We start from the raw sequence: 227,066 nt of genomic DNA on the forward strand, positions 1-227,066 counted from the left end.
GGTCGCACCCGAAAGCAACAGCAGGCCGCCCGGCGGCATCTGGATCGTGATCGCTCCGGCCGGACCCGAGACGGAGTTCGTATTGATGCTGCCGCCATCCAAAATCCGCAGGAGCCTCGGCCCGGAAATCAGGATCGAGCCGGCCGCGCCCGGCGGATCGACCGCCTGCGAGCGGATCAAACCTTGCCCCACCTGACCCGCGAACGTGTTCTCGCTGGCGATCTCGCTGCCAGCGCCGATGATGTCGAGCGTGGCCGCACGCAGCGTGATCGCGCCGGCCGGCGCGGCGCTGGCCGAGGAGGTCTGCACCTTGCCGCCGCCGACGATCGAGGCGCTGTTCGTCGTCAGGTCGATATTGCCCGACCGCCCGCCGCCAGTCCCGGCGCTGGACGAGAGCTGACCGCCCGAAGCCTGGAATGTCTGGCTGACCGCGACGATCTGGCCGGCATTGCCTGCTCCGAAGGTGCTGGTGCTGATCGATCCGCCGGCGTCGAGCGCCAGCGTCGGCGCGTCGATCTGGATGCTGCCGGCGTTGCCGGTGGAGGAAGCTTCGGAGCGGACAGCGCCACCGGATCCGACCCGCAGTTCGGCCGCCTTGACCGACACGGCGCCGCCCGCACCGCGCGTTTCGGTGGAGGTCGCGATGACGCCATTGTCGCGGACCAGCACCTTTCCCGTGGCCTGGACGCCGACATTGCCGGCATCACCAAGCGCAACGCAGCTTCCGTCGCCGCAGCGGTCCGAATTCGAGGAAATCTGGCCGCTTTTTTCGACGAGCAGCGACGCGCTTTTGGCGGTCACGTCGCCCGCTGCACCCGCACCGAACGTATCGGATGAAATCGCGCCGCCGCTCACTTCGACGCTTCCGGTCACGTCGACCAGCACGTCGCCCGCCGCGCCCGTCGATCCCGCCGCCGCCAGCGAGTTGACCGAGCCATTCGTCTCCACGCGCAGCGCGCCGCCGCGGATGGTGACGCCGCCAGCCGAGCCGCTGCCCGCCGTCGCCGAGGAAATCTGCGCACCCGTGCGGACCAGAGTCAGCGTATCGGACTGGACAAGAACCTGCCCGGCGTTGCCGGAAGAGCCGGCCTGGCTTTCGGCCGTCGCCCTCGCGCCGTCGGCAAGTGTGATGTTGGTTCCACGCAGCGTCACGTCGCCGGCACTGCCGGGACCGGCCGTCGAGGAGGTGATCGTGGCGCCGCTGGCGGTGAGCTTTGCCGCCTCGACGGTGACGCTGCCGGCTGTACCCATCGCGCCGGTGTCGGCGCGGGAGGTGATGAGGCTGCCCGACGAGAATTGCGCGTCCGAGGATGTCACCCTGACCGACCCGGCATTGCCAGAAGCCAGGGTCTGCGACGAGATCGCCGCGCCGTTCTTCAGCGCAAGAGTGTTGGCGGCGACCGTGACGTTGCCCGCCATGCCGGTCGAACCTGCCTGAGCAGCGGAAGCAATCGTGCCAGCGTCGCTGTTCAGCGTAGTCGCCGTCACATTCACTTCGCCTGCCCGGCCAGTCCCGAAGGTCGAGGAGGAAATCTGTCCGCCGCTCTTGAGGGCGATATTGGTGCCGTTGACCGTGACCTGGCCCGCATTGCCCTTGGAGCCGACTTCGGCATCGGCCGTGATCCCGCCACCGCCGCTGAGCATCAGCGTCGTCGCGCCAACGGTGACGGCGCCGGCATCATTCTGCCCGCGCGTCGACGAGGTGATCAGGGAGTTCGCGCCATTGACGGTGACCGTCCCCGCGGCCACGGTGACGCGTCCGGCCTTGCCCGTCGCCTGGCTTTCGGCGCGCGAGCTGATCTGGCCGCCGTCAGCGAGGTTGAGGTTTGCGGCGGCGACCGACACCTGACCACCCGCGCCGGTGCCGGAGGTGCTGCTGCTAATTGTCGCCGCCCCGGCCACGTCGACATTGCCAGTCACGTCGACCAGAACATCGCCGGCAGCGCCGGTCGACCCGGCCGCCGCCAGTGAGTTGACCGACCCGTTCGTGTCCACCCGCAGCGCGCCGCCTCGGACGGTCACACCGCCCGCCGATCCGCTCCCCGCTGTGGCCGAGGATATCTGCGCACCGGTACGAACCAGGGTTAGCGTGTCGGACTGGACGAGAACCTGCCCGGCGTTGCCGGAGGCACCCGACTGGCTTTCGGCAGTCGCCTTCGCGCCATCCGCCAGCGTGATGTTCGTTCCCCGAAGCGTGACGTCGCCGGCATTGCCCGGCCCCGCGGTCGACGAAGTGATCGTGGCGCCGCTTGCCGTGAGTTGCGCGGCCTCGACCGTGACACTGCCGGCCGCACCGGTCGCGCCGGTATCTGCGCGAGAGGTCACCAGACTGCCCGAGGACAGTTGTGTGTTGGAGGACGTGACGCGAACCGAACCGGCATTGCCCGAAGCGAGGGTCTGGGACGAAATCTGCGCGCCATTGGACAGCACCAGATTGTCCGCTGCCACCGTGACGTTGCCCGCCGTGCCGCTGGAACCAGTCTGCGCCGCGGAGGCGATCGTGCCGGCATCGCTGGTGAGCGTGCCGGCCGTGACGCTCACTTCGCCTGCACGGCCTGTGGCGAACGTCGAGGATGAAATCCGGCCGCCAGCGGTGAGCGCGATGGTGCCGCTATTGACCGTCACCTGACCGGCATTGCCCTTGGAGCCGCTTTCGGCGTCGGCGGTGATCCCGCCGCCGTTGCTGAGGGTGAGCGCCGTTGCGCCGACGGTAACTGCGCCCGCATCGTTTTGCCCAAGCGTGGACGATGTGATCAGCGAATTCGCGCCGTCGACCGCGATCGTGCCCGCCGCGACATCGACGCGCCCCGCTTTTCCGGTCGAGCGGTTTTCGGCACGCGAGCTGATCTGGCTACCTCCGGTCAGGCTGAGGCTGTTCGTGGCCGCGACCGATACCTGGCCGCCTACCCCGGTGCCGGACGTGCTGCTGCTGATCGACGCGCCATTGGTCAGGGTTAGGTCGGTGCTGCTCACCCGCACGTCGCCGGCGGGCGCGGTCGATCCCACCTCGGCCGACGACGAAATCACCGTGCCGTCGAGGGTGATGGTCGGCACGGTGATGTCGATGCTGCCGCCACCCAATCCGGCATTGTTGACGGTCGCCCGGATGCTCGCGCCGGATTGAACATTGAGCGCGTTTGCGGCGATCGTGATCGAGCCGGCGCGGCCCGATCCCTGGTTCGCGGCCGAACTGATCCGGCCGAAAGTGCGGAGATTGATGCCGTTGGTCGCCGTGATGTTGACCGTGCCCGCATCGCCCGAGCCGGTTTCGCCTTCAACCGACTGCGCGCCCACGAAGCCGCTGTTTTCGATCAGGAGGTCGTTGGTGTTGACGGTAACGCTGCCACCGTGACCGCGTCCGAACGTGCTCGAAGAGATGCCCGACCGGCCGCCGCTTACCCGAATCTGGTCGGCATCGATGCGCACCGAACCGGCATCGCCAGAGCCGAAGGCGGACGAGAGCACCTGGGCGTTGTCGAGAGTCAGCGTTCCCGTCGTGATCTCCACCGATCCGGCGTTGCCCGTCGAGACGAGCCGCGGAATGTCGTCGAAGATGCTCGCTTCCGAGTTGATCTTGGCGTCGTTCAACAGCGTGATCGCGTTCGCCTTGATCCGGACGGCGCCGGCATTGCCCGCGTTGAACGTGTTCGTCACCACGCGCGAATTATTGTCCATCAGCAGCGTGCCGACGTTCAGGTTGATGTCGCCTGCATTGCCGGTGCAGGTCGCACCGAAGCAGTTCACCACGATGCCGGTCGAGTTGTCGGAAATGTCGAGCGTGCCGGCAGTGACGTTGACGGAGCCACCCTGCCCTGAGCCGAAGACCTGGCTGGCAAGGACGGAGCCGCCCCGTATCTTCACCTGATCGGCGGCAAGCGTGATCGACCCAGCCGGCCCGGTTGCCGACGCCAGGGTCGAGCTTTCCATGCGCGAGCCGCCGAGAAGCTGAATCCGCGCTGCGCTGACATTCACATTGCCGCCGCGCGAAGCGTTCAGTGTCGAGGCGGTAATGCGCGAGCCGGTAAGATCGAGATTGCCGGAGAAATGCGCGTCCACGTCGCCCGCGCGTCCGGTCGAGCCGCCGAGATTGCGCGTGTCGATGAAGGAATTGCCCGTAAGCGATGCACTCGCCGCGTTGATGCTGAGCGCGCCCGCGTCGCCCGCGCCGCTCGTCTGCGCGAACAGGATCGAGAAATTCGAGAGGCTGAGCGCGCCGGACAGGTTCAGGCTGACCAGCCCCCCGCCACCAACGGCCGTGGCCTCGCTGCCCAGAGCCGACGACCCGGTGAGCGAGAGCGACTGCGCCTTGACGGACAGCGGCCCGGCGGCGAGCGTCGCCGTCCCTTTCGCGCGCACTTCCGCTCCGACGAGGTTGACGTTGCCGGCCAAGAGACGCGTCGCGCCGCCCCTGCTGACGAGGGGGGTATTCATTAGCGTCAGCGTCCCGGTGGCCGTCGAGGCCAGCGGGTCGAGGCGGTCGAGCTGGAGGTCGGATGTGCCGACGGCCGCCAGATCGACGCGTGCGATATCGGGCTGCGAGAACTGGATCAGCACGTCTCCGCCGCTGAGGTGCAACGTGCCGGTGGAGGGCATGAACGCGGAGGTGACCCGATCGACGGTGATGTTGCCGCGCGCGCCGACGAAGCCGAATTTGGCCGGTGCGTCGATCGAGAAGCTGCCGCCCTGCGGCGTCGTCATGGTGAAGGTCGGGCCGGAGGCGAACGCAAGCTCGCGCGCGGTGGAAACATAGATCGCGTTCGGCACATTCAATCGCGCGCCGAAGCCGAAGATCACGCCCGCCGGATTGAGGAAATAGACGTTGGCATTGGCGAACGACGTGGTGTCCAGCGTTCCCGAAATGGTGGAGGCCGTGCCGCCCGTCACCCGGTTGACGAGGTTCTGGACCCCGGTCGCCTGTTGCGGCGTCGCCAGCCACCGCGCGGTATCGCCGTTCGCAAGATCGAAGCGGCTGAAGCTGTGGAACAGGTTCGGGCCGCTCGCCGTGCCGCCGGTGATGTCGACGATCGTGCCGTTCTTTACCGCGACCGTACCGAGGCTGAGAGCAGGCGACACATCGGCGGCGATGTTGGTCTGCGCCTGCAGCGCCGCGATGGGCGCAAGGGCCGCAAGTGCGGAGGAGGCGAGCCAGAGACGGCGGGGCCTCACCGCCATCCTCCCAACAAGATGAAGGCCGACCAGATATTGGGATTCGCCAGCTCCGGCCCGGATTTGATCAGCGAGAGCTGCGCCTCGCGGAGCGCCTCGCCGCGCGATTTGCCGGTTCGTAGATTGTCGTAAAAGGCCTTCATCAGCCGCACGGTGCCGAGGTCGTTGACCTGCCAGAGCGAGGCGACGGCGCTTTGCGCGCCCGCCTGCACCGCTGCGCCGGCGAGTCCCATATTCGCCTGATCGTCGCCCACTGCCGTCTCGCAAGCGCCGAGGACGATCAGGAACAGCTTCTGGCCGCGGGCTTCGTTGTCGGCGACCAGATCGCGCAGCTCACTGAGCGGGATGGAGTCGCCGTCCGCGACGATGAAGGCGCGATCGGCCCGGCCGTTGAAGCTTGCGTGCGTGGACAGATGCAGCACGTCGAAATGCCGTCCGTTGAGCGCCCGCTCCAGGTCGGCCCTGCGGAAATTCTGAACCAGGATGCCGGTCGTGCCGGCGGCCGCCTCGCCCTCTTCGACCGTCCCTTCGAGCCTGGGAAAGCGGCCGGCCGGCAAGTCGACTTCCTTGGCAAGCGCGAGCGCCAGCACGGCGGGCTGCCCCCGGAGCGAACGGCCCGGATCGGCAAAGCCCAATGCCGGCGTGGCGATCACCCGCGCCCGCTCGACGAGAAAATGATTGTCTCCGTCCATCAGCGCGGCGAACGGCAAGGAACGAAGCGGCCCGTCGGGCACGACGATGATCGTGTCGACGCGCTGTGCATCGACCACCGGCTTGACGAGAATATCGTAAAGCCGGTGCGCTGGCTCTCGCCAGCCGTCGCCGCCGGTGCTGGCGGCCGAGACGAACTGGTCGACCAGCTTCGCGACATCCGCGCGGCCGACCTTGGCGGGCGAGACCAGCCGCTGGAAGCCGTTCGAACCGGCGGTCGCGTAGATCAGCTCGACCCGTTCGCCGAGCAGCACCGGATACAGCAGCAGCTCGCCGGGGATCAGGTCGGCGGGCCGCAGCGGATCGCGCGCGGGGACGCATTCGCTGCCGAACACATTCTGCAGCTCGGCCTGACGGTAGCGTTCGATGATGGCCTGGGCGCGGTCGATCGCGCCGAGATCGTTCGGGCCCGCCGAAAGCTCCTGCTCCGATGCGCGTTCGAACACTGGCCGCAGCCGAAGCTGGAACATCGATTCCTGAGTGATCGGGTCAAGCTGGGGCAGCAAAGGCCGCACGCTTTCCAGCGCGCGGTAGGCGGCCGCGATGTGCGCGGCACGATTGGCTGGGTCCGCATCCGCCATCTTCAGATACCAGGTGGACAGGCGGACCGGCTGCGGTTCCTGCGCTTCCAGAAGGATCGCTTGCGACAGCAGCCCGCGCCCTTTCAGCGGCTGCCCCTGCAGTCTCGCCAGCTCGGCGAGCATCGCCAGGCGATAGGCTTCAATTCCGGGTTGCGACGCGGTTGTCGAGCGCAGCGCCGCCAGCGCGGCAGCAATGCGCGGGTCGGCCTCGCCGGTCTCCAGCAGCGTCTCGATCGCCCGTAAAGTGACCTCACCGCGGATGCGCGGATCGGGAATCGTCACGCCGGCGTCCATCGCAGCCAGCAGACGCGTCTGGGCGTCACTGCGCAGCATCTGGGCGATCACCCGATCGCGCGACGCATAGGCGATGCTGAGGCGCGCCAGTCGCAGGTTCGCGATCGCCGCGACTTGCTTGTCGCCGGCCGCGGAAGCCGTCTCCGCTGCGCAGTCCAGCGCCGCCGCGGCGGTGAAATAATCGCCCTCGCGGTCGAGCGCATCGGCCAGGGTCGGGGCGCAGGCGCGCATCGTGTCTGCCGCCGCCTTTTCGGCGTCGTCGTTCAGGCCGCGGCTGTCCGCTCCGGTGGCAGGCGGCGCTTCGGCGACGGCCGTGAACCCGAGCTCGAGCGCAGCGCGCGCGGCGATGCCTGGCTGTTTCGCGTTTTCCGCCAGCCGGTACGCGGAGATCAGATATTTCTTGGCTTCCCGGCCCGTGCCGTTCTTCGCCACGCGCATTGCGCGGCCCGCCGAGAGGCACGCCTTCGCCTGCACATCTGTGGAAGCCGAAGCGCCCTGTCCTAGTGAGGAGACTTGCTGCAGCGTGCGCAGCGCTTCGTCGCCACGGTTTGCGGCTCCGCTCGCAAGCACTGCGTCGCTCTGGTCGACAAGCGCATCCAGCTTCGCACCGTCGATGCTGACCGCGGCGCCCTCATTCCCGCACACATCCGCGATGGTCGTGGCCGAAGCCGCGTTCCAGGGCAGCGCCAAAGTGAGAAACAGGAACAGCGCGGCAGCGATTTTGCCGAACGGCAATCGGCCCAGCCCGCGGTTCCCCGCACAGACCCACGACAGCCGCTTCATTGCCCCTGACACGAACCGGCCCCCTTTCCCGTTCATGCGATTCGACGTGGGTAACACGCGGTTAAGTAATAAGGAACCGCGATGTAATCATGCCGACGGCCGAAGTTCCTGAACCGCCATGTTGGCGCATCGTCGCCTGCGGGCTACGGGCGATCGATGCTTCGCCTGACCGACCTTATTCTGCCGCTCGACCATACGCCGGAAGCGCTCCCCGCTGCGATCTGTAAGCGGCTCGGCATTGCCCCGGGCGACCTGCTCGACCACGCCGTCGCGCGGCGGGCGCACGATGCGCGCCGCAAGACCAATATCCAGCTGGTCTATACCGTCGACGTGCGCGTGAGGGACGAAAGCGCGGTGCTCGCCCGCTTGCACGGCGACCGCAATCTGGGCCCCACGCCGGACACGAGCTACAAACCCGTCGCACAGGCGCCGGCCGGATCGAAGCGGCCCGTCGTGATCGGCACCGGGCCGTGCGGCCTGTTCGCCGGGCTGATCCTTGCGCAGATGGGCTTCCGGCCGATCATCCTCGACCGCGGCAAGGTCGTGCGTGAGCGCACCAAGGACACTTGGGGACTATGGCGGCGCAGCGTGCTGAACCCCGAGTCCAACGTGCAGTTCGGCGAAGGCGGCGCCGGCACCTTTTCCGACGGCAAGCTGTACAGCCGGATCAAGGACCCGCGCCACCTCAACCGCAAGGTGCTGACCGAGTTCGTCAAGGCCGGCGCCCCGCCCGAAATCCTGACCGAAGCGCACCCGCACATCGGCACGTTCCGTCTGGTGACGATGGTCGAGAGCCTGCGCGAGACGATCGAAGGGCTGGGCGGCGAATACCGGTTCCAGACCCGCGTCGACGGGATCGATATCGCGACCGATGCGAGCGGCGAACGGCGCGTCCGCGGCCTGCACCTCCACACCGGCGACTATCTGGAAGCAGACCGCGTGGTGATGGCGATCGGGCACAGTGCGCGCGACACCTTCGCCATGCTTCAGGCCGCGGGCGTTTATGTCGAGGCCAAGCCGTTCTCGATCGGCGTGCGGATCGAGCATCCGCAGTCGTGGATCGACCGCGCCCGGTTCGGGCCGAACGCCGGCAACCCGATCCTGGGCGCCGCCGAATATCACATCGCGCATCACTGCAGGAACGGGCGCACCGTCTACAGCTTTTGCATGTGCCCCGGCGGAACCGTGGTTGCCGCGACGTCCGAAGAGGGGCGCGTTGCGACCAACGGCATGAGCCAATATTCGCGGAACGAGCGCAACGCGAATTCCGGCTTCGTCGTCGCCATCGACCCCGCGCGCGACTATCCCGGCGATCCGCTCGCAGGCATTGCGTTCCAGCGGCACTGGGAGTCGCTTGCCTTCGTCGCCGGCGGATCGAACTACAAGGCGCCTGCGCAGCGCGTCGGCGACTTTCTGGCAGGCCGTCCGTCGGAGGCGCTCGGCAGCATCGTCCCTTCCTATCGCCCGGGCGTGACGCCGACCGACCTAGCACAGTGCCTGCCCGATTTCGCGGTCGAGGCAATGCGCGAAGCGATCCCGGTTTTCGGGCGGCAGATCGCCGGCTACGATCATCCGGATGTGGTGATGACCGGCGTCGAGACGCGTACGTCCTCGCCAGTGCGCTTCACACGCGGTGCGGACTTTCAGAGCCTGAACACGGCCGGGCTTTTCCCCGCCGGCGAAGGCGCTGGCTATGCCGGGGGCATTCTGTCGGCGGCAGTCGACGGCATCAAGGTCGCCGAGGCGGTCGCGCTGAGCCTGGCCGCGTGACGCTGGTCCTGTTCAACAAGCCTTACGATGTGCTCAGTCAGTTCACCGATCGCGGCAGCGCGGGCTCGCCGCGACGCACGCTTTCGGACTTCATCGACATGCCGGGCGTCTATCCGGCAGGCCGGCTCGACCGCGACAGCGAGGGGCTGCTGCTGCTGACCGATGACGGACGGCTGCAGGCGCGCATTGCAGATCCCAAATTCAAGATGCCCAAGACCTATCTCGTGCAGGTTGAGGGCGATGTCACTGAAACTGCCCTCGCCGCCCTGCGCAATGGCGTCCAACTGAAGGACGGCCCGACGCGTCCGGCCGAGGCCGAACGGATCGACGATCCGCAATTATGGCCGCGCGACCCGCCGATCCGTGTCCGCAAGAGCGTGCCCGATAGCTGGATCCGGCTCACGATCCGCGAAGGCCGCAACCGCCAGGTGCGCCGCATGACGGCCGCTGTCGGGCATCCGACATTGCGGCTGGTGCGCTGGCGGATCGGCGATTGGACGATCGACGGCGTGCCGTCCGGGGAATGGCGATGCGACCCCGCGTGAAGGTGTTTTTCGATGGCGGCTGCCGTCCCGATCCGATCGGGATGGAAACCGCGGTCGTTGTAAAGGGTCGCACCTATATTCAGCGGGGCCTAGGCGTCGGAACCAGCATGGACGCCGAATGGCTGGCGCTGATCCACGCGGTCAAAATCGCGCACGATATGGGATTGTCGGACCCGATATTCCTTGGCGACGCCCTGGCGGTCGTCAATCAGGCGAACGGCACGGTGAAATGCAGGGAAGCGTTCGTGCGGCATCTCGCAGAACTGGAGACGCTCAGAGTGGCTTCGGCGCCATTGAATGTCCGCTACGTCAAACGAACCCAGAACCTTGCCGGCATCGCACTGGCCAGGGACCGCAACGGCAGGCACGCTCGCGAGGCTCTGACAAAAACGCCCGGATAGCTTGGCACATCTCTGCAGGCTCCATCAACGGGTTCGGCAAAAGCCCGCGGGGGATCGACAAGCGTCGGAACGAGGCATTGCCAAGCTTCGCGCCACAGCGCATTCCTCCGCGAAAGTCTGCAGGGGAGAACTTCGTGAGACAATGGATGCTCGCTGCTTCGGCGGCGTTGTTGTGCGTGCCTGGCGCGGTGTCGGCGGCCGAGCCGAGTGCCGACGAGTTGGTTGCGAAGAATCTGGCAGCGCGAGGCGGGGCCGAGGCGCTGGCGGCGCTCAAATCGGTCAAGTTCGACGGCAAGCTGATCTTCCCGGGCGATTTCCAGCTCACCTACGAAGAGGTGCGTGCCCACGAACCGGCCGGGGACGCCGTCCGCATCGACGCCGCTATCCAGGGGCTGACTTTGGTCCAGGCCTATGACGGTTCGAACGCCTGGCGCATCAATCCCTTCCAGGGCCGCCGCGACGCGGAGAGGATGACGGGCGACGAGGCCCGCTCGCTGGCAGATTCCGCGCTGCTGAACGGTGTGCTGCTGAGCGCCAAGGCGGACAAGGCGCAGGTCTCTGCGCTCGGCCGCGAGGACTTTGACGGGACCTTGGCCTACAAGCTGAAGGTGGCGCAGCCCGACGGCGACGAGTTCGTCTATCTGCTCGATCCTGACACGTTCCTCGAAATCAAGATGACCGAGACCCGGCGCCTTCGCGGCGCGCTACAGGTCACCGAGTATGAGCTGGGCGATTACGAGAAAGTCGGGGGCGTCTATTTCCCGATGTCGATCGATAGCTGGCAGCAGGGCCAGTCGAACCAGCGCCAGCGCGTGATCATCGCGACCGCCGAGGCCAATGTCGCCGCGCCTGCGTCGCTGTTCGCGCAGCCTGCGGACAAGCCGGCGCCGGCCGCTGCCCAGCCTGGCGACGTGCAGCCGGAGAAAAAGAAGAAGGAAACACCGCCCGACGGCAAGACTCCTTCGGCTTCTCCCTCCAAGGCACGGTGATCCCCATGCGCAGCATTTTGTTTTGCACCACTGCCCTGATCCTCGGGGTTCCTGCTCTCGCCCAGACCGCGCCGGTCACTGCCGATTCCGCGGCAATCTCCGGTCTCGGCATCCGCAACATCGGCTCGGCGCAGATGTCGGGCCGCATCGCCGCAATCGCCGCCCGCCAGGAAAAGGACGGCAAGATCACGCTGTTCGTGGGCTCGGCGTCCGGCGGCGTCTGGAAGTCCGAAGACGGCGCGACGACCTTCCGCCCGGTCTTCGACAAGCAGCCGGTCCAGTCGATCGGCGCACTGGCGCTCGACCCCACCAACCCGCAAGTGGTCTGGGCCGGAACCGGCGAAAGCTGGACGCGCAACTCCGTCTCGATCGGCGGCGGCGTGTTCAAATCGACGGACGGCGGCGAGAATTGGGAGCTGATGGGGCTGCCAACGACCGAGCGGATCGTCCGCATCCTCGTCCACCCCAAGGACGGCAACACCGTTTATGTCTGCGCGCCGGGCCGGCTCTGGTCGGATTCCGCCGACCGCGGTCTCTACAAGACGACGGACGGCGGCAAGACGTGGACGCAGATCCTGAAGGCCGCGAACCTGTCCACCGGCTGCTCGTCGGTCGCGATGGACCCGTCGAACCCCGAGCGGCTGCTGGCGGGCACCTGGGACTTCCGGCGCACCGGCTGGGACTTCCGGTCCGGCGGCCACGGCCCGACCGCCGCGTCGGGCAGCAGGCTGATGGAATCGCTTGATGGCGGCCGCACCTGGCATGAGCTGAACGACGGCAATAGCGTGGGCCTGCCCAAGCAGCCCTGGGGCCGCGTCGAAGTCGCCTTCGCGCCGTCGAAGCCGAGCACTGTCTATGCGTTCGTCGAGAATGTCCGCTCGGCGCTCTATGTGTCGGAAGACGGCGGCAAGACCTGGGCGGAACGCGACCGCAGCCAGGGCATGGTCTGGCGGCCGTTCTACTTTGGAAGGCTCGTGGTCGATCCGACCAACGACAAGCGCCTGTTCAAGATGGGCTATCACATGATCGGCTCGGAAGATGGCGGGAAGAGCTTCACCGATTCCGCCCAGTCCAGCCATGCCGACTGGCACGACGTCTGGATCAATCCGAGCAATCCCAAGCAGTTGATCGGCGGCGACGATGGCGGCCTTTGGATCAGCGAGGATGGCGGCACCAAATGGCGGCACGGCCTCAACCTGCCGATCAGCCAGTTCTACCATGTCAGCGTCGACGATCGGGATCCGTACCAGGTTTATGGCGGCCTGCAGGACAACTCGTCCTGGGTCGGCGACCAGGAATATCCCGGCGGCATCACCAATCAGCGTTGGGAAAACCTGTATGGCGGCGACGGCTTCTGGGCCTTTCCGGACCCGTCCGATCCCGACTATGCCTATGCCGAATATCAGGGCGGCAGCATCTCGCGGATCAACCGCAAGACGCTGGAGCAGCGCGATATCCAGCCCAAGGGCGGCTATAAGGAAAAGCTGCGGTTCAACTGGAACACGCCGATCCATATGTCGCCCAACGAAAAGGGCACTTTGTATATCGGGTCGCAGTTCCTGTTCCGCAGCCGCGATCACGGCCAGACCTGGGACCGCATCTCGCCGGACCTGACGACCAACAATCCGCTCAAGCAGCGCCAGGAAGAATCGGGCGGCATCACGGTCGACAACTCGGCGGCCGAGATGCACACGACCATCTATTCGATCTCGGAAAGCCCGAAGGCGCCGGGCCAGATCTGGGTCGGCACCGATGACGGCAATGTCCAGCTCACCCGCGATGGCGGCAAGGGCTGGACCAATGTCACCCGGAACCTGAAGCTACCCAAGGATAGCTGGGTTAGCTGGGTCGAGGCGAGCCGCTACGATCCTGCGGTCGCCTATGTTGCGGTCGACCGGCACACGGTCGGCGACTTTGCGCCCTACATCTTCCGCACCGGCGACTACGGGCGGACCTGGAAGCCGCTGATCGGGGCGAAAACGGGCGGCGTGCGCGGCTATGCGCATGTGGTGAAGGAGGACCGGCTCAACCCGAACATCCTGTTCGTCGGCACCGAGTTCGGCCTCTATTCCTCGATCGACGGCGGCGCGCACTGGGCGCAGTTCAAGCCGAACAACTTTGCGGACGTGGCCGTTCGCGACATCGCGATCCAGGACCGCGAGGACGATCTGGTGCTGGCGACGCACGGCCGCGGCATCTGGGTGATCGACGATGTCAGCCCGCTGCGGGCGCTGACACCTGACAAGCTTGCCGCGAACGCGGTGCTGATCCCGGGCCCAGCGGTGCAGCAGCGCATCCAAGGTAATGGCGGCTGGGCCGAAGGCGATGCCGCCTATGCCGGCGAGAACCCGCCCGACGGCGCCGTCATCACTTACTACCAGAAAGCGCGGCACGTGATCGGGCGCATGAAGCTCGAAGTGCTCGACGCGAACGGCAAGGTGGTCGACGAGCTGCCGGCCTCCAAGCGCAAGGGGCTGAACCGCGTCGTTTGGTCGATGCGGACCAAGCCGCCCCAGGTGCCGCCTGCCGCCTCGATCGCCGGCCGCTCCACGCAGGGGCAGCGCGTGCTGCCGGGCCAATATACGGTGCGGCTGACCAAGGCGGGTGAAGTCTCGACGGCGCCGATGACGATCGCGCTCGACAGGCGCGCGACGTTTACGGTGGCCGACCGCGAGGCGCAGTTCGCCGCGGCCGAACGGGTCAAGGGCCTGTTCGCACGGATGAGCAAGCTGGTGGCGGAAATGAACGCCGCCCGCGCCAAGGCCGACCAGATCGCGGCCGATCCCAAAGCTTCCCCCGCTGCCAAAGCCGAGGCCAAAGCGCTCGAGGACAAGGTGCAAGCGCTGCGCACCCAGGTCGTCGCCACCAAGGAAGGCGGCGCGATCACCGGCGAGGAACGGCTGCGCGAGAATATGGACTATGCCTATGGCGCGGTCACGTCGACCGAGCAGCGGCCCACTCCCTATGCGCTCGCTCGCGTCGATGCCTTGGAGAAGGAACTGGGCGAAGTCGAAAGCGCCTGGGCTTCACTCTCCGGCGACGCGGTGAAGAAGCTCAACGTCACCGCCGAAGCGATCGGGCTCGAACCGGTCGATCTGACCGAGGTCGAGGCCGATGAGGAGGACGCGCGCGGCGGCCGGGTCGAGGCGCTCGCACGCGGGCTCGTCGGCACGCGCTTCGTCGGGAACATGGGCGCGCTGATGGAGCAGGGCGAGAAGGAATAGGCCTTCGACGATCGCCGCGGGCGAGACCGGGAAACGCGCACAATCGTCGTTCCCGGCTTCGTTCGCAGCCGATCGCTTTTACGTTTCAGGGGATTTTCGTTGTTTGTCACACTTCTCGCTCTGGCGGCGGCGCCGCAAGACGCGCGCCCGGCAGGGCCGATCATTGTCGAAGGCTTTCGCGTGGACGCGCACGAGGACAAGCCGGCCAAGCTGGATCACATCTTGCCCGAAGTGGACGGCACGCGGATCACCGTCACCAAGAAGAACAGCACGACCAAGCTGGATCAGCAGCCGCCGGTGATCGAGACGCAGGGCCGCGAGCTGTTCGCACGGACGCCCGGCCTGCTCGTCTCGGAGCAGCAGACGCCCACCCAATACAATCTCGGCTATCGCGGGCTCGGAAATCCGCAGGAAGCCGAGTTCGTGCTGGTGCTGCAGGACGGCGTGCCGATCCAGTCGGACTGGGTCGGTTTTCCGACCCTCTACTATGTGCCGCTGCCGCAGAGCCTGTCCGAAGTGCAGCTCGTCCGCGGCGGATCGAGCCTGCTCTATGGACCCGAGCCGGCGCCCGCGGTCAATTTCGTATCGAAGCGGCCCAATCCGCAAGGCCCGGCCCTCACCGGATCGACCCAGCATCTGGCCGGAAGCGACGGGCTGTATTCGACCTTCAATGTGCTGGAAGGCGCGTCGGGCGATGTCGAATATCGCGGCTCCTTCGGTTACAATCGCAGCAACGGGCAGCGCCAGAACAGCGCGTCCGAGCTGCTACAGGGCGACTTCTATCTCGGCTGGCGGCCGACCGACCGGCAGCTCTGGTATGTCCGCTTGCAGGGGCATTCGGCGGAGGCGGGCAATCCGGGCCGGATCAGCTACCCGCAATTTCTCGCCAACCAGGATTTCGCGCCGACGCCGTTCAACCGCGATTGGGTGCGCCGCGGCGCCGTAATTCTCGGCAACGAACTGGAGTTGGGCAACGGCTGGCGCTTCGAAGGCAAGGCGTGGGCTTCGAGCCTACAGCTCTACACGCGCGCCGCCGCCGCAGGTGCCGCGCCGGCGACCACGACGCTGCAGGACGAGCATTTCCGCAATCAAGGTATCGATCTGCGCGCCCGTAAGCGGTGGGGTCGAGGCAATGCCTTCACCTTCGGCGTGACCGGCACGCACAGCGCCGCCCCTTTCCTGCAATTCACCAGCACGAACATCCTCGCGGCGCGCAGCGAGCATAGCGGCACGCCTCGGCTCAATCAGGATCGCGATAGCTGGTACGGCGCGGTCTTCGCCGAGAATGTGTTCCGGCTGCCCCACCGTTTCCATGTCGTGCTCTCGGGCCGCCTCGACGTGGAAAAGCTCCGCATCCGCGAAAGCGTGCGTCCCTCGAACCTGACCCGGCCGCTCGCCGATGTGGACGTCTCCCGCACCGTGCCGCTGCTGGGCGTCGGCATCGGCAATGACTTCGGGCGCGATAACGAGACCTATTTCAGCATCACCCAAGGCTACCGCCCGCTCCGCTATTTCGACGTGGCGTCGCCTTTCTCCAACCTGCAGCCGGGCAAGGAAGCCGACGCACCAAGCTCGACGTCCTATGAGGCAGGCGTGCACGGAACGCCCCTGCCCGGCCTGTTCTACGACGTCAGCCTGTTCCTGATAAACTTCGGCGATCGCATCGAAACCCGGCGGCTGAACGGGACCGACGTGATCAACGTCAACACCGGCGACACCCGCCATCGCGGCTTCGAAGGCGAAATCTCCTACGATTTCCTCGCCGGCCAGAAGAGCGACCGGCATCTGACGGCATTCCTCAACTTGAGCCTGCTCGACGCGAAGTTCGTCGGCAGCGACAACCCGGCCCAGATCGGCAAACGCCCGGCCTTCGCGCCCAAATCGATCGTGAAAGGCGGCCTCACCTGGCGTGAGGTGGGCCGCTACAGCCTCAGCGTCACCGGCCTCGCCGTCAGCTCGCAATTCTTTCAGGACTCCAACCTGCCCGTCGGCGCAGGCGCAACGCTCGTCCCGGCCAGGATTCCCGCCTATCGCGTGTTCGACGCCGCCGGCGAATGGACGGTCCTTCCGCATATCCGATTGCAAGCCGGCGTGCAGAACCTCTTCAACGAGAAATATTATGCGCGCGTCTTCCAGACCGGCCTCGAGCCGGGCCGCAGGCGCACAATCTATGGCGGCGTGACGTTCGGCTTCTAAGACGCCGGGTCGCCTCATTTTTCTGTCATTCCGATCGGCGATCTGCTGTGCGCTTGGCGCATACAGGGTCCGAGTCTCCTCGGTGCCCTTCGGGAGGCACCATGATCGGCAAACGGCACGTCGCTCTTTTCGTCACTTGCGCGCTAGTTGCGCCGGCGCTGCACGCAAAGCCCGCGCAGGCTTTCGATCCGGCACAATGGTCCGGCCTGCATTATCGTCAGGTCGGGCCGTGGCGCGGTGGCCGGGTGACGGCGGTGACCGGCGTGCCCTCTCAGCCCGACACCTTCTACATGGGCACCGTGGGCGGCGGCGTCTGGAAGACGGTCGATGCCGGGCACAATTGGGTGAACGTCAGTGACGGCCAGATTCCGGTCGGCTCGATGGGCGCAGTCGCCGTCGCCGATTCCGATCCGAACATCGTCTACGCCGGCACCGGCTCTTCGAAAATCCGCAGCAACGTCTCGATCGGCCGCGGCGTCTACAAATCGACCGACGCGGGCAAGACCTGGACATTCGCCGGCCTGCGCGACGTCGGCCAGATCGCGACCGTGCGCATCAATCCCACCAACCCGGATGAAGTGTTCGTCGCTGCGGTCGGCAACCCATTCGCGGACTCCAAGGAGCGCGGCGTCTACCGCACGCGCGACGGCGGCAAGAGCTGGACGAAAGTACTGTATCTGTCCGAACGGCTCGGCGCCGCCGACCTGGAGATGCAGCCGGGCAGCCCGAACGTCCTCTACGCGACGATGTGGCGTGGGCAGCGCAAGCCCTGGACGATCATTTCGGGCAGCAATGACGGCGGCATCTACAAGTCAATGGACGGCGGCGATCATTGGACGAAGCTGGGCGGCGGCTTGCCGACCGGCCTGTTCGGCCGCGCGAATGTGGGCGTCTCGCCGGGAGCGCCGACCCGCGTCTATGCGCTGATCGAGGCGCAGCCGGGCGGCGGCCTCTATCGGTCGGACGATGCTGGCGCGACCTGGAAGCTGGTCAACGGCGACGGGAAGCTGATCACTCGCCCCTTCTACTACACCACGCTGGGCGTCGATCCGGTCAGTCCCGATATCGTCTATGTCGGCGACGAGGACTGGTTCAAATCGGTCGACGGCGGCAAGACGTTCACGACCGAGCGCACCCCGCATGGCGACAACCACGACGTCTGGATCAATCCTAAAAACCCGCGGATCATGATCCAGTCGAACGACGGCGGCGCGAACGTGTCGCTGGACGGCGGGGAGACCTGGAGCAGCCAGGCCAACCAGCCGACCGCCGAGATCTATCAGGTCGCGGTCGACGACCAACTCCCCTACCGGCTCTATGGCGCGCAACAGGACAACACGACGGTCATCGTCCCCTCCCTGCCCCTCGGCAACGGGCAGTATTTCCGCGAAGGGCCGGGCTGCGAGACCGGGCCAATCATCCCTAAGCTCAAGGACCCGCAAACCGTCTGGGGCGGGTGCAAGGGGCAATTCTCTCGCCTGAACCTCGGCACCAACGGCAATGAGCAGCGCTATTGGATCGGCAGCCAGTCGCTCTACGGCAATGAACCGCCAAAGCTGATCGACCGGTTCCAGCGAGTCTCACCGATGGAGATTTCGCCGGTCGATCCGAACACCGTCTATTACGGGTCGCAATATCTCAATCGCTCACGCGACGGCGGAGTGACGTGGGAACGGATCAGCCCCGACCTCACCGCCAAGCCGGAAGGGACGCAATATGCCGCTGGCGAGCCGATCACGCGCGATGCGACCGGCGAGGAAGTCTATTCGACGCTCTACGCGATCCGCGAATCCGCGGTGAAGCCGGGCGTCATCTGGACCGGTTCGAACGACGGTCTGGTCTATGTGACCGAGGATGGCGGCAATAACTGGCGGAACGTGACGCCCAAAGGACTGCCGCCGGGCGGCCGCGTGCAGAATATCGAGCCCGGCGTGCGCGACCCTGGCACGGCCTATGTCGCGATCTACCGCTACCTGCTCGGCGATTTCGCCCCCTACATTTATCGCACGGACGATTACGGGAAGAGCTGGGCCCGCCTCACCGACGGCCGCAACGGCATCGCATCCGACGAGCCGACCCGCGTGGTGCGTGAAGACCCGGAACGGCTCGGCTTGCTCTACGCGGGCACCGAGTTCGGCATCTATGTGTCGTTCGATCGCGGCGCCAAATGGCAGAAATTCCAGCTCAACCTGCCCGCCACGCCCGTCACCGACATTCGGTTAGCGCATGGCGATCTGGTCATGTCGACACAGGGCCGCGGCTTTTGGATTCTCGATAACCTCAGCGCATTGCGGCAGCTTCCGCCGGCGAGCGAGGCCCGGGCGAGCCGACTCTACAAGCCCGCAGTCGCGGTTCGGGTTCCGCCAAGCGGCGACGATGGGCCGCCGCCCTGGGCCGGGCCCGAGTTCCCGCTGATCGGCGCGCAGATCGATTACTATTTGGCGGGCGACCAGACAGGAGCGCCGCTGACGCTGACGATCCTGGACGCGCAGGGCCGCGCGATCCGCAGCTTTACCAGCAAGGCCGTCGCGGGAACCGCGCCGCGCGGGAACGAGACCGATGAGCTCGGCCGGTTCCATGTCAGCTATCCGACCACGCTCGATGCCAAGCCCGGCATGCACCGCTTTATCTGGGACCTGCGCTATTCGGGCGCTCCGGCCACGCCATCGGCGTCCGCCGAGACAAGACCCTCCGCGAGCCCCACTCCCGGCGAAACCGCCCCACCCAAACCTGCCGAGCGTCCGCGCTATCCGGCGGGACCCGTCGCCGCGCCAGGCGACTATACCGTGGTGCTGAGCGCCGGCTCGTTCACGCAACGCCAGCCGCTGCACATCATGGAAGACCCGCGGGTCACGGCTTCCGGCGTCACCGACCCCGATCTCGCAGCGCAGCTCGAGCACAATCTGGCCGTGCTCAAGCTGGTGCACGATACCAACTTCGCCGTGCTGCGCGTGAAAGCGGCGCAGGCGGAGCTGAAGGTCCATCCCGATCCGGTCAAAGCGAAGGCAATACAGGCGCTCGCCGACAAGCTGATCACGCCAGCCATCCGCTACAGCCAGCCGGCGCTGCAGACCCACGTCACCTACCTCTACAGCGAGACCAATTCGACCGACCAGAAAGTCGGCCGCGACGCGGTGGAGCGATACGCTGTGCTCCGGCGCGAGATCGATGCCGTCATTGCCGAGCTGAATACCGTCCTGGGACCGCCGAACGAGGCGGATCGTGCGCGCTATTACGGGCAGGCCGATATTGCGGGACCGCAAAATGAGGATGAGGACGAAGACGAAAGCTAGTCTGGAAGCGTAGACACCGCTGTGGTCAGAAGATGGCGCCGGCCATCGTCAGAATATTCTCGGCAAGCCGCTTCGGCAGCGACCGGTGCTTGACGCGTTCCGGATCGACCGGGTCGCTGTCCGCGAGATAGGCAAGCTGGCGGGCCCGGATTTCGGCCGCTGCGTCGGCTGAATAGAACAGCATGTTGTTCTCGAAATTCAGCTCCAGGCTGCGCCGGTCCATGTTGGATGAGCCCAGCAGGCAGAGCGATCCATCGACCACGACGGTCTTCGAATGGAGCAGCCCGGGCCGGTATTCGAACAGATCGACGCCCGCATCAACCAGCTGCGGATAGAGCGCCTTGCAGATCGCGCCGATCACCCGGCTGTCGTTCCGCCGGGGAAGAATAAGGCTCGTCTTCACGCCGCGGCGCGCGCAACCGATCAACGCGGCCAGCAACGGCGGGTCCGGCACGAAATAGGGCGTCGTGATGATCACTTCGCGCTGCGCGGCATAAAGCAGGCTGACAAACGCTCCGGACATGGCGCCGCGCGGCGATAACGGGCCGGTGCCGAACGCGACGGCGGGAAAACCGCCCGCGACCGACGCCGCCTCCTGCAGTTCGCCGGTCAGGTTCTCGCCCTTTTCGACGGCCCAGCCACTTGCGAACAGAATGTCGTTTTGCTGCGCGACCGGCCCTGCGACCCGCAGCATGATGTCGACCCACGGCGCGAACTTCGGCTTGATCCGAAATTCCGGGTCGGCGAGGTTCTGGCTGCCGACATAGGCAATGCGCGTGTCGATCACCAACAGCTTGCGGTGATTGCGCAGATCGATCCGCCGGACCGCGAGGAGGCTGAAATCGCGGCGCACGCCCAATGACGGGCAAAGCGCCACGCCCGCATCTTTCATCGCGGTCCAATGTTTCGAGGCGATCATCTGGCGCGATCCGACAGCATCGGCACAGACGCGGCAGCGGACGCCCCGCCGTGCGGCGCGAACGAGCGCATCGACCATCGCCAGGCCATTGCGGTCGATAAGCCAGATATAGGTGGAAATATGGACACGATGCTGCGCGGCGTCGATATCGGCGACCATCGCGGCAATGGCGGCGTTGCTGTCGGCGGTCAGCGTCGCTCGATTGCCGGCAACGGCACCGAACCGGCTGATATGCTCGACCGTCTCGAACGGAGCACGATAGCAAGGCGGCAAGGCAGCGAGCGTCTCGTCATCGCCGGCGTCGGACTGCAGCCGCGCAAGCGTAAGATAGGCGTCGTTCGCGCGGCGGCGGAAATTGCGGGAGACCCAAGGCTCGCCGAACAGCAGATAGGCGATCGGCGCGGCAACGGGGAACAGCAGGAGCGCCAGCACCCAGGCGGCGCGCGAATAGGGGTCGCGCCCCTCCAGCAGCAAGGCGCGAACGATCACCGCCCCGTGGGCAAAGGCGATGATGTAGGGCCAATAATCCAAGCGCACCCCCTCCCCGGCCATAACTGCCCGATGCGACGATTGTTGCTACCGGCTGTGGCGCGGCAAGGGAATGTGAACGGGTCTTTACGCGACATTAACCTTGCTGATGCAGGTTAGGCCCAAGCAAATGGGGCTTAGGCATGGACAGCGCATACGACTTCAACCGCGAGGCCTATGACGACGATCTGGTCGGCGAGAACCTTCCGCCGGTGATCGGTGGCGGCGAGCGCCGCATGCACGCCCGCGCCCATGACTATTGGGTGTCGCTACTGAACGGCCGCCCCTTCCCCAACATCCAGGAACTGGACCCGTCCAGCATCGCCGATTTCGGCCCGAACAGCGTGCTGCTCGACTTCAGCCGCTCGGTCGAGAACCCGACGATCGCCTATCTAGGCCGCGCGCTTCGCGAAGAGTGCAACATGCTCTACGGCATCCGCACTGTTTCCGACGTGCCGCCGCGCTCGCTTATCTCGCGGCTGACCGATCACTGCCTGCAGATCCTCGCCAACAAGGCGCCGATCGGGTTCGAGGCGGAGTTCGTCAACCAGCACGAACTGCCGACATTTTATCGCGGCATCCTGATGCCCTTCTCGTCCGACGATCAGACCATCGACTATGTCTATGGCGTCATCAACTGGAAGCACGGCATCCCCGATTCGATGAGCGAAACGCTGGAACGCGAGGTTGCCGATGCGATTACGGCCGCTCCGCAGGCGACGCCGACCGAAACGGTCTGGCCCGAGGCCGAAGCGGAACCCGACGTGCCGGCTCTGGAGGATTGGCTGGTCGTCGCGCGCCTGAGCGCCGAGCACGCCGTGCAGGCCGAAAGCCGCGGACATAGCGCTTTGTACGCGGCGATCGGCCGCGCCTATGATTTTGCGCTTGCCGCCGAAGAACAGCCCGAAGCCTATGCGGCGCTGCTTGAAAGCGAGGGACTGGTCGCGCAGGCGCGTGCGCCGATGACGCCGATCGTCAAGCTGATCTTCGGTGCCGATTACGACAAGACCCGCCTCACGGAATATGCGGCGGCGCTCAGCTATGCGCGCGCCGAAGGCGTCGAGCAGGGCAGGTTCGCCGCGTTTATCGAAGAGCACGAGGGCGGCCTGAAGGCGATCGTCCGCAGCCAGCGTGCCCGTCGTGCGCCGGGGTTTGCGCCGGATCGTCTGGAACTGGCCCGCGCGGCGCTCCGCACTGTGCCGGCCAAGGCCGAGGTCGAGATCGAGACGGACGGCGAGGAATTCGTCGTGCTGGTGGCGCGGCGGACGAGCGAAGGCCGTCTCGCGATTCTGGCGCCGGTCACGGATGCCGCGATCGTCGACAAGGCAGTCCGCAAGGCCGCCGCCTGACCGTTGCGGGGTTGAGATAAGCGCCTGCCCGGCGCATAGCGCCTGCAACGAGGCCCGCGATCGACGGGCCGCACACACGCAGGCGGAGTGACATGGCGACAGCCACGCGCGACCGGCAGGATACGCCGGATCAACAGCTTATCAGCGACATTACTCGTGCCCTGGTAAAGGGCGCCCTTCCCGGAGAGCTTGACGATTTCGACGACGCGGCGCGTCAGGAAGCCGCCGCCTTCCTTGCCCGCGCCGCCGCGCAGCGCAGTCCGGGCACGCCTTCGATCCATCTCGAAAGCGTCGCGCACGGCCGCCGCTTCATGCGGCTGGCGCTCGTCAACGACGACATGCCGTTCCTGGTCGATTCGGTTGCGGGCACCGTCACCGCGCATGAACTGTCGATCGACCGCGTGCTGCACCCCGTGCTTCGCGTTCGCCGCGACGAGAACGGCCAACTGACCGGGATTCTCGAAGGCGACGAAAGCGCGCGCCGCGAGTCGATGATCTATATGGAAGTCGAGCGCGCCGACGCGAAGGAGCGCCGCGCGCTGTGCGACGATCTCGAAGCGTCGCTTGCCGATGTCCGCGCCGCGGTCGAGGATTGGCCGCTGATGCAGCGTGCGATGAAGGCCGACGCCGATCGCATGCCCGACGGCGAAGGCGCCGCGCTGCTGCGCTGGTTCCTCGACTATCACTTCACCCAGCTCGGGCACGAAGTCCGCGACCGCGACAACGAAAAGTCGGAGCCGATCGGCATTTCGCGTGTCGGCCGGCGCGAATATTTCCTGGCGCCGCAATCGCTGAAGCGCGCCTTCGAATGGTTCGACGACGGCGGCGAAGCGCCCCTGCTCATCAAGTCGAACCTGATCGCGACCGTGCATCGCCGCGCGCCGCTCGACCTGATCCTTCTGCCCCGGCGCGAGGGCGGCAAGATCACTGGCCTGTCGATCCATTCCGGGCTGTGGACCAGCTCGGCACTTGCCACGCCACCGAACAAAATTCCGATCCTGCGCGCGCGGCTCGCCGCCTTGCAGGAGAAATACGGCTTCGATCCCGCGGGCCATGCCGGCAAGGCGCTGACCCACGCGCTCGCCACCCTGCCGCACGATCTGCTGATTGCGTTCACGCCGGCAGACCTCGAACGGCTCGCCCTGACCTTCATGTCGCTGTCCGATCGCCCGCGGCCGAAGCTGGTGACGGTGACGGGCGCGCTCGGCCGCCATGTCTTCGCATTCGTCTGGCTGCCGCGCGACGAGCTGACCACTGCCCGGCGCGTCACGATCGGCCGGATGCTGACCGAGGCCGCCCACGCCAAAATCCTCAATTGGAGCATGGCGCTGGAAAGCGGCGACCTCGCGCTGATCCGCTACACCCTGGATATCCGCGAAGGGCGCGTGCCCGATGCCGAGGCGCTCGACCGGCGTATCGGCGAGATGGTGCGCGGCTGGGCGCCCGGCATCGAGGCGACGCTGGCCGAACATGTCGAGCCTGGGCGCGCCACGCGTCTGCGGCTGAAATATGCCAATAATTTTCCGGCCTATTATCGCGGGCGGTACACGCCGGCCGAAGCCGCACTGGACGTTCTGCGTCTGGCCGAGCTCGAGGACCCCGGCGCGCGTGCCGTGCGACTGTATCGGTCGGAGCGCGACGGCCCGCGCCAGTTGCGCCTCAAGATCTTCAACGTCGGCGGCAGCGTGCCTTTGTCCTCGGCCGTCCCGACGCTCGAAAATTTCGGGTTCCGGGTGATCGAGGAAGTGCCTGCGACGCTCGACGACGGGCTCGGCAGCGTCCACGATTTCCTGCTGGAGCTGGGCGAAGGCGAACTGCCCGAGGCGCTGTTCGGGCGCGCCGACGTCATCGAGCCGGCGATTGCGGCCGTGCTGTCCGGCAGTGCGGAAAACGATCAGTTCAACCGGCTGGTCGTCACCAACGCGCTGGTGCCGACCGAGGTCGTGCTGTTCCGCGCCTGGTTCCGCTATCTGCGCCAGACCGGCCTGTCCTACGGCCTCCAGACCGTCGTCGATGCGCTGCGCCGGGCGCCTGCCGTTGCGCGGGGCATCATCGACCTGTTCGACGCGCGCCATAATCCGGCCAATTGCTTCGAAGGCGCCGCCGACGCCGCGCTCGCCAGCATCGAGACCGGGCTGACCGGCGTGCAGGCGGCAGACGACGACCGCATCCTGCGCATGATCCGGAGCGTGGTCGCGGCGACATTGCGTACCAACGCCTTCTCGCCTGCCGCTGCCGAAGCGCTGGCATTCAAGCTCGACAGTCACCTGGTGCCGGGACTTCCGGCGCCAGTGCCATGGCGCGAAATCTGGGTGTACAGCCCGCGCGTCGAAGGTATCCACTTGCGTGCCGGACCGGTCGCGCGCGGCGGCCTGCGCTGGTCCGACCGGCGCGACGACTTCCGCACCGAAATCCTTGGCCTGATGAAGGCCCAGCGCGTGAAGAACGCCGTAATCGTGCCGACCGGCGCCAAGGGCGGCTTCTATCCGAAGCAGCTCCCGCCTGCATCCAATCGCGACGCATGGCTGGCCGAAGGCACGGAATCCTACCGTGTCTTCATCCGCTCGCTGCTGTCGGTCACGGACAACATCGTCGGCGGCAAGGTCGTTCACCCGGACAAGGTGATCGCGCGCGACGGCGACGATCCCTATTTCGTCGTCGCCGCCGACAAGGGCACCGCGACGTTCTCGGACGTCGCCAACGCCCTGGCGCTGGAGCGCGGCTTCTGGCTGGGCGACGCCTTCGCCTCGGGCGGCTCGCAAGGGTACGACCACAAGGCGATGGGCATCACCGCCAAGGGCGCCTGGGTCTCCGTCCAGCGCCACTTCGCGGAAATGGGCGTCGACGTGCAGACCGAGTCCGTCCGCGTCGTCGGCTGCGGCGACATGTCGGGCGATGTGTTCGGCAACGGCATGCTGCTGTCGAAGGCGATCAAGCTGGTCGCGGCGTTCGATCATCGCCATATCTTCATCGACCCGAACACCGATCCGGCGAAGAGCTGGGACGAGCGTGCCCGCCTGTTCGCCCTGCCCCGCTCGAGCTGGGCCGATTATGACGAGACGCTGATCTCGAAGGGCGGCGGCGTGTTTCCACGCACCGCCAAGACGATCGCGCTTTCGGCCGAGGCCCAGGAAGCGCTCGGCATCACCGAAGCCGAGCTGGAGCCGGCCGCGCTGATCTCGGCGATCCTCAAGAGCCCGGCCGACCTGATCTGGTTCGGCGGCATCGGCACCTATTTGAAAGCGCGCTCCGAATCCAACACCGAGGTCGGCGACCCGGCCAACGATGCACTGCGCGTCAACGCCGAGGAGCTGCGTGCGCGTGTGATCGGCGAAGGTGCCAACCTCGGCGTGACCCAGGCGGGACGTATCGCCTTCGCGTCGCATGGCGGACGGATCAACACCGATTTCATCGACAATTCGGCGGGCGTCGACTGCTCTGACAACGAGGTTAACATCAAGATCGCGCTCAACCGCGAGATGAATGAAGGCCGGCTGTCATTCGACGACCGCAACGCGCTGCTGGTCCGAATGACCGACGATGTCGCCGAGCTGGTGCTCGACGACAATCGCCACCAGACGCTGGCGCTGTCGATCGCGGAAGCCGGCGCCGTCGAGGAGCTGCCGGCCTATGTCCGCCTGATCGAGACGTTCGAGGCTTCGGGCCGGCTCGACAGGGCCGTCGAAGGCATTGCCGCGAACGACGAGCTGCTGCGCCGTGCCCAGGAGCAGCGCGGCCTGACCCGTCCCGAGCTCGCCGTGCTGTTGTCGACGGCCAAGCTCGCGCTTCAGGACGCGATCGAGACGGCGCGGCTGGGCGATGATCCGAGCCTCGTTCCCGATCTGCTCGCCGCTTTCCCGCCCGAGATGCGGGAGAAATTCGAGCAGCCGATCGAGCAGCACCAACTGCGCAACGAGATCATCGCCACCAAGATTGCGAACCGGCTGGTGAACCGGCTCGGCATGATCCACCCCTATGAGCTGGCCGAGGAAGAAGGCGCGGCGCTGGGCGACATCTCTGCGATGTTCGTCGCCGCCGAGCAGCTCTACGGTCTGCGCGCGCTGTGGACCGATATCGATGCGGCGCCGATGGCCGAGACTGCCCGTATCGCACTGCTCGATGCGCTCGCCATCGGCGTTCGGGCGCAGATGGCCGACCTGCTCCGCGCGACGGATCCGGGAACGCTTCCCGGTCCGTTGGTCGAGCGACTTGGGCCGGGCATCGCACGGTTGGATGCGCAGCTTGAGAGCCTGCTGGAAGAAGAAGCGCAGGCGGCGTCCGCCACGCTCAGCCGCCGGCTCGTCGAAGCGGGCGCGCCCGTCGAGCTCGTGCGACGCGTCGCGCGGCTCTACGAGATGGACGGCGCCGTCGGCCTCGCTTCGCTCGGCGTCGAGACGAAGACGGACGAAGTCGTGCTGACGCGCGCCTTCACTGGTCTCGGCGAAGCGCTCGGTCTCGATTGGGCGCAGGCGACCGCCAGCCGGCTCAGCCCGAGCGATCCGTGGGAACGGCTGCTGGCGGCAGGCCTGGCGCGCGATTTCCAGCAGATGCGGCTCGACTTCCTGGCCCATGCCGGAGGCAAGGACCCACAGGCCTTCGCGTCGGAATGGCTGGATCGTCAGGCGGGCCGCGTCGCCCAGTTCCGCGACCTGATCCACCGCGCCCGCGCCACCGCCGCGCCGAATGCCGCGATGCTGGCACAGATCGCGGGCCAGGCGCGGGTGTTGCTGGGGCGCTAGCGCCTCAGCCCATACCCGCGCTGGTCGCGATCGCGGCCCAGACCAGGCTTCCGCCGACCAGCGCGCCGGCGAGAAGCCGGGTGCCGTGCAGCCGCGACCAGAGCAGGAAGCCGGTGAGCGCCATCGTCACCAGTGCGCCCGCGATCGTGTCGATCAGCAGCACCCAGGCGACGCCAAGGCCCACGCCCTTGTGCAGGTTCTTTATGATCGCCGGGAAGCCCATCGCCTCGCGCTTGACCTGTGCGGCCGGGGCGCCAGGGACGTAGCTGACGGTCACTTTCGCATCGGCGAGATTGAACACCCGCGCCCAGCTTACAGGCTCCGGAAGCGCGCGGCCCATGAAGCGTTTCGCCCCTTCCGGGGCTGGCGGCGGCGGCTTGCCCTCGACCGGCAGCGCCAGCGTGTGCCGCGCCCATTTGCCCAGCGCGTCTGCGTCGGCGATGCCTGCCGGCACGCGCACGTTCATCTCGCTCACCTCGACCGGCGCGGCGGTATCGATCTTCAGCAGGTTGCGGTGATTGAGCAGAAATCCGCTGCTCCCCATCATCAGGAACAGCAGCGCGCCCCACAGCCCCGTCCAGGCGTGGACGCGCTTCAGCCAGGTGAGGAACGCCACGCGCTGCCAGCGCGCCGGCACGAACAGCAGGGGTCCGGTCCGCCGGCGCGGCGCTTCGTACATCAGAGCGAGGTCCTCAAAGTGATCTGCACGCTGCGCGGCTCGCCCGGCTGCGCGCCGACAAAGGTGGGCACGACGAAATAACGCTTGTTCGTGATGTTGCTGACCGTCAACTGCGCTTCGATGCCGTGCCATTTGTAACCGATGGCGGCGCGGCCGATCGCATAGCTCGGCACTTTCAGCAGTTCGAGCGAGTCGACATAGACCGACGCCTTGTAGGTCACGCCCGCGCCCAGGCTCAGGCCTTTGAGCGGGCCGCCCAGCCATTCGTAATTGGCCCAGAGCGAACCCGATGTCCGCGGCGTCGACGACAATTCCTTGCCCAACACCGGCAGGTTCGTCGCGCCGGGCAGGCCCGAGACCGAGGCGAGCGCGCTGGAGCGGTTCACGGCGTCGACATAGGCGAAGTTGCCGATCAGGCTCAGCCCCTCGATCGGGTTGCCGAGCACGTCCAGCTCGACGCCGCGGGAGCGCTGCTTGCCGGCTTGGACCGGATCGGCGCCGGGAACCAGAGTGATGAAATAATGGTCGCGCTTGGTCTCGAACACCGCGGCGTTGGCATTCAATTTGCCGTTGAACAGGGTGGCCTTCAGCCCTGCCTCGATCTGGCTCGACTGCTCCGGGATCGGCGACAGCGAAGCCGATTCCGTGTTGATCGCGACGAACTTGCCCCGGGCGTAGCCGCCGTAGAACGAGATCGCGTCATTGGCCTTGAACACCGCGCCCGCCTGCCAGCTCAATAGCCCCGGACTTCCCGCGATGCGGCGCCGGACGTTGGCGTTGATGCCGTCATCGACCAGCTTCACCGCATCGTAGCGAACGCCCGCGCGCAGCTTGATGCGGTCGGCGATGTCCGCCTGCTCCTGCGCATAGACGGAAAGCGTGTCGGAGCTGATCGCGCGATCGAAGTTCAGCGTCGCCGTGCCGATCGCCGCCGGATTGTCGACCGCGAGCACTGTCCCGCTTTTCACTGTCAGATTGGGCAGGTTGAAGCTTTTCCGCACCGTATCGATGTCGATCGACGAATATTCGACGCCCAGCAGGATCGTGTGCTTCACGTCGCCGGTCTGCGGCGTCAGCACCGCCTCCGCCTGGCCGGTCCAGTAATCGGCGTCATCGCTTTGGGTCCGGCCATTGCGGCCGGTCATCACGCCGGCTGCGTTCACCACATTGCCGCTGGCATTGCGGACAAACGACAGCGCGCGGGTGTCGTAGATCAGCGAGCCGCGAAGCTGAAGGATCGGCGACACTTGCGCCACGTCCGCGATCGTGAAGCGGTGGATGGTCTGGTCGGCGCGATTGAACGGGCTGTAGAGCCGCGACGCCGGATCGATCGCGGCAAGCGTGCGGTTCACGGTGAACGGGATGCCGTAATTGTCCGGCGTGGTCCGGATGTCGCGATAATCGTAATCGAGCGTCAGCCGATTGTCGGTGCCGAGCTCTACCGCAAGCGTCGGCAGCACTTCGGTGGACCGACGCGCGAGCCCGCGAAACCCGTCGGTGCGCTCATAATGCCCGATCAGGCGCGAACTGACGTCCGCCGTCAGCGGCCCGCCGACATCGCCCGTCAGATACAGACTGTCGAACCGACCGTAACTCGCTTCGAAATCCGCGCCCCAGGTGTCGCGCGGCGCCTTGGTCACGATGTTGACGGTGCCCCCCGCTTCGCCGCGGCCGTAGAGCGCCGATCCCGGCCCCTTCAGCACTTCGATCGTCGACACGTCGGAAAGCGTCCGGCGATAGCCGTTGAAGGTGCTGCCGTCGGGCAGTCCGTCGCGGAGGAAGCGGACCGGCAATCCGCGCACGACGTAGTTATCGGCCAAACCGTAACCGCCGCCGAAGCTCGGCGCGACGGCGCTGGCGTTGGTCAGCGTCTCGTCGAGCGTGCGGACTGCCTGCTGCGCGATGATCTGCTCGGGCACCACGGCGATTGCCGCCGGAACGTCGCGCGGATCCACTCCGGTCTTGCTGCCCGTCCCCATCGCTTCGGCCGGACGCTCGCCGTTGACGATAATGTCGGCCGGCGCGCCGCCGCCGCTGGCGTCCAGATCGTCGGCCGCGCGCAGCGGAGCGCTCCAGGCGCAGGCAAGACCGGACGACAACAGCAACGCGCGACGAAACATTCAAAAGCTCCCTGCTCCCGGGTCTTCAGCCCGGCCTCAAGGTCGCTATTGCTAATCATTCTCATTAGTGTCAAGCCCGATCACAGAGATCGGACAGGAACCGTCGCACTGCGCCGAGTGTCGACCGCCCGCCGCTTGCGCGATTACTTTTTGGTGCTGAGCTGTCCGCCGAGCGTCTGGATCGCCATGCCGGCGCTTTGCAGGCGCTTGGCGCAGGCTGTCATGATCGGGCCCGCGGTCTGCCGCGTGATCGTCGCGGCTTGCTTCTTCATCGCGGCAGCGAGCTGCGAACCCGGCATCCGCGCATCGACCCGGCCGAGATAATAATAGGCCGAAAGCACCGCGACCCGGTTCTTCGCCGGATCCTTCTCGGCCTTGGTGAATAGGTTGCTAGCAAGCAGGCATTTGACGTCTTCGTCGGCCGACTGCGCCATTGCCGGCGCTCCCGTCAGAACCAGAGCCGCAGCCGCCGCCAATACGTTACGCATCTTCATGTTCATCACTCCCGAACCTTGCTTGCCGCCCGCATAGCCGAACGTCCGGCCGCTGTCTTGCCGTGTCGGCCCATGATGAAATGAGGGCGGCATAAAGCCGGACTTGGCTTGCAATCGCCCGCCCCTTTCCGCAATTGCGAAGCCATCATGCCGCGGAAATGGACTCCTGAAAGCTGGCGCGCCCACGAAGCTCGCCAGCTCCCGACCTACCCCGACACAGGCGCGCTCGCGTCTGCGGAGGCCGAATTGCGCAATTACCCCCCGCTCGTCTTTGCCGGCGAAGCGCGGGACCTGAAGCGCGACCTCGCCGACGTCTCGGAGGGGAAGGCTTTTCTGCTTCAGGGCGGCGATTGCGCGGAAAGCTTCGCCGAGTTCCACCCGAACAACATCCGCGACACGTTCCGCGTGCTGCTGCAGATGGCGGTGGTGCTGACCTTCGCGTCGAAGCTGCCGGTGGTGAAGGTCGGCCGCATGGCGGGCCAATTCGCCAAGCCGCGCTCGTCGGACCTGGAAGAGCAGGACGGCGTCTCTTTGCCGAGCTATCGCGGCGACAACGTCAACGACATCGCCTTCACGCCTGAATCCCGCACGCCGGACCCGCAGCGGATGGTCAAGGCGTACAGCCAGTCGGCTGCGACGCTGAACCTGCTCCGCGCCTTTGCACAGGGCGGCTATGCGAACCTGCACCAGGTCCATCGCTGGACCCACGACTTCATGGGTCGCAGCCCCTGGACCAAGAAATACACCGACCTTGCCGACCGCATCGGCGAGGCGCTGGATTTCATGGCTGCCTGCGGCATCAATCCGGAAACCGTGCCCCAGCTCAAGGGCACGACTTTCTTCACCAGCCACGAAGCCTTGCTGCTCCCCTATGAGCAGGCGCTGACGCGGCAGGATTCGCTCACCGGCGACTGGTACGACACCAGCGCGCACATGCTCTGGATCGGCGATCGCACGCGGTTCGAAGGCTCGGCGCATGTCGAGTTCATGCGCGGCATCGGCAACCCAATCGGCATGAAGTGCGGCCCGAGCCTCGAGCCCGACGCGCTCCTGCGCTTGCTCGACACGCTGAACCCGGCGCGCGAGCCCGGCCGCATCACCCTCATCACCCGCTACGGTTATGACAAGATCGAGGCGGGCCTGCCGCAGCTCGTCCGCGCCGTGATGCGCGAAGGGCATCCGGTGGTGTGGAGCTGCGACCCGATGCACGGCAATGTCGTCAAGGCCGCAAACGGCTACAAGACGCGGCCCTTCGAGCGCATCCTCGCCGAGGTGCGCGGCTTCTTCGCCGTCCACCGCGCCGAAGGCAGCTTCGGGGGCGGCATCCATTGCGAGATGACCGGCCAAAACGTGACGGAATGCACCGGCGGCGCCGTCGATGTGACCGAGCAGAGCCTTGCCGACCGCTATCACACGCACTGCGACCCGCGCCTCAATGCGGCGCAGTCGCTGGAGCTGGCATTCCTGCTCGCCGAGATGCTGAACCAGGAACTGGCGGAAAGGCGGAAGGCGGCGGCCTAGTTCTTCGCCGCCGCTCCGGCCTCGGTAAAGTCGATCCGGATCCGCACCCAGGCGCCGATCACCGGCCGCCCGTCGATCCGCGGCGGCCGCACGAGAAATTGCCACGCAGCCTCGCGCACCGCCCGCGCCAGCCCGGAGCCTGCCGGCGAATCCCCGAGCGCGCGGCAGTTGTCGACATGGAAGCGCTCGACCGTCTGGCAGGCGATCAGCGCCCAGCCGATATGGTGTCCCGCCGGCAGGTAATAGGACAGCTCGGCATCGGTCGGCTCGCGATACCATTCGGCATTGTAGAGGCGCACGCCCCCCGGCCCCTCGCCGGGGCCATAAGCGGAAGCGCTGTCCTTGCCTTTCCCATCGTCGACGGACGCCGTTTCGGTCGCCGTCGAATGGACTTGCGACAGGCTGAAATGCTCCAGGCCCGGGATCAGCGCCGGCATCGTCGGCGCGGGTTTGGGAACGGGCACCGGCGGCGGCGCGGCCGCGGCCTTTACCGGCGCCGCCCCGCTCCGCGCCTTTTGCACGGTCTTGGGCCGCGCGACCGACTTCCGCGCATCGGGGGTGAGCTGGAAAGTCAGCGGGCCATGCTCCTCGACTTTCTTCCGCCATTGGTCGGGTGGCGCGAGCTTCAGCAGCATCAGCACAAGCAGCAAGTGGACGAGGATCGTCAGCCCGATGCTCTGCGCGCGCCGCCGGATCAGCGAGCGATCGGCACCCGACAGATCAAGATAGGCCGAACGCATCGGTGGCGCGCCTAGCGGACGCCGCATGGCCCGACAACGGGCGATGCGACGTGCCGTTGAGCGCGTAACCGGCGCCCGTTCAGCCGTCCTTCATCCCCAGCCGAGCAGGCCTGCTTCATGCCGCGCTCGATCATCCTGCCGACTGTTCTGGTCGCCTTCATCGTTCTCCAGACTCCGGCAAGCGCACAGACCGCAGCCCAACCCGCCGATCTTGGCGAAGTCCGTCGCCTCACCCCTGAGGAAAAGGAACGCATCCTCGCCCAAAGCGACGAGCGGACCGCCGACGCCGCGCTCGCCAGCGCGCTTGGCGGTGGCACCGGCGGAGATCGGGCGATCCATGGCGAAGTCGGGTTCGAGATCGGCACCGGCAACACCGTCGGGGCCTTCGGCTCGGCGATGATCCCGCTGGGCGACCGCGGCGCCGCGATCCTGCAGTTCGAAGACTTCCGCACCAACGCCGGAAACTTCAGGCGCTATCGCCGCTAGCCCCTCTCCCGCCCGGCGGGAGAGGGCGACTCGCGCCAGCAGGCGCGAGCGGGGTGAGGGTGCTGGGCACGGAAGCTTCCACCGCGGATTTCCACTGTATGAAGCAAACCCTGCCCCTCACCCTGACCGCCTTCCTAGCAGCTTGCAGCGCGACACCCGACACCAAGAAGCAGACAGCCGCCCCCACGGCCACTAGAACCCCGGCGCCCTCCCCAATCCAACCGCCCGCTCCCGGCACACCCACCGGCCTCCCCGACGACCGCACGCCCGTCTCCGAAGCACCCTTCGCCAAGACGAGCGCCCAAGGTGCGGCGAACGTCGTCCAGACCTATTTTGCGCTGATCGAAGCCGCGAAATACGCTGAGGCCCGCGCGCTCTGGTCGGATGGCGGAAAGGCCAGCGGCATGACCCCCGAGGCATTAGCTGCGAGCTTGGGCCGCTACACCGAATACCACGCCCAGATCGGCTCTCCCGGCGCGATCAAAGGCGCCGCCGGTTCGCTGTATGTCGACGTGCCGGCAGTCGCCTATGGCCGCCTCAAGACCGGCGAGCCGTTCAACCTCAAAGGCCCGATCACGCTTCGCCGCTGCAACGATGTTCCCGGCTGCACGGCTGCGCAACGCGAATGGCGGATTGCGAGAAGCGAGCTGAAACCTGTGCCCAAATGAAAAGCGGGGGCCGTAGCCCTCGCCTTATTTGGTGCAGTTCAGACTGCTTGTTAACAGCTGGCCTGCGATTTCTGAGAAGTTCAAACTCGTTCAAATTGGCTGCAAAGTCAATTGCATCTGCTCCCCTTCGTTGCAAACATGCGCCGCAAGGGGGAAGTGCATGAAAAGGCTTGGGCTGGATATCGGCACCAACAGCATTGGCTGGTGCCTGACCGAAGACGATGCGCGGATCGTGGACATCGGGGTCCGCATCTTCAGCGATGGGCGCGATCCGAAGTCCGGCGCATCGCTTGCGGTCGATCGTCGTGCTGCCCGCGCGATGCGGCGGCGGCGGGATCGGTATCTCGGACGACGTTCAGCATTCCTGAAGGCGCTGAAGCGCTACGGGCTTATGCCTGCCGATGCGAGTGAGGCGAAGCTGCTTGCCGAGCGCGATCCCTATGAGCTCCGCGCCCGTGCCCTCGACGAGCGGCTGGAGCCGTACGAGATCGGCCGCGCCCTCTTCCACCTGAACCAGCGCCGCGGCTTCAAGTCGAACCGCAAGGCGGAGCGCAAATCGAAAGATGCCGAAGACGGCAAAATCGCGAGCGGCGCCAAGGCCCTTGACCAGGCGATGGCGGAAAGCGGCGCCGAAACGCTCGGCGAGTTCCTGCATGGGCGCGAGATCAAGCGCGTGCGCATGGGCAGCGACGCGCAGGGTTACGACTTCTACCCGCAGCGCCGGCATGTCGAATATGAGTTCGACACGATCTGGGCCCGGCAGCAGGCGCACCACCCTGCCCTGCTCACCGACGAAGCGCGCGACGCGCTGAAACGCATCCTGTTCTTCCAGCGTCCGCTGAAGGAACAGGAAGTCGGCGTCTGCACCTTCGTCCACAGCGAGCGCCGGCTGCCGAAAGCGCACCCACAGTTTCAGGAGCGCCGGCTATACGAAGAGGTCAACCAGCTCGAAATCACCACGCCCGGCGCGCCGGCGCGCAAGCTGACGCGGGACGAGCGCGACCGGCTGATCCTCAAGCTGCGCGGCGCGAAGGCGGCGAGTTTCGACAGTCTCGCCAGGCTCCTCAAGCTCGATCCCGGCCAGAGCTTCAACAAGGCCAGCGCCACGCGCACGCAGCTCGCCGGCGATGAAGTCTATGCGACGATGGCCGACAAGAAGCGCTTCGGCGACCGCTGGCCTCATCTTGATCGCGACCGGCAATGGGAGATCATCGAGCGGATCATCGACGAGGAAGACCCCGAAACGCTTCACGCCTACCTGACCGACGAATGCGGCTTATCGGAAGAACAGGCGCTTGCCGCCGCCCGCGCTTCGCTGCCCGAAGGCTATGGCCGGCTTGGTCCGACCGCCACCGCGCGCGTTCTCGACGAGCTGAAAAAGGACGTCATTACCTATGACGAGGCGGTGAAACGCGCCGGATGGCACCATAGCGACGACCGCACCGGCGAAATCCTGCCGCAGCTCCCCTATTATGGCGAGCTGCTGACGCGCGAAATCCCGCCGGGAACCCAAGACCCGAACGACCCGCCCGAGCAGCGCTGGGGCAAGATCACCAACCCTACCGTCCATATCGGCCTGCGCCAGCTCGAAAAGCTGGTGAACGCGATCATCAAGGTCCACGGCCGCCCCGACCATATCGTCGTCGAGCTCGCCCGCGAGCTGAAGCTGAACGAAAAGGATAAGGAAGAGCATAACCGCCGCATCCGGAAGGACACGGCCGCCGCCGACTTGCGCGGCCGCAAGCTGGAAGAGGAAGGCTTTGCCAACAGCGGCGCCAATCGCGCGCTGCTCCGCATCTGGGAGGAGCTGAACCCCGCCAATCCGCTCGACCGCCGCTGCCCCTATTGCGGCGAGCCGATCGGCATGCGCCAGCTTTTCAGCGGCGAGGCCGATATCGATCATATCATCCCTTATTCCCGCTCGCTGGACGACAGCGCGTCAAACAAGGTGGTCGCGCATCGACATTGCAATCGCATCAAGGGCAATCGAACGCCGCACGAGAAATGGGGCCATGATCCCGAGCGATGGGAGACGATCGCCAACCAGGTCGCGCGGCTGCACAAATCGAAGCAGTGGCGCTTCGGCTCCGATGCGATAGCGCGGGTCGAAAAGGACGGCGGGTTCATCGCCCGCCAGCTCACCGACACGCAATATCTCTCCCGCCTCGCCGGCCGCTATCTGGCAAGCCTCTATCCGACCAAGGAGGAAGGCAGCGTCTATGTCATCCCTGGCCGAATGACGGCCATGCTGCGACGCTTGTGGGACCTCAACAGCCTGCTCCCGGATCATAACTACGGCGTGGTCGAGAACCGCCACAGCAATGCGCCCAAGAACCGGCTCGACCATCGCCACCATGCGATCGACGCCGCCGTCACCGCCGTCACCACGCGAAGCCTGCTGATGGAGATCGCCCGCGCATCCGCTCGCGCCGAGGACAAGGACCTCGACCGGCTGTTCGAGGATCTGCCCCAGCCCTGGCCCGGTTTTCGCGAAGAACTGTTCGAAGCGCTGCAGCGGGTCACGGTCAGCCACAAGCCGGATCATGGGCGCAAAGGCCTGCCGCCCAAGGGGCACGACGTCACCGCCGGCCGGCTGCACAACGACACGGCCTATGGCTTCACCGGCGATATGGCCGCGGATGGCAAGACGCCGATCGTCGTTCATCGCGTTCCGCTCATGGGCCTGAAGCCGGCCGATATCTCCAATTCGGAGCGAATTCCCGACCCGACGCTCCGTGCCGCGCTGCATCGGGCGACAGAAGGACGCAGCGGCAAGGAGTTCGAGGCCGCCTTGGCGAAGTTCTCGAAGGATCACGGCGTGCGCCGCGTGCGCGTCCGGGAGCCACTGAACGTCATTCCGATCCGCGACAAGCAAGGCCGCGCCTACAAGGCTTACAAGGGTGACGCCAACGCGCGTTTCGATGTGTGGCGGTTGCCGAACGGGCGCTGGACATCGGATATCGTTTCCATGTTCGATGCGCACGAACGCGACAGCAAGGAACGACGTCCGCACCCGGCTGCGAAGAAGGTCCTCAGCCTGCGCCAGAACGACATGGTTGCCATCGAGCGCAACCGAAGTGCGCCCGAGATCGTGCGGGTCGTCAAATTCTCCGGAAATGGCCAGATCGCTTTGGCCGAGCACAACGAGGCAGGCGCTCTGAAGGCCCGGGACGCGACGCCGAACGATCTCGATCCGTTCAAATACATCCTGTCCTCGGCAGGCGGCCTCAAGAACCTCAAGGCCCGTCAAGTGCGGATTGATCCATTAGGGAGGATTTTCGATCCCGGCCCGCGCTGACAAAAGCCGCTGATTTCCTTAGCTTCTCCGCGAAGGGGGAAGCATGGATCGCATCGTCGATATCGCGACCGACGGCCGCCACCTCTCCCTCTTTCGCGGCTTCATGGTCGTGTCCGAGGGCGGAGAGGAAGTTGGTCGGATCGCGCTCGACGCCATCCACGCGCTGATCGTCCACGCGCATGGCACCACCTGGAGCGCGAACCTAGTCGCGGCTTTGGCCGAGCGCGGCGCGCCGATCGTGTTCTGCGGAACGAACCACACCCCGGTCGCGGTGACGCTGCCGCTGGAGGGACACCACGCCCAGGGCGCGCGCATCCAGGCGCAGTGGAACGCCTCGCGCCCGCTCGCCAAGCAGCTCTGGCGGCTGGTCGTCGTCGCCAAGATCAGGACACAGGCCGCGCTGCTCGAAGCGCGCGGCATCCGGGAGGCGGAGGCGCTGCACTTCCTCGCCCGCCGGGTCCGCTCCGGCGATCCGGACAATCTCGAGGCGCAGGCTGCGAAACGTTACTGGCCGCTGCTGATGGGGCCGGAGTTCCGGCGCGACCGCGATCAGGACGGCGCCAATGCACTCCTCAACTACGGCTATGCCGTCATGCGCGCTTCGGTCGCCCGGGCAGTGATCGCGGCCGGGTTGCACCCGACGATCGGCATCCATCATGCCAATCGCGGCAACGCCTTCGCGCTCGCCGACGACCTGGTCGAGCCCTTTCGTCCACTGGTCGACGCGCTCGTCGCCGCGCTGCTGGCGGAAGGCATCGAAGCGCTCGATCCGCCGACCAAGCGGCGGTTCGCCCGTCTGATCGCTTTCGACCTGCGGATCGAGGGCGAGGCATCCCCGGTATCCGTAGCCGCAGTCCGCCTCGCCCAATCGCTGGCGCGCAGCTTCGAGACGGGCGCTCCGGCGCTCGCGCTGTTCGAGCCGCCAAGCCCGATCGAATGGGGCAGCATCGGCCGCGCCACGCTCGACGCGGCGGCATGAGCAATGGCGGCGGGGCCAGCTATCTCAGCGGCTACCGGCTGATGTGGATTTTCGTGATGTTCGACCTGCCCGTCGGCACCAAAAAGCAGATGCGCGACGCGACGAAGTTCCGCGAATTCCTGCTCGACGAAGGCTTCGAGATGAGCCAGTTTTCGGTCTATGCCCGCTTCTGCAACGGCCAGGACAGCTTTCAGACGCACCTCAAGCGCATCGAGCGCAACTTGCCGGAAAAAGGCGACGTGCACATCCTCACCTTCACCGACCGGCAGTACGAAAATATCGTCCGATTTTCGAGCCAGCGCCGCAAGAAGCAGCGGAAAAACCCCGATCAACTGGCGATGTTTTGAGGTGGCGAAGCAAATCTGCTCGACCGGATGTGCCGTTTTGTCGGTCTACTCCAACAACTTAACAACACACCCGGCCTAGCAGCTCAGAAATCGCAGGCCAACCGCAACTAGCAACGCTCCTAAAGCTCCCGTTGAACAGGCCTAGCAGCTCAGAAATCGCAGGCCAACCGCAACTCCTTGTGCACGCTCTCGTCGCCGGTTCCGGGCCTAGCAGCTCAGAAATCGCAGGCCAACCGCAACATGGTGACGATGATCCTGCTGAAGCAACGAGGCCTAGCAGCTCAGAAATCGCAGGCCAACCGCAACTGCGCCAGATCGGCGTCACTCAGGGCTGCGGGCCTAGCAGCTCAGAAATCGCAGGCCAACCGCAACCCAACAGCGCGCGCGACCGTTGTCATCATCGGCCTAGCAGCTCAGAAATCGCAGGCCAACCGCAACACAAGTCATCCGGCCGGGCAAGATTAAACATAGGCCTAGCAGCTCAGAAATCGCAGGCCAACCGCAACCAAGCTGATCGCCGGCCATTGCGGCGATGCGGCCTAGCAGCTCAGAAATCGCAGGCCAACCGCAACGATTACCTCACGTCCCTGCTTCTCGAACCGGGCCTAGCAGCTCAGAAATCGCAGGCCAACCGCAACCCAACACCCGCGACCTAGCGAACGCTCGCGGGCCTAGCAGCTCAGAAATCGCAGGCCAACCGCAACTGTGGTCGTGATGCACTCGTAAGCGAGTGCGGCCTAGCAGCTCAGAAATCGCAGGCCAACCGCAACTGTCAGCAGCGTAGGGAAGCTCCGCAGCCGGGCCTAGCAGCTCAGAAATCGCAGGCCAACCGCAACAATGGTGAGCGGTTCGTTGGCGAGAACGTCGGCCTAGCAGCTCAGAAATCGCAGGCCAACCGCAACGAAGGACAGCTTGAACAAGGCTCCTGGCGGGGCCTAGCAGCTCAGAAATCGCAGGCCAACCGCAACTCATTCGGCGGGCTTGTGTTCGATGAGGTTGGCCTAGCAGCTCAGAAATCGCAGGCCAACCGCAACTGAAAACCCTAGATAAAATCTCCCTCGTAGGGCCTAGCAGCTCAGAAATCGCAGGCCAACCGCAACTTCAAGGTGACGATCCAGTGGACGCCGGGCGGCCTAGCAGCTCAGAAATCGCAGGCCAACCGCAACCGAGCATAGCCGGGCTTCACCTTCCGCGTGGGCCTAGCAGCTCAGAAATCGCAGGCCAACCGCAACTGCAGCGCCATTATCAGCAGTTCCTCGACGGGCCTAGCAGCTCAGAAATCGCAGGCCAACCGCAACGGGTTCTTTAGCCCGGGCAAGCCGGGATAAAGAACCCGTGCGCTGCGCGCGAGCTATCAAAGCGTTCTTCTCCATTGCCGTTCAATGAGAGCATGCCCGCGATGTTGTGAGCTCAGTGGAAATCGCGGGATTTGGGGAGGATGCGGACGTCGCGTGGGTGCCTGAATTGTTCGGCAGGCGTCGGGCTGATCGAAGACAGTTCCTCGCCAGTGCCCAGCCGGTCGAGCATCTTCGTGCGGTCCTTCACGCGCCTCGCCATCAGGTGGACGACGCCTTCGCGGCTTTTTTGCACTTCGCCTTCGACCAGCATCAGGCGGGAGCCCATCACTTCGCGGCGGAAGCGTTCGAACAGCCGCGCCCAGAGCAGCACGTTGGTGATGCCGCTTTCATCCTCCAGCGTGACGAAGATCGCGTTGCCTTTGCCCGGCCGCTGGCGGACCAGCACGATGCCGGCTGTGGAGACGATCGCGCCGTTCTTCGCGGCCGAGGTTTCGGCGCAGCTCAACACGTCTTCGCATCGAAACGCGTGGCGCAGGAACGTCATCGGATGGTCCTTCAGCGACAGACGCGTGACCTGATAATCGGTGACGACATGTTCGACGAGCGGCATCGCCGGAAGCGCCACGGCTGGTTCGGCGCCCAGCTCCCGCGCTCGTGCCGCAGCGAACAGCGGCAGTTCGTCCTGCGGCACGCGCCGCGCTTCCCAGAGCGCCTCCCGCCGGTCCAGCCCGATCGAACGGCAGGCATCGGCATCGGCAAGCAACCGCAACGCTGAGGAAGGCAGCTCTGCGCGGCGGGCAAGCTGCTCGACCGTGGCGAAAGACGTTTCGCTCCGCGCCGTCTCCAGCGCCTCGGCCCATGCCTCACGAAACCCTTCGACTTGTCGGAAGCCCAACCGCAGCGCCAGCATCCCCTCCCCGTCGCGCTCCAGGCTATTGTCCCAGCGGCTGGCGTTGACGTCGACTGGGCGCACTTCAACGCCATGTTCGCGCGCATCGCGGACGATCTGCGCCGGCGCGTAGAAGCCCATCGGCTGCGAGTTGAGCAGCGCGCAGGCGAACACGGCCGGGTGGTGGCATTTGATCCAGCTAGAGATGTAAACGAGTCGCGCGAACGACAGCGCATGGCTCTCGGGAAAACCGTAGCTGCCGAACCCTTCGATCTGCCGATAGCAGCGCTCGGCAAAGTCTCGTTCGTAACCGCGGCCGACCATGCCTTCGACCATTTTGGTCTTGAAGTTATGCATGCCGCCGACATGACGAAACGTCGCCATCGATCTGCGCAAACGATTAGCATCTGTTGAAGAGAAACCGGCAGCGACGATTGCGAGCTTCATTGCCTGTTCCTGGAACAACGGCACACCGAAGGTCTTGCCGAGCACGTCATAGAGTTCGTCGGGCGGATGTGGCGGTTTAGGAGAAGGATATTCGGGCTTCTCGATCCCGTTGCGCCGGCGAAGATACGGGTGGACCATATCCCCTTCGATCGGCCCCGGCCGCACGATCGCCACTTGGATCACCAGATCGTAGAGTGTGCGAGGCTTGAGCCGCGGCAGCATGTTGATCTGGGCGCGGCTTTCGACCTGGAACACGCCGATGCTGTCGCCCCTGCACAGCATGTCATAGACGGCGGGGTCTTCCTGCTGGATCGTGTCCAGCTCGTAATCCCCTTCGCCATGCGCGCGCAGCAGTTCGAAGCTTTTCTGGATGCAGGTCAGCATGCCGAGTGCGAGCACGTCGACTTTCATCAAGCCCAGCGCGTCGATATCGTCCTTGTCCCATTCGATGAAGGTGCGCTCCTCCATCGCGGCATTGTGGATCGGCACCAGCTCGTCCAGCCGTCCCTCGGTCAGCACGAAGCCGCCGACATGCTGCGACAGGTGGCGCGGGAATTTCAGGATCTGGTCGACCAGGGCTTTCAGGCGGGCGATGTCGGGATTGTCGATCGTGAACCCGGCCTGGGTGATCCGTTCTTCCTCCATCGTGTCGGCAAAGCTGCCCCAGACGGTGCTGACCAGCCGCGCGGTCACGTCCTCGGTGAAGCCCAGCACCTTGCCGACCTCGCGCACGGCACTGCGCGGGCGGTAGTGGATCACGGTCGCCGCGATGCCGGCCCGGTGGCGGCCGTAGCGGCGATAGACATATTGCATCACTTCCTCGCGCCGCTCGTGCTCGAAATCGACGTCGATGTCGGGCGGCTCGCCGCGCTCTTCCGAGACGAAGCGGGAAAAGAGCAGGTCGTATTTCATCGGATCGACCGAGGTGATGCCGAGCAGGAAGCACACCGCAGAGTTCGCCGCCGATCCCCTGCCCTGGCACAGGATCGGCGGGTCCTGCGCGCGAGCAAAGGCGACGAGATCGTGGACGGTCAGGAAATAATAGGCGTATTTCTGCGCGCGGATCAGGCCGAACTCCTCGTCCAGCAGCTTCACCAGCTTTGGCGGCAGCCCGTCGGGATGGCGCTTGTGCGCGGCTTCCAGCACCAGATGCTCGAGCCATTCCTGCGGCTCCCAGCCCTTGGGGACCGGCTCGTGAGGGTATTCGTATTTCAGATCGTCGAGGGTGAACTCGATCCGCGACAGAAAGGCTTGGGTCTCCGCCACCGCCTCCGGGCAGTCCCGGAACAGCCGCGTCATTTCCACCGGCGCTTTCAGGTGGCGCTCGGCATTGGCTTCAAGACGTCGGCCGGCTTCCTCGATCCGTGTCTTTTCCAGGATGCAGGTTAGCACATCGTGCAGCGGGCGCTGGTCGGGCGTGGCGTAGAGCGCGTCGTTGGTGGCGAGCAACGGTAGGCGTGTTTGCGCGGTGAGCCGCATCAGCGCAGCAAGGCGACGCCGGTCTCTGCCCTGACGCGGCATCGTCGCGCCGATCCACACCGACTTTGGACATGCCGTTTTCAATCGCCCGAGAACTGCCGCATCTTCCGGCGACGCCATGACGATCAGCAGCAGATCGCAGCAATGGTCGAGCAGATCCTCGAGCCGGAGGATGCACTCCCCTTTCTTCCCCCGCAGATTGCCGAGCGTCAGCAACCGCGTGAGCTGCCCCCAGCCCAGTCGTGTCGAAGGATAGGCGACGATGTCCGGCGTGCCGTCGCTGAACACCAGCCGCGCGCCGACGACGAGACGGAATGTGATCTCGCCAAGCCCTTTTTCGCGCGCTTCCTCCTTCGCATCCCGGAGCGCGACATAGGCCCGAACCACGCCGGCCACGGTGTTGCGGTCGGCAATGCCGATGGCGGGCATGCCGAGCGCCATCGCCTGCCCCACCATCTCATTCGGATGCGAAGCGCCGCGCAGGAACGAGTAATTGGTTGCGGCGACCAGTTCGGCGAAACCAGTCATGCGAACAGTCCGTGCATGTACCAGTCCGGATGCTTGCGCTCGCTGCCGTAGAGGCCGTGACGGAACAGCCAGAAGCGTCGCCCGCGCGCATCTTCCACCCGGTAGTAATCGCGGGTGAGGCCCGGTCCCTTAGTGCGTCTCCACCATTCGGCGGCAATGCGCTCCGGCCCTTCGTAGCGCCGAACCTCGTGCATCTGCCGGCGCCAGCGAAAGCGGTGCGGCGGCCCGTCGGGCACTTCGGCCATCACCTCGATCGGCTGCGGCGGATCGAACAGGCAAAGGGGCCGAAGCGGCGGCTCGCCCGAGGCAGGCTGCGGCCAGGCCACCGGCGCGGCCGCTTCGATGGCCGGCAAGGCGAGCATTTGCTGCTCGGGAATATACGTGTCGCGCGGCACGAAGCGACGGATGCGGCCGCGGCCCAGGCGAACGCTCAACCGATCGACCAGGGCGGCGAACGCTTCTTCGTCGGCGGCACGGTCGTGCAACCCCAATTGCAGCGGCGCCAGCGGGTCGGCGACGGGCACCGCAAGGCGGATCATGTCGAAGCCGAAGCCGGGGTCGAGCGGATCGGCGGCCTGCTCGATCTGCTCACGGAACAACCGAATGATCAGGGCGGGGTCGCGGGTCGGCTGGCCCGTTTCAATCGCAACGTCGCGCGTGGCGCCGTCACTGCGGTAGAAGCGCACGGCGAAGCGCCGTCCGCCCGCGTGCCGGTCTCGCAAAGCCTCGGCGGCTTGTTTCGCCAGCTCGGCCACGGCGTCCAGCGCATGCTCGGTCCGGGCGATCGGTTCGCTGAAGCGCCGGGCGAAGAACAGGTGGGGCGGCGTGCGCAAAGGTGTGAGGCGGCTGTCGGCGCGGCCCAGCAGCCGGTCCAGAGCGTCGGTCGTCTCTGAGCCGAAGCGCGCCGTCAGTGGTGCTGTGGGACGGCCTGAGAGATCGCCGATCGTGCGCAGCCCTGCCCGGCGCAGCGCGGTCAGCACGTCCTCGCCTTGTTCGAGCGCCTCGACCGGCAAATCAGGCAATGTAGTGCCTTCGGCACCGAACCGCGCCAACGCGAACGCCGCTTCGGGCGAGTCCGCTATCGCGGATCGGATCAGGCTCACATGCGCGCGCAAACGATGGCGCGCGTCTGCGACTAGGCCCGCATCATCACCGAACAGATGCGCGCAGCCGGTGATGTCGAGGATCAAACCATCGGTCGGCTTCAGGGCCACCAGAGGCGTGAAACGGTCGCAAAGCGCCGCCATTCGTTCGAGCCAGAGCTGGTCCGCGCGCCCGTCATAATCCTCGACCGCCAGGTCGGGCACGCGGGCGCGGGCATCCGCTAGCGTCATGCCCAGCGCGAGCCCTTGCGCGACAGCCTCTGCATCAACGGCGAACAGCCGCAGCGCGCCGCGGACCTTCTCGATCAGCGCGAGCGGCCGGTCAGCCGGCGCGGCGCAACCCGGGGCGCGCCTGATCCGATCCGTAGGAAGGAAGGGGAACCACAGGGCCGCGAAGCGGCGCGCTGGTGGCTGGTTCCACGAAATTGGCTTGGTCACGATCCCACTCCACGCGCCAACTGCCGCCGGCAGGGCGGCCGCGCTGGCGCAGCAATTCCAAATTAAGCGTCGGGCGGCCCGGCGCATTCGCATCCAGCGGCACGGCTTCGGCCGACTGGACGCTCCAGCGGGTCTGGGCGGCGCTGGGCACAGGCTCGGCATCAACCCGCAGCATCAGCACCGTGCTGCCCGACCCCTCGGCCGCAAGCGTCAGGCGCCGCGTCTCGGTCAGGCCCAGCTCAGGGCAACGCCGCCACAGCTCCACAATGGCGATGCCGACTTCGCGGCACCTCGCGATATCGTTGGCCGCGCGCAGCACAGCGTTCGCATCCGGCAACACCGCGACCAGCAAGCGAGTTGGGTCGAAGCCGATGTCCAGCAACCCCGGCGCGTACAGGCCGCCGCCTTCGGCATGCGCTCGTTCGGTGCGAAGCCACACGACTGGCCCGCCGAAACGCACCGCCAGCATCGCAGCAAACCCCGCCGCGCTGGCCTCTTCCTCCTTTTCCAGCGCGAACAGCTCGTGCAGCTTGCCGCGCGCCAGTCCTCCGCCCAGACTGCGGTCGATCGCCTCGACACCAAGGCTGACGCAGCCTTCCTTCTCCTGCGGACGCGCGTGCTGAATGCCGGCAATATGCCGCCGAAGCTCTTGCAGCTCGCAGGGCGACTCACTTGTGTTCACTTTTTGTTCTAATGATCCGATGCCTCCCGGGAGTCAATGCGGGGAACGCCCAGGTCTCCACGGAGGTTGACCGCACGAAGGAGCAAAGCCGTGGATCCCGACACCAGTGCCGCCGGCGCCAAGCAGCCCGGCCAGCAGAACAAGCAGAACGAGGCGGATGCCTCGGAGGCCGACAAGAAGACCATCGCCAACATCCGCAAGCACGAGTCGGACGAGGAAAAGGACAACCCCGAGTTCCGCCCGAGCAGCTAACGCCGCCTTTTCCGGCCGGTGTTGGCTTGGGCCGCGGCCCCGGCTAGACGCCAAGGATGGCGTTGAACGGAGCCGAAACAAAGGCATGTGAGGCGGCGGCTTCGGCGCCGATGCTGGATCAGGTCCAGACCTGGGCAGCGGTCAACAGCGGCTCGCGCAACCTTGCCGGGCTGAGGACGATGGCAGGACTGCTCGCCGACGCTTTCTCGGCGCTGCCTGGAGCGCTGGAGCTTGTTCCTCCCGATCCGGTCAATGTCGTCGATGCCGACGGCTCAGTCCGCGCGATCGAGCATGGCGACCATCTGCTGCTGACCGTCCGCCCCGAAGCGCCGGTCCAGCTTCTCTTCACCGGCCATTACGACACGGTTTTCGGCGCCGATCACTCGTTCCAGACGCTGCGCTGGCTCGAAGACAGCCGGCTCAATGGTCCCGGCACCGCAGACATGAAAGGCGGCCTCGCGCTGATGCTCGCCGCTCTGAAAGCGGTCGAGACCACACCCGCCGCCGCGCAGCTCGGCTATCAAGTGCTGATCGACAGCGACGAGGAAGTCGGCTCCCCCTCCTCCGCCGCGCTGATCGCCCGCTCCGCGCGCGGAAAAGCCGCCGCCTTCACCTACGAGCCCGCCCTTCCCGACGGCACGCTCGCCGGCGCCCGAGCTGGGAGCGGCAATTTCTCGCTCGTCGTCTCCGGCCGCTCGGCGCACGCCGGCCGCAATCCGGAGGATGGCCGCAACGCCGTTCTCGCCGCAGCCGACCTAGCGCTCAGGCTCGAAAAGGCGATCGGTCCCCGCCTCTCGATCAATCCGGCGAAGATCGATGGCGGCGGCCCGAACAATGTCGTGCCCGATCGCGCGATCCTGCGCATCAATTTCCGCCCCGCCACGCCCGAGGACGAAGCCCGCGCCCGCGCCCATCTCGACAGCGCCGTCGCGATGGTCGCCGCCGAGCGCGAAGTTAATATCCATGTTCATGGCGGTTTCGGCCGCCCGCCCAAGCCGCTGGACCCCGCCGCCGAGCGCCTGTTCGGTCTCGTCCGCGATTGCGGCGCCGATCTTGGCCTGGACGTCGCATGGAAAGCGACCGGCGGCGTCTGCGACGGCAATAACATCGCCGCCCAGGGCGTGCCCGTGGTCGATACGATGGGCGCGCGCGGCGGCGCCATTCACAGTGCGGAGGAATTTCTGATCCCTGAATCCCTGCCCGAGCGGGCAAAGCTCTCCACGCTCGCGATCCTCAGACTGGCGGAGCGCGGCCGCCCATGAGCTGTTTCCTGCGCCCGGCCACGCTCGACGATCTCGGTCCGCTCTACGAGCTCGCCAAGCTCACCGGCGGCGGCTTCACCAACCTGCCGCCCGACCGCAAGTCGCTCCGCGCCAAGCTCGAACGCTCCGCCGCGGCGCTTGCACGCGAGACGGACAAGCATGTCGACGACCTGTTCGTGATGGTGCTCGAAAACAGCGAGACCGGCCAGGTCCGCGGCACCTGCCAGATCTTCACGATGGTCGGCCAGCACTGGCCCTTCTATTCCTACCGGATCGGCACGCTCACCCAATTCTCGAAAGAGCTGAACCGCACTTTCCGCGCCGACATGCTGACGCTTTCCACCGACCTCGAGGGCGCAAGCGAAGTCGGCGGCCTCTTCCTCCATCCGCGCGAACGCGCCGGCGGCCTCGGCATGCTGCTCGCCCGCAGCCGTTATCTGTTCATGAAGGCGCATCGCGGCCGTTTTTCGAGCCGCACGCTCGCTGAGCTCCGCGGCGTCATCGACGAAGCCGGGGGCTCCCCTTTCTGGGACGGGCTGGCGGGCCGTTTCTTCGGCATGAGCTTTCAGGAGGCCGACGAGTTCAATGCCGTCAAGGGCAACCAGTTCATTGCCGACCTGATGCCCAAGCACCCGATCTATATCGACATGCTGCCCGAAAGCGCCCGGCACGTAATCGCGATGCCGCATCCGAGCGGCCGCGCCGCGATGCGGATGCTGGAGCATGAAGGCTTCAGCCACGACAAGTACATCGACATCTTCGACGGCGGGCCGACGATGGTCGCGCATACCGATCAGATCCGTTCGATTCGCGAAGCCGTCGAGTCCCGCGTGGCCCGCATCGGCGAGGTGACTGGAGAACGCCGCCTCGCCACCGCCGGCCGCCTCGCCGCCTGGCGTGCCGCCTATGCGCAGATCGAGACGCTGGCGAATGGCGAAATCGCCATCGACTCCGCTGGCGCAAAGCTGCTCGGCATCGCCGAAGGCGACACCGTCATGCATGTGGAGCGCGCGTGAGCCGCCCTCTGCACCGTCCATCCCGAGCGAAGTCGAGGGACGGCATAAGCAGTGCGTGCCTCGACTTCGCTCGGCATGGACGATTAGGTGTAGCATGCTGACTGAAATCAACTTCGACGGCATTGTCGGCCCCAGCCACAATTATGCCGGCCTCAGCCTCGGCAACCTCGCCGCGACGAAGAATGCGGGCCAGACCAGCTATCCGCGCGCAGCGGCGCTGCAGGGGCTGGCCAAGATGCGGCACAATCTCCGCCTCGGCTTGCCGCAAGGCGTGCTGCTGCCGCACCCGCGCCCCGATTGGGCGTGGCTGGACCAACTCGGCGCGACGATGGAAAGCGCACCACCGGTGGCTGCCTGGGCGACCAGCGCTTCGCCGATGTGGACGGCGAATGCGGCGACGGTGTCGCCCGCGCCTGACACCAAGGACGGCAAGTGCCACCTGACCGTCGCGAACCTCGTTACCATGCCGCACCGCAGCCATGAGTGGCCCAACACGCTGAAGCAGCTCCGCTTAGCCTTCGCCTCGCCGTCTTTCGACGTTCACGGCCCCGTCCCTGCCCCGTTCGGCGACGAAGGCGCGGCCAACCACATGCGCCTCGCGCCCGGCCACGGCGAGCCGGGCGTCGAAATCTTCGTTTACGGCCGCTCCGGCGGCCCCTTCCCGGCGCGCCAGCACCGCACCGCCAGCGAGGCGGTCGCTGCCCATCACGGCCTTAATCCCGAACGCACGCTGTTCGTCGAGCAAGCCGAGCAGGCGATCGCCGCCGGCGCCTTCCACAACGACGTCGTCGCCGTTGCCGACGGGCTGACGCTTTTCACGCACGAGCACGCCTTCGCCGATCGCGACGGATTCTACGCAGCGCTGGAGCGGGCGCTGCCGGACGTGCGCATCGTCGAAGTCCCGGCCGCGCGCGTCTCGCTGGCCGATGCGATCGCCAGCTATCTGTTCAACGCCCAGCTCGTGACGCTTCCCTCGAGCGAACAGGCGCTGATCCTGCCGACCGAAGCGCAGGCGATCCCCGCCGTTCGCAGCTATCTGGAGGAGCTCGTCGCCGGCAACGGCCCCATCCGGCAGACGCTGTTCGTGGACGTCCGCCAGTCGATGGCGAATGGCGGCGGCCCCGCCTGCCTTCGCCTCCGCGTCGTCGCCGATCCCGCCGAAGTCGATTCCCGCTTCATGCTCGATGAGGCAAAACTCGACCGCCTCAATGCCGTCATCGCCGAACATTGGCCGGAAACCATTGATCCCGCCGCGCTTGCCGATCCGGCGCTGATCCGTCGTATCGAATCCGCGCGGACCGCGCTCCTCGCCTGCCTCGATCTAAGCGACGAGAATCTTTGACCTGCCATCGTCACCCCGGCCTTGAGCCGGGGTCCCGCTTGTTCTGTTGTGCAGCAAGAAAAGAAGCGGGATGCCGGATCAAGTCCGGCATGACGAAGGGGCGTTAACCCTTTATTTACCTTGTCCGAGGGCCGTTCTCGCGCGTTACTGGACCCATGTTCGCAAAGCTGCGCCGCCTGTTCACGATCAAGACTCGCTTCGAGGCATTTCTCGTCATCTATGCGCTAGCGCTGGGCGGCTGCGAGCGCGGCATTCATTACCTGCAGCAATATCCCGGAATCGGCGGCAAGCTGCTGTTCCTCGCCTGCACCGGCAGCGTGTTCATGGCCGGCGGCATGATCCTCGACAATCTGGCCCTGAAGCGCGCGCTCCGCTAAGCGGGGACCATGATCCGGGTCGGCATTGGCGGTTGGACGTTCGAGCCGTGGCGGGGCGTGTTCTATCCGCCCAAGCTGCCACGCGCGAAAGAGATCGAGTTCGCCACGAACGCGATGACCGCGATCGAAGTCAACGGCACCTTCTATAGCCGCCAAAGCCCCAAGACCTTTGCGAGCTGGGCAAAGGTCGCGCCGGAAGGTTTTCTCTATGGGCTGAAGGCCAGCCGCTTCTGCACCAATCGCAAGAATCTTGGCGAAGCCGAGGAAAGCATTCGCAATTTCTTCGACCAAGGTCTGGTCGAGCTCGGCGACAAGCTCGGCCCGATCCTCTGGCAGCTCGCCGGCACCAAGAAGTTCGATCCGGACGAGATTGCCGCCTTTTTCGCGCTGCTTCCGATGGAATGGGGCGGCCTCCCGCTCCGCCACGCCTTCGAGCCGCGCCACGAAAGCTTCCGCGACCCGGCATTCTTCGACCTCGCCCGCAAGGCCGGTGTCGCTGTCGTGTATGCCCACGCCGCGGACTATCCCACCTTTGACGAGCAAACCGCCGGCTTCACCTATGCCCGACTCCAGCAATGCCGCGAGGAAGAAGAAACCGGCTATAACGCCGCCGAGCTCGACCGCTGGGCCGACCAGGCACGCACCTGGGCCAAGGGCGGCCGCGACGTATTCGTGTTCTTCATCTCCGGCGCCAAGGTCCGTGCTCCGGCAGCCGCGACGGCGCTGATCGAACGCGTCGGGCGAACGCAAGGCTGACAAACGCCGCGTTCGGCGGTTAAGGCAGGGTCGTGGCTTTCGCATTGACCTCGACCGGATTTTCCGACGCGCTGGTGATCCTGGGCGCCGCGGGCATCGTGATCCCGGCCTTCGCGCGTTTCCGGGTGAACCCGGTGATCGGTTTCATCCTCGTCGGCGCGCTGGTCGGTCCGTTCGGGCTGGGCCGTCTGGTTCCGGACCATCGCTGGCTCTATTATTTCACCATCTCCGACCCGCACGCGATCGAGCCGTTCGCGGAGCTCGGCATCGTGCTGCTGCTGTTCGCGATCGGCCTGGAACTTTCGTTCCGACGGCTCTGGGGAATGCGCGCGCTGGTCTTTGGCGTTGGCGCCTCCGAGCTGTTCGGCTCCGCAGTGCTGATCGCTCTCGCCCTGCTTGCCTTCGGCCAGCCCTGGACCGGAGCGTTCGGCTTGGGCCTTGCCCTGGCCTTGTCCTCGACGGCGCTGGTGCTGCCGATGACCGGCACCCAAGGTGCGGTCGGGCGCCCCGCTTTTGCGATGCTGCTGTTCGAGGATCTGGCGCTCGTGCCGATCATTTTCCTGCTCGGCGCGGTTGGAACGGGGCAAGACCCGAATCTCGCCGCGCTCGGCACCACTGCGGCAGCGGGCGTCGCCGTGGTCGCGGCGTTGCTGATCGCCGGCCGCTTCCTGCTTCCCCGCCTCTTTGCCCAGGCTGCGCGCGCCAAAAACCCGGAACTGTTCCTCGCCGCGAGCCTCGTCGCCGTCATCGCCGCCAGCCTGGCGACCAGCGCCGTCGGCCTGTCGCCGATCGTCGGCGCGCTGATCGCGGGTCTCAGCATCGCCGAGACCGAATATCGCGGCGAAGTCGAATCGATCACGGCGCCGTTCCGCGGCCTCGCGCTCGGCGTGTTCCTGATCACGGTCGGCATGAGCATCGACCTCGCCCTCGTCGCGGCGAACTGGCCAACGCTGGTCGCGGCAATCGTTGGCGTCATGCTGGTCAAGACGCTTGTCACCTTCGCGCTGCTGCGTCTCGCCGGCAGCGCCCGCGGCGCTTCGCTGCAGACCGGCATCCTGATGGCCTCGCCGTCCGAGACCACGCTGATCGTGCTCGCCGCCGCTGCGCAGGCCGGCCTGATCCGCACCGAGACCGCTGCGTTCTGGCAGATCGTCACCGCGCTTGGTCTCACCCTCACGCCGCTGCTCGCGCGCGTCGGCCGCGATCTCGGACGGCGGCTGGAGCGCACGGTCGAGGAGCCGATCGAGCCGACCAGCCCCGGCACCGTGATCATCGGCTTCGGCCGCGTCGGCCAGATGGTCGCCGACATGCTGAAAGCGCACGGCAAGCCCTACATCGCGATCGAGTCCGACATCGACGCCGTCGCTGCCGCCCGCAAGCAGGGCTATCCGGTCAAGTTCGGGGACGCCTCGCGCGCCGACATCATCGATCGGCTGCGCCTGGGCCATGCCGACGCGCTCATCCTGACGATGGACGACCCGGTTCTGAGCGTGAACCTCACCCGCCGCGTACGCGGCTGGGTGCCCGACCTGACGATCGTCGCTCGCGCCCGCGACATCGACCACGCCGCCGAGCTTTATCGCGCCGGCGCCACCGACGCGGTGCCGGAAACGCTCGAAAGCTCCCTTCAACTCTCCGAAGCCGTGCTGGTCGATCTGGGCGTCGCAATGGGCCCGGTGATCGCCTCGATTCACGAAAAGCGCGACGAGCTCCGCCGCGAGATCAAGCAGGCCGGTGAACTCGACCGCGACCCGCGCCTCGCCCGCACCCGCCTCAGCGAACTGAAGCCGCAGCCCTGATCAACGCTCCGGCGGCGTCCAGTCGGCGGGCGGCACGTCGCGTCGCGCGAGCCGCTGGGCAAGGCCGATCGCCGTTCCCACCGCAATCGCCACGGTCAGGTCCGCCAGCACCGTCAGCGCCATGGTCAGGAACAGCAGGAATTTGTCGCCCGCCCGGCCGCGCAGCCGCTCCGGCCAGCGATGCGGCTCGCTCATCGTCCAGGCCGTCACGATCAGCAGCCCGGCAAGCGCGGGCATGGCGAGGTATCCGGCAAGCGGCGACGCCAGGGTCATGATGGTAAGGATCACCAGCGCATGGAGCATGCCCGCTACCGGAGTGCGGCCGCCGGCACGTACGTTGGTCGCCGTCCGCGCTATTGCGCCGGTCACCGGAAGCCCTCCGAACAGCGGCGACGCGATATTGGCCGCACCTTGGGCGAGCAGTTCGGCATTCGATCGATGCGCGCCGCCGACCATGCGGTCGGCCACGATCGCCGACAGCAGCGATTCGATGCCGGCCAGAAAAGCGATCACCATCGCCGAAGAGAGAAGCTCCGACATTCTGCCGAGCGAGACGGGCGGCAGCGACGGCCAGGGGAGCCCTGAAGGCAAAGCGCCATAGCGCGAACCGACCGTATCGACCGGCAGATGCGCCAGCGCCACGACCGCGCTTGCCAGCGTCACGGCGATCACCGGCCCGGGCACGCGCGGCACGACACGCCTCAGAATGAAAATGAGGGCGATCGTGCCAGCCCCGATCAACAAGGCCGCGAGGTTCAGCGTTCCCCGCGCGGCCCAAAGCACGGGCAGCTTTTCCAGGAATGCCGCGGGCAGCGAAGCGATGGAAAGGCCGAGCAGGTCTTTCAACTGGCTGGTCGCGATCACGATCGCGATTCCGACGGTAAAGCCCTCGATCACAGCCTCCGGGATCAGCTCGATCAGCCGGCCCGCGCGCAGCAGCGCCGCCGCCACCAATATTGCGCCGGCCATCAGCGTGGCGAGCAGCAGGCCTTCATAGCCATGCGCCTGGATCACTCCATACACGACGACGATGAATGCGCCGGTCGGGCCGCCGATCTGCACCCGGCTGCCGCCCAGCGCCGAGATCAGGAAACCGCCGATCACGGCCGTGATCAGGCCCGCGGCGGGAGGCGCGCCGGAGGCGATGGCGATCGCAATGCTCAGCGGCAGCGCGACCATCGCCACCGTCACCGACGCGATCGCGTCGCCCGCAAACAGGCGAGGCGTGTATTCGGGCAGGACGGTGAGGAGTTTCGGCTTCACCGGCTATTCAGCGGTCAGCGCTTGCGCACGAACTCGGCGCGGAGCACCAGGCCTTTGATCCCCTCATATTTGCAGTCGATCTCTTGGCGGTCTCCGGTCAGCCGGATCGACTTGATCAGCGTGCCGCGTTTCAGCGTCTGCCCCGCGCCCTTCACGTCGAGATCCTTGATCAAGGTCACCTGATCGCCATCGGCGAGCACGTTGCCGACCGCATCGCGCACTTCGACCCGGTCCGCGCTGGCCTTGCGTTCGGCAAGCTCGGAGGCGGGCATCCAATCCCCGCTCGCCTCGTCATAGACATAGTCTTCGTCTTGCACCGGAGCGTCCCTTTGCACGCGCGTCGGTTGCTCCGGCGGAGCAGGAATGGTGCGGGCGGTCGGACTCGAACCGACATGACCGAAGCCGCGGCATTTTGAGTGCCGTGCGTCTACCAATTTCGCCACGCCCGCAGCGATGCCGCGACCGGTTAGCGGACCGCGCCCTTCGCCGCAACCGGAACGCGCGCCAGCCCTTGCCGTTGTCTTGCGAAGATGGACCATCTTCAGACCTCCCCCGCCTATGGCCAACTCGTCGAGGCGGTGAAGGCTCGCCGATGCATCCTCTTCGCGGGCGCGGGCCTGTCGATGTCGGTCGGCCTGCCTTCCTGGTCGCAGCTTATCGAGCATATGCGCACCGAACTCGGCCTCACCGACGAGGAGAGCGACGCCGATTACCAGAGCCTGGCCGAATATTACCGGCTGAAGCTCGGCAGCATCGGCGCGCTCAGAAGCTGGATGGATCGCACCTGGAGCGTGTCCGAAGCGAAGGTCGCCCGCTCGAAAGTGCACGAGCTGATCGTCCGGCTCGATTTCCCGATCGTCTACACCACCAACTACGACAACAATCTCGAAGTCGCCTACGACCTTGCCGGCCGCGATTTCGTGAAGATCGTCAACGCTCGCGACCTGACCCGCGCGCGCGAAGGCTGTCCGCAGATCGTCAAATTCCACGGCGACTTCGAATCCGACGATTCGCTCGTGCTGGCCGAGACCGACTATTTCGACCGACTGGAGTTCGATTCCCCGCTCGACGTGAAATTCCGCGCCGACGCACTGGGGCGGACGATCCTGTTCATCGGCTATTCGATGTCCGATCTGAACATCCGCCTGCTGCTCCACAAGCTGTGGCGGACCTGGAAGGATTCGGGCCGCATCAAGGACCGGCCGCCGTCCTTCGTCTTCGCCGCACGCCCCGACCGCGTCCGCGATGCCGTGCTCGAGCAGTGGGGGCTGAACGTGCTCGGCGGCGGAGAGGAACGCGACCCTGAAAAGACGCTCGTCAAATTCCTCGACCAGCTCGCAACGGACTGCGGTGGCTCTTGAGGCGTTGCCCGACTCGGCGCACACTCCACCCATGAATGCGCTCACGCCCACACCCGGCCAGCTCGCGCTCGCCGAGACACTTGTCGACGGCGCCCCTATGCGCGGCAGCGAAATCACCACCGTTCCTGCCGCCGCCTATACCGATGCCAAACGCCATGCGCGCGAATGGGATGCCCTGTTCGCCCGCATGCCGAACGTCATCGCGCCCTCGGCGCTGCTGCCGGAGCCGAACATGGCGCTCCCGCACGACGGGTTCGGCAAGCCGCTGCTGCTCACCCGCGACAAGCAGGGCAAGGCGCACGTCTTCCTGAACGTCTGCCAGCACCGCGGCACGCGGCTGGTCGAAGGCGGCGAAGCCGTCTGTGCGCCGCGCGTGATCTGCCCTTACCACGCCTGGTCCTATGCGCTCGACGGCCGCCTGACCGGCCTCCCCCGGCCCGAGACGTTCCCGGGTCTCGACAAGGGGGCGCACGGCCTAAAGGAACTGCCGAGCCTCGAAGCGGGCGGACTGATCTGGTTTGCGTTCGACGAGAACGCCGACTTCACCGAAGCCGAAGCGCTCGGTCACGATTTCGACGCCTTCAATCTCGCCGGCCAGCATCTTTTCGCGCGCGCCACGCATGAGGTGAAGGCGAACTGGAAGCTGATCGTCGACGCCTTCCAAGAAAGCTACCACGTCCAGCGCCTGCACGCCGCCACGATCGGTCCGATGTTTCAGGATGGCGTCACGGCCGGCGATCGGGTCGGCCCGCACCAGCGCTCCGCCGTCGGCCGCGCCGCCGAACTCGCCGACCTCGATCGCACAGATTGGGCCGCGCTCCGCTCCGCCGTCACCTATGCCTATCAGATTTTCCCCGGCGGCGTGCTGATCGTCAGCCCCGATTATGTGAACCTGATGGTGCTGATGCCGCAGGGCGTGGACCGCACCCTTGTCGAGGACTTCATGCTGATCCCGGAGCCGCCCAAGACCGAAAAAGCGCTCAGCCATTGGCAGCGGAGCTGGCAGTTGCTCGATCAGGGCGTGTTCGCCGGCGAGGATTTCCGCGCCGCGGCGCTGGGCCAGGAAGGGCTCGGTACCGGCGCGATCGAGCACCTCACGCTCGGCACCCTGGAAACCGGCATCCGCGCCTTTCACGACCAGGTGGAAATGCGGCTAAGGGCGACGAACTAGGCCGCCGACGCGCTGTCCTCGTAGATCGTGAGCCCCGGCGGCACTTTCTTGACGCTGCCGCGCGTCAGCAACGTCTCCAGCGCCTCAATCGCCGCGCGCAGGTCCTTTTGCGAGAACGGCTTTTCCAGGCAGCCAAGACCGAGCGACGCCGCGCCCTTCGGGCAGCGCCCGGTCACGAACAGCACGTGCATCCCTTCGCGCCGCGCCGCCGCCGCGACTTCCACACCGTTGCCGCCATCGGTCAGCCCCAGATCGACCAGCGCCAGGTCGATCTTCGCCGACTTCACCATGTCCAGCGCACCTTCGACGCTGTCAACGGTGCCGACCACTTCGTAACCCGCATCGGTGAGCGCGTGCTCGGTATCGAAAGCCACCAGCGGCTCATCCTCGACAATGAGGATCCGCCGGATCTTTTTCGCTTTCTTGCCGAACAGCATTGCCGCCCCTTGATTCCTTCTCCATGCAGCGCGCCCTGTTCCGCGCTCGCAGCGTTACGCAACTATAACGCATGGATCGGCGCTTTTGCGCCAGCCAGCGAAAAGAAATTGGGAGCCCTGAAGTGCCCGCGCCGCCAGCTAAGTCCCGGGAAGCCCAAAGGATTGCCAAACTCCTCGCGCGCGCCGGCGTGGCGTCGCGGCGCGAGATCGAGCGGATGATCGGCGAGCGGCGAATCGCGATCAACGGCGCCGTGATCGAGACGCCGGCGACACTGATCGAATCGCTGCATGGCGTTACCGTCGACGGCAAACCGGTGAAGGCGCCGGCCCCCGCGCGCCTGTTCCGCTTCCACAAACCGGCCGGCCTGCTCACCACGGAGCGCGATCCCAAAGGCCGCCCGACCATCTACGATCGGCTGCCGAAGGACTTGCCGCGGGTGATGCCCGTCGGCCGCCTCGATCTGAACACCGAAGGCTTGCTGCTGCTCACCACCGATGGCGAGCTGAAGCGTCAGCTCGAGCTCCCGGCGACCGGCGTTCCCCGCACCTACCGCGCCCGCGCCTATGGCGCCGTCACCCAAGCCCAGCTTGAGGAACTGATCGAGGGCATAACCATCGACGGCGTCCGCTACGGCTCCATCGATGCGAACATGGAACGGCGGACCGGCGCGAACGTCTGGATCGAGCTGACCCTCACCGAAGGGAAGAACCGCGAGGTTCGCCGCGTCCTCGAACATCTCGGTCTCACCGTTAGCCGCCTGATCCGCACGAAATACGGCCCGTTCGAACTCGCCGATTTGCCCGCTGGCGCGGTCGACGAAGTGCGCCAGCACGATCTGGTGGTGTTCAGGAAGACTTTAAAGTCAGCTCCTCCCCGGCACGGAGAGGGGGACCAGCCGAAGGCTGGTGGAGGGGGCCCACGTCAAAAGCCGCGCGGCGCTGTGCCCCCTCCACCATCGCCGCAAGCGCGGCGACGGTCCTCCTCCCCGTCCCGGGGAGGATTTAAGAGATGAGGATCATCGCCGGCCGCTGGCGCGGGCGGCCGCTGCTCGCGCCGCCCGGCGACGCGACCCGTCCCACATCCGACCGCACCCGCGAAGCGCTGTTCTCGATGCTGCTGTCGCGTCTCGGCAGCTTCAAAGACCTGCGCGTTGCTGACATCTTCGCCGGCACCGGCGCACTGGGGCTGGAAGCGCTGTCTAGGGGCGCCAAAAGCTGCACCTTCGTCGAGCGCGACCGCGACGCGGCAACCGCGCTCCGCGCCAATATCGACAAGCTGGGCGCAACCGGCGCCGACGTCCGCACCCAAGCGGCCGAAAGCTTCGCCGGCGGCCCTTACGATCTAGTGCTGCTCGACCCGCCCTATGGCTCCGGCCTCGGCCAGAAAGTGCTCGCCCGCGTGACGCTCGAGCCCGGCGCCTGGGCCAGCATCGAAACCGCATTCACCGAAGACGTCGAAGTAGCCGGTTTCGACGTCGAAGCGGTCCGCCGTCACGGCAAGGCCAAGCTGACGCTGTTGCGCAAGACCTGATCTGCGTTAAGCTGCGGCCCTCACCGGATGGAGGGGTCGATGGCTCACAAGTTCGTGATCAAGAAGACCGACGGCGGCCAGTATCGCGCCTATTTCAAGCACAATAGCGAGAACATCTTCTGGACCGAGACCTACACGTCCAAGGCCTCGGCCCGGAACGCGATCGACTCGATCCTGAAGAACGGCCCCGGCGCTCCGATCGAGGAAGAATAAGCCTCACCTTTTGACCGCAAGCCGCGGGATGGCGCGCCGCGCTGTCCCGTGGCACCACCGCGCCCATGCAAAACACGGGCATGAACGGGCGCGACTGGACCATCCTCTTGGTTCTGTCGGTGCTGTGGGGCGGGTCCTTTTTCTTCCTCGCGATCGCGTTGCGCGAGCTGCCGCCGATCACGATCATGCTCTGCCGCGTGTTTCTCGGCGCGCTGCCTTTACTCGTTGTCCTTAAGCTCAAGAACCAGAAACTGCCCGCAAGCCCCCGGATTTGGGGCATGTTCCTGATCCTTGGTCTGCTCAACAACGCCCTGCCATTCGTGCTCTACGCCTTCGCCCAGCTCCGCATCGCGAGCGGCCTCGCCTCGATCCTGAACGCGACTACCCCGCTCTGGGGCGTGCTGGTCGCGCACCTCTTCACCCGCGACGAACGGGCCACACCGGCGAAGATCATCGGCGTCCTGCTTGGCTTCGGCGGCGTCGCGGCGATGATCGGCACCGGCGCGCACATGGGCGGCGAGGCACTCGCCATCCTGATGTGCCTGGGCGCGACGCTCAGCTACGCCTTCGCCGCAGTCTATGCCCGCCGCTTTCGCCCGCTCGGCATCCCGCCACTGACCGTCGCCACCGGCCAACTCTTGGGCGCCAGCCTGCTGCTCCTGCCGTTCAGCCTTGCGCTTGAACGGCCCTGGAGCATCGCCCCTCCCCATGCCGTGACCTGGGCCGCGATCGCAGGCTTCGCGCTGATCTGCACCAGCTTCGCCTATTGGCTCTATTTCCGCCTGCTGGAGAGCTCCGGCGCGACGAACGCGCTGCTCGTCACCTTCCTGATTCCCGTGACGGCGATCCTCTTGGGCGCACTGGTCCTCGGCGAAGCGCTCGAGCCGCGCCATTATGCCGGCATGGCCCTGATAGCGCTCGGCCTCGCCGCAATCGACGGCCGTCCCCTCCGCCGCCTTGTGCCGAGGGCCGCCGTTCCCTAGCTGTTCACGGGTGAGTCTGCCCGCGCCTTCCCCGAACGATCCGCCCTATATCCGCGGCCTCAACCCGCCGCAGCGCGAGGCGGTGCTCACCACCGAAGGCCCAGTGCTTGTGCTTGCCGGCGCCGGCACGGGCAAGACGGCAGCGCTCACCGCCCGCCTCGCCCACCTCGTCTACACCCGCAAGGCCTGGCCGTCGGAGATCCTCGCGGTCACCTTCACCAACAAGGCGGCGCGCGAGATGCGCGAGCGGATCGGCCGCATGCTGGGCGACACGGTCGAGGGCATGCCGTGGCTCGGCACCTTCCACTCGATCGCCGCCAAGATGCTCCGCCGCCATGCCGAGCTGGTCGGGCTGCAATCGAACTTCACGATCCTCGACACCGATGATCAGCTCCGGCTGCTGAAGCAGCTCATCGCCGCCTCGGACCTGGACGAAAAGCGCTGGCCCGCCCGCCAGCTCGCCGGGCTGATCGACAAATGGAAGAATCGCGGCTGGACGCCCACCGATGTCGATGCCGGCGAGTCCGAACTGTTCGCCAACGGCCGCGGCGCCGAGCTTTACGCGCAATACCAGGCCCGGCTCAAAGCCGTGAACGCCTGCGATTTCGGCGACCTGCTGCTCCACATGCTGGTGATCCTGAAGACCCACCGCGACGTGCTGGAGCAGTATCAGAACCGGTTCCGCTACATCCTGGTCGACGAATATCAGGACACCAACGCCAGCCAGTATCTCTGGCTCCGCCTCCTCGCGCAGCAACGCAAGAACATCTGCTGCGTCGGCGACGACGACCAGTCGATCTACTCCTGGCGCGGCGCGGAGGTCGCCAACATCCTGAGGTTCGAGAAGGACTTCCCGGGTGCCGTTATCATCCGGCTGGAACAGAATTACCGCTCCACCCCGCACATCCTCGCCGCCGCCTCGGGCCTGATCGCGGCGAACAGCGGCCGCCTCGGCAAGACGCTGTGGACGGAAGCCGGCGAAGGCGAGAAGGTCCGCGTGCTCGGCGTCTGGGACGGCCCCGAGGAAGCGCGCCGCGTCGGCGAGATCGTCGAGACTCACCAGCGGCAAGGCGGCAGCCTCGACGATTGCGCGATCCTCGTCCGCGCCCAGTTCCAGACCCGCGAGTTCGAGGACCGTTTCATCGCGATCGGGATGCCCTATCGCATCGTCGGCGGCTTCCGCTTCTACGAGCGCCAGGAGATCCGCGATGCGCTCGCCTATCTGCGCGTCGTCAACCAGCCCGCCGACGACCTCGCCTTCGAACGCATCGTCAACACGCCGAAACGCGGCCTCGGCGACAAGGCGCTGGCGAAGGTCCACAGCCTCGCCCGCGCGCAGGGCATTCCGCTCACCCTCGCCGCCGCCCGCATCCTCGACACCGACGAGCTGACGCCGCAGGCCCGCCGCGCGCTCGGCAATCTGATCGGCGACATCGCCCGCTGGCGCGACATGGCGCAGACGCTCCCGCATCCGGAGCTCGCCCGCCAGATCCTCGACGAAAGCGGCTACACCGCGATGTGGCAAAACGATCGCTCCGCCGAAGCCGCCGGCCGGCTCGAAAACCTGAACGAACTCGTCCGCGCGATGGAGGAGTATGAAAATCTCGGCGCCTTCCTCGAGCATGTCAGCCTCGTCATGGACAATGACGAGAATGCCGGCGGCGAGCAGGTCACGATCATGACCATCCACGCCGCCAAGGGCCTGGAGTTCGACACCGTGTTCCTCGCCGGCTGGGAGGAAGGCGTGTTTCCCTCGCAGCGCTCGCTGGACGAAGGCGGCAATGCGAGCCTCGAGGAGGAACGCCGCCTGGCTTACGTCGCGATCACCCGCGCCCGCCGCCGCGCCTATATCCTTCACGCTGCCAACCGCCGCATCTATGGCCAATGGACCAGCTCCATCCCCTCCCGCTTCGTCGCTGAACTCCCCAAGGCGCATATCGAGGAGGAAACCAGCATGACCGGCGGCGAAAGCCTGTGGCGCGCCAACTGGTCCGAACGCGCCGACCCCTTCGCCAACATTGCCCGAGGCACCGGCCGCGGCCCCGGCTGGCAACGCGCGGCGTCCGTAGGCGGCTACCAGACCACCCCCGCCCGCGTGGTGGAGGCCAGAGCCAGCGCCGTCAGCCTCGGCAACAAGGGCCGCAGCGACCTGTCGCTCGGCCAGCGCGTCTTCCACCAGAAATTCGGCTACGGCACGATCGCCGAGATCGAAGGCAACAAGCTGGAAATCGACTTCGAACAGGCGGGGCGGAAAAGGGTGATGGACAGTTTTGTGACGCTGGCTTGACACCAAAACCAACAACCAGCTTTTGATCGCCAATTGGCGATGGCTCAACTCCGGGGTGGTTGGCCGATCGGCGCAGCTACTTGCCGAAAAGCTCTTTGTGATAGTGAACGACGTACTCAAAGGGGCCAGCGCTCGGACGTCGTTTCAAGCCTATTCCTCCCTCCACTGTGAGGAAGCTTGCCGCACCCGCGAGGCCAGCCACGATCGCGGTAAGCTCAGGCATAACGAAATGAGAAGCTGCACCGGCCAACGAGGCTTTCGTGATCGCCTCGCCGATATTCAGGTTCAACTTGATGGCCCAGTCACTCAATCTCACCGGAAGGTGGAACTCCAGTGCCGTCTTCAGAGCTGCCGTGGCCGCTCGATCGAGCGCGTCGCCTTCGACCGCCTCGGCCAGTGCTCGGTCTGGCGCCGCGTCAATGCGCTGATAGATTTTGTCCAGTTCGTGCCTAAGGGCCAGCAGTTCGTCTCGGCGCTTCTGCTTGAACTCCAAGACTTGCTCGACCGGCACGCTCCCATCGGGGACTGGGAGCACATTATGAAGCCTCACGAGCGCGCCTCGATCGGGTGCCATCCGAGCATCACCCATCACTTTGAGCGAATTGCTTCCTACGCCCATTGCCCAGCGGCCCGGGTCTCGCGCCTCAAGCGCGTCGAATGCAGTTTCGGTGCCCTGCAATAGGCATTGCCCCTCAATGACGCCTGCTCCCCTGACCAACCGAACACTTGTTCGCTGGACGACACCCATTTTGGCTAGATTGTGGATTGTGTCATTGATGTAATCGTTCAGCGGGGTTCGGGGAACTTCCAAGCGATCCCAAAATAGCAAAGCGGCGCGAACTTCCGTCTCATCGAAATGGTCGGAATTCATAAGAATTCCGCCTACGTTCGGATCGACCCAAGCCGGCATTGTAAAAAGAAGGCCACGTTCATTTTCGCCAAGCGGCTCGCCGGCCGGCCGCGCTACAAATGTAAGGTCCGTCGCCATCTCGTTTGCAGCCGGGAAGTGCGAGATGAAACCTTCGTCGGGCGCCGTTGTTGGAACCGAATTGTCTAAGACGCCGGGTATGGGAAGAGCGACTGGAACTCCCGGCTTTAGCCAGCCAAAACCAACTTTTCCGGATCTCATGATTGGCTGACGTAAATAGTGACCGAGACTTCTGTCAACAAAGCAAGAGCTGAGTACACAGGAGCATTGCTCGCTCGCTTACCTGCTTACCTCATCGCCCAAAACAACCGCACTGGTCGCCGCCACCCCCTGTCCTACACCCCACCCTGTGAGCCATAGACTCGCCGATGACCGAGTCGCCCGACGCCCCGCTCGCCTTCACGTCGGTTCCCACCAACCGCGCCCGTCACGACGGCTGGTCGGCCGAGCGGCAGCGCATCTTCATCGATCAGCTTGCCCGGATCGGCCTTGTCTCGGCGGCGGCGCGGGCGGTGGGAATGTCGGCCAAGTCCGCTTACGCCCTGCGCAAACGTCCGGGCGCGGAGAGTTTCGCGGCGGCGTGGGACACGGCCGTGGACATCGGGCGGTTCGCGGCCGAGATGACCGCGATCGACCGCGTCTTTTCGGGCGAAGTGCGGCCGGTCTTCTACAAAGGGCGGAAGGTCGGCGAGCGGGTGATCCACGACAATCGCCTGCTGCTCGCCGTGCTCCGAACCCGCACCGCGCCAAAGCTTACGCCTTTTCGCGATGACGTCCCGTGACTTTCGCTACCTTTGCCGCGCCTTCAATGCAGCGCCGGCCCCTCCCCCAGTGCATAGCGCACGAAGTCGCGCAGCCTGAAGTCCGGGCCCGTCACCGGCTCCCACAGCGGGTCCATCGACAGGTACGAGGTGCCGTCGCCGAACATCAGGCCCAGGAATACTTCGGCAACGATGCGCCCGCCGACGGGCCCGAGTTGCGGCGTCTTGAGCGTGCCGCCTTCCTGCGTGGGGACCGTCATGTCGGTGCGGTTCGCCGCCGCTTCGGCAAGGATGTACGTCCACAACGGGCAGTTGCCGGCGAACACGTCGCCTTTGCCCGCCGCCACCGCATTTACCGCATCGACGATCGGCCCGCGCACGTCGCCCGGATCGGGCGTGTCGACCGCCTTGCCGATGACGATCTCGGCGTCTGTCAGCGGAACGAGCGCCATTGCTCGCGCCACGGCCTGGCCGGAGGGAAGGCCGAGCAGCCAGCCGCGCAGCAGGTTGCGCTCGGCCAGCGACGCCGGCTTGTCGCCCGCGATCGTCTTGGGAAGGTCGTGCAGGAAAGCGACGAGCGATGTGTCGATCCGATAGGCGAATTGTAGCCGCTGCTTCTGTACCGCAGGGGAGCCATCGTTCGCGCGCGGCGCCGCATCGGAGTCGATGAACCGCCCCCAATCGATCGCGTGGTTGGGCGGCGGCACGCGGAAGCCGGTCAACGCTTCCTCGTTCGGCGTCGCTGCGCGCGGGAAGATCGGGATCAGCTTATGATCGTTGATCCGATATCCCGGCCGCACCATCGAATGGCCGAGCCGATAGGCGGCGACCGAGAATTCGACCGGCATGAATGGCTCGTGCCGCCAGTGGTAGAAGCGCAATTCGTGCTGGTCGTAGCGCCCGCCCGACTTCAGCGCGTCCAGCACCGGCGCGGAGACGATCCGCGCGAGGAAGTCGTTCACGACGACATATTGATAGTGAAAGCGCACGATCTGCTGCGCCTCGGCAAAGGTCGCGCCGGGGTTGTCGTCGACGATGCGGTTGTGGAAGCGCAGGAACAGGCTCTGCAATTGCGAGACGATGCCGTTCTCGTCGTTGCGCGGATCGCCGATGATCGCGCGGCCGTCGAAGCGCGGCAGGTCGTGCGCGTGCGTGCCCGGCGCGCCGGTCATCGGATCGCCCAACTGAAACTTGCCGCTCGGCTTGTACATATAGGGCTGGTCGCCTGGGCCGCGGCCATAGACATTATCGAGATTGAAGGTCGGGTTGCGGAAGTCGACCAGGCCGGACGGGTCCATCGCCTTGGTCAGCGTGCTCACCGGATCGAAGGTGATGTCGTGATCCACGAACTGGCCGAAATAAGTGTAGAGCGACGGGATTCCGCTTTCCTCGGCATCGGGACCGTCCTTGGGCGGATCGAGGTCCGCCGACATCGCATCGCCCAAAGCCGCCAGGCTGTCGCGATTGGCCTTGTCGGTGGCGCCGAACTGGGCGGGCGGCAGGTTCCGGAACATGCGGCCGAACCGGCCTTCGAAGAGCGGGGAACGCGTGGCTGCGATGCCGCGCGGCGGGGTGCCGTGGATCGTCGTCACATCAACCTCCATCACAAAGAGGAACGAAGTGCGGCCCGGTCTTTCCTAACCTGTATCATATCGGCACATGAGAGAACATCTCCACGCGCGCCGGCATAAAAAGGGCTCCGCCGGCGGTGTCCCGTGCCGACGGAGCCCATGCGGACCCGGAAGAGAATCCACAGTCCCGACCTCGGTTTACAGGGGGAAACCGGCCGGGACGTCCTGAGACGTCGCGGATGGCGCGACACCGCAGCACGTTTTTGGGGCGTTCCCGATTTCGCTGGACTGTGGCAGACGCTGCGCCATGGAAATCGAAGTCAGCGCCGAAGCAAAGGACAAACGGCTCAATCGGCTGGTCGCAATCACGGTGGTCGCCCTGTCCGTGTTCGCCGGCCTGTGCGGGATCAAGGACGGCAACATCGTTCAGGCCATGCAGCAGGCGCAGTCGGACTCGGTCGATCGCTGGAACGAATATCAAGCGACAAAGACCAAGGAGCATATCGCCGAGACCTCGCGCGGGCAGATCGCGCTGATCGGCGCCGACCAGCCGCAAGCGGCGCCGATGCTCGCCGCGCTCGACCGCGATATCGCCAAATACCGCGCCGAAGCGCCGGACCTCGCGAAACAGGCCAAGGCGCGGTCGGCCGATTACGACGCGCTCAACATCCACGACGATCAGTTCGACGCCAGCGAAGCCGCCATCTCGACCGCGATCTCCATCGCCGCCGTCGCGGCTTTGGTCGAAAACGGCTGGGTTCTGGCCGCCGCCTGGGTGTTCGGCGCATTCGGCATCTTCATGGGATTGTGCGGCTTTGCGGGCTGGGGCTTCCACCCTGACGTGCTCAGTACCTTGCTCGGCTAGCCAAGCACCGCTTGCGGGCGGCCAAGCGAGGAAGCGGTTGCGGGGGCGGCAGATAGCGGCCTAGGAGCGGGCGGGTGAAGGCCCAACCCTCCCCGCTCTCCATTCCCGATTTCCGCGCTTTCTGGATCGCCCGCTTCTCGGCGGTGCTGGCGACGACGGCGATGGTCGTGATCCTCGGCTACCAGCTCTACGACACCGCCCGCGCCGATTACGGCATGTCGGTCAAGGAAGCGAGCTTCTACCTCGGGCTGCTCGGCTTCGCGCAGTTCGTGCCGCTTTTGCTGCTGACCCCCGTTGCCGGCTGGGTCGCCGACCGGTTCGAGCGGCGGCTGGTGGCGCGGCTGGCGACGGCGATCGACCTGATCGTGGCGCTCGCCCTTGGCGCCGCCACCACGGCTCATATGCTCACTTTGCCGCTGCTGTTCGGCCTGGCTGCGCTGCATGGGATCGCGCGCGTGTTCGTCGCCCCGGCGATGTCGGCCATCGCTCCCAACATCGTGCCACCGGCGATCCTGCCCCGCGCGATCGCAATGAGTTCGATCGCCTGGCAGAGCGCTTCGGTCGGCGGGCCAGCGCTCGGCGGCTTCCTCTATCACGCCAACCCGGCGCTTCCATATTGGATTTCGGCGGGCTTCCTGCTGCTCTCGATCGTCGCGCTGACGCCGATCCGCCGCATCATGCCGACCGCAATGAGCGGCAGCACGCATCCGCTCCGGCAGATGGTGGACGGCCTGTCGTTCGTCCGTACGCACCGCTTCCTGCTCGGCGCGATCACGCTCGACCTGTTCGCGGTGCTGCTCGGCGGCGCGACCGCGCTCCTTCCCGTCTACGCCCGCGACATCCTCCATGTCGGTCCCTCCGGCCTCGGCTGGCTGCGGGCCTCGCCGGCGATCGGCGCCGCCGGTGTCGCGCTGTGGTTCGCCTTCCGGCCGCTGCACAACAATGTCGGCGTCAAGATGCTGCTGGCGGTCGCCGGCTTCGGCGTGGCGACGGCGTTGTTCGGCGTTTCCAGGTCGATGCCGCTGTCGATGCTTGTGCTGGTCGCGCTGGGCGGCATGGACATGCTGTCGGTCTATGTCCGCTCTTCACTGGTCCAGCTCCACACCCCGGACACGATGCGCGGCCGCGTCTCCGCCGTCTCCGGTCTCGCCATTTCCGCGTCGAACGAGCTGGGCGAGCTGGAATCCGGCCTGCTCGCGGCGCTGCTCGGGCCGGTCGGCGCCGTCGTATTCGGTGGTTGCGCAGCCGTAGCGGTCGCCGGACTTTGGGCCTATTGGTTCCCCGAGCTCCGTCGCGCCCGTACCTTCGATCCACCCGAAACCGCTCTTCCCGAAGCCGTTATGCAGGAGAAGCCCGCATGAAAGCCGCGAATATCCTAGAGACTATCGGCAACACGCCGCACATCCGCATCCAGCGCCTGTTCGGCGACAGCGAAGTGTGGATCAAATCCGAGCGGTCGAACCCCGGCGGCTCGATCAAAGACCGCATCGCACTGTCGATGATCGAGGAAGCGGAGCGTTCCGGCAAGCTTCAGCCCGGCGGCACGATTGTCGAGCCGACTTCGGGCAACACCGGCATTGGCCTGGCGATGGTCGCGGCCGTCAAGGGCTACAAGCTGATCCTCGTCATGCCCGAAAGCATGTCGCTTGAGCGCCGCCGCCTGATGCTCGCATATGGCGCGACCTTCGATCTGACGCCGAAGGAAAAGGGCATGAAAGGCGCCATCGAGCGCGGCCTCGAGATCGTCGACTCCACCCCCGGCGCCTGGATGCCGCAGCAGTTTGAAAACCCTGCGAACATCGACGTGCATGTGCAGACCACTGCTCAGGAAATCCTGCGCGACTTCCGCGACAACCCGATCGACGTTCTGATCACCGGCGTCGGCACCGGCGGCCATATCACCGGCTGCGCCCAGGTGCTGAAAAGGGAATGGCCGAACCTTCAGGTCTTTGCCGTCGAGCCGACGCTGTCGCCGGTCATTTCGGGCGGCCAGCCGGGCCCGCATCCGATCCAGGGCATCGGCGCCGGCTTCATCCCCGCCAACCTCCACACCGATCTGCTCGATGGCGTGATCCAGGTCGATCCGGCCGTCGCCAAGGATATGGCGCGGCGCGCCGCGCGCGAGGAAGGCATGCTGGTCGGCATCAGCTCGGGCGCAACGTTGGGCGCGATCATGCAGAAGTTGCCCGATCTTCCGGACGATGTCCGCGTGCTGGGATTCAACTACGACACTGGCGAGCGCTACCTCTCGGTGCCGGATTTCCTGCCCGAAGCCTGAGGGTTGATCGCATAAACCATCAATCTCATCTTAACCGAACTGACAGCGCGGGCGTATTCTGATATGCGCCCGCGCTTTGTTTGGGAGTGAAGGTTTGCTGGCCCGGCTGAAAGCGCAACCGCATCTGCACGACTGGATCGCCGCCGCCGTGATGGCGCTGCTGGTCGCCGTCGCGATCTGGGCGGCGCAGGGCCGCGGCGCTGGTTTCCTGCCGGGCTCGAACAAGGTGACGCAGCTCGCCGCCACTCAGACCGCGCCGCCGCCCAATGTGCCTGCGCCGCCGGTCGAGCCGGTCAAGTTCATCGACGTGGCGCCCGAAGACGCGGTCAAGATCAACGCCGCCGTTCCCTTCTCGGCCGAGCCCAACCCTGCCGCCAAGCCTTTCAAGCTTGCGATCGGCACGGACGATCGGGCCCGCTCGATCGACTGCCTCGCCGCCGCTGCCTATTACGAAGCCGCTGCGGAGGGCGATGACGGCATGCGCGCCGTCGCCCAGGTGGTCATCAATCGCCTCCGGCATCCCGCTTTCCCCAAGACGATCTGCGGCGTCGTCTTCCAGGGATCGGACCGCGCGACCGGCTGCCAGTTCACCTTCACGTGCGACGGTTCGATGGCGCGCATCCCCTCGGTCTCGGGCTGGAAGCGCGCCCGCGAGATCGCCGAGGCCGCACTGAAGGGCAAGGTATTCAAGCCCGTAGGCTATTCGACCCATTACCACACCAATTGGGTGGTCCCCTACTGGAGCGGATCGCTCGATAAGGTGGCGCAAGTCGGCACGCACCTGTTCTTCCGCTGGCAGGGCTGGTGGGGCACACCCGGCGCGTTCCGCGGCGGCCATGAAGGCACGGAGCCCGCCATCGCCAAGCTCGCGAGCCTCTCCCCAGCCCATGCCGGCGCCGCGGACATGCAACTGGCGGCCGACCAAACCGCGTTCACGCCGGAGAAGCTTGCCGAGAAAGGCGCGCGCCAGCTCAAGATCGTCTCGCCTGGCGGCGACGCCTTCGTCGTCGTGCTCGACCGCAAGGTCAACGCCAGCCAGTTCCCGTCGCTTGCGCTCGCCGCCTGTGGGCAGAAGGATTTCTGCAAATTCATGGGCTGGACCGACCCCAACAAGGCGCCGAAAGGCTTCCCGGTCAGCGACGAGCAGCACCGCGCGCTGTCGTTCAGCTATCTCCGCAACCGCTCCAGCGGCTTCGAAAAGACGCTCTGGAACTGCCACGAGTTCAAGCGCGCCGACGAATCCCAGTGCATGAAGACGAGCTGAGGCTTGGCCCAGCGCTGACTTGCCCGTAGCGATAGCGGCGATGCCTGCCGCTGCCGCCTCTTCCCGCCTCGACCGCCCGATCGTGCTGATCGGGCTGATGGGCGTTGGCAAGACGACGGTCGGTCGCCGCCTCGCGCAGCGTCTTGGCCTGCCCTTCGTCGACGCCGATGAGGAGATCGAGACCGCCGCCGGCATGTCCATCTCCGAAATCTTCGCGACCTTCGGGGAGCCTTATTTTCGCGACGGCGAGCGCCGCGTGATCGCGCGCCTGATCGATGGCAGTCCGAAGGTGATCGCGACCGGCGGCGGCGCCTTCATGAACGACAAGACCCGCGCCCTGATCCTGGATCGCGCCACGGCAGTCTGGCTGGAGGCGGACGTCGAAACGCTGGTCGATCGCGTCCGCCGCCGGAACACGCGCCCGCTGCTGCAGGGCCGCGACCCGCGCGAAGTGCTGCGCGAACTCGCCAAGGTGCGCAACCCGGTCTATGCGCTGGCGCCGATCCATGTCCGCAGCCAGCCCTCGCCGCACGACGCGACGGTGAAGGCCATTTTGAAAGCCCTGTCGCTATGACCGTCGTTCCCGTCGAACTCGGCGCGCGCCGTTACGACGTGCTGATCGAGGCCGGCGCGCTGGACCGCGCCGCCGAGTTGCTCTCCCCCTATGCCCGCGACCGGCTGATCGTCGTCACCGACGAGACCGTGGCCGCGGCCCAGCTCCCGCGTCTCCGTCATCCGAGCATCGTGCCGATCGTGCTTCCGGCCGGCGAGGCGACCAAGAGCTGGCCGCAACTCGAAACGCTCTGCGACCGGCTGCTGGATCTGGAAGTCGAGCGCGGCGAGCACATCGTCGCGCTCGGCGGCGGCGTAATCGGCGACCTGACCGGCTTCGCGGCATCGATCGTCAAGCGCGGCATCGGCTTCGTTCAGGTGCCGACCACTTTGCTCGCCCAGGTCGACAGCTCGGTCGGCGGCAAGACCGCGATCAACGCGCGCGCCGGCAAGAACCTGATCGGCGCTTTCTACCAGCCGAGCTTCGTGCTGATCGACCCGACCGTGCTCGACACCCTGCCCGCGCGCGAGCTCCGCGCCGGCTATGCCGAGGTCGTCAAATACGGGCTGATTTCCGACCCCGATTTCTTCGCCTGGTGCGAAGCGCATGCCGCCGACCTGCTCGCCGGCAAGTCCGAGGCGCGCGAACACGCCATCGCCTACAGCGTCGCCGCCAAAGCGCGCATCGTCGCCGAGGATGAGCGCGAGACCGCCGACCGCCGCGCGCTGCTCAATCTCGGCCACACGTTCGGCCATGCCCTGGAAGCGGAAACCGGATTCGGCCCCGCTCTGCTCCACGGCGAAGCGGTCGCCGCCGGCATGGGCCTCGCCTACCGCTTCTCCGCCGAACGCGGCCTCTGTCGCACCGGGGAAGCCGCCCGCGTCGTCGAGCATCTCCGCACCATCGGCCTGCCCCATGACGCCGTCTCCGCAGGCGTAAATGCCTCGGGCGAGCGCCTCGCCGGCCACATGGCCCACGACAAGAAAAAAGCCGGCGGCCGCGTCCCCTTCATCCTCGCCCGCGGCATCGGCGAGGCCTTCGTGGACAAATCGGTCGCCTTGGAGGAGGTCGCCGCCTTCCTCGACAGCACTCCGCTTGCGTCAGAGAGCGCAAGCCGCCATGAGGCGCGCGTCGGGGAGTAGCGCAGCCTGGTAGCGCATCTGCTTTGGGAGCAGAGGGTCGCAGGTTCGAATCCTGTCTCCCCGACCATTTTGCTATCGCAGTTTCCCGCCCATCGCGGACGTTGCGGATTGCCGGAAACGCTAGCAAAGTTTCCGCATGACTTACGACAGGATCGCAGAAGTAGGGATCGATGAGATCGGGCGGTTGTATATTCGTCCGGCCACAACCTCTTTCGAACACATATACCGTGCAGCGATGCAGGTTAACTGGGATGTATCCGCACGGCGGTTATTCAGTCCAAAGCCGCGCGAGTGGACCTATCTTGATTGGTTTAAGCACATGATCGCGGCTGCGGTGGATGAATATGGCACCGAGCTCAGACTGACAACTGATACGATCTGGACGGCTATTCCCGTGTCCTTACGAGCCGAGATCCAAGGTGTCGCGACTGGCCGGCAGATGTGCGCTTCCCACCGACAGAAGACGTAACCCCAGCAAAGCAAAAGGGCGGCTCCTTTCGGAGCCGCCCTTCGAATGCTTTAGAAGAAGCGAAGCTTACTTCTTGGCAGCAGCCGAGTTGGCCGCGATCGCGTTCGCCTGAGCGGCGTTCACGGCAACGTTCGCGTCACCGGCGTCCTTGGCGGCGTCGGCAGCGGCGTGCGCGTTATCGGCGGCGTTCTCGAGCGTGTTCTCGGTCGTCGCGTTGGTCGCGTTGTCGGCAGCCGACTCAAGGTTGTCGGCGGTGTTCTCGAGCGCGGCCGCGGTGTTGTCCGAGGCGTTCTCGGCCGGCGTGGACTTGTTGCAGGCGGCCAGCGACATCAGGCCGGCGGCAGCAGCAACGACGATCAGCTTCTTCATTCCTGTGCTCCCCAAGGGAAAAAACGTGCGCCCGGCCCGATGCCGTCGCGCCGGCGGTAATTAGCTGCAACGCAAACTTAGTCAAACTATTTCGGTAGAGTTAGGTTGCTCGGCTGGACCAGCGTTTCAGGCGCGTTGGCGACGACCGCAAGCATCGCCGTCCACGCGGCGACGTTCTGGGCAAGCTGATCGCGGTCGATCTTGTCGAGCGTGTCGTCGGCCGTGTGGTGGATGTCGAAATAGCGCAAACCGCTCTGATCCAGGTCGATGCCGTTGCTGCCGGCGCGCACCCAGGGGCCCAGGTCGGCGCCGGCGCTGGCATTGCCCGAGCCTTTGCTGATACCCAGCGGCGCGAGCGCCTGCTCCAGCCGAGCGACCAGCGGCGCCGATGCCGGGTTCAGCTTCGTTTCGAACCGCCACACGCGGTCAGCGCCGAAATCGGACTCGCTGACGGACGCATGCGGCTCGGCCTTGTGTGCTGCGAAATAGGCCGCGCCGCCATTGCCGCCGATCTCTTCGCTGCCGAACCAGATCACGCGGATCGTCCGGCGCGGACGCCCTGCATCCATGATCCGCTTGGCCGCCGCTGCCGTGATCGCGACGCCCGAAGCATCGTCGATCGCGCCGGTGCCCAGGTCCCAGCTGTCCAGATGGCCGCCGATCGCCACGATCCCGGCCTTCGGATCGGTGCCGGGCACTTCGGCAATGACGTTGCCGGATTCGCGCGTTCCGGTCATGCGCGGCGTGATGACGAGGCGCAGCATGATGGGCTTGCCGCGTTCCAATATCCGCTCGATCTGATCGGCGTCGGGATTCGAAAGCGCAGCCGCCGCGATCGGCTTCACGCCCTCATCAAAATTGGTGACGCCGGTATGCGGCACGCGGTGGCTGTCGGTGCCAAGGCCGCGGATCACGATCGCGACCGCGCCTTTCTGCGACGCAATGCTCGGCGCCGAGCGCCGGACGCTGCCGAAATAGCCATAGCTCGATCCGTCCTGCGCCGCGCGCATCGCATGCCCGACATAGACGATCTTGCCGCGCACCTGCTCAAGCGGGGCGGCCTGCAGCTCGGCGACGCTGCCGAACGCGACCAACTCCGCCTGCACGCCTTCGGGCGGCGTCGCGCCGCTATTACCGAGCGCGGCCAGCGCCAGCTTCTGCGGGAACGGCGCCACGACCTCGCCGCGCTCCTCGCCGCGTTCCCAGCCGGGGATATCGAACGTCTCGATATGCACGTTCTTGAAGCCGAGGCTCTTGAGCTTGGCGACCGCCCATTCCCGCGCCTTCGCTTCGGAAGGACTGCCGGCCTGACGCTGCCCGATCTCCGTGGTCAGACCTTCCGTGATGTTCCACGCCACATCGTCCTTCAACGCTGCGTCGCGGAGCTTGGCCGGATCGTGCGGCGGCGGCGCGGCGGCGATGAGGACAGGAAGGGCGAACAGGCCAAGCCGTTGCTTTTGCATGGCGCCGCCCTACCTATGGGCAGAGGCGTTTGCCAAGCCCCGGCCGCTCGGCTAGGGCGCGCGCCAAATCCTTACAGCACCAGCGTATAGCGGAGATCTGGGCCAATGGCCGCGCAATATTCGTTCGTCATGCACGGGATGACCAAGACCTTCCCGGGCGCTCCGAAGCCGATCCTCAACAACATCAACCTGCAGTTCTACCCGGACGCGAAGATCGGCATCGTCGGCCCGAACGGCGTCGGCAAGTCGACGCTGATGAAGATCATGGCGGGGATCGACACCGAGTTCACCGGAGAGGCCTGGGCCGGCGACGGCATCACTGTCGGCTATCTGGCGCAGGAGCCTCAGCTCGACCCGTCCAAGACGGTGCTGGAGAACGTCAAGGACGGTGCGCGCGCGACGGCCGACATGGTCGACCGCTTCAACCAGATTTCGGCGTTGATGGCGGAGCCGGATGCGGACTTCGATGCGCTGATGGAAGAGATGGGCGATCTGCAGACCAAGATCGACGCAGTCGACGGCTGGACGCTCGACAACCAGCTCGAGATCGCGATGGACGCGCTGCGCTGTCCCCCGTCCGACGCGAGCGTCGAGAATCTGTCAGGCGGCGAGCGGCGTCGCATCGCCCTCACCCGCCTACTGATCCAGAAGCCCAGCATCCTGCTGCTCGACGAACCCACCAACCACCTCGATGCCGAAAGCGTCGCCTGGCTGGAAAACCATCTGCGGGAATATCCCGGCAACGTGCTGATGATCACGCACGACCGCTACTTCCTCGACAATGTCGTGAACTGGATCCTCGAGCTCGATCGCGGCCGCTACTACCCTTACGAGGGCAATTACTCGACCTATCTGGAAAAGAAGGCAAAGCGGCTGGAGCAGGAAGAGCGCGAGGACGCCGGCCGGCAAAAGGCGATCAAGGAAGAGCTCGAGTGGATCCGGCAAAGCCCGAAGGCGCGCCAGTCCAAGTCCAAGGCCCGTATTCGCGCGTTCGATCAGCTCGTTGAAGCGCAGGAAAATCGGGCGCCAGGCAAGGCCCAGATCGTCATCCAGGTGCCGGAGCGGCTCGGCGGCAAGGTCATCGAGGTGCAGGGCATCTCGAAGGCCTATGGCGACAAATTGCTGTTCGAGGATCTGAGCTTCACGCTGCCGCCGGGCGGGATCGTGGGCGTGATCGGTCCGAACGGCGCCGGCAAGTCCACGCTGTTCAAGCTGATCACCGGGCAGGAACAGCCGGATACCGGTTCGGTCGATATCGGCCCCACCGTCCAGCTCGGCTATGTCGACCAGAGCCGCGACGCCCTCAATCCCAACCACAATGTGTGGGAGGAAGTCTCCGGTGGCCACGATTTGATGACGGTCAATAAGCATGAGATGTCGACCCGCGCTTATGTGGGCGCCTTCAACTTCAAGGGCCCGGATCAGCAGAAAAAGGTTGGCCAGCTCTCCGGCGGTGAGCGCAATCGCGTCCACATGGCCAAGATGCTGAAAAAGGGCGGCAACGTGCTTCTGCTCGACGAGCCGACCAACGACCTCGACGTCGAGACGCTGCGCGCGCTCGAGGAAGCGCTGGAGAATTTCGCCGGCTGTGCCGTGGTCATCAGCCACGACCGCTTCTTCCTCGACCGCCTAGCCACCCACATTTTGGCGTTCGAAGGCGACAGCCATGTCGAATGGTTCGAAGGCAATTTCGAAGCCTATGAGGAAGACAAGCGCCGCCGCCTCGGCGACGAAGCGGACCGTCCGCACCGCATGAGCTACAAAAAGCTCACCCGATAAAATCCTTTAGTTCCGCCGCTGCTCTCAGCGGCGGAACGCTTCACCCCGTATTCGTTACGGGTATAGCGGTCATTACCTCCAAGATTTCAATCGGTTAGACTAGATCGCCCCGCACATGCGAGTTGCGGGGTTTTCCGATGTCTGACCTGTACGATCGTTCCGAGGGCTATGCCGTCGCGTCCAGCCTCACCTGGCGGGAGGACCTCGAGCCGCTACCGTCCGAAACCGCGGACGGGTTCGTCGTCCATATCGAGGCGGTCAGCAACGACACCGGCTACACCAGCGGCAACCTCTGGGGCATGTACGGCGACAAGACGTCGCCCGCCAACCTCTATGGCAGTCAGGCGGGCGAAGCCTGGGCGGCGGGCTATACCGGCTCGATGAAAGTCGCGGTCGGCGTCGTCGACAGCGGCGTCGATTACACCCACCCCGATCTCTACCAGAACATCTGGCTCAATCAGGGCGAAATTCCCTATTCGATGCGGGGCCTGCTGAACGACGTCGATGGCGACAAGCTGATCACGTTCCGCGACCTGAACTCGCCGCTCAACGCCGGCTTTGTCAGCGACCTGAACGGCAACGGGTTCATCGACGGCGGAGACCTCCTCAAGGACAGCCGTTGGGCCGACGGTATCGACGAAGGCGGCAACGGCTACACCGACGATCTGATCGGCTGGGACTTCGCCAACAACGACAACGACCCGCTCGACGACAACGGCCACGGCACCCACGTCTCCGGCACGATCGGCGCGATGGGCGGCAACGGCGTCGGCGTCGCCGGCGTCAACTGGAACACCGAAATTGTCGCGCTCAAGTTCATGGACGCGAGCGGCTCCGGTTACACCAGCAACGCGACCAAGGCGCTCGACTATTTCACCAACCTGAAGGCCAGCAACGCCGGCATCGACTTCGCAGCGACGAACAACAGCTGGGGCGGCGGCGGGTTCGACCAGACCCTGCAGGACGCGATCACGCGCGCGGCGAAGGCGGACATCCTGTTCGTGGCGGCCGCCGGCAATGGCGGCAGCGACCAGGTCGGCGACAATAACGATACGACGGCGAACTGGCCCTCCAACTTCAGCACGCTGTCGACGGCGGGCTATGACAATGTCGTGGCGGTCGCGGCGCTGACCAACACCGGCGGGCTCGCCAGCTTCTCCAACTACGGCGCCACCACCGTCGACCTCGCGGCCCCAGGCTACGGCATCTATTCGACGACGATGGGCGGCGGTTATGGCTATATGAGCGGCACGTCGATGGCGACGCCGCACGTGACCGGTGCGATCGCGCTTTATTCCGCCTACAATCCCGGCGCCACGGCTGCCCAGATCCGTGCGGCGCTCCTCTCCTCGACCGACGCCGCGTCGGTGCTCGCCGGCAAGACCGTGACCGGCGGCTATCTCGACGTTGCCGCAATGATGAACGCCGGCACTCCGGCTCCTGCACCGGCCCCCACGCCGACACCGACGCCGACGCCAACTCCCACGCCTGCCCCGACGCCGACGCCGACGCCTTCGACCATTTACGGTCTGGCCGGCAGCGATGCGGTTCACGGCACGGCAGCAAACGAAACCATTTACGGCTTCCCCGCGGCGGACACCAACCTCGGCAAGGGCACCCGCGACGAGCTCTTCGGCGGCGGCGGCACCGACACCTTCGTGCTCGGTGACTCGCGCGGCCTATTCTACAACGACGGAGACGCCACGAACGCCGGCCGCGGCGATTACGCGCTGATCCGCGACTGGGCGGCGGGCGACAAGATCCAGCTCAACGGCGTCGCCAGCGACTATATCTGGGGTGCGGAGACGCTCGCCGGCATTCAGGGCAGCAGCATTTTCCAGGACAGCAACCATAACGGCAAATGGTATTCCACGGACGAGTTCGTCGCCCATGTCGAAGGCTCGGCCGCGGCCCTGAACCTTACCGCGAGCGACTTCACCTTCACCGGCGGAACGCCGACGCCCACTCCCACCCCGACTCCGACTCCAACACCCACGCCTACCCCGACGCCGTCCTCAACCATTTATGGTCTGGCCGGCAGCGACGCGGTCCACGGCACCGCGGCCAACGAGACGATCTATGGCTTCCCCGCGGCGGACACCAACCTCGGCAAAGGCACCCGCGACGAGCTCTTCGGCGGCGGCGGCACCGACACCTTCGTCCTCGGGGACTCGCGCGGCCTGTTCTACAACGACGGGGACGCCGCAAACTCCGGCCGCAGCGATTACGCGCTGATCCGCGATTGGGCGGCAGGCGACAAGATCCAGCTCAACGGGGTCGCCAGCGACTATATCTGGGGCTCGGAGACGCTGAGCGGCATTCAGGGCAGCAGCATCTTCCAGGACACGAACCATAACGGCCGCTGGGATTCGACGGACGAATTCGTCGCCCATGTCGAAGGTTCGGCTTCCGCCCTGAACCTCACCGCAAGCGACTTCGTGTTTACCGGCAGCGGCACGCCCACTCCGACTCCGACGCCCACACCTACCCCGCCGCCCTCGACGACGATCTACGGTACCACGGCTTCGGAGACGATCACGGGAACCGCAGCGAACGAGATTCTGTATGGCTTTCCGTCGACTGACACCACGCTCGGTCGCGGCACGCGCGACTGGTTATACGGCGGCGGCGGAACCGACACGTTCGTGCTCGGAGATTCACGCGGGCTGTTCTACAATGACGGGGACGCCACAAGCGCGGGCCGCAGCGATTACGCGCTGATCAAGGACTTCGTCGCGGGCGACAAAATCCAGCTCAGCGGCGCGGCCACCGATTATATCTGGGGTGCGGAGACGCTTGCTGGCGTCCAGGGAAGCAGTATTTTCCAGGACACCAACCATAACGGCAAATGGGATTCGACGGACGAGTTCGTCGCCCATGTCGAAGGCTCGGCCGCGGCACTGAATTTGACCACGAACGACTTCGTCTTCGCCTAGCGGGCGTTCGTCGAAGGCGCTTTGACAGGCACACTCTCCGGCGGTTGCCTCGGCGGTAGTCGGAGGTCCCTGAAATGCGCGGTCACAGCCTGCTTGCCGCTTGCCTGTTCGCAACGCTCCCGGTTGGGGCAATCGCCGAGAGCGCGATTGCGAGCACCATCCAGAGCGCGGTCGCCGATCCGTCCCGCCCGGCCGATCAGCGCGCCGCGGACGAGAGCCGCAAACCCGCCGAGACGATCGCCTTCGCCGGCGTCCGGCCCGGCATGACCGTCGGCGAATTCTATCCGGGCGGCGGCTATTTCACACGGATGCTGAGCGATGTCGTCGGTCCCAAGGGCCATATCCACGGCATCGAGAACGACCGCTGGAAAGGCGCGGTCAAAGCCGACGCCGAACTGGTGGCGTCGGGCCAGCTCAAGAACGTCACGATGGACTCCGCCCCGTTCGGCACGGTCCGCTTCCCCAAACCGCTCGACCTCGCCTGGGTCACGCAGAATTATCACGACCTGAAGATCGCCGAATATGGCGTCGTCGACACCGCCGCTTTCAACCGCGCGGTGTTCCAGGCGCTCAAGCCCGGCGGCACCTATTTCATTCTCGATCACGAGGCGCCGGCCGGAACGACGACCGCCGACATCGCCAAGCTTCACCGCATCGAGAAAGCGCAGGTGATCCGCGAAGTAACCGCCGCCGGGTTCAAGCTTCTCGAAGAAGGCGATTTCCTGCGCCGCCCGGGCGACGATCACACCCTCTCGATCTTCGACAAGGCGATCCAGGGCAAGACCGACCAATACGCGCTGAAGTTCGTGAAGCCTCTGCACTGAAGCGAACTTCCGCTGCCGCGGCTCGTTCTGCTTCGAAGAGGAGCAGGACATGGCTGCGGAAACGCTGACCCGCAACGCTTCGGAATTGATCGCCCGGGCGGCCGAGCCGCTGCCCGAAATCGATGATCCGGCATTCGGGACGTTCTTCGACCGATTCGGCGACGCGCGTGTCGTCTGCCTGGGCGAAGCGAGCCACGGCACGTCGGAATTCTACCGGGCGCGCGCGGCGATCACGCGTCGGCTGATCGAGCGGCACGGCTTCACGATGGTCGCGATCGAGGCGGACTGGCCGGACGCGGCGGTGATCGACCGGATCGTCCGCGATAAGTCCTCTCCGCCGGAAGCCGAGACGCCGTTCCTGCGCTTTCCGACCTGGATGTGGCGCAATGCTGAATTCGCCGCCTTCGCCGAATGGCTGCGCGGCCATAATCGCTCGACCGGTCGCAAGGTCAGCTTTCACGGCCTCGACCTCTACAACATGAACGCCTCGATCGCGGCGGTGATCGGCTATCTGGACTGCACCGATTCCAAGGCCGCAGCGGACGCGCGGCGGCGCTACGGCTGCCTCAAGCCTTGGAAGGAAGAGCCGGCGATCTACGGCCGCATCGCGCTCAGCGAAGGCTATGGGCGCTGCGAGGAAGCCGTCGTGCAGACGCTTCGCGACCTTTTCGCAAAACAGCAGGACTATGTGGACGGCGATCCCGACGCTTTCCTCGATGCCGCGCAGAACGCCCGACTGGTCGCCAATGCCGAAGCCTATTACCGCGCCATGTACCACGGCTCGGCCGCGAGCTGGAACCTGCGCGACGAGCATATGGCCGACACGCTGGCGCTGCTGCTCCGCTGGAAAGGGCCGGACGCCAAGGCAGTGGTCTGGGCGCACAACAGCCATATCGGCGACGCCCGCTTCACCGACATGGGCGAAAGCCGCGACGAGCTGAACCTGGGCCAGCTCGTCCGCGAAGCGCATGGCGACTTGGCGCGGCTGATCGGCTTCGGCACCCACACGGGCACGGTCGCCGCAGCGGACGATTGGGACACGCCGATGAAGATCAAGACGGTCAATCCGTCGCGGACCGACAGCTATGAGCGGCTGATGCATGACAGCGATGTCGAGCGCTTCCTGCTCGACCTCCGCGCAGGCGAGCACGACGATGTCCGCGAGGCGCTGATGGAGGAGCGGCTGGAGCGCTATATCGGCGTCATCTACCGCCCCGACACCGAGCGCTGGAGCCACTACTCCGAAGCGACCCTGCCGAAGCAGTATGACGCCTTCGTGTGGTTCGACCGCACGCAGGCCGTGACAGCGCTGCCAGGCCCCGAGGAACACGGCCCCGACGAAACCTGGCCCTTCGGCCTCTAAATCCCTCTTCCTTCCACGGCCGGCCGGTCCTTCGAGTCCGACAGGCACATCAGAGCGCGCCCCATTTCGGCATTGCGGAGCGGAGCCGGTCGTCGATCCGGCCCAGTCCCAGCTCGGAAGCCGGGCAGTCGAGCTGAACCGCGCTGGCGATGCGTTCGACATGCGCGATATCGACGCGCACCATCCGCTCGCCGGCGACAAGCCGGACCAGCGCCATGCCCCAGCGCGGCAGCCGCCCGACCCACGCGCCGGGCCCGACGAGAAGCGCCGTCATCGTCGCCGTCCCTTCCGACCCGCCCGCGAACTCGATATTGTCGACGATCCCGCAATAGCGGCCGTTCTTGTCAAGGATCGGCAGGTCGAGCAGCTCGGCGGCCGGCTTCGGCGAGTCCGTCGGCGTCATCCCTGCCCTCCCGAGCTCGCGACGAACAGCGGCACCGCCAGAACGGCGGCAAGCGTGATCACCACGAAATAGAACCAGCCCAGCCCGGTCGCGATCGGGCCATTCGCATGCTCGCGCATATATTTGCGATCCCCCGCCAGCAGCATCAGCGGCAGATAGGTGAGCGGCAGCACCAGGATCGAGAACAGCACGGCATATTGCACCAGCTTCATCGGATCGACGCCGGTCAGGATGATGCCGAGCGCCAACGCGAAGCACACCAGCCAGGCGATCGTGAAGCGCGGTGCTTCCCAAGGCTTCTTGTGCCGCCCCCATTCCCAGCCGAAGAATTGCGCGACCGAATAGGCGTTGGACAGGCACGTCTCCACCGCCGCCCCCGCCACTGCGAACAGCATGCCCAGCAGCGCCAGCAGCAGCCCGAGTTTCCCGTAAGGCTGCACCGCCTGCAACGCGGCGCTGCCCGGAAGCTGCGGATCGATATGCGCCGGCGCGAACAATGTCGCCGAGCTCGACAGGATCGATATGCCGAGCACCGAGCCGAGCGCGAACCCCACGATGCAGGTGATCCGGTTCACCGACAGGTCCTTCGGCCCCCATTCCTCCTCGATCGCGCCGGAGGAATAGAAATAGGCTTCATAGGGGAACAGCACGGCGCTGATGATCGCCACCATGAAATAGGCGAAGTTCAGCATCTCCTTGCTGCTCAGGCCCGGCGGGATTTGCGGGACGAACCCATTGGCGATCGCCCCCCAGTCCGGCTTGATCGAGACCAGAGCGGCGGCGAACACAATCATGAACAGGCCGAGCAGGCCATAGGTCCGCTCGATCCACTTGAACGGCAGGAACCAGATCGAGGCGGCGAGCGCGACCGTGGCCAGCACCGCCATCAGCGCATAGGCCGCCCCGGTGAGCAGATGCAGGATGATCGCGATCCCGCCCACTTCGGCCGCGCAGGTCACGAGATTGCTGATCAGCGACGCGATCAGCGTCACCATGCCAAGCTTCAGCCCCAGCCGGTATCGCATCAGGTTGAACACCGGTTGCTTGGCCACGGCGGCGACGCGCCCGCTCATCTCGCCGAACACCATGATGCCGACAGTCGAAAACGCGAACACCCAGATCAATGCGAACCCGAAGGCGGAGCCCGCCTGCGCCGCGAAGACAAGTTCGCTGATGTCGACGAACCCGCCGACCGCCGTCATGATGCCCAGCGTAATCTCAAGCAGATTCAAGGGCGTCCTCGATCCGCTTGAGCGCGAGCACCTGCGCGTTTAGCGCTGCCGGATCAGCCTGGTCCGGCAGCGCCTGCAACCGCCGCGCGATGTCTGCCGCGCCCCGGTCCGGGCCGGTCAGCTTCTTCGCCTCATCCGCGATCGCCGAACGCGCCGCGGCGCGCATGCCCTCGGCATAGGCCTTGGTGACCTTGCCCGCCCGCGCATCACGATTGACCAACGCCCACTCCGCCGCGGCGCTCCGCACAGCCTTGATCGAAGGCAAGTCCGGCTGCTCGCCCGAGGAGCAGGCCGCCAGCACCAGGGCGACGATCGGAACGGCGAACCTCATGCCACGGAAAACGCGTCGGTTTCGGACCCGTTCCGACCGCGCGGCCAGCTATTGGCTGGATTTCTCCTCCTCTGCCGGCTCTTCTCCCGGATTGTAGCGCGGCTTCGGCTGGGGCAGCAGGAAGAAGGCCACGCACAGAAGCGCGATCGCCACGCCCAGCCTCGGCGCCACGATGACGACCGGCACTGCGGCGATCTGGATCAGCGTCGCGATTCCGTATCGCCGCGTCATCTGCCGAAGGAAATCCGGCGCCAGCCTGTCGTCCATCGTTCGGCGACCCGACCTGCCGTAGAACCACTTGGCCATCCAGGTGCAGGCGATCAGCGCCAGGCCGATAACGAGCGTCAGCGCTCCGGTCGCCTCGAACTGGGTGCCCAGATGGAAGCACCAGGCGCGGATCGGATAGGGAACGACGACAATGGCCAGAAGGAACAGCAGGTTGATCGCGCTGAACCAGTGATCGCTTCTGGCGTAGATGCGGCCCGAATAATGATGCTGAAGCCAGTAGGCGCCGATCACGACATAGCAAATGATCAGAGCGAGGTGTTCACGCCACTGCTCCGCCATCGCTTTTGCCAGATCGCTATAGCCGTGCGGGCCATCGGGCGATCCGGGCACTTTGATCTCAACGATCAGCAAGGTCAGCGCGATCGCGAAGACCGCATCGCTGAATCCCTCGAACCGGCTAAGGCCGCGCTGGGCGCCAGACGTTTCCCGTTGGGCCATATCGTGAGCCTGCGTTCGAGGGGGAGAAGCCAGCAGGAACGAGTGGGCCGACGCGGGGTTCCGGCACGATCTGCCCGTCTGCTTTGGGTTAAGATTGCGCTTTGAGAACCCGACGTCAGTGCGTTTTGAAAGCTCCGAACGCATCGCCGGCAATGTGCCTGAGACCGCGTCTCACTTCCTATAGTCTCCGCGCCTGATCTGCATGATCGCGCAGGACAGTGCCTCGATCCGCTCGGGATGCGCGCCTAGCCGTTGGGCCGCATCGCGTTCATCGGCGAGCATTCGCTCCATCTGCCAAACCTCCTTCGGGGGATCGGAAATTTGAAGCCAGGGCTTTTTAAGGCGCTCAAAGAACATGGTTCCCCCCGGAGCGCGGAATGCGCCCTCCTCTCAGACGCCGCGCGGAGAGAAAACCTCATCTAGGTTAATTAATCTATGGGCCAGGCGCGTTCCTTCCTCAGGTCCGCTAAAGACCGAAAGCGGAGGTCGGCGCGAGTTGAGGACCGGCGGATGCGGAGCACTGGTAAAATCGCCTGCCCTTCACTATGTGGCGCGCCTTCCCATGGCTACAACACTTCCCTTGCCGCCCAAGGTGGGCATGGTCTCGCTCGGCTGCCCCAAGGCGCTGGTCGACAGCGAGCGGATTCTGACCAAGCTGCGCGCCGACGGCTATCAGATGTCGCCCGACTATGCCGGCGCCGACGTCGTGCTGGTCAACACTTGCGGCTTCCTCGATTCCGCCAAGGAAGAGAGCCTGGAAGCGGTCGGCGAGGCGATTGCCGAGAATGGCCGGGTCATCGTCACCGGCTGCATGGGGAATGAGGCGGACGTGATCCGCGCCCGCTTCCCCGACGTGCTCGCCGTCACCGGCCCGCACCAGTATGAAGCGGTAGTTGGCGCGGTGCACGAGGCGGCGCCCCCGATCCCCTCGCCCTTCGTCGATCTGGTGCCGGAAGCCGGGCTGAAGCTGACCCCCCGCCACTACAGCTATCTGAAGATTTCCGAAGGCTGCAATCATCGCTGCGCCTTCTGCATCATCCCGTCGATCCGCGGCGACCTGGTCAGCCGCCGTCCCGACGCGATCCTGCGCGAGGCGGAGAAACTAATCGCAGCGGGCACCAGGGAGCTGCTGGTCATCAGCCAGGACACCTCGGCCTATGGCGTCGATCTGCGCCATGCCGAGTGGAACTGGAAAGGCGCGCCGGTTCGCGCGCACATGACCGACCTCGCCCGCGAGCTGGGCAAGCTCGGCGCCTGGGTGCGGCTCCATTACGTCTATCCCTATCCCCACGTCGAACAGGTCATCCCGCTGATGGCCGAGGGGCTTGTCACGCCCTATCTCGATATTCCCTTCCAGCACGCCAGCCCCAAGGTGCTGAAGGCGATGAAGCGCCCGGCGAACGACGCCAAGGTGCTGGAACGGATCAAGGCATGGCGCGCCATCGCCCCGGATCTCGCGATCCGCTCGAGCTTCGTCGTCGGCTTCCCCGGCGAGACCGAGGAGGATTTCCAATATCTCCTCGACTGGCTCGACGAAGCCCAGCTCGACCGCGTCGGCGCCTTCCGCTTCGAACCCGTCCAGGGCGCGGCGGCCAACGCGCTGCCCGACCCGGTGCCGGAGGAAGTGAAGGAAGAGCGCTACGCCCGCATCATGGAAAAGACCGCCGCGATTTCGGCGGCCAAGCTGGCGGCGAAGGTTGGCCGCACCCTCGACGTCATCATCGACGAGGTCGACGAGGAAGGCGGCGCCACCGGCCGCTCGGAAGCCGACGCGCCCGAAATCGACGGCAACGTCCTCCTCCGCGACGCCGGCCATCTGGCGCAGGGCGACATCGTTCCTGTACTGATCGAAGACGCCGACGAGCACGATCTGTTCGGGGTGCCGGTCGGCCGCTGACGCGAAAATTGAGCGAGCTCAGAACTTGAGCTTGCCGCCCAGGGTCAGCCGGGACTCGTTGGACCGGTGCCAGCCGCCGCTCAGCGCCGCGCCGACATCGGTCACGCGCTGCTGCCGCGCCTCGATGCCCAGCGACCAGCCGCGCTCGCGCCGGTGCATCGTGGCATTGAGCCGCACGCCGCGAGTCCGCATCGGCTTGCCGGAAACGATCTCCGCAGCCTCGGCGGCGTCGCCGGTCGCGCGGTCCTGAAACCCGCCCAGCTCCACCGCGCCACGGTCGCCCCAAAGCCCGAAGGCGGCCGAAGCCGAAGCGCTCGGATCGTCCCCGCTGACCTTAAGGCCCACCTGCTCGTTGCTGGTGATCGACACGGCAAGGTCTGGCCCTCCGGCCAATGCCGGGCCGGCCGGGCAGGCCATGACAATGAAAAACACTGCAGATCTGTGGCGCATGGTGAGCGTCCCGCGTCGCACTTTGCGATAGCGCCTGGATATGCGAGGGGCCGTTAAGGAACTCCTTGCGGAATGCGGTTGATGGAAAGTTTTTCATCTCTAGTTCAAGCAAATCGCGGCCAGCCCGCCCGGCTGCTCCTGCCCGTCGACAAAGCCGGATTCGACGACTGGCTAAAGGCGCAGCCTGCCCGCGCGAAGGCGGCTGGGGCGGCCCAGCGTTTCGCTGGAAAGCCGGGTGAGATCGCCATCCTTCCCGGTGATGGCCCCGAGGATTGGTCGGTCGCGATCGGCGTGGAAGAGACTGATGCGCTGGGTCCCTGGGATCTCGCCAAGGCGGCGGAAACCCTGCCCGAAGGCAGCTACCGGCTCGAGGGCAATCCCGGCGGGGCGCTGCTCGGCTGGCTGCTCGGCCAGCACCGGTTTGAACGCTACAAGAGGCCTGACACAGCCACCGGCCCGCGCATCCTGGTTACCGGCGAGGCCGCGCGGATCGACGACGCTGTTCGGCTGGCGGAAGCCGTCGCGCTTGTTCGCGATCTGGTGAACACCCCGACCGAAGACATGGGGCCGGCCCAACTGCAGCAAGCCGCAGAGCAGGCCGGCGCCGAGTTCGGCGCGCAGGTGCGAGTCACAACAGGCGACGAACTCGAAACCGGCTTCCCGCTCGTCCATGCCGTCGGCCGCGCAGCGGCGCGCGATCGGGCGCCGCGGCTGATCGAGCTGGAATGGGGCAATCCGGCGCACCCGCGCATCGCGATCATCGGCAAGGGGGTCTGCTTCGACACCGGCGGGCTCGACATCAAGCCCGCCTCCGGCATGCGGCTGATGAAGAAGGATATGGGCGGGGCGGCGCACGCACTGGCATTGGCCAGGCTCGTGATGGGCGGGCGGCTGCCGGTTCGGCTGCATCTGCTGATCCCGGCGGTCGAAAATTCGATCTCATCGAACGCGGTGCGCCCCGGCGATGTGCTCAAGAGCCGCAAGGGTGTCACGGTCGAGGTCAGCAACACCGACGCAGAAGGCCGGCTCATACTCGCCGATGCCCTGACTCGCGCAGGCGAGGACTCCCCTGAACTCATTATCGATTTCGCGACGCTCACCGGCGCTGCTCGTGTCGCCCTTGGTCCGGACCTTCCCGCCACCTTCGCCAACGATGATACACTCGCCGCCGATCTGCTCGAGGCCGGCGCGGCGGAAAACGACCCGCTCTGGCGGATGCCGCTCTGGGCCGGCTATGACGAGATGCTGCGCTCCGACATAGCCGATATCGACAACGCGCCGGAAGGCGGCATGGCCGGCTCGGTCACGGCGGCGCTGTTCCTCCAGCGCTTCATCGAGAAAGACACGCCCTGGGCGCATCTCGATACATTCGCCTGGCGTCCCGCGGCCAAGCCCGGACGGCCCAAGGGCGGCGAAGCCCTTGGATTGCGGGCAGTTTGGTCGGCCCTGCGCAAGCGCTACCTTCCGGCCGCATAAGCGAAATTTCGATACCCTCGCGAAACCGACGCCTATCCCGCGCGTTCGGCAGGACAAGATGTGAAGCCATCCCCGTCGCCACCAACCGATGCGCGGATGGTGGAGGAGATTGTCCCGTGGCGGAAAACGGACTTCAATCCTGGATGCGGACGTTGCTCAGCTACGTGCGCTCGGGTGACCCCGATCTCACCAACCGGCAGATGGCCTTGCTGCTGCTGGTTTATCTCAAACCCGGCCCCCACACCGTGCGCGGTCTGGCCAAGGCGTTGAACGTCTCCAAACCCGTCGTCACGCGTGCCTTGAATCGTCTAGGCGCGCTCGGCTATCTGCGCCGCCAGCGCGACGATGCGGACCGCCGCAACATCTTCGTCGCACCCACGCGTGAAGGGGCGGATTTCCTTGAGCATTTCAAAGGGCTCATCGGCAATGGCGGCAACGGCCAAGGCGGCGAAAAACGCAGCCAGCGCGCCGAATCCCGCGAACCGGTGCACGCCTGACCGGCGCAAGTTCGCGCTTACCGGCCCGTCGACGGCTCTCGATCACCGCACCCACGCCGCGCGCCGCGACCTGGCGGATGTGACGCTCGCCGGCCGCTGGTTCGCCCCGCATTATGCCGAGGCGGAGACACGGAGCTGTGGGCTGGCCGGAGCCGACATCTACTCGTCGGATGTCAGGGGAACGCGGATCAGCCAGTTGCTGCCCGGCGAACGCTTCGCCGTGCTGGAAGAAAGCGGCGACTGGCTGTGGGGATATAGCGAACATGACGGCTATGTCGGCTACGTCCGCACCGACACGTTGGGCGAGACGGCCAAGCCGACCCACATCGTAGTCGCGCGCAGCGCGCTGATCTTTCGTGAGCCGTCCAACCGCGCCGAAGTGGCAGCTGTGCTGCCGACTGGCAGCCGCATCTCGGGTGCGGTCGAAGACCAGTTCCTGCATACGAACGACGGCTATGTGGCCTTGCAGCAGCTCGGTTCGGTAGACGGAACGGAACCCGACCCGGTGGCCGTGGCAGAACGGCTAAACGGCATGCCCTATCTGTGGGGCGGCCGCGGCATCGGCGGGATCGATTGCTCGGGCCTGGTCCAGGTCGCGTTCGGGCTGGCGGGCGTCGCGTTGCCGCGCGACAGCGATCAGCAGATCGCCGAGGGGAGCGAAATCGACGCCCTGCTCCAGCGCGGCGATCTGCTTTTCTATCCCGATCACGTCACCCTGATGACCGCGCCGGATCAGGCGATCCATGCAAGCGGACATTGGATGAGCACCGTCATAGAACCGCTGGAGGCAATCGTGGCACGGCTCGGCGCACCCATCGCCCGGCGGAGAGTGGCGCCATGACGGCATCGGTGTTTATCGACGGCGGCGCAGGCACGACGGGACTTGAGATTGCCGATCGGCTGGCGGGACGTGCCGACCTGCAGTTGATCCGGCTGGACGAAGCGCGCCGCAAGGATCCCGCGGCCCGGCGCGAGGCGCTGAACGACGCCGATGCCGTGATCCTCTGCCTGCCCGACGATGCGGCGCGCGAGGCAGTGGCGCTGATCGACAATCCACGCACGCGGGTGATCGACGCTTCCACAGCACACCGGGTGGCCGACGGCTGGACTTATGGCTTTCCGGAACTCGAAGCCGACGCGCGGGAGAGGGTTGCGAAGGCGACGCGCGTATCGAATCCCGGCTGCTATCCGACGGGTTTCCTCGCTCTGGTCCGGCCGCTGGTGCGGGCCGGGCTTCTCGATCCGTCGACGCCGACAGCGGTCAATGCGACCTCCGGCTATTCGGGCGGCGGAAAGTCGATGATCGCGGCGTTCGAGGATGCCGACGCTCCGGATGCGACCGGCACCGCGTTTCGGCTCTACGCTCTGTCTTTGGGGCACAAGCACGTCGCGGAAATGCAGGGCCATGCCGGGCTGCAGCATCCGCCGCTGTTCGCGCCGGCGGTCGCCCGGACCTATCGCGGCATGATCGTCGAGGTGCCGCTCCCCATCGCGCCGCCGCTGAGTGCGATCCAGGACACGTTGGCCCAGAGCTACGCTGGCCAGAGGCTGGTGCGTGTGGCGGATGCGCAGGAAAGCGCGGCGATGTCGCTGGTGACGCTCGAACGGCTGGCCGGCACCGATGGATTGGAGCTGTTCGTGTTCGGCAATGAGCAGCGTGGCCAGGCGCGGTTGGTGGCGGTGCTGGACAATCTCGGCAAAGGTGCCGCGGGGGCTGCGGTGCAGAACCTGAATTTGATGCTCGGGCTCGACGAGCCGAGCGGCCTGAGGCTGCCGTAGAAAAGGGGACCGCCGGAAGCGATCCCCTTCCCCTGTTTGTCCGGAACTCAGCTCTTCAGAAAGGCTTCGAGCTCTGTCTTCGAGACCGAACCGCTCTTGTCCTTGTCCGCCTTGGCGAAGGCGGCGTTGGTCCAGGCGGTGGCGTCCTTCACGGCCGCTTTCTGTGCGGGATTCTGCTCGCGCAGCGCTTCCATCCACTTGCCGAACTCGGCCTTGGTGAGCTGGCCCTTGCCGCTGGCGTCGTATTTCGACCAGTCCGCCGAGACGACCGCCGCGACAGCGTCGGCGGGGTTGCTCGTCGCAGTCGCCGCTGTCGAAGCGCCCGGTGTGGCGGCGGCTGCGGGCGCTGCGCTCGGCGTTGCCGCGGCGGCAGGAGTGGCAGCGGTCGTAGGCTGCTGGGCAGTTGCGGCGGGCGTGGCAGCCGCCGCAGGCTGGGCTGCGTTGGTCGAAGCCGTCGGAGCGGCGGTCGTCTGCGCCAGCGCGGGCGCGGCGATCACGATCGCGCTGCCCAGAAGAATTTTCTTCATCATCCTTGAAACTCCTATGCAATTTCGCGCGTTCATATGGCGTTAAGCCATTGAAAAGGCTGGCCCTCTTCGGGCCAAGCATCAACGGTCATGTGGGCGCGGCAGTTCCGCCGGCCCAGCGTTTGCCGCGCCTGCTCGTCCCTGCTATCGCGCGCCTCGTCGCGAAGGCGTGAGGCCGGCGCGGCCAAACGATCCCCCGACCGGTGAGCCTGCCATGATCCCCCGCTATTCGCGTCCCGAGATGGTCTCGATCTGGACGCCCGAGACCCGTTTCCAAATCTGGTTCGAGATAGAAGCGCACGCGCTGGATGCGATGGCCGAGCTCGGCATCGTGCCGAAGGACGCGGCAGCGAAGGTCTGGGAAGCGCAGCGCACCAGCCCGCCGTTCGATATCGCGCGGATCGACGCGATCGAGGCCGAGACGAAGCACGACGTCATCGCCTTCCTGACGCATGTATCGGAGCGCACCGGCCCCGAGGCGCGCTTCCTGCACCAGGGCATGACCAGTTCCGATGTGCTGGACACGTGCCTCGCCGTGCAACTCGCCCGCGCGTCCGACGTATTGATCGCGGACATCGACGCGTTGCTCGCCGTGCTGAAGCGCCGTGCGTTCGAACACAAGCTGACGCCGACGATCGGCCGCAGCCACGGCATCCATGCCGAGCCGGTGACCTTCGGCCTGAAGCTCGCCGAAGCCTATGCCGAGTTCAGCCGCAACCGTGCCCGCCTCGTCGCGGCGCGTGGCGACGTTGCCACCTGCGCGATCTCCGGCGCGGTCGGCACTTTCGCCAACATCGATCCGCGCGTCGAAGCCTATGTGGCTAACAAGATGGGGCTGACGGTCGAGCCGGTCTCGACCCAGGTCATCCCGCGCGACCGCCACGCGATGTTCTTCGCGACGCTGGGCGTGATCGCGTCGTCGATCGAGCGGCTGGCCGTCGAAATCCGCCACCTGCAGCGCACCGAAGTGCTGGAGGCGGAGGAGTATTTCTCGCCAGGCCAGAAAGGCTCGTCGGCGATGCCGCACAAGCGCAATCCGGTGCTGACCGAGAACCTGACCGGCCTGGCGCGAATGGTGCGCGGCTATGTGACGCCGGCGCTGGAGAATGTCGCGCTGTGGCACGAGCGCGACATCAGCCACTCCTCGGTCGAGCGCTATATCGGCCCGGATGCCACGATCACGCTGGACTTCGCGCTCGCGCGGCTCACCGGCGTCGTCGACAAATTGCTGATCTATCCCGAGCGGATGATGAAGAACATGAACCGCATGGGCGGCCTGATCCATTCCCAACGCGTGCTTCTTGCGCTGACCCAGGCCGGCGCGAGCCGCGAGGACGCGTACAGACTGGTCCAGCGCAACGCGATGAAAGTGTGGGAGTCTGACGGCGCGCTGTCGCTTGAAGAGCTGCTGAAGGCCGATCCGGAAGTGACGCGCTACCTGTCGGCGGACGAAATCGCGGACAAATTCGACCTCGGCTACCACCTGAAGCACGTCGACACGATCTTCGACCGCGTGTTCGCCGCCTGAGCCGGCCCTTAAGTTCACAAACTTCCAGGGGTGAAGCACCTTTTTCGCGAGTTTATCCGGGATTGTCGTTTGATTGCAGCGGCTTGGCTGAAAATAGGAAATGCCGAACCGTGGACGTTCTGCGACGAACGGTGATCGCCGGACGAGACGCGCGGGCGTGAAGCGGATCGGGTGAAGGCGAGGCGCAGTCATCCACGATCATATGCCTGAGAGCAAAGGTGTAGGACAGAGTTTCGTCCGCTATGGGTGGAAAGCGGACGTTCGCCTCGGATTTGGTCGCTGGACGATATTTGCTCTAAGATCGACGCGATGGCACCGGCTCCGAAGCCTCGCGCCCCCTACAAGAAGGGCCAAATGTGAAAGCGGCATTCGGCTGTATCGCGTCTATCGCTTACTTCGCGTTGGTCGCGCTTTTCATGCTCGGCAACATGTTGGGCGACTGCTTTCCAGAAATGGGCGACTCATGTCCAACCGACCACGAACGCAATGTAACGATCCTTGGAATATTTTTCGGCGGGATCGCAGTTTACGGCGTGCTGGCATGGATCACCATTCGGCTCACTCGCCGCAACCAAGATTTAAACTGAAAATCTATCCGAAAATGGACTAGGCGCATGTCCGCTTGGGGTCGAAAGCGGTCAAACCCCACTCTCGTCGGGAGAGCAGACGTGAGCGTCAGCCGCCAGGTGGCACCCTGACTATCACCGGTTCGGCTTCCGAAATTTCAGCACGAACTGATCGGTCTTGCCGCGGATGCCGGATTCCTGGACGCGCAGGCTGTGGTCGTCTGCGGGGTGGCGGAGCAGCGGGCTTTCGGCGACGAACTTGAAGCCGGCCGCTTCGACTTCCTTGCGGACCAAGCCGCTTTCGATCCGGTGCAGCGTGGAGGTGACGCTGGCGCCGACGCCCTTGCCGGCTTCATGGTCGGCGATCAGGTAGATGCCGCCAGGCTTCAGCGCGCGGAAGGCTTCCGCGTTGACGACGGAGGCAGCGTCGCGGTCGCCGATCTTCGCATTCTTGAAGTCGTGATAATTATTGGTGGTCCAGACGATATCGACCGGCTCGGGCGCGGGGATGTGGGCCTGCTCGCCGGCGATGATGGCGACGTTCGCGTGGTCTTTCGCGATTCCCTGCAGTGACTCGCTTGGCTTGGAGGTAACGGCATAGACTTTGCCCTTCGGACCGACGGCGCCGCTCAAGATACGCGTAAAATAGCCGCCTCCCGGCGCGAGCTCGGCGATCTTGTCGCCCGCCTTCACGCCGGCGAAGGCGACCAGCTCTGCGGGCTTGCGGTCGGCGTCGCGGGCCTTGTCGGCATCGGGGCGGCCCGGATCGGCGAGCACGGTCGCGAGCTTTACCGGAGGCGCCGCGATTGCGGCCGTGCTGCCCAGCGCCGCACACGCAATTGCACTCCAAAGTCCTGATTTCGCCATTGCCACTCTCCCTTTTCGCCAAGCCTAGGCGCGAGAGCGGCAATCGGTCAAACGGCTCCTAACCGCTGATCGCGCTCTTCAGCTTTTCGAAGAAGCCCTTGCTTTGCGGGCATTCCTCGCCGGTTTCGGTCGCGCGGAATTCCTCGAGAAGCTGCTTCTGCCTGGCCGAGAGCTTGGTCGGTGTTTCGACCTCGATCTGCACGACGAGATCGCCCTGCCCGCGGCCGTTTAGCACCGGCATGCCGGCGCCGCGCTGGCGGAGCTGCTTGCCGGACTGGATGCCCGACGGGATGCGGATTTCGTGGCGTTGCTTGTCGAGGCCGGGGACCTCGATCGTCCCGCCGAGCGCCGCGGTCGTGAAGCTGATCGGGCAGCGGGCGTAAAGCGTCGTACCCTCGCGCTCGAAGATCGCATGCCGCTTCACGTGCAGGAAGATGTAGAGGTCGCCGCATGGCGCACCGCGCGGGCCGCATTCGCCTTCGCCGGAGAGGCGGATGCGCGTGCCTTCGTCGACGCCTGGCGGCACGTTGACCGACAGCGTCTTCTGCTTGTCGACCCGGCCTTCGCCGAAACAGATGTTGCAAGGATCGGAGATGACTTCGCCCGCGCCGTGGCAGGTCGGGCACGTCCGCTCGACCACGAAAAAGCCCTGCTGCGCGCGGACCTTGCCCATGCCGCCGCAGGTGTTGCAGCCGCGGACGCCGGCGCCCGCCTTCGCGCCGGTGCCGGCGCAGGCGCCGCACTGGGCGGAGACGTCGATCGTGATTTCGGTCTGCTTGCCGTGGAAGGCGTCTTCCAGGCTGATTTCCATGTCGTAGCGGAGATCGGCGCCGCGCTGCGGGCCGCGCCGCGCGCCGCCCTGGTTCATCCCGAAAATGCTTTCGAAAATGTCGGCAAAGCCTTCGAAGCCGGCGCCCGCCTGATGGAAGCCACCGCCGCCGCCATTCTGGAACGCGGCATGACCGAAGCGGTCATAGGCCGCGCGCTTCTGCGGATCCTTCAGGCATTCATAGGCCTCGCTGACGGCCTTGAACTTCGCCTCGTGATCCTTGCACCCGCCATTCTTGTCCGGGTGATATTTCATCGCGAGCTTGCGGTACGCGGATTTGATCGTCGCCTCGTCGGCGGTGCGATCGACCTCCAGCAGCTCGTAGTAATCGACTTCGGTGCTCATCGTACCCCTACCTGCACCGGAGTGCCCTCCCCCCTTGTCGTCACCCCCGCGAAAGCGGAGGCCCAGCAACTGCCTTCATGAAGAACAGCTGGGTTCCCGCTTTCGCGGGAATGACGAAAAAAGGTCACATCCCAAGCCTTACTTGTTCTCGTCGACTTCGGAGAACTCGGCGTCGACGACATCGTCTTCGGCCTTGCCCTCGGGCGCTTCGGCACCCGGCGAGGCGGCCGCGGCCTGTTCCTTCTCGTAGATCGCCTGGCCGAGCTTCATCGCCGCCTGGGCGAGCGCCTGCGTGGTGCTCGTCATGCGATCGGCGTCGCCGCTCTCGACCGCGCTCTTCGCCTCGGCGAGAGCGCTCTCGATCTCCGACTTGACCGACGCGTCGACCTTGTCGCCGTGCTCGGCGAGCTGGCGTTCGGTGGTGTGGATCAGGCTTTCGGCGTTGTTCTTCGCCTCGGCCGATGCACGCCGCTTCTTGTCTTCCTCAGCGAAGCGCTCGGCGTCCCTGACCATCTGCTCGATGTCGGAGTCCGAAAGGCCGCCCGAAGCCTGGATGCGGATCTGCTGTTCCTTGCCGGTGCCCTTGTCGCGCGCCGACACGTTGACGATACCGTTCGCGTCGATGTCGAACGTGACCTCGATCTGCGGCACGCCGCGCGGCGCCGGCGGGATGCCGACCAGATCGAACTGGCCGAGCAGCTTGTTGTCGGCCGCCATTTCGCGCTCGCCCTGGAACACGCGGATCGTCACCGCCTGCTGATTGTCATCGGCAGTCGAATAAGTCTGCGTCTTCTTGGTCGGGATCGTCGTGTTGCGGTCGATCATCCGGGTGAACACGCCACCCAGCGTCTCGATGCCCAGCGACAGCGGGGTCACGTCGAGCAGCAGCACGTCCTTGACGTCGCCCTGCAGCACACCCGCCTGAATGGCGGCGCCCATCGCGACGACTTCGTCCGGGTTGACGCCGGTGTGCGGCTCCTTGCCGAAGAAGTTCTTCACGACTTCGCGGACCTTGGGCATGCGGGTCATGCCGCCGACGAGCACCACTTCGGCGACGTCGGACGCCTTGATGCCGGCATCGGCCAGCGCCTTCTTCACCGGCTCGATCGAGCGCTGGATCAGCGGCTCGACCAGCCGCTCGAGATCGGCGCGGGTGATCGTCTCGACCAGGTGCAGCGGCGTGGTCGCGCCGCCTTCCATGCGGGCCGTGATGAAGGGCAGGTTGATCTCGGTCGTCTGCGCCGACGACAGCTCGATCTTCGCTTTCTCGGCCGCTTCCTTCAGGCGCTGCAGGGCAAGACGGTCCGTCTTGAGGTCCATCTGCTCCTTGGCCTTGAACTTGTCGGCCAGATACTCGACCAGCTTGGCATCGAAGTCCTCGCCGCCGAGGAAGGTGTCGCCGTTGGTCGACTTCACCTCGAACACGCCGTCGCCGATCTCGAGGATCGAGATGTCGAACGTGCCGCCGCCAAGGTCATAGACCGCGATCGTCTTGCCGTCCTGCTTCTCAAGGCCATAGGCAAGCGCGGCCGCGGTCGGCTCGTTGATGATGCGCAGCACCTCAAGGCCGGCGATCTGGCCGGCGTCCTTGGTCGCCTGGCGCTGTGCGTCGTTGAAGTAGGCGGGAACGGTGATCACGGCCTGGGTGACGGTCTCGCCCAGATAGGATTCCGCCGTTTCCTTCATCTTCTGGAGCGTGAAGGCCGAAATCTGCGACGGCGAATAATCCTGTCCGCCGGCCTGCACCCAGGCGTCGCCGTTCGGGCCCTTCACGATGTGATACGGAACCAGCTCCGTATCCTTCTTGGTGATCGGATCGTCGAAGCGGCGGCCGATCAAGCGCTTCACCGCGAAGATCGTGTTGTCCGGATTGGTCACCGCCTGGCGCTTGGCCGGCTGACCGATCAGCCGCTCGCCGTCCTTGGTGAAGGCGACGACCGAAGGCGTGGTGCGCGCGCCTTCCGCGTTCTCGATAACCTTGGGCTTTCCGCCCTCCATCACGGCCACGCAGCTATTGGTGGTGCCGAGATCGATCCCGATGACTTTGGCCATTTTTCCTCTTTGAGCCCCTCAAAGTTCAAACCATCCTCAAGCAGCCCCAGAAGAGGCGACTGCTTGACGTTACGCCGGGCGATATAGGGTGGCTTGTCCTTGCCGCAAGGAGCGACAAACCGTAGGAAAACGGAAGCGTTACGACGAAAGGTTTGCGCCGATGATCCGCCCTGCCCCGCTCGCTGTTGCAGCATTTGCCCTGCTGGCGCTGCCCGGTTGCGCGAAGAAGAAGGAGCTGAACGTCACCGACGCCTATATCCGCTTCTCGCCGATACCGACCAATCCGTCCGCAGCCTATTTCACCGTGCATGGCGGCGACAAGGACGTGAACTTGATCGACGTCTCCACCGAAGTCGCGATCCGAAGCGAAATGCACGAAAGCATGAATGCCGGCGGGATGGCATCGATGAAGCCGATCATGAGCGTGCCGATTCCCGCCGGCAGCCTCGTGAAGTTCGAGCCCGGCGGCAAGCATGTGATGCTCTACAAGATCAATCCGGGCCTGCAGCCGCCCAAGATCGTGACGCTGACCTTCGCTTTCTCGAACGGCGAGCGGATCCAGGCGGATGCGCAACTGGTCGCGGCCGGCGATGCGGGGCCGGGTGCGAAGAAATAGCGGCCGCCCGCTGACCGAGGCGGAGCGCAATCTCGCCGCTTCGATGTTCGGCGGCGAGATCGACTATGACCGGGTCCGTATCCACGCGGCGAAATGGTGGCCGTTTCAGCCGAAGCGCGTCGCGATGTCGCCGGACGGGCACATCTGGTTCCACCCGGAGGGCGGCCTGTATTGCGACGATTTCTGTGGGCAGGACCTAGGGAGCCAAGGGCTGTTCATCCATGAGATGACGCATGTCTGGCAGCGGCAGCGCGGCGTGTTCCTGCCGCTCGCGCGCCATCCCTTCTGCCGGTACGATTACAGCGTGAAGCCCGGCTGGCCGCTGGAGCGCTACGGCATCGAACAGCAAGCCGAGATCGTCCGCCACACTTTCCTGCTCCGGCACGGTCAGCACCTGCGCGGGGCGCCCCCGCTCCAGCAATATGAAACGATCCTACCGTTCGGCTGAGCTGTCACAAAGCGAGTGCCTGCACCGTCTAGGAGGCGGAGGTGGCGATGAAGAACAGGATAATCGTGGGACTGGCGCTGCTGCTGGCCGCGCTGATGGCGGCGAACGGCCTCGTCATGCTCACGAACCCGCAAGGCTGGTATGTACGCGTTCCGGGCGTGGTCGCGACCGGCGCGTACAACCAGCATTTCATCCGCGACATCGGGCTGACCTATTTGCTGATCGGCATCGGCTTTGCGATCGGCGCTTTCCGGCCCGCAATGCGCCTCGCGCTGTGGTTGGGCGCGAGCCTCTGGCTGACGGGACATGCGCTGTTCCATCTGTGGGAAGTGGCTGTCGGCATTTGCGGGACCGATGCGATCCCACGCGATTTCCTGGGCGTGACGCTGCCTGCGCTGATCGGTCTTGGCCTGAGCTTCTGTGCCTGGCGTCGCACATGATGGCCGCCGACCCGTTCACCTCCACAGAGCCGCGGTTGCGCGCGCTGGCCTACCGGATGCTCGGCTCGCACGCCGATGCCGCCGATGCGGTGCAGGATACCGCGACAAAGTGGCTTTCAACCGATCGAAGCATCATTGAGAACCCCGAGGCGTGGCTTGTGCGCACCTGCACCCGCGCGTCGATCGATCTGCTCCGCCGACGCAAGCGAGAAGCCTATGTCGGGCCGTGGCTGCCCGAGCCGAGTACGGAAGACGCTGGCGACCTGCCCGCGCTTGCCGAGTCCGTGCGGCTTGCTTTCCTGCTGATGCTGGAGCGACTGTCGCCCGCCGAGCGCGCGGCGCTGCTGCTGCACGACGTGTTCGACGAGGATTATTCGGCGATCGCTTCCGCAATCGGCTCGAGCGAGGCGATGGCGCGACAGCATGTCTCGCGCGCAAGGCGGCGCATCGCCGAGGACCGGGCGCGTTTCGCGGTCGCGCCGCATGCCGAGCGGGATCTGATGGAGCGTTTCGGCGCGGCAGTGGCTGCGGGCGATCTGGCCGGACTGACCGCCCTGTTTGCGCCCGATGCCGAGCTGCGGAGTGACGGCGGCGGGAAACGCGCCGCCGCGCTCAACGTCATCACCGGCGCTGACCGCATCGCCCGCTTCTTCCTCGGAATCACGCGAAAACACCCGTATCAACTGCGGCCCGCCATCATCAATGGCGCGCTGGGCGGGCTGCAGATCGAGCAGGGCGAGATTTCCGGCGCGCTCAGCTTCGCGACCGACGGCGACCGGATCACCGGCGTGTTCTTCCAGCGCAATCCCGACAAGCTGGCGCGGGTGCACTAGGCGCGGGCGGCAGCCTCGATGATCGGCACGAAATCGGCGGCGGTCAGGCTGGCGCCACCGACCAGCGCGCCGTCGACATTATTGACCGCCATCAGCTCGGCCGCGTTGGACGGCTTCACCGACCCGCCATAGAGGATGCGCACGCCCTCGGCTTCGGCGTCCAGCATGTCGCCCAGCTTGGTCCGAATGCTTGCGTGCATTGCGGCCACGTCTCCCACCGTGGGTGTGCGGCCAGTGCCGATCGCCCAGACCGGCTCATAGGCGACGACGAGCTGCGTCGCCGTCCCGTCGGCCGGGATCGAGCCCTGAAGCTGCCGCTCGACGACCTCGGCGGCGCGGCCTGCGTCGCGCTCGCCCTCTGTCTCGCCGACGCAGACGATCGCGATCATGCCCGCGGCGATCACCGCACGCGCCTTGGCATAGACTTCGGCGTCGCTCTCGCGCTGGTCGGTGCGGCGCTCGCTATGACCGACGATGACGAGCTTGGCCCCAGCCTCCCTCAGCATCGGCGCGGAGACGCAGCCGGTGTGCGCGCCTTTCTCATTCTGGTGCGAATCCTGCGCGCCGATCGTCAGGTCGCCGCGCGCCGCCGCTGCCGCAATCAAGGTGAAAGGCGGGCAGATCGCGACATCCACTTGCGGGTTCGCTCGCGCGGCCGCGGCGATGGCATCCAGCTCGGCAAGCTGCGCCAGGCTCCCGTGCATCTTCCAATTGCCGGCCACCAGCTTGCGTCGCGTCATGTCCATTCCCTGTTCGAAAATCTCCGGCGCGCCTAGAGGAACGGCGGCCCAACGCGCAAGCTTGTCGGTTCGGCTGCTCCGACCTAAAGCACCGCTTTCCATTCAACTTCCGGACGCCTGATGCTCGACAATTTTCGCCGCCTGTCCAAGTCCAAGATCGGTATCGGCCTGTTTGCGCTGTTCATTGCCGCGATGGCGTTCGGTTTCGCAGCGGCGGACATCCGTGCGCTCGGCGGTCACATCACGCCCGGCAGCGACACCGTCGCCACCATCGGCGGCACCAAGATCACCACCGCCGAGCTGCAGCAGCGCGTGATGCGCGCGCTGGAAAATGCGCGGCAGGACCGCCCGGGCCTGACCATGCCCGAGTTCGTGCGCATGGGCGGCGTCGACCAGATCTTGCAGCAGATGGCCGATTCGATGGCGCTGGAGCAGTTCGCGAAGACGCAGGGCTTCGGCGTCAGCCGGAAGATGGAGGATGCGCAGATCGCCTCCGCGCCGGCGTTCCGGGGGCTGAACGGTTCGTTCGACCAGAGCGCGTTCGAAGCGTTCCTCAATCGCCAGCGGGTCAGCGAACGCGAAGTGCGCGACGATCTGGCGCGCGAAATGTACCTGACCCAGCTTCTCGTGCCCGCGACCGGCGGTGCGCCTGCACCTGTCGGCCTTACCCTGCCCTACGCCTCGATGCTGCTGGAGCAGCGCACCGGCCGCGCGCAGTTCGTGCCGGTGTCGGCGTTCAAGGGCGCCGCGCCGACCGACGCCGAGCTGGACGCCTATTACAGGAAGAACCTCGCCCGCTACACGACGGCGGAGCGGCGCGTGGTCCGCTACGCGCTGATCGACCGCGCTGCTTTCGAGGCGGCAGCGCAGCCGAGCGAAGCCGAGATCGCCAAGGCCTATGAAGCGGGCAAGGCCGATTATGCCGCGAAGGAAACGCGGACGATCAGCCAGGTCATCCTGCCGAACGAGACGGCGGCGAAAGACTTGGCGGCGAAGATCGCTGCTGGCACGCCGATCGCCGAAGCCGCCAAGGCGGCGGGGCTGGAATCGGTGACGCTCAACGAGCAGACCCGCGACCAGTATGCCGAGGCGAGCTCGGCCGCAGTGGCGAACGCGGTGTTCTCGACGCCGCAGGGCAAGGTCGCGGCGCCGGCCCGGTCGGGCCTTGGCTGGCACGTCGCGCGGGTGGACAAGATCGTCACCGTTCCCGGCAAGACGCTGGATCAGGTGCGCGGCGACCTCACCGCCAAGCTGAAGAAAGACAAGGCCGACCAGGCGATGGCCGATACGGTCGGCAAGATCGAGGATGCGATCGGTGGCGGCGCGACCTTCGACGAGGTCGTGCAGAACAACAAGCTGCAGCCGGTCACCACGCCGGCGCTGCTTGCCGACGGCAGCAATCCCGACATGCCGGGCGCACCGGTGGCGCGCGAGCTGCCGGTCGTGATGAAGACTGCGTTCGGCATGGACGTGGGCGACGATCCGCTGACCGAGGCGGTGGTGCCGAACCAGGTCGTCGCGCTGGTCAAGACCGACAATATCGTCGCCGCGGCACCGCAGCCGCTCGCCAAGGTGCGCGACAAGGTTGCGGCCGATCTGGTCGCGGAGCGCTCGCTTGCAGCCTCGCGGCAGGCGGCCGATGCGATCGCCGCCAAGGTCAATAGCGTCACGCCGCTGGCGCAGGCTGCGAGTGCTGCCGGTGCGGCGCTTCCTGCCCCGGCCCCGCTCAGCGGCCGGCGCGGCGAGCTGCTCCGCCAGGGCCAGCAGGTCGAGCCGCAAGTGGCCGCGATGTTCTCGCTCCGCCAGGGCAAGGCCCGCGTCGTGCCGGCCAAGGACAAGAGCGGCTGGTATGTCGTGACGACGGACAGCGCCGTCGCCGGCGATGCGCGCTCGCAGCCGCAGCTCGTGCAGGCCACGCGGACGCAATTCGGGTCGGTCTTCGGTCAGGAATATGGCCAGCAGCTCGCCGCCGCGGCGCGCAAATCGGTCGGCGTCGAGATCAATCCGGCGGCGGTCGCACGCCTGAAGAGCGAACTGGTCGGCGGCGGCACGCAAGCCCAGTGACGCGCGACCGCAGCGACGACGCGGAGACGATCGCCGCGCTGGAGGCGGGCCGCGCCGCGTTCGTGTGGCGGCGGCAGATCGCCGACACCGACACGCCCGTCTCCGCAGCGCTGGCGCTGGTCGAGCCCGGCCGCGGCGACTTCCTGCTGGAGTCGGTGGAAGGCGGGCAGACGCGCGGGCGGCACAGCCTGATTGGGCTTGCGCCCGACCTGATCTTCAAGGCGCAGGGCGACACCGCCGAGATCAATGGGGAGCCTGTCGCCGGCGGCGCGATTGCGGCGTTGCGAGGGCTTGTCGAGCAATGCCGCGCCGAGGTGCCGCCGGAACTGCCGCGTGCACTCGCCTGCCTGGTCGGCTATTTCGGTTACGAGACGATCGGCCTGATCGAAAAGCTCCCGAGGCCGCCCGCCAACCCGCTCGATCTGCCCGACATGCTGTTCGTGCGGCCGACGCTGATCCTGGTGTTCGACCGACTGGCCGACGAACTGTTCCTGATCGCTCCCCTATGGCCGGATGCCGGCGAGCCCGCCAAGCGCGTGGCCGACGCTTGGGAACGGATCGACGCAGCGGCGGCGCGTCTCTCTTCCCCCGTTCGTTTCGAGCGCAGTCGAGAAACGACAGCGCCGCGCCAAGCGCTTCTCGACTTCGCTCGAAGCGAACGGCGTTTGATCGAGCCGGTGCTTGCCGATGACCAATACAAGGACATGGTCCTCCGCGCGAAGGACTATATCCTCGCCGGCGACATCTTTCAGGTGGTGCTCGCCCAGCGCTTCACCGCGCCCTTCCCGCTGCCGCCGTTCGACCTTTACCGTGCGCTCAGGCGCATCAACCCCTCGCCCTTCCTCTATTTCCTCGACCTGCCAGGCTTCGCGCTAATCGGCTCGAGCCCCGAAATCCTCGTCCGCGCGCGCGACGGCGAAGTGACGATCCGGCCGATCGCCGGCACCCGCCCGCGCGGCAAGACGGCGGTGGAGGATGCAGAGAACCGCGACTCCCTGCTCGCCGATCCGAAGGAGCGGGCCGAGCATCTGATGTTGCTCGATCTAGGCCGCAACGATGTCGGCCGCGTCGCCGAAGCGGGATCGGTGCAGGTGACCGACAGCTATACGGTCGAGTTCTACAGCCACGTCATGCACATCGTATCGAACGTTGTCGGGCGGCTGCCGCCCGACCGCGACGCGCTGGACGCATTGTTCGCGGGGTTCCCGGCGGGCACGGTCAGCGGCGCGCCCAAGGTCCGCGCCTGCGAGATCATTGCCGAGCTGGAGCCGGAAACGCGCGGCGCCTATGCCGGCGGCGTCGGCTATTTCTCGCCCGACGGATCGATGGACAGCTGCATCGTGCTGAGGACCGCGGTCGTGAAGGACGGCACCATGCACGTTCAGGCCGGCGCCGGCATCGTCGCCGACAGCGACCCGGCCTACGAGCAGCGCGAATGCGAAGCCAAAGCCGGCGCCCTCTTCGCCGCGGCCCGCGAGGCCGTGCGACGGGCGAGCGAGCCGCAATTCGGTCAATAAGGACACGCCATGCTCAGCCTCGCACTCACCCTGCTCCTGCAAGCGGCGCCAGCCGCTCCGGCCTGGCCGACCAAAGACGCCGACGCGACGTTTCGCGACTTCCACTTTGCGTCGGGTGAGACGTTGCCGGAGTTGCGCATCCATTACACCACGCTGGGCACGCCGCACCGCAATGCGCGAGGCGAGATCGACAATGCGGTGATGGTGCTGCACGGCACCGGCGGGACGGGGAAGCAGTTCCTGTTTCCGCAGTTCGCGAACGAGCTTTACGGGCCGGGCCAGCCGCTCGACATCACGCGCTATTACATCATCCTGCCCGACGGGATCGGGCATGGCGGATCGTCCAAGCCGAGCGACGGACTTCGCGCCCGCTTTCCGCACTATGGCTATGCCGACATGGTCGAGGGACAGCGGCGGCTGCTCGGCGCGCTCGGCGTCAGGAAGCTCAGGCTGCTGATGGGCACCTCTATGGGCTGCATGCACGGCTTCGTCTGGGGCACGACGCACCCGGAAATGGTGCAGGCGATGATGCCGATGGCGTGCCTGCCGGTCGAGATCGCCGGCCGCAACCGGATGTGGCGCAAGATGGCGATCGACGCGATCCGCGCCGATCCAGCCTACCAAGGCGGCAACTACACGAGCGAACCGGCGCAAGGGCTGCGCACCGCGGGCGACTTGCTGATCATCGCGGGACTGAACCCGCTCGCAACCCAGGTCGAGGCGCCGACGCGCGAGAAAGCCGAGGCCCAGCTCGACACGCGCTTCGCGGCGATTGTGAAGGACCGGGACGCCAACGACCTGATCTGGCAGCTTGACGCCTCGCGCGATTACGATCCTTCGGCCGGCCTCGAGCGGATGACGCTGCCCGTCACCTGGGTGAATTCCGCCGATGACTTCATCAATCCGCCGGGCCTGCGCATCGCCGAGCGCGAGGCCAAGCGGCTGCCAAACGGCAAGTTCGTGCTGATCCCCGAAAGCACCGAGACCAAGGGCCACGGCACCCACACCTGGGCGAAGTTCTGGAAGGGCGAGCTGGTGGAGCTGCTGGAGCGAAGCGAGTGAAGAACGGGAGGGCTTCGACAGGCTCAGCCCGAACGGATTTAACGGTGTGACGTTCTTCCCCACCGTTCGGGCTGAGCTTGTCGAAGCCCTCCCTTCTTTCTACCGGCTACGGGCATGATCCTCGTCATCGACAACTACGACAGCTTTACCTGGAATCTGGTCCACTATCTGATGGAGCTGGGCGCGAAGGTGGACGTCGTGCGCAACGACGCGATATCCGCGGGCCAGGCGCTATCGTGGGGCGCGGAAGCGTTCCTGATCTCGCCCGGCCCCTGCACGCCGAACGAAGCGGGCGTGTCGCTCGATCTCGTTGCCGCCTGCGCCGAGGCGGGAAAGCCACTGCTGGGCGTCTGTCTCGGGCATCAGGCGATCGGGCAGCATTTCGGCGGGCAAGTGGTACGCGGCGGACTGATGCACGGAAAGACCTCGCCCGTCGAGCATGACGGGACCGGGCTGTTCGAAGGCTTGCCCTCGCCTTTCACCGCGACCCGCTATCACTCGCTGATCGTGCCGGAGAAAGGCTTGCCCGATACGCTCCGCATCAACGCACGCTCGCCCGACGGCAGCGTGATGGGCTTCATGCACCGGACGCTGCCGATCCATGGCGTCCAGTTCCACCCGGAAAGCATCGCCACCGAGCACGGCCATGCGATGCTGGCCAACTTCATGAAGATCGCCGGCATGAAAGTGCTGGAGCGCGCATGACCACGATCGTGCTTCTTCCAGACGCCAGCGAGCCACTGGATATGGCAACGGCGGAGGCGGCGTTCGGCGACATTCTCGACTGGCGCTGCGATCCGGACGATGTCGCCCGCTTCCTGACGGACATGTCGCTGCGCGACGAGACCAGCATCGAGATCGCCGCCTGTGCGCGGGCGATGCGGGCGCGGATGATCGAAGTGCATGCACCCGAGCATGCGATCGATGTGTGCGGCACCGGGGCAGATGGCCAGCACAGCCTGAACATCTCGACTGCGGTGGCGATCATCGTCGCCGCGTGCGGGGTGCCGGTCGCGAAGCACGGCAATCGCGCGTCCTCCAGCAAGGCCGGCGCGGCCGATACGCTGGAGGCGCTGGGCCTCGACCTTGAGGTGGCCGCAGCGACCGCGGAGCGGAGCCTCGCCGATATCGGCATCGCTTTCCTGTTCGCGCAGAAGCATCATCCGACGCTTTCGGCGCTGGCGCCTATCCGCCGCAAGATCGGGCGCCGGACCGTGTTCAATCTCGTCGGGCCGATCTGCAATCCGGCGCGGGTGAAACGACAGTTGATCGGCGTCGCGCGGCCGGACTTCATGCCGGTTTTCGCCGAGGCCTTGCACCTGCTGGGGATGGAAGCGGCGATGCTGGTCGCCGGCGACGAGCCGCTCGACGAGCTGTCGATTTCCGGGCCCAGCACGATCGTGCGTATGGGCGCTTGCGGCGCAGGCACGCTCCGGATTGAGCCGGCCGATGTGGGCCTCCCGACCTACCCGCTGAAGGAGCTCCAGGGCGACGATGCCGCCTACAATGCCGCGGCGCTGCGCCGCATGCTGCAGGGCGAGCGCGGTGCTTATCGCGACGCCGTGCTGCTCAACAGCGCGGCCGCGCTGATGGTCGCTGGCCGGGTGAGCACGCTCACGGAAGGCGTCGAGGAAGCGGCGGAAGTGCTCGACAACGGCCTCGCCAATGCCCTGCTCGATTGCTGGATCGCCTACCGGTGAACAAGCTCGACGAAATATGCGCGCACAAGCGAGGCGAAGTCGCCGAACGGAAGCGCAGGACCAGCCCGGCGGAGCTGGCGGAGCGGATCGCCGCGCAGTCGGCGCCGCGCGGTTTCCGGCGCGCGCTCGATACCGCGCCCGGCTATGGACTCATCGCCGAGATCAAGAAAGCGAGCCCGTCCAAGGGCCTGATCCGCCCCGATTTCGATCCGCCGGCCCATGCGCGCGCTTATGAGGCAGGCGGTGCCGCATGCCTCTCGGTACTGACCGACGAGCGCTATTTCCAAGGCCATGACGATTACCTCGTCACAGCCCGAGCGGCATGCAGCCTGCCGGTGCTGCGCAAGGACTTCATGGTCGACCCGTGGCAGGTTGCCGAAGCGCGCGCGCTGGGTGCGGATGCGATCCTGATCATCGTAGCCGCGCTCTCCGACGCGCAAATGACGGAGATCGAAGCGGCCGCGATCGAACACGGCATGGATGCGTTGGTCGAGGTGCACGATGCAGGCGAGCTCGACCGCGCGCTGCGGCTCAAGTCCCGGCTGATCGGCGTCAACAACCGCGACTTGCGCGACTTCTCCGTCGATTTCGCGCGGACCTATGAGCTGGTCGGCAGCGCGCCAGCGGGGTGCACCTTCGTCGCCGAAAGCGGGCTCACCACCCATGCCGATCTCTCCGCAATGGCCGAGCACGGCGTGCGTTGTTTCCTTGTCGGCGAGGCGCTGATGCGGCAGACTGACGTGGAGGCGGCAACGCAAAGGCTCCTGTACGGGTGAGCGAGCTTACGCACCTGGACAAGTCGGGCGCAGCCCGCATGGTCGACGTTTCGGACAAAGCGGTGACGGCCCGCGAAGCGGTCGCTGCAGGCCGGCTCCGCCTGTCCAACGAAGCGTTGAACGCGCTCCGGTCGCAGGCTGCGGCAAAGGGAGACGCCGTGGCGGTGGCTCGCGTGGCCGGTATAATGGCGGCCAAGCGCACCAGCGACCTTATTCCCCTGTGCCACCCGTTGCCGATCGAACGGATCGCGATCGACTTCGTGTACGAGGCCAATGCCATCGCGGTGAAGGCGACCGTCGCAACCCAGGACAAGACCGGGGTCGAGATGGAGGCGCTCACCGCCGTTTCGATCGCGCTGCTGACCCTTTATGACATGGGCAAGTCTCTCGACAAATCCATGACGATCGAGGCGGTTCGGCTGCTGACGAAATTCGGCGGAAAATCGGGCGATTACGTCCGATCGGAATAGGCTGGACCGGCACCCGGCGCGATTCTAACCTTCCTGAAAAGGGAGGGCATCATGGACAGCAGGAACTTCGATCGGCGTGCACTCTTGCAGGGCGCGGCGGCCGGCGCAGCGTTTCTCGCGCCAGGGGCGGCGCTCGCGCAATCGGGCGACGAGAAGGCGATCCGCGCAGCCGTCGAGAGAGGCCACGACGCCTCGATCAAGCGGTTGCAGGAATGGATCGCCCTGCCCTCCATCGCGGCCGAGAACCGCGACATGCAAAAAGGCGCGGAGCACATGGCCGCGCTCGCGAAGGACGCGGGCTTCCAGCATGTCGAGATCGTGCCGACGTCCGGCCATCCGGGTGTGTTCGCGACCTTGGATGCAGGCGCGAAGAAAACCGTCGGCCTGTACTTCATGTACGACGTCAAGCAGTTCGATCCCTCCGAATGGAGCTCGCCGCCGACCGAGGCGCGCATCGTCGACAAGCCCGGAATGGGCCGCGCCATCGTCGGCCGCGGCGCGACCAACCAGAAGGGGCCGGAAGCGACGTTCCTTGCCGCGCTGCACGCCATCCGCGCTGCCGGCCGCAAGCCGCCGGTCAATTTCGTGCTGGTTGCCGAGGGCGAAGAGGAGATCGGCTCGCCGCATTTCGCTGAGATCGTGCGTCGGCCCGACATCGCCGCGAATCTGAAGCAGACGATCGGCGTGTTCATGCCGTCCAACGGGCAGGACCCCGACGGCTCCACAACGGTCACGCTCGGCTCCAAGGGCATCATCGAATGCGAGCTGATCGCGACCGGCGAAGCCTGGGGCCGCGGCCCGGGCAAGGACGTGCACTCCTCGCTGAAAGCTTCGATCGACAGTCCCGTCTGGCGGCTCGTGCAGGCGCTGCAGACGCTCGTCTCCCCGGACGGCAACACCGTGATGATCGACGGCTGGAACGAGCATGTCCGCCCGCTCACCGCGCGCGAGAAAGCGATCATCGCCGAGAACGCGCGCCTGACGAGCGAAGCCGACGAAATGAAGTCGTTGAGCGTCAAGCACTGGATCGACGACCTGCCCTGGCAGGCGAGCCAGGAACGCCTTGCCGCCGCACCCACCGCCAATATCGAAGGGCTGGTCGCCGGCTATACTGGGCCAGGCGGCAAGACGATCCTGCCGCACAAGGGCGTCGCGAAGATGGACTTCCGCCTGGTGCCCAATCAGACTCACGCCGATTGCGTCGCAAAGCTGAAAGCGCATCTGGCGAAACGCGGCTTCGGCGATATCCAGGTCAAGGTCTCCGGCGGCTACGATCCGACCGAGACAGCCGAGGACAGCCGCCTGATCCAGACCGAGATCGCGACGTACAAGAAGCTTGGCGTCACGCCGACGCTCTATCCGCGCAATGCCGGCTCCTGGCCGGGCTATGTCTTTACGGCGCCGCCGCTGAGCCTGCCGGCCGGGCATTTCGGCCTGGGCCATGGCAGCGGCGCGCATGCACCCGACGAATATTATCTGATCGAGCCGTCGAACCCCAAGGTCGCGGGCTTCGATGCGGCGACGATGAGCTATGTCGAGTTCCTCTACGCGCTCGCCTCGGCAAGGACTTAGCGCGGGCCGGTAGGAATCCGTTAAGCCTGTCTCTCTGCCGCCGGTTAAGGACTGACCGGTAGAGCTTGGCTGAACCCAGTGGGAATCGGATCATGTTGGCCGCGCAAGTTCAGCCTGACAGACGCCAAAGCGAGCGCGACGAGGTCTTTTACCGCACGCGGGCGACGGCGGCCGGCCGCGGCAGTTTCGCCGTGCAGGTCGTCAACATTTCGGCAAACGGCTTCATGATCCGCGCCGACATCGACGTGGCAATCGGCGACAGCATCATGATCCGCCTGCCGGTGGTGGGCGAAATCCGCGCCGAGGTGCGCTGGTCTCTGGGCGGCCGGGTCGGCTGCCAATTCGTCCGCATGATTGGCCTTGCGCCTTATCTGGAGCTTCTGGCGGCGCTGCTCAAGGAAACCCGCTAGCTTTACGTCTTGCTAACCCGTTGTTGCGACAATGGATTGGTAAGGGAGGCGACCATAGCACTGATACGTATCGCGCCCGAAGACGTTCAGCTCGGGATGTTCATCCAGGGCTTTGACGGGTCGTGGCTGGACCATCCGTTCTGGCGCACCCGATTCGTGATCGAGACCGAGCGCGACTTGCTGAAGGTCCGCGAAAGCGCGGTTTCGGCCGTCATCATCGACGACGCGCTGGGCAGCGCTGCGCAGCTGGAGCCGGTCACCGCCTCCCCCGAAGCAAGTTCCTGGCAGCCGCCCGCACGCCACGCGGCGCCGGCGTGGCGGCCTGCGCCGGCGGTTCATACGCCGCAGCCGCAATCCTTTCCGGCCGCCTATGGCCGCGCGACCCGCATCTTCGGCAAATCGCGCAAGGCGGTGTCGGCCATGTATTCCGACGTGCGGCTGGGCAAGGCGATCAAGGCCGAGAAGCTGGTTCCGCTGGTCGACGAGATCACGAGCTCGATCGACGAGAACCCGCGCGCCTTCATCAGCATCGCGCAGCTGAAGACCCGCCACGAATACACCTATATGCACTCGGTCGCGGTGTGCGCATTGATGATCAATCTGGCCCGCGACCTGCGCTTCAGCGACGCGGCCGTGCGCGACGCGGGCATGGCCGGGCTGTTGCACGACATCGGCAAGGCGCTGATGCCGCTGGAGCTGCTCGACAAGCCGGGCAAGCTGACCGACGAAGAATTCGAAGTGATCAAGACCCATCCGATGCGCGGGCAGGAATTGCTCAAGCAGAGCAGCGGTGTCTCCCACAACGCCCTCGAAGTCTGCCTTCGCCACCATGAGCGGTTCGACGGCCAGGGCTATCCCGACGGCCTGTCGGGCGATCGCCTGAGCTTGTTCGCGCGCATGGGCGCGCTGTGCGACGTCTATGACGCCGTCACCTCCGAACGCGCCTACAAACCGGCGTGGAGCCCGACCGAGACCGTCGCCAACATGCGGGACTGGGCCGGGCATTTCGATCCCGAGATGTTCGAATTGTTCGTGAAAAGCGTGGGCATCTACCCGACCGGCGCGCTGGTCCGCCTGAAATCCGGCCGAGTCGCGATGGTGACCGGGGAAAATCCGGACGATCCGACGCGCCCGCCGCTCGTCTCGGTTCCCGACGCGCTGCATCCGGAAGCCGAGCGCCTCGATCCTGCGGTCGAGGAAATCGTCGGCATGGAAAGCGCCGAGGCGCTTCACCTCGAAAGTTGGGAATCGAAGCGCGCGCAGATGATCAAGCGATTCCGTTCCTGACCTGAGACATGATTGCGAGGGGCCGTCCCTCGTTATCCTTGAAGAACGCCATCCATTCCTCGGTCCCGTCATCGTGGCGATGGATCATGTGGGGCGCGTTCAGGAATTCGACGCCTGCGCTTTCCAAAGCGGTGTGGGTCAGGCGAACATCGTCGACTTTAAAGTAGATGATCGACTCGCCGTCGCTTTCGGACTGCGACAGGAACAGCCGCAGCCCGCCGCAATCGAAAAAGGCGAGATCGCCGAACGAATAGAGATGGGTGAGGCCCAGCACCTCGCCGTACCAATGCCGCGCCGCCTCGACGTCGCGGACGCTCCGCGAAATCTGTCCGATCGGTCCCATCGCGAACTCTCCTTCCGATGTTTGAGCGCCAAGCGCCGCCCCGCGGCGAATGCCGGTCCAGTGACGCAGCTCCAGCCGGGTCGGCAGGCCGAGCTTCACCAGGATGTTGGCGACGTGGAATTTCACCGCGTCCATGCTGGTGCCCATCCGCCCCGCGATCGCCTTGTTGGTGAGGCCGTGCCGCACGAATTCTGCGACTCGCCATTCGGCCGGGGTCAGCACATCGTCATGGGGCGGGCGGCCTCTCTGCGTCATGTGGGGGACGCTAGCCGAGTCGGGCGGGATTTACCCTACCCGCGCCTCAGCGCGGCTGCGGGAGCATGATGTTGAGTTGCTTGTCGGCCGTGTCGGCAAGGATGGCGCAGAGCAATTGCGCCGGGGCGGTGGCAGACGCGTTGCGGAAATAATGCACGACCGTCTGCGCGGGCTCGATCGAGGCCTGCCCCTCCTTGAGACGCTGTTCGGGGCCGTCGCCGATGCGGGTGAGGAACGCGCCCTTGGCCGCGAAGCAGACGACCGGCACGGTATGAAGATGCTCCGGCATCGCCTGGCCGGGGGCGAAATCGACGCGCGTCGCTTCCACGCGGGTCACGGTCTTGGCCGGCGAGATGGGGATCGTGCTCAGCGGCACGCGGGTCGGCAGCGCGACCTGGGCAGCAAGCGCGACGGCAATCATCAGCATGGCTATCCGCTCCTCAGCAAGTTCACCCCGGAATCACGTTCGAACAGATACAGTGCCAGCCGCGCGGCCTGTCCGCGTGGCCCTTCGAGGCCGCCGTCCCTGTCCACCAGCAGCCGCGCGTCCTGCGACGCGACCAGCAGCAGTTCGTTGAGCAGCTCCGGGCTGGCGAGGCGGAAGACGTGTTCGCCGGATTGGCGCGTGCCGAGCAGCTCGCCGGGGCCGCGCAGCTTCAGATCCTCCTCGGCGATGCGAAAGCCGTCATTGGTTTCGCGCATCAGCGCGAGGCGCGCTCGCGCGGTCTCGCTAAGCTGGCCGGAACGGAGCAGCAGGCAGGTTGACTTGCCTTCTCCGCGTCCCACTCTTCCGCGCAGTTGATGGAGTTGGGCAAGGCCGAAGCGGTCGGCATGTTCGATGATCATCAGCGTTGCATTCGGCACGTCGACGCCGACCTCGATCACGGTCGTCGCGACGAGCACCGAGAGCTGGCCGGACGCGAACGCCGCCATGACGGCGTCCTTCTCCGGCCCTTTCATGCGGCCATGCACCAGCCCGATCCGGTCGCCGAAGCGCAAGCGCAGCGCCGTCGCGCGTTCCTCGGCCGCCGCGAGGTCGCTCTTCTCACTCTCCTCGACCAGGGGGCAGACCCAATAGGCCTGGCCGCCGCTTTCCATATGCCGACCGAGCGCTTCCACCACATCGACCAGCCGCTCGTCCGAGATCACTCGCGTCTCGATCGGCTGGCGGCCGGGCGGCATCTCGTCGAGGCGGCTGACGTCCATCTCGCCATATTGAGTAAGGGTCAGCGTTCGTGGGATCGGCGTCGCGGTCATTACCAGCAAATGCGGCGGGCGCTCGGCCTTCTGGCTCAACATCAGCCGCTGCGACACGCCGAAGCGGTGCTGCTCGTCCACTACCGCCAAGCCCAGCCGCTTATAGGCGACGCTTTGCTGAAAGATGGCATGGGTGCCGACCAGGATGTCGATCGATCCATCCGCCAGCCCCATCAGCGTCGAATCCCGCGCGCGGCCTTTCTCCCGCCCGGTCAGGATCGCGACGCTCACCGGCAAGCCGGCGAGCATCCGGCTCAGGGATTCGAAATGCTGGCGCGCGAGGATTTCGGTCGGCGCGAGCAGCGCACCCTGCGCACCCGCCTCGACCGCCACCAGTAGCGACATCAGCGCCACGAGCGTCTTGCCCGAGCCGACATCCCCCTGCAGCAGCCGGAGCATCGGCGATTGTTGCGCCATGTCGCCTTCGATCTCGGCGGCCGCGCGCCGCTGCGCGCCGGTCGGCGCATAGGGCAGCTTCAACATGTCGCGCAGCCGCCCGTCGCCCTGCAGCGGCTGGCCGCGCCGCTTGCGAGTGGAGGCGCGCACCAGCATCAGCGCGAGCTGGTTTGCGAACACCTCGTCATAGGCGAGGCGGCACCGCGCCCCGTCGTCTGCGGGGTCGGCGTGCACCGCCGCCAGCGCCGCCCGCCACGGCTTCCAGCCGCGCTGCTGCAACAGGCTCGGCTCGACCCATTCCGGCAGTTCCGGCGCGCGCGCGAGCGCCTGCTCGGCAAGCTGGTGCAGCCGGCGCGAGGTGATGCCTTCGGACAAGGGATAGATCGGCTCGCGCGGGGCCGGCGGCTCCTCGCCCGGCGACAGCACCAGGTCGGGATGGACGATCTGCAGCTCCTGCCCGTAGCTTTCGAGCTTGCCCGAAACGATCCGCTGCTCGCCCAGCGGAAACAGCTTGCGCGCCCAGCCCGGATTGCCGCCGAAATAGACGAGGCTGACATAGTCGCCGCCCGCATCGGTCGCGTGAACGCGGAACGGCCCGCGACTGCTCCCCGACTGGCGGTAATCGACCGCGGTCAGCGGGATCGTGATCGTCCGCCCGACATCGCCCATGTCGAGCCGCTCGACCCGCTTCCGGTCGATCCACCCCGTCGGTAGGTGAAAGGCGATATCGATTGCGCGCTTGAGGCCCAGCCGCTCGAGCGGCTTGCGGATGCCGGGCCCGATCCCTTTCAGCGCCTCCACTTCGGCGAACAGCGGATTGAGGATTTCGGGTCGCATGCCTATCTGGCCGCTTCTAACCACAGACCCGAGGCGCCCGCCAGCGCCCTTCGGGTAATCGCCTATGGAGACGGCATGGACCGCGAACACCGCCTCAAACGCCTGCGCTTTCGCGCCTGGCATCGCGGCACGCGCGAGGCCGACTTCATGATCGGCGGCTTTTTCGACCGATATTCAAACGGCTGGAACGATGAGCAGATCGGCTGGTTCGAGGCGCTGATGAACGAGCAAGACGTTGATATCATGGCCTGGGCGATCGGCACTCTTCCCGTTCCCGACCGCTGGGCCGGCGACATGATGGGCGCGATGCAGCGCCTCGATTACATCCCGATTGCCCGCTGAACCGCATGCCTGACCTCAAGAAGATCCTTGCCGCGACATCGCCGCTCACCCTCGCCTCGGTCCCGGCCGGCTTCCTGCCGTGGCTGATGGCGGACCTGGCGCGGGCGTCCTCCAAGCGCGCGGTGTTCGTCGCATCCGACGAAGCGGCGATGCGCGCGATGGTCGACGCCGCCGGCTATTTTGCGCCCGAGCTGGAAGTGCTGACTTTCCCGGCCTGGGACGTGCTGCCCTACGACCGGGCCTCGCCGTCGCTGCGCATCCAGGCGGAACGGATCGCGGCCCTGCACCGGCTCCAGCAAAAGCCGGGCGCTGCGCAATTGCTTGTCACCACCGCCAATGCCGCGACCCAGCGCACGCTGACGCCGTTCCGCATCCGCCAGCTCGTTGCGAAGCTCGCCCCCGGCGAACGCATTGATCGCGACCAACTTGCCGCCAAGCTGCAGGCGAACGGCTATCAGCGCGTCGACACTGTCGCCGAAGCCGGCGAGTTTGCGATTCGCGGCGGCCTGATCGACCTGTTCCCGACCGGCGAGGAATTCGCGCTCCGCCTCGATTTCTTCGGCGACGAGATCGAGAGCGTCCGTCAGTTCGATCCCGCCGACCAGCGCACGATCGGACGCATCGACGGCTTCACGCTGATGCCGGCGTCCGAAGCCCTGCTCGATGAGGACAGCATCAAGCGATTCCGCAGCCGCTACCGCGAGACATTCGGCGCCACCGCCACTGGCGACCCGCTCTACGAGGCGGTCTCCGACGGCCGCCGCCTTGCCGGCATGGAGCACTGGCTGCCGCTCTTGGAAGACAAGCTCTCCACCTTGTTCGACCATCTCGGCGACGACGCCGTGGTGGTCCGCGACTTCGGCTCCAGCGCCGCCGCCGACCAGCGCTTCGAGGCGATCGACGATTATTTCGCCAACCGGCAGAAAGCGATGGTCGCGCAGCCCGGCAGCTACCGGCCGATCGAACCCGCCCTGCTCTATCTGAGCGCCGACCAGTGGCGCGAGGCGATCGACGCTGAGCCGGTCCACCTCGTCACGCCGTTCGCCGCGCCGGAAAGCGAGAAGAGCCTCGATTTCGCCGTCGAAGCCGCGCGCGATTTCGCGCCGGAGCGGGCGCAGAACGCGAACGTCTACGAAGCCGTCGTCAAGCATGCGGCCAAGCTGAAAAAGGGCGGCCATAAGGTCATCCTGGCCAGCTATTCGAACGGCGCGCGGGAACGGCTCGGCAATCTGCTCGCCGATCATGGACTGAAGCACGCCAAACATGCCGCGGACTGGCAGGATGCGTTGGGCGCGGCGGACAAGGCGCCGGCCGCGCTGATCGTCCTCCCGCTCGACCACGGCTTCACCACGCCCGACGTCGCGGTGCTGACCGAGCAGGACATGCTCGGCGACCGGCTCGTCCGCCGCCGCAAGCGCCGCAAGCAGGCTGACGCGTTCCTGAACGAGCTGGCGACGCTCAGCCCGGGCGATCTCGTCGTGCACGTCGATCATGGCATCGGCCGCTACGAGGGGCTGACCCAGGTCCCCGTCGCCAAGACCCCGCACGATTGCGTCGCCGTCTCCTATGCGGGCGGCGACAAGCTCTACGTGCCGGTCGAAAATCTCGAAGTCCTCTCCCGCTACGGCAGCGAAAGCGAAGGCGTCGGGCTCGACAAGCTCGGGGGCGAGGCCTGGCAGCGGCGCAAGGCGGCGATGAAGGAGCGCATCCGCGAGATTGCGCACGAGCTGATCAAGACCGCCGCCGAACGCGCGCTGCGCCCGGCCGAAGTGATCGAAGTGGACAGCGGCAGCTACCCTGCCTTCGTCGACCGCTTCCCCTATGAGGAAACCGACGATCAGGACCGGGCGATCGACGACGTGCTCGGCGACCTCTCCGAAGGCAAGCCAATGGACCGGCTCGTCTGCGGCGATGTCGGCTTCGGCAAGACCGAAGTCGCGCTGCGCGCAGCCTTCGTCGCGGCGATGGCCGGCATGCAGGTAGCGGTCGTGTGCCCGACCACGCTCCTCGCCCGCCAGCACTACAACACCTTCACCGAGCGGTTTCAGGGCTTCCCGCTCAATATCGGCCGCCTCTCCCGCCTCGTTCCGCCTAAGGAAGCAAAGGACACGAAGCAGGGACTCGCCGAGGGCAAGATCGACATCGTCATCGGCACCCACGCGATTCTGGCGAAAGGCATCGAGTTCAAACGGCTGGGCCTGGTGATCGTGGACGAGGAGCAGCGCTTCGGCGTCACCCACAAGGAGCGGCTGAAGGCGCTGAAGACCGATGTGCACCAGCTCACGCTGACCGCGACGCCGATTCCGCGCACCTTGCAAATGGCGATGTCGGGCCTGCGCGAGCTGTCCGTCATCCAGACCCCGCCGGTCGACCGGCTGGCCGTGCGCACCTACGTCATGCCCTGGGACCCGGTGGTGCTGCGCGAGGCGCTGCTGCGCGAGCATTATCGCGGCGGCCAGAGCTATTTCGTCACGCCCCGAATCGCCGACCTTCCGGAGATCGAAGAGTTCCTGCGCGAGGAAGTGCCCGAAATCCGCTACGTCGTCGCGCACGGCCAGATGGCGCCGACCGAGGTCGAGGAGCGCATGTCGGCCTTCTACGACAAGCGCTACGATGTGCTGCTCTCGACCACGATCGTCGAGAGCGGCCTCGACATCCCCAGCGCCAACACGCTGATCGTGCATCGCGGCGACCGGTTCGGCCTCGCCCAACTCTATCAGCTCCGTGGCCGGGTCGGGCGCGGCAAGATCAGGGCCTATGCCTATCTGACGACACCCGCAGACACGTCGATCACCGACACGGCGGAAAAACGGCTCAAGATCCTGTCCGATCTCGACAGCCTGGGCGCGGGCTTCCAGCTCGCCAGCCACGACCTCGACATTCGCGGCGCCGGCAACCTGCTCGGCGACGAGCAATCGGGCCATATCAAAGAAGTCGGCTTCGAACTCTACCAATCGATGCTGGAAGAGGCGATCACCGAGGCGAAGATGGGCGGGCGGCGCGACGAGCTGGCGCGCGACGAATTCTCGCCGACCATCACCGTCGACGTGCCGGTGATGATCCCGGAGGATTATGTCCCGGATCTCGACCTGCGCATGGGCCTGTATCGCCGCATCAACGAACTCGATTCGCCCGAGCAGATCGAAGGCTTTGCCGCCGAGCTGATCGACCGGTTCGGCAAGCTGCCCGCACCGACGGAGAATTTGATCCGGTTGATCGAGGTGAAGCTCAATGCCCGCAAGGCATGCGTGGCGAAGATCGAGACCGGCCCGCGCGGCGCGGTCGTCACATTCCACAATGACACACCGCCCGACGTGCCGGCGCTGCTCGGCTATGTGCAGAAGATCGGCGAAAGCGCGAAGCTGCGGCCGGATTCGAAGCTGGTCATTGCGCGCGACTGGGCGAACCCCAAGCAACGGCTCAACGGCGCGCTGCAGCTCTCAAGGGGGTTGGCGAAGCTCGCAGCTTAGGATGCGAGGCTGCGGAACGTGATCGACCAGCGGGTTTCGGCCATCGGCACGATGCTGTGCTCCCAGCCGTGGCGCGCCTCGCCCGCCAGATGATAGGCCGAGCGGGGCGCGAGGGGCACCGAGACGCGGTCGAAGCCGCCGGCATGGCGGCGGCGCAGGCGAAGGTCGCAGGCTGCGCCGAGCGAAACGCCGACGACATGCTCGAAGGCCGGCCGGTCCTTGTGCCAGCCGATGCCCGCGCCCGGATCGTAGCGGATCAGCAGCGCCTGCACGAAGGCGTCCGCCGGCAAGCCCGCGAACGCCGCCGCCCGATCGCGCACCGGCAGCAGCCAGTCGGGAAAGGGTTCGGCAGGGTGCAGGCGCGCGCGGTCGAAATCATAGGCCCAGCCGAACGAGTGGGTCAGCCGCTTGCCGAGCCAGCCCTGGAAGCGGAAGGGCGCAAGACCCTCCGCGTCGATGCGCGCAATGAGGTTCGCTTCCTCGGCCGCGGAAACAAAGTTTGCCTGCTGTCGAAACCCGGCAGGAACGGCGTCGGCAAAGAGATCGGCTTGCATCATCCGTCCCGATATGGGGCGTCGCCCGCCAAAATGGAGAGCGTGTCACGATCCGGAAACATCCCTGACACGCAACCGAAACGCCTCCGTCATGAATCACCCCTAGCCCGGTTGACGAGTCGTTAACCCGATCGGGCGGGTCGGCTTTCAACAAGGGGTGAAACGAAATGCGTCGTGCAATCTATGCCGCGGTCGCGGCGACCGCGCTGTTGGGAACGGCCGCGCAGGCAAATGTGATTCTGCTCGCCAAAGGCAGCATCGACGGCAGCAGTGCCGGCATCGGCAAGGACCTGTCCGGCCTGACCGGCACGCTGGAGAACGGCGTCGCCGCGAACATCCTGGGCGGCATGGGCTCGGCACTCGCCTATGCGGGCGGCACGACCTTCCTCGCCACGCCCGACCGCGGACCGAACGCGGTCAGCTACAATAGCGCGGTCGACGACACGACATCGTACATCAGCCGCTTCCAGACGCTCGACCTGCAGCTGGTGCAGAACGCGGCCGGTTCTCCGCTCCCCTTCTCGCTCTCGACGCTGCTTTACAAGACGACCTTGCTGTCCAGCCCGACCGCGCTGACCTACGGCACCGGCGCTGGGCTGGGGCTCGGTTCGGGCGCCCCCGCCAACAACACCGCGAACACCTATTACTTCACTGGCCGTTCCGACAATTTCGGCGACGGCAACTCGGGCAATCCCGACAACGCCCGCTTCGATCCGGAAGGCATCCGCGTTTCCAACGATGGCAACAGCGTGTTCGTGTCCGACGAATACGGCCCCTATGTCCGCCAGTTCGACCGCCGCACGGGTCAGCTCATCAAGACCTTCACGCTGCCGGCGAACCTGGACGTCGCCAACCTGTCGCCCAAGGGCGACACGGAAATCAGCGGCAACACCTCGGGCCGCGTCGCGAACAAGGGCATGGAAGGCCTGGCGATCACGCCCGACGGCAAGACGCTGGTCGGCATCATGCAGGCGCCGCTGATCCAGGACGCGGCCGACCCCGCCACTGGCAAGCTGCTGCGCATCGTCACCGTCGACATCGCGACCGGCGCGACGCACGAATATGGCTACAACCTCACCACCGGATCGGGTGTGAGCGAGATCGTCGCGCTGAACGACCATACGTTCCTGGTCGACGAACGCGACGGCAAGGGCCTGGGCGACGGATCGACCGCCAAGGTGAAGCAGATCTTCAAAATAGACATCGCCGGCGCGGCCGACATCACCAACCTTACCGGCGCCGCCGCGGCAGCCGCCGCCGTCGCCAAGCCGGCGTCACCGTTCCTGGATGTGGTCGCGACGCTCGGCGCGGCCGGCGTGACCGGCGCCAACGTGCCTGTCAAGATCGAAGGCATGGCGGTCGGCCAGGACGTGACGCTGAACGGCACCCTCTATCACACGTTGTTCATCGCCAACGACAACGACTTCGTCCCGGGCGTTGCCGGCACCAACCAGTTCTTCGTCTATGGCTTCACCGATGCCGATGTGCCCGGCTTCGCCGCCCAGCAAGTCGCCGCCATTCCGGAACCGAAGATCTGGGCAATGCTGATCGCCGGCTTCGGCCTGATCGGCGCCGCCCTGCGCCGCCGGGCCCGCACGATCCTCCCGGCCTGAGAAAATCCAGAGCCTCCCCCGCCCTTCGCCGGCCCCTCCCGGCGAAGGGCTTTTTGCCTAAGACCGCGAATGCTTAGCTGCGCCGGATCAGAAGCGTCTCACCGCATGTGAATGTGGGAATGTCTGCAATGGGTGGCATGCGGCCACGTGCCCCTCTCCCCTTGCGGGAGAGGGCGACTCGCGCCTTGGCGCGAGCGGGGTGAGGGGGAAGCTCGGCAGCTGAGGAGTTTCCCCCTCACCCTCCCACTCGCTTCGCGAGCGGGCCCCTCCCTCTCCCGCAAGGGGAGAGGGCGCACGTCCGCGATGGGTCGAAGCGGACATTCCGCTGTCCTACACCGCTGAGCTTTTGATACGCCCGAAGTCGGCCGCATTCGCCGGCTTGTTTGAACCGTCGAGATGCCGAGCAAGTCAGCCTGTAAATCCAACCGTCGAAGGTGACGAATACAGCCCGGTGCCGTGCACCTTTGTCACCTTTGCGGCAGGCAATCGGCCTCGCGCTCATTTGGACGCTACCAGCGCGACGAGCTCCGCCACACCCACCGGCTCGGAGCACAGGAAGCCCTGGTATAGCGTGCAGCCTTCCGCCGCGAGCAGGGCGAGCTGCTCTTCGGTCTCCACGCCTTCCGCGATCACGCCGAGGCCCAGCGCGCGGGCCATGTCGATGACGCCGCGCACCACCACCCGGTCGCGGGGGCTGCCGGCAATGTCCTGGCTCAGCCGCCGATCGAGCTTCAGATAGTCGAGCGGCAACGCCTTCAGATAGGCCAGGCTGGAATAGCCGGTGCCGAAATCGTCGACTGCGACCCGGCAGCCGGCCCGGCGCAGCTCGGCAAGGGCGGCGGCGGCGACGCCCAGATCCTCGATCAGCCCCTCCTCCGTCACTTCCGCGGTCACGCGCTCGCGCGCGAAGCCGCTGCTGTCGATGCGGGCGAGCATAGCGTCGACGAAGCCGCGCTGCGCCAGATCGGCCGCGGTCACGTTCACCGATAGCCGGAGGTCGGCGAGCTCTGCCGGCCACGCCGCCGCCGCTTCCAGGGCACAGCGCTGCACCAGATCGGAAAGCGGCCCGGACAGGTCGGCGCGTTCGGCGGCGCCGAACAGCGCCTGGGCGCCGAGTTCGCCAAGCTGCGGGTGATTCCAGCGCGCCAGCGCCTCGACACCGACGATGCGCCCCTCTGCGATCCGAACCTGCGGCTGGAACAGCACGTCGATCTCGCCATTGTCCATAGCCCGCTGGATCTCGGCGGCGAGCTGTTGCGAGCGCTCTGCCGCCCGCGAAGCCCCCGTTTCGAGCAGGCGGATTGCGCTTCCCGGCGTCTCACGCGCTTCTGCAAGCGCGGCGCTGGCCCGGCGCAGCAGCGCGCCCGCGTCCTCATCGCCGGCGACCACGCCGCCGACGTCGGCGCCCAGCTTCGCGCCGTCCGCCAGCGCCACGCGCCGTTCGACGGCGGCGACGATCCGCTCGGCGGCTTGGCTCACCTGCCCGGCATCCGTCTTCGGCAGCCCGACCAGGAATTCCGTGCCGGCTAGCCGCGCGACCCAGGCCTTGGAATCTCGTTCGCGTGCCGCTGCTTCGATCCGTCGCCCCGCCGCCTGGATCAGCGCGTCGCCGCCGGCGCGTCCGTACATGCTGTTGGCTATCGGCAAGCGGCTGAGGCCGACGAGCAGCACGCCCAGGGGAGCGTGCGTCGCGAGCTGCGATGAAAGCCAGCGCCGCGCCGCGGCGCCGTCGGGCAGACCCGTCAGCGGATCGCGATGAAGCGGCAGCGGCGCCTCGCGATCGAGGGGCTCGATCATGCCGCTCGCTTCGCCGCCCGTCATCATCAGGTGATGCGCCACGCGGGTTCCATCGGGCAGCAGATGCGAGAAAGCGGTCGAGCCATAGCCAGCCTTGAGCCGTCCGCGCGCGGCGCGGGCCGCGCGGCGGTCGGGACGCCCGAGCAGCCGGTATCCGCGCGCCGGGGTCAGCGGCCTCTCGCTGAGACCGAACCGTGCACGCAAGGACGGGCTGAGGGTCAGGCCGCCGGCGTCGAAACTCCAGCTCATCGCCTCAGCCTGGCGCAAGGCCGGCCGGCTGATCGCCCCGCCGCCGAGCCGCTGCGTGTGCCGGGCGGCAAAGCGCAGCGCCTGGAGCAATTCGGACTCTCCGAACGGGCTGGCCAGGTAGTGCGTGGCGCCGGCAGCATAGACCTCGCCCAGCCGTGGCACGTCGTTGCGGGAAAGTAGCGCGACCAGCGCCGCTGCGTTCGCCTCGGCCGCGTCGGCGAGCGCGCGGATCGCGCCGATCGCTTCGTCGAACGCGCCGCGCCCGTCGACGATCAGCAGCCCGGCTCCGCTCGCTATGAAGCGGCGCTCGACGTCCCCTGCCCGCCGCGCCGCGATCGCGCGCCAGCCGCCGCGGCCCGCCGCTTCCAGCAATTCGTCGCGGTGCCGGAACGACAGGATGAACAGCGACGCCGCTTCGGCGGGAAGGCCGGCACTCTGCTCGTCGAAGGCACGTTCCCCCATCCAGCCCATTCTAGCGCCATTGCCGCTTTCGCCAATGGCTTGCGGCGCGGAACCACGGTAAATAAGCATATGGCTATGCGCGCCGCCGACCATGCACCCCCGCCCAGGCTAGTCGACAGCTTCGGCCGGCGCGTGACCTATCTGCGCGTATCGGTGACGGATCGCTGCGATTTCCGCTGCCGATACTGCATGGCGGAAGCGATGAGCTTTCTGCCGCGCCGCGAGCTGCTGACCCTCGAAGAGCTGGCGCTGATCGTCGACGCATTCGTCGATCGCGGCGTCACCAAGGTGCGGCTGACCGGGGGCGAGCCTCTGGTGCGGCGCGGCCTGCCGGAGCTGGCTCACCGCATCGGGCGGCGGATCGGCGATGGCCTGAACGAACTGACCCTCACCACCAATGGCGCGCGGCTCACCGAGGCCGCGGAGGAGCTGGCCGCGGCCGGCATCCGGCGGATCAACGTCAGCCTCGACACGCTCGACCGCGCCCGCTTCGCCCATATCGCGCGCCGGGATGCGTTCGACGACGTGATGGCCGGCATCGCCGCCGCCAAGGCTGTCGGCCTCGCGATCAAGATCAACATGGTCGCGCTCAAGGGGCTGAACGACGACGAGTTCGTAGGAATGGCGGAGTGGTGCGGCGGACAGGGCTTCGATCTGTCGATCATCGAGACCATGCCGCTGGGCGTGATCGAGGACGACCGGACCGATCGCTTCCTGCCCCTCACTTTCGTGCGCGAGCAGCTGGCGAGGCGCTTCACGCTGACGCCGTCCGACCGGAGAACCGGCGGCCCGTCGCGCTATGTCTTTGCCAAGGAGTTGGGCACCCATATCGGCTTCATCTCGCCGCTCACCCATAATTTCTGCGAAACCTGCAACCGAGTGCGGCTGACGGCGGAAGGCAGACTGTATCTGTGCCTCGGCCAATCGGCATCGGTCGACCTGAAAGCGGCGCTGCGTGGCGGAGGGGTCGGCGCGCTTGATGCAGCGCTCGATGAAGCGATGCGGATCAAACCCAAGGCGCACGACTTCCACATCGGCACGCCGGCCGTTTCCCGTCACATGAGCGTCACCGGCGGATGAGCCTCAAACGCGCGCTGGTCGCCTCCACTGTCGAACCCGCTTTCGAGGCCGAGCGCGAGCTGCGCCGGCGCTACGACTGGGTGCCGGTGGAGGACGCCGACCTGATCGTCGCCTTGGGCGGCGACGGCTTCATGCTGCAGACACTGCATGCGATGCTGGAGCGCCGCCGGATCGTGCCCGTCTATGGCATGAACCTGGGTACGGTCGGCTTCCTGATGAATCACTGGAGTCTAGAACGCCTCGACGAACGGCTGGCGCGGGCAAGGCGGTTCGTAGTCTCGCCGCTCCGAATGGAAGCGACCACGATTGATGGTCAGACCGTCGTGCTGCCCGCGATCAACGAGGTCTCGCTGCTCCGCGAAACGCGCCAAACGGCCAAGCTGGAAGTGACGGTCAGCGATCGCATCGTGCTCGACGAGCTGGTCTGCGACGGCGTGCTTGTGGCGACGCCGGCGGGCTCGACTGCCTATAATCTCAGCGCGAACGGCCCAATCCTACCGCTCGGCTCCTCGCTACACGCGCTGACGCCGATCAGTCCCTTCCGGCCCCGGCGCTGGCGCGGCGCGATCCTGCCGGACAGCGCCACCGTCGAGTTCCGCGTGCTGGAGCCCGTCAAGCGTCCGGTCAGTGCGGTCGCCGACCAGCGCGAAGTCCGCGACGTGGCGACGGTGCAGGTGGCGATCGACCGCGGCCAGACGCTCTGCCTGATGTTCGATCCGGAGCACGCGCTCGATGACCGCATCACGATGGAACAGTTCATCGCCTGAACCGCGTCGCAACCGCTTGCAATGGCGACAAGCCTTGCTATAGGCCCGGCCTCGCTCGGCATTCCCCGGTAGCTCAGCGGTAGAGCATCCGACTGTTAATCGGACGGCCGCCTGTTCGAATCAGGCCCGGGGAGCCAGCGTTTCGCGTGCGAGCACGCCATTGCGCGTCAGCGTACAGGCTCATCCCCCGGATGCGTCGCCGGCAGCCTATCAGTTGGCGATAGGCTGGCTGTCAGTCTGACGATCTGCTGCCGCTCGTTCCCTGCTCATAGATCAGCCGGCGTTGCGGGACGTTGCCGGAGGTGACGCCTCGCAGATCATGAGGAGTCATCGAAATGGAAACGACCAAAGGAACTGCCGTCATCACCGGCGCATCGAGCGGGATTGGGGCGGTCTTTGCCGATCGCCTCGCCAGGCGCGGCTATGATCTCGTGCTCGTCGCGCGCAGCGCCGACAGGCTGGCGCAGGTCGCCGACCGCATCCGGTCCACCACGGGCCGCAAGGTCGATCTGCTTCCGGCCGATCTGGGCGATGCGGCCGATCTCGCCCGCGTCGAAGCCTTTCTGAAGGACACGCCCGACGTCACCATGCTCGTCAACAATGCAGGGCTTGGCGGCGCCCTCACCCTGTTCGAATCCGATGTCGATCAGATGACCGCGATGATCGCGCTCAACGTCACTGCCCTCACCCGCCTCACCTATGCGGCTGCGCCGGAATTCGTCGCGCGCGGCTCGGGAACGATCGTCAACATCGCGTCGATCGTCGCAATCAATCCCGAGGTGCTGAACGGCGTCTATGGCGGGACCAAGGCATTCGTGGTGGCGTTCAGCCAGAACCTGCGGCACGAGCTCGATGGCACAGGCGTGCATGTGCAGGTCGTGCTTCCCGGCGCCACTGCGACCGAATTCTGGGCCGCGGCCGGTCGGCCGGTCGAACTACTGCCGAGCGAAATCGTGATGACAGGCGACGATCTGGTCGACGCAGCGCTGGTCGGGCTCGATCAGGGCGAGTTTGTCACCATTCCCTCGCTTCAGGAAAAGCAGCTCTTCGACAGCTACGAAACCGCCCGTCAGGCGATGATCGGCAAGCTTTCGAACGCTGCTCCCGCTGCCCGCTATCGGGCGGCCGCCTGAACGTATTGGCCTCATATATGCCTGCTCCAGAGCCGGAGCGTGCGCGGGATGTGCGCTCCGGACCACTGCCTTTCCCTTTGAGCCGAGAACGCATGGAGCTATGATCCGGCAGGAGAACGAAGGGGGGTGCATGGACCGTCTCGACGCGATGCAGGTGTTGCTGGCTGTCGTCGATGCCGGCAGCCTGTCCGCGGGAAGCCGCAAGTTGAATGCGCCGCTGCCGAGCGTCAGCCGGAAGGTCGCCGATCTCGAGCGCCTGCTCGGCACGCGGCTGCTTATTCGCACCAGCCGCAACGTTCAGTTGACCGATGCCGGCCGCGATTATGTCGAGGCGGCGCGCAATATCGTCGCCCAGATCAAGGATGCGGAGCTGCGCGCTTCGGGCGAGTACAAGGTCCCGCGCGGAACGCTGACGATCACGGTGCCGATGGCGTTCGGACGCGGTCGCGCCTTGCCCCTCGCCTATCAATTCCTCGTCGAACATCCCGAGATCACGCTCAACGTGCTATCCCTCGATCGCCTCGTGAACCTGGTCGAGGAGCATGTCGATGTGGGCGTCAGGCTGGGCGATCTGGCCGACAGCTCTCTGGTCGCGATCAAGGTCGGCGAGTTCAATCTGCTGACCTGCGCGAGCCCCGACTATCTTGCGCGAAGGGGCCGGCCCAAGCACCCCGACGACCTCGCCGATCACGACGCCGTCCTGTTCACGCCATTGAACGAAGGGGTCTGGACCTATCGGTGCAAGGACCGCGCAATCCAGGTCAGGCCGAACGGAAGGGTTTGCACGAATACGAGCACGGCGGCGGTGGCGGCCGCGGTGCAGGGAATGGGCATCACCCGGGCGCCAAGCTACCAGCTCGCCGAGGAGCTGCGATCCGGCGCGCTCGTCAATATTCTCGAGCCTTTCGACGTGCACACATACCCCATCCATCTGGTCTATGCGCGCCAGGGTCTGCTGCCGTTGAAAGTGCGCGCGTTCCTGGACTGGATGACGCCGCGCCTGCGAAGCGCGCTGCAGGATCTGAACGAGTTCAGTCCGCAAGTGGCGGAGTGAGAGCAAGGGCCGACCGGCTGGCGTCCGCGACCTGCTGATCTACCCCGCTCTTGTCGCTGAAGAACGCCGCGGCGAAGAGGCCGCAGCCGATCAGCACGGACAGGAAAACGCCGAGCGCGACCGCGACGAAGGTGACTGCGTTCAACGCGTCGAATAGCCAAAGATAGCCCAGCGCTCCGATCACCATCAGGACGGCGCCGATCGAGATCAGCTTCATGTTGTGCCGGAACTCGGCCAAAGCCGTCGCTCGATCGAACGCTTTGGAGTCCGGAACCGGATTGTACGGCGCGGGCTCGAAGGCGGTGGCCATTTCTGTCTCCATTTCCATGAGAGGCGCGCGATTGCGACCTCGGCGGCGGAATGGCTGAGGCGATCGAGAGGCGGTAGCCGGCGAGATCGGGAAGAACCCTATCGAGGTTCGAGAGCCTAACGGCGCGCGAGAGGCTGCCTTCCGGTTTCGGCGGCTGCCGGGCGAGAGACCGACTTTCTACATCCCCGCCACGAAACGCCACGATGCGTGGCGCAAGGTGGGAGATTCACATGAAAGCGCCGAGCTCGAAAATCTCGAAAGCCGAAGAGCGCGCGCTCGAAGGCGGGATCGAATGGATCGTCGCGCGCCAGCTTGCCCCGATCCAGGAAGAGCTGCTGCGGTTGCGCGCCTATGTGGAAGCCTTGCGAGAGGCGTCGGTGCCGTGGTGATCCGGGCGACGAAGAGCGCGCTGGCGGGGCTCATCGCCTCGCTGCTCGCCGGGTGCGCCGCTTTTCCGCACGTCGAGCCGCAGGTTGCGCAGGTGCAGGCAAGCACGCTTGGCCTAGGCGGGCCGGGGGCCCCGATCGATGCGGCCTGGTGGATCGCTTACGGCGACCCGCAGCTCGATCGTCTCGAGGAGATGGCGCTGGCCGGCAATCCGACGCTGGACGGCGCGTTGGCACGGCTCCGCGCCGCCGAAGCATTGGTGCAGGTGCGCCACGCCGATCAGCTCCCGCATGTCGACGCCGATGGCAGCGTGGTGCGCGAGCGGCTGAGCGACAAATCGCTGATCCCGCCGCCTTTCGGCGGCACCGGCCAGACCATTTCCGCCGTGCAGGGCGCGCTGAGCTGGGACCTCGATCTGTTCGGTCGTCAGCGCTCGGCGGTGCGGCAGGCCTCGGCCAATGCCGATGCTGCCCGGTTCGACGCGGCAGCGGCGCGGCTCGCCATCTCCACCTCGGTCGCCCAGACTTATGTCGGGCTGGCGCGGGCGAACCGGCTGATCGCGGTCGCCGACGGCTTCGTCGCCACCCGCCAAAGCTCGTTGCGGTTCGTCCAGTCGCGGATCCGGACGGGGCTTTCGAACGAGTTCGAGCTGCGCCAGGCCGAAACGCTGCTGGCCGAGGCCGAACAGGCAAAAACGCGCGCCGAGAAGCAGCGCGACCTTCTCATCCATGCGCTCGCCGCTTTGGCCGGGCGCGGCGCGGACTTCTATGCCTCGATCACCGCTCCGAGCCTGGCGCTCGACACGGCGCCCGCCGTGCCCGCTATCCTGCCGGTGGATCTGCTCGGCCGCCGCCCCGACCTGCTCGCCGGCCAGGCGCGGATCGACGCCGCGGTGCAGGGCCGCGCCGTCGCAACGGCGGACTTTCTCCCCAACGTCAATCTGCAGGCGCTGGTCGGTCTGTCCGCGCTCGGGTTCGGCAGCCTGTTCACCGCAGGCGCGCTGCAAGGCGGGGGTGGCGTCGCGATCCACATTCCCATTTTCGAAGGCGGCAAGCTGAAGGCGCAATACCGCCAGGCGACCGCCGATCTCGACGGCGCGGTCGCAAGCTACAACGAGGCCGTGCTGGGCGCGGTTCGCGACGCCGCCGACGCCGCGACCAGCGTTCATTCGGCGGACGAGGACGTAGCCGCGCAAGGCCGCGTCGTCGCCGGCCTGCGCGATACGGTGCGGCTGGACCAGGTGCGTATCCGCACGGGCCTCGGCTCGCAGCTCGACGCGATCGATTCCGGCTTCCGTCTGCTCGAAGCGGAGCAGGACCTCGTCAATCTTCAGGCCGGATCGCTGATCAGCCGCATCCAGCTCGTCGCGGCGCTGGGCGGCGGATTCGATCCCGCCCGGCCGCTCGGAAATGCAATTCAGGGAAGCCTGCAATGAACGCCCAAACCCCCACCATAGCCATCGAAGAGCTGGAGGCGACGGCCAAGTCCCGCAAGCGACGGCTCGGCTTCCTGCTGCTCGGCGCCGCCGTCGCGATTGCCATTCTCGCCTATGCGGCGATGCGACTGCTCGCGGCGCCGAGCGAGACGACCGACGACGCCTACGTCGGCGGCAACATCGTTTCGATCACCACCCGCGAGGGCGGCACGGTCATCGCGCTGCATGCGGACAACACCCAGCATGTGAACCGCGGCGCACCGCTGATCGATCTCGACCCTGCGACGGAAGACGTGGCCTTGGCTTCGGCCGAGGCGCAGCTTGGGTCGGCGGTCCGCGGCTTTCGCTCCCAGCGCGCGGCGGTGGACGAGGCCTCGGCGGAAATCCTGTCGTCCGCGGCCGATCTGGGCAAGGCGCGCAATGACTTTGTGCGCCGCCAGGCCGCTGCCTCCGAAGGCGCGGTTTCGACCGAAGAAGTCAGCCATGCCGGCGACGCCGTCTCGGTGAACCAGGCGAAGTTGCGACTGGCCGAGGCGAAGCGCGCGCAGGCGGCAAGCGCCGTCGCCGGCACCAGCGTCTATGACAATCCCGCGGTCCTAGCGGCCATTGCGCAAGTGCGCCGCGCCGCGATCAGCCGCGCCTATATGAATATCGAGGCGCCGGTTTCGGGCGTGGTGGCGCAGCGCACTGTCCAGCTTGGCCAGCGCGTCGCGCCGGGCACGCCGCTGATGTCGGTCGTGCCGCTCGACAGCCTCTGGGTCGACGCCAACTTCCGCGAAACCCAGCTTCAGGACATGCGGGTCGGCCAGCCGGTCGCGATCAAGGCCGACATCTACGGCCGCGCCGTGGTCTTTCACGGCAAGGTGCTGGGCCTGGGGGCGGGCTCGGGCAACGCCTTCTCCCTGCTGCCGCCCCAGAACGCGTCGGGCAACTGGATCAAGATCGTCCAGCGCGTGCCGGTCCGCATTGCGCTCGATCCGCAGGAGCTAGCCCGCAATCCGCTGCGAGTCGGCCTTTCGGCGACGGTCACCGTCGACACCAGCAACAAGGCGGGGCCGGTCGTGGCCGGCAGCGCTCCGCCCGCGGGCGGCACGCAACAAGTGGTCGATGGCGGGCCTGAGGTCGAGGCACTGATCCGCCGGATCATCGCCCGCAACATGGGAGCGGTCCGGTGACGGCGGCGCAGCCGGCGCCGCTCAAAGGCGCGGCACTCGGCATCGCCGCGGTGGCGCTGGCGCTGGGAACCTTCATGCAGGTGCTGGACGGCACCATCGCCAATGTCTCGCTGCCGACCATTTCCGGCAATCTTGGCGTCAGCACGGACAGCGGCACCTGGATCATCACGTCGTTCGCCGTCGCCAACGGCGTGACGGTGCCGCTCACCGGCTGGCTGATGGGGCGGTTCGGCGTGGTGCGGACGTTTACCGCTTCCGTGATCGCTTTCACCATCGCGTCGCTGCTCTGCGGCCTGGCCTGGGACCTCCCTTCGCTGATCCTCTTCCGCATTCTGCAGGGCGGCGTTTCGGGGCCGATGATCCCGGGCAGTCAGGCGCTGCTGCTGTCGATCTTCCCGCCGCACAAGCGCGGCACCGCGCTCTCGATTTGGTCGATGACGACGCTGGCGGCGCCTGCGCTCGGCCCGGTGCTCGGCGGCTATATTTCGGATAATTATTTCTGGGGCTGGATCTTCCTGATCAACGTGCCCTTCGGTCTCGTCACCGCCAGCCTGACATGGCGTCACCTGCATGATCGCGAGACGCCGACCCGCAAGCTGCCGATCGACACGGTCGGCCTCGCGCTGCTCGCCTTCTGGGTGTTCAGCCTGCAGACGATGCTGGATCTCGGCAAGGATCGCGACTGGTTCAACAACGGACTGATCGTGACGCTGGCGATCGGCACCGTGATCGGCTTCGCGGCCTGGCTCATCTGGGAAGCGACCGAGCAGCGGCCCGTGGTCGATCTCTCCTTCTTCAAGCGCTGCAATTTCGTGCTCGGCACGCTGGCGCTCTGCCTCGGCTATGCGCTGTTCTTCGCCAACAACCTGCTCCTGCCGCTGTGGCTGCAGGAATACCAGGGCTACAACGCCACTTGGGCCGGGCTCGTCGCCGCACCTTCGGGCGTGATGGCGGTGCTCGCCGGACCGTTCGTCGGCAAGCTGAAGCTCGACGCGCGCTGGCTCGCCACTTTGGCCTTTCTGTGCCTCGGCGGATCATTCTGGATGCGCGCGCAGTTCACCCCTGACGCGAGCTTCTTCGTGCTCGCCGCGCCGCTGGCGCTGCAGGGTCTGGGCCTTAGCATCTTCTTCGTGCCACTGTTGACCATCCTGCTGGACGGCATCCCGCCCGAGGGCGTGCCGGCGGCGAGCGGACTCTCCAACTTCGCGCGGATCACCGCGGGCAGCTTCGCGGCTTCGATCATCACCACTTACTGGGACCGGCGCGAGGCGTTGCACCAGGCGCGGCTAAGCGAGGCGAGCAGCCCGCTTTCGCCACTCTATCGCAGCGCCATCGAGCAGCTTCAATCCTATGGCCAGTCCCCGCTCCAGGCGGCTGGCTCGGTCTATCGGCAGCTCGTCAACCAGGCCTATCTGCTGTCGTCGCTGGAGCTGTTCTGGGTCAGCGCGCTCCTCGCCGTCGCGATGATCGCCGTCGTGTGGTTCTGCCGCAAACCCGCGCCCAGTGGGCAACTGGTCGCAGCGGAGTGAGCCCGATGATGGCGGCCTTGCGGAAGATTCCCGGATTGTCTGGAAGGCCTGGTGCCGCTTGCAGGACTCGAACCTGCGACCCCCGCATTACGAATGCGAACGCACCTATGATTTTACGAGGGAAACGTCACACCTATAACGGATTTTATAATATTCGTGCCGCCTGCTCGATTCCAGTTTGGCCCGCTTTAGTGCCTCAACTGCAAATAAAATCCGCCGATATGCCCGGCGCAAGAAGCGCATCGTCGTCATTGAAAATGCACACACCGTGAAAGGCCGCACATTAATCGCATAGGCGAGCCTCTATCCCTGATGCGTCGCTCGGCTGATCGTTTTTTTTCGCGCCACCTTTCGACCTGAACGAGACCTTTCGGCCCCATATTGGCCCTATTCAGGTTGGGGGCTACAGTCTGTGACCTGTGAGTCGCCTCGGCACTCTGTATGCGTAAGCCTTTTGAACAAGGGGAATGTTCATGCGCTTCGCCGAAGGTGTTGTCGCGGCCTCTGGTCTAGCCTTGTCAGGTTTCGCTCACGCGCAACCACCCTCTGACCTGCATTTGAAACTGGACCAAATTGCCCACGGAGGTGATGCTTGGATACCGGAATGCACACAGAAAAGGTCGGCTGAGGCGTGTAAGAATCTCTCCGACCTCTACACGAAGGTGGCCGATCTTTATATGAAGATTGCGCGCACGAGCAATGCTCGGCCAGATGATCTTGATACGTCAATCCGGTATATTGACCTCGCCAAGGAATACACGACGCGCCAAGCGCTTATCGAGCGCCCGGAGTTGAAACCCACCTTCGAAAAGCAGGACGCGGAGAAAAGCTGGCTTGCCTCGATTGCGCCGCAGTTGCGTTTTCACGACACTAAATACGGCGTCCTTATAGATGCCGCGCCGCTTCCGAACTGGGTGGGGGCCTATGTCACTCAGGTGGATCACATCAAAATCCGCAATTCCTCTCAACTGCGGTCGATGATCACGGACTACAAAAGTGGTCCGAATAACTCCTTTGGCATAGCCCCCGCTGCAACTGTCATAGCACAATACAACGAGAGTCACCCAGCTGAGTCTGCGAGAGCGGAAAGCGAGGACGAACCCCCACCGGAACCGTCCCGGATGGTCCCAACTCCTACATTGGCGGATGTCACTGCCGCTTTTGCATCCCAACTTGCCGCAAGGCACCAGCCCGTTCCAGAGAGACAGCCCCCGGTCGCACAGAGACCCGCCTCAACTTATGCTATGGGTAGCAACTCTGGCTATGCTTCATCTTCCGCTGCGAATCCAAGCTCAAGCGGCGGTTGGACCAATCGCAACTCCCTTGCTTCGCCAAATGCCAGTATGGCAGTCGGCGACAAAACACCGCCACCAGATTACAAAGTTGGGGGCTGTATTAGTCCATCAGGATCACCCGGGATGCAGGGCATCACGCCCGTGTCTAACCGTTGCTCCTTCAGGGTTCATTTCACATTTTGTTGGACAAATGTAAGCCAGTCTAGCTGGGCAGACGCGATGCGGTGCGAAAACAATCAGTTCGGTTCTGACGATGCTGGGCCGGGAGGAACCGTAGGTATAACTGGAGCGCATGGTGGGCGACTGTTTATTCGCGAATGCCGCGATCCAGGTCTGCCTTTCAGGCAAAGGTGGGATGGCGGCAGCTTCAGCTACGAATGCGGCTGACATAACGCACCGTTAGACCATCAGCCCATAATCTGACGACGCCATTGGTTGAGGAAATCCTTGCAAGGCTTGTCCTCTAGATAGGGCGAAGCTGTTACCCCCGTCGCGTGCCAGAAGGTGTTCGAGAGAGCGCCCCTGATCGCCATGACAATCGGTTCTGGTTCCTTGTAGATCGTCCCTAACATGGCGTGCGCTTGGGCGTTGAACTTCGGGTGGCGCAAGAGTGTCATGTTCTGATCGTGATAGCCGAAACCGATGAACACGATTTTTTGGGCTTGTTGAACCGCTTCCCTGATCTTCGTTACCTGCTCAGCCTCTTCGTTCATCTGCTCCGTGAATGTCTTCAAATCGCCGATGATCTCATTGAAACGACCAAACCCATCCCTGCCGTAGCCAACCTCGACATCGCCGTCCTCTTTGAACCAATCGAGATATCCGACCTGACCGTATGGATGAAATATCCGCAACTTCTTCCTAACGATATCCTGAGCTTCGCTCAGCGACATTCCGTAGGATTGCGTCAGAATGTGAGGCAAAGCCCGCTCAATCGTGCGATCATAGTTGAATGTGATGATCGTAAGTGCGTCAAAGATGCGTCCGACATCGGTCTTCTGCAAATCGGTTGTGAGGATGCGACCGAACGGCAGCAACCATGAATTGTCTAGCGCATTATCCGGGACCGTGAATGGATCGTCCCTGTTATACAGTGGGCTTTCCCGTTCATACCGAAGGATAGCTTCGGCGATTGCGATTTTAGCGACGATCTCCACATGTTTGCTGTCATTGTTTTGATGAATGAGATTGTCGATCGACGCCGCCATAGGCGCGGCCCCTACAATACGGCGAGCAGCTAGGTTGTAGGGCTGCCACCGCTGGGGATCGGCGGCGGCTATCCGTTGAAGCTCCTCGTAAAGCTGGCCATTGTCGGCGCTCGAATAGCGATAACTGCCGTTGGTGCGGAAATCGACCATAGAGGCGATCTCGCTCAGCAGACTCCCGCCGAGCGGAAAACCCAACTCGCTACTCGCGCCAGCGCCAACAATGATAGTTGTAGGAGTCCGGATCATGCCCGTGTCCTAACGCTGGCAGCCTGACCGACGTACAGCTGGAAGCAACCCGGTTCAGATGAGAAATGCAGCAATGCAGCCAAGCTCCGCACACCATTTTGCTCGGGCCCGCCTTAACTCCGCTCGCACCTGCTCGCTCCACCCCGCCCCGCTTTCGGTTTGATCGTGGATCGCCTCTAATTCCAGCAGAAAATCAAGATCGGACCCGCCCTCCGGCACCATAGTCCAGCTCAGGTCAGCGTGGACACCGCTCAACTGAAGGAGCTGGAGCACCTGAGGATTGGCCGCCCTCAGATGGTTGACCTCAGGAACGATTAATTGGGGATCGATCAAGCAGCCGATTGCGCAAGCCAATCCAGCGACGTTCCGCAGCACCGGCCTTCCGAACCAATCGAGAGCTGGCCTACCCTGAGAAATGAGGTGTTCCCCCACCCGTTCAAAGACAGCGGATCTATGCATCGACCACCTTCCGCATCGCTTCGGCATCGATCTCAATGTAGCGCTGGGTCGTGGCAAGCGAACGGTGTCGGGCGAGGGCCTGAACGTCCCTGAGGCTCCCGCCAAAGCGCCCAATATTCCGAGCAGCCCTGGTGATAAACGTCCTGCGTCCGGAATGGCTAGAGCAACCATCAAAGCCTAAAGCCTGAAACCACGACCGGAACAGGTTTACGATCACTTGGGCGGTCGTCATCTTGCTCCGTTCGGTCTGTATGACTCGATCCGAGAGGCCAAAGGGCGACGATTGCTCGGCATGGGCTACCACGGCAGCCCGCAACTCCCTTGCCATTGGAATGACCCCTCCGCTTTGACCTTTGGCGGCTTGGTTCGGCAACCGAATGCAATCGCCGATATGACCCTCGGCATCGGTCACCATGGCCCAAGTCAGGCTGGCAATCTCCTTGGCCCTAAGCCCCGCCCTGATTGAGAGCAGGAATATGAGCCGGTTCCGGCTTGGATGCCTTTGATTTCCGATCATAGCGAGCACCGTCTGCACCTGGGCGGGGCTCAGCACCTTGGCCTGTTTGGCGAGCAATGACGTCCTCCATTCATTATGAAGTTCGTCGTTCCATTTATAACCATAATGGCTATGGATCGAGAGTTCGTTTCGTCCCCATTTGGCTCACACTGAAATCAACGGCTTACGCCAACCCATTATCTTTTATGGAAAAGATAATGAGTGAAGAAATTAATCACAGAATTGGCGCGGTCTGGCCTTCTGCAAATATAAATAATAGAACCAGGACCGGATCAATGATCATCTGCAGCAGACAAAACGAAGCCTATATTAGATGGGTGAAAAACGTGAGGCCGACATTCTACGGCGTTGGGACTCTTCACCAGTCGATCATCACGCCCGCCAGGTGCCTGGACTTTGTCCACCTCCAAAGTGCGAGGCCGACGTCCGGCAGGGTGATCGGCGATGAAGTGATCTTTCGAGATGAATATCATCGAATTCTCATCCAGCTCACTAAGGCGATATATGGCCAGACGAATTGGAAGAGGTTCAAACGCCTGTTGCCCAACGCCGCCACCATCGAAGGCGATGGGTATGGCAGGGGCATCCACACCCGGTCCCGTGGCTCTGCCCCTTTGCCGCTCTCAGACCAGAAGCAAGTGAAACAAGGCGGCTCCCGCTTTCACTTGAACCTTATGTTCCGACCCCCTGAAAGTCTGTCATCTGAAGATTTCCTAGCCGAAGCTCAGAAGGCTTGGTCGAACTCGCCGTGGACCCTTGACCTCCAGCTTGGCCCGGTGACCGGCGGTTGTGTCGCATACTCGCTCAAAGAAGGACCTGAATCACTGATCGTGGAGTGCCTGAGCTTCTAAGCTAGGCCCCGCATCAGAGTAATGCATGACGGATGCAGAGGCGTCCCTTGCGTTTGGCCTCATTTTTTGTCGATTTGATTGCTCCTGCTGCCTTAGCGAAGCCATGTCTTAAAGAGCCTTAATGGGACAGGCTGATAGGTTCAAAGATTGAACCACGGAGCGGAGCGTAGTTCCCGTAGGGACAGTTAAAGGCGGTGTTTTACTGAGGTGTTCTCCTTCTAGGCTAAGGTCGCGTGCAGAACGAGGTGAACAGTTTTGCGTTTGCCGGCACAGTCATGCCCGGCTTGTTAACCGTCCACAGGTCCATGATCTGACCACTATCTAACTGGATCAAGTTGTGTGTTTCCGTCACCCCCGTTTCCGCATAGACCACGAGCCACATGCCCAAGCCGCCTGGTTTGCCCGCATAGTGCGTCACCATACCCCCATCTTCCTTGGAACTGATGAACTCTCGGTAGGCATCTTGAAAGATGACATCAGGGTCGTTGTCTACACCTGCAAAGATAAACCGGCCATCCGTGATGCCGTCGCTCGACCATTTCATTTCGTTGGTGAATAGCGCCACGCCCTTCGATCCTCCACATACCAGCAGAGGCAAACGGTTGCCGAGCTTGCTTCGCGCGCCCTGGACAATGCTTGCGGCCATGCCGCTGTCGATGCTTCCGTGTTTGGGCGAGGGAAACCTATCGCATCCCGCCAATAAAATAAGAAAGGCGATCAGACTTCCAGGCCGAGGCGACCTAAGCACTTCACCCATACTTTGCTTCCTTCTCATTGTGTTCCGAAGCCTCGGTAGCAGCGGAGCAGACTTAGCCCTAAGCCGGCCTCAACTGGGCGATGCGCTCGGCCACTCGGCTACAGAGCAAAGAGACGTCGATATGTTCGGCGGGCCTGACCTCAACCAGTTTACCAGGCGAAGTTTCGGTTGCTAAGCGATAGCTGATTTTAAGGGAGTCGATGAGATTATGGATTTCCTGATCAATCTCTGACTTTCCAAGAATGTCGAGCTTCATCCTTAAGCAAATGCTCTGCTCCTCTTTCATGTAGCAGTCAGGCAGAATGGTATCGTCCACCCTGATGCCGTTATTTCGAGCGTTGGGGGGCAAGGAGTTCCCTATCATGTACCTATCTGCCCATCCCTCAATTTCCAACATATCGTGATTCAGCAGGCGAGGTCCAAGGTTCCATTTGAACGCTGCGACTCTCCCAATGTTATGGATCATGAAACCGAGAGACAGCTGGATGATAAAGTCTCCGTCTAACTCAAAGGTGTCCATGTATCTCGTTTCAATTTGTTGAACTTCCAATGTCGCAGAGACGGCCCGCTGCCTGAGTAGCTCGAGATAGAAATGTGGAGCCGGTTTCGACGTACCTCCTACCCGATGATAGTACTTCTGATCTCTTTTGCTCTGATGTGGTGCGAGCGCACTGTCACCTATCTCGATGACGATTACGGTATGATCCGAGAGAGTTTGACTCTCTTCGGCTCTGAGCACCGAATGAACCCGGAAATCATGCAGCGGGTAATCAACCAGATTAGGGATCGTATGCTCAAACCATTCCTTGACTGGCTGCTGCCCGACTAAGGACGGAAGACCAATGAGGCGTCCATCGTCCTCCACGCCGAGCAGGATGGTGCCTCCACCAGAGTTGGCGAAGGCGGAGACTGCTTTGGCGAGCGCATCACGGAAGTTGCCCATGTCCGACAGCAAACGGCCGCTCTTTCGTTCAAAGGAGTCCGACTCTTCGGCGGCAAGTGCTTGAACGTCCGCTTCCGTCCAGGCCTCGCGCTTTTGCATATGAGCTTCCCGCTGACCTATCACATTCCAAATTCTCGCTTGAATCACCGAAATCGGCAGAGCACGGCGCTTATGCGTAATCAGCCACATTGCTCGTCGTCGTTGCAGCATCGCCTAAAAGACTAACATGAACGCCGGGACATACTACCTACCCGTGATAGCCGACCACTGCTAGGTCGGAGCGGCAGCAAACAGCGCAACCTCGCCGCTCTGCGTCAGAGACCAATTGGCATCGAGCCACTTGGCGCACCCCTCGGCGCTCGCAACTGCGCCCCCCGGTCAATGTCGCATTCTTCCGATTGAATGGTTCAAAGTTTGAACCGCTAGAGTGCGGTTCGAGAGCGCACGTCCGGTTTCGAACCACAGCGGACAACTGGCAGCCTTAAACTAGCGAGGATTTCCCATGAGGATAAATGGCGCCCAGAGGAACGGATCGCTCTGGTCAATCGAAGATAGCATCTTGACCTGAGCCCGCCGTAACGCCTCTGCCTTTCCCACGTGGCCTTCTTTTAATGTGGTATAAAAGTCTGCCATCAGGGCGGGTGACGCCTTGTCCGCTACGCTCCACAAGCTGGCGAGCACACTTTTGGCCCCCTTATTTTGAACGAGCGCGCCCAATCCTTCTATTTCTACGCCGGTGCCCTCACCCCCTACTGCCGTTTCACAGGCCGATAGAGTTACCAGTTCGATACCACGGAAGCGCAAGCGCGGCGAACGATTGATCTCCGTCAAAGTCAGTTTCTGGCCGTCGCCCAAGAGCAGAAACGAACTTGACTCAGCGCCAGGCAGCAAGATGAAGTGGCTGGCAAGGTGGAGCACGGGCTTGGGCTGAGCGAGCGAGTTCTCAAGCGCGCTTAAAGTGAATTCTCCATCCAGTGCCGCTTGCCCACGGAGCACTCCATTGGTTGCACCCAACAGCGTATCGAGCTCCTGTTTCACTGCTGGTAATGCTGGCAGTCCGTCCAACGGGCGACTGACGCCGAAGCCGGAAGCTTCTGCTGTTGGCGCGACAGGGGACTCAAATCTAGTTTGGACAGCCGGCGTGTAGAAGGCCGAGGCGTAGCGGGATACAAGATAGGCAGACCCGTCATATAGTGCGGCGAAGGGCGCATAGCGCAGCTGGCCCTGAAGGTTGAGCAAGATAGTATCGGCGCGAGAATCATCTACGTCCTGCCGGATGGGCTTAAATAGCAAGTCGTAAAGACGGTTCAGCTTCGACTTGGCCTGAGTTTCGTGCTGGGCCAGTTCGCTATCGCTGACGGTTCGATAACGATCAATCTCTGAGCGTGCCTCTGCAATCGTCTGAAAGACGCTTTCGCGCGAGACCGGCAATGCAACGTGCTTAAAGGTAGTGGGCGTAGTCAGGAAAAAGTGGAGGCTTTTTGGCAGCGCTACAATCTGCAGAAGGACTGTACGGGGTCCGGCCTCGGTCAGCAGCGACTGCAGCCGCTCACCACTGTCAACCTGAAGAGCTAATGCCTCGTCGCGAGCTCCGGCACCAGGCATGGCTTTTACATCAGAGAGCCAAGTCTCAATCTCTCCTTTGTATGTTGCATAGGCGCTGTCCGAGAGCTTCTGCAGGTCAGCGAGCTTCGCCGCTCGGGCCGGATCATCAGTTGCTTCGGATTGTAACGACGCAAGCTCCTCCTGGACTTTGCTGGGCCGAGACCGCCACGCGTCAAGCTGAGCGATCCATGCTTTCTCGTGGGCCGACAGAGCGATCTCGGTCGTGCCGGTTTGTGGCGCTCCGCGAACCAGTAACCTGAACTCGTCGGCCTTGAGTAAACGCCCCACTTGCTCAGCTTCAAGGAACCGACCGCGCTCAATCAGGAGCTCTTGAAGAGTTTCATAGTCGCCGATCCGTCGAGTATCGATGCCCGGAGTTGGTTGGCCTGAGCGGCTGCTGCTGCGGATCAGCTCATTGCTGTTAACCGCCTGCTTGAGAAAAAATATTGCGCGATCCGTATCATGCGCTCTCTCACGCATGAACTGCGCCACAGAAGAGAACAATTCCGCAGCGTCGTTGGGCTTTCCAGCAAGTTGCCCCAGCGACGACAGTGCGGCTGCGATATCTGAGCGCGCTTGTTCGTCCTGACCGAGCTGCGTTTCCGCACGGACGAGCTGCGCACGGAACCTCAGCGTCTCGTAATAAGTAGGCCCGTACCGATTTAATCGGTCGCTGAGCGCGTGGCGCAGTAGTGGTATCGCCTCGGCCGGCCGCCCTTCCCGAAGCAGCAGTCGTCCCAAAGAGCCCTTGTAATATGCTGTGTCGACGTCATCTTCGCCATAGCGCTTCGCAGAAGTGGAGAGCACATCCCTAAGGATCGTATCGGCTTGAGATAAGCGTCCGGTCTCTTGCAAGAAGAATGCGTAGTTGTGCTGAACCGTTAGACGTGTACGGCTGTCAAACTCGTCGACCTCTCGGAAGCATTTTAGCGATTCCTTATACCAATTCTCAGCTCTTTCCAAGTCATGCTTCAGCAAGGCAACATCGGCTACCTTGTTGAAGTCAGCGCAGAAGCGCACATTATATACTATTTCGTTACTCCTCATAAGGAGCGCAGTAAATCTTTCCGCGGCATCAACCTGTTGCGTGTTTATATAAAATGAAGACAGCGACCCTAAAGTGTCATTTGATTGACGGCTGGTTTCACCATGTTGCTTGATGCTGTATGCGTGCAGAGCAAGCAAAATCCGCTCAGCTTGGTTTTCTCGACCGGTGTCCTCGTAAATAAAAGCCAGAAGATCCGCATACGGGTCGATGAGAGCTCCGGGCGGGAGCCCCCGCAGCTTTCCTTCGTCTCGGCTCGCTTTAAGTAGTATTTGCTCGGCTTCAGGTAGGGCCCCTTCGTTGTAGAGGGACTGAGCGAGCTTCATCTCCGCCTTCAGAGTCTTCTTGTCAGCAGGCCCATATTGGGCCTCCAACCTTTTGACCAACGGACGGCCGACTTCGACGGCCTTTAGGTATTGGCCGCTCCGGTAGAACCCATATAGCTTCACAAGTCCGGCATCAGACGCATCCGGCGGCAGATCGGCCTCATCTCCAGCGCCCCGCATTGGTCTTTCGGGCTTTTGCGGGGCCGCCAACGTGTATGATCCGGCCAGTAACCCTAATGCACACGCAATCGGCCCAACAAGCTTGCAAACGGCTTTTCGAGCGACTCGCATCGTGCGCCTCCCCCGGCGCATAACCTCCGCCGAAGCTTGAGGAATTGCAATGATGACAGTCTGCGAGCAGGGGGGACCAGCCACGTGCGATGATGACCCTAATGCCCGTAAGGCGAAAGATCGCTTGCCCGCCCCGCCCGCGCGCGAACCTTATGCAGTACAGATCGTCCGCGCTGTCTCTTCTAGATCATCGGTGCTCAGATCAAAGCGGCTGTGGTGAAAGCGGTTTTCACCGATTGCGGACGTTGCCGTTCAACCTGCAATTTGACGGATCAGCCGGAAGCGAGCTTCATCCCCCGGCGCCGAATTGCACTTCCCACCAAGCCAAGACCTCCGATCATCATCGCCCAGGTTGCGGGTTCCGGTACGCGTGTCAGCGAAACGTCGGCGACCCACAGGAACGTACCGCTCGGATTGATTGAGTTCCCAAACCCTCTGTTCGCGTCTGGATAATTATACGAGTTCGAGAAATAGAACTCGCTCGGAGTGCCCGCCGGCTTGTTGAACACAAACGTGATGCTCTCTCTGATCCAGCCGCTGTTTGCGGGTAGATCGAGCACCTTATCCAAGAGGTGCCAGCCGAAGCCCAGCGGTTCCTGAACGTCGGTGATCATCTCTGCCGACCAAGCCATCGGATTTTGCACGAGGAAAGACAGCCGGTAAACTCCGGGCGTTGATGCCGTGAACCGCTGGAAGAGGTCGGCCCCCTTCGGCAATATGGCGTAGTTGCCGGGAATGCCCGGTGCCGTACTCTGGGTCACCCCAGCGCTCGTCCAGTCCGACCACGGCGTGAGGTTAGGGCCTGTTCCTATCGGTTGAAGAAACGTTCCATCCTGCAGCAATGACGGCGCAGCGGATGCGGGCGATGCCGAGCCAGCCAATGCAGCAGCTATAAGGAAGAGCAATCTGGGTGATCCAGTCTTCATGCTTCTCACTCCCCTGTTGAGGTCAACTCAACCTCTTCCGTCCCCAAAACGGGGACATTGTTGTTGGGCTATAATGACCTGCCCCTCAACACAAGGGGGCATCCGGTGCAGCGCAGTTGGGTGGCATCGCCCCAATACAGACACCTCATAGCGGCTCTTAAGGCAGTCCGTACGGAGCACAACGTCTCCCAAAGGGAACTCGCCCGCCGGCTTCAGAAGCCACCATCCTTCGTGAATAAGATCGAGCTGTTAGAGCGGAGGCTCGATATCCTTGAGTTTGTGATGATCGCCCGGGCGCTGGAGTTGCCCGCCGACGAGCTTCTACGATTGATATCAGCCTCGCTCGGCGATTGATCAGAGCCTCCGCTCCGAGCTGCCTCAGTCCCATTTGAAGCCAGACTTTCGGCGGATTCTCGGTTCAAAGGTTGAACGACAGGCCCGCCGGTGGAGCGAATCACTAGCGGCGCTTTCCGGCATTTAGAGCAAGCTCGGGCCAAACAGCCGCTAAAATTGAGTAGCATAAGTGCAACTGATCGGGATTCATAAGGCGGCGCAATGCTTTGACTCACTAATTGATTTTATTTTATCGTTGTAGATCAGCCTTCTGATATGTGTATATGAGTTCGCCTCCATCGTTAATGTGAGGCAAACATGAATACCGAAGTGATTGCAAAGACTGTCGAGAAGCCGGTTTCTCTCGCAAGCATCCTGCCGACGCTGACTCCGCTTGCACAAGACGAGCAAGCCCCTGCCGTATTGCTGGCCTCGATCAAGGGGCAGTTCGATGATTACGGTCAAGCATTCGGACAGTCGCAATCCAAATTATGGAACTTGCTTGGGTCCTTGTATGAATCTCTGCCCCGCTTCGAGACAATTAAGGCCGCCAAAGCCGAGCTGATCAACGAAGTGTGTGCCCTTCCTTCAGTGCAGGCGAACAAACGCTGGTTTCCAAGACAGAAGGAGCCCGATGACCTACTGGTTACCCTCCTCCTTGGATTAGGGAAGAAACAGAAGGTCACAAAGAGCCAATGGCTGAAGGCCCTCAGGGCCGCTGCGGCACAGCACGTGAAGCGAACTCGGGTCGACTTCATTGCCTGGCTTGAACAAGTCGGCGGAGTTGCAGGGGCAGGTCGGAGCCTTCCTCCCGACGAAGCCAGAGCCAAAGAGGAAAAGCGGCAGCTCGAGGCCCGAATGACGGAGCTCAAGTCCCACTTCAAACAGCAAGAAGACGATCCGTTGATTGACTTCGACATAGGGGACGAGGCTGATCCTGGTGATCTGGTTCTAATTCTCGCTCACGTAGAATTCGAGAAGGGGCAGAGTATGCGCCGCCTATCTAGGGCTACGGCTTACCTGTCGGACCCTAAGCTAGTCGTTCGAGTGGCTGAAGCCCTTAAGCGGTCTGAGGAACAGGAGAAGAGGTCGACGAAGCGTAAGATGCAGCAGCAGGAAGCGGCAAGGGCCAAGAACGCCAAGCGTTTAGATCCATCGGAGTATGTTGGCTCTAGTATAGAGCACCTCTTCCCCGATGTTCCGCCCGTGATGCAGGATTCCCGCCCCCCTCCATGTTAGAAGGGAGGGCGAGCACCCATTACCTCCGTCTAAAGCTTTGAAGATCCTCAATTGAAAGGCGGTTATTGAGCCGCTTTAGATAAAAGCGGCTGAGCATCTCAACGCTGGTCCCGGCGTTCCGGGCAAGGATGAAGCTGTCCAGTCTGTCGCTATGGGTGATCCTCAGCATGAGCGCCGTATGCCGTAGGCTGTACATGGTTCGATCCAGCCCATCGATATTGGTCCGAAGTCCGGTCCGATCGAGCAATTCATTGAAGCGCAGTCGCATCTGCTTCATTGCCGTTTGTCGGTTCTGATACTGCGGCACGAAAAGGTGAGTGGTTGGCTTGGGTCCGACTCTGGCGGTGATACGCTCGTACACCCCCACCAGCGCAGGCATGGTTACTGACTCACGGTAGCCGGTCTTGCCAGCGCTGACCTTGAGGATGAGACCTCGGTTCTTGCCGTCGTCGAAGGGCTCCACATGCTGGTGCCGCAGGTCCTTCCACTCGCTCGGACGAAGATAGGAACCGACCATGAAAACAATGAAGTCGCCAAGCTCCTGCCAATAACGAAACTCCTCGACAGCTCCACGCCGTCTAGCTCCATGGGCCAACCCATAGGCAGTACGGTACAGCCTCTGATACTCCTGCTTCTCCAGCCATGGACGAGGGTTGTCCTGCAACTTTATGCCCGGCAATCGAGGCAGTGAGCTGAGGTGCCGTTGCTCATGGGCGAATTTGAGTACCTGGCTGAGGGACGAGAGTGTCCGCTTCTGAGTAGCTGGTGCAAGCTCCCCATCTCGGCTCATCTCGACCTGAAAGGCTAGATAGTCTCTGATCTCCGCCGTCTGGATGCTGTTGACGTCCTTGTCCTTGAAGTGAACGGCTAGGCCACCGCGGCCCAGCAGGGCCGCCTTGTGGTCCCTTGCCCTTCTAATCGCACGATCATCGCTGCCAGCATCGGCTAAGCACTTTTCCAAGAATCGATCAGCGATCCGGTCGAACCTATGAACCGGAGCCGCTTTGATGCCGATTGGTGAATGAAAGCCCTGCTCCGCCAGCTTCCGCTGGAACAGGCATTCGATGTAATAGTCCTCCGCAAAGCGAGCTGCAGCCCTTTCGTCCGTAGTACCTGAGCTTTTGGTCTGCGCAGGGCGTCCGTTGATATGAAGATAAACTCGGGCATACCAGTTTGGACTTCCTCGCCCTTTGCTTTGTGGCTGCTTGTAAAGGTACAGCCCTTTCCGAATTTTGATTGATTGCGTTTTGAGATGCATAGTCCGATTTACTGATGAGCGACATTGCCCTAAGGAATCGGACTATAATAGGCACTATAATAAAGCCAAGGACGACCTTCGTCCCGGCTTAAGTGCTTGATCTTGCTGGATTCTCTGGTGCCGCTTGCAGGACTCGAACCTGCGACCCCCGCATTACGAATGCGATGCTCTACCAACTGAGCTAAAGCGGCCCGTGAGGCGAGGGGCGCGCTTAACAGCGGCAGGCGGTGCTGGCAAGCGGCGGTTTGAGCCTTATGTCTATGGCGTGTCTGTCCGTTATCCCCATGCTGATCCCGACGCGCTGCCGTTCCTGCGGCCGCTGAAGCGGCGCATCGCTTCGGAAGTGGTGTCGATCTTCAACGATCGCGCCAAGGGTCAGAAGCCGGTGCAGCGGCGTCCGGACGGGCTGTTCGGGCCGCAATCCGTCGTCTGGCGCGTGCATGGCGACGTGACCGCGATGATGGTCGGCGGCATCTCCGGCCTGCTGCTGCAAATGCTGCACCCGGCGGTGCTGGCCGGCGTGTGGGATCATTCGAACTTTCGCGACGACATGCTGGGCCGGCTGCGCCGCACCGCGCGGTTCATCGCTCTGACTAGCTATGGCGGCGGCGAAGACGCCGAAGCAGCGATCGCGCGCGTGCGCTCGATCCACGCGCAGGTCGGCGGCGTTCTGCCCGACGGCAGCTCCTATCGCGCCGACGATCCGCGGCTGCTCGCCTGGGTGCATGTGACGGAAGCGTCGAGCTTCCTCGCCGGCTGGATCCGATATGCCGAGCCACGCATGCCCGCCGCTGATCGCGACCGCTATTTCGCCGAAATGGCGCGGCTGGGCGAAGCGCTGGGCGCCGATCCGGTGCCGCGCAGCCAGGTCGAGGCGCAGCGACTGATCGAGGAAATGCGGCCGGAGCTGGGCGTCGACGCCCGCACGCGCGAGGTCGCAGGGCTGGTGCTCGACTCCCCGGCGCACAAGCCGAGCGCCGAGCCCCTGCACAAACTTACCATGCAGGCGGCGGTCGATCTGCTGCCCGACTGGGCGCGGCGCATGCACGGACTGAGCGGGCCCGGACCGCTGGCGCCGCTGGTCCGCGCCGGCACCAGCGGCGTCGCGCGGACCTTGCGCTGGGCCTTCGCCTGACGCCGGTCAGTTCTCCGCGACCGGCAGCCACACCGCGCTCGGGTGCGCGGCGTCGTGATAGATTGTCTGGGTCGCTTTCCGATAGTCGCCTGGCTTCGCGTTGAAGATGTTGGCGACATAGGTCTGCGGATTGCGGTCGTAGAGCGGGAACAGGGTCGACTGCACCTGCACCATCATACGGTGGCCGGCGAGGAACACATGGTTCACATTGGGCAGCGACCATTTGTAGTTTTCCGCCCGCCCGGGCTTCAGCGCTTCCGGCTTTTCGAAGCTGCGGACATAGCGGCCGCGGAAGATCTCGATGCCGATCGGCAGTTCGGAGCCGTCGGGCGCGACGTCGATCAGCTTCACTACCCAATCGCTGTCCGTGCCGCTGGTCGCTGCCCATAGATCGACTTTCGGCGCGCCCATGATGTGCACTGGCTTGTCGAGCGGCGCGGAGCTGTAGGTCAGCACGTCCGGCCGCCCCTCGACGAAGCGCTGATCGTGCACCAGCCAGGTTCGCCAGGCATCGCTGTCCTTGAAATGCACCGGCCGCGGCTCAAACGGCACTGGATTGGCCGGATCGGAGACATAGGCGTCGGACCCGCCGTCCGGCTTCGACCATGAAAGCGCAAAGCTTTTCTGCAGATAGACCGGCTTCATCGTGCCCGCCGGCCAGGTGGGGCGCACCTGCCATTGGTCGATGCCGGTTGCGTAGGTGAAGGTCGGCGGGGTCGGCGTCTGCGGCGCGCCGTCCTTCAGATAGCGATCGAGGAACGGCTTCATCACCGTGGTGCGGAATTCCAGCCCGGTATCGCCGCGCAGCTTCACCGGCCCGAGCTCTCGCGCCTCGTAATTGACGCCGCTGTGCCGCCAGGGGCCGATCACCAGCGATACCATGTCGTTGCTTTTGTCCTGCGGCTCCAGCGCCCGATAGACCGCCGGCGCGCCATAGCTGTCTTCCTGGTCCCATTGGCCGACGACCAGCATCGTCGGCACGGTCAGCTTGCGCGCGGCGAGCAGCTTGTCGACCGCCTGGTTCTGCCAATAGCTGTCGTACGCCGGATGCTCCATGAACTTGCGGGTGACGGCGAAGGCATCGAGGCCATAGGCGCGGGCGAAATCGCCGGCGGAGCCTGCCTCCAGATAGGTCGTATAGTCGTCGCCATTGCCGTGGGGGATGGCGCCGTCGTTCTTCTTCGCCATCTGCCCGGTGAAATAGTCGAAGCTGTTCAGACGGAAGGCGCCATTGTGAAACCAGTCATCGCCCATCCAGCCATCCACCATAGGGCTTTGCGGCACTGCGGCCTTCAGCGCCGGATGCGGATCGATCAGCGCCATCAGCGAGGTAAAACCGAGATAGGATGAGCCCGTAATGCCGACCTTGCCGTTCGATTCCGGCACATTCTTCACCAGCCAATCGATCGTGTCGTAGGTGTCGGTGGCATGGTCGACCGGCGTATCGTTAAGCGGCCCGCGCAAGGGGCGGTTCATCACATAATCGCCTTCGGACTTATGGAGGCCGCGCACGTCCTGATAGACGCGGATATAGCCGTCGTTGACGAACTCCCTGTCCATCACCGGCAGGATGTCCTCGATGTGCTGGCTCGGGATTCGCCAGGTCGCCGCACTCGCGTCGTAAGGCGTGCGGCTGAGCAGGATGGGGCCGTTCTTCATGCCCTTGCGCATGACGATGACCGTGTAGAGCTTCACCCCGTCGCGCATCGGGATCATCACTTCGCGGCGGATATAATCGGCCTGCGGACGGACACGCTCATATTCCGGCACCGTGTCGGGCATCATGGGCGGCGTCTGGGCGGAGGCGGCGAGCGGTGCGAGCGCGAGGGTGGCGAGCAGCAGGGCTTTGATCATGCAAGCTTTATGGCGGCGGAAATCGAGCTGCGCTATGGGGCCAAGCGATCAAAATTGGATGGACGGCAATAAGCCGGATTGAAGCACGGTATTATTTTACCCGTCGCGAATTGCCCTGTTTTGCTTGACTTTTGCACCCTCCCCTCGCAAATGCCCGCCAGAAGCGCCGCCCCGCATTGGGCGGCGTCATTCGTTTTACAGCAACCGAGGTAGCCATGAAGGCGCTCATGAAGACGACCAAGTCGGCGACGCCGGCGACGGTCGAGAAGAAATGGCATCTGATCGATGCCGATGGTCTGGTGGTCGGGCGCCTTGCCTCGATCGTCGCCAACATCCTACGCGGCAAGCACAAGCCGAGCTTCACCCCGCACATCGATTGTGGCGACAACGTCATCATCGTCAATGCCGGCAAGGTGCGCTTCACCGGCAACAAGCTGCAGGACAAGCTCTACTACAAGCACACGGGTTACCCCGGCGGCTTGAAGGAAATCACCGCGGGCAAGGTGCTGGAAGGGCGCTTCCCCGAACGCGTGCTCGAAAAAGCGATCGAGCGCATGATCCCGCGCGGTCCGCTTGGCCGCCAGCAGATGCGCAACCTGCGCATTTTCGCCGGCGCGGAGCACGACCACGAGGCCCAGAACCCCGAGGTGCTCGACGTCGCCTCGATGAACCGCAAGAACAAGGTGGGCGCATAATGTCCGACACGCGTCAGTCCCTCGCCGATCTCGGCAACATCACCCAGGGCATCGAGCCCGCCGCGGCCGCTCCGGCCGGTGGCGAAACCGCCGCTCCGGTCGCGCAGCAGCCTTCGGCGCCGCTCCGCGAGCAGCAGCTCGATAAGTTCGGCCGCGCCTATGCGACCGGCCGCCGCAAGGATGCGGTAGCTCGCGTCTGGTTGAAGCCCGGCAGCGGCAAGATCGTCGTCAATGGCCGCGATCAGGAAGTCTATTTCGCCCGCCCGACGCTGCGCCTGGTCATCAACCAGCCGTTCGACGTCGCCGAGCGCCGCGAGCAGTATGACGTGATCGCGACCGTGAAGGGTGGCGGCCTTTCGGGCCAGGCCGGTGCGGTCAAGCACGGCATCGCGCAGGCGCTCAGCCGCTACGAGCCGAAGCTCCGCTCGGCCGTGAAGGCCGCCGGCTTCCTGACCCGCGACCCGCGCGTCGTGGAACGCAAGAAGTACGGCCGCGCCAAGGCCCGCCGCAGCTTCCAGTTCTCGAAGCGCTAAGGCTTACTGCCGGAAAACGACAAGGGCGGTCCCCATGGGGCCGCCCTTGCTGATTCAGGGGTGGAAGATTGCGTTTGGCGTTCCTTAGCGGCTGACGACCTCGACCCGCGGTTTCTTCGCAGGTTCGGCCCGGAACGACACCGGAGTCATGCCGAAATAGCCTGTCACATAGCCGTTACGGACGACGTAACGAAATGTCGAACCGCCCTTTACCCGGCCATTAAGGATCGTGGACGGGCCCGATTCCCGAGCGGTGTAGATGTAGGTGACGCCGTCTCGCGTGAAGCTCTGCTCCCCGGATTCGACGGAAGGAGACGCAGCAGCAAGGGCCACCAAAGCAACGGAACTGAGAGACATGGTCCTAATCCTTTCATCAAAGGACCAGACAGGCACCTCTCCTACCGCGGCGGCTTCAGTTATGCTGCGCTGCACAATAATAGCAAATGCAAAGGACGCATGTTGAGTTGCATCGGGCAACTCGTCTTCAGCCCGGCGCCTGCCACCCTCCACCCATCGCCTGATACAGCGCGATGCGCGCGGCTAACTCGTCGGCTCGGGTCTGGATCAGGGACAGTTCGGCGCTGAGCAGGCCGCGTTGCGCGTCCAGCTGTTCAAGATAGGTTGAATAGCCGGCGCGGTAGCGATTGGTCGCCAGCCTCAGCCCCTCGGCGAGCGCAGCGCGCTGCGCCTGCAGATGATCGAGCTGCTGGGACAGGCGCTGCACTGCCGCCAGATTGTCCTCCACCTCGCGGAAAGCCGTCAGCGCGGTCCGGCGATAAGTGAAAGCAGCGACGTCGCGCTGGGCTGCCGCGCTTTCAGCCTGCGCCCTCAGCCGGTCGCCTTCGAACAGCGGCGCGAGCACGCTGCCGCCGAGCGACCAGATCGCGATCGGATCGGCAAGCAAAGTCGAGATGGCGGCGCCGGCGCTGCCGCTCAGCCGCAATTGGGGCAGGAAGCGCTTGCGTGCGGCGGACAAAGACGCGTCGGTCGCGGCGAGCTGATACTCGGCCTGGGCGACATCGGGGCGGCGGCGCAGCAGGTCCGAAGGCAGCCCTTCGGGAATCGCCGGCTCGCGCAGGACGTTGAACGCTACGCCCCGAGCGATCCTATGCGCCGTGTCGCCGGTCAGCAGGCTCAGCGCATCTTCCTGCCGGGCGATCGCAAGTTGGAGCTGCGGAATCAGCTGCGCGGTCGCCTCGTATTCGGCTTCGGCCTGGCGCTGCTCGAGGATGGGCGAATAGCCTTCCCGAGCGCGCGAGCGGGCGATCCGCATCGCTTCGTCCCGCGCGGTCAGCGTTTCGCGCGTGATCTGCAGCCGGGCATCGAGCGCGAGCAGCGTCACATAGCCGCTGGCCGTCGCCGAGGCGACGCCAAGCGCGGCGGCGTCGCGCGCCGCCTGGCTGGCGCTCACGCCCGACCGGGCCGCTGCCACTTGATCCTCCAACCTCCCGAACAGATCGACTTCGTAAGAAGCGACGAACTGCGGCTGAAGCGCGGTCTGCACGCTGGGCCGGCCGAATGCATTGACGCTCCGCGAGTGGGCAAAGCCGCCGCTCAGATCGAGCGTCGGCAGCAACTGGGCGCGCGCCGCAAGCTCCTGTGCCCGCGCATCGCGCACGCGTGCCGCTGCGATGCCCAGATCGGTGTTGTTGGCAAGCGCCCGCTCGACCAGCCGGATCAGCTCCGGGTCACCGAACGCCCGCCACCAGTCGCGCTCGATCGGCGCGGTCGGACCAAGATCGGTTCGCCACGCCCCGGCGGGCGCGAGCGGCGGCACCGCGGCGGTCTGGGTCGCAGGGCCGGTGCAGGCGCTCGCGAGCAGCGCGATCGAAAGAGGCCAGGCCCTCATCGTCACTTGCCGGTATGGATGCGCGCGACCACCGACATGCCCGGCCGTAGCCGCGCGGCGAGGCTTTGCCCCGGGTCGATCGCAATGCGAACCGCGATCCTCTGCGCCACCTTCACGAAATTGCCGGTGGCGTTGTCGGGCTTCAGCACCGAGAATTCGGAGCCGGCGGCCGGCGCAAGGCTTTCGACGCGGCCGGACAGCTTGGCGTCGCCCAAGGCATCGACTTTGAATGTGGCGCGCTGGCCGACGCGCATGTCGCGGGTCTGCGCTTCCTTGAAGTTGGCGATGACCCAGAGCTGGCGCGGCACCAGGAACATGAGCTGCGTGCCGGCGCTGACGAGCTGGCCGACGCGCACGCCGACTTCGCTCAATTGACCGTCCTCGGGCGCGCGGATGACGCTATGGTCCAGGTCGATCTGGGCGAGATTTACCTGTGCCTTTGCCGCTTCAACCGCTGCCGACAGCCCGCCCCGCCCGACCGTTACGGTGCGCACGTCCTGACGTGCGATCTCGCGCGCCGCATTGGCCTGACGAACCTGCGCCTGGGCCTGGCGGAGCGCGGCGCGCGTCTGGTCCGCTTCGCGCTGCGACACGGACCCGTCCGACACCAACGCGTTCACCCGGCGCATATCGGCCTGGGCACGGAGCAATTGCGCCTTTGCGTTGGCGATCGCCGCGTCCTGCGCCAGCTCGCTCGCCTCGCGCGAACGCTGCGCCTGCGCCGAGTTCTGCAGATTGGCGATCTGCGTCAGCACGCTCGCTTTCGCCTGATCGACCTTCGCGCGATAGATGCTGTCCTCGATGCGGACCAGCACCTCGCCTGCCTTGACCTGCTGGAAATCGTGCACCGGCACGGCAACGACGTAGCCGGAGACCTGCGGGCTGATGATCGTCGTCTTGCCGCGCACATAGGCATTGTCGGTCTGCTCGGCAGAGCCCCCGAACGGCCAGAGCTGCCAGGCGTAGAGAATGGCCAGGATCGCCGCGACGATCAGCAGCACGATAACGATCAGAGCGCGCCGGTCCTTCGCGGGCGGGCGCCAGAAAACAGGGCGCGATGGCGCGGGGGCTGGTTGGTCCTGAGCTGCCGTATCCGTCACTGCGCCCCCATCTGTTGTTTCGCGGCGGCAGCCTGCCGTTCCGCCAGTTGAACGATCGGCGACGGCTCCCTGAACCGCCAGATGCGAAACTGAATCAGCAGGCCCCAAATGAACGCGAGGCAAGCGAGCACGCCGATCAGCATGAACACGTCGTTATAGGCAAGGATGTTCGCCTCCCGCGCGACCTGCTGGCCAAGCAGAACGGTTCCTTCCGCCCCCCGCAGCGTCGGATCCGCGATGACGCCGCCCATCGAACGTGTCGTACCGGCGACACGCTGCGCGACCAGCGGGTCGGTCAGCACAATCTGCTGCACCAGCTCGTGCGAATGGAATTTCTCCCGGATCGTCTGGAATGTCCCGAAAAACGCCGCGCCAAACTGGCCACCGATATTCTGGGTGATGTTGAACAGTATGACCCAGGTGATGAAATGCTGCGGGCCGGAAAGCAGCGTGCGGGAAATGCCGATGACCATCGCCGGACCGACAAACAGCAGCGCCCCGAACCCGATCAGCCCTTGGCTGATGTAGAAGTTTTCGGGTCTCGTCAGGTTGGTTGCGCCCGCGTCGATGAACGCGCCGACAGCGATGCAGACGCAGGCGATGCGGATCGCCCTGCCCGGAATGGCAGGATTGAACGTAAGCACGGCGACCGCCATTCCCGCGATCGACGCGATCAGGACCACCAGATAGAGCATACGGAACTGGTCGATACCCATGCCGACCGTTTGCAGCAGGCCGATCGAGCCGAAGGTCTGTTCCGAAACCAGGATGCGCACCGCGCTCGCCACGAGCGCCAGTCGCACGATCTCGCGTCGGGCAAGCCAGCGCGTGTGGAGCAGCGGATTGGCCCGGTAATGCTCTATCACAAGGGCGGCGGCGATCAGCACGATCGCGGCGATCGTTGCGTAGGCGATCCACGGCGTGTCGGTCCACCACACGATCCGCCCCAATCCCAGCACGGCGCACAGGCAGGCGATGCCGGGAAAGAACAGCGCCACCGTCAGCAGGTCGGTGCGCTCGAACACTTTGTCGCGTTCGCTGGGCGGCAGCGGCAGGATCATCAGCGCGGCCAGGCAGGCGAGCGCGAGACCGAGCTCGAAATAATAGGTCATGCGCCAGTCGCCCCATTCGAGCATCGACGGCGCCAGAACGCGTGCGATGGGAATGGCGAGTTGGGGGATGCTGATGCCGAGCATGACGCCCACCAGGCGCTTGGGCGGCGGCAAAGCCTGCATGAACGCGAGCAGGCACATGGTTGTCAGGCCGCTGGCAGCGATGCCGCTCGCGAGGCGGATCAGTACCGCCGTCCAGAAACCGTGCACGAACAGATGACCGAGGGTCATCAGCGCATAGGCAACCAGCATCCAGCGAACGAATGGCTGTAGCCCATATTGCTGGCGCGTCTTCACCAGCACGAGGTTCGCGCAGACGTTTGCGGCAACATACGCGGCCGGCAGCCATGCTGCTTCGTCGCTGTAGAGGCCGAGCGAACCCTGCACGTAAGCGAGGTTGGCAGTGATGAGCGCGTTGCCGAGCCCGCCGGTCAGGCCGCATAGGATGGAAATGAAGACATACGCCCAGCGCCGGGCCAGCGGATGGTCGGGGCTGAAAGGGGAGCCGAGCATCATCGGCCGCTCGTGCGGCTTGAACTCGTAGTCCTGTTCCGCTCGGCTGCTCATTCAAGACCTCTGCTTCACCATAGCAGCTTTTGGCTGCCGCCAAGGGGCGGAGCGAGACCTCGCTGTCCACGAGCCTTGTCCGAAAGGCGAATAGCGCGGGGTCGCGGTTCAGGCCAATCGATGCAGCGAATAGACCGGCCCGTCGGGAAGCCGCCTGCCGCTTCCCACGGCGATGATCGTGTTGAGCCATGCATAGCGCGAATCGGATGTGGCGAACGTCGCCGTGACGCGGAAATAATAGGATGCCGGATCGACATCTTCGCCGGCGGCAATGCGGGCCATGACGTCGCTTGGCCCATGCCGGATGCCAGTGTAGATCATGGCGATCGCCGCGCCGTCATTCGTTTGCAGCACGACGCGCGCGTCGATCAGAACCGCACCGTCGCTTCGGATCGTCTGCAGATCGTTTCCGCCCGGGAGCACGATGCCGGACAGGTTTTCTCCCTCAAAGCGGCCGCCGTCGATCAGACCCAGACGGCGCTCGTATCCGGCGGGGCCGCCAGGCGCCTGAACGACCGGGACACTCAAGCGAAGCTCAAACAGCGGCTCGGTGTTCATGCGCGCTCCCTTCGATCCGCCTCGTTCAACTCGGCGGCCAGCGTCTCGACCAACTGCCTTGCAGACATCGACCGCGACAGGGGCGCGCCCTGACCCGCCCATTGCGCACCGAAGCCGAACTCGCCCTTCGCCTTGCCTGCAGCGTGCAGCGCCTTCCCCAGATCGTAGGCGCGGGGATAGCTCGGAACCTCCGCATCGGGGATGTTGGCTCCCGCCGCAGTGAAGCGATTGGGGAGACACCGAGCCGGCCGACCGGAAATAGCGCGAGTCATAACCGTGTGATGAGCAGCGTCGCCGGCGAGCGCGGCGCGGTAGCCCGCGTCGGCCTGGCTTTCGTCGCACGCGATGAATGCGGTGCCGAGCAGAGCGGCGGCAGCGCCAAGCTTCAATGTCGCCGCGACTCCCGCGCCGTCCATGATGCCGCCCGCGGCGATCACCGGCACGTGGAGTTCGCGGACAAGAAGGCGGGTCAGCGCGAGTGTACCGATCTGATCGTCGCGCGCTTGCAGATCGAACGTGCCGCGATGGCCGCCCGCTTCCCACCCTTGCGCGATCACGGCGTGAATGCCGGCGGCGTCGACGGCGCGCGCCTCATCGAGATTGGTCGCCGACGCGAGCAACACGATGCCTCTGGCTTTCAGCGTGTCGATCCAGTCCTGACGCGGCAGGCCGAAATGGAAACTGACCACCGCCGGGCGTTCCTCGAGCAGCATCGCATACATCGCTTCGTCCTCGACGAAGCTCTGGTAGATTTCAGTGAGCGCAGCAGGCGGCTGGAAGTCCAGCGCGGCGAATTGCGGCCGGAACCGCTCGATCCACGCCGCCTCGACTGCCGCATCGGCAATGGCCGGCGCATGGCAGAAAACGTTGATGTTGACGGGGCCGGAGCTCAGCGCGCGAACATCGGCGATCATGCGCCGCGCGCCATCGGCGTCCGTCGCCCCGACGCCGAGCGAACCCACGCCGCCGGCCTGCGTCACTGCGGCAGCCATGGCGGGCGTGGAAACGCCCGCCATCGGCGCCTGGATGATCGGCAGGCGAATGCCGAGCATGTCGAGCAACGGATCGGACTCGCGGTGCATGCCCATGCGATCTGAACGATCGACCGGGTTTAATCCAGCGCCCGCCGCGCAGTATCGAACCGCGCGGCAAGCTGGTCGCGGTCAGGCTGCGAGCTTCAACGCCTCCGCCTTGGCCGTCTCGACCGCGGCATCCCGCGCATCGGGACCCATCGCGACCCCTTCGGCGCGGACGAACGTCACGTCGGTCACGCCCAGAAAGCCGAAGACGTTGCGCAGATAGTTCTCCTGGTGGTCGAACGCCGCCATCGCCGTGTCCGGCCCATAGAATCCGCCGCGCGCCGAGGCGATCACCACCTTCTTGCCGCCGGCAAGCCCTTCGGGGCCCTGCTCGGTATAGCGGAACGTCTTGCCCGCGACCGCGATGCGATCGATCCACGCCTTCAGCTGCGACGCGATGCCGAAATTGTACATCGGCGCGCCTATTACGACCACTTCGGCAGCCAGGAACTCGTCCACGACGGTGCTGTCGGCAAAGGCCTCGGGCGTGAAGTGCGGAATGGGATCGGTTGCGAGGTCGCGGCGGACGACGGTTCCGCCCGGCCGCGTTGCCTTGAGCTGGTCCACCGCGGACTGGCTGATGATCCGCGTCACGCTGTTTTCGCCCATGACGCTGCTGTCGATGTGCAAGATGGTCACTATTGCCTCCTTGGTATTGATTCGATACTGAGGCACCTCAAATAACCACCGGCAGGCCCCTCGCAAGAAGGCACTTTTTTGTGCGGCAGGCACAGGATTGTGGCGAGGGCACACAGAGGTAACTGGAGGCCCAGCGATGAAGGATGCACACAGCCCGGCATGTCGGACGATCAGCAGCCTGTTGCAGCGCGTCGGCGATAAATGGACCGTGCTTGTCGTCATGTCGCTCGGCGACGGGACCAAGCGATTCAGCGAGTTACGGCGCGAGATTCCGAGCGTGTCGCAACGGATGCTGACGCTCACCCTGCGCAATCTGGAGCGCGACGGCCTGGTCAGCCGTACCGTGACCCCGACCATTCCACCGCGCGTCGATTATGAGCTGACCGAGATGGGCCGGTCGCTGAGAGAGCCTGTCGGCAGCCTCGCCGATTGGGCGCTGAAGCACGTCGACACGATCGACCGGGCACGCGAGCGTTTCGACGCGGAGCAGGACGAGGCCAAAGCGGCCTGAAACTAGGTCCGCTGCGCGCCGGCGGCTCGCACCGCGTCCAACGTCGGATAGCCGTTGACCGCCATCAGCAGATCGGCTTCGGCGAGGATCGCGCGCAGCACCGAGGCCGCGCCTTCCGCACCGCCTAGTGCGAGGCCGTAGGAATAGGGCCGGCCAACACCGACCGCCCGCGCGCCGAGGGCGACCGCTTTGATGACGTCGGTGCCGGAGCGGATGCCGGAATCGAACAGCACCGGCGTGCTGCCCGCCGCCTCGACCACGCCCGGCAGCATGTCGATCGCGGCGATCCCGCCATTGGCCTGGCGGCCGCCGTGGTTCGAGCAATAGATGCCGTCCGCCCCCAGATCGATCGCGCGGCGCACGTCATCAGGGTGGCAGATGCCTTTCAGCACCAGCGGCAGCTTGGTCATGCCCCGGAGCCACGGCATGTCGTCCCAGGTCAGTACCTTGCCGAACACCGCTGCCCAGGCCTGGATCGCCGCGACCGGGTCCTGCTCGGGTGGTTTCGCAAGACCGGAGCGGAAGACGGGGTCGCTGAAATAGTTCATCAGCACCGCGCCGCGGAGCTGCGGGAAGTTCGCCGTGTTCAGATCGCGCGGACGCCAGCCCGTCACCCATGTGTCCAGCGTGACGATGATCGCCTTGTAGCCGGCCGCCTCGGCACGGCGGACGAGGCTTTCGGCCAACTCCTTGTTTCGCGGCGTATAGAGCTGGAAGAAACCCGGAGTATCGCCCTGCTCTGCCGCCACTTTCTCAAGGGGGTCGTTGGAGAGCGTCGAGGCGCAGAGCGGCACGCCGGTCAGCGCCGACGCCTTCGCCGCGGCAAGATCGCCGTGCAGGTCCTGCGTCATAATGCCCGTCACGCCGATCGGCGCCATGAAGACCGGGCTCGGCAGTTTGAGGCCGAACAGCTCGGTCGACAGATCGCGCCTCGTGCAGTCGACCATCATCCGCGGGACCATGCCCCAGTGGCGGAAGGCAGCGGCGTTCTGATCCTGCGTCCATTCGTCGCCGCAGCCACCCTGGACATAGCTCAGCACATGCGGCGGGAGCGCCGCCTGAGCGCGCTTCTCCAAGGTGGCGAAATCGACCGGAACCGTCGGCAGGATGCCGCTTAGCCCCGCGCCATAGATCGCGTTCTGCAGGTCGCCATAATGCCCCTGCCCGCCTGCGTACGCCATTGCCCCTCTCCTTTGGGGCTAATGTGCCCGGATGATCTCCCGCGCGCAATTATGGCCAGGCGCACCGGTGACGCCGCCGCCCGGATGCGTGCCCGCGCCGCACATCCACAGGCCCTTGATCGGCCCGGCATAGGCGCCGTTCCCAAGCACCGGGCGTGCCGAATAAAGCTGATCGAGCGACATATGCCCATGCATGATGTCACCGCCCGCGAGTCCGAACCTCTCCTCCAGGTCGAACGGGCTGAGACTCAGCCGCCCCACGACCGATGCCTTGAACCCCGGCGCCATTGCACCAACCGTGTCGATGATCGTGTCCGCCGCCTTCTCGCGCTCGTCGGCCCAGCTTCGCCCGTCCGGCAGCTCGGGCGCGAATTGCTGGCAGAACAAGCTCGCGACATGCGCGCCCTTCGGCGCCAGCGTATCGTCAAGCGTGGACGGGATCAGCATCTCGACGATCGGCTTTTTCGACCAGCCGAACGCGCGCGCGTCGGTGAACGCCTGGTCCATATAATCGAGCGTCGGCGCGATCACGATGCCGCTCGCCAGATGCTCGCCGGGCTCGGGCAGGCAAGTAAAGCGCGGCAGCTCGGACAGCGCGACGTTCATCCGGAAGGTGCCGGAGCCCGCCTTGTAGCTCTTGATCCGGCGCGCGAAGTCTGGCGGTAAGTCGCTTGAATCGACAAGCTTTCCGTAAAGCAGTTTCGGCCCGACATTGGCCACGACCCGCTTGGCGAAGAGCTCGCGGCCGTCCTCCAGCGCGACGCCCACCGCCTTGCCGGCATCGACCAGCACTTTCTCGACCGGCGCATCGGTCATGATCTCGACGCCGGCCGCTTCGCACGCCTGCCGCATCGCGCCGGTGATCGCGCCCATGCCGCCGATCGCGTGACCCCAGGCGCCCTTCACCCCGTTCACCTCGCCGAACACATGGTGGAGCAGCACATACGCGCTGCCGGGCGTGTCCGGGCTGGCATAGTTGCCGACCACCGCATCGAAGCCGAACGCCGCCTTGACCGGATCGCTCTCGAACCAGCCGTCGAGGAACGTCCGCGCCGATTTGACGAACAGGTCGAGCAGGTCGCGTTGGCCTTCGAGACCGAGCTTCGCCATCCGCCGCCCCGGCGAGATGCCGCGCAGCAGCTCGCTCCAGCCGCCGCCCGCGTTCGGCGGCGTCTGCAGCGCCAGGTCGCGCAGCACGTCGGCGATCCGGTCGAGCGAATCGTAATAGGCCGGCAGCGCCTCGGCATCGCGCGTGGAGTATTTCGCGAACTCGGCCTGGGTCCGCTCCAGTCCTCCTCCGAGCTTCAGATAATTTTTGTCGTCGAGCGGCAGAAAGTTGGAGATCGGGCGGTGCACCACCCGCAGCCCCCAATCCGCAAGCCGCATGTCGCGGATCACCTTCGCTTGGAGCAGGCTCACCGTGTAGCTCGCCGTCGAATTGCGGAAACCGGGATGGAATTCTTCGGTGACCGCGGCACCGCCGACGATGGATCGGCGCTCGACGATCAGCACCTTCAGCCCGGCGCGCGCAAGATACCAGGCGCAGGTCAAACCGTTGTGCCCGCCGCCGACGATCAGTGCGTCGTATGTAGATTTTGCGCCCAAGCCTCACCCCACTCCGTTCGGGCTGAGCTTGTCGAAGCCCTGCCCTTCTTGTTCGAGCCCCGTAAAGAACAAGAACAGGCCTTCGACAAGCTCAGGCTGGACGGAGTTTGAGCCGAACTTAGGCCGCCTCAGCCATCTCGCCGAGCGCGGCCTTCACCGCGGCGACCGCATCGGCAGCCTTCGCGCCGTCCGGTCCGCCGCCCTGCGCCATGTCCGGCCGGCCGCCGCCGCCTTGGCCGCCCAGTTCCGCGACTGCCCGCTTCACGAGATCGACCGCGCTCGGCTGCCCGGCAAGATCGTCGGTCACGCCGACCGCGACGGACGCACGGCCGTCATTGACCGCGACCAGCACCGCCACCCCTGACCCCACGCGCGCCTTCAGCTCGTCGACCGCGCCGCGCAGGCCCTTGGGATCGAGCCCTTCGACCACCTGGCCGATAAAGCCGTGGCCGCCGACCTGCTCCGGCCCGGCCGCCTCGGCTTTGCCGCCACCGCCCAACGCCAGTGCTTTCTTGGCGTCGGCCAGCTCGCGCTCGAGCCGCCGGCGCTCTTCAATCAATGCCGTAACGCGCGCCGGCACTTCCTCCGGAGAAGCCTTCAGCGCTGAGGCCGCCTCGCGCAGCCGCTCCTCGCGCGCGTTCAGCCACAGTCGCGCCGCCTCGCCGGTCAGCGCCTCGATGCGCCGCACGCCCGAGGAAACCGCGCTTTCCGAGACGATCTTCAACAGCGCGATATCGCCCGTGGCGTTGACATGCGTGCCGCCGCACAGCTCGACGGAATAGGCGTCGCGGCCCATCGACAGCACGCGCACCTCGTCGCCGTACTTTTCGCCGAACAGCGCCATCGCGCCGGCCGCAATCGCGTCGTCGGGCGTCATTAGCCGCGTCGAGACAAGCTCGTTCGCCCGGATCTGCGCGTTCACATCGGCCTCGACCGCGGCGATTTCATCGGCAGTCAGTGCCTGCGGATGCGAGAAGTCGAAGCGGAAGCGATCGGCCGCGACCAGCGATCCCTTCTGCGTCACATGCCCGCCCAACCGCTTGCGCAGCGCCGCGTGCAGCAGGTGCGTCGCTGAATGGTTGGCCCGGATGCGGTCGCGCCGTTCGGCGTCGACCGCCAGATGCACCGGATCGCCGACGGCGACTTCGCCGCTCTCGATCACCATGTGGTGCGCGTGAAGCCGCCCGAGCGGCTTCGACGTGTCCTCAACAACGGCCCGCAAGCCTTTGTCTCCGGTGACAATCCCGGAATCACCCATCTGCCCGCCGCTTTCGGCATAAAATGGCGTCTGGTTGGTCAACAGCACGACCTTCTCGCCGGCCGAGGCATGGTGAACCGCCTCGCCGTCGCGCACGATGGCGACCACCTCGCCCTCGCCCTCGGTGCCGGTATAGCCGATGAACTCCGTCGACCCGTTCGCTTCGGCAAGGTCGAACCACACCTCTTCCGACGCCTTCGCGCCCGATCCCTTCCATGCCGCGCGCGCCGCCGCCTTCTGCTCGGCCATCGCTTCGTCGAAGCCCAGCCGGTCGACGTTCAAGCCCTGCGCACGAAGCGCGTCCTCGGTCAGATCATAGGGGAAGCCGTAGGTGTCGTAGAGCTTGAACGCGACCGCGCCCGGCAGCGTCTCGCCCGCCTTCATGTTGCCGGTCGCTTCGTCCAGCAGCCGCAGCCCATTCGCCAGCGTCTGGCGGAAGCGCGTCTCTTCCTGCTTCAACGTCGCTTCGATCAGCGGCTGCGCCCGCACCAGCTCGGGGAAAGCCGCGCCCATTTCGGACACCAGCGATGGCACCAGTCGGTGCATCAGCGGCTCCTTGGCGCCGATGAGGTGCGCGTGCCGCATCGCGCGCCGCATGATCCGGCGCAGCACATAGCCGCGGCCCTCGTTCGCCGGCAGCACGCCGTCCGCCACGAGGAAACCCGAGGCGCGCAGATGGTCCGCGATCACCCTATGCGACGCCTTGTGCTCGCCGTCCGCGGGCGTGTGGGTCAGCTCGGAGCTGGCCCCGATCAGCGCCTTGAACGTGTCCGTGTCGTAATTGTCGTGCACGCCCTGCATCACGGCGGCGATGCGCTCCAAACCCATGCCGGTGTCGATCGATGGGCGCGGCAGGTCGCGGACGATCTCGTTCGCTTCCTGCTCATACTGCATGAAGACGAGGTTCCAGATCTCGGTGAACCTGTCGCCGTCCTCATCCGGGCTGCCGGGAGGGCCTCCGGGGATATGCGCGCCATGATCGTAGAAGATTTCGGAGCACGGGCCGCACGGGCCATTGTCGCCCATCGCCCAGAAATTGTCCTTCGTCGGGATGCGGATGATGCGGTCGTCGGGCAGTCCCGCGATCCGCTTCCACAGAGAGAACGCCTCGTCGTCGGTGTGATAGACGGTGACGAGCAACCGGTCCTTGTCGATCCCGTACTCGCGCGTGATCAGGTTCCAGGCGAGGCCGATCGCCCGTTCCTTGAAATAGTCGCCGAAGGAAAAATTCCCCAGCATTTCGAAGAAGGTATGATGCCTGGCCGTATAACCGACATTGTCGAGATCGTTGTGCTTGCCGCCCGCGCGCACGCACTTCTGCGAGCTGACGGCGGTCGAATACGGCCGCGTCTCGAGGCCGGTGAACACGTTCTTGAACGGCACCATGCCCGCATTCACGAACATCAGCGTCGGATCGTTGTGCGGCACCAGCGGCGCGGACGGAACGCGCGCATGCCCCTCGCCTTCGAAATAGTCGAGAAAGGTCCGGCGAATGTCGTTGGTCGAGCTCATACGCGCGCGATGTAAGATACAGCGATGAACCGGGCAACCGATTAGCCGGACGGGGCTTGACCGAAACAATCCACAGGCAGACCATCGCGCCTTCGACTCACAGACGCGAGATGTGCCGCGTCTCTTTCGCGGACTGCTCGCGCAGACGAAGGAGACGAGCATGCCTGGTAGATCGGACGGCACACGCGCGATCGCGCTTGTTGGGCCTGGCGGAGCTGGCAAGACCAGCCTTGCCGAGGCCCTTCTTTTTTGTGCTGGAGCCATAGGCCGACAAGGCAGCGTCGATGCCGGCACCTGCATCGGCGATTCCTGCCCGGAAGCGCGCGCGCGCGGCGGCTCGACCGAGCTGAACGTCATGCATTTCGATTATCTCGACGACCATTATGCGCTGGTCGACACGCCCGGATCGGTCGGCTTCGTCGCCGATGGAGCGCTCGGCCTCGCGGTCTGCGACCTTGCGGTGGTGGTGATCGACCCGGAACAGGGCCGCGCCCAGCTTGCCGAGCCGACGCTCCGCCAGCTCGAGACGATGGACATTCCGCACATCATTTTCGTGAACAAGATCGACCAGGCGCGAGGGCGGCTGCGCGATCTTCTCGAAGTGCTGCAGCCGCTTTCCGCCAAGCCCCTCCTCGCGCGGCACATCCCCATCTGGGAAGGCGACCGGATCACCGGCTTCGTCGATGTCGGGCTGGAGCGCGCTTTCCATTACGTGCCCGGCAAGCCTTCCGAGCGCACCGAGATTCCGGCCGAACTGATGGAACGCGAGGTCGCCGACCGGATGCACTTGCTCGAACAGCTCGCCGATCATGACGATTCGCTCCTAGAACAATTATTGATGGACGAGACGCCCGACCAGAAAACAGTGCTGGCCGACCTCGCCCGCGAAACCGGCGAGCATCTGGGCGTGCCGGTGATGTTCGGATCGGCGCTGAACGGCTTCGGCGTCCGGCGGCTGCTAAAGGCGCTCCGCCACGAAGCGCCGGCGCCCGACCGCGCGGCATTGCGCCTCGGCACGGACGAGGCCTGCGCGTTCGTATTCAAGGTCTCGAACGGCAATCAGATCGGCCGCCTCGCCTATACGCGCGTCTTTGGCGGCACGCTGCAGGAAGGCGCGGAGCTGAACGGGACGCGTATCGGCACGCTGCTCCGCCTTCAGGGCGAGAAAACCACCAAGATTTCGTGCGCCGAGCAGGGCGACGTGATCGCCATCGCCAAGCTGGAAGGCGCGCAGGCCGGTCAGTGGCTGAGCGCCAAGGGCAAGACCTTCCCGCCGCCCGATATCGAGCGGCTCGCAGCCAATGCCGTGATCGCGATCGCGCCCAAGAACCGCAACGACGACGTGAAGCTATCGACGGCGCTGCACAAGTTGACCGAGGAGGATTCTTCGCTCTCCTGGGAACAGGACGAAGTGCATCACGAAACCCTGCTGAAAGGCATGGGCGACGAGCATCTGAACGTCGTGTTGGCGCGGCTGAAGCGCCGCTATGGCGTCGACGTCACCTCCCGTCCCGCGACGATCGGCTACAAGGAATCGATCCGCAAGTCGGTGACCCAGCGCGGGCGGCACAAGAAACAGTCGGGCGGCCACGGCCAGTATGGCGACTGCGTGATCGAGCTGCGGCCCCTGCCCCGCGGCTCCGGCTTCGTGTTCGAGGACAAGATCACCGGCGGTGCGATCCCGCGCCAGTACATCCCGGCGGTCGAGGCCGGCATCAAGGATGCGATGGAAAAAGGCCCGCTCGGTTTCCCGGTGGTCGATGTCGCCGTCACGCTGACCGACGGCAGCTTCCACTCGGTCGACAGCTCCGAGCTGGCGTTCCGCACGGCGGGCCGCATCGCGATGAGCGAAGCGCTCGCCGCTGCCCAGCCCTATCTGCTGGAGCCGATCTGCAAGGTGACGATCACGGCGCCGAACGCCGCGACGTCGCGCGTCACCTCGACCGTCTCGTCACGGCGCGGCCAGATGCTCGGCATGGAGCCGCGCGACGGCTGGCACCGCTGGGATCATGTCGAGGCGCTGATGCCGGAAGCGTCGCTGCGCGGCCTGGATGCGGACCTGCGGTCGCTGAGCCAGGGCCTCGCGACCTACACCGCCGAGTTCGATCATCTGCAGGAAATCAGCGGGAAACTCGCCGACGAAGTGGTCAGCAAGCAGTTGGAACCTGCGTAGCAACTAGCCCTCTCCCCGCCGGGGAGAGGGCCGGCCGCTTTAGCGGCCAGGGAGAGGGGCAGTCACCCTGCGTGCCGACTCTGCCCCTCTCCCGGCCTCGCTTTGCTCGTCCACCCTCTCCCCGGTGGGGAGAGGGTTGAAGGGCTAGTTACACCGCACCTTGCGGGTGGCCTCGCGGCCGAGCAACGCGCCGGCTGCAGCGCCAAGCACCGTGCCCGTGGTCCGGCTGCCATGCGTGTCGATCGCACGGCCGAGCAGAGCGCCGGCGCCTGCACCGACGATCAGGCCGGTGGTGCCGTTCGAGCGGCGGCAATAGGTCCGCCCATCGCGGCCCTGCCAAGTCGGGCCCGCATAGCTGTCGCCGCGATAATATTGCTGACGCGCCGCTTCCTCATGCGCGCGACGGCCATGCGCCGGCGCCCAGGGCGGCGGATCGGCAAGAGCCGGCACAGGCGCGGCCACCGCCGCGAGCGCGGCGCCCAAAATCAGTTTACGCATACTCGTTCTCCCTTTGCCCCGAATCAGCAGCGGCGATGGCGCTGGATGTGGCGGCCGAGCAGCGCGCCGCCCGCGGCGCCGATGATCGGGCCGGCCGCACCGTGCGTCACTGCACTGCCGACAAGGGCGCCCGTAGCGCCGCCGACCAGCAGGCCAGTGGTGCCGTGGCCGCGCACGCAGCCGCGGTGATAGGAGTGCCGGGCCCGGTAATAACGGGCGTCCGCGGGGCTGACCGCCACCGGCGCGAGCGCGGTGGCGATCGAGGCTGCGACCATCAGTTTCTTCATGTTCATCTTCATTCTCCTCCCGAAATGAACGTCAGTTACCGGAAACAGTTCCGAGTCTGGCGGCTCCGCTGCACCTCGCGGCCGAGAAGCGCGCCGCCGGCGGCCCCCGCTACCGTGCCGAGCGTATGGTTGCGGCCGCCGTCAAGCGAGCGACCCAGCAGCGCGCCCAGCGCACCGCCCACGATCAGGCCAGTCGTTCCGTTTCCGCGACGACATCCATAGTAGCGGGGCTGCGCGTAATAGGTGCGGCCGCCGTTGTAATAGCCATAATGCGGCCGTGCCTGCGCCGGCGCTTCGATCGCGGGAACCGCGGTGCCTGCCACTGCAAGGGCCATCATAAGCTTGCGCATGATTGTCTCCTTCGAATCTTGCGAATCGGTAACTGCCAGACCGCGCCTGAACCGGCTCAGAGCGAGCCGTTCATCAGCCAGCAGGGTTGATTGACGCGGGTGACGGGGGCGCGATCACGCGCTAAGAGGCGGCTTTAATGTCCGACGCGCTCCTGTTCCCCCACCGCGATCTCCTCGGGATTGCGGGACTTCAGCCGCACGAGATCATGTTCCTGCTCGATCAGGCGGAACAATGGGTCTCGCTCAACCGCGCCACCGAGAAGCGCGACGACAGGCTGCACGGCCTGACCCTCATCAATGCCTTCTTCGAAAACTCGACGCGTACGCTGTTGAGTTTCGAGATCGCCGGCAAAAGACTGGGTGCGGACGTCGTCAACATGCACGCCGCACAGTCGAGCGTGAAGAAAGGCGAGACGCTGATCGACACCGCGATGACGCTCAACGCGATGCGTGCGGACGTCATGGTGATACGCCATGCCAGCTCGGGCGCGGTGCGGCTGATCGCCGACAAGGTCGACTGCCCCGTGCTGAACGCCGGCGACGGGCGGCACGAGCACCCGACCCAGGCGCTGCTCGACGCGCTGACGATCCGCCATCGCAAAGGCACGGTCCACGGCCTCACCGTCGCGATCTGCGGCGACGTGCTGCACAGCCGCGTCGCGCGCTCGAACATCCTCTGCCTGACTTCGCTCGGCGCCGACGTGCGCGTGGTCGGGCCGCCGACCTTGATCTCCGCCGAGGTCGAACGGATGGGCGTGAAGACTTTCACCGACTTCAACGCCGGGCTCGACGGCGCCGATGTCGTAATGATGCTCCGTCTCCAGACCGAGCGGATGACCGGCGGCTTTGTCCCATCGTTGCGCGAATACCACCAGTTCTGGGGCCTGACGCCCGAGCGCCTCGCCCGCGCCAAGCCGGACGCGCTCGTGATGCACCCAGGCCCCATGAACCGCGGCGTCGAGATCGCGTCCAGTGTCGCCGATCACCCGGAGCGCTCGGCGATCACCGAGCAGGTTGAAATGGGGGTGGCCGTCCGCATGGCCTGCCTGGACGTGCTGACCCGCAGACGCCGCGGCGTGGAGGGCTGGGAATGAAAGCCTTCACCAATATCCGCCTGCCCGACAGCGACGCGACGATGGTGCTGGTCGACGGCGAGCGGATCGTAGCCCTCGAAGCCGAAATCCCCGCCGATGCCGAGGTGATCGACGGCGGCGGCAAGCTGCTCGCGCCAGGCATTGTCGATCTGGGCGTGTTCCGCGTCGATGGGCCGGCGTTCCGCTTCGGCGGCATCGTCCGTGCTGCGCTGATGCCCGACCAGTCGCCGCCGCTCGACGATCCCGGCCTGATCCAGCGCGCCGCCTATTCGGGCAAGCCGGACATATGGGTCCACCCCCTCGCCGCCGCCACGCGCGGGCTGAAGGGCGAGGAACTGGCAGAGCTGGGACTGATGAAAGCCGCGGGCGCGAAGGCGGTGGCCACCGGCCGGCACTGGATCGCCAACTCCGGCGTGATGCTCCGGGTGTTGAGCTACGCCTCCGCGTTCGATCTGACCGTTGTCGTCCACGCCGAAGATGCGGGCCTGACCGGCGACGCCGTCGCAACCGCTGGCGAGACGGCGACCCGTCTCGGCCTTCCGTCCGCGCCGGCCGTCGCCGAAGCGATCGCGATCGCCCGCGACATCGCGCTCGCCGAGGCAACCGGCGCCCGCATCCATTTCCGGCAAGTCACGACGCGCGCGGGTTTCGAGCTTATCCGCGCAGCGAAGGCCAAGGGACTGCCCATCACTTGCGGGATCACACCGACGCACTTGTTCCTGTCCGAAATCGCGGTCTCCGATTTCCGGACCTTCGCCCACCTCTCGCCGCCGCTGCGCAGCGAAGCGGACCGCCATGCGGCACTCGACGCCGTGCGCGACGGCACCGTCGACGTGATTGCGTCGGGCCATGATCCGCGCGGGCCCGAGGACAAGCGCCTCCCCTTCGCCGATTCGGCCCCCGGCGCGGCAGGCGCGGAGACGCTGCTTGCGCTGTCATTGAACCTTGTGCGCGACGGCGTGATCGCCCTGCCGCGCCTGTTCGAGCTGCTCGCCGCCAATCCGTCACAACTGCTGGGCCTGGACGGCGGCCGAATCGCGAAGGGCGCGCCGGCCGACCTGATTCTGGTCGATCCGGACGCGCCCTGGCGTGTCGATTCGAACAAGATGCGCGCCGCTGCCGGCAACACGCCGTTCGATAAATTACCGGTGCAGGGCCGCGTGCTCCGCCTGTTCAAGGGCGGGCGCGAAATCCTCTAATCAACGCGCCGCGAACTTCGGACCGGAGCGGCCTGCCCATTGCAGCGGGGCGTCGCCCGCCGTCTCGCGCACGAAGCATTGGCCGCCGCGCGACCGCAGCGTCTCGCAGAAGCTGACCGCGCTGCCCCGCGTCCCGAAGCCGCCGACCGACAAGCGATAGAAAGTCGCCGAGCCTTTCACGAACACTGCCGTCGACGGCGTATAGCCGCGAAGATCGCCGATCCGGCGGACGGCCTTCGTCCAGCCGTCCTGCGCCACGCCGGCGCTGCTGTACGCGCCGATCTGCACGACGAAGCGTCCGCCGGTCGGCCGCACGAACGCCGCGCGTTGGAAAACTGCAGGATGCGGCTTCAACGCCATCGCGGGCTTGACGGCGATCGTCGGGCGCACCGGGCCCGCAATCGCCTGCACGACTTCCGAACGCGTCTGGAACTGCACCGCCGGTTGCGCCGGCGGGTTCACCAGCGCCTGAACTTCCGCAGCTACTGTCTCAACAGCAGGCGCCTCGGTCATCTTGACTGGCGGCGGAGGCGGAGCGGCTTCGGCCATCTGCACCGGCGCATTGGGTTCGCTATGGAGCGCAAGCCGGGTCGGCTGGCCGGCATCGTCGCCTTGCGTCACGCCAAGCAGCGCCGCGACCTGCGCCGACGCCTGCCCGTCGCGCGCGAAGCGCGACCATTCCATGATTCGCTGCGCAACCGTCTGCGGATCGAGGTCGTAGGATGCCATCAGCTTCGATTCGGACCAGCGACCGGCAAGCGCATAGGCCAGCGCCAGATTCTGCCGGGTCTTGGCGTCCGACCCGCCGTTGCGCACCGCTTCCTCGAGCACCGTCACGCCTGTCGTCGCGTCCCCTGCCAGCGCCAGCGCAAGGCCGCGGTCGCTTGCCGGGATCGCGCTGCCATGCTCGCTGAGGACGGTCATCGCGCCATTCTTGTCGCCCATGCCAATCCTGGTCAGCGCAAGGTTGAGCGCGGCACCACTGCGCGAAGGATCGAGTTCCAGGGCATCACCGAAGCTGGCCGCCGCAGAACGGAAACGGCCGCTCTCCAGATAGGCGCGGCCGAGCAGCATCCGATAGTTCGCATCGCGCGGTGAGGCAGCCACCGCCGACTCCGCTTCGGAGATCGCCGCCGGCAGCTTCTTCTTGGCGAGCGCCTTGTCGGCGCGGAACGCCGCCTTGGCCGCATCGCCGATCTCGCCGGCGTGCGCCACGGCCGAAAGTGCGATCACCGAAGCGGCGGCGAACCGAAGCATGAACGCGTTACGCATGACCATTCCCCAGCGGGTTGTGCTTGGCTTTCGAAACCATCTCGTCGAGCCCCGGCATGCCATTCAGCAGCTTGTCGAGCGCTTCCGTGACCAGCCGCTGCGACGAGCGGCGCTGGAGCGCGGAGGCGAGGCGCAACCGCAGATGCCGTTCCTCATCGAGGCGCAGCGTAAAGGCCGCCTTGTGGCCGAACAGCGCGCGGCTCTGGCGCGGCGTCCGCTCCTTGCGCGGCTGCTTCTCGGCTTCCGGCGGTGGCGCAAAGGTTGCGGCCAGTTCGGCCTGCTGCTTCACTACGGGCGGCGCGTCGGCCGGGACCGGCTTCGGCGTGTCGAATCCCATGTCGTTCCAGCCCAGGTCTTCCTGGGGCGTGCCGAAACCGTTGAACCCCTGCGGACGCATGGCCGGCTTTGCCTGGCCTTTGCGCGCGAGAAGTCCCGAAGTCAGCGACGCGAAGGGCTTGGCTTCCATCCCCTGCCTCCCCTTACTGGCCGACGACGCGGCGGCCGAAGCCGCCCGCCTGTCGCGCCGCTGCCGGCGCGCCACCGGGCACGCTGAACACGGTGCGGCGGAAATTCTTCTCCAGCCGGTCGGAAATATAGGACCACAGACCCACGATTTCGGCCGCCGATTTGCCCTTCGGATCGACTTCCATCACCGTGCGCCCGTCGATCATCGAGGCGGCGAAATCGGTGCGCTGGTGGATCGTCACCGGAGCGACGGTGCCGTGCTGCGAAAGCGCGACTGCAGCCTCTGCGGTGATCTTCGCCTTGGGCGTCGCGGCGTTCACCACGAACATCAGCGACTTGCCGGCGCGATCGCACAGATCGACCGTGGCGCCGACGGCGCGGAGGTCGTGCGGGCTCGGCCGCGTCGGGATCACGATCAGCTCGGCCACCGCGATCACGCTCTGGATCGCCATCGTAATCGCCGGCGGCGTGTCGATAACGGCAAGCTTGAAACCCTGCTGGCGCAGGATGTCGAGATCGCTCGCCAGCCGCGCGACCGTGGTCTGGGCGAAAGCGGGAAGCTCCGCCTCGCGCTCGTTCCACCAGTCGGCGAGCGAGCCTTGCGGATCGATGTCGATCAGCACGACCGGGCCGGCGCCGGCGAGCTGGGCCTGCACGGCGAGATGGCCGGATAGGGTGGTTTTACCCGATCCGCCCTTCTGCGATGCCATTGCGAGTACGCGCATATGGTCCCTTCGGGGTGTGTTCTTCCACAGGCCACGTCGCATGGCAGAGGCTAAGATCGGGTTAAGCTCCTCGCGAAAGCTTTGCGGGAGGCCGATCGTCTCCTAAGGCTGCGGGCGATGCTTACCGCAGCTCAAGCCGATCAGATGGTCCGGGACGGTGTCGCTGCCATGCAGCGCGGAGACGCCAAGGCGGCGCGGCACCTGTTCGAAGACGTGGCCGCCGCCGGAAACGGCATCGCCCCGCCCTGGCTCCTGATCGCCCAGGCCTGCAGGCTGGAGCGCGACGAAGCCGGGGAGCTTTCCGCGCTCGATAAGCTTTTGGCCGAACAGCCGCGGCACGTGCGCGGACTCATTATGAAGGGCGATGTGCTGGCGCGTCGGGGCGACCCCCGCGCCGCCCACACTTTCTATCAGCTTGCGGTGAACGTCGCCGAGGCCACGCCCAATCTGCCGCCTAACCTCGCCGCAGAAGTTCAGCGTGCCGCCGCCGAACTGCAGCGCAGCCAGGGCGACTATCGCGCCCATCTTGACGCGGCGCTGGCGAATGCCGGCCATACTCCCGCTAATTTAAAGCCGCGCGTGCGAGACGCCCTCGCCTTGGCAAGCGGCGAAAAGCAGCTTTATCTGCAAGAGCCGACCAGCTTCTATTTCCCCGGCCTGCCGCAGATCCAGTTTTATGAGCGCGAAGCGTTCGACTGGGTGCCCGCAATCGAAGCGCAGACCGCCGCCATTCGTGCCGAGCTCGACGCCGTTCTCGCCCAGACCCATGATTTTCCACCCTATGTCGAGGAGGATCCCGCCCGCCCGAACAAGGCGCATTATCTGGTGGCGAACCGCGACTGGGGGGCATTCCATCTGCTGCGCGGCGAACCGGTCGAGCCGAACGCGTCGATGTGTCCCAACGCCATCGCAGCGCTGAAGCCCGCGCCGCAACCAGTGATTCGCGGCCGCTCGCCCATGGCCCTCTTCTCGCTACTGAAGCCCGGCGCCCACATCTTCGCGCACAACGGCCTGATCAACACGCGGCTGATCTGCCACTTGCCGCTAATCGCCCCCGAAGGCTGCCGCTTCCGCGTCGGCAACGAAGTGCGGTCCTGGGAAGAAGGCAAGTTGCTGATCTTCGACGACACGATCGAGCACGAGGCCTGGAACGAAGGCACCTCGCGCCGCGTGGTGCTGCTGTTCGAAATCTGGCGCCCGGAAATCGACGAGGAAGAGCGCGCTGCTCTCACCACCCTGTTCGAAGCGATCGACGAATTCCGCGGCGAACCGCTGGATATGAGTTCGTAGCTCCAAGCTGGTTCGGGCTGAGCTTGTCGAAGCCCTCCCTTTCTTTCCTCACCCGTCGAAAGAAGAAGGGACGCCTTCGACAAGCTCAGGCCAAACCGCTTTAGATTTGCCACTCCGCGCGCGGCACGCCAAGCCCATGAAGCACGGCAGTCAGGTCCCCAAACCTTACCGCTGCGTCGGCCGCCCCAATGGCTGCAGGCTTCGCATGATACGCAATCCCCAACCCCGCCGCCTTCAGCATCGGCACATCGTTGGCGCCGTCGCCGATCGCGACCGCCGCGGCCGGATCATTCCCCTGCCCCAACAGCGCTTCCCGCTTCTGCTCCGCGCCAAGGATCGGCTTTTCGACGGTGCCGTCCAGCGTGGCGCCGGTGAAGCCCAGCCGGTTCGCGCGATAGCCGTCGAAGCCGATCTCCTCGGCCACGCGCTTCGCGAAATAAGTGAAGCCGCCTGACACCAGCAGCGTCTTCGCGCCCCGCGCCTTCAGCGTCCGCACCAGCGCGCGCGCGCCGGGCATGATCCGCACCCGCTCGTCATAGCAGCGCGCGAGCACCGCCTCGTCCAGCCCCGCCAGAAGCTGCACGCGCTCCTTCAGCGCGCCGGCGAAATCGAGCTCGCCCCGCATCGCGCGCTCGGTGATCTCGGCAACCTGTGGCTTCACGCCCGCATAGTCGGCAAGCTCATCGATGCACTCGACGGTGATCATCGTCGAATCCATGTCGGCGACGAGCAGCTCGGGCGCAGGCGCATCGGAGCGGCGAATGAAGATGTCCGCCTGCAAGCTCTCCAGCCGCTTTCGGGCTTCAGCCGGATCGCCCGTAACGGCCACGCGAAAGACTCTATCTGCCTCGACAGTCTCGATCCCGCCGCCATCGCCCAGTACAGTCATAAGCGACTGCTCTGTTAACCATTCTGCTGCTACGACTGTTGCGATGAACACGGCCGACCTCCCGCCGCTGGCGCTCATTGCAGGGCCGACCGCGAGCGGCAAGACCGCGCTTGCGCTCGCGCTCGCCGAAGTGGCGGACGTGACGATCATCAATGCCGATTCCGCGCAGGTCTATCGCGACTTGCGCATTCTTTCCGCGCGTCCGGACGAAATCGACATGAGCCGGGCTCCGCACCGGCTGTTCGGCTATGTCGACGGCGCCGAAGCTTGCTCCGCCGCCCGCTGGGCCACCGACGCCCGCACCGAAGTCGCCCGCGCGCACGAAACGGGCCGCCTCCCCGTGCTGGTCGGCGGCACCGGCCTCTATATCCGCACGCTGCTGAACGGCATTGCGCCGATCCCCGATATCGACCCGAATGTCCGCGCGGCCGTACGCGGCATGGCCGTCGATGCCGCTTATGTCGCGTTGAAGCGGGAGGACCGGGAAAGCGCTGCCCGCCTCGCCCCCGCCGACACCACCCGCGTCCAGCGCGCGTTGGAAGTCGTCCGCTCCACCGGCCGGCCGCTCGGATACTGGCATGAGCGTCGCACTGGCGGAATCGGATCGCAGATGGAGTTGCGGCCGCTGGTGCTGACACCCCCGCGCGAATGGCTGGTCCAGCGAAGCGATGCCCGCTTCGTCGGCATGATCGAGAGCGGGTCGATCGACGAGGTCGAGCGGCTGCTGATGCGCCGCCTCGATCCCGACCTGCCGGTAATGCGCGCGATCGGCGTGCGCGAAATCTCCGCCTGGCTGCACGGCGACCTCACGCGCGCTGAAATGGTCCAGGCAGGCCGCCTCGCCACCCGCCAGTACGCGAAGCGCCAATATACCTGGTTTCGGCATCAGGCGCCCGAAGCGTGGCCCCGCGTCGAAGCTGCGCTTACGCCCTATCTGATCGAACGGCTCGTGAAACGGCTGGCCGAGCCGGCCTTGAGCTGTTAAGCGGCACGCAAATGACTCGCGCCATCGCCTCCAACGACCTTCGCGGCCTGCTTGCCGCCACGGCCGTGCGCGCGCTCTTTACCGGACTTGTACTTATTATCCCCTGACATCGCCGTCCGGAGACCAGGTCCATGCAGGCCGTCCGTTCTCCGGGCGGCCTTTTTCGTATCTGCGTTTTGTCCCGGGCTCGGAGATGAGTAACAAAGTTACGCGTAAACAGGTTGACGCATTAATTTTGTTTCTCTAGCAGCGCCCGTCCAGCAAGGTTGATGACAATGCCACGTGAATTGAGTGGAGCCGATATCCTGATCCAGGCGCTGAGCGACCTGGGGGTCGAATATGTGTTCGGCTATCCGGGCGGCGCCGTGCTGCCGATCTACGACGCGCTGTTCAAGCAGAGCCGGATCAAGCACGTCCTCGTCCGCCACGAGCAGGCGGCGACGCACGCGGCGGAAGGCTATGCCCGCTCGACCGGTAAGCCGGGCGTTGTGCTCGTCACGTCCGGTCCGGGCGCCACCAATGCCGTCACCGGCATCACCGACGCCCTGATGGATTCGATCCCGATGGTCGTCATCACCGGCCAGGTGCCGACTTCTTTGATCGGAACGGACGCGTTCCAGGAAGCGGACACGATCGGCATCACGCGCCACTGCACCAAGCACAATTATCTCGTGAAGGATCCGGCCAGGCTCGGCGCGGTGATCCACGAGGCGTTCCATATCGCGACGTCCGGCCGCCCCGGCCCCGTCGTCATCGACATTCCGAAGGACGTGCAGGTCGCGACCGCGCCTTACGCGAAGCCCGGCGCGATCCAGCACAAGACCTACCGCCCGCAGGTGAAGGCCGACACGGCGCTGATCGAAGCGGCGGTCGAGATGCTCGCCGCGGCGGAGCGGCCGATCCTCTATACCGGCGGCGGCATCATCAACTCCGGCCCCGGCGCGGCACAGGTGCTGCAGGAGCTCGCGCGGATCACCGGCGCACCGGTCACCTCGACGCTCATGGGCCTGGGCGCTTTTCCCGCATCGTCGCAGCAATGGCTCGGCATGCTCGGCATGCACGGCACCTACGAAGCGAACCTGGCGATGCACGGCGCGGACCTGATCCTGTGCCTCGGCGCCCGCTTCGACGACCGGGTGACGGGCCGGCTGGACGCTTTCAGCCCGCGCTCCAAGAAGATCCACGTTGATATCGACCGTTCGTCGATCAACAAGAACGTGCGCGTCGACTTGGGCATCGTCGGCGATGTCGGCCGCGCGCTGGAGGACATGGTCCGCATCTGGAAGGGCCGCGGCCACCAGAAGAACGACCTCTCTGCCTGGTGGCGGCAGATTGGCGAATGGCGGGAAAAGAAAAGCTTGTCCTTCCCTGAAAACGGCGCCGAGATCATGCCGCAACGCGCGATCCGCGCCCTCTACGAAGCGACCAAGGCGCGCCAGCCGATCATCACCACCGAAGTCGGCCAGCACCAGATGTGGGCAGCCCAGCATTTCGGCTTCGAGAAGCCGAACAAATGGCTGACCTCGGGCGGTCTGGGCACGATGGGCTACGGCCTGCCCGCCGCCATCGGCGCGCAGCTCGGCAACCCCAACGCGCTCGTCATCGACGTGGCCGGCGAGGCCTCGATCCAGATGAACATCCAGGAGCTGGCGACCGCGACCCAGTATCGGCTGCCGGTCAAGATCTTCATCCTGAACAACGAATATATGGGCATGGTCCGCCAGTGGCAGGAGCTGACCTACCAGTCCCGCTATTCGGAAAGCTACAGCGACTCCTTGCCGGACTTCGTGAAGCTGGCCGAAGCCTATGGCTGGACCGGCCTGCGCATCGAAAAACCCGGTGAGCTTGAAGACGGCATCGCGACAATGCTCGACACGCCGGGGCCGGTGCTGGTCGATTGCCGCGTCGCCAAGCTCGCCAATTGCTTCCCGATGATCCCGTCCGGCGCAGCCCACACCGACATGATCCTTCAGGCCAACGAAGTGTCCGGCGAGATGGACGACGAGGCGAAAGCGCTGGTCTGATGCATATCCACGAAGAAGCCAAAGAGCGTCACACGCTCTCCGTCGTCGTGGACAACGAACCCGGCATCCTCGCGCGGATCGCCGGCCTGTTCACCGCCCGCGGCTACAACATCGAGAGTCTGACGGTGGCCGACGTCACCGAGGACGAAAGCATCAGCCGCATCACCATCGTCACCAGCGGCGTGCCGGCGACGATCGAGCAGATCATCGCCCAGCTCGACCGGCTGGTGCCGGTGCACAAGGTGCTCGACCTGACCGCGCTTGGGCCCCATGTCGAACGCGAGCTGGCGCTGGTGAAAGTCGCAGGCGTCGGCGATCACCGGATCGAGGCGCTGCGCCTCGCCGATGTCTACCGCGCCCGCGTGGTCGACGCGACGACGGGCAGCTTCGTATTCGAAGTGACGGGCGGGTCGGACAAGATCGACACCTTCGTGACGCTGATGCGTGAAGTCGGCCTGGTCGAAGTCGCCCGCACCGGCGTCGTCGCCATCGCCCGCGGACGCGAGGCGGTGTAGAGGTTAAGACAAAGAAAAAGGGAGGCCTTCGACAAGCTCAGGCCGAACGGAGCTTGTTACGAAGTTCTCTCCCAAACCGTTCGGGCTGAGCTTGTCGAAGCCCTCCCTTTCTTTCGTACTCAGGGAGCAACAGAATGCGCGTTTATTACGACCGGGATGCGGACATCGGCCTGATCAAGGGCAAGAAGATCGCGATCGTCGGCTATGGCAGCCAGGGCCATGCCCATGCCCAGAACCTCCGCGATTCGGGCGTCGCCGAAGTGGCGGTCGCGCTCCGTCCGGGCTCGGCGACGGCGAAGAAGGCGGAAGGCGCCGGCTTCAAGGTCATGTCCAATGCCGACGCGGCGAAATGGGCCGATCTCGTCATGATCTTGGCGCCCGACGAGCATCAGGCTGCGATCTGGGCCGACGATCTCGCCGTGAACATGAAGCAGGGCGCCGCCCTCGCCTTCGCGCACGGCCTGAACGTCCATTTCGGCCTGATCGAGCCACGCTCCGACCTCGACGTCATCATGGTCGCGCCCAAGGGCCCCGGCCACACAGTCCGCTCCGAATATTCACGCGGCGGCGGCGTGCCTTGCCTCATGGCGGTGCACCAAGACGCGTCGGGCAATGCGCACGATCTCGCCCTCTCCTACGCCTCCGCCATTGGCGGCGGCCGCTCGGGCATCATCGAGACCAATTTCCGCGAGGAATGCGAGACCGACCTGTTCGGCGAGCAGGCGGTGCTGTGCGGCGGCCTCAGCCACCTGATCACCGCGGGCTTCGAGACCCTGGTCGAAGCGGGCTATGCGCCCGAAATGGCCTATTTCGAGTGCCTGCACGAAGTGAAGCTGATCGTCGACCTGATGTACGAAGGCGGCATCGCCAACATGCGCTATTCGATCAGCAACACCGCCGAATATGGCGACATCACCACCGGCCCGCGCATCATCACCGACGAGACGAAGAAGGAAATGAAGCGCGTGCTGGACGACATCCAGGCCGGCCGCTTCGTCTCCAAATTCGTGCTCGACAACCGCGCCGGCCAGCCGGAGCTGAAGGCCGCCCGCAAGCGCGCTGCCGCCCACCCGATCGAAAAGGTCGGCGGCGAACTCCGCGCCATGATGCCGTGGATCGGCGCCAACAAGCTGGTCGACAAAGACAAGAACTGACGCTTGCCCGACAGGGCGAGCAGACGGCATATAACGAGTCACAACCATAAGGAGGCCGTGATGCGTCGGTTGCTTCTGCTCGTCCTGCCCCTCGCTCTCGCCGCGCCGCTCGTCGCGCAAGCGCCGATGTCGAAGCCCGGCTCCGCCAATCCGGCGGCAGTTACCGGCGGAACTTACACCGCCGATCCGAACCACACGCTCGTCCTGTGGACGGTCGATCATCTGGGCTTCACGCCTTACACCGGCATCTTCGGCAGCGTGACCGGCACGCTGACGCTCGATCCGAAGAATCCGAACGCGGCCAAGGTCGACGTGACCATCCCGGTCTCCAAGGTGACGACGGCCAGCGCCGGCCTCACCGAGCACCTGCTCAAACCGGGCAAGGACGGCGGCAAGCCCGACTTTTTCGGCCCCAGCCCCGCCGACGCGCACTTCGTCTCGACCAAGGTGGTCGCCCAGGGACAGAAGGCGAAGATCACCGGCAACCTGACGCTGAACGGCGTCACCAGACCGGTGACGCTCGACGCCGCCTTCTACGGCGCTGGCAAGATGGCCGCGAACATCGGCGGCAAGGAAAATGTCGGCTTCCGCGCGACCACGACGATCAAGCGCAGCGATTTCGGCGTGATGATGGGCATCCCGCTCGTCTCCGACGAAGTGAAGCTGGAAATCGCCGCGGCATTCCAGAAATAATGGCGGACGACGCCTACGAGGGCCGCGCCGGGGTCGGCCGCGTCGAGGCATTCTCGGACGGCGTCGTCGCCATCATCATCACGATCATGGTGCTGGAGCTCCATCCGCCCGTCTCGGAGCGAATGGACCAGCTCTGGTCGCTGTGGCCCATCTTCCTGGCCTATGCGCTGAGCTACGCCTATGTCGCGATCTATTGGGTCAATCATCACCGCATGTTCGCCAACGCGACCCGCGTGACCAACGATCTGCTCTGGTCGAATATGCTGCTGCTGTTCACCCTGTCGCTGGTCCCCTTCTCTACCTCATATCTCGGCGAGCATCATTTCTCCGCCGGCGCGACGATCCTGTACCTGGTGACGATGTTGCTGCCTTCGATCGCCTATGCCTGGGTGCAGTGGACGATCCGGCGTACCGGCCGGCAGGACGAACACGCGCTCGCCTATCACCGCCAGACGCTCCGCAAGGGTGCGGTCAGCAGCTTTCTGTATCTATTGGGCATTCCGCTGACGCTGGTCTCGCCCTGGCTTGGCATCGCTTGCGCGGCGCTCGTCGCCTTGCTCTGGTTCCTGCCGGCCAGCCCGGTCGATCGCTTGTTTCGTCGCTAGCGGGTCAGTCTAAATGGCTGCATAGCTCGTAAACAGCGCCCTGACGCTGGGGCTGGACCTTGCGGTCAGCCCCTTCACCTGCTCGATCATCCGGAGCTTGTTTTCATCGCCTTCGAAGCGCTCGAAGCTCATGTCCCAGGCGCCGAACTCGCGTTCGTCGATGCGACGTTCGGAAAGTTTCACGATCGCGAAATGCCGCGGGTCGTGCTGGATGCGGGCAAAGGTCTCCCGCACCTGGGCTTCCGGCCCCTCCAGCAACTGCAGGAAGCGCTTGCCATTGAATAGCAATAAGCCGGTCACGGTCCTCCGCCGATTGTTCCGGCGCGAACTCGCGAGGATTGCATCCACCGCTTCCCAGCCATGTCCGGGGCGTGCGGTGCTGATGTAGCAGAGCTGTATCACTGTCTTGTTTTCCAGCTACTTATGGTCTCGCCTCTCAACCACGACAGGCCTTACCGATCCGCTAACGCTGTTTCCCGGCTGGACTTCCTTAACCATGTGTGGCTAGGGATTTCCGCGATGATCGCGCGCAGCGCCCTTCTTCTTCGACTTACGCGCCCTTAGGCGCGTGTTTCCGCGCGGGCTTGACGGCCCGCCACGGCGCCTAAGGGCCAGACCAGACCCAAAAAGCCCCGTTCCCGAGGAAGACCCATGCTGCGCGACCCGTCCGTCAAATACCGACCGTTCCAGCCGATCAACCTGCCCAACCGGCAATGGCCCGGCCGCACCATCGACAAAGCCCCGCGCTGGCTTTCCACCGACATGCGCGACGGCAACCAGGCGCTGATCGATCCCATGGACGGCGAGAAGAAGCAGCGCTTCTTCGATCTGCTGGTCCGGATCGGCGTCAAGGAAATCGAGGTCGGCTTTCCGTCCGCCGGCCAGACCGAGTTCGACTTCATTTCCAGGCTGGTCCGGGGCGGCCGCATCCCCGACGATGTGATGGTGCAGGTGCTCACCCAATCGCGGCGCGATCTGATCGAGCGCAGCTTCGAAAGCCTGGAAGGTGCTGAGCGCGCGATCGTGCACCTCTACAACGCCGTGTCGCCGTCATGGCGTCGCATCGTGTTCAACCTCGACGAAGCCGGGGTGAAGGCGATCGCGCGCGAAGGCGCCTCGATCCTGCGCGATCAGGCTGCGAAATATCCGGGCACCGACTGGCGTTTCGAATACAGCCCGGAGACCTTTTCAACCGCCGAGCTCGACGTATCGCTGGAGGTCTGCACGGCCGTGATGGACGTGCTGCGCCCGACGGCGGAGCGGCCGATCATCTTCAACCTGCCGGCGACGGTCGAGGCGGCGACGCCGAATATCTATGCCGACCAGATCGAATATTTCTGTCGCAACATTCCCAACCGCGAGGCGGCCGTCGTCTCGCTGCATACCCATAACGACCGCGGCACCGGCGTCGCCGCGACCGAGCTGGGCCTGCTGGCCGGCGCCGATCGGGTAGAGGGCTGTCTGCTCGGCAATGGCGAGCGCACCGGCAATGTCGATCTCGTGACGGTTGCGCTCAACATGTACACGCAGGGCGTCGACCCGGGTCTCGATTTCTCGAACATCGACGAGATCGTGAACACGGTCGAATATTGCACCAACATCAAGACACACCCGCGCCAGCCCTATGCTGGCGAGCTGGTGTTCACGGCGTTTTCGGGCAGCCATCAGGACGCGATCAAGAAGGGCTTCGCGGCGCAGGCCCAGCGCAACGACGAGCTGTGGGATGTTCCCTATCTCCCGATCGATCCCGCCGATCTCGGCCGCTCTTACGAAGCGGTGATCCGCGTCAATTCGCAGTCGGGCAAAGGCGGCGTCGCCTGGGTGCTGGAGCAGGACAAGGGACTGAAGCTGCCGAAGCGGCTACAGGCCCATTTCAGCCGCCACGTCCAGGCACTCGCCGACGCAACCAGCCGCGAGCTGAACGCGGACGACATCTGGTCCGTCTTCCAGCAGACCTACCTCACGCCGGCCAGGTTCGCGCTGATCGACTATCACGAGCAGCAGGACGATACGCATCGCATCTTCGCCGGCCGCATCGCCTGCAACGGCGACGAACGCAGCGTCAGCGGCCGCGGCAACGGCCTGATCTCGTCGGTGATCGCGGCTTTGAACGAGAGCTACGGCGTCGAACTCGATGTCGCCGACTATAACGAGCACGCGATCGGCCATGGCGCCCACGCCCAGGCCGCCGCCTATCTCGAATGCCGCACCCCGGCCGGCCGCACGGTGTTCGGAGTCGGCATCGACGCCGACATCGCCACTGCCAGCGTCCGCGCCGTGCTCAGCGCGGCCGATCAGGCTTGGGCGGCTGCGGCTTAAAGCCGTCATTGCGAGGAGCGTAGCGACGAAGCAATCCAGCCGGAACCGACCGCCTCTCTGGATTGCTTCGCTGCGCTCCTCGCAATGACGAGCGAAAGGTCAGCGCAGGACCGTCCCCATCTTCACCGACTTGTCGGGCGAGCCGGAAAGCTGGACGACATACCGGCCCGGCGTCACCTTGAAATCCAGCGCTTTCTGGACGCCCGGGCAGCCATGCCCCTTCGGCTCGCTCGCCAGATCGAGCGCCTTTCCATCGCGCACCAGATCGACGAACGTCTTGTTGTCAAGCACGATTTCCAACGTGCCGGCCTTCGCCACATCCAGCGCCGCCAGGCCCGCATAGCCCTTCCGCGTCGCCTTGCCGACCGCGAACTTCACCTGATTTTGGTCGAGCAGCCCGATCTGCGCGGTGCCGCCCGGCTTCAACCCGAACTTCATGTCGGGCGAGCGCGCGGCAAGGTGCCGCTCCGGCTTCGCCCAGCCTTGCGGGTTGGGGCAATCCGTGGCCCAGGCCGGGCTGGAAATCCCTGCAACAAGAATCGCGGCGAACAACAGACGCATCAAAGCCTCCCCCTGTGACGGGAGAGGCTTAGCGCGTTGATTTGGCTTTGCGAAGCGGGTTCAGTGAACCCGGGAGAGGCCCGCGATGGTGCGGTCGACTAGCGCCTTGTCCGTGCCCGCATCATGCCGCTCGGCGATCAGCTTCGCCGCGGCGGAGGTCGCGGCTTCGGCAGCCTTGGCGCGGACTTCGGCGAGGGCCGCGCGCTCGGCGGCGGCGATCTTGTCCTCCGCCATCTTGGCGCGACGGACGGTCAGGTCGCCCGCGGTCTTCTCCGCCTCGGCGATCAGGTCCGATGCTTCCTGCTGCGCATGCGCGATGATCGCCTGCGCATCGCCGGCGCTCGCCGCCTGCTGCGCCTTCGCCTTGGCGAGCAACGCCTCGGCTTCGGCGCGCAACTTGCTCGCTTCTTCGAGCTGCGCCTTGATATGGTCGATCCTGCTGTCGAGCAAGCGAGCGACCAAGGCGGGAACCTTCTGCCACAGCATAATCCCGATCACGACCAGCATTGAAAGCGCGACCCAACCGGGCGCGCTGATGCCGAACGCAGAAGGTTCGTTATGAAGTTCCGCCGTACCGGTCTCGGCGATCATCGTTTTTGCCTCAGCCATGAGACAGTTCTGCCTTCACGCGTTGTTCAATGGTCCCGCGGTCGACCTCGACGCCGGAGAACCGAGAAATGATCTCCTGAACAACGTCGACCGTGGTCGATTCCAGTTCCGCCATTGCTTCTCGTTTACGCTGCTCGATCGACGTGATCGCCGCCGCCAGTCGCTCCTCGTCGCGCTTGCCTCCCTCGCGAACGCGAGCTTCAGCCGATGCCGATGCTTTCGACTTTGCCTCGGCCATCTGGAGACGAGCGCTGTTACGCGCCGCCTCCAACTCAGAGGTGTTGGTCTGCTCAAGCTCGTTCGCACGGTCACGTGCCGAAGCCGCAGCGGCGAGGTCCCCAGAAATTCGAGCGTTACGCTGATCAACAGTGCGCTCGATCTTGGGCACCATCGCCCTGCCGATCCCGAAATAAATCAGCGCAAAAACGATCACGAGCCAAAAGAGCTGTGATGCGTAGATCTCGCCAATTTGAGATAGCTGCGGCATGTGTTGACCGTGCTTAGTGCTTGACGACGAAGAGAATGAGGATCGCGACGACGAAGGCGATCAGGCCCAGAAGTTCGGACGCCGCGAAGCCAATGAACAGCCGGCCCTGCTGGCCATCGGCAGCTTCCGGGTTACGCAACGCGCCGCTGAGGAACGAGCCGAAAACGTTACCGACGCCAAGCGCGGCAAGGCCGATACCGATCGCGGCCAAGCCGGCGCCGATGTACATTGCACCCAGATCAGTCATTCTAAAACTCCTTGTAAGAACCGATTTCGATGATTGCGGCGGCGCTTAGTGCAGATGCACCGCGTCGTGAAGATACAGAGACGTCAGTAGCGCGAAGACATACGCCTGGATGGCACAGACAAGCAGCTCGAGCGCGCTCACGCCCACGATCATAACGAAGCTCAGAATGCTGACGAGCCAACCGAGCGGACCGCCTGCGTTAAAACCTTGCACGACGAAGCTGCCAAAAACCTCCAGCAGGATGTGCCCCGCCGTCATGGCCACGAACAGCCGCAGTCCGAGGCTGAACGGGCGCACCATGAACGACACGAACTCAACCGGGATGATCACTGGCATCAGCCAAGCCGGTGCGCCGTGGGGAACGAAGAGAGAAAAGAAACGCAAACCGTGGCGCCAAAAACCGACCGCCAGCACAATCCCGAAGGAGAAGAAAGCGAGGACCGCAGTCACCGTGATGTGGCTCGTCACCGCAAAGGTGTGAAGATGTGGCAAGATGGCCAGCGGCAACACGCCGACGAGGTTTGCAAACAGAATGAAGAAGAAAAGCGAAAAAATATAAGGTGCAAATCGGCGGCCTTCAGGGCCGATGTTCACACGCATCATATCGTCGATGAAGCTGATCATCCCTTCTACGGCCACTTGCCAGCGACCCGGAACCAGTTCGCGCTTCAGACCGCCGCTCACAAAGAGCGCGAGCAGCGAGCCGACGATCACCATGAAGAGCGCCGAGTTGGTGAAAGAGACGTCGTATCCAAAGAGTTCGAACCTGTGGCCGAACAAAGGTTCGACCAAAAACTGCTCCATCGGATCGATATTGCCCGCGCTCACTCTGCCCGTTCCTTCGAAATGCGATAGATATTGCGGCCAGCGACGACGATGCTGAGGCCGAGCAGGATCAGCAGAAGCCAAGGACTCGTGCCCAGCCAGTGGTCTAGCGCCCAGCCAATGACAGCGCCGCCAATCGGCGCACCGATCAGCTCCGCAAGCACGCGCGCGCCTTGCGAATATCCTTTCGCCGGCGGCTTTATCGCGGCATTCTGCCCGGCATCGAACTCGGCCTTCGCCTCTGCGATGCGCCGGTCAAGCTCGTCCTTGTTGCGATCGTCCGCCAAGAAGACACCTAAGCATATAAGAAAACGTCGCCCGACACGGGGTCGCGGCGACGGCTCAATCGCGGCGTTACCGCCTGCGCGGCGCCCGATTAGGCAACGACTCGGGGGGTGTCAACCGTTTGCAATATGCGGCGAGCGGCGCGCGATTACGGACAGTTCGCCGGTTTGGGCGCAGGATCGCCGCTGCCGCGCACGGCCCAGCCACCGCCGAGGTTATAGGCCTGGCCCACGCCGACGCGCTGCATCGCCTGGCAAGCCGTCGCCGCCGCGATCGCTTCCACCGCCACGCCGCGTTCGCCCGCGCGGCTGGTGTAGAGCGCGCGGCGCTTGATGTTGATCTGCTCGACCTCGGCGCGCACCGGGCCTGCGACCTCGCCGCGAATGCCCAGATAGCCGTCCGCGCGCTCGCCGACCTGTCCGGCCGCGATCGCCGCGCTCACGCCCGCTTGGGCGAAGGCCACTCCGCTCACGGCCAGCAACGCCAGCCCCGCGACGCCCATGATGATCTTTCCACGCTTCGTCATTTCGGAAACAACTCCGGGTTGTTGTCGATGATATCCTGCGCGTCGCGCTGGAGCTTCACCAACACCTCCTGCTTCACGTTAACGTTCAGGTTGATCTCGATCGGCTTGTCGGGCGCGGTCACTTGCACGCAGCCGCTTAAGACCATCGGGACCAGCAGGATCGCAGACCGTCGCACTTTGCCACGGCTCGCACCCCCTGCCCTCAACGTCAACATCGCACGCATCATGGCTTCTTCTCGCTTTCGAGGGGCTGAATGACTGGTTTCCCGGACTGAAAGGCTGGACCGAGCTGGTCCTGGATCAAAAGGCTGGGATCGGAAAAACTGCGCGCGCTGGCGATCAGACCGCGGAAGGGCGCCTGGATGCGGATGTTGAAGATGAACGGCATGCGCTGCACCTGCCGCGCAAGCTGCCCGCCGACGCGCGCGATCAGGCCGGTCGCCACCGGCCGGATCGATCCGCGGCTGACGCCGCTGAAGCGGATTTCGCTGACCATCTCGCCGTCGAGCCGTCCGTTCATCTTGATCGTCATGTTGCGATAGGCGATCGCCTTCAGAGCATCGAACGCGATCCCGCCCCATATGCCGAGGTTCGCGTTCGAGACTTCGCCGACATAGGCGAGCGTGCCGCCGCCCTGCGAGGTCAGCGAGCCGCCGACCACGCGGCCACCGTCGCGGTCGAAGATCATCGGCAGCGTGCCGTCGAAAATGCCGGTCGCGTTCAGATTGCCGAATTCCAGCTTGTTGATGAACTTCGCCGCGTCGAGCCCCGCGACGTCGAAGGTCAGATGCCGCTCCGCTTCCGCCGAGAAGTCGAGCACCGTGGGGCGCAAGGTCAGCACGCCCCCCGCAAGCGGCCAGCGCGCACTTTCGACGGCGAGCTTGAAGTCCGGCAGCACCCGATAATGCACCACCCCCTCCTCGACGAGGATGCCCGGATTGACGGTCGCGACCGTCAGCGTCTGGCCAGGCGCAGTGACCAAGCCAAGCAGGTCGGTGAAACGGATGTCCCCCTTCACGCCGGTCGCCGGCCCGAACGGCGCGGCGAGCGAGGCGGCGTTGATATGGAACAGGCCGGTACTGCTCACACCCGCGCCATTCCAGGCGATCCGCCCCGATCCGCTCAGATTGCCGTTCACATCCGCGATCACGCCCAGCGTCAGGCGCGTCAGCCGCTCGGGCTGCAGGGCGGAGCCGAAGCGCACGCCCGGCACGTCGAGGTCGGCGTTGCCGGTGCCACTGCCCAGATCGTGCCGCAGATTGACGGAGACGACGCGCGCGCCGCTCTGCGGCTCATGCAGATCGCCGCGCGCTGCCAGCCGCTGCCCTTGCAGCCGCAGCGTAAAGTTGTGCGAGACTAGTGGATTGAAGCGCGGAAGGTCGGCCTCGTCAGCGAGGGTCATGGCACCCGAGACGGCGAGCGCGCCCTGCTTATAGCTCCAGCGCCCGGTCGCATCGCGCATCAGCAACGGCACGCGCCCGATCTGACCCGACGCGCCGGCGAAGCGCCCGGCCAGTCCGAAATCGCCGCTCAGATCGGCCACCGCGAGATGGCTGACGCGCTCCGACCCTAGCCGGGCATCGAGGCCGGCGATGCGGAACCCCGATTGATCGAACCGCACCCGCTGCGCCGCGAGCGCCAGTGGATTGGTCCCGAGCGTGCCGCGCAGCCGCGGCGCGGCAAGCACGCCCGCAAAACGCCCGTCGGCAAACAGCGCCCCTCCCGCCGGGCACAGTTGCAGCCGCGCCGGCGCAAGCGTCAGGCTGGGCAGCGTAAGGCGATCGAAGCTCAACGGCGCGCAACGCGGGTTGAGCACCAGGCCGCCAGTCCCCAAGCGCCCCTCCAACGGAAGCCTGACTCCCTCGAAGCGACCGCCGGCGAGCGGCCCGCTCGCCTCCAGCACCGTCGCGAATCGGCCGCCTTGGAATCGTACCGGCGCCAGCGCGACGCGGCTCCCGCCCGCTTCGAACGGCTGCATCCGCGCCAGTCCCGAAACCGGGGCGCCCGGCGCGTTCTGGTGCAAATCGGCGACGATCTGCGGCAGGTTCGGCCCTGCCAGCACCAGCCGCCCATCCACCTGCGGCTGCAGCGCGCCGGGCCAGGTGAAGCGAACACCCTCACCCCCCGCGAAGCGCAGCGCACCGCCACCCCCGCGCAACTCGGCCGATGCAATGCGCACCGATCCAGCGCCCCCACGCGTCGCCACGCTCAGAGCCCCGCGAACATCGCCGGCACGTCCCGCCTCGCCCGCGAACCGCGCCAGTCCTTGCGCGAGCGGCCCGAGTGGCGTCGCGGCGAGGCTGCGCGCCACGCCCTCCAGCCGCGGAATATCCGCCAGCGCCAGCCCGTTCGCGGTAAACCCGCCTTCGAAGCGGATGTTAGTCGCCCGCGTCGCCACCGGCTCGTCGATCCGCTCCGCACGGCCGCTCTCGACCAGATATCGACCGCCGAGTTCCGCGCGCGCCACCCGGCGCGGCGCACTCGCAACGTTCAGGCCGGCCAGCCGCATCATGCCCGAGGTGCGCTTCGCGTCGCCCGCGAAATCGACCTGCACGCGCGCGCCACTCGCCGACCAGTCGAACGCCCGCAGTTCCCCGCTCGCGAGCGTCGCGAGCCCGTTCCAGCCGTCGAGCCCCGGCTCCAGCCGCGCGTCGAGCGACCCTGCCAGGCTGGCAAGCCGCGTGTGCGAGCAGGTCAGCATCGCCGCCGAGACGGGACCGACAAAGTGCGGGCGGCCGCCGCGCGTCTCGATCGATCCGCCCAGCCGCGATCCCGTCACGCCGCAGCCCGCAATCGCCAATGCCGGCGCGGCCGCCACGTAACGCCCGACAAAGCCGCTGGCGAGATTGCCTTTCCCATCGAGCTGCACGGCGATCGGACCCGAAGGCGTCGCCAGCGCCAGCCGCGCATCGGTCAGCCCGACGCGCAGATCGGGCAGCCGGAACGGCTTGCCGCTCGGCGGCCCCAACAGCCGGTCGACCGCGCCCAGCGAAAGCCGCCCGTTCACCCAGCTCCCGCGCAGCCGCACGCCGCTCGCCCGGATTTCGCGCACCTGTGGCGTTCCGAACGTCGGAATCAGATCCACCTCGACCCAATCTGCGGTCAGGTCAGGCGCACGCGGGTCGCCGATGCTCAAGCCCTCCAGCCGCTGGGTGCGCAGCCCGATCCGCTTGACCACATAGCGCGCCGGCACCCCGCGCCGCGCCAATTCGCGGTCGATCAGGTCGGCGGCGATCGGCTTGCGCGCCAGCCAGAGCGCCACCAGCGTGGCCGCGACCAAGCCAAGCAACACGATCAACGCCACGCGCCAACCGCGCCTGCGCCGCACCAGCACAGCCGGCGGCTCGAGATCGGCTTCGGCCATCACGCGGCAATTTGCTCCTCGCCGCCCAGCCGCTTATGCCTCGCCGCAATGACAGGGGGAGACGAAGGCGCCGGCCATCGGGCACGGCTGCGCGAGCGGCTGATGCGCCAGGGGCCCGACGCACTGCTCGACCACGAGATCGTCGAATATCTGCTCGCTCTCGTCATTCCGCGCCGCGATACCAAATCGCTTGCGAAACGCTTGCTGAACGAGTTCGGGGGCATAGGCGGGCTGTTCGCTGCCGACGCCGAGGCGATCGAGCGAGCCGGCTTCAGCGAAACGGCAGTGGCGGCTTTGAAAATCGTCAACGCCGCCGCTCTCCGGCTTTTGGCCGCAGAGATCAAGGCGCGCCCTGTTCTCAACAGTTGGAACGCGCTGCTCGACTATCTCCGCGCCGACATGGCCGCGCTGCCGATCGAACGCGTCCGCGTCCTCTATCTCAATGCCAAGAACATGCTGATCCGCGACGAAGCGATGAGCGAAGGCACGACCAGCGAGGCGGCGATGTACGCGCGCGAAGTGATCCGCCGCGCGATCGACCTCCACGCGTCCAGCCTGATCCTCGTTCACAATCATCCGAGCGGCGATCCCGCGCCCTCGCGCCAGGACATCGCCGTCACGCGCGACATCGTCGAGGCCGGCAAGCGGCTCGGCATCCAGGTCCACGATCACGTGATCATCGGCGCGAACGGCCACAGCAGCATGCGCGCTGCCGGACTCCTCTAGGGTCGGCTCAGCCGTTTCCGATTCGCGCGCACCCTGCGCCGATAATGCGCGACGGCTTTCGAGCCGATGCCCGGCATCGAGGTGCCAAGCTGCCCCAGCGTCGCCTGCTGCGCGAGCGCCATGGCGGCGGTGACCTTCTCGCCAATCATCAGGCCGGCCTCCTCGCTGGCGGCGGCGCCACCCGCAGCGAGCTTCATCGTCCGCAAGGCGATGACCGAAGATGCCTCGGCGCCCAGCATCCACATGTCGAGGCCCAGGCTGAACCAGGCGCCGAGCGGGTCAGCCCTTGTCGGCATCGCGGCCGCTGTTCGGCTCCGGATAATCCTCCGGCCGCACGCTGCTCTGGTTCTTCACGGCCTGACGAATGCGGTTCTCTTCGCCATCGTTGACGCCCGGCGCATCGGCAAGGTCGCCGCCGCCCGCCGCCGCGTCGTCGTCATAGTCCTCGCGCATCGTGCCGCCGCCGGCACCCGCGCCGGAGCCGCGGACTTCGCCGTTGCCAGCAATGAACGGCCGCTCGCCGCGATCGCGGTCGCGCTGCTCCTGTTCCGGACGGCGGGGCTGGTCGCGGTCCATCGTGTCGTCGGGCCGCGCCGCGTCGCCGGGGAGCTGATGCTCGGTCGAGATGTTACGATCGTCGGTCATGCGAGCTTGAACCCTTCCTTGTTCATCGCCGCCGTCAGCGCCTTGTTCGCCTCGGGGCTCAGCTTGGCCTTGAGCTTCGGGAAGATCGTGTCCTCTTCCTCACGCACATGCTCTTCGACCGCGCTGCGGAACTCAGCGACCTTGGCCAGGAACGCCGGCGAATCCTTGGGCATGTTCTCCAGGTCGTAGAGGAACTGCTTCACATAGCCGTGATCGTGGTTGAGGTGGTCGGCCTCTTCCTTCTGGCCGGCGTCGCGGAGCGCCGGATAGACGGCATTCTCTTCCTCCAGCGCATGCTTGGCGAGCGCATGCTTCAACTGCATCAGCAGCATGGAGCGCTTGGTCGTGTTGCGCTCGGTCGTCGCCTGCATCGCGTCGAACAGCGCCATCGTCGCCTTGTGCTCGGCCTTCAGCGCCTCGTCCCAGTCGCCAGCCATGAACGTCGGCGCCTGCACCGCGGCCTTGCGGCCAAGATTGGCCATCAGCCCGACGGCCATGCCGGCCGCAGCCGCGCCGATCATCGCGCCGGTCGAGCCGGTAAAGGCTCCGCGCTCGCTGCTGCGATTGCCGGAACGCGAACGGTTCGATCGGGCCGAAGCTTCGGTTGCCATGATGTCATCCTCCATTTCGTGGGCGTTTGCCGCATCAACCGTTGCAGGCGGCAGGCGTTCCGCAGCGGGAACCCGCTTGTGCGACGAACGGTTGAACGGCCAGAAAAACAGGAGAGCTGCCATGAAGACCTTGATCGGGATCGCCTTTCTTGCTGCCGTCTCGACGCCGGCGCTTGCCCAGACCGTTCCGCCCGCGCCCACGGTCACAGAGCGCACAGCGACGCCGGCCTACGCCTCGATGGCCATGTCGGGCGACAATTACGAGATCGAGTCGAGCAAGCTGGTGCTGGGCAATGCCGTCAATCCGGACGTGCGCGCGTTCGCCGACATGATGATTACGGACCACGGCCGCATGCAGTCGGACATGCTGGCCGCGGCCAAGGCCGCGAGCATCGGCAATCCGGGCGGCACGCGCGCGCCGGAAGCCGCGATGATGAAGGAACTGCGCGCGACGCCCAAGGCGCGGATGGAACGCTTCTATGTCGATCAGCAGGTGATTGCGCACGAACGCGCGCTGGCGCTGCACCAAGGCTATGCCGCGCAGGGCGATAATCCCGGCATGCGCGCCGTCGCTGCCGCGGCCATCCCGGTGGTCCAGCACCATCTGGACGAGATTCGCCGCATCCAGGCGGCGATGCACGGCAACTGACCGGCCGAACCGTTCAGTAAGGCGGCGCGCGCCTCGCACGCTGGGCCTGCGCCGCCTCCGCCCACCATTCGAGGTCGTCCGCAAAGCGCGGGAAAGCGCGCGCCAGCGCGGCCCCGCCCTCGCCTGTCGGCGCGCCATCGTGATCCAGCGCCGCGACGATCTGGCCGACGCCGATCGTACTTGAAATCACGACCATGCCCATTTCCGACAGGGTGCCGTGCCACGCCATGTTGGCGCGCGACCCTGCAAACCGGCCCGCCGAATAGCTGAGAATAGCTGCCGGCCGCCAGAACCACTCCTCCAGGAAATGGTCGGTCAGGTTCTTGAGGCCCGGCTGGACGCCCCAATTATATTCGCCCGCGACGAACACGAACCCGTCCGCCGCCCTGATCTTGGCCGCAAGCTCGGCCACGTTCGCGGGGGCTTCGCCTTCCTTATGCTCTTTGAACATGCGGTCGAGCATCGGCAGGCCCACGGCCTGAGCGTCGATCAGCTCGGCCTCGTGTCCGCGCTTCGCCAGCTCCGCGACGGCATAATTCGCAAGCCGGATGCCGGCCCGGTCGCGGCGATAAGAGCCGTAGAGGATGAGGAAGCGCACCCCGGCACCATAACGGCTTGGTTGAGCTTGTCGAAGCCCTCCCTTTCTTTTCTAACGTGCGTATGAGCCCGCTGTTCGCCAACATGCCGACCACGATTTTCGAGCGCATGTCGGCACGGGCGCGCGAAACCGGCGCGATCAACCTCGGCCAAGGCTTCCCCGACTCGAACGGCCCGTCCGACGTGGTCGAGGCCGCGGCGAAGGCGCTGATAGAGCGCTCGAACCAATACCCGCCCATGGCCGGCATCCCGGAACTGCGCGAGGCTGTCGCCGACCATTATCGCCGCCACCAGTCGCTCGACCTCACGCCCAATGAAGTGATCGTCACCTCCGGCGCCACCGAAGCGCTCGCCGCCGCGATCCTGAGCCTGTTGACGCCCGGCGACGAGGTGGTCCTCTTCCAGCCGCTCTACGACGCCTATCTGCCGCTCGTCCGCCTCGCCGGCGGCGTGCCGAAGCTGGTCCGCCTCGCCCCGCCCGACTGGCGCGTCACCGCAGAGGCACTGGACGCGGCGTTCACCTCGCGCACCCGCGTCGCGATCATCAACACGCCCCTCAATCCCTCTGCGGCGGTGATGGGCGCGGACGAGCTGGCCCTGATCGCCGAACGCGTGATCGCCGCGGACGCGGTGCTGATCAGCGATGAGGTCTGGGAGCACATCGTCTTCGATGGCCTCAAGCACATCTCGCCGATGGCCCTCCCCGGCATGCGCGAGCGCACGGTCAAGATCGGCTCGGCCGGCAAGATCTTTTCGCTGACCGGCTGGAAGGTCGGATGGATGTGCGCGTCGCCGGCACTGACCGGGCCGCTGTCGCGCGCCCATCAATTCCTGACCTTCACGACGGCGCCCAATCTGCAGGCGGCCGCTGCTTATGGCTTGGCTAAGGAAGAGACGTATTTCAAAGCAATGCGATCCGATTACGCCCGCTCGCGCGACCGCCTTGCTGAAGGGTTGCGCCAGGGCGGCTGGGCCGTCCTGCCGAGTCAGGGCACCTATTTTCTGTCGGTCGATCTCACCGCTTCCGGCATCGACATCGACGATGTGAGCTTCTGCGACCGTCTGGTCGACGCGTTCGGGGTAGCGGCCATCCCGTTCTCGGCATTCTACGCCGAGAACCCCGTCACCAATATCGTCCGCCTCTGTTTCGCCAAGCGCGACGAGACGCTCGACGCCGCCATCGAGCGGATGGCACGGGCGCGCCTAGCCCTCGCATGCTGAAAAGGTGCGGAGCCAAGGCCCCGCACCCAACATCGTTACTTCGAAGCGCGCTTCGCCTTCTTGTGCTTGGCGTGCGCATCGGCCGTCGTGGTCGTATCCGCGCTGGCCGTCGGCGTTTCGGTTGCAGCCGGAGCAGCCTGATCGGCCGGCGCTGCCGCCGTCGCATCGGCGGCGGGCGCCGGCGCGGCGGCAGCAGCCGGAGCAGCGGCGTCGGCCGCCGGAGCAGCGGTCTGAGCGACAGCAGCGGTGCCGAGCGTCAAAGCAGCCGTGGCGAAAAGAATCGTCTTCATGCGGATGTCCCCGAATGATTGAAGAGTGGGACGAACAAGGTTCTCGCCCCACGCGCATGACCGGCCCCGGCAGGTGAACGCCAGATGAACCCGAAACGGCATTCGAGGCGACTTGTCGCGCATCCTGCGGCGAAACGAGTTTTCCTCGGAAAACAGCCATTTCCGCCGCCTTTCGGCCTGCCGCATCAGGGCAACGGCTGGGCCATGTTGTGAGAGTCCAACAAGACGAACCGCCGGGCTGCCGCTGGCGGGGGCGCCGGAACCCGGCTTCACTGCTGGCGAACCTTTCCGGGTGGGGTAGCTTTTCATGTTTTCGCGTTATTTTCGCCTGTCGTCGCACGACATGGCCATCGATTTGGGCACAGTGAACACGCTCGTCTGGGTACGCGACAAGGGCATCGTGCTGAACGAGCCTTCGGTCGTCGCGCTTGAGACCAAGGACGGCGTGCAGCGCGTCCGCGCCGTCGGCAGCGACGCCAAGCTGATGATGGGCAAGACGCCCGCCAACATCCGCGCGATCCGGCCCCTGCGCGACGGCGTGATCGCCGATCTCGAGGTCGCCGAGCAGATGATCAAGCACTTCATCGACAAGGCGCAAGGCGGCCGCTCGCTGCTGTCGCGCCGCTCCGAAGTGGCGATCTGCGTGCCCTCGGGCTCGACCAGCGTCGAGCGCCGCGCCATCCGCGACGCCGCAACCAACGCCGGCGCCGGCAAGGTCTGGCTGATCGAGGAACCGATGTCGGCCGCGATCGGCGCCGACCTGCCGGTGATCGAGCCCGTCGGCGCGATGGTCGTCGATATCGGCGGCGGCACGACCGAAGTCGCAGTGCTCAGCCTGCGCGGCCTTGCCTACAGCAACTCGGTCCGCGTCGGCGGCGACAAATTGGACGACGCCATCGCCGCCTCGATCCGCCGCCGCCACAATCTCGTCGTTGGCGAAGCGACCAGCGAGCGGATCAAGCACCGGATCGGCACTGCCTCCGCGGACGAAGGCGACGAGCCGCACATGAAAGTCAAAGGCCGCGACCTGGTCGCCGGCAAGCCGCGCGAGATCGAGATCGGCCAGAAGGAGATCGCCGACGCGATCCAAGAACCGGTCGGCCATATCGTCCACGCCGTTCGTCAGGCGCTGGAACAGACGCCGCCCGAGCTGGCTGCCGACATCATCGACCGCGGCATCGTGATGACCGGCGGCGGTTCGCTGCTACACGGCATCGACCGGCGCCTGTCGAAAGCGACCGGCCTGCCCGTCAGCGTCGCCAACGATGCCTTGGTCTGCGTCGCGCGCGGCGCCGGCCGCGCGCTCGAAGACCCGGATTATCGCGGCGTCCTGCTCGCCGCCTAGAACGAGAAATTCAGCATGAACGATGCCGCGTGGTCCACATTGTCGGGGCCGTGCGGCACGAAGCTGTACTGGTTCATATAGCCGATCTCGGCGCTGACTCGCTTGGCGATCGGCGTCGAGATCGCGAGCAGGTTGCGCATCCGCTCCTCGCCTTCGACGCGCTGGAAGCCCGTGCTGTTCAGGTCGACAAAGCTTTCGTGACTGAACACCAGCGCGGTCCTGTGCCCTTCCCTCAGCGGCAGGTTCACTCTCACGAACGGCCGGAAGCGCCAACCGGTGCCGTCCTGCCCCTCCCGCCAGCGCTGCTCCAGCCGCAGCCGGCCGCTGATCGTGGCGCGCCCGATCTTGGCGATATTGTCGAACGTCACCTGTTCGCGCGCCCGGCGCTCCATCACCGTGAAGTGGCCAGCGGCATATTGCGGGTCATGCGTATATCCCGCCCACAACGTCACCTTCTTACTGAGGGCATAGCCGAGCAGGCTGTTGCTCTCGATTTCGTAAAGGCCGTTCCGGTTGTCGCTGAATCGCGCGACCAGCTCTTCCTGAAAGCGCCACTGATCCGACAGGCGCACATTGACGACTGTGCCCGTCCAGAGCTGCGCGTCATCGCGGGCGGCTGCAGGCGGAGCCAGGACGGCGGCCGCCGCCAATGAAACAACAATGTAAGAAAACCGCACGACCCGTCGCCCAAAGTTTCAGTTCGGTTGCGCGCTTATGACATCGTAGTGACAGTTTTAAGACAACGGACGTGAATAGGCGCCCTACGCCCGCCCGATCACCTGAGCCGCGAAACGCTCCATTTCCTCCGCCTGCGGGCTCATCTGGAGCAGCAGCAGGTCGAGGCCGGCCGCTTCATATTCCGCGATGCGCTCCTTCAGTTGCTCCGGCGTGCCGACAAGGTTGGGCCTGAGGCCGCGGTTCGACACCGCATATTCCTGGATCTTCAGCTCGCGCTCCAGTTGGGTTCCCGACAGCCACTGGTCGAAGTTCGCATAGCCGGCCGGCAGCTCGGTGACGGTGGTGATCCGCTCCAGCTCGCGCTTCGCCTCGGCCTCGCTATCGCGGACGATCGCATAGGCCGCCATGCCGAAGGTCATCGGCTTGCCGCCAATCTTTTCGCGCCGCGCCTTCATGTCCGCGACCTTCGGCGCGATCGCGTCGGCCGGATCGCCGTGCATCACATAGGCGTCGCAGAGCGTCGCGATCATCGTCTTCGCCGCCTCGCTCTCGCCGCCGGCATAAATGACGGGACGATGCGCGGGCTTCGGCTCGCAGATCGCATTGTCGGTGCGATAGAATTGCCCTTCGAAGCTCAGCTTCTTCTGCTTCCACAGGCCAACCACCACCTGCAGCCATTCGGTCGTGCGCGCATAGCGGTCGTCGTGCTGGTCGAACTGCAGGCCATATTGCCGCGCCTCGTCCGCCCACCAGGACGAGACGACGTTCAGGCTCAGACGGCCTGCCGAAATCTGGTCGATGTTTGCCGCCGCTTTCGCGAACAGCGCGGGCTGGTGAAAGTTCGGCCGCACCGCGACCATCAGCTCCAACTTCTCGGTCACCGCCGCCAGCGCCGCCGCCGTCGACCAGGCATCCAGCGCCGGCTGATCCGTGCCTTTGATGTCGTTGAGGTTCAGCTCGGCGATCAAGGTCAGGTCGTAACCGATCTGCTCGGCCCGCTGGGTCAGGCGCTTCACATAGTCCCAACTCGCTTCCATGCCCTCGTCGGGAACGTTCCGCAGCCAGCCACCGAACACCGGCATCCAGAAACCGTATCTCATGCGCGCGCGATCCTTTGCTGGAGCCAGTCGACCAGCCGCTCATGCGGGTCCCAGCCGAGCACGTTCAGCGGGTCCGCAACAAAGTTCGACAAGGCATTGATGTCGTAGAAGCGAGGGATTCCGTCTCGATCGTCGATCATCACCTCGATGCCGCCCACATCCAGGTCCATCGCCTCGGCAATCCGCTCGGCCGCGGCGATCAGTCGCGCATCCGGCTGCACGGCCGCCAGCTTGATCTGGCTGTCGGCAACGCAGGCGTCCGCCGGGCACAAGTCGAACGCGCCGCCGCCTTCCACCTCGATCGCGTAAAGATATTTGCTATCGAGCGTTTCAATCCGGGTGATCTTGCCGCTCCGCGCCGGCACATATTCCTGCACGAGCAGCACCGAATCGATGCTCGTCGGAAAGCCGCCTTCGGCCGCGACCACCTTCAGCTCGGACAGATTGTCGTAGCGCACGATCCCCGCGCCCGACCCGCCGATGTTTGCCTTGACCACGATCGGGAAGCGCAACCCTTCCGCCGCTGCGACCACATCCGCCGCACGGTGCACCACGCGCGTCGCCGGAATGTCGAGGCCGAGAGACGTGATCAGGGAAAGCTGCCTTGCCTTGGACGAATCGATCGCGAACGCCCTGCCGCCGTTGATGATCGTCGCGCCTTGCCGCTCCCACTCCTCGAACAGCGCGGCGGCGTAGAAGATCGGATGCTCCGCCGATCGCAGGAAGCTGGACTGGGCGAGCCGATTGAAAATCAGGGGCGCCGGCGGGGGGCTCGCACCGGGCGTGAAATGATGATCGTCCGCCTGGATCGCGACATAATCGACGCCGCGCGCGTCCAGCGCCGCGAACAGCGGCCGGAACCACAACGGGTGTTCGTACAGGATCGCGATCTCAGCCATCGGCGGCGGCTATGGCTGCGCTGTTCGCGGCCCGCAAGGATTTGGAAAGAGCTTCGCGTTCACAATAGTTTGGCCATGAAGCGATTGAGTTCTCTCCAGACATTGAGTCTCTCGCCGCGGCCGCACCGCTGGGTGGATTCACGTCGTTTCGCGCGCAGCGGTTCGGTGGGCGTGTTCGCGGGTCTCAAGATGCGCGGCCGCAGCCACATCGTTTCGCTGCACAATTGGTCGCCGGGCGGCGTGTGCGTCGATCTTCCGGGCGCGGCGAAGCTGGGCGAGCGCGTGCACATCGTATCGGGATCGCTGCGCGGCAGCGGCCGCATCGTCTGGATGGCCGCCGGCCGCGCCGGCATCGAATTCGACCTCTAGCCGCTCAGGCTGAGCTCGGCGCCTTCGCAGTCGCGCATCCGGGCAAGCAGCGTGCCGTGCTGCTCCTTGGGCGGCGCGGTGAAATCAACCCGGCCGCTTTCGTAAAAACCCTTGAGATCGTCGAGATTGAAGCCGAGCTGGCATGAGCCGGCCGTATTCGCCGCGCTCGCCGGGTGCAACGCCAGCACCGTTTCCCCGGTGTCCAGCTCGCTCCAGAACGGCGTCTGCATCTTCACCGCCAGATCGAACGTGTCGCGATAGAATGCGACCGCACGATCCATGTCCGCAACGAACTTGATCACATAGGCCAGCCGCGCCATCGCTACCTCCCTGTTCTGCGGGTGCGATCATCGCACCGGAAAGGGCGAAATGCGATGGACTTCGACAGGCGAACCTTTCTCGCCGCGGGCGCGGCGGCCATGACCGTGCCCGCTCTTGCCACCGCTCCGGAAGCGCGCGGACTGCGCCTCCAGCCCGACCGCGAGGAAGTGGTGCCGGTCGAAGGCGGCCGCATCTATGTCCGCATCAACGGCGACCTGAGGGGTCCGCGCGCGCCGATCGTCTTTTCGCACGGCGGCCCGGGCAGCGCGCACTGGTATTTCCTGAATGCGACCGCACTCGCCGACGAGCGGGCGGTGATCCTCTACGATCAGCTCGACAGCGGCCGGTCGGATCATCCCGGCGATCCGAAGAACTGGACGATTCCGCGCTTCCTGTCCGAGCTGCCGGCGATCGCGCATCATCTCGGCATCGGCCGCTGGCACATGCTGGGCGCAAGCTGGGGCGGCACGCTGGCGCTGGAATATGCCGCGCAGCGTCCGGCCGAGCTCGCCAGCGCCATCATCCAGTCGCCGCTCGTCTCGACGCCGATCTGGATGCGCGACGCCAATGCGCTGAAGGACGCAATGCCGCCCGAGATCAGGCGCCTCCTCTATCTCTGCGACACGCCCGGCGCTGCGCCCCAGGCCGAATGCGATGCCGCGACCGATGCCTTCTACGCGCGTCACGTCCGGCGCTTCGCGCCGCCGCCCGAGATCGAGGCCTATCGCGCCGCCCTGCCCCGTAGCTTCAGCCCGGACGTCTATCATCACATGTGGGGGCGCGCCGAATTCGTCGCGACCGGTACGCTGAAGGACTATGACGGCACGGCGCTGCTGAAACGCCTCGATCCGAAACGCACCCTGTTCGTCGCTGGAGAATATGACGAGGCGGTCCCCACCACCGTCGCCAGCTTCGCGAAACAGGCCGGCGCGCGTTTCGAAACGGTGCCGGGCGCCGCGCACACGATCATGAACGACAATCCGGAAGCCTATCTGACGCTGCTCCGCGCCTGGCTCCGCTCACACGACTAGCGCAGGCAGGAATCCATTCCCTCGCGCCGCACCACGCCGGCGCGCCGCAAGATCGCATTGCCATAGCGGCGCGTGTAGCCGGTCGGCGCCACGCCCGGCCGCTTCTTGGGCAGCGGCAGCACCGCCGCGATGCGCGACGCCTCGACCGGGCTCATGTGCGACGCGTCGTGCCTGAAATAGCGCTGCGACCCGGCGTTCGCGCCATAGGTGCCGATGCCGGTCTCGGCGACGTTCAGATAGACTTCCATGATCCGGTGCTTGCCCCAGATCGCCTCGATCAGCAGCGTGAACCAAGCCTCCAGACCCTTGCGGAAGTAACCGCCGCCTTGCCACAGGAAGGTGTTCTTCGCCGTCTGCTGGCTGATCGTCGAACCGCCACGAATGATGTGGCCACCCGCGGCGTTCCTCATCATTGCCGCCCCGATCGCATCCACATCGAAGCCATGATGGCTACAGAATTTGGCGTCCTCCCCCGCGATCGCCGCCCGCGCCATGTTCGGGTCGATCCGCGACAGCGGCATCCAGTCCTTCTCGACGCTGCGGCCGGACAGCACGTCGCCCAGCATCGTGAAAGTGAACGGCGGCGGCACGAACCGGTAAACCGCCACCCAGACCACGGAGAACAAAATCAGGCCGATCACAGCCTTGATCAGAAAGCGGATCGGACGGAAGGAACGGGTCCGTGATCTGGACCGGGGACGAGAGGAAGCACGCGTGGCCATGACCTTTGCTAGCGCTCGCGACAGCGCGCGTCACCTTGCCGTTGCGGCGTTCGCACTGTTTTCCCTCCCCGTGCGCGCCGAAGAGCGCGACTTCTGCCCCGAACGCCCCGGGCTCGACACCCCGCCCTGCATCGTCGACGCCGGCCATGCGTCTCTGGAAGTCAGCGCAGTCGACTGGACGCTCGACCGCCAGCCCCGCTCGCGAACCGACACGATTCTCAGCGGCGACACGCTGCTGCGCCTCGGCCTCACTAGCCGCCTCGAAGCGCAGATTGGCTGGACCGCCTATGGCCATGTCCGCACCCGCACCCCGCTCGGCGTCTCCACCCAATCCGGCACCGGCGATGTCTTGTTGGGCACGAAGTTCAGCCTGCTCCATCCCGACGGTCAGGGTACGTCGGTCGCGCTGAAGCCTTTCGTAACGCTCCCGACTGGCGGCAGCGCGATCGGCGCCGGAACGTGGAGCGTCGGCATTCAGGTGCCGATCAGCGTCACGGTCGCCAAGGGCGTGCAGTTGACCGCCACACCGGAAGCCGACGCCGCCGCGAACCAGAGCGGCGACGGCCGTCACTTCGCCTGGGGCAGCGCGGCGGGCGCTCAATTTGCACTGACCGGCAGCACGTCGCTGGCGCTCGAAGGTCAGGTCACTCGTGACGACGATCCGTCCGGTCACACCACCAGCGCCCTCGGCGAAGCGTCCCTCGCCTGGCAGGCGGGCAAGAATTCGCAACTCGACATAGGCGTCGTCGCTGGCCTCAACCATAACAGCCCCGACGTCGAACTGATCGCCGGCATCGCGCGCCGGTTCTAACTCGTCGTTTCTTGTCATTCCCGCGAAAGCGGGAATCCATCTTCTTCTTTCTGGGGCGAGAGCAAGGCTGGGTCCCCGCTTTCGCGGGGACGACAAATGAAGGACGGCTATGGTTGACTTTTTGCGCCCCTTCCGCTTTAGGGCCGCGCTTCTGGCGGGCGCACAGTGCGTTCGCCTGGCTGGGCTTACCTTGCACGGGGCCCTGACGAACGAAAGGATTACCCATGCGTCACCGCGTCGGCGGCCGTAAGCTTCAGCGCACCGCCTCTCACCGCGCTGCCCTCTTCCGCAACCAGTCGGCTGCTCTCGTCAAGCACGAGCAGATCACGACCACGCTCGCCAAGGCGAAAGAGCTTCGCCCCTATGTCGAGAAGCTGGTCACGCTGGCGAAGAAGGGCGGCCTTTCGAACCGCCGCCTCGCCCACGCCCGGCTGATGGACGACACCCAGCTCAAGAAGCTGTTCGACGTCATCGCGCCCCGTTACGCCGAGCGCGCCGGCGGCTACACCCGCATCATCAAGGCCGGCATCCGGGCTTCGGACGCCGCCCCGATGGCGATCATCGAATTCGTCGACCGCGACGTCTCGGCCAAGGGCCAGGATTCCGGCCCGGTCCAGAACGAAGACGAATTCGCCGACGCGGCGTAAGCGCCTCCTTCACCTCTCCCATGGGGAGAGGTCGAGTCAGCGCTCCAAGCGCTGACCGGCTGAGGGGTTCGGGCCTTTTCGGAGATTCACGATCCCCTCACCCCGCTCGCGCTATAGGCGCGAGTCGCCCTCTCCCGATGGGAGAGGGGAATTACGCCCCCGGCACCCCCAGCATCTTCGCCGCGCCGACCAAATCCGCGCGGCTCCCCGGATTCGCCGCAATCGCCTGCTGCAGCGCCTGGCTCGCCTCGCGGCCCTGGCCCAGCATCATCCGGCTGCGGATCAGCATCATCCAGCGGTCCGGCTGCTTCGGGTCAGCCGCAAGCTTGGCGGCGAGGCCATCGACCATCCCCCGCACCATCGCTTCCTGCTGACCTGAGGGAAGCTGCGACGCCGCCGCCATCTGGTCGCGGCTCGGCCCCGGGATTCCGTTCAAAGCGGCCGCAGCACCGCTCGGAGCCGCCGGCGCGACCGGCTTCAGCGCCGCTAGCCGGTCCTTCACGTCGATCTTCTGCTGCTCGGCGACTTGCTCGATCGCCTTGCGCACGTCGCTCGCCCAAGGCGCGCCCGCCGGTGCTTTGTTCAGCAACGCGAACCAGGCGTCGATCGCTTGCCGGTGCTTGCCCGCCATGTCCATTTCGACGCCGAGGAAATAGCGCGCCCGTGCATCGCCATAATCGAGAGCGACCGCACGCTTGAAGGCGTCTGAGGCATCCTTCGGGATCGACTGCCCGTCCCCGGCGAGCACCAGCGCCTCGCCCAGCGATGACCAATATTCCGCCTTGTCCGGCGCAAGCTGAGTCGCCTTTTTGTAGGCTGTCGCGGACTCGGCGAAGCGGCCGGTCTCGAAGAACGACCAGCCGAGCATCCGCCACCCTTCCGGATCGCCCGGATTGGCCTTCAGCTTGGCTTCCAGGCTGGAAATCATCGTGTCGACGTCCGGCTGCGCCTTGGCCGAAGCACTCGGCGCTGGTGTCGGCGCGGTCGCCCGGTTCCTGGAAACGCCGATCCCCACCGCCGCGATTGCCACCGCCGCCGCACCGAACAGCGCCAGCCGCGCCGCCGGTATTCCCCCCGTTTTCATCTCGGTCATTGTCATTCCGTCACTTTTTGTGGCTCCGGTCACTAGCGCAGCCCCGCGGCTTTGGTAAGAAGGGCTCGGGGCCGCACCGATGTCCTGCACCGGGAAAAACCGGGCGGACGCGTCAGTGTTCAAAGGGGGAAAAGGCGTGTCGGACGCTTTCCGCATCGCTATCGTTGGATCCGGGCCCGCCGGCCTCAGCGCCGCCGGCCACGCAGCCGAGCTGGGCCTGAGCCACGTCTTGCTCGAAAAGACGGACCATCTCTCCGACACCATCTACAAATACCAAAAGGGCAAGCATATCATGGCGACGCCGGTGCAGCTTGCCCTGCGCTCGCCGATCGACTTCGACGCCGGCAAGCGCGAGGCGATCCTCGACACCTGGAACGATCAGACGGCGGCGCACCGCGTCAACGTCATGTACAATGCCGAAGTGAAATCGATCACCGGCGTCCAGGGCGATTTCACGCTGAAGCTCACCGACGGCCGCGAAGTGAAGGCCGAAACCGTCATTCTCGCCATCGGCACCCAGGGCAACCCCAACTTGATGCGCTGCCCGATCGAGGAAGGCGCCGTCGTCCAATATACGCTCGACGACCCGGCCGAATATAATGACGAGCACATCACCGTCGTCGGCGGCGGCGATGCGGGAATCGAGAACGCGCTCGGCCTCGCGGCGGAAGCGGCGCAGGGCAACACCGTCTCGCTCTGCAACCGTTCGGCCGAATTCTCGACCGCCAAGGGCCCGAACGTCGCCGCGCTGATGGCCGCGCGCGACGCGGGCCGGATGCAGGTGCTGACCGAAAGCACGCCGTCGAAAGTCGAGAAAGGCTGGATCAGCTTCGACACCCGCGATGGCGAGCTCAAGATTCGTTGCGACCGCGTGATCGCCCGCATGGGCTCGGCACCGCCCCGCGCTTTCGTCGAAGGCTGCTGCGCCGAGTTCGAGGAACAGGAAGACCCGCGCAATCCAGGCAAGACGATGCGGGGCATCAAGGCCGGCACCGGCGTCCAATTCACCAGCAGCGACCGCCTCGCCTATCCGATCCTGTCGCCCACCTTCGAATCGACGGTGCCCGGCATCTATGTGATCGGCGCGCTTGCCGGCTATCCGCTCATCAAGCACTGCATGAACCAAGGCTATGACGCGGTCGAGTTCATCAACGGCAACACCGGCCTGAAACCCGCCGACGAACCGATCCTCGAAAGGAAGTTCGCCGGCCTGCCCAAAGGCCGCGACGTTGCCGAGTGGCTGGAGTTCCTGCGCACCAATATCGGCATCCTGCAGGGCCTGTCGCCGCTGCAGATGCGCGAATTCATGCTCGATTCCAAAGTTGAGCTGTATCAGCCCGGCGAAATCATCTTCGAACGCGGCGCGCGCGAGGATTCGCTGTTCGCGATTGCCGAAGGCTCGGTGCTGGTCGAGGTGAACCCGGCCGACCCGTCGATCACCGTCCCGATCGGCACGGGCGAGATTTTCGGCGAGGTCGGCCTGATCTCCGGCCGCACCCGCGGCGCCACAGTGCGCGCGGGCGAACGCAGCATCATCGTCGAAATCTCCCGCCTGGCGGCGCTCCGGCTGCAGCGGCAGGTGCCGTCCGCCGCGAAGGAAATCACGCGCATTTCGATCGAGCGCCAGTTGCTGCAGCTCTTCAAGGCGGGGCTCACCAAGGAAGACGTCGCCGAAGTGGTCGACGGCGCCGAGGTCCGCACCGTCCGCGCCGGCGAAGCGGTCATCACCGAAGGCGAGCAAGGCAACGACGTGTTCGTGATCCGCTCCGGATCGATGATCGTCGAAAAGACCGTCGGCGAAAAGCCGGTGTTCCTGAGCTATGTGCCCGCCGGCTCGTTCGTCGGCGAAATGGCGCTGGTCGATGGCGGCCTGCGCACCGCGACGGTCCGCGCCGCGATCAAGGCCGACGTGATCCGCCTGCCGGGCGAAGCCTTTGCCAAGCTGATGGCCCGCAATCCGAAGCTCGAAGAGCGCGTCCGCCACGACATGGAAGCGCGCCGCATCGTCAATTCCTTCGTCGAGGAGCGCAAGCACAGCTTCTCCGGAGCCGTCGACCTCTACTCGCAGACCGCGAAGTTCCTGATCGACCAGGGCATCGGCGAAGCGACCGACGTGCTGCTGATTGACGAGAATCTCTGCGTCGGCTGCGACAATTGCGAAAAGGCCTGCGCCGACAGCCATGACGGCCTCTCCCGCCTCGACCGCGAGGCCGGCAAGACCTATGCGCACCTCCATGTGCCGACCTCATGCCGGCACTGCGAGCATCCGCACTGCATGGCCGATTGTCCGCCGAACGCGATTCATCGCGGCCCGGACGGCGAAGTCTTTATCGACGATACCTGCATCGGCTGCGGCAATTGCCAGCGCAATTGCCCCTATGGCGTGATCCGCATGGACAAGGTGCCGCCCAAGAAGCCCGGCCTGCTGAGCTGGCTCTTCCTCGGCCGCGGCCCCGGCCCCGGCGAGCCGAGCCACGCCTGGTCGGAAGCGAACTCTTCCGGCGAGAAGCCCAAGAAGGCGATCAAGTGCGACATGTGCTCCGGCATCGACGGCGGCCCCGCCTGCGTCCGCGCCTGCCCCACCGGCGCCGCGATCCGTGTCTCGCCCGACGAGTTCCTGACCGTGGCCCGGCTGGAGGCGTGACATGCTGATGGTCAAGAACCCGACCGCGACCGGCCGCCGCGAGCGCACGTCCGCGCACGACAGCTTCCTGCGCTACCGCAACTTCCGCTGGGCGAAGATCGCGGGCTTGATCTGCGTAATCGCGATCGCCGCCTATATGCTGATCGACATCAAGCCGCACCCGAGCGGCAGCACAGCCGAGGGCTATGTGCTCGGCACCATCGGCGCGCTCCTCATCCTCTGGCTGACGCTGCTCGGCGTCCGCAAGCGCGCGATGACGCCCGGCCGCTGGTCGCTCAGGGCCTGGACTTCCGCCCACGTCTATCTCGGCCTGTCGCTGATCGTGATCGCGACGCTGCACACCGGCTTCCAATTCGGGTGGAACGTCCACACCCTCGCCTACGCCTTGATGATGCTGGTGATCCTGTCCGGCATCTGGGGCATCACCATGTACGGCACGCTGCCCCAGGCGCTCAGCGACAATCGCGAGATGATGACCGAGACGCAGATGCTGGAAGCACTGCGCTCGATCGACCGCCAGCTTCACGACGCCGCCCAGCCGCTGCCGCACGAGCAGGCCGCACTTGTGCTCTCATCACTTGAGCAAAACCCGTTCGGCGGCGGCCTCTGGGCCCGGCTCACCGGCCGCTATCGCCGCTGCGCGACTCGCGCGGCGCAGATCGAGCTCCGCCGCGACGCCGCCTTCCGGCCCAAGATCGCCGACGATCCGCTGGAGCGCGTCGACAGTCTGCTGGAACGCAAGAGCGGGTTGCTCGCCCGCGTGCGCCGGCACCTGAAGCTGAAGGCGCTGCTGGAAGTCTGGCTGTACGTGCATGTGCCCGTCACGTTCGCGCTGATCGCGGCGCTGTCGGCGCACATCGTTTCGGTCTTCTTCTACTGGTGATCGGGCGAACGGGGGCACCATGAGCTTCAAGATCATCACGATCGCGCGGACGTCCGAAGGCCGCGAAATCCCGCGCGAAAAGATCGTGCCGGGCAAGGAGATCAGCGTCGGCCGCCTGTCGGACAACGACGTCCATCTCGCCGACCTCGCCGTCGAGCCGAAGCACGCCGTCATTCGCGAGACGGAGCCCGGACGGCTGGTCGTCGACTCCATTTCCGGCCTCGGCTTCGGCTTCGACGGCCGCACCGTCAAACATGCCGAGCTCGAGAGCGCGGTGGGCGCGGAGCTGCGCTTCGGCAGCCACCGCCTGAAGATCGGCAGCGACGACGGCGCCATTTCCATCACCGTCGAGCGCGTCGAGGCGCTGTCTGATTCCTCCGAGGAAAAGGACCAGCAGACGGTCTTCACCCTGCGCGGGCTGATGCCGGGCAAGCGCGGCAGCGCCTATGTCTTTCTCGCGCTGATCCTCGCGGCGTTCCTCGCCTGGCCGATCTACACCTATGCCAGCACGCGCGGCGAAAAAATCCGGCCGCAGGGCTTCCATGCCGACAAAACCTGGGAGACGGGCAAGCTCAGCAAGGCGCACGCCGAGCTGGAGAATGATTGCCAGGCCTGCCACGTCGACGCCTTCGTCGCCGTCCGCGACGACGCGTGCGAGGCGTGCCACACCAACGCGCCGCACGAACGCGCCGCCGGCCTGCAGCGCGTCGCGCTCACCGGCCCCGGCCGGCCTGGCCCCGCCGCCTACGACCATGCCCCCGCCGACAAGCTCGCGGCCGCGCATGGCGGCAATGACGGCCTTGGCGACCGCATCACCAAATTCTTCAAGCGCACCTTCAACAAGCCCGAAGGCCGCTGCGTCGACTGCCATACCGAGCATGAAGGCGCGGGGCCAATGCCGGCTACCCAGCAAGCCTTCTGCGCCGATTGCCACAATGGCCTGCAAGGCCGGCTGCAATCGGCCGGCCTCCAGAGCAGCATCGGCAGCGCGAGCGATTTCGGCACCCAGCATCCGCAGTTCCGGCCGCTGATCCTCGCTGGCTTCGACACCGAGCACCCGGTGCCGTTCGCGAAGCGCGACGCGCGCATGGGCGGCAACCCGCTGCTCGGCTGGCGGATGCAGCGCGCCGTGCTCGATCGCCCGCTGCAGATGCCCGATGGGCTGAAATTTACCCACGCGCAGCACCTCTCGAAGACGAATGGCGTCGCCGAAATGTGGCGCAATGTCTCGCCCGGCCAGGGCGCGGGCATGGACTGCGAGAACTGCCATAAGGTCGACAGCTCGGGCACCCGCTACCAGCCGGTCCGCATGGAAACCGCCTGTCAGAGCTGCCACAGCCTCGGCCTCCAGACGATCGGCGGCACCGTCCGCCAGTTGCCGCACGGCCAGCCGGCGCAAGTCATCGCCGACATTCGAGCTTTCTACGGCTCGGGCGGCAGCTTCCGCCCGACCGGGCTGCCGATCGCTCGCTACACCCGCGCCCGGCCCGGCGACGTGAACGCCGAGCGCCGCTCCGCCGACCTCGCCCGCGCCGCGGCCCTGCTGCCCGGCAAAGGCGACGCGCTGATTCGCGCCACCTTCGCCCCCGGCGGCGTCTGCGGCGAATGCCACACCGTCAGCATGGGCGGCCCCGCGGAAGTGCGAATCGCGCCTGTCGCCCAGCCAATGCGTTATCTCCGCAATGGCTGGTTCGATCACCGGCCGCACATGAACCTCGACGTGCGCGCATCCGACGGCAACCGACGCTGGGGCTGCCGCGATTGCCACGCCGCCGAAAAGTCGAACAACGCCAACGACTTACTGCTGCCGACGGTCGCCAATTGCCAGCAATGCCATGTCGGCGAAAAAGGCGCCCACTCCGTCCAACTTGTGCGCTCCGGCACAGTTTCGTCCTGCGCCATGTGCCATGATTACCACGCCGATGAAGGAGCGCCCTGGGTGCTCAAGCGCGGCAGTCGGAAAAAGGCGCCGGCAAACCAGGTGGCGATGCTGCAGGTCCGCTGGCGCTGAGGGGTATGCTTAACCACTCGTTGGTCCAAACGGCGTTAAGGGGCGTTGTTTCGGGCCAGGGGGTAGAGTGGCTTAGGCAGGCAAGGCGGTGACGATGCTGATCGCGCAGATCACGGACATCCATTTGGGGTTCGATCCGGATAACCCGGCGGAGTTCAATCGGAAGCGTCTGGATCAGGTACTGAAACTGCTGACCGGCATGAAGCCCATGCCGAACCTTTTGCTTGCGACCGGCGATCTGGTCGATCGCGGCGATGGGGAAAGCTATCGGCGTCTCAAGAACGCGCTCAGCATCTGCCCCTTTCCGGTCTGGCCGTGTCTCGGCAATCATGATCTTCGCGACCAGTTCCTCGATCATTTCCCCGAAATCCCGACCGTCGACGGCTTCGTTCAATATGAGATCGATGCCGGCCCCGTCCGCTTCCTTGTCCTCGACACGCTGGAGGAAGGCCGCCACGGCGGCGCCTTTTGCGAGACCCGCGCGCGTTGGCTCCGCACGCGCCTTGCCGAGCAGCCCGACCGCGACACGATGATCGTCATGCACCATCCCCCGGTCGATACCGGCATCGAATGGATGACGACCGACCCCGAGGAGCCCTGGGTGACCCGCTTTGCCGAGGCGATCGAGGGCCATCGCCAGATCAGGAGCATCATCTGCGGTCATCTCCACCGCGCGATCAGCGTCGGCTGGCGCGGCACCAACATCGCCATTTGCCCCTCCACCGCGCCGCAGGTGGCGCTCGAGCTCGCCCCGATCGATCCCGACGTCCCCGACAACCGCCCGATGATCGTCGCCGATCCGCCGGCCTTCGCGCTTCACAAATGGAATGGCCGCGAGCTGGTCAGCCATTTCGACACCGCCGATGAGCACACGATGCTCGCCAAGTTCGATTCGAAGATGCAGCCGCTCGTCCGCGCCCTGATGGGCGAGCGGCCGGGACGAGAACTTCCCGACGAAGAGGTCCAGATCCGCGCGGCCTGCTGACATGGCGCTGCGGATCGCCACCTATAACGTCAACGGCGTCAACGGACGCCTGCCCGTCCTCCTGCGCTGGCTCGAGACCTCGCGCCCCGACATCGTCTGCCTGCAGGAGCTGAAAGCGCCGCAGGAAAAGTTTCCGGAAGGCGCGATCAAGGCGGCCGGCTATGACGCCATCTGGCACGGCCAGAAATCCTGGAACGGCGTCGCCATCCTCAGCCGCGTCGGCAAGCCGGTGGAGACCCGGCGCGGTCTGCCCGGCGACCCCGACCCAAGCCACAGCCGCTACATCGAAGCCGCCGTTTCGGGCCTCCTGATCGGCGGCCTGTACCTGCCCAACGGCAACCCGCGCCCTGGCCCCAAATTCGATTACAAGCTTGCCTGGTTCGACGCGCTGATCGCCCATGCGGCCGATCTGCTGGCGAGCGGCCTGCCGGTCGTCCTCGCCGGCGACTACAACGTGATGCCGACGGACAAGGACGTGTACAAGCCTGAGCGCTGGCTGGACGACGCCCTGTTCGCCCCCGAAGTGCGCGCCGCCTATGCCCGGCTATTGGCGCAGGGCTGGACCGATGCGCTCCGCGCGCTCCACCCTGACGAGACGGTCTACACCTTCTGGGATTATTTCCGAAACGCCTTCGCCCGCGACGCCGGCCTGCGCATCGATCACCTGCTGCTCAGCCCGTCGCTCGCGCCCCGCCTCAAGCGCGCCGAAGTGGACCGCGACGTCCGAAGCTGGGAAAAGACCAGCGACCACGCACCAGTGTGGGTGGAACTGAAGGACTGAGATGTCATCCGATCCCAAGACCGTCGACTACATCCTCGACCAGCTCCAGTCGGGCGGCGCGGACGTGTCTGCCAAGAAGATGTTCGGCGAATACGGCCTGTATCTCGACGGCAAGATGGTCGCGATGGTGTGCGATGATCAATTGTTCGTGAAGGGCACGCCGGAAGGCCGCGCCTTCACCGGCCCGATCGAGGAAGCGCCGCCCTATCCCCAGGCCAAGCCGCATCCACTGATCGACGGCGACCGCTGGGACGACGCCGACTGGATGGTCGAACTCTTCCGCATTACCGCCGATGCGCTGCCCGCACCCAAGCCGAAAAAGGCGAAAGCTTAAGTCCCCGAAGGGGCATCGCTCAGCCCCCAAGCGGAGTGGAGCGCGAGGATCAGTGGACGGCGCGCGCCTGGGTTTCGCTCTTGGTGGCTAGAGAGAAGCGCGGCTCCACGGTGCTGTCCGCCCCCGTCGCCAGCCGCGCGGCCATGCGCCCGACCTCCGGACCATGCTTGAATCCATGCCCCGACCCGCCGCCGACCAGCACGGCGTTGGCCCAGGTGGGATGCCGGTCGATCAGGAAATCGCCATTCGCGCTATTCTCATACTGGCACACGCGCGCTTCGTTGAGCGGGCGCGTGGCGATCGCGGGAAAACGCCGGGCGAGATAGGCGCGCGCCGCGGCCAGTTCGTCGGGGCTCGGCAGCCGGTCGCCCTTGTCGGGATCGGTCGCGGGACCATGCGCATCATGCGCGATCTTGAACCCGCGCGCTTCCAAGTCGGGCATGCCGTACCAGATGTCGCCGTCGTTGAAGTCCGCCCAGCCCGGAAGCCGCCCGGGCCCAAACCGGTCGTCGCCCGGCGGCACCGAGAAGAAGAACGCTTCCTGCCGCGTCGGAAAGATGCGCCGCCCGAGCAGGTCCGGAAACAGCTTCGGCAGCCACGGTCCCGCCGCGAACACGAACGCGCCTGCGCTCACCGTATCTCCCGCCGCCGTACGGATCGCTTCCAGCTTCGCACCCGAAGGCGGCAGCACCTGCGCATCCAGATACGTCCCGCCGGCCTTCACAAACTCCGCGACCAGCGTCTGCACCGCGCGCCTCGCCATCAGCACGCCGAAGCCCGGCTCCAGGAACCCGATCTGGATTCCGGCAAAGTCGATCGCCGGATAGCGCGCCGTCATCTGCGCCCGGTTCAGCACCTCGATCGGCAGGCCCAGCTCCCGGTTCACCGCGATCGACGAGCGGATATAGTCGTCCTCCTTGGGCGAGAAAAACAGCACACCGGCCGGCACGAAAATCGGCAGCCCGCTCTTCGCCGACAGCATTTTCCACTCCGGGAGCGAATCCCGCGCCATCCGCGTGTAGATCGCGTCCTTTCCGTATCCGGCGCGGATCATCCGGCTTTCGCCGCCCGACGAGGCGCGGGCATTGGCTGGCCCCCAGGCGTCGATCAGCAGGACTTTGCGCCCCATCCGCTGGAGCTGCACTGCCGTCCAGGCGCCGAACACCCCGGCGCCCACCACCGCCACGTCAGGCGCACCGCCGCCGGCTACGACCGCCGGCGCGGCGCCCGCGAGCACCGCGCCGGCGCCAAGGCCGATCGCGGTGCGCCGCGGGACGCTCGTCACGTCAGAACTTCTGCCGCGCGGTGAGGCCGAAGGTCCGCGGCTGGCCGACATTGAAGCCCAGCCGCGCCCGCCCGCCACGCTCGCGGTCGAACGACAGCAGCGGGTTCTGGTCGAGCAGATTGTTGACGTACGCCGTCACCTCGAACCCGCTCGTCGTCCGCACCCCGACGCTCAGGCTCACGAGCTGATAGTCGGGCAGCTTCAGGTCGACGATCGTCGAAGCCGTCGCCGGCGCGCCCGCGAACGGCAGGCCGTGCACGAAGGTGCGCGGGTTGTTCTCCTGATCGCTCGGCTGGGTGTAGCGCGCGCCGACATGCTGGACGCTGCCGCTGACATAGGCCGTCCAGTCGGCGCGGACCGGGAACTCATAGGTCGCGTTGGCCGAGATCTGGAACTTGGGCACGGTCGGCAGGCGGTTGCCCTTGCGAATGCCGGTCGTGGTCGCCAGCGGCTCCGGCAGGGTCGAGCGGAACTTCGAGTCGAGCGCGCTGCCGCTCACGCCCAGCGTCAGCCCCGGCGCCGGCCGCGCCGTCATCTCGAACTCAACGCCCTCGGCGCGCGCCTTGGGCACGTTGAACACGATGCGCGACGAGCAGGAGCCGGCGTCCAGCGTCACCTGCAGGTTCTTGATGTCGTTATAGAAGGCGGCCGCGTTAAAAGTGATGCCGCTCCACTGCGACTTCATGCCGACTTCATAGTTCCAAAGCGTCTCGTCCTTGTAGCTCTGGAAGCCGCCGAACAGCGCCTTGTCGGTGGCCGAGCAGAGCGGGACGTTCAGCGGATCGTTGACGCCGCCCAGCCGGAAGCCCTTCGCCGCCTGCGCATTCAGCGTGACGTTGGGCGTCGCTTCCCAGCTCAGCAGGAAGCGCGGCGTGAAGCCGTCCGACTTGGTCCGGTCGGTGCGGTTGTCGTCGTTCGAGAACAGGCCGCCCGACTTGAACTGCCGCCGCTCGTTGAAGTCGTAATAGCGCACGCCCGCGGTGGCGGTCAGCGTCTCGTATTTGTAGCTCGCTTCGCCGAACACCGCCTTCTGCTTGATCTTGTACGGCAGGTCCGAGTTGTAGGGCGAGTTGGCGGGGAAACCGTTCGCCACCGCCGCCGAGGTGCCCGCGCCCAGCACCATGTCGGTGAAGGCGTCATAGCCCGGGGTCGGCAGCCGCTGGCGGTAGAAGCGGTCGATGTCCGAATAGAAGCCGCCGATCAGCCATTGGAACGGCCCGCTCCCGTTCGACGCCAGCCGCACTTCCTGCGTCCAGGTCTTAAGGTCGGTCGTGTCGCGCAGATTGGACGGCAGCAGCACTGCCGCATCCGGGAATTTCAGATCGACCGACACCGATCCGGTCAGCGCGCTCGCATCGCGCGAGGCGAGGATATCGCGCTTGATATAGCTGGTGACCGACGTCAACGTGACCGCGCCGATATCGATGTTCGCGGTCAGGTCGGCAAGGAACGTCTTGTCCTTGAACTTCTCGTCAAGCAGCAGGAATTGCTGCCCGTCCTTGAAGGTCACTTTCGGTCGCGTCGTCGTGAACTGGTTGGCGAAAAGGCTATAGATCTCCTCGCGGTTGAAGCCGTTCGCGATCACTTTCTGATATACCACGCGCGGCGTGATCGTGATGTTATCGGTCGGCTTGAACAGGATCGAGATGCGGCCGCCATAGCGGTCGCCGTCGTTCACGTCCTTCTTGATGGTGCCGTTGTTCTGCAGCGCGTCGATGAAGCCCGCATAGCGCGTGTAGTAGCCGACCGCGCGCACCGCGACATTCTCGTTCACCGGCAGGTTGATCGCGCCCTTGGCCGAGCCGCCGACCGACCCGCCGTCGATCATGTTGATATTGCCTTCGACCTGGCCTTCGACCTTCTCCGTGTTCGGCTGGTTGGTGATGTAGCGGATCGTGCCGCCCACCGAACCCGATCCGAACAACGTGCCCTGCGGCCCGCGCAGCGTCTCGACGCGGTTCAGGTCGAACAGGTCGAAATCGGGCGTGAACAGCGACAGTGAGACGACGCTTTCGTCGAGATAGACACCGACCTGCTCCTTCACGCCCGGCTGGTCGCGCACGACCTGGCCGGCCGAGACGCCGCGCACGGAGACCTGGCTCTGGCCCGGCCCGAGATTCTGGATCGTCAAGCCCGCGACGTTGCGCGACAAATCCTCCAGCGTCACCGCGCCGGAGCGCTGGATGTCCGCCTGGGTCTGCGCGTTGATCGAGAACGGCACGTCCTGCACCGTCGATGCGCGCTTGGTTGCCGTGACGATGATATCGCTATTGTCTTCCGCGACTTGCCCGCCCGCGCCCTGCGCGCCGGTCTGCGCCCAAGCGGGTGCAGCGATCCCCAAAAGCAACAGCGAAGCCCCGCCGAGCAGCCCTGCCCGGCGCCGGTTGATGTTCGACATAAATCCTCCCCAACCACGTCTTTTATGTTGCGGGAGTGTATCAATGTGGCACGACAGGGTGAAGGTGCGAGGGAGACGGAATGCAGCTTTTGACGCACAGTGTTGCCGTCTTGTGACACTGCCGTGCAAGTCCTTGCGCGCTATGTGATTTCCGCCAGCTAAAGCCGGAAGGCTCGCCACCGAACTCGGCGACTTTCCCACGAAACAACCGGATTTCCCTTGCCGTCCAACGCCGGTTCGTAGCGCGCGCTGCGCTGGATGGCATGACACGCGGCGGCATCCAGCGCTGGCGTTCCGCTGCTTCGGACCACGCGGCAATCGCTCGCCGAGCCATCCTTGCCGATTGTCCAGAGAATGATGGTATCGCCGCGCTCGCCCTTCTGTGCAGCCGGCTTCGGATAATCGTCGGAAGTGATCCACGAACCCATATCGCCGATCGGCTTGGCCAAGGTGGCGACTTTCGCCAGTCCTGCCAAATCCACGTCCCAATATCTCAAAAGCACATTGCGGCAATCTGCCAACGCCGCTCGCACTTTGGCGAGGTTCGTCATGCGAACCGACAAGGTGCCGGAAGGTTTACCCTCAATCGTCACCACGCTGCCTTCGCGAAGATCGGTCAAAACATCGTTGGTTGTGCTGATGATGATCGCATGGGCCGAATGCTTGGATATCCAGATCGACCTGTACGTAGCGTCTAACTGCCTATCGCCGGGTGCGGTCCGGATCTGGGCCTTGCCTTGCAACAGCAGATGCCCTGGCCATCGATCCACATCGATGGAAATTTCCATTCGATCGCTCAGAGGCCCCGGCCTAAAACCGACAGATGCTTCTCCTTTCGCCCCATATTTTCTGGCCGCAACGCACATGCTCTGCTCGTATGCGACGGTCCACGGACCGTTCGGCTCCAAGGGAGTGATCGGGCTGGCCGCCGCCAGCAAGGCATTGAGCAACACAGACATTTATCCCCGTTCGGCCCGAGCTTGTCGAAGGCCAGCTTTTCTCCTCATATGCGGGGAAAGAAAAGAGGCGGGGGCCTGATGAAGCGCTGGGCGAAATGGACTTTGGGCGGCGTGGGGCTGCTCGTCGCGATCGCGGCGGCCGATGCCCTCGCCTTCTCCCCGCTCGCCGCGCGCTTCGATCGTATTCCCGAGCCGGCGGGCTGCTATGAAGTGGTGATCCGCCGCGACCGCTGGGGCGTGCCGCATGTGAAGGGGCGCACCGATGCCGCTGCCGCTTTCGGCCTCGCCTGGGCGCAGGCGGAGGACGATTTCCCGACTTTCGAGCAAGTGCTGGCGGGCACCCGCGGCCGGCTCGGCGAGCTGACCGGCCCTAAGGGCGCGGCGCAGGACTATGCCTTGGCGCTCCTCCGCGTCCGCCAGGAGGTGGAGCGCGGCTATACGACTAAGCTCTCTCCGCAAGTCCGCCGGGTCGTCGAGGCCTATGCCCAGGGCGCGAACCTCTACGCCGCCCGCCACCCGGAGGAACGGCGGCTGCGCGGCTTGTTCCCCGTTACGGGCAAGGACATCGTCACCGGTTTCGCGCTGACCTCGCCTTTCTTCTTCGGGCTCGACCACACGATCGGCGCGCTCGTCCAGAACGAGCCGCTGCCCAACGATTCCAATCTCGGCACCGACAAGGGCTCGAACGCTTTCGCCGTCGCGCCGAGCCGGTCGAGCGATGGCGCCACGCGCCTGATCCTCAATTCGCACCAGCCCTGGACCGGCCCGGTCGCCTGGTACGAAGCGCACGTCACCAGCGGCGAAGGCATGGACATGGCCGGCGGCCTGTTCCCGATCGCGCCCTTCCCCTTGACCGGCCACAACCGAACGCTCGGCTGGGCGAACACCGTCAACCGCCCCGATCTGGTCGACGTCTACCGCCTCAAGCTCACCGACGACCGCGCGCATTACCGCTTCGACGGCCGCACGTTGCCGCTCGGCCAGAGCCGCGTCTGGCTCTGGGTGCGTTTCGGCCCGTTCGTGCTGCCCGTGCCGAAGACGATCTATCGCGCGATCCAGGGACCGGTGATCGTCGACAAGGCCGGCGCCTTCGCCGTCCGCTACGGCAGCATCGGCGAAATCCGGCAGGTCGAGCAATATTACCGCCTGACCAAGGCGCGAAACTTCGACGAATGGATCGCCGCGATGCGCATGGCCGCGATCCCCGCCACCAACTTTGTCTATGCCGACGCGACCGGGCGGATCGGACTCTTCTACAACGCCCGTTTCCCGGAGCGCGCGCCCGGCTTCAACTGGCGCGGCATCCTGTCCGGTGACACCAGCCGCGACCTTTGGCGTCGTCAGCTCCCGTTCGACGCCGCGCCGCAGCTCGTGAACCCGGCCAGCGGCTTCGTCGTCAACGCCAACAACGCGCCCTGGCTGGCGACACAGGACGGATCGAACCTGCAGCGCGCGGCCTATTCGCCGCTGATGGGCATCGAGGAGAACGTCACCAACCGCGCCCTTCGCGCCACCGCGCTCCTGTCTGCAATGCCGAAGGTCAGCGCCGACGATCTCTGGCGGGTGAAGATGGATACCGGCTACGACCCGAGCAGCGCCGAGCAGGCCTATGTCCGCGCCGTCCTCGCGCTCGATCTCCGCGATAGCCCCGATCTGGCGAAGGCCCAGGCGCTGCTCCGCACCTGGGACGGCTCGCTGGACGGCGAGGGTCGCGCCGACGCCGTCGCCTTCCTCGTCGTCAAATACGGGCTGCGCGCGATCTACTCCAACAAGACCCCGCCGCCGCCGCGCGAGGCGCTGGAGAACGCCGTGAAGCGGCTGACCGCGCTGTCAGGCCGGGTCGATCCGCCGATGACCGACCTCGTTCGCCTGCGCCGCGGCAGTCTCGACTTGCCGCTCACCGGCGGCCCCGGCGCTCTCCGGGCGATCTACACCGACTGGGCGGACGACGGCCGGCTGTTCGGCAATCTGGGCGACAGCTTCATCATGCTCGTCACCTGGGACAAAGCCGGCAAGGTCAGCGCCCAGAGCATCCACCAGTTCGGCGCTGCGACGTCCCGCCCCCAGTCGCCGCATTATGCCGACCAGGCCCCGCTCTTCGCGCGCGGCCAGTTGAAGCCGGCGTGGTTCGACGAAGCCGAGCTCGCCCCCAACATCGTCTGCGCCTACCGACCCGGCCAGCCGCACCGCTGCTGACCCGCCCCGCGCGGAACCGCCTCGCGCGTCGCCGGTTTCGATCCGACATCAACCACTTGGCCCGCATGTGCCGGGCGGAGGGCCCGCGGCCGATGATGATGGTCGAAACCGAGCTTCGCCCGAGCGGCATTCACGGCATCGGCGTATTCCTGCTTGAGCCGGTGCCGAAAGGCGGGCTGATCTGGCGCTTCGATTCGCGCATCGACCGGGTCTATTCGGAGCAGGAAATGGCGTCGCTGCCACCGATCGCGCAGCATTATCTTCGCATCTATTCGACCTGGCACGAAGCAGCGCGGCTCTGGGTGCTGTGCGGCGACAATGGCCGGCACTTCAACCACGCGTCGACGCCCAACACCGTTTCGGACGGCATCGCGTTCGGCACCGACATTGCCGCCTTCGATCTGCCCGAAGGCGCCGAGCTGACCTCCGACTATGCAACGATCTGCGATCACTCCCGCCTGCACGGCCTCGATTTCGAGCGGAACGGAGCGCGCCGCCATGTCGCACGTCCTAGCCTGGATCAGTCAGTTTTTCGGGAACCCTGAACCGGCCCCGCTCGTTTTGCGCCTCGACTAGAACTGTGGGGCAAGCAATGGCCTGGTATCGCCTCTATCATCTCGGTTCCGACGGGCAGCATGTCGCGCCCGAGGACGTCGAAGCCGCCGACGACCTGAACGCCGTGCGCAAGGCGCGCAGCGTCCCCAATGGATTCGGCGCCGAGCTCTGGCACGGCCGCCGCAAGATCGCCGACGTGCCGCCGACGCTCTTTCACCGCCAGGTCGGCCGGCAAGTAGGGCTGTTCGGCGCCTAACGCCCTCTCCCATCGGGAGAGGGCGACTCGCGCATAAGCGCGAGCGGGGTGAGGGCGATGCCCCACAGGACAACTCNGGGGGGAGAGGGCGACTCGCGCATAAGCGCGAGCGGGGTGAGGGCGATGCCCCACAGGACAACTCCGCCCTGTCCTATTCACCGTCTGCTGTGCCATGCAGCCTTGCATGGCCGACCTCCTGCCGCTCGCCGAAGCCCAAGCCCGCCTCCTCGCACTCGCCGAACCGCTACCGATTGAACGCGCATCGCTGATCGACGCGGCAGGCCGATGGCTTGCCGCCGACATCGCCGCGCACGTCGACCACCCCTTCGCCGACCTCTCGGCCATGGACGGCTACGCGATCCGCTTCGCCGAACTGCCCGGTCCCTGGCGCGTCACCCAGGAAGTCGCCGCCGGCGCAATGCCCACCGCCCCACTCGCGCCCGGCGAGGCGGCCCGCATCTTCACCGGCGCGCCCTTGGCCGAAGGCGCCGACACCATCCTGATCCAGGAAGAAGCCGCCCGCGACGGCGGCACACTCCGACTCTCCGGCGAAGGGCCGCCCGCCAATGGCGCCCATGTCCGCCGCCAGGGCAGCAACTTCCGCACCGGCGGAGTCGTCCTCAACGCCGGCGATCGCCTCACCCCGCCGCGCATCGGCCTCGCCGCCATGGCCGGCTACGCCGAACTCCCGGTCCGCCGCCGCCCCCGCGTCGCGCTCCTCTCGACCGGCGACGAACTCGCCCCACCCGGCGCCGAGCTCAAGCCCGGCCAGATCCACGAATCCAACACCCCCATGCTCGCCGCCCTCCTTGGCTCCGAGCCGGCAAACCTCATTCTTCACTCCCCCATATGCGACAATTTCGAGAAGTTACGCGCCGCGATCGCAGCGGCGGCGGCTGATGCGGACATCCTCGTCACCACCGGCGGCGCGTCCGTCGGCGACCACGATCTCGTCCGCCCCGCGCTCGAAGCAGCGGGCGCAAAGCTCGATTTCTGGAAGGTCGCGATGAAGCCCGGCAAGCCGCTGATGGCCGGACGGCTGGGCGACTGCACGGTGCTCGGCCTGCCGGGCAACCCGGTCTCCGCCTATGTCACTGCCCTGCTGTTCCTGAAGCCCCTGATCGCGCGCCTCGGCGGTGCGGCCGATCCCCTGCCCCGCACCGTCCGCCTTCCGCTTGGGCAGAGCGTGCCGGCCAACGGCCCGCGCCTCGATTTCCTCCGCGCGACGATAGCCGACGGCACGGTTCATCCCCTCCAGTCGCAGGACAGCGGCGCCCTCACAGCGCTCGCTCAGGCTGACGCGCTCCTGCTCCGCCCGCCGCACGCGCCAGCGGCCGACACGGGAATGTTCGCGGATGTTCTGATTTTGGCTTGACCGTTACGGGGATGCGCCATAGACGTTCCGTATTCGTTCTGGCGGGAGGGCCGCGATGCTGACGCGCAAGCAACATGAACTGCTTTGCTTCATCCACGACCGCTTGGCGGAAAGCGGCGTGTCACCGTCGTTCGAGGAAATGAAGGACGCGCTGGACCTGAAATCGAAGTCGGGCGTCCACCGCCTGATCTCGGCGCTCGAGGAACGGCAGTTCATCCGCCGCCTGCCCAACCGTGCCCGCGCGCTCGAAGTCATCAAGATGCCCGAAGGCGCGCAGGCCAAGGCCGCCCCCGCGCCCTCGCTCGCCAAGCCCCAGGTGCAAGTGCCGGTCGCCGCGAACGAGAACGTCCTCGAAATCCCGCTGCACGGCCGCATCGCTGCCGGCGCACCGATCGAGGCGCTGGAGGGCCAGAGCAGCCTCTCAGTTCCCGCCGCCCTGCTCGGCCCCGGCGAGCATTACGCGCTGGAAGTCGCCGGCGACTCGATGGTCGAAGCCGGCATCCTCGACGGCGACTATGCCTTGATCCGCCGCGCCGAAACTGCCCACGACGGCCAGATCGTCGTCGCCCTGGTGGACGACAACGAAGCCACTCTCAAATACTTCCGCCGCGAAGGCGCGATGGTGCGCCTCGACCCCGCCAACCGCAGCTACGACCCGCAGCGTTACTCCCCGAACCGCGTGCGCGTGCAGGGGTGCCTGGCGGGACTGCTCCGCCGCTATTGAGCCTTGGGTTGGCGCTGCTCGGCCAGCGCCGCCTGGAAGTCGCGCTCGGCCGAATCGACAGTCCGGCGGAGTTCGGTCGGGTCGACAAAGGCTAGAGGATCGCCCGCCAGCCGCGCCTGCTTCGCCGCCATCCCGAAGGTGCCGGGATGCGCGCTCAGAAACACGTCGACCTTGATCGACCGCAGCTTGGCAAAGCTCGATCGAAAATCGGCCATGGCGCTCGGATAGCCGGCATTGCCTTCCAGCTTCAGTCCGGCAACGGTGAGGCTGCTGGCGAAGATCACAGTGACGGGCTTGCCGCCCTCGATCGTCGTCATTGTCCAACTCGTCGCGCCGGCCGTGTGCCCCGGCGTCGCATGAGAAACCAGCCGCGTGGCGCCGAGCGTCAGAACGTCGCCCTCTCCCACCGTTCGATCGACATGCACCGGTGGAACCGAAGGCTGCTCCGGCCGGATCAACGCCTTGCCCGCCTCCAGATCGGCCGCGTCCTTCACCCCGGCCACAAGCTTCGCGCCGCTCAATCGCTTCAACTCGGCCAAGCCGCCCATGTGATCGAAATGGGCATGATCGACGAGCAGATAGCGCACATCCTCAATCCGGAAGCCCAGCGCGCGCACATTCGCGGCAATCTGCGCAGCGCTCCGCGGCAGACCGCCCTCGATCAGCACATGGCCTTTGGGATCGGTAACGAGGAAGGCCGAAAGCCCCTCCGTCCCGACATAATAGACGTTGCCGACGATCCTGAACGGCGTCGCTGGCCGACACCACTCGGCCTGCCAGCAATCCGTCGCCGCATCGGCGGAAGGAGCAGCGAGAAACAAAGCGGCGAGTGCAAGGATCGTCATGGTGCCTCTGATCGTCCGGCGAGGCTGGGCGGGTCAATCCATGGATGCGCATCGCCGGTGCGCTTGGTCACCAAAACTGAAGCCGGATCGCCGAAACGGACCACGATGCCTCCCGTTCGGCTCAGCATCGGCTTGTCGAGCTTCAGCCATTTTGGCTTGCAGCTTCGCGGCAAGCGGCGGTCGCTGATCGCGATGTCGGCTTCGGCGCAGGCGCGGTTCATGGCTTTGATCGGGGCGAGATAGGCGCTGCGGGTGGCGAGGATCGTCCAGCTTCGGCCGTCCCGGCTGATCGTGGCACGACAAGTGTCGGTGGTGCAGGATGCGCCGGGCAGGTCGTCGAGGTCGGCAAGCCCTTCGTCTATGCCTGCCGCCTCGGCGAGCATGTCGCGGACGAAGTCCTTGGCCTTAGGTCGCAGCAGCGCATAGCTACCATCCGCCCCACGCAGCCCCAGATGCCGCCCGTCACCGGTGACGAGCAGGTCGGGCGCCGGCGTCGCGAACGCCAGTCCCGCCCCGGCCGCGAACGGCAGCACGCCCAGCCAGCGCCACCGCGTCCGCCACAGGCACACCCACAGCCCGCCCGCGACCAGCAGCGAGAATGCGCCGCGCGACATGCCGGGCAGCAGCGCCACCGCGCCGGGCGTATTCCCGGCCGAATGCGCGATCCAGAGAAGCAGCGCGATGGCCTTGCCCGTCGCCCACCAGAACGGCGCTCCGAGCCCGACGAGATCCAACAGCAAGGCCAGCACTTCCAGCGGCATCACGACGAAGGTCGTCAGCGGGATCGCGAAGATGTTGGCAACCGCGCCATACAGGCCCTCGCGGTGGAAATGGAACAAGGCGATCGGCGCCAGCAGCAGTTCGACCGCGATGCCGCTGAGCAGCAGGGCCGCGGCATTGCGCGCGAGGCGATACAGCACACCTTCCTCGCGCGCCGCGGTGAACGCCCGCATCCGCGGATGCTCGTGCAGCGCGATGATCGCCACCACTGCGGCGAAGCTCAACTGGAAGCTGGGACCGATCAACGCCTCGGGCCAGAACAGCAGCACGATCAGCGCCCCGGTCGCGACCAGCCGCAAGGTCAGCGCCTCCCGCCCGATCGCGAGCCCGCCCAGCACCAGCAAAGCCGCGATGCACGACCGGATCGTCGGAATCTCCGCCCCGCTGAGCAGGGTATAGCCGATGCCGGTCACCGCCCCCGCGCCCGCAGCGATCAAGGTCAGCGGCCAGCGCAGCGCCAGCTTTGGACTGAGCGCCAACAGCCGCAAGGTCAGCAGCATCGCCGCGCCCACAGCCGCGGTGATGTGCAGCCCGCTCACGGACAGCAAATGCGCCAAGCCCGACCGCCGCATCGCATCCGCATCGGTTTCGCTCACGCTTCCTTGGTCGCCGGTCACCAGCGCCACCGCTATCCCCGCCGCGCCCGGCGCGATGGACTCGCGGGTGTGCCGGCCGATCCGGTCGCGCAGCGACCCGCCGTCGGGCGCAGCCGACAACCGCTGAACCGGCGCAAACGCCTTGCCCGTCGCGCCAAGCTGCTGGAACCAGGCGGTCACCGCGAAGTCGTAGCCGCCGGGCAGCGACGCCGGCATCGGCGGCACCAGCCGCGCCCGCAACCGCAGCCGATCGCCTCGCGCCAGTCCCACCGGCGCATCGGCATTGGCGATCGTCACTCGCAGCTTCGGCGGCAGCTTCGGTGCCGCGATCGGCCGCAGCGCCACCCGCACGCTGTCCTTCGCCACAAGCTGCTGCACCTGGGCAACATCGGCGTCGAAGCTGGCGATCATCGGACGCTGGATCACGGGCGCCGCCACCCATTCCGCCTTCGCCCACACCAGTGCGCATCCGCTCGCGATCGCCAGCCCGGCAACCAACAGCGCAACGCCCGCGCGCCGGCCGGAACCGATCGCCACGCCCGCGAGCGACAGCCCCAGCGCCGCGGCGATCAGTGCGATCCAGCTCGCCCGCTCCGGCAGTATGAACCAGCCGGCGATGCCGAGGCCCAGCATCACCGGCAGCCATAGCGGCAATTGGTCGCGCTCGGCTTCCAGCCAACGCTCTATCGGCGCGAAAGAAAGGCGGAACTTCACCCCCCTTTCTCGCGGGCCGAATGCCGTGCTAGGGGCGCTCGCACCTTGGTTCATGTCATCCGCAGCGTAGGGAGCTTCAGCGCGTGAGCGCAAGCAGCGTCGTCACCCGTTTTGCCCCCTCGCCGACCGGCTTCCTGCACATCGGCGGGGCCCGCACGGCGTTATTCAACCTGCTGTTCGCGCGGCATCACGGCGGCAAATTCCTGCTGCGCATCGAAGACACCGACAAGGCGCGCTCCACCCAGGAAGCGATCGACGCGATCCTGGACGGCATGACGTGGCTGGACCTGCATTGGGATGGCGAGGCCGTGTTCCAGTCGCAGCGCGCGGAACGCCATGTCGAAATCGCGAGCGCAATGCTCGAAAGCGGCCACGCCTATCGCTGCTATGCGACGCCCGAGGAATTGACGGAGTTGCGCGAGCAGCAGCGCGCGGCCAAGCAGCCGCTGCGCTACGACGGGCGCTGGCGCGACCGCACCGATTGGCCCGCCGATGCCCCCTATGCCGTCCGCCTGAAGGCTCCGCGCGAAGGCGAGACGGTGATCGACGATCTCGTCCAGGGCCGCGTCACCGTCCAGAATGCCGAGCTGGACGACATGATCCTGCTCCGCTCGGACGGCACGCCGACCTATATGCTCGCGGTCGTCGTCGACGATCACGACATGGGCGTCACCCACGTCATCCGCGGCGACGACCACCTGAACAACGCCTTCCGCCAGCTCGGCATCATCAAGGCGATGGGCTGGCCGGAGCCCGCCTATGCGCACATTCCGCTGATCCACGGCTCCGATGGCGCCAAGCTGTCGAAGCGCCACGGTGCGCTCGGCGTCGACGCCTATCGCGACGAGCTCGGCATTCTGCCCGAGGCGCTGTCCAACTATCTGCTCCGCCTCGGCTGGGGGCATGGCGACGCCGAGATCATCTCGCGCGAGCAGGCGATCGAATGGTTCGATATCGGCAGCGTCGGCCGCTCCCCATCGCGCTTCGATCTGAAGAAGCTCGAGAACCTCAACGGCCATTACTTGCGCGAGGCCGACGACACCCGCCTCGCCCGCCTCGTGGCGCCCCGCATCGCCCGGCTCATCGGTCGCGATCCGACGCCCGACGAGCAGGCGCTCCTCGCCCGCGCGATGCCGGAGCTGAAGCCGCGCGCGAAGAACCTGGACGAGATCGCCGACGGCGCCTTGTTCCTGTTCGCCAAACGCCCGCTCGCTATCGACGAGAAGGCCGCAGCGCTGCTAAAGGACGACGCGCTAACGCTCCTGGGGCAGACCCACGACGCACTCGCCACCGTTTCGGACTGGAACGCGGGCGCGATCGAAGAGGCGGTGCGAAAGGTTGCGGAGGAAGCCGGGATAGGTCTCGGAAAGGTCGCGCAGCCTTTGCGCGCCGCTCTGACAGGGCGGACGACCTCTCCGGGCATATTCGACGTGCTGGTTTTGTTGGGGCGTGAAGAATCGCTGGCTCGGCTGGCGGATGCGCGCAAGGAACGGGGCGGCGCGGCGGCGCACGCGATTGAGGAGCAATAACGATGGGTGACACGGCAAAGCTGGCGCTTGGGGGGAAAGAAGTCGAGTTTCCCGTGATGAGCGGGACCGTCGGCCCCGACGTCATCGATATCCGCAAGCTCTACGGACAGACCGGCGCGTTCACATATGACCCCGGCTTCACCTCGACCGGAAGCTGCGAGTCCAAGATCACCTATATCGACGGCGACGAAGGCGTGCTGCTGCATCGTGGCTACCCGATCGGCCAGCTTGCCGAGCAGTCGAGCTTCATGGAGGTCTGCTACCTGCTGCTGAACGGCGAGCTGCCGAACCAGGGCGAGCTCGACACTTTCACTCGCACGATCAGCCGCCACACCATGCTGCACGAACAGCTCGCGACCTTTTATCGCGGCTTCCGGCGCGACGCGCATCCGATGGCGGTCATGTGCGGCGTGGTCGGCGCGCTTTCCGCCTTCTATCACGATTCGACCGACATCACCGATCCCCAGCAGCGGATGATCGCCAGCCACCGGCTGATCGCCAAGATGCCGACGATCGCCGCGATGGCCTATAAATATGCCGTCGGTCAGCCGTTCCTCTATCCCGACAACTCGCTCAGCTATGCCGGCAATTTCCTGCGGATGACGTTCGGCGTCCCGGCCGAGCCTTATGAAGTCAATCCGATCGTCGAAAAGGCGATGGATCGCATCTTCATCCTCCACGCCGATCACGAGCAGAACGCCTCGACCTCGACGGTCCGCCTCGCGGGCTCGTCGGGCGCCAATCCGTTCGCGTGCATCGCGGCCGGCATCGCTTGCCTGTGGGGCCCGGCGCATGGCGGCGCCAACGAAGCCGCCCTCAACATGCTGCGCGAAATCGGTCGGCCCGAGCGCATCCCCGAATATATCGCCCGCGCCAAGGACAAGAACGATCCGTTCCGCCTGATGGGCTTCGGCCACCGCGTCTACAAGAACTACGATCCGCGGGCGACCGTGATGCAGAAGACGGTGCGCGAAGTGTTCGCCGCGCTGAAGGTCTCCGATCCGGTGTTCGACGTTGCGCTGCAGCTCGAGGAAATGGCACTGAACGACAGCTATTTCGTCGAGAAGAAGCTGTTCCCGAACGTCGATTTCTATTCGGGCGTGATCCTGTCGGCGATCGGCTTCCCGACCTCGATGTTCACTGCCCTGTTCGCGCTGGCCCGCACCGTCGGCTGGATCGCGCAGTGGAACGAGATGATCACCGATCCCGACCAGAAGATCGGCCGTCCGCGCCAGCTCTACACGGGCCCGACCCAGCGCGACTATGTCCCGATCGGCCAGCGCTAAGTTCGCCCTTCTCGCGCTTGCGCTGGTCGGCTGTTCGGCCGCGCAGCGCGGTGCGGAAATGGCGCGGCCGGAGCCGTTTTTCGACGTTGTCGCTTTCTTCAACGGCCGCACGATGGGCGACGGCCGGGTGAAAATCCTGTTCAGCAGCGCCGAGCGGCTGCGCGTCGACGGTCAGGGGCACAGGGACCCGGACGGCACGCTGGTGCTCGACCAGCAGGTCCGTCGCGGCGACCGGAAGATCCAGAGCCGGCAATGGCGGATGCGCCCGATCGGCGGCGGCCGCATCGCCGGCACCTTGTCCGATGCGTCGGGGCCGGTCAGCGGCGACGTTCGCGGCAATGTCCTACACCTCAGCTATCCGATGAAGGACGGCACCAAGGTGGAGCAATGGATCTACCTGCAGACCGGCGGACAACTGGCCGTCAATCGCATGAATATCAGCAAGTTCGGCCTGACCGTTGCCACCATCGATGAGGCGATCCGGAAACTGGATTAGGCGGCTGGCAGGCTCAGCGTGAAGCGGGCGCCCTGGCCGGACGCGCTGTCGAGCATGATCTCGCCGCCCATCGCACGCGCGAGGCGGCGAGCGATGTAGAGGCCCAGGCCGCTGCCGGTCCCATCGCCGGCTGGATCAAGCCGCGTGAATTTCTCGAACACGCGATCGTGATCGCCGCCGTCGATGCCCGGACCCTGGTCGGCGACGACGATGAGCGCCCGGCCCTGCTCCACCTCGGCGCGCAGCCAGATTTGCGCGTCTGGCGGCGAGTGGCGAACCGCGTTGCCGATCAGATTGACCAGGATTTGGACAACGCGCCCTTCGTCGCCGACCGCGGGCAGAACCTCGTCGGCCGCGGGCGGATCGATGCGAATGCCGCGTTCGGCTGCGCGCACTTTCAGCAAACCGCACGCGCGGCGGGCAAGGTCCGCCAGGTCGATGCGGTCGCCGCGCGGGCGGAAATCCTCCCGCTCGATCGCCTGCAGGTCGACCAGATCGCCGATCACACCAAGCAAGTGGCGCCCCGCGCTGGCGATGTCGTTCGCATATTCGGCATAGTCGCGGCGGATCGGTCCATCGACCTGCGCACCGATATTCTCTGCTTGATTGACGATGCGCGACAAAGGACCGCGCAACGCCTTTTCGAGCCGCGCACCGAAAGCATCGGGCGCCGGTGCATCTGGCCCCGTTGCCGCCGGCTCCGGATCGATGCGGAAGGCGCTTCCTCGATACCCGGCAAAGCGTCCGCCGCCATCAATCAGCGGCAGGCCGCTCAACCGCACGCGCTCACCCGTCTCGCGGACGACTGCTTCCTGGCCTTCGAAGCGCGCCCGCGTGGCGAGTGCTTCGAGGATCGGCAGGCCGTGGTCGCCCGAATCGACGAACTGGAACAGGCGGCTGATCGGCTGCCCGATCATTGCCTCGCCGGCTTCCGCGCCTACGGAGGTGATCTTCAGCGCCGGGTCGGTTTCCCAAAGCCAGTCGCCGCGCGACCGCATGAAATCATAGACGCGCTCGCCGCCGTCTTCCCCTTCGCGCGAGGGCCGGCGGGCCCAACCGCCGACAGAAAGCGCAACGCCATAATCGTCAGGCTTGGCTTCGACCCAGAGATCGAGATCGTCGCTTCCCTCGGCCGCGATTACACAACGCGAAACGAGTATGCCGAGCCGCTGCGCAAGCCGCGCCATCGTCGCAATCTGCGGAACGGCCACCGGCTGGCCGAGCGCCGAACCGGCCGATTCCTGCAGGCGACGAAGCGGCGGCTCGGCTTCGATCAGCCGGCCTTCGCGGTCGATGCGGCCATGCGCGAGACTGCTCATCGCTGCCGCCGCTCCCGCCCGATATCGGCGATCGCGTGCCGGAACGCCCGCTCGAGGCGCCAGGGCCGAACCGCGTCCTGCGCGGCAGCGACGTCGAGATCCAGAAAGTCGTTCACCCGCTCCTCGAGCTTGGCTTCGGAAAGACGGTTTATCGCGGCCATCTGGAGGAGAATAGGGGCGGCAACCTGCGTCGACGCGGCCACCGCGCGGAGCAGCACGGCCAGTGCGCCGATCCCGGGATCGGCGGCCAGCATGAAAGCGGACGCGAAGTCGATCCGCGCACGGACGGCGAGCAAAGCGACGAACAGGCTGAAACGGCCGGCGCGGAACAGCTCGAACAGCAAGGCATCGTCGCCGCCGATCGAGATCGCGACGCGCATCGCCGTCGCATCCAGCGTCTGCCCCTCGTCGTGTGTGCCGAGCTTGGTCGCAACGACCGAGGCCAGTGCTTCATCGCGAGCACCCGCTTCCAATGTGGTCGAGCGCTCCAGATAGTCGCGTAGTGCCGCTGCCCCCCACCAGAGCAGCTTGTGCAGCAGGTCGGCAGAGAGATCGCGGATCGTGACGTTCGGCTCGCCGTGGCTGCCCGTCCGGCGATTTTCCGCGACTTGCAGCGCGGCCTCGAGCTCCGGCGTCACGCCAAGCTGAATGACGGGCGCCGGCTCGGGATTGATCTGCGCCACACGGCGGATCGCCTGGGCAATGCGATGCTCCTCGGCGCGCGTCAGCAGCAGCGCTGCCAGCTCGCGGTCGCGCAACACGCCGGCGCGATCGAAGATCGGACGAATGATCGGGATGCGCGCCACGCCAAGAACGGGCGGGGCAGCGTCGCCGAACCGCGCGATCAGCCCAGCGCGTAGCTCGCGATCGATTTCCGTGACCAGCGAATCGAGCATGTTCGCCATCGCCGCCCGCTGGCTGTCGGTGGGCCTGACGAAATCGGGCAGGAACAGGTCGTTGAGCGCCGCCGTCAGCCGCGCATCGGCCTGACGCGCGACCTGTGCTGCTTCGGCGAGCAGCCGGTCAGGACCGGTGGGCGCGGCGTTGCCCCCATCGTGCGCAGTAAGAGCCATTTGCAAGGACTTAGGCGACACCGGTAAAGGACGCATTAAGGCAAAGCTTGGCGACGGCGCGGGACCGCCATACAGCTTGGGCATGACCCGCTGGCTGCTCCCCTTGCTGCTGCTGACCGCCTGCGGGCGCGCCGAAGACGAAGGTCCGATCCAGGTCAGCGCGATCGGCGGGCCGCCCCTTCTGGCCGACCCCAACCGCAAGCCGCTCGACACGCCGCAACGCGTGCTGCTGGGCGCGGTCGCGGAAACGCTGGTCGCCTATGACGAGGAAGGGCAGATCGGCCCAGCGCTGGCGCAGCGGTGGATCGTGACCAGCGATGGGCTCAGCACGATCTTTCGTCTGCGCAACGCCGAGTGGCCGAACGGCAAAGCTGTGACGTCCGAGGAAGTCGCACGGCGGGCGCGCGCGATCATTGCCCCGGTCAGCCGCAACACCCTGCGCGATGCGTTCGACTCGATCGAGGAGATCAATCCGACCACCCCCGACGTGATCGAATTCCGCCTGAGCACGCCCCGGCCGCCGCTGTTGGAACTGCTCGCCCAGCCCGAGGCAAGCATATTGTCGCGCGCAATGCTGGCGAGCGGGCCGTATCTCGTCCGCAGCCGCCACGGCGACACCGTGTCGTTGGCGCCGCGGACCAAGCCCGCCGAAGGCTCGCGCGACATCCCCCTTCCCGAAATCCGGCTGACGGGCGAGCGCAGCGCAAAGGCAGTGGCGCGGTTCATCGGCGGCGACAGCGACCTCGTGCTCGGCGGCACCTATCTGGACTGGCCGCTGGTCCAGACCGCCAGGCCGCAGGAGCGGACGATCCGTCTCGATCCAGCCGAGGGCCTGTTCGGGCTGTCGGTAGTCGAGAGCCAAGGCTGGCTTGGCGAGCCCGAGATGCGGCAACTGCTCGGCATGGTGATCGACCGGGATGCCCTGCTGAACGCGTTCAAGGCGCCCGGCTGGCAAGGCGTGCTGCCGATCCTGCCGCAACGCTATCGCTCCGCCGCCGATCCCGCCTACCCGCCCTGGGCCGTGTACGACATCAATGGCCGCGTCGCAGAGGCGCAGCGGCGCGTCGCCGCCTGGCGTTCGAACCACCCCGAGCCGCTTCAAGTCCGCCTCTATCTGCCGCCGGGACCGGGCAGCACGTTGCTCTACGGCCGGCTTGCGGCCGATTGGCGGCGGA

Annotated in this window: 202 protein-coding genes, 4 tRNA genes and 1 CRISPR repeat array (2 of these 207 only partly in view); of the genes, 117 read left to right on the forward strand and 89 right to left on the reverse strand. The window is 65.6% G+C overall.

The window, feature by feature from the left end:
- Both ACFSCW_RS09150 and ACFSCW_RS09155 read right to left on the reverse strand, forming a co-directional pair.
- Positions 1–5,166 carry the 5' portion of a two-partner secretion domain-containing protein gene (locus ACFSCW_RS09150; RefSeq protein WP_380888542.1) on the reverse strand. It extends 408 nt beyond the left edge of the window, so 5,166 of the gene's 5,574 nt are visible here — the first part of the coding sequence; it begins with the start codon at positions 5,164–5,166; its stop codon lies beyond the left edge, outside the window.
- Positions 5,163–7,535, reverse strand: a complete 2,373-nt coding sequence (locus ACFSCW_RS09155; RefSeq protein ID WP_380888543.1) for a CHAT domain-containing protein — start codon at positions 7,533–7,535, stop codon at positions 5,163–5,165. Before ACFSCW_RS09155 ends, ACFSCW_RS09150 begins: the two co-directional genes overlap by 4 nt.
- Positions 7,536–7,691: 156 nt before the next feature.
- Between ACFSCW_RS09155 and ACFSCW_RS09160 the strand changes: the two genes are divergently transcribed.
- From ACFSCW_RS09160 to ACFSCW_RS09190, 7 genes are all read left to right on the forward strand, one after another.
- Complete coding sequence (locus ACFSCW_RS09160; protein ID WP_380888545.1) at positions 7,692–9,305, forward strand: NAD(P)/FAD-dependent oxidoreductase; 1,614 nt, start codon at positions 7,692–7,694, stop codon at positions 9,303–9,305.
- The gene (locus tag ACFSCW_RS09165; protein WP_380888547.1) at positions 9,302–9,850 is read left to right on the forward strand and encodes an rRNA large subunit pseudouridine synthase E; all 549 of its coding nucleotides are present in this window, start codon (positions 9,302–9,304) and stop codon (positions 9,848–9,850) included. The genes ACFSCW_RS09160 and ACFSCW_RS09165 overlap by 4 nt, the downstream gene beginning before the upstream one ends.
- Before the next feature lie 41 nt (positions 9,851–9,891).
- Positions 9,892–10,251: a reverse transcriptase-like protein gene (locus tag ACFSCW_RS09170; RefSeq protein ID WP_380888549.1), complete on the forward strand. Its 360-nt coding sequence runs from the start codon at positions 9,892–9,894 to the stop codon at positions 10,249–10,251.
- A 134-nt stretch (positions 10,252–10,385) separates the two neighbouring features.
- On the forward strand, positions 10,386–11,240 hold the full coding sequence (locus ACFSCW_RS09175; protein WP_380888550.1) for a hypothetical protein: 855 nt from the start codon (positions 10,386–10,388) through the stop codon (positions 11,238–11,240).
- A gap of 5 nt (positions 11,241–11,245) precedes the next feature.
- The gene (locus ACFSCW_RS09180; protein WP_380888552.1) at positions 11,246–14,464 is read left to right on the forward strand and encodes a VPS10 domain-containing protein; all 3,219 of its coding nucleotides are present in this window, start codon (positions 11,246–11,248) and stop codon (positions 14,462–14,464) included.
- A 99-nt stretch (positions 14,465–14,563) separates the two neighbouring features.
- Positions 14,564–16,660 carry a TonB-dependent receptor family protein gene (locus tag ACFSCW_RS09185; protein ID WP_380888554.1) on the forward strand — a complete coding sequence of 699 codons (2,097 nt, stop codon included), beginning with the start codon at positions 14,564–14,566 and terminating at the stop codon, positions 16,658–16,660.
- 101 nt (positions 16,661–16,761) lie between these two features.
- Positions 16,762–19,953, forward strand: coding sequence for a WD40/YVTN/BNR-like repeat-containing protein (locus ACFSCW_RS09190; protein WP_380888556.1), 3,192 nt, complete (start codon positions 16,762–16,764; stop codon positions 19,951–19,953).
- Between the two features lie 25 nt (positions 19,954–19,978).
- On the opposite strand, the gene cls is transcribed toward ACFSCW_RS09190, so the two are convergent.
- Entirely contained in the window at positions 19,979–21,403 is a 1,425-nt protein-coding gene (gene cls, locus ACFSCW_RS09195) for a cardiolipin synthase (protein WP_380888557.1), read from the reverse strand.
- A 140-nt stretch (positions 21,404–21,543) separates the two neighbouring features.
- On the opposite strand from cls, the gene ACFSCW_RS09200 reads away from it, so the two are divergent.
- Both ACFSCW_RS09200 and ACFSCW_RS09205 read left to right on the forward strand, forming a co-directional pair.
- Entirely contained in the window at positions 21,544–22,749 is a 1,206-nt protein-coding gene (locus ACFSCW_RS09200) for a hypothetical protein (protein WP_380888559.1), read from the forward strand.
- A 92-nt stretch (positions 22,750–22,841) separates the two neighbouring features.
- Positions 22,842–27,488, forward strand: coding sequence for an NAD-glutamate dehydrogenase (locus ACFSCW_RS09205; protein WP_380888561.1), 4,647 nt, complete (start codon positions 22,842–22,844; stop codon positions 27,486–27,488).
- 4 nt (positions 27,489–27,492) lie between these two features.
- Here the strand turns inward: ACFSCW_RS09205 and ACFSCW_RS09210 are convergent, their stop codons facing one another.
- From ACFSCW_RS09210 to ACFSCW_RS09220, 3 genes are all read right to left on the reverse strand, one after another.
- A complete protein-coding gene (locus ACFSCW_RS09210; RefSeq protein ID WP_380888563.1) occupies positions 27,493–28,167 on the reverse strand; it encodes a PepSY-associated TM helix domain-containing protein in 675 nt (224 codons plus the stop codon).
- Entirely contained in the window at positions 28,167–30,287 is a 2,121-nt protein-coding gene (locus tag ACFSCW_RS09215) for a TonB-dependent receptor (RefSeq protein ID WP_380888565.1), read from the reverse strand. The genes ACFSCW_RS09210 and ACFSCW_RS09215 overlap by 1 nt, the downstream gene beginning before the upstream one ends.
- A gap of 143 nt (positions 30,288–30,430) precedes the next feature.
- Complete coding sequence (locus ACFSCW_RS09220; protein WP_380888567.1) at positions 30,431–30,781, reverse strand: hypothetical protein; 351 nt, start codon at positions 30,779–30,781, stop codon at positions 30,431–30,433.
- A 147-nt stretch (positions 30,782–30,928) separates the two neighbouring features.
- Between ACFSCW_RS09220 and ACFSCW_RS09225 the strand changes: the two genes are divergently transcribed.
- Positions 30,929–32,302 carry a class II 3-deoxy-7-phosphoheptulonate synthase gene (locus ACFSCW_RS09225; protein ID WP_380888569.1) on the forward strand — a complete coding sequence of 458 codons (1,374 nt, stop codon included), beginning with the start codon at positions 30,929–30,931 and terminating at the stop codon, positions 32,300–32,302.
- On the opposite strand, the gene ACFSCW_RS09230 is transcribed toward ACFSCW_RS09225, so the two are convergent.
- Complete coding sequence (locus ACFSCW_RS09230; protein ID WP_380888571.1) at positions 32,299–33,042, reverse strand: hypothetical protein; 744 nt, start codon at positions 33,040–33,042, stop codon at positions 32,299–32,301. The two genes, ACFSCW_RS09225 and ACFSCW_RS09230, sit on opposite strands and share 4 nt — an antisense overlap.
- A 117-nt stretch (positions 33,043–33,159) precedes the next feature.
- Here ACFSCW_RS09230 and ACFSCW_RS09235 point away from each other — a divergent pair, with 117 nt between their 5' ends.
- The 5 genes from ACFSCW_RS09235 (at position 33,160) to cas2 (ending at position 38,820) form a co-directional block, all read left to right on the forward strand.
- A complete protein-coding gene (locus ACFSCW_RS09235) occupies positions 33,160–33,528 on the forward strand; it encodes a hypothetical protein (protein ID WP_380888573.1) in 369 nt (122 codons plus the stop codon).
- Between the two features lie 98 nt (positions 33,529–33,626).
- On the forward strand, positions 33,627–34,196 hold the full coding sequence (locus ACFSCW_RS09240; protein ID WP_380888575.1) for a hypothetical protein: 570 nt from the start codon (positions 33,627–33,629) through the stop codon (positions 34,194–34,196).
- A 160-nt stretch (positions 34,197–34,356) separates the two neighbouring features.
- On the forward strand, positions 34,357–37,494 hold the full coding sequence (gene cas9, locus ACFSCW_RS09245; RefSeq protein ID WP_380888577.1) for a type II CRISPR RNA-guided endonuclease Cas9: 3,138 nt from the start codon (positions 34,357–34,359) through the stop codon (positions 37,492–37,494).
- Between the two features lie 43 nt (positions 37,495–37,537).
- Positions 37,538–38,473: a type II CRISPR-associated endonuclease Cas1 gene (cas1, locus tag ACFSCW_RS09250; protein ID WP_380888579.1), complete on the forward strand. Its 936-nt coding sequence runs from the start codon at positions 37,538–37,540 to the stop codon at positions 38,471–38,473.
- Positions 38,470–38,820, forward strand: a complete 351-nt coding sequence (gene cas2 / locus ACFSCW_RS09255; protein ID WP_380888581.1) for a CRISPR-associated endonuclease Cas2 — start codon at positions 38,470–38,472, stop codon at positions 38,818–38,820. The genes cas1 and cas2 overlap by 4 nt, the downstream gene beginning before the upstream one ends.
- Before the next feature lie 72 nt (positions 38,821–38,892).
- Positions 38,893–40,118: direct repeats of the CRISPR family, unit length 36 nt; unit sequence GGCCTAGCAGCTCAGAAATCGCAGGCCAACCGCAAC.
- Positions 40,119–40,230: 112 nt separating this feature from the next.
- On the opposite strand, the gene ACFSCW_RS09260 is transcribed toward cas2, so the two are convergent.
- From ACFSCW_RS09260 to ACFSCW_RS09270, 3 genes are read right to left on the reverse strand one after another with little or no spacing between them, the layout of a single operon-like run.
- Positions 40,231–43,461 carry an error-prone DNA polymerase gene (locus ACFSCW_RS09260; protein ID WP_380888583.1) on the reverse strand — a complete coding sequence of 1,077 codons (3,231 nt, stop codon included), beginning with the start codon at positions 43,459–43,461 and terminating at the stop codon, positions 40,231–40,233.
- The gene (locus ACFSCW_RS09265) at positions 43,458–45,002 is read right to left on the reverse strand and encodes a Y-family DNA polymerase (protein WP_380888585.1); all 1,545 of its coding nucleotides are present in this window, start codon (positions 45,000–45,002) and stop codon (positions 43,458–43,460) included. Before ACFSCW_RS09265 ends, ACFSCW_RS09260 begins: the two co-directional genes overlap by 4 nt.
- Positions 44,887–45,684, reverse strand: a complete 798-nt coding sequence (locus ACFSCW_RS09270) for an ImuA family protein (RefSeq protein WP_380888587.1) — start codon at positions 45,682–45,684, stop codon at positions 44,887–44,889. The genes ACFSCW_RS09265 and ACFSCW_RS09270 overlap by 116 nt, the downstream gene beginning before the upstream one ends.
- A 90-nt stretch (positions 45,685–45,774) precedes the next feature.
- Between ACFSCW_RS09270 and ACFSCW_RS09275 the strand changes: the two genes are divergently transcribed.
- From ACFSCW_RS09275 to ACFSCW_RS09305, 7 genes are all read left to right on the forward strand, one after another.
- Positions 45,775–45,936 carry a hypothetical protein gene (locus ACFSCW_RS09275; RefSeq protein WP_380888589.1) on the forward strand — a complete coding sequence of 54 codons (162 nt, stop codon included), beginning with the start codon at positions 45,775–45,777 and terminating at the stop codon, positions 45,934–45,936.
- 56 nt (positions 45,937–45,992) lie between these two features.
- Entirely contained in the window at positions 45,993–47,198 is a 1,206-nt protein-coding gene (locus ACFSCW_RS09280; RefSeq protein ID WP_380888591.1) for a hydrolase, read from the forward strand.
- Positions 47,195–48,214 carry an arginine N-succinyltransferase gene (locus ACFSCW_RS09285; protein ID WP_380888593.1) on the forward strand — a complete coding sequence of 340 codons (1,020 nt, stop codon included), beginning with the start codon at positions 47,195–47,197 and terminating at the stop codon, positions 48,212–48,214. Before ACFSCW_RS09280 ends, ACFSCW_RS09285 begins: the two co-directional genes overlap by 4 nt.
- A gap of 94 nt (positions 48,215–48,308) precedes the next feature.
- On the forward strand, positions 48,309–49,556 hold the full coding sequence (locus tag ACFSCW_RS09290; RefSeq protein ID WP_380888595.1) for an N-succinylarginine dihydrolase: 1,248 nt from the start codon (positions 48,309–48,311) through the stop codon (positions 49,554–49,556).
- A gap of 155 nt (positions 49,557–49,711) precedes the next feature.
- The gene (locus ACFSCW_RS09295; protein ID WP_380888597.1) at positions 49,712–49,933 is read left to right on the forward strand and encodes a hypothetical protein; all 222 of its coding nucleotides are present in this window, start codon (positions 49,712–49,714) and stop codon (positions 49,931–49,933) included.
- Between the two features lie 9 nt (positions 49,934–49,942).
- A complete protein-coding gene (locus ACFSCW_RS09300; protein WP_380888599.1) occupies positions 49,943–50,689 on the forward strand; it encodes a DUF72 domain-containing protein in 747 nt (248 codons plus the stop codon).
- 32 nt (positions 50,690–50,721) lie between these two features.
- A complete protein-coding gene (locus ACFSCW_RS09305; RefSeq protein WP_380888601.1) occupies positions 50,722–52,488 on the forward strand; it encodes a cation:proton antiporter domain-containing protein in 1,767 nt (588 codons plus the stop codon).
- Here the strand turns inward: ACFSCW_RS09305 and ACFSCW_RS09310 are convergent, their stop codons facing one another.
- From ACFSCW_RS09310 to ACFSCW_RS09320, 3 genes are all read right to left on the reverse strand, one after another.
- On the reverse strand, positions 52,489–53,751 hold the full coding sequence (locus ACFSCW_RS09310; RefSeq protein WP_380888603.1) for a SulP family inorganic anion transporter: 1,263 nt from the start codon (positions 53,749–53,751) through the stop codon (positions 52,489–52,491). It lies immediately after the preceding gene.
- 14 nt (positions 53,752–53,765) lie between these two features.
- Positions 53,766–54,023 (reverse strand): alkylphosphonate utilization protein, encoded by a 258-nt coding sequence (locus tag ACFSCW_RS09315; RefSeq protein ID WP_380890073.1) that lies wholly within the window; start codon positions 54,021–54,023, stop codon positions 53,766–53,768.
- 92 nt (positions 54,024–54,115) lie between these two features.
- A tRNA-Leu gene (locus tag ACFSCW_RS09320) sits at positions 54,116–54,200 on the reverse strand.
- A gap of 81 nt (positions 54,201–54,281) precedes the next feature.
- Here ACFSCW_RS09320 and ACFSCW_RS09325 point away from each other — a divergent pair.
- Together ACFSCW_RS09325 and ACFSCW_RS09330 are read left to right on the forward strand one after the other, a co-directional pair.
- Positions 54,282–55,112 carry an SIR2 family NAD-dependent protein deacylase gene (locus ACFSCW_RS09325; protein ID WP_380888605.1) on the forward strand — a complete coding sequence of 277 codons (831 nt, stop codon included), beginning with the start codon at positions 54,282–54,284 and terminating at the stop codon, positions 55,110–55,112.
- 31 nt (positions 55,113–55,143) lie between these two features.
- Positions 55,144–56,283, forward strand: a complete 1,140-nt coding sequence (locus ACFSCW_RS09330; protein WP_380888607.1) for an aromatic ring-hydroxylating oxygenase subunit alpha — start codon at positions 55,144–55,146, stop codon at positions 56,281–56,283.
- Here ACFSCW_RS09330 and ACFSCW_RS09335 read toward each other — a convergent pair.
- A complete protein-coding gene (locus ACFSCW_RS09335; protein WP_380888609.1) occupies positions 56,280–56,720 on the reverse strand; it encodes a response regulator in 441 nt (146 codons plus the stop codon). The two genes, ACFSCW_RS09330 and ACFSCW_RS09335, sit on opposite strands and share 4 nt — an antisense overlap.
- Positions 56,721–56,908: 188 nt before the next feature.
- Here ACFSCW_RS09335 and ACFSCW_RS09340 point away from each other — a divergent pair, with 188 nt between their 5' ends.
- From ACFSCW_RS09340 to ACFSCW_RS09360, 5 genes are all read left to right on the forward strand, one after another.
- A complete protein-coding gene (locus ACFSCW_RS09340; RefSeq protein WP_380888611.1) occupies positions 56,909–57,733 on the forward strand; it encodes a pseudouridine synthase in 825 nt (274 codons plus the stop codon).
- Positions 57,730–58,251, forward strand: coding sequence for a 16S rRNA (guanine(966)-N(2))-methyltransferase RsmD (rsmD, locus tag ACFSCW_RS09345; RefSeq protein WP_380888613.1), 522 nt, complete (start codon positions 57,730–57,732; stop codon positions 58,249–58,251). The genes ACFSCW_RS09340 and rsmD overlap by 4 nt, the downstream gene beginning before the upstream one ends.
- 39 nt (positions 58,252–58,290) lie before the next feature.
- Positions 58,291–58,464 carry a YegP family protein gene (locus ACFSCW_RS09350; RefSeq protein WP_380888615.1) on the forward strand — a complete coding sequence of 58 codons (174 nt, stop codon included), beginning with the start codon at positions 58,291–58,293 and terminating at the stop codon, positions 58,462–58,464.
- Positions 58,465–58,529: 65 nt separating this feature from the next.
- Complete coding sequence (locus ACFSCW_RS09355) at positions 58,530–59,447, forward strand: DMT family transporter (protein ID WP_380888617.1); 918 nt, start codon at positions 58,530–58,532, stop codon at positions 59,445–59,447.
- A gap of 10 nt (positions 59,448–59,457) precedes the next feature.
- Entirely contained in the window at positions 59,458–61,734 is a 2,277-nt protein-coding gene (locus ACFSCW_RS09360; protein ID WP_380888619.1) for an ATP-dependent helicase, read from the forward strand.
- A 76-nt stretch (positions 61,735–61,810) separates the two neighbouring features.
- On the opposite strand, the gene ACFSCW_RS09365 is transcribed toward ACFSCW_RS09360, so the two are convergent.
- Positions 61,811–62,863: a DUF6236 family protein gene (locus ACFSCW_RS09365; RefSeq protein ID WP_380888621.1), complete on the reverse strand. Its 1,053-nt coding sequence runs from the start codon at positions 62,861–62,863 to the stop codon at positions 61,811–61,813.
- A 167-nt stretch (positions 62,864–63,030) separates the two neighbouring features.
- Here ACFSCW_RS09365 and ACFSCW_RS09370 point away from each other — a divergent pair, with 167 nt between their 5' ends.
- Positions 63,031–63,444, forward strand: a complete 414-nt coding sequence (locus ACFSCW_RS09370; protein WP_380888623.1) for a hypothetical protein — start codon at positions 63,031–63,033, stop codon at positions 63,442–63,444.
- Positions 63,445–63,467: 23 nt separating this feature from the next.
- On the opposite strand, the gene ACFSCW_RS09375 is transcribed toward ACFSCW_RS09370, so the two are convergent.
- Positions 63,468–65,015: a peroxidase family protein gene (locus tag ACFSCW_RS09375; RefSeq protein ID WP_380888625.1), complete on the reverse strand. Its 1,548-nt coding sequence runs from the start codon at positions 65,013–65,015 to the stop codon at positions 63,468–63,470.
- A 286-nt stretch (positions 65,016–65,301) separates the two neighbouring features.
- Here ACFSCW_RS09375 and ACFSCW_RS09380 point away from each other — a divergent pair, with 286 nt between their 5' ends.
- From ACFSCW_RS09380 to ACFSCW_RS09415, 8 genes are all read left to right on the forward strand, one after another.
- Positions 65,302–65,859 carry a DUF4337 domain-containing protein gene (locus ACFSCW_RS09380; RefSeq protein WP_380888627.1) on the forward strand — a complete coding sequence of 186 codons (558 nt, stop codon included), beginning with the start codon at positions 65,302–65,304 and terminating at the stop codon, positions 65,857–65,859.
- A 74-nt stretch (positions 65,860–65,933) separates the two neighbouring features.
- A complete protein-coding gene (locus ACFSCW_RS09385; RefSeq protein ID WP_380888629.1) occupies positions 65,934–67,220 on the forward strand; it encodes an MFS transporter in 1,287 nt (428 codons plus the stop codon).
- On the forward strand, positions 67,217–68,137 hold the full coding sequence (gene cysK / locus ACFSCW_RS09390) for a cysteine synthase A (RefSeq protein WP_380888631.1): 921 nt from the start codon (positions 67,217–67,219) through the stop codon (positions 68,135–68,137). The genes ACFSCW_RS09385 and cysK overlap by 4 nt, the downstream gene beginning before the upstream one ends.
- Positions 68,138–68,231: 94 nt before the next feature.
- The gene (locus ACFSCW_RS09395) at positions 68,232–69,401 is read left to right on the forward strand and encodes a cell wall hydrolase (RefSeq protein WP_380888633.1); all 1,170 of its coding nucleotides are present in this window, start codon (positions 68,232–68,234) and stop codon (positions 69,399–69,401) included.
- Positions 69,402–69,441: 40 nt separating this feature from the next.
- Positions 69,442–69,975 carry a shikimate kinase gene (locus tag ACFSCW_RS09400; RefSeq protein WP_380888635.1) on the forward strand — a complete coding sequence of 178 codons (534 nt, stop codon included), beginning with the start codon at positions 69,442–69,444 and terminating at the stop codon, positions 69,973–69,975.
- On the forward strand, positions 69,972–71,096 hold the full coding sequence (gene aroB / locus ACFSCW_RS09405; RefSeq protein ID WP_380888637.1) for a 3-dehydroquinate synthase: 1,125 nt from the start codon (positions 69,972–69,974) through the stop codon (positions 71,094–71,096). The genes ACFSCW_RS09400 and aroB overlap by 4 nt, the downstream gene beginning before the upstream one ends.
- Positions 71,087–71,163 (forward strand) — tRNA-Pro (locus tag ACFSCW_RS09410). The genes aroB and ACFSCW_RS09410 overlap by 10 nt, the downstream gene beginning before the upstream one ends.
- Positions 71,164–71,232: 69 nt before the next feature.
- On the forward strand, positions 71,233–71,565 hold the full coding sequence (locus ACFSCW_RS09415) for a hypothetical protein (protein ID WP_380888639.1): 333 nt from the start codon (positions 71,233–71,235) through the stop codon (positions 71,563–71,565).
- 66 nt (positions 71,566–71,631) lie between these two features.
- Here the strand turns inward: ACFSCW_RS09415 and ACFSCW_RS09420 are convergent, their stop codons facing one another.
- Together ACFSCW_RS09420 and ACFSCW_RS09425 are read right to left on the reverse strand one after the other, a co-directional pair.
- Positions 71,632–71,934 (reverse strand): hypothetical protein, encoded by a 303-nt coding sequence (locus ACFSCW_RS09420; RefSeq protein ID WP_380888641.1) that lies wholly within the window; start codon positions 71,932–71,934, stop codon positions 71,632–71,634.
- Positions 71,935–72,020: 86 nt separating this feature from the next.
- Positions 72,021–73,355, reverse strand: a complete 1,335-nt coding sequence (locus tag ACFSCW_RS09425; protein WP_380890075.1) for a M20/M25/M40 family metallo-hydrolase — start codon at positions 73,353–73,355, stop codon at positions 72,021–72,023.
- Positions 73,356–73,502: 147 nt separating this feature from the next.
- Between ACFSCW_RS09425 and ettA the strand changes: the two genes are divergently transcribed.
- The 4 genes from ettA to ACFSCW_RS09445 all read left to right on the forward strand — a co-directional run bounded on the left by ettA (position 73,503) and on the right by ACFSCW_RS09445 (position 80,299).
- Positions 73,503–75,176 (forward strand): energy-dependent translational throttle protein EttA, encoded by a 1,674-nt coding sequence (ettA, locus tag ACFSCW_RS09430; RefSeq protein ID WP_380888643.1) that lies wholly within the window; start codon positions 73,503–73,505, stop codon positions 75,174–75,176.
- A gap of 137 nt (positions 75,177–75,313) precedes the next feature.
- Entirely contained in the window at positions 75,314–78,112 is a 2,799-nt protein-coding gene (locus tag ACFSCW_RS09435) for a S8 family serine peptidase (protein ID WP_380888645.1), read from the forward strand.
- A gap of 74 nt (positions 78,113–78,186) precedes the next feature.
- Positions 78,187–78,936, forward strand: coding sequence for a class I SAM-dependent methyltransferase (locus ACFSCW_RS09440; protein WP_380888647.1), 750 nt, complete (start codon positions 78,187–78,189; stop codon positions 78,934–78,936).
- 49 nt (positions 78,937–78,985) lie between these two features.
- Positions 78,986–80,299 (forward strand): erythromycin esterase family protein, encoded by a 1,314-nt coding sequence (locus ACFSCW_RS09445; protein WP_380888649.1) that lies wholly within the window; start codon positions 78,986–78,988, stop codon positions 80,297–80,299.
- Between the two features lie 49 nt (positions 80,300–80,348).
- Here the strand turns inward: ACFSCW_RS09445 and ACFSCW_RS09450 are convergent, their stop codons facing one another.
- Genes ACFSCW_RS09450 through ACFSCW_RS09465 form a run of 4 tightly spaced genes read right to left on the reverse strand, consistent with a single transcriptional unit; the run spans position 80,349 to position 82,991 of the window.
- On the reverse strand, positions 80,349–80,702 hold the full coding sequence (locus ACFSCW_RS09450) for a hypothetical protein (RefSeq protein WP_380888651.1): 354 nt from the start codon (positions 80,700–80,702) through the stop codon (positions 80,349–80,351).
- Positions 80,699–81,934: an NRAMP family divalent metal transporter gene (locus ACFSCW_RS09455; protein WP_380888653.1), complete on the reverse strand. Its 1,236-nt coding sequence runs from the start codon at positions 81,932–81,934 to the stop codon at positions 80,699–80,701. Before ACFSCW_RS09455 ends, ACFSCW_RS09450 begins: the two co-directional genes overlap by 4 nt.
- Positions 81,921–82,265 carry a hypothetical protein gene (locus ACFSCW_RS09460; RefSeq protein WP_380888655.1) on the reverse strand — a complete coding sequence of 115 codons (345 nt, stop codon included), beginning with the start codon at positions 82,263–82,265 and terminating at the stop codon, positions 81,921–81,923. The genes ACFSCW_RS09455 and ACFSCW_RS09460 overlap by 14 nt, the downstream gene beginning before the upstream one ends.
- 48 nt (positions 82,266–82,313) lie before the next feature.
- Positions 82,314–82,991 (reverse strand): TMEM175 family protein, encoded by a 678-nt coding sequence (locus tag ACFSCW_RS09465; RefSeq protein ID WP_380888657.1) that lies wholly within the window; start codon positions 82,989–82,991, stop codon positions 82,314–82,316.
- 562 nt (positions 82,992–83,553) lie between these two features.
- Between ACFSCW_RS09465 and rimO the strand changes: the two genes are divergently transcribed.
- The gene (gene rimO, locus ACFSCW_RS09470; RefSeq protein WP_380888659.1) at positions 83,554–84,888 is read left to right on the forward strand and encodes a 30S ribosomal protein S12 methylthiotransferase RimO; all 1,335 of its coding nucleotides are present in this window, start codon (positions 83,554–83,556) and stop codon (positions 84,886–84,888) included.
- Between the two features lie 18 nt (positions 84,889–84,906).
- On the opposite strand, the gene ACFSCW_RS09475 is transcribed toward rimO, so the two are convergent.
- A complete protein-coding gene (locus tag ACFSCW_RS09475; RefSeq protein WP_380888661.1) occupies positions 84,907–85,305 on the reverse strand; it encodes a hypothetical protein in 399 nt (132 codons plus the stop codon).
- 114 nt (positions 85,306–85,419) lie between these two features.
- Here ACFSCW_RS09475 and ACFSCW_RS09480 point away from each other — a divergent pair, with 114 nt between their 5' ends.
- The 4 genes from ACFSCW_RS09480 (at position 85,420) to argC (ending at position 89,090) form a co-directional block, all read left to right on the forward strand.
- Positions 85,420–86,814 (forward strand): leucyl aminopeptidase family protein, encoded by a 1,395-nt coding sequence (locus ACFSCW_RS09480; protein ID WP_380888663.1) that lies wholly within the window; start codon positions 85,420–85,422, stop codon positions 86,812–86,814.
- Positions 86,815–86,957: 143 nt separating this feature from the next.
- A complete protein-coding gene (locus tag ACFSCW_RS09485; protein WP_380890077.1) occupies positions 86,958–87,311 on the forward strand; it encodes a MarR family transcriptional regulator in 354 nt (117 codons plus the stop codon).
- Positions 87,241–88,152 carry a C40 family peptidase gene (locus tag ACFSCW_RS09490; protein ID WP_380888665.1) on the forward strand — a complete coding sequence of 304 codons (912 nt, stop codon included), beginning with the start codon at positions 87,241–87,243 and terminating at the stop codon, positions 88,150–88,152. Before ACFSCW_RS09485 ends, ACFSCW_RS09490 begins: the two co-directional genes overlap by 71 nt.
- Positions 88,149–89,090, forward strand: coding sequence for an N-acetyl-gamma-glutamyl-phosphate reductase (gene argC / locus ACFSCW_RS09495; RefSeq protein ID WP_380888667.1), 942 nt, complete (start codon positions 88,149–88,151; stop codon positions 89,088–89,090). Before ACFSCW_RS09490 ends, argC begins: the two co-directional genes overlap by 4 nt.
- Positions 89,091–89,137: 47 nt before the next feature.
- On the opposite strand, the gene ACFSCW_RS09500 is transcribed toward argC, so the two are convergent.
- On the reverse strand, positions 89,138–89,617 hold the full coding sequence (locus ACFSCW_RS09500) for an EF-hand domain-containing protein (RefSeq protein WP_380888669.1): 480 nt from the start codon (positions 89,615–89,617) through the stop codon (positions 89,138–89,140).
- A gap of 214 nt (positions 89,618–89,831) precedes the next feature.
- Here ACFSCW_RS09500 and purB point away from each other — a divergent pair, with 214 nt between their 5' ends.
- On the forward strand, positions 89,832–91,145 hold the full coding sequence (gene purB, locus ACFSCW_RS09505; protein ID WP_380888671.1) for an adenylosuccinate lyase: 1,314 nt from the start codon (positions 89,832–89,834) through the stop codon (positions 91,143–91,145).
- Positions 91,146–91,501: 356 nt separating this feature from the next.
- Positions 91,502–91,732 (forward strand): hypothetical protein, encoded by a 231-nt coding sequence (locus ACFSCW_RS09510; RefSeq protein ID WP_380888673.1) that lies wholly within the window; start codon positions 91,502–91,504, stop codon positions 91,730–91,732.
- Positions 91,733–91,846: 114 nt separating this feature from the next.
- On the opposite strand, the gene ACFSCW_RS09515 is transcribed toward ACFSCW_RS09510, so the two are convergent.
- From ACFSCW_RS09515 to dnaK, 3 genes are all read right to left on the reverse strand, one after another.
- On the reverse strand, positions 91,847–92,578 hold the full coding sequence (locus ACFSCW_RS09515; RefSeq protein WP_380888675.1) for a class I SAM-dependent methyltransferase: 732 nt from the start codon (positions 92,576–92,578) through the stop codon (positions 91,847–91,849).
- A 58-nt stretch (positions 92,579–92,636) separates the two neighbouring features.
- Positions 92,637–93,752: a molecular chaperone DnaJ gene (gene dnaJ, locus ACFSCW_RS09520; protein ID WP_380888677.1), complete on the reverse strand. Its 1,116-nt coding sequence runs from the start codon at positions 93,750–93,752 to the stop codon at positions 92,637–92,639.
- 138 nt (positions 93,753–93,890) lie between these two features.
- Positions 93,891–95,804, reverse strand: coding sequence for a molecular chaperone DnaK (gene dnaK, locus ACFSCW_RS09525; RefSeq protein WP_380888679.1), 1,914 nt, complete (start codon positions 95,802–95,804; stop codon positions 93,891–93,893).
- A gap of 160 nt (positions 95,805–95,964) precedes the next feature.
- Here dnaK and ACFSCW_RS09530 point away from each other — a divergent pair, with 160 nt between their 5' ends.
- The 4 genes from ACFSCW_RS09530 to sigJ are packed head-to-tail and all read left to right on the forward strand — an operon-like array spanning position 95,965 to position 98,141.
- Positions 95,965–96,420, forward strand: a complete 456-nt coding sequence (locus ACFSCW_RS09530; RefSeq protein ID WP_380888681.1) for a copper chaperone PCu(A)C — start codon at positions 95,965–95,967, stop codon at positions 96,418–96,420.
- A gap of 43 nt (positions 96,421–96,463) precedes the next feature.
- Entirely contained in the window at positions 96,464–96,868 is a 405-nt protein-coding gene (locus ACFSCW_RS09535) for a vgr related protein (RefSeq protein WP_380890079.1), read from the forward strand.
- A gap of 47 nt (positions 96,869–96,915) precedes the next feature.
- Positions 96,916–97,308, forward strand: a complete 393-nt coding sequence (locus ACFSCW_RS09540) for a hypothetical protein (RefSeq protein ID WP_380888683.1) — start codon at positions 96,916–96,918, stop codon at positions 97,306–97,308.
- Positions 97,308–98,141, forward strand: coding sequence for an RNA polymerase sigma factor SigJ (gene sigJ, locus ACFSCW_RS09545; protein ID WP_380888685.1), 834 nt, complete (start codon positions 97,308–97,310; stop codon positions 98,139–98,141). Before ACFSCW_RS09540 ends, sigJ begins: the two co-directional genes overlap by 1 nt.
- On the opposite strand, the gene tpiA is transcribed toward sigJ, so the two are convergent.
- Entirely contained in the window at positions 98,138–98,881 is a 744-nt protein-coding gene (tpiA, locus tag ACFSCW_RS09550) for a triose-phosphate isomerase (RefSeq protein WP_380888687.1), read from the reverse strand. The two genes, sigJ and tpiA, sit on opposite strands and share 4 nt — an antisense overlap.
- A gap of 120 nt (positions 98,882–99,001) precedes the next feature.
- Between tpiA and ACFSCW_RS09555 the strand changes: the two genes are divergently transcribed.
- The 10 genes from ACFSCW_RS09555 to ACFSCW_RS09600 all read left to right on the forward strand — a co-directional run bounded on the left by ACFSCW_RS09555 (position 99,002) and on the right by ACFSCW_RS09600 (position 109,739).
- Positions 99,002–100,945, forward strand: a complete 1,944-nt coding sequence (locus tag ACFSCW_RS09555) for a peptidylprolyl isomerase (protein WP_380888689.1) — start codon at positions 99,002–99,004, stop codon at positions 100,943–100,945.
- Positions 100,942–102,462 carry an anthranilate synthase component I gene (gene trpE / locus ACFSCW_RS09560; protein ID WP_380888691.1) on the forward strand — a complete coding sequence of 507 codons (1,521 nt, stop codon included), beginning with the start codon at positions 100,942–100,944 and terminating at the stop codon, positions 102,460–102,462. Before ACFSCW_RS09555 ends, trpE begins: the two co-directional genes overlap by 4 nt.
- Before the next feature lie 9 nt (positions 102,463–102,471).
- On the forward strand, positions 102,472–103,524 hold the full coding sequence (locus ACFSCW_RS09565) for an alpha/beta fold hydrolase (protein ID WP_380888693.1): 1,053 nt from the start codon (positions 102,472–102,474) through the stop codon (positions 103,522–103,524).
- Between the two features lie 114 nt (positions 103,525–103,638).
- Positions 103,639–104,229 carry an anthranilate synthase component II gene (locus ACFSCW_RS09570; protein ID WP_380888695.1) on the forward strand — a complete coding sequence of 197 codons (591 nt, stop codon included), beginning with the start codon at positions 103,639–103,641 and terminating at the stop codon, positions 104,227–104,229.
- A complete protein-coding gene (gene trpD / locus ACFSCW_RS09575) occupies positions 104,226–105,224 on the forward strand; it encodes an anthranilate phosphoribosyltransferase (protein WP_380888697.1) in 999 nt (332 codons plus the stop codon). Before ACFSCW_RS09570 ends, trpD begins: the two co-directional genes overlap by 4 nt.
- Positions 105,221–106,000, forward strand: a complete 780-nt coding sequence (trpC, locus tag ACFSCW_RS09580) for an indole-3-glycerol phosphate synthase TrpC (RefSeq protein ID WP_380888699.1) — start codon at positions 105,221–105,223, stop codon at positions 105,998–106,000. Before trpD ends, trpC begins: the two co-directional genes overlap by 4 nt.
- Entirely contained in the window at positions 105,997–106,470 is a 474-nt protein-coding gene (gene moaC / locus ACFSCW_RS09585; RefSeq protein WP_380888701.1) for a cyclic pyranopterin monophosphate synthase MoaC, read from the forward strand. The genes trpC and moaC overlap by 4 nt, the downstream gene beginning before the upstream one ends.
- Positions 106,471–106,521: 51 nt before the next feature.
- Entirely contained in the window at positions 106,522–108,042 is a 1,521-nt protein-coding gene (locus ACFSCW_RS09590) for a M20/M25/M40 family metallo-hydrolase (RefSeq protein WP_380888703.1), read from the forward strand.
- A gap of 92 nt (positions 108,043–108,134) precedes the next feature.
- Complete coding sequence (locus tag ACFSCW_RS09595; RefSeq protein WP_380888705.1) at positions 108,135–108,452, forward strand: PilZ domain-containing protein; 318 nt, start codon at positions 108,135–108,137, stop codon at positions 108,450–108,452.
- Positions 108,453–108,488: 36 nt separating this feature from the next.
- Positions 108,489–109,739 carry an HD-GYP domain-containing protein gene (locus ACFSCW_RS09600; RefSeq protein WP_380888707.1) on the forward strand — a complete coding sequence of 417 codons (1,251 nt, stop codon included), beginning with the start codon at positions 108,489–108,491 and terminating at the stop codon, positions 109,737–109,739.
- Here ACFSCW_RS09600 and ACFSCW_RS09605 read toward each other — a convergent pair.
- From ACFSCW_RS09605 to recG, 3 genes are read right to left on the reverse strand one after another with little or no spacing between them, the layout of a single operon-like run.
- Positions 109,720–110,337, reverse strand: coding sequence for a LuxR C-terminal-related transcriptional regulator (locus ACFSCW_RS09605; RefSeq protein ID WP_380888709.1), 618 nt, complete (start codon positions 110,335–110,337; stop codon positions 109,720–109,722). The two genes, ACFSCW_RS09600 and ACFSCW_RS09605, sit on opposite strands and share 20 nt — an antisense overlap.
- A gap of 46 nt (positions 110,338–110,383) precedes the next feature.
- Positions 110,384–110,764 (reverse strand): cupin domain-containing protein, encoded by a 381-nt coding sequence (locus ACFSCW_RS09610; protein WP_380888711.1) that lies wholly within the window; start codon positions 110,762–110,764, stop codon positions 110,384–110,386.
- Between the two features lie 2 nt (positions 110,765–110,766).
- The gene (gene recG / locus ACFSCW_RS09615; RefSeq protein ID WP_380888713.1) at positions 110,767–112,827 is read right to left on the reverse strand and encodes an ATP-dependent DNA helicase RecG; all 2,061 of its coding nucleotides are present in this window, start codon (positions 112,825–112,827) and stop codon (positions 110,767–110,769) included.
- A 75-nt stretch (positions 112,828–112,902) separates the two neighbouring features.
- Here recG and ACFSCW_RS09620 point away from each other — a divergent pair, with 75 nt between their 5' ends.
- Together ACFSCW_RS09620 and mfd are read left to right on the forward strand one after the other, a co-directional pair.
- Complete coding sequence (locus ACFSCW_RS09620) at positions 112,903–113,169, forward strand: FAD assembly factor SdhE (protein ID WP_380888715.1); 267 nt, start codon at positions 112,903–112,905, stop codon at positions 113,167–113,169.
- A gap of 5 nt (positions 113,170–113,174) precedes the next feature.
- Complete coding sequence (mfd, locus tag ACFSCW_RS09625; protein ID WP_380888717.1) at positions 113,175–116,639, forward strand: transcription-repair coupling factor; 3,465 nt, start codon at positions 113,175–113,177, stop codon at positions 116,637–116,639.
- On the opposite strand, the gene ACFSCW_RS09630 is transcribed toward mfd, so the two are convergent.
- A complete protein-coding gene (locus ACFSCW_RS09630) occupies positions 116,636–117,193 on the reverse strand; it encodes an alpha-ketoglutarate-dependent dioxygenase AlkB (protein WP_380888718.1) in 558 nt (185 codons plus the stop codon). The two genes, mfd and ACFSCW_RS09630, sit on opposite strands and share 4 nt — an antisense overlap.
- 167 nt (positions 117,194–117,360) lie before the next feature.
- Here ACFSCW_RS09630 and ACFSCW_RS09635 point away from each other — a divergent pair, with 167 nt between their 5' ends.
- Entirely contained in the window at positions 117,361–118,806 is a 1,446-nt protein-coding gene (locus ACFSCW_RS09635; protein ID WP_380888720.1) for an esterase-like activity of phytase family protein, read from the forward strand.
- Between the two features lie 498 nt (positions 118,807–119,304).
- Here ACFSCW_RS09635 and ACFSCW_RS09640 read toward each other — a convergent pair whose 3' ends face one another.
- Positions 119,305–121,314 (reverse strand): putative bifunctional diguanylate cyclase/phosphodiesterase, encoded by a 2,010-nt coding sequence (locus ACFSCW_RS09640; protein WP_380888722.1) that lies wholly within the window; start codon positions 121,312–121,314, stop codon positions 119,305–119,307.
- Positions 121,315–121,383: 69 nt separating this feature from the next.
- Here ACFSCW_RS09640 and moaA point away from each other — a divergent pair, with 69 nt between their 5' ends.
- The 5 genes from moaA to ACFSCW_RS09665 all read left to right on the forward strand — a co-directional run bounded on the left by moaA (position 121,384) and on the right by ACFSCW_RS09665 (position 125,348).
- Positions 121,384–122,394, forward strand: coding sequence for a GTP 3',8-cyclase MoaA (gene moaA, locus ACFSCW_RS09645; protein ID WP_380888723.1), 1,011 nt, complete (start codon positions 121,384–121,386; stop codon positions 122,392–122,394).
- A complete protein-coding gene (locus ACFSCW_RS09650; RefSeq protein WP_380888725.1) occupies positions 122,391–123,161 on the forward strand; it encodes an NAD kinase in 771 nt (256 codons plus the stop codon). The genes moaA and ACFSCW_RS09650 overlap by 4 nt, the downstream gene beginning before the upstream one ends.
- Positions 123,162–123,223: 62 nt before the next feature.
- A tRNA-Asn gene (locus tag ACFSCW_RS09655) sits at positions 123,224–123,298 on the forward strand.
- Between the two features lie 198 nt (positions 123,299–123,496).
- Complete coding sequence (locus tag ACFSCW_RS09660) at positions 123,497–124,294, forward strand: SDR family NAD(P)-dependent oxidoreductase (protein ID WP_380888726.1); 798 nt, start codon at positions 123,497–123,499, stop codon at positions 124,292–124,294.
- Between the two features lie 130 nt (positions 124,295–124,424).
- The gene (locus ACFSCW_RS09665) at positions 124,425–125,348 is read left to right on the forward strand and encodes a LysR family transcriptional regulator (RefSeq protein ID WP_380888727.1); all 924 of its coding nucleotides are present in this window, start codon (positions 124,425–124,427) and stop codon (positions 125,346–125,348) included.
- Here ACFSCW_RS09665 and ACFSCW_RS09670 read toward each other — a convergent pair.
- On the reverse strand, positions 125,326–125,658 hold the full coding sequence (locus tag ACFSCW_RS09670; RefSeq protein ID WP_380888729.1) for a hypothetical protein: 333 nt from the start codon (positions 125,656–125,658) through the stop codon (positions 125,326–125,328). The two genes, ACFSCW_RS09665 and ACFSCW_RS09670, sit on opposite strands and share 23 nt — an antisense overlap.
- Before the next feature lie 230 nt (positions 125,659–125,888).
- Between ACFSCW_RS09670 and ACFSCW_RS09675 the strand changes: the two genes are divergently transcribed.
- The 5 genes from ACFSCW_RS09675 to ACFSCW_RS09695 all read left to right on the forward strand — a co-directional run bounded on the left by ACFSCW_RS09675 (position 125,889) and on the right by ACFSCW_RS09695 (position 131,866).
- Positions 125,889–126,047, forward strand: a complete 159-nt coding sequence (locus tag ACFSCW_RS09675; RefSeq protein ID WP_380888730.1) for a hypothetical protein — start codon at positions 125,889–125,891, stop codon at positions 126,045–126,047.
- Positions 126,041–127,480, forward strand: coding sequence for an efflux transporter outer membrane subunit (locus tag ACFSCW_RS09680; RefSeq protein WP_380888731.1), 1,440 nt, complete (start codon positions 126,041–126,043; stop codon positions 127,478–127,480). Before ACFSCW_RS09675 ends, ACFSCW_RS09680 begins: the two co-directional genes overlap by 7 nt.
- Positions 127,477–128,655, forward strand: coding sequence for an HlyD family secretion protein (locus ACFSCW_RS09685; protein ID WP_380888733.1), 1,179 nt, complete (start codon positions 127,477–127,479; stop codon positions 128,653–128,655). The genes ACFSCW_RS09680 and ACFSCW_RS09685 overlap by 4 nt, the downstream gene beginning before the upstream one ends.
- On the forward strand, positions 128,652–130,184 hold the full coding sequence (locus ACFSCW_RS09690; protein ID WP_465270204.1) for a DHA2 family efflux MFS transporter permease subunit: 1,533 nt from the start codon (positions 128,652–128,654) through the stop codon (positions 130,182–130,184). Before ACFSCW_RS09685 ends, ACFSCW_RS09690 begins: the two co-directional genes overlap by 4 nt.
- A 473-nt stretch (positions 130,185–130,657) precedes the next feature.
- On the forward strand, positions 130,658–131,866 hold the full coding sequence (locus tag ACFSCW_RS09695; protein ID WP_380888735.1) for a hypothetical protein: 1,209 nt from the start codon (positions 130,658–130,660) through the stop codon (positions 131,864–131,866).
- A 20-nt stretch (positions 131,867–131,886) separates the two neighbouring features.
- On the opposite strand, the gene ACFSCW_RS09700 is transcribed toward ACFSCW_RS09695, so the two are convergent.
- The 3 genes from ACFSCW_RS09700 to ACFSCW_RS09710 all read right to left on the reverse strand — a co-directional run bounded on the left by ACFSCW_RS09700 (position 131,887) and on the right by ACFSCW_RS09710 (position 133,966).
- The gene (locus tag ACFSCW_RS09700) at positions 131,887–132,933 is read right to left on the reverse strand and encodes an SIR2 family protein (RefSeq protein WP_380888736.1); all 1,047 of its coding nucleotides are present in this window, start codon (positions 132,931–132,933) and stop codon (positions 131,887–131,889) included.
- A 54-nt stretch (positions 132,934–132,987) separates the two neighbouring features.
- Positions 132,988–133,266: a hypothetical protein gene (locus tag ACFSCW_RS09705; protein ID WP_380888737.1), complete on the reverse strand. Its 279-nt coding sequence runs from the start codon at positions 133,264–133,266 to the stop codon at positions 132,988–132,990.
- Positions 133,267–133,384: 118 nt separating this feature from the next.
- Positions 133,385–133,966: a tyrosine-type recombinase/integrase gene (locus ACFSCW_RS09710; protein WP_380888738.1), complete on the reverse strand. Its 582-nt coding sequence runs from the start codon at positions 133,964–133,966 to the stop codon at positions 133,385–133,387.
- On the opposite strand from ACFSCW_RS09710, the gene ACFSCW_RS09715 reads away from it, so the two are divergent.
- The gene (locus ACFSCW_RS09715; protein ID WP_380888739.1) at positions 133,966–134,760 is read left to right on the forward strand and encodes a hypothetical protein; all 795 of its coding nucleotides are present in this window, start codon (positions 133,966–133,968) and stop codon (positions 134,758–134,760) included. The two genes, ACFSCW_RS09710 and ACFSCW_RS09715, sit on opposite strands and share 1 nt — an antisense overlap.
- Before the next feature lie 223 nt (positions 134,761–134,983).
- Here ACFSCW_RS09715 and ACFSCW_RS09720 read toward each other — a convergent pair whose 3' ends face one another.
- The 4 genes from ACFSCW_RS09720 to ACFSCW_RS09735 form a co-directional block, all read right to left on the reverse strand.
- Complete coding sequence (locus ACFSCW_RS09720; RefSeq protein WP_380888741.1) at positions 134,984–135,406, reverse strand: hypothetical protein; 423 nt, start codon at positions 135,404–135,406, stop codon at positions 134,984–134,986.
- A gap of 169 nt (positions 135,407–135,575) precedes the next feature.
- Positions 135,576–136,649: an AlbA family DNA-binding domain-containing protein gene (locus ACFSCW_RS09725; RefSeq protein WP_380888743.1), complete on the reverse strand. Its 1,074-nt coding sequence runs from the start codon at positions 136,647–136,649 to the stop codon at positions 135,576–135,578.
- Positions 136,650–136,946: 297 nt separating this feature from the next.
- Positions 136,947–139,646, reverse strand: coding sequence for a CHAT domain-containing protein (locus ACFSCW_RS09730; RefSeq protein WP_380888745.1), 2,700 nt, complete (start codon positions 139,644–139,646; stop codon positions 136,947–136,949).
- Positions 139,647–139,999: 353 nt separating this feature from the next.
- Entirely contained in the window at positions 140,000–140,653 is a 654-nt protein-coding gene (locus ACFSCW_RS09735) for a PEPxxWA-CTERM sorting domain-containing protein (RefSeq protein ID WP_380888746.1), read from the reverse strand.
- Between the two features lie 105 nt (positions 140,654–140,758).
- Here ACFSCW_RS09735 and ACFSCW_RS09740 point away from each other — a divergent pair, with 105 nt between their 5' ends.
- Both ACFSCW_RS09740 and ACFSCW_RS09745 read left to right on the forward strand, forming a co-directional pair.
- On the forward strand, positions 140,759–141,007 hold the full coding sequence (locus ACFSCW_RS09740) for a helix-turn-helix domain-containing protein (protein ID WP_380888748.1): 249 nt from the start codon (positions 140,759–140,761) through the stop codon (positions 141,005–141,007).
- 297 nt (positions 141,008–141,304) lie between these two features.
- Positions 141,305–142,225: a hypothetical protein gene (locus ACFSCW_RS09745; RefSeq protein ID WP_380888749.1), complete on the forward strand. Its 921-nt coding sequence runs from the start codon at positions 141,305–141,307 to the stop codon at positions 142,223–142,225.
- A gap of 19 nt (positions 142,226–142,244) precedes the next feature.
- On the opposite strand, the gene ACFSCW_RS09750 is transcribed toward ACFSCW_RS09745, so the two are convergent.
- Positions 142,245–143,483 carry a tyrosine-type recombinase/integrase gene (locus ACFSCW_RS09750; protein WP_380888751.1) on the reverse strand — a complete coding sequence of 413 codons (1,239 nt, stop codon included), beginning with the start codon at positions 143,481–143,483 and terminating at the stop codon, positions 142,245–142,247.
- A 115-nt stretch (positions 143,484–143,598) separates the two neighbouring features.
- Positions 143,599–143,674 (reverse strand) — tRNA-Thr (locus ACFSCW_RS09755).
- 74 nt (positions 143,675–143,748) lie between these two features.
- Here ACFSCW_RS09755 and ACFSCW_RS09760 point away from each other — a divergent pair.
- Positions 143,749–144,618 (forward strand): oxygenase MpaB family protein, encoded by an 870-nt coding sequence (locus ACFSCW_RS09760; protein ID WP_380888752.1) that lies wholly within the window; start codon positions 143,749–143,751, stop codon positions 144,616–144,618.
- Between the two features lie 6 nt (positions 144,619–144,624).
- Here the strand turns inward: ACFSCW_RS09760 and ACFSCW_RS09765 are convergent, their stop codons facing one another.
- Positions 144,625–146,472 carry a CocE/NonD family hydrolase gene (locus ACFSCW_RS09765; protein ID WP_380888754.1) on the reverse strand — a complete coding sequence of 616 codons (1,848 nt, stop codon included), beginning with the start codon at positions 146,470–146,472 and terminating at the stop codon, positions 144,625–144,627.
- Between the two features lie 215 nt (positions 146,473–146,687).
- Here ACFSCW_RS09765 and rplM point away from each other — a divergent pair, with 215 nt between their 5' ends.
- Both rplM and rpsI read left to right on the forward strand, forming a co-directional pair.
- Positions 146,688–147,167, forward strand: a complete 480-nt coding sequence (gene rplM / locus ACFSCW_RS09770; RefSeq protein ID WP_380888755.1) for a 50S ribosomal protein L13 — start codon at positions 146,688–146,690, stop codon at positions 147,165–147,167.
- The gene (rpsI, locus tag ACFSCW_RS09775; protein ID WP_380888756.1) at positions 147,167–147,700 is read left to right on the forward strand and encodes a 30S ribosomal protein S9; all 534 of its coding nucleotides are present in this window, start codon (positions 147,167–147,169) and stop codon (positions 147,698–147,700) included. Before rplM ends, rpsI begins: the two co-directional genes overlap by 1 nt.
- Positions 147,701–147,784: 84 nt before the next feature.
- Here rpsI and ACFSCW_RS09780 read toward each other — a convergent pair whose 3' ends face one another.
- The 7 genes from ACFSCW_RS09780 to ACFSCW_RS09810 form a co-directional block, all read right to left on the reverse strand.
- Complete coding sequence (locus tag ACFSCW_RS09780) at positions 147,785–148,057, reverse strand: hypothetical protein (protein WP_380888757.1); 273 nt, start codon at positions 148,055–148,057, stop codon at positions 147,785–147,787.
- Between the two features lie 127 nt (positions 148,058–148,184).
- Positions 148,185–149,549, reverse strand: coding sequence for an efflux transporter outer membrane subunit (locus tag ACFSCW_RS09785; protein ID WP_380888758.1), 1,365 nt, complete (start codon positions 149,547–149,549; stop codon positions 148,185–148,187).
- Between the two features lie 2 nt (positions 149,550–149,551).
- Positions 149,552–150,649 (reverse strand): HlyD family secretion protein, encoded by a 1,098-nt coding sequence (locus ACFSCW_RS09790; protein ID WP_380888760.1) that lies wholly within the window; start codon positions 150,647–150,649, stop codon positions 149,552–149,554.
- Positions 150,646–152,328 carry an MFS transporter gene (locus ACFSCW_RS09795; protein ID WP_380888762.1) on the reverse strand — a complete coding sequence of 561 codons (1,683 nt, stop codon included), beginning with the start codon at positions 152,326–152,328 and terminating at the stop codon, positions 150,646–150,648. The genes ACFSCW_RS09790 and ACFSCW_RS09795 overlap by 4 nt, the downstream gene beginning before the upstream one ends.
- A 108-nt stretch (positions 152,329–152,436) precedes the next feature.
- A complete protein-coding gene (locus tag ACFSCW_RS09800) occupies positions 152,437–152,886 on the reverse strand; it encodes a DUF3237 domain-containing protein (RefSeq protein ID WP_380888764.1) in 450 nt (149 codons plus the stop codon).
- Entirely contained in the window at positions 152,883–153,968 is a 1,086-nt protein-coding gene (locus ACFSCW_RS09805) for an NAD(P)H-dependent flavin oxidoreductase (RefSeq protein ID WP_380888766.1), read from the reverse strand. The genes ACFSCW_RS09800 and ACFSCW_RS09805 overlap by 4 nt, the downstream gene beginning before the upstream one ends.
- 81 nt (positions 153,969–154,049) lie before the next feature.
- A complete protein-coding gene (locus ACFSCW_RS09810; RefSeq protein WP_380888768.1) occupies positions 154,050–154,604 on the reverse strand; it encodes an FMN-dependent NADH-azoreductase in 555 nt (184 codons plus the stop codon).
- Positions 154,605–154,740: 136 nt separating this feature from the next.
- On the opposite strand from ACFSCW_RS09810, the gene ACFSCW_RS09815 reads away from it, so the two are divergent.
- Positions 154,741–155,115 (forward strand): winged helix-turn-helix transcriptional regulator, encoded by a 375-nt coding sequence (locus ACFSCW_RS09815; RefSeq protein WP_380888769.1) that lies wholly within the window; start codon positions 154,741–154,743, stop codon positions 155,113–155,115.
- 2 nt (positions 155,116–155,117) lie between these two features.
- On the opposite strand, the gene ACFSCW_RS09820 is transcribed toward ACFSCW_RS09815, so the two are convergent.
- The 3 genes from ACFSCW_RS09820 to alaS form a co-directional block, all read right to left on the reverse strand.
- Positions 155,118–156,296 (reverse strand): alpha-hydroxy-acid oxidizing protein, encoded by a 1,179-nt coding sequence (locus tag ACFSCW_RS09820; RefSeq protein WP_380888771.1) that lies wholly within the window; start codon positions 156,294–156,296, stop codon positions 155,118–155,120.
- Positions 156,297–156,314: 18 nt separating this feature from the next.
- On the reverse strand, positions 156,315–157,901 hold the full coding sequence (locus tag ACFSCW_RS09825) for a phytoene desaturase family protein (RefSeq protein WP_380888772.1): 1,587 nt from the start codon (positions 157,899–157,901) through the stop codon (positions 156,315–156,317).
- Between the two features lie 118 nt (positions 157,902–158,019).
- On the reverse strand, positions 158,020–160,671 hold the full coding sequence (gene alaS, locus ACFSCW_RS09830; RefSeq protein WP_380888774.1) for an alanine--tRNA ligase: 2,652 nt from the start codon (positions 160,669–160,671) through the stop codon (positions 158,020–158,022).
- Positions 160,672–160,831: 160 nt separating this feature from the next.
- Here alaS and ACFSCW_RS09835 point away from each other — a divergent pair, with 160 nt between their 5' ends.
- The gene (locus tag ACFSCW_RS09835; RefSeq protein WP_380888775.1) at positions 160,832–162,844 is read left to right on the forward strand and encodes an elongation factor G; all 2,013 of its coding nucleotides are present in this window, start codon (positions 160,832–160,834) and stop codon (positions 162,842–162,844) included.
- 144 nt (positions 162,845–162,988) lie between these two features.
- Here ACFSCW_RS09835 and ACFSCW_RS09840 read toward each other — a convergent pair whose 3' ends face one another.
- From ACFSCW_RS09840 to ACFSCW_RS09850, 3 genes are read right to left on the reverse strand one after another with little or no spacing between them, the layout of a single operon-like run.
- Positions 162,989–163,342 (reverse strand): glycine zipper 2TM domain-containing protein, encoded by a 354-nt coding sequence (locus ACFSCW_RS09840; RefSeq protein WP_380888777.1) that lies wholly within the window; start codon positions 163,340–163,342, stop codon positions 162,989–162,991.
- Between the two features lie 23 nt (positions 163,343–163,365).
- Positions 163,366–163,635 (reverse strand): glycine zipper domain-containing protein, encoded by a 270-nt coding sequence (locus tag ACFSCW_RS09845; RefSeq protein ID WP_380888779.1) that lies wholly within the window; start codon positions 163,633–163,635, stop codon positions 163,366–163,368.
- Between the two features lie 29 nt (positions 163,636–163,664).
- Complete coding sequence (locus ACFSCW_RS09850) at positions 163,665–163,979, reverse strand: glycine zipper 2TM domain-containing protein (RefSeq protein ID WP_380888780.1); 315 nt, start codon at positions 163,977–163,979, stop codon at positions 163,665–163,667.
- A 137-nt stretch (positions 163,980–164,116) separates the two neighbouring features.
- Here ACFSCW_RS09850 and ACFSCW_RS09855 point away from each other — a divergent pair, with 137 nt between their 5' ends.
- Together ACFSCW_RS09855 and ACFSCW_RS09860 are read left to right on the forward strand one after the other, a co-directional pair.
- On the forward strand, positions 164,117–165,073 hold the full coding sequence (locus tag ACFSCW_RS09855; RefSeq protein WP_380888782.1) for an aspartate carbamoyltransferase catalytic subunit: 957 nt from the start codon (positions 164,117–164,119) through the stop codon (positions 165,071–165,073).
- Positions 165,070–166,272, forward strand: a complete 1,203-nt coding sequence (locus tag ACFSCW_RS09860; protein WP_380888784.1) for a dihydroorotase — start codon at positions 165,070–165,072, stop codon at positions 166,270–166,272. The genes ACFSCW_RS09855 and ACFSCW_RS09860 overlap by 4 nt, the downstream gene beginning before the upstream one ends.
- On the opposite strand, the gene ACFSCW_RS09865 is transcribed toward ACFSCW_RS09860, so the two are convergent.
- From ACFSCW_RS09865 to ACFSCW_RS09875, 3 genes are read right to left on the reverse strand one after another with little or no spacing between them, the layout of a single operon-like run.
- The gene (locus ACFSCW_RS09865; protein WP_380888785.1) at positions 166,273–167,544 is read right to left on the reverse strand and encodes an SPOR domain-containing protein; all 1,272 of its coding nucleotides are present in this window, start codon (positions 167,542–167,544) and stop codon (positions 166,273–166,275) included.
- Complete coding sequence (locus ACFSCW_RS09870) at positions 167,537–168,010, reverse strand: hypothetical protein (RefSeq protein ID WP_380888787.1); 474 nt, start codon at positions 168,008–168,010, stop codon at positions 167,537–167,539. Before ACFSCW_RS09870 ends, ACFSCW_RS09865 begins: the two co-directional genes overlap by 8 nt.
- 13 nt (positions 168,011–168,023) lie before the next feature.
- Complete coding sequence (locus ACFSCW_RS09875) at positions 168,024–168,734, reverse strand: AAA family ATPase (protein ID WP_380888788.1); 711 nt, start codon at positions 168,732–168,734, stop codon at positions 168,024–168,026.
- A 117-nt stretch (positions 168,735–168,851) separates the two neighbouring features.
- Here ACFSCW_RS09875 and ACFSCW_RS09880 point away from each other — a divergent pair, with 117 nt between their 5' ends.
- Complete coding sequence (locus tag ACFSCW_RS09880) at positions 168,852–170,024, forward strand: aspartyl/asparaginyl beta-hydroxylase domain-containing protein (RefSeq protein WP_380888790.1); 1,173 nt, start codon at positions 168,852–168,854, stop codon at positions 170,022–170,024.
- Positions 170,025–170,124: 100 nt separating this feature from the next.
- Here ACFSCW_RS09880 and serB read toward each other — a convergent pair whose 3' ends face one another.
- Entirely contained in the window at positions 170,125–170,913 is a 789-nt protein-coding gene (gene serB, locus ACFSCW_RS09885; RefSeq protein WP_380888792.1) for a phosphoserine phosphatase SerB, read from the reverse strand.
- A gap of 43 nt (positions 170,914–170,956) precedes the next feature.
- Here serB and miaA point away from each other — a divergent pair, with 43 nt between their 5' ends.
- The 6 genes from miaA (at position 170,957) to ACFSCW_RS09915 (ending at position 176,889) form a co-directional block, all read left to right on the forward strand.
- A complete protein-coding gene (gene miaA, locus ACFSCW_RS09890) occupies positions 170,957–171,898 on the forward strand; it encodes a tRNA (adenosine(37)-N6)-dimethylallyltransferase MiaA (protein ID WP_380888793.1) in 942 nt (313 codons plus the stop codon).
- A 275-nt stretch (positions 171,899–172,173) separates the two neighbouring features.
- The gene (locus ACFSCW_RS09895; RefSeq protein WP_380888794.1) at positions 172,174–173,922 is read left to right on the forward strand and encodes an acetolactate synthase 3 large subunit; all 1,749 of its coding nucleotides are present in this window, start codon (positions 172,174–172,176) and stop codon (positions 173,920–173,922) included.
- Positions 173,922–174,437: an acetolactate synthase small subunit gene (ilvN, locus tag ACFSCW_RS09900; protein ID WP_380888795.1), complete on the forward strand. Its 516-nt coding sequence runs from the start codon at positions 173,922–173,924 to the stop codon at positions 174,435–174,437. Before ACFSCW_RS09895 ends, ilvN begins: the two co-directional genes overlap by 1 nt.
- Positions 174,438–174,571: 134 nt before the next feature.
- Entirely contained in the window at positions 174,572–175,591 is a 1,020-nt protein-coding gene (ilvC, locus tag ACFSCW_RS09905; RefSeq protein WP_380888797.1) for a ketol-acid reductoisomerase, read from the forward strand.
- A 60-nt stretch (positions 175,592–175,651) separates the two neighbouring features.
- The gene (locus ACFSCW_RS09910) at positions 175,652–176,284 is read left to right on the forward strand and encodes a YceI family protein (protein ID WP_380888799.1); all 633 of its coding nucleotides are present in this window, start codon (positions 175,652–175,654) and stop codon (positions 176,282–176,284) included.
- Positions 176,284–176,889, forward strand: a complete 606-nt coding sequence (locus ACFSCW_RS09915; RefSeq protein WP_380888801.1) for a TMEM175 family protein — start codon at positions 176,284–176,286, stop codon at positions 176,887–176,889. Before ACFSCW_RS09910 ends, ACFSCW_RS09915 begins: the two co-directional genes overlap by 1 nt.
- 9 nt (positions 176,890–176,898) lie before the next feature.
- Here the strand turns inward: ACFSCW_RS09915 and ACFSCW_RS09920 are convergent, their stop codons facing one another.
- Positions 176,899–177,291 (reverse strand): BLUF domain-containing protein, encoded by a 393-nt coding sequence (locus ACFSCW_RS09920; RefSeq protein ID WP_380888803.1) that lies wholly within the window; start codon positions 177,289–177,291, stop codon positions 176,899–176,901.
- Between the two features lie 249 nt (positions 177,292–177,540).
- Here ACFSCW_RS09920 and leuA point away from each other — a divergent pair, with 249 nt between their 5' ends.
- Positions 177,541–179,208 carry a 2-isopropylmalate synthase gene (gene leuA / locus ACFSCW_RS09925; RefSeq protein WP_380888805.1) on the forward strand — a complete coding sequence of 556 codons (1,668 nt, stop codon included), beginning with the start codon at positions 177,541–177,543 and terminating at the stop codon, positions 179,206–179,208.
- Positions 179,209–179,307: 99 nt separating this feature from the next.
- Here leuA and ACFSCW_RS09930 read toward each other — a convergent pair whose 3' ends face one another.
- The 9 genes from ACFSCW_RS09930 to ACFSCW_RS09970 form a co-directional block, all read right to left on the reverse strand.
- The gene (locus ACFSCW_RS09930) at positions 179,308–179,769 is read right to left on the reverse strand and encodes a hypothetical protein (protein ID WP_380888807.1); all 462 of its coding nucleotides are present in this window, start codon (positions 179,767–179,769) and stop codon (positions 179,308–179,310) included.
- 60 nt (positions 179,770–179,829) lie between these two features.
- Positions 179,830–180,378 (reverse strand): F0F1 ATP synthase subunit B family protein, encoded by a 549-nt coding sequence (locus ACFSCW_RS09935; protein WP_380888809.1) that lies wholly within the window; start codon positions 180,376–180,378, stop codon positions 179,830–179,832.
- Entirely contained in the window at positions 180,371–180,865 is a 495-nt protein-coding gene (locus ACFSCW_RS09940; RefSeq protein ID WP_380888811.1) for a F0F1 ATP synthase subunit B family protein, read from the reverse strand. The genes ACFSCW_RS09935 and ACFSCW_RS09940 overlap by 8 nt, the downstream gene beginning before the upstream one ends.
- Positions 180,866–180,878: 13 nt before the next feature.
- Positions 180,879–181,094 (reverse strand): F0F1 ATP synthase subunit C, encoded by a 216-nt coding sequence (locus ACFSCW_RS09945; RefSeq protein WP_380890084.1) that lies wholly within the window; start codon positions 181,092–181,094, stop codon positions 180,879–180,881.
- A 63-nt stretch (positions 181,095–181,157) separates the two neighbouring features.
- Positions 181,158–181,916: a F0F1 ATP synthase subunit A gene (locus ACFSCW_RS09950; RefSeq protein ID WP_380890087.1), complete on the reverse strand. Its 759-nt coding sequence runs from the start codon at positions 181,914–181,916 to the stop codon at positions 181,158–181,160.
- Between the two features lie 20 nt (positions 181,917–181,936).
- Positions 181,937–182,224, reverse strand: coding sequence for an AtpZ/AtpI family protein (locus ACFSCW_RS09955; RefSeq protein WP_380888813.1), 288 nt, complete (start codon positions 182,222–182,224; stop codon positions 181,937–181,939).
- 146 nt (positions 182,225–182,370) lie between these two features.
- Positions 182,371–182,748, reverse strand: a complete 378-nt coding sequence (locus ACFSCW_RS09960) for a DUF1318 domain-containing protein (RefSeq protein WP_380888815.1) — start codon at positions 182,746–182,748, stop codon at positions 182,371–182,373.
- On the reverse strand, positions 182,745–182,972 hold the full coding sequence (locus ACFSCW_RS09965) for a YnbE family lipoprotein (RefSeq protein WP_380888817.1): 228 nt from the start codon (positions 182,970–182,972) through the stop codon (positions 182,745–182,747). Before ACFSCW_RS09965 ends, ACFSCW_RS09960 begins: the two co-directional genes overlap by 4 nt.
- Positions 182,972–186,112, reverse strand: coding sequence for an intermembrane phospholipid transport protein YdbH family protein (locus ACFSCW_RS09970; RefSeq protein ID WP_380888818.1), 3,141 nt, complete (start codon positions 186,110–186,112; stop codon positions 182,972–182,974). The genes ACFSCW_RS09965 and ACFSCW_RS09970 overlap by 1 nt, the downstream gene beginning before the upstream one ends.
- 48 nt (positions 186,113–186,160) lie before the next feature.
- On the opposite strand from ACFSCW_RS09970, the gene radC reads away from it, so the two are divergent.
- Positions 186,161–186,838 (forward strand): RadC family protein, encoded by a 678-nt coding sequence (gene radC / locus ACFSCW_RS09975; RefSeq protein ID WP_380888820.1) that lies wholly within the window; start codon positions 186,161–186,163, stop codon positions 186,836–186,838.
- Here the strand turns inward: radC and ACFSCW_RS09980 are convergent.
- Genes ACFSCW_RS09980 through ACFSCW_RS09990 form a run of 3 tightly spaced genes read right to left on the reverse strand, consistent with a single transcriptional unit; the run spans position 186,835 to position 188,094 of the window.
- A complete protein-coding gene (locus tag ACFSCW_RS09980) occupies positions 186,835–187,134 on the reverse strand; it encodes a hypothetical protein (protein ID WP_380888822.1) in 300 nt (99 codons plus the stop codon). The genes radC and ACFSCW_RS09980 overlap by 4 nt on opposite strands.
- The gene (locus ACFSCW_RS09985; RefSeq protein WP_380888824.1) at positions 187,118–187,483 is read right to left on the reverse strand and encodes a hypothetical protein; all 366 of its coding nucleotides are present in this window, start codon (positions 187,481–187,483) and stop codon (positions 187,118–187,120) included. The genes ACFSCW_RS09980 and ACFSCW_RS09985 overlap by 17 nt, the downstream gene beginning before the upstream one ends.
- Positions 187,480–188,094 carry a hemerythrin domain-containing protein gene (locus ACFSCW_RS09990; protein WP_380888825.1) on the reverse strand — a complete coding sequence of 205 codons (615 nt, stop codon included), beginning with the start codon at positions 188,092–188,094 and terminating at the stop codon, positions 187,480–187,482. Before ACFSCW_RS09990 ends, ACFSCW_RS09985 begins: the two co-directional genes overlap by 4 nt.
- 121 nt (positions 188,095–188,215) lie before the next feature.
- Between ACFSCW_RS09990 and ACFSCW_RS09995 the strand changes: the two genes are divergently transcribed.
- Positions 188,216–188,743 carry a DUF4142 domain-containing protein gene (locus tag ACFSCW_RS09995; protein ID WP_380888826.1) on the forward strand — a complete coding sequence of 176 codons (528 nt, stop codon included), beginning with the start codon at positions 188,216–188,218 and terminating at the stop codon, positions 188,741–188,743.
- Positions 188,744–188,756: 13 nt separating this feature from the next.
- On the opposite strand, the gene ACFSCW_RS10000 is transcribed toward ACFSCW_RS09995, so the two are convergent.
- On the reverse strand, positions 188,757–189,341 hold the full coding sequence (locus tag ACFSCW_RS10000; RefSeq protein WP_380888827.1) for an NADPH-dependent FMN reductase: 585 nt from the start codon (positions 189,339–189,341) through the stop codon (positions 188,757–188,759).
- 62 nt (positions 189,342–189,403) lie between these two features.
- Here ACFSCW_RS10000 and ACFSCW_RS10005 point away from each other — a divergent pair, with 62 nt between their 5' ends.
- The gene (locus tag ACFSCW_RS10005; protein ID WP_380888829.1) at positions 189,404–190,561 is read left to right on the forward strand and encodes an aminotransferase; all 1,158 of its coding nucleotides are present in this window, start codon (positions 189,404–189,406) and stop codon (positions 190,559–190,561) included.
- Between the two features lie 35 nt (positions 190,562–190,596).
- On the opposite strand, the gene ACFSCW_RS10010 is transcribed toward ACFSCW_RS10005, so the two are convergent.
- Complete coding sequence (locus tag ACFSCW_RS10010) at positions 190,597–190,851, reverse strand: hypothetical protein (protein ID WP_380888831.1); 255 nt, start codon at positions 190,849–190,851, stop codon at positions 190,597–190,599.
- Positions 190,852–191,158: 307 nt separating this feature from the next.
- Here ACFSCW_RS10010 and ACFSCW_RS10015 point away from each other — a divergent pair, with 307 nt between their 5' ends.
- Positions 191,159–192,196, forward strand: a complete 1,038-nt coding sequence (locus tag ACFSCW_RS10015) for a rod shape-determining protein (protein ID WP_380888833.1) — start codon at positions 191,159–191,161, stop codon at positions 192,194–192,196.
- Here the strand turns inward: ACFSCW_RS10015 and ACFSCW_RS10020 are convergent.
- The 3 genes from ACFSCW_RS10020 to ACFSCW_RS10030 form a co-directional block, all read right to left on the reverse strand.
- Positions 192,193–192,846, reverse strand: a complete 654-nt coding sequence (locus ACFSCW_RS10020) for a DUF2490 domain-containing protein (protein ID WP_380888835.1) — start codon at positions 192,844–192,846, stop codon at positions 192,193–192,195. The genes ACFSCW_RS10015 and ACFSCW_RS10020 overlap by 4 nt on opposite strands.
- Positions 192,847–192,957: 111 nt before the next feature.
- Complete coding sequence (locus tag ACFSCW_RS10025) at positions 192,958–193,974, reverse strand: LLM class flavin-dependent oxidoreductase (protein WP_380888837.1); 1,017 nt, start codon at positions 193,972–193,974, stop codon at positions 192,958–192,960.
- A complete protein-coding gene (locus tag ACFSCW_RS10030) occupies positions 193,971–194,873 on the reverse strand; it encodes an ATP-grasp domain-containing protein (RefSeq protein WP_380888839.1) in 903 nt (300 codons plus the stop codon). The genes ACFSCW_RS10025 and ACFSCW_RS10030 overlap by 4 nt, the downstream gene beginning before the upstream one ends.
- Before the next feature lie 132 nt (positions 194,874–195,005).
- Here ACFSCW_RS10030 and ACFSCW_RS10035 point away from each other — a divergent pair, with 132 nt between their 5' ends.
- Positions 195,006–195,242: a hypothetical protein gene (locus ACFSCW_RS10035; RefSeq protein ID WP_380888841.1), complete on the forward strand. Its 237-nt coding sequence runs from the start codon at positions 195,006–195,008 to the stop codon at positions 195,240–195,242.
- Here ACFSCW_RS10035 and ACFSCW_RS10040 read toward each other — a convergent pair.
- Positions 195,239–195,562 (reverse strand): VOC family protein, encoded by a 324-nt coding sequence (locus tag ACFSCW_RS10040; RefSeq protein WP_380888842.1) that lies wholly within the window; start codon positions 195,560–195,562, stop codon positions 195,239–195,241. The genes ACFSCW_RS10035 and ACFSCW_RS10040 overlap by 4 nt on opposite strands.
- Positions 195,563–195,616: 54 nt before the next feature.
- On the opposite strand from ACFSCW_RS10040, the gene ACFSCW_RS10045 reads away from it, so the two are divergent.
- Positions 195,617–196,594, forward strand: a complete 978-nt coding sequence (locus ACFSCW_RS10045; protein ID WP_380888844.1) for a proline iminopeptidase-family hydrolase — start codon at positions 195,617–195,619, stop codon at positions 196,592–196,594.
- Here the strand turns inward: ACFSCW_RS10045 and mtgA are convergent.
- Entirely contained in the window at positions 196,591–197,316 is a 726-nt protein-coding gene (gene mtgA, locus ACFSCW_RS10050) for a monofunctional biosynthetic peptidoglycan transglycosylase (RefSeq protein ID WP_380888845.1), read from the reverse strand. The genes ACFSCW_RS10045 and mtgA overlap by 4 nt on opposite strands.
- A gap of 70 nt (positions 197,317–197,386) precedes the next feature.
- On the opposite strand from mtgA, the gene ACFSCW_RS10055 reads away from it, so the two are divergent.
- Positions 197,387–198,127 (forward strand): transporter, encoded by a 741-nt coding sequence (locus tag ACFSCW_RS10055; RefSeq protein ID WP_380888847.1) that lies wholly within the window; start codon positions 197,387–197,389, stop codon positions 198,125–198,127.
- 224 nt (positions 198,128–198,351) lie between these two features.
- Complete coding sequence (gene rplQ / locus ACFSCW_RS10060; RefSeq protein ID WP_380888849.1) at positions 198,352–198,774, forward strand: 50S ribosomal protein L17; 423 nt, start codon at positions 198,352–198,354, stop codon at positions 198,772–198,774.
- A 151-nt stretch (positions 198,775–198,925) separates the two neighbouring features.
- On the opposite strand, the gene ACFSCW_RS10065 is transcribed toward rplQ, so the two are convergent.
- On the reverse strand, positions 198,926–199,867 hold the full coding sequence (locus tag ACFSCW_RS10065; protein ID WP_380888850.1) for a tetratricopeptide repeat protein: 942 nt from the start codon (positions 199,865–199,867) through the stop codon (positions 198,926–198,928).
- A gap of 136 nt (positions 199,868–200,003) precedes the next feature.
- On the opposite strand from ACFSCW_RS10065, the gene ACFSCW_RS10070 reads away from it, so the two are divergent.
- From ACFSCW_RS10070 to ACFSCW_RS10095, 6 genes are all read left to right on the forward strand, one after another.
- Entirely contained in the window at positions 200,004–202,511 is a 2,508-nt protein-coding gene (locus ACFSCW_RS10070) for a cyclic nucleotide-binding domain-containing protein (protein WP_380888852.1), read from the forward strand.
- A 1-nt stretch (position 202,512) separates the two neighbouring features.
- Entirely contained in the window at positions 202,513–203,394 is an 882-nt protein-coding gene (locus tag ACFSCW_RS10075) for a hypothetical protein (RefSeq protein WP_380888853.1), read from the forward strand.
- Between the two features lie 19 nt (positions 203,395–203,413).
- On the forward strand, positions 203,414–205,405 hold the full coding sequence (locus ACFSCW_RS10080) for a cytochrome c3 family protein (protein WP_380888855.1): 1,992 nt from the start codon (positions 203,414–203,416) through the stop codon (positions 205,403–205,405).
- Between the two features lie 94 nt (positions 205,406–205,499).
- Positions 205,500–206,390: a phosphodiesterase gene (locus ACFSCW_RS10085; protein WP_380888856.1), complete on the forward strand. Its 891-nt coding sequence runs from the start codon at positions 205,500–205,502 to the stop codon at positions 206,388–206,390.
- Between the two features lie 7 nt (positions 206,391–206,397).
- Positions 206,398–207,171, forward strand: a complete 774-nt coding sequence (xth, locus tag ACFSCW_RS10090) for an exodeoxyribonuclease III (RefSeq protein WP_380890090.1) — start codon at positions 206,398–206,400, stop codon at positions 207,169–207,171.
- A 1-nt stretch (position 207,172) separates the two neighbouring features.
- Positions 207,173–207,505 (forward strand): TfoX/Sxy family protein, encoded by a 333-nt coding sequence (locus tag ACFSCW_RS10095; RefSeq protein ID WP_380888858.1) that lies wholly within the window; start codon positions 207,173–207,175, stop codon positions 207,503–207,505.
- A 49-nt stretch (positions 207,506–207,554) separates the two neighbouring features.
- Here the strand turns inward: ACFSCW_RS10095 and ACFSCW_RS10100 are convergent, their stop codons facing one another.
- The 3 genes from ACFSCW_RS10100 to ACFSCW_RS10110 form a co-directional block, all read right to left on the reverse strand.
- Entirely contained in the window at positions 207,555–208,790 is a 1,236-nt protein-coding gene (locus tag ACFSCW_RS10100) for an FAD-dependent oxidoreductase (protein WP_380888860.1), read from the reverse strand.
- 1 nt (position 208,791) lies between these two features.
- A complete protein-coding gene (locus ACFSCW_RS10105; protein WP_380888862.1) occupies positions 208,792–211,188 on the reverse strand; it encodes a TonB-dependent receptor in 2,397 nt (798 codons plus the stop codon).
- A 158-nt stretch (positions 211,189–211,346) separates the two neighbouring features.
- A complete protein-coding gene (locus ACFSCW_RS10110) occupies positions 211,347–212,147 on the reverse strand; it encodes an energy transducer TonB (protein ID WP_380888864.1) in 801 nt (266 codons plus the stop codon).
- Positions 212,148–212,225: 78 nt separating this feature from the next.
- On the opposite strand from ACFSCW_RS10110, the gene ACFSCW_RS10115 reads away from it, so the two are divergent.
- The 5 genes from ACFSCW_RS10115 (at position 212,226) to lexA (ending at position 217,253) form a co-directional block, all read left to right on the forward strand.
- A complete protein-coding gene (locus ACFSCW_RS10115; RefSeq protein ID WP_380888866.1) occupies positions 212,226–214,343 on the forward strand; it encodes a penicillin acylase family protein in 2,118 nt (705 codons plus the stop codon).
- Positions 214,344–214,435: 92 nt separating this feature from the next.
- Positions 214,436–214,888, forward strand: a complete 453-nt coding sequence (locus ACFSCW_RS10120; protein WP_380888867.1) for an SET domain-containing protein — start codon at positions 214,436–214,438, stop codon at positions 214,886–214,888.
- A 47-nt stretch (positions 214,889–214,935) separates the two neighbouring features.
- Positions 214,936–215,154 (forward strand): hypothetical protein, encoded by a 219-nt coding sequence (locus tag ACFSCW_RS10125; RefSeq protein ID WP_380888869.1) that lies wholly within the window; start codon positions 214,936–214,938, stop codon positions 215,152–215,154.
- 184 nt (positions 215,155–215,338) lie between these two features.
- On the forward strand, positions 215,339–216,529 hold the full coding sequence (locus ACFSCW_RS10130; protein WP_380888871.1) for a molybdopterin molybdotransferase MoeA: 1,191 nt from the start codon (positions 215,339–215,341) through the stop codon (positions 216,527–216,529).
- A 55-nt stretch (positions 216,530–216,584) separates the two neighbouring features.
- On the forward strand, positions 216,585–217,253 hold the full coding sequence (gene lexA, locus ACFSCW_RS10135) for a transcriptional repressor LexA (RefSeq protein WP_380888872.1): 669 nt from the start codon (positions 216,585–216,587) through the stop codon (positions 217,251–217,253).
- Here the strand turns inward: lexA and bla are convergent.
- Both bla and ACFSCW_RS10145 read right to left on the reverse strand, forming a co-directional pair.
- Positions 217,247–218,098: a subclass B3 metallo-beta-lactamase gene (bla, locus tag ACFSCW_RS10140; protein ID WP_380888874.1), complete on the reverse strand. Its 852-nt coding sequence runs from the start codon at positions 218,096–218,098 to the stop codon at positions 217,247–217,249. The genes lexA and bla overlap by 7 nt on opposite strands.
- Positions 218,095–220,242: a ComEC/Rec2 family competence protein gene (locus ACFSCW_RS10145; protein WP_417766387.1), complete on the reverse strand. Its 2,148-nt coding sequence runs from the start codon at positions 220,240–220,242 to the stop codon at positions 218,095–218,097. The genes bla and ACFSCW_RS10145 overlap by 4 nt, the downstream gene beginning before the upstream one ends.
- Positions 220,243–220,271: 29 nt before the next feature.
- On the opposite strand from ACFSCW_RS10145, the gene gltX reads away from it, so the two are divergent.
- Genes gltX through ACFSCW_RS10160 form a run of 3 tightly spaced genes read left to right on the forward strand, consistent with a single transcriptional unit; the run spans position 220,272 to position 223,499 of the window.
- On the forward strand, positions 220,272–221,717 hold the full coding sequence (gene gltX / locus ACFSCW_RS10150; protein ID WP_380888878.1) for a glutamate--tRNA ligase: 1,446 nt from the start codon (positions 220,272–220,274) through the stop codon (positions 221,715–221,717).
- Between the two features lie 2 nt (positions 221,718–221,719).
- The gene (gene gltA / locus ACFSCW_RS10155; protein WP_380888880.1) at positions 221,720–223,003 is read left to right on the forward strand and encodes a citrate synthase; all 1,284 of its coding nucleotides are present in this window, start codon (positions 221,720–221,722) and stop codon (positions 223,001–223,003) included.
- On the forward strand, positions 222,981–223,499 hold the full coding sequence (locus ACFSCW_RS10160) for a DUF3833 family protein (protein WP_380888881.1): 519 nt from the start codon (positions 222,981–222,983) through the stop codon (positions 223,497–223,499). The genes gltA and ACFSCW_RS10160 overlap by 23 nt, the downstream gene beginning before the upstream one ends.
- Here ACFSCW_RS10160 and ACFSCW_RS10165 read toward each other — a convergent pair.
- Positions 223,496–224,818 carry a sensor histidine kinase gene (locus ACFSCW_RS10165; RefSeq protein WP_380888882.1) on the reverse strand — a complete coding sequence of 441 codons (1,323 nt, stop codon included), beginning with the start codon at positions 224,816–224,818 and terminating at the stop codon, positions 223,496–223,498. The genes ACFSCW_RS10160 and ACFSCW_RS10165 overlap by 4 nt on opposite strands.
- Positions 224,815–225,891, reverse strand: a complete 1,077-nt coding sequence (locus tag ACFSCW_RS10170; RefSeq protein WP_380888884.1) for a DUF2336 domain-containing protein — start codon at positions 225,889–225,891, stop codon at positions 224,815–224,817. The genes ACFSCW_RS10165 and ACFSCW_RS10170 overlap by 4 nt, the downstream gene beginning before the upstream one ends.
- 82 nt (positions 225,892–225,973) lie before the next feature.
- Here ACFSCW_RS10170 and ACFSCW_RS10175 point away from each other — a divergent pair, with 82 nt between their 5' ends.
- Positions 225,974–227,066, forward strand: the 5' portion of a protein-coding gene (locus tag ACFSCW_RS10175; protein ID WP_380888885.1) for an ABC transporter substrate-binding protein. The gene runs 350 nt beyond the window's last position; the window shows 1,093 of its 1,443 coding nt (coding positions 1–1,093); it begins with the start codon at positions 225,974–225,976; the stop codon falls past the right edge of the window.

The sequence above is a fragment of the Sphingomonas tabacisoli genome (genome assembly GCF_042678385.1).
GTDB classification, from domain to species: domain Bacteria; phylum Pseudomonadota; class Alphaproteobacteria; order Sphingomonadales; family Sphingomonadaceae; genus Sphingomonas_B; species Sphingomonas_B tabacisoli.

Excerpts from the sequence above, each read along its gene's own strand:
- ACFSCW_RS09155 (WP_380888543.1), bottom strand. The coding sequence starts at position 7,535 with ATGAAGCGGCTGTCGTGGGTCTGTGCGGGGAACCGCGGGCTGGGCCGA.
- ACFSCW_RS09160 (WP_380888545.1), top strand. The coding sequence starts at position 7,692 with ATGCTTCGCCTGACCGACCTTATTCTGCCGCTCGACCATACGCCGGAA.
- ACFSCW_RS09170 (WP_380888549.1), top strand. The coding sequence starts at position 9,892 with ATGGAAACCGCGGTCGTTGTAAAGGGTCGCACCTATATTCAGCGGGGC.
- ACFSCW_RS09180 (WP_380888552.1), top strand. The coding sequence starts at position 11,246 with ATGCGCAGCATTTTGTTTTGCACCACTGCCCTGATCCTCGGGGTTCCT.
- ACFSCW_RS09190 (WP_380888556.1), top strand. The coding sequence starts at position 16,762 with ATGATCGGCAAACGGCACGTCGCTCTTTTCGTCACTTGCGCGCTAGTT.
- ACFSCW_RS09200 (WP_380888559.1), top strand. The coding sequence starts at position 21,544 with ATGGACAGCGCATACGACTTCAACCGCGAGGCCTATGACGACGATCTG.
- ACFSCW_RS09205 (WP_380888561.1), top strand. The coding sequence starts at position 22,842 with ATGGCGACAGCCACGCGCGACCGGCAGGATACGCCGGATCAACAGCTT.
- ACFSCW_RS09210 (WP_380888563.1), bottom strand. The coding sequence starts at position 28,167 with ATGTACGAAGCGCCGCGCCGGCGGACCGGACCCCTGCTGTTCGTGCCG.
- ACFSCW_RS09215 (WP_380888565.1), bottom strand. The coding sequence starts at position 30,287 with ATGTTTCGTCGCGCGTTGCTGTTGTCGTCCGGTCTTGCCTGCGCCTGG.
- ACFSCW_RS09220 (WP_380888567.1), bottom strand. The coding sequence starts at position 30,781 with ATGAAGATGCGTAACGTATTGGCGGCGGCTGCGGCTCTGGTTCTGACG.
- ACFSCW_RS09225 (WP_380888569.1), top strand. The coding sequence starts at position 30,929 with ATGCCGCGGAAATGGACTCCTGAAAGCTGGCGCGCCCACGAAGCTCGC.
- ACFSCW_RS09230 (WP_380888571.1), bottom strand. The coding sequence starts at position 33,042 with ATGCGTTCGGCCTATCTTGATCTGTCGGGTGCCGATCGCTCGCTGATC.
- ACFSCW_RS09235 (WP_380888573.1), top strand. The coding sequence starts at position 33,160 with ATGCCGCGCTCGATCATCCTGCCGACTGTTCTGGTCGCCTTCATCGTT.
- ACFSCW_RS09240 (WP_380888575.1), top strand. The coding sequence starts at position 33,627 with ATGAAGCAAACCCTGCCCCTCACCCTGACCGCCTTCCTAGCAGCTTGC.
- cas9 (WP_380888577.1), top strand. The coding sequence starts at position 34,357 with ATGAAAAGGCTTGGGCTGGATATCGGCACCAACAGCATTGGCTGGTGC.
- cas1 (WP_380888579.1), top strand. The coding sequence starts at position 37,538 with ATGGATCGCATCGTCGATATCGCGACCGACGGCCGCCACCTCTCCCTC.
- cas2 (WP_380888581.1), top strand. The coding sequence starts at position 38,470 with ATGAGCAATGGCGGCGGGGCCAGCTATCTCAGCGGCTACCGGCTGATG.
- ACFSCW_RS09260 (WP_380888583.1), bottom strand. The coding sequence starts at position 43,461 with ATGACTGGTTTCGCCGAACTGGTCGCCGCAACCAATTACTCGTTCCTG.
- ACFSCW_RS09280 (WP_380888591.1), top strand. The coding sequence starts at position 45,993 with ATGGCGTTGAACGGAGCCGAAACAAAGGCATGTGAGGCGGCGGCTTCG.
- ACFSCW_RS09285 (WP_380888593.1), top strand. The coding sequence starts at position 47,195 with ATGAGCTGTTTCCTGCGCCCGGCCACGCTCGACGATCTCGGTCCGCTC.
- ACFSCW_RS09290 (WP_380888595.1), top strand. The coding sequence starts at position 48,309 with ATGCTGACTGAAATCAACTTCGACGGCATTGTCGGCCCCAGCCACAAT.
- ACFSCW_RS09295 (WP_380888597.1), top strand. The coding sequence starts at position 49,712 with ATGTTCGCAAAGCTGCGCCGCCTGTTCACGATCAAGACTCGCTTCGAG.
- ACFSCW_RS09300 (WP_380888599.1), top strand. The coding sequence starts at position 49,943 with ATGATCCGGGTCGGCATTGGCGGTTGGACGTTCGAGCCGTGGCGGGGC.
- ACFSCW_RS09315 (WP_380890073.1), bottom strand. The coding sequence starts at position 54,023 with ATGCCCGCCTCCGAGCTTGCCGAACGCAAGGCCAGCGCGGACCGGGTC.
- ACFSCW_RS09325 (WP_380888605.1), top strand. The coding sequence starts at position 54,282 with ATGGACCATCTTCAGACCTCCCCCGCCTATGGCCAACTCGTCGAGGCG.
- ACFSCW_RS09330 (WP_380888607.1), top strand. The coding sequence starts at position 55,144 with ATGAATGCGCTCACGCCCACACCCGGCCAGCTCGCGCTCGCCGAGACA.
- ACFSCW_RS09335 (WP_380888609.1), bottom strand. The coding sequence starts at position 56,720 with ATGCTGTTCGGCAAGAAAGCGAAAAAGATCCGGCGGATCCTCATTGTC.
- rsmD (WP_380888613.1), top strand. The coding sequence starts at position 57,730 with ATGAGGATCATCGCCGGCCGCTGGCGCGGGCGGCCGCTGCTCGCGCCG.
- ACFSCW_RS09350 (WP_380888615.1), top strand. The coding sequence starts at position 58,291 with ATGGCTCACAAGTTCGTGATCAAGAAGACCGACGGCGGCCAGTATCGC.
- ACFSCW_RS09355 (WP_380888617.1), top strand. The coding sequence starts at position 58,530 with ATGCAAAACACGGGCATGAACGGGCGCGACTGGACCATCCTCTTGGTT.
- ACFSCW_RS09365 (WP_380888621.1), bottom strand. The coding sequence starts at position 62,863 with ATGAGATCCGGAAAAGTTGGTTTTGGCTGGCTAAAGCCGGGAGTTCCA.
- ACFSCW_RS09370 (WP_380888623.1), top strand. The coding sequence starts at position 63,031 with ATGACCGAGTCGCCCGACGCCCCGCTCGCCTTCACGTCGGTTCCCACC.
- ACFSCW_RS09380 (WP_380888627.1), top strand. The coding sequence starts at position 65,302 with ATGGAAATCGAAGTCAGCGCCGAAGCAAAGGACAAACGGCTCAATCGG.
- cysK (WP_380888631.1), top strand. The coding sequence starts at position 67,217 with ATGAAAGCCGCGAATATCCTAGAGACTATCGGCAACACGCCGCACATC.
- ACFSCW_RS09400 (WP_380888635.1), top strand. The coding sequence starts at position 69,442 with ATGCCTGCCGCTGCCGCCTCTTCCCGCCTCGACCGCCCGATCGTGCTG.
- aroB (WP_380888637.1), top strand. The coding sequence starts at position 69,972 with ATGACCGTCGTTCCCGTCGAACTCGGCGCGCGCCGTTACGACGTGCTG.
- ACFSCW_RS09415 (WP_380888639.1), top strand. The coding sequence starts at position 71,233 with ATGACTTACGACAGGATCGCAGAAGTAGGGATCGATGAGATCGGGCGG.
- ACFSCW_RS09420 (WP_380888641.1), bottom strand. The coding sequence starts at position 71,934 with ATGAAGAAGCTGATCGTCGTTGCTGCTGCCGCCGGCCTGATGTCGCTG.
- ettA (WP_380888643.1), top strand. The coding sequence starts at position 73,503 with ATGGCCGCGCAATATTCGTTCGTCATGCACGGGATGACCAAGACCTTC.
- ACFSCW_RS09435 (WP_380888645.1), top strand. The coding sequence starts at position 75,314 with ATGTCTGACCTGTACGATCGTTCCGAGGGCTATGCCGTCGCGTCCAGC.
- ACFSCW_RS09440 (WP_380888647.1), top strand. The coding sequence starts at position 78,187 with ATGCGCGGTCACAGCCTGCTTGCCGCTTGCCTGTTCGCAACGCTCCCG.
- ACFSCW_RS09445 (WP_380888649.1), top strand. The coding sequence starts at position 78,986 with ATGGCTGCGGAAACGCTGACCCGCAACGCTTCGGAATTGATCGCCCGG.
- ACFSCW_RS09450 (WP_380888651.1), bottom strand. The coding sequence starts at position 80,702 with ATGACGCCGACGGACTCGCCGAAGCCGGCCGCCGAGCTGCTCGACCTG.
- ACFSCW_RS09460 (WP_380888655.1), bottom strand. The coding sequence starts at position 82,265 with ATGAGGTTCGCCGTTCCGATCGTCGCCCTGGTGCTGGCGGCCTGCTCC.
- ACFSCW_RS09465 (WP_380888657.1), bottom strand. The coding sequence starts at position 82,991 with ATGGCCCAACGGGAAACGTCTGGCGCCCAGCGCGGCCTTAGCCGGTTC.
- rimO (WP_380888659.1), top strand. The coding sequence starts at position 83,554 with ATGGCTACAACACTTCCCTTGCCGCCCAAGGTGGGCATGGTCTCGCTC.
- ACFSCW_RS09475 (WP_380888661.1), bottom strand. The coding sequence starts at position 85,305 with ATGGCCTGCCCGGCCGGCCCGGCATTGGCCGGAGGGCCAGACCTTGCC.
- ACFSCW_RS09480 (WP_380888663.1), top strand. The coding sequence starts at position 85,420 with ATGGAAAGTTTTTCATCTCTAGTTCAAGCAAATCGCGGCCAGCCCGCC.
- ACFSCW_RS09485 (WP_380890077.1), top strand. The coding sequence starts at position 86,958 with ATGCGGACGTTGCTCAGCTACGTGCGCTCGGGTGACCCCGATCTCACC.
- ACFSCW_RS09490 (WP_380888665.1), top strand. The coding sequence starts at position 87,241 with ATGGCGGCAACGGCCAAGGCGGCGAAAAACGCAGCCAGCGCGCCGAAT.
- argC (WP_380888667.1), top strand. The coding sequence starts at position 88,149 with ATGACGGCATCGGTGTTTATCGACGGCGGCGCAGGCACGACGGGACTT.
- ACFSCW_RS09500 (WP_380888669.1), bottom strand. The coding sequence starts at position 89,617 with ATGAAGAAAATTCTTCTGGGCAGCGCGATCGTGATCGCCGCGCCCGCG.
- purB (WP_380888671.1), top strand. The coding sequence starts at position 89,832 with ATGATCCCCCGCTATTCGCGTCCCGAGATGGTCTCGATCTGGACGCCC.
- ACFSCW_RS09515 (WP_380888675.1), bottom strand. The coding sequence starts at position 92,578 with ATGGCGAAATCAGGACTTTGGAGTGCAATTGCGTGTGCGGCGCTGGGC.
- dnaJ (WP_380888677.1), bottom strand. The coding sequence starts at position 93,752 with ATGAGCACCGAAGTCGATTACTACGAGCTGCTGGAGGTCGATCGCACC.
- dnaK (WP_380888679.1), bottom strand. The coding sequence starts at position 95,804 with ATGGCCAAAGTCATCGGGATCGATCTCGGCACCACCAATAGCTGCGTG.
- ACFSCW_RS09530 (WP_380888681.1), top strand. The coding sequence starts at position 95,965 with ATGATCCGCCCTGCCCCGCTCGCTGTTGCAGCATTTGCCCTGCTGGCG.
- ACFSCW_RS09535 (WP_380890079.1), top strand. The coding sequence starts at position 96,464 with ATGTTCGGCGGCGAGATCGACTATGACCGGGTCCGTATCCACGCGGCG.
- ACFSCW_RS09540 (WP_380888683.1), top strand. The coding sequence starts at position 96,916 with ATGAAGAACAGGATAATCGTGGGACTGGCGCTGCTGCTGGCCGCGCTG.
- sigJ (WP_380888685.1), top strand. The coding sequence starts at position 97,308 with ATGGCCGCCGACCCGTTCACCTCCACAGAGCCGCGGTTGCGCGCGCTG.
- tpiA (WP_380888687.1), bottom strand. The coding sequence starts at position 98,881 with ATGACGCGACGCAAGCTGGTGGCCGGCAATTGGAAGATGCACGGGAGC.
- ACFSCW_RS09555 (WP_380888689.1), top strand. The coding sequence starts at position 99,002 with ATGCTCGACAATTTTCGCCGCCTGTCCAAGTCCAAGATCGGTATCGGC.
- ACFSCW_RS09565 (WP_380888693.1), top strand. The coding sequence starts at position 102,472 with ATGCTCAGCCTCGCACTCACCCTGCTCCTGCAAGCGGCGCCAGCCGCT.
- ACFSCW_RS09570 (WP_380888695.1), top strand. The coding sequence starts at position 103,639 with ATGATCCTCGTCATCGACAACTACGACAGCTTTACCTGGAATCTGGTC.
- trpD (WP_380888697.1), top strand. The coding sequence starts at position 104,226 with ATGACCACGATCGTGCTTCTTCCAGACGCCAGCGAGCCACTGGATATG.
- ACFSCW_RS09590 (WP_380888703.1), top strand. The coding sequence starts at position 106,522 with ATGGACAGCAGGAACTTCGATCGGCGTGCACTCTTGCAGGGCGCGGCG.
- ACFSCW_RS09595 (WP_380888705.1), top strand. The coding sequence starts at position 108,135 with ATGTTGGCCGCGCAAGTTCAGCCTGACAGACGCCAAAGCGAGCGCGAC.
- ACFSCW_RS09605 (WP_380888709.1), bottom strand. The coding sequence starts at position 110,337 with ATGACGCAGAGAGGCCGCCCGCCCCATGACGATGTGCTGACCCCGGCC.
- ACFSCW_RS09610 (WP_380888711.1), bottom strand. The coding sequence starts at position 110,764 with ATGCTGATGATTGCCGTCGCGCTTGCTGCCCAGGTCGCGCTGCCGACC.
- recG (WP_380888713.1), bottom strand. The coding sequence starts at position 112,827 with ATGCGACCCGAAATCCTCAATCCGCTGTTCGCCGAAGTGGAGGCGCTG.
- ACFSCW_RS09620 (WP_380888715.1), top strand. The coding sequence starts at position 112,903 with ATGGACCGCGAACACCGCCTCAAACGCCTGCGCTTTCGCGCCTGGCAT.
- mfd (WP_380888717.1), top strand. The coding sequence starts at position 113,175 with ATGCCTGACCTCAAGAAGATCCTTGCCGCGACATCGCCGCTCACCCTC.
- ACFSCW_RS09630 (WP_380888718.1), bottom strand. The coding sequence starts at position 117,193 with ATGCAAGCCGATCTCTTTGCCGACGCCGTTCCTGCCGGGTTTCGACAG.
- ACFSCW_RS09635 (WP_380888720.1), top strand. The coding sequence starts at position 117,361 with ATGCGTCGTGCAATCTATGCCGCGGTCGCGGCGACCGCGCTGTTGGGA.
- ACFSCW_RS09640 (WP_380888722.1), bottom strand. The coding sequence starts at position 121,314 with ATGGGGGAACGTGCCTTCGACGAGCAGAGTGCCGGCCTTCCCGCCGAA.
- moaA (WP_380888723.1), top strand. The coding sequence starts at position 121,384 with ATGGCTATGCGCGCCGCCGACCATGCACCCCCGCCCAGGCTAGTCGAC.
- ACFSCW_RS09650 (WP_380888725.1), top strand. The coding sequence starts at position 122,391 with ATGAGCCTCAAACGCGCGCTGGTCGCCTCCACTGTCGAACCCGCTTTC.
- ACFSCW_RS09660 (WP_380888726.1), top strand. The coding sequence starts at position 123,497 with ATGGAAACGACCAAAGGAACTGCCGTCATCACCGGCGCATCGAGCGGG.
- ACFSCW_RS09665 (WP_380888727.1), top strand. The coding sequence starts at position 124,425 with ATGGACCGTCTCGACGCGATGCAGGTGTTGCTGGCTGTCGTCGATGCC.
- ACFSCW_RS09670 (WP_380888729.1), bottom strand. The coding sequence starts at position 125,658 with ATGGCCACCGCCTTCGAGCCCGCGCCGTACAATCCGGTTCCGGACTCC.
- ACFSCW_RS09675 (WP_380888730.1), top strand. The coding sequence starts at position 125,889 with ATGAAAGCGCCGAGCTCGAAAATCTCGAAAGCCGAAGAGCGCGCGCTC.
- ACFSCW_RS09685 (WP_380888733.1), top strand. The coding sequence starts at position 127,477 with ATGAACGCCCAAACCCCCACCATAGCCATCGAAGAGCTGGAGGCGACG.
- ACFSCW_RS09695 (WP_380888735.1), top strand. The coding sequence starts at position 130,658 with ATGCGCTTCGCCGAAGGTGTTGTCGCGGCCTCTGGTCTAGCCTTGTCA.
- ACFSCW_RS09700 (WP_380888736.1), bottom strand. The coding sequence starts at position 132,933 with ATGATCCGGACTCCTACAACTATCATTGTTGGCGCTGGCGCGAGTAGC.
- ACFSCW_RS09715 (WP_380888739.1), top strand. The coding sequence starts at position 133,966 with ATGACGTCCTCCATTCATTATGAAGTTCGTCGTTCCATTTATAACCAT.
- ACFSCW_RS09720 (WP_380888741.1), bottom strand. The coding sequence starts at position 135,406 with ATGGCCGCAAGCATTGTCCAGGGCGCGCGAAGCAAGCTCGGCAACCGT.
- ACFSCW_RS09725 (WP_380888743.1), bottom strand. The coding sequence starts at position 136,649 with ATGTGGCTGATTACGCATAAGCGCCGTGCTCTGCCGATTTCGGTGATT.
- ACFSCW_RS09735 (WP_380888746.1), bottom strand. The coding sequence starts at position 140,653 with ATGAAGACTGGATCACCCAGATTGCTCTTCCTTATAGCTGCTGCATTG.
- ACFSCW_RS09745 (WP_380888749.1), top strand. The coding sequence starts at position 141,305 with ATGAATACCGAAGTGATTGCAAAGACTGTCGAGAAGCCGGTTTCTCTC.
- ACFSCW_RS09750 (WP_380888751.1), bottom strand. The coding sequence starts at position 143,483 with ATGCATCTCAAAACGCAATCAATCAAAATTCGGAAAGGGCTGTACCTT.
- ACFSCW_RS09765 (WP_380888754.1), bottom strand. The coding sequence starts at position 146,472 with ATGATCAAAGCCCTGCTGCTCGCCACCCTCGCGCTCGCACCGCTCGCC.
- rplM (WP_380888755.1), top strand. The coding sequence starts at position 146,688 with ATGAAGGCGCTCATGAAGACGACCAAGTCGGCGACGCCGGCGACGGTC.
- rpsI (WP_380888756.1), top strand. The coding sequence starts at position 147,167 with ATGTCCGACACGCGTCAGTCCCTCGCCGATCTCGGCAACATCACCCAG.
- ACFSCW_RS09780 (WP_380888757.1), bottom strand. The coding sequence starts at position 148,057 with ATGTCTCTCAGTTCCGTTGCTTTGGTGGCCCTTGCTGCTGCGTCTCCT.
- ACFSCW_RS09785 (WP_380888758.1), bottom strand. The coding sequence starts at position 149,549 with ATGAGGGCCTGGCCTCTTTCGATCGCGCTGCTCGCGAGCGCCTGCACC.
- ACFSCW_RS09795 (WP_380888762.1), bottom strand. The coding sequence starts at position 152,328 with ATGAGCAGCCGAGCGGAACAGGACTACGAGTTCAAGCCGCACGAGCGG.
- ACFSCW_RS09800 (WP_380888764.1), bottom strand. The coding sequence starts at position 152,886 with ATGAACACCGAGCCGCTGTTTGAGCTTCGCTTGAGTGTCCCGGTCGTT.
- ACFSCW_RS09805 (WP_380888766.1), bottom strand. The coding sequence starts at position 153,968 with ATGCACCGCGAGTCCGATCCGTTGCTCGACATGCTCGGCATTCGCCTG.
- ACFSCW_RS09815 (WP_380888769.1), top strand. The coding sequence starts at position 154,741 with ATGAAGGATGCACACAGCCCGGCATGTCGGACGATCAGCAGCCTGTTG.
- ACFSCW_RS09820 (WP_380888771.1), bottom strand. The coding sequence starts at position 156,296 with ATGGCGTACGCAGGCGGGCAGGGGCATTATGGCGACCTGCAGAACGCG.
- alaS (WP_380888774.1), bottom strand. The coding sequence starts at position 160,671 with ATGAGCTCGACCAACGACATTCGCCGGACCTTTCTCGACTATTTCGAA.
- ACFSCW_RS09835 (WP_380888775.1), top strand. The coding sequence starts at position 160,832 with ATGCCTGGTAGATCGGACGGCACACGCGCGATCGCGCTTGTTGGGCCT.
- ACFSCW_RS09840 (WP_380888777.1), bottom strand. The coding sequence starts at position 163,342 with ATGCGTAAACTGATTTTGGGCGCCGCGCTCGCGGCGGTGGCCGCGCCT.
- ACFSCW_RS09845 (WP_380888779.1), bottom strand. The coding sequence starts at position 163,635 with ATGAACATGAAGAAACTGATGGTCGCAGCCTCGATCGCCACCGCGCTC.
- ACFSCW_RS09850 (WP_380888780.1), bottom strand. The coding sequence starts at position 163,979 with ATGCGCAAGCTTATGATGGCCCTTGCAGTGGCAGGCACCGCGGTTCCC.
- ACFSCW_RS09855 (WP_380888782.1), top strand. The coding sequence starts at position 164,117 with ATGTCCGACGCGCTCCTGTTCCCCCACCGCGATCTCCTCGGGATTGCG.
- ACFSCW_RS09860 (WP_380888784.1), top strand. The coding sequence starts at position 165,070 with ATGAAAGCCTTCACCAATATCCGCCTGCCCGACAGCGACGCGACGATG.
- ACFSCW_RS09865 (WP_380888785.1), bottom strand. The coding sequence starts at position 167,544 with ATGCGTAACGCGTTCATGCTTCGGTTCGCCGCCGCTTCGGTGATCGCA.
- ACFSCW_RS09870 (WP_380888787.1), bottom strand. The coding sequence starts at position 168,010 with ATGGAAGCCAAGCCCTTCGCGTCGCTGACTTCGGGACTTCTCGCGCGC.
- ACFSCW_RS09875 (WP_380888788.1), bottom strand. The coding sequence starts at position 168,734 with ATGCGCGTACTCGCAATGGCATCGCAGAAGGGCGGATCGGGTAAAACC.
- ACFSCW_RS09880 (WP_380888790.1), top strand. The coding sequence starts at position 168,852 with ATGCTTACCGCAGCTCAAGCCGATCAGATGGTCCGGGACGGTGTCGCT.
- serB (WP_380888792.1), bottom strand. The coding sequence starts at position 170,913 with ATGACTGTACTGGGCGATGGCGGCGGGATCGAGACTGTCGAGGCAGAT.
- miaA (WP_380888793.1), top strand. The coding sequence starts at position 170,957 with ATGAACACGGCCGACCTCCCGCCGCTGGCGCTCATTGCAGGGCCGACC.
- ACFSCW_RS09895 (WP_380888794.1), top strand. The coding sequence starts at position 172,174 with ATGCCACGTGAATTGAGTGGAGCCGATATCCTGATCCAGGCGCTGAGC.
- ilvN (WP_380888795.1), top strand. The coding sequence starts at position 173,922 with ATGCATATCCACGAAGAAGCCAAAGAGCGTCACACGCTCTCCGTCGTC.
- ilvC (WP_380888797.1), top strand. The coding sequence starts at position 174,572 with ATGCGCGTTTATTACGACCGGGATGCGGACATCGGCCTGATCAAGGGC.
- ACFSCW_RS09910 (WP_380888799.1), top strand. The coding sequence starts at position 175,652 with ATGCGTCGGTTGCTTCTGCTCGTCCTGCCCCTCGCTCTCGCCGCGCCG.
- ACFSCW_RS09915 (WP_380888801.1), top strand. The coding sequence starts at position 176,284 with ATGGCGGACGACGCCTACGAGGGCCGCGCCGGGGTCGGCCGCGTCGAG.
- leuA (WP_380888805.1), top strand. The coding sequence starts at position 177,541 with ATGCTGCGCGACCCGTCCGTCAAATACCGACCGTTCCAGCCGATCAAC.
- ACFSCW_RS09930 (WP_380888807.1), bottom strand. The coding sequence starts at position 179,769 with ATGCGTCTGTTGTTCGCCGCGATTCTTGTTGCAGGGATTTCCAGCCCG.
- ACFSCW_RS09935 (WP_380888809.1), bottom strand. The coding sequence starts at position 180,378 with ATGGCTGAGGCAAAAACGATGATCGCCGAGACCGGTACGGCGGAACTT.
- ACFSCW_RS09940 (WP_380888811.1), bottom strand. The coding sequence starts at position 180,865 with ATGCCGCAGCTATCTCAAATTGGCGAGATCTACGCATCACAGCTCTTT.
- ACFSCW_RS09945 (WP_380890084.1), bottom strand. The coding sequence starts at position 181,094 with ATGTACATCGGCGCCGGCTTGGCCGCGATCGGTATCGGCCTTGCCGCG.
- ACFSCW_RS09950 (WP_380890087.1), bottom strand. The coding sequence starts at position 181,916 with ATGGAGCAGTTTTTGGTCGAACCTTTGTTCGGCCACAGGTTCGAACTC.
- ACFSCW_RS09960 (WP_380888815.1), bottom strand. The coding sequence starts at position 182,748 with ATGACGAAGCGTGGAAAGATCATCATGGGCGTCGCGGGGCTGGCGTTG.
- ACFSCW_RS09965 (WP_380888817.1), bottom strand. The coding sequence starts at position 182,972 with ATGCGTGCGATGTTGACGTTGAGGGCAGGGGGTGCGAGCCGTGGCAAA.
- ACFSCW_RS09970 (WP_380888818.1), bottom strand. The coding sequence starts at position 186,112 with ATGGCCGAAGCCGATCTCGAGCCGCCGGCTGTGCTGGTGCGGCGCAGG.
- radC (WP_380888820.1), top strand. The coding sequence starts at position 186,161 with ATGACAGGGGGAGACGAAGGCGCCGGCCATCGGGCACGGCTGCGCGAG.
- ACFSCW_RS09980 (WP_380888822.1), bottom strand. The coding sequence starts at position 187,134 with ATGCCGACAAGGGCTGACCCGCTCGGCGCCTGGTTCAGCCTGGGCCTC.
- ACFSCW_RS09985 (WP_380888824.1), bottom strand. The coding sequence starts at position 187,483 with ATGACCGACGATCGTAACATCTCGACCGAGCATCAGCTCCCCGGCGAC.
- ACFSCW_RS09990 (WP_380888825.1), bottom strand. The coding sequence starts at position 188,094 with ATGGCAACCGAAGCTTCGGCCCGATCGAACCGTTCGCGTTCCGGCAAT.
- ACFSCW_RS09995 (WP_380888826.1), top strand. The coding sequence starts at position 188,216 with ATGAAGACCTTGATCGGGATCGCCTTTCTTGCTGCCGTCTCGACGCCG.
- ACFSCW_RS10005 (WP_380888829.1), top strand. The coding sequence starts at position 189,404 with ATGAGCCCGCTGTTCGCCAACATGCCGACCACGATTTTCGAGCGCATG.
- ACFSCW_RS10010 (WP_380888831.1), bottom strand. The coding sequence starts at position 190,851 with ATGAAGACGATTCTTTTCGCCACGGCTGCTTTGACGCTCGGCACCGCT.
- ACFSCW_RS10015 (WP_380888833.1), top strand. The coding sequence starts at position 191,159 with ATGTTTTCGCGTTATTTTCGCCTGTCGTCGCACGACATGGCCATCGAT.
- ACFSCW_RS10025 (WP_380888837.1), bottom strand. The coding sequence starts at position 193,974 with ATGAGATACGGTTTCTGGATGCCGGTGTTCGGTGGCTGGCTGCGGAAC.
- ACFSCW_RS10030 (WP_380888839.1), bottom strand. The coding sequence starts at position 194,873 with ATGGCTGAGATCGCGATCCTGTACGAACACCCGTTGTGGTTCCGGCCG.
- ACFSCW_RS10040 (WP_380888842.1), bottom strand. The coding sequence starts at position 195,562 with ATGGCGCGGCTGGCCTATGTGATCAAGTTCGTTGCGGACATGGATCGT.
- ACFSCW_RS10045 (WP_380888844.1), top strand. The coding sequence starts at position 195,617 with ATGGACTTCGACAGGCGAACCTTTCTCGCCGCGGGCGCGGCGGCCATG.
- mtgA (WP_380888845.1), bottom strand. The coding sequence starts at position 197,316 with ATGGCCACGCGTGCTTCCTCTCGTCCCCGGTCCAGATCACGGACCCGT.
- rplQ (WP_380888849.1), top strand. The coding sequence starts at position 198,352 with ATGCGTCACCGCGTCGGCGGCCGTAAGCTTCAGCGCACCGCCTCTCAC.
- ACFSCW_RS10065 (WP_380888850.1), bottom strand. The coding sequence starts at position 199,867 with ATGACCGAGATGAAAACGGGGGGAATACCGGCGGCGCGGCTGGCGCTG.
- ACFSCW_RS10075 (WP_380888853.1), top strand. The coding sequence starts at position 202,513 with ATGCTGATGGTCAAGAACCCGACCGCGACCGGCCGCCGCGAGCGCACG.
- ACFSCW_RS10080 (WP_380888855.1), top strand. The coding sequence starts at position 203,414 with ATGAGCTTCAAGATCATCACGATCGCGCGGACGTCCGAAGGCCGCGAA.
- ACFSCW_RS10085 (WP_380888856.1), top strand. The coding sequence starts at position 205,500 with ATGCTGATCGCGCAGATCACGGACATCCATTTGGGGTTCGATCCGGAT.
- ACFSCW_RS10095 (WP_380888858.1), top strand. The coding sequence starts at position 207,173 with ATGTCATCCGATCCCAAGACCGTCGACTACATCCTCGACCAGCTCCAG.
- ACFSCW_RS10105 (WP_380888862.1), bottom strand. The coding sequence starts at position 211,188 with ATGTCGAACATCAACCGGCGCCGGGCAGGGCTGCTCGGCGGGGCTTCG.
- ACFSCW_RS10110 (WP_380888864.1), bottom strand. The coding sequence starts at position 212,147 with ATGTCTGTGTTGCTCAATGCCTTGCTGGCGGCGGCCAGCCCGATCACT.
- ACFSCW_RS10115 (WP_380888866.1), top strand. The coding sequence starts at position 212,226 with ATGAAGCGCTGGGCGAAATGGACTTTGGGCGGCGTGGGGCTGCTCGTC.
- ACFSCW_RS10120 (WP_380888867.1), top strand. The coding sequence starts at position 214,436 with ATGATGATGGTCGAAACCGAGCTTCGCCCGAGCGGCATTCACGGCATC.
- ACFSCW_RS10125 (WP_380888869.1), top strand. The coding sequence starts at position 214,936 with ATGGCCTGGTATCGCCTCTATCATCTCGGTTCCGACGGGCAGCATGTC.
- ACFSCW_RS10130 (WP_380888871.1), top strand. The coding sequence starts at position 215,339 with ATGGCCGACCTCCTGCCGCTCGCCGAAGCCCAAGCCCGCCTCCTCGCA.
- lexA (WP_380888872.1), top strand. The coding sequence starts at position 216,585 with ATGCTGACGCGCAAGCAACATGAACTGCTTTGCTTCATCCACGACCGC.
- bla (WP_380888874.1), bottom strand. The coding sequence starts at position 218,098 with ATGACGATCCTTGCACTCGCCGCTTTGTTTCTCGCTGCTCCTTCCGCC.
- ACFSCW_RS10145 (WP_417766387.1), bottom strand. The coding sequence starts at position 220,242 with ATGAACCAAGGTGCGAGCGCCCCTAGCACGGCATTCGGCCCGCGAGAA.
- gltA (WP_380888880.1), top strand. The coding sequence starts at position 221,720 with ATGGGTGACACGGCAAAGCTGGCGCTTGGGGGGAAAGAAGTCGAGTTT.
- ACFSCW_RS10160 (WP_380888881.1), top strand. The coding sequence starts at position 222,981 with ATGTCCCGATCGGCCAGCGCTAAGTTCGCCCTTCTCGCGCTTGCGCTG.
- ACFSCW_RS10165 (WP_380888882.1), bottom strand. The coding sequence starts at position 224,818 with ATGAGCAGTCTCGCGCATGGCCGCATCGACCGCGAAGGCCGGCTGATC.
- ACFSCW_RS10170 (WP_380888884.1), bottom strand. The coding sequence starts at position 225,891 with ATGGCTCTTACTGCGCACGATGGGGGCAACGCCGCGCCCACCGGTCCT.